The organism is Imperialibacter sp. (assembly GCF_040222385.1).
Taxonomy (GTDB): domain Bacteria; phylum Bacteroidota; class Bacteroidia; order Cytophagales; family Cyclobacteriaceae; genus Imperialibacter.
Map to the genome: position 1 here is coordinate 115,344 of NZ_JAVKDF010000022.1, position 230,686 is coordinate 346,029.

A 230,686-nucleotide genomic window follows, 5' to 3' on the forward strand; every position below is an offset into this window, starting at 1 on the left:
GTTCGCCAGATCAAGGAAACTGCTACTCGCAGGCTTCGCAGTGGCACCAGAAGCAAGATATTGAAATCGTTTTTAGAGTAGACCAGTGAGTAATTCAGTGCAAAAATATAAGAAGCACTTATCCGAAAGGGTAGGTGCTTTTTTGTTGATGTTAGGCTGCTAGGCTTCAGGTAGTTTCACCAGCTCTTCAAACAACCTGTCAAGCGTCTCCTCAGCATTTACGCACAAGCCGGGGTGTACTTTGGAGGTCTGCAGCACGGTACTTCTGGCGGCTGTCAGCCAACGGAAACGTTCTGTTATTCCGAGCTGCCCGATTGGGCCTGCTTCTTTTCCTCCCTTGCAAATCTTCTCAAAGGAATCTACATACCCTTTCAATTCACTAAAATCTGTCTTTTGGCAAAATCCCGACAGTCTTGACTCGTTCCAGTCAAATCGAGCCCGCAAAAACTTTTGCCCTGAGCACAGCAGAACCACACCCACGTTGAGAAACTCTTCACGCTCCACGTGTGGCACCACACGAACGACTGCATACTCAAATAGCTGTCTCTCTTGCATGTTGGGCTTCGTTAACAAAAAAAGAAGAGTTGGCTACTCGTGTAACCAGGAAATGCGTGTAGGCGACCCTGTGCTGTTCGGGGTTTTCAAACGGAGAGTCCTCCGCCAGCCATTCATCGGGTATTAGGGCCACAATAGCTTTGATGGCCTGCTCAGTCAACACAGGTGCGAACTGCTTGTCGACAGCAGCAAGTTCACTGGCAATGGGAAGCAGTACGTGCTTTGAAATTAGCTGAAAAGGCTTTTTTGGCTTGTCCCAGTTGTCCCAGCTATGATGGAAATACAGTGAAGCACCATGATCGATCAGCCAAAGCTCTTTGTGCCACCAGAGCATATTGGTGTTGCGGGCTGTGCGATCCACGTTCATCAGCAGGCTGTCGAGCCACACGATCTGAGACGCCAGCAAAGGCGATAGCTTAGTCGCAACCGGATCATAGGTGATAGAGCCTGATAAATAATGCAGCCCCAGGTTAATACCGACGCTGGCCTTTAACAGATCCTGTATTTCTTCGTCGCCCTCAATCCGGCCAAAAGCGACATCCAGGTCTGCAAAAACAATTTCAGGTACTCTGAAACCTAGTAGCCTGGCAATTTCGCCACCAATAAGTTCGGCTATCAGTGCTTTCTTGCCTTGTCCGGCTCCCTTGAATTTCAGTACATATAGAAATTCATCATCAGCCTCAACAATGGCAGGCAGTGAACCGCCTTCCCGGAGAGGAGTGACGTAGCGGGTAACGCTAACAGTACGAATTTCAGCTGCGTGTGCCATCAATTGTTGTAAACCGTTGCGGCAAATGTAACACAACGCCGCCTGTTAATAAAAAGCAATCTTTCGGCGGGAGGGAGTTGCGTTAGGTAGTGACTTACTCGCCGCAAGCTCAAAAAAATGGGGGAACATGTCTTGTCGACATATTCCCCCACAAATATCATCAGCGCTAATCGCCTGCTGTTTATGCTTCTTTTTCAGCAGTCTCTTCTGCCTCTACTTCTTCTTCCTCAACTATTTCTTCGCCCCGGTTGATATGCAGCACGAAGTGTTTGTCCATAACAAACTCATAAGTAGCCGTGCTTACCAGGTCGTTGGCAGTTTTTGACGACTGCAAAATCACCAGAAGGTCTTTTGCTACAATAGAAGTCCTGATATCATTTTGAGCCTTCCCTTTGAATACATTCAAGGAGAAAGAATAACCACCCTTCTCCTTAGGGTTGATGATGGTAAATTCATGTTTAGACATCTTGTAGGTCTGTGGACCTTCTGCCGAGTCTATCATGTGCTTGAGAATTGCCGGTCTGTACTTGTTCCACAAATAAGTGTAAGTGTGGGAAACTTCAGAAGAATAATTGGCCATTGAACTATATTGATTATTTACAAATTGTTTTTCTATGAATATTTTTTGCCGACGAGTTTATAACGGTAGTCGACTCATGTATCACCCTCAGTTCGGAGCTGATATGGATAGTCGTATTTTTTAGAGCAGATAATTACATGTTGTGGATTCTAAATAGGAACAAATCTAGTAACGCTGAAGTTCAGCGAATATGTGTTCCAGCTCTGCTCTGGTCTTTTTCAGCTTTTCTTCAAGCTTCACCAGCATGCTTTCCCGGTCAGTATCAGCCAGGAAAAAGTCGCTGTCATTGAGGTCAGGAAATCTCCATTTCAACATTACCTTTTGCTCTCTCCAGCTTCTAACGATCTCCATATGCTGCAAGGTAAGCATATTTGCGGAATATTTGTTGTTATTTGGATTTTACATTATAGAGTTGTAGGTTTTCCTCATTTTCTTCAGCAGGAGGGGTGCTCGATTTTTAAGACACATGTGACACTTCTTCCACCTGCTTTACCTGGCCAATGATCGTCTTCCAGGCGGTAAATCCCCCTGCTACATTGTAAACTTTTTTGCAGTTGTGGTGAAGTAATATAAGAGATGCCATATAGCCCCTTAATCCTTTTGCACAGTAAACATAGGTGGGCCTATCAAGGTCAATTTCATTAATTCTCCCCCGCAACTCGTCGAGAGGAATATTGAGGGCATGCTGAATATATCCTTCTTTATGAATCTCGGTAGGGTTTCTGACATCAAGCAGTGTGTAGCTTGCGGGGAAAACGGACTGATCGAGAGCCCTTGCTGCTTCAACGACTGATACTTCGTGGTACCGGGCCCTCATCGAATTGCCTGCTGCGAACCCAGCCACTACCACGGGGTCTTTGGCGGCCGAGAAGGGTGGTGCATAGGCCAGATCGAGGCGGGGGAGGTCATCAACGGTCAATCGGGCATACAGGGCAGTGGCCAGCACATCAACCCGCTTGTCAACCCCATGCTCACCGAACAGCTCTGCCCCGAGCAAAACGCCTGTATTGGGGTCGTAGTGGATTTCTATCAACAAGTCTTTTTGATCGGGGAAGAAACCGGGAGTGGAGCCTGCGATAATCAGAGTCGATTTAAATTGAATACCAGCCCTTTCGAGTGATTTAGGGCCCATACCTGTGCGTGCAATGGCGTAGTCAAATATTTTCATAATTGCAGTGCCGTAGCCTCCCTCAAAAGTTATATTACCCCCAGCTGCATTGGCACCAGCGGCCCGGCCTCCTTTGTTGGAATGGGTGCCCATGGGGTACCAGCTATGCTCACCCGTTATCATGTTGGTGATGGCTGCACAATCGCCAGCCGCATAAATGTCTGGGATGGAGGTCTCCATGTGCTTGTTTACCAGAAGTGCACCGTTTGGCAGATGCCTGGCACCTTTTCTAACCAGCATTTGCGTATTTGGCTTAATGCTAATGCCTATCAAAAGGTAGTCTGTATAAAGGCGCTTTCCGTTGCTCAGGATCAACTCATTGGTGGTGTGGTCAACTTCCACGACTGACACGCCAAGGCGGACATCAATGCCATGGTCTTCAAGCACGTTCTTTGCAAGATGGGCAAATTTCACATCCCAGTTTGCCAATACCTGGTTGCCAAGCTCAATCACGGTCACCTTTTTGCCAGCGTGAACAAGGTTTTCAGCAGTTTCCAGTCCTATGAGTCCGGCACCCAGGATGGTGAAATGCTCGGCACTGTCCATAACACCGCTTTTCATCACCCTGTCAAAATCTTCAAGTGTTTTGGCGTGAGCCCAATTTTCGAAGCTCTCAATGTTTTTAATAGGAGGCAAAACCGCCTGTCCTCCCGTGGCGAATACAAGTTTGTCATATTCATAAACGCCTTTGTCTGTGTATACTATGTGTGCTTCCGGGTCAATGTCTGTTACTGGCTCATTTAGATGGAGTTCTACACCAAATCTTTTCTCAAACAGCTCAGGTTGGACGACAATGAGTTTGTCTCTTGTTTTTATTTTGCCTGAAAGGGCGTACGGGATGCCACAGGTCGCATAGCTCACATGTGATGTCTTTTCAAACATGATGATTTCTGCGTTTTCGTCTGTCCGTCGTGCTTTAGCTGCCGCTGAGGGACCAGCAGATAACCCGCCTATGACAATTATTCTCGTCTTTTTCATTTTTTTTGATACCTTAATGTTGGCGCAAATTTGACCTCAGTCTGGGCTAATTTTTGTGACTTAAGTAACAAAGCGTTCCTGATATTTATCAGATTTCATTACAGGAGGTACCTTATGAAATTGATTTTTCAGAAAGTCATTAGGACATCGTAACTTGGTTAAATGATCCATTTTCTTTCTTTTGGTTAGCAATAATGAAAAAGCTACTATTGAGTTCATCGCCGTTTTATCAGCAAGAGGCACTCGCTATCATTCGCATGATCGTTGGTGGTCTGATGATTTATCACGGGCAGGAAGTTTTTCAACCTAACCTCATGAGGGAATACATGACCTGGGAGGTTTTTCAAGATACTAACGCACGGCTGCTGGTATACGCTGGGAAGTCAAGCGAGCTGATCGCCGGAGTTTCTCTTTTTCTGGGGCTTTTCACCAGAATAGGTTCGCTACTTTTATTGGGTGCCATGTCTTACGTCACCTTTGTGATGGGCAATGGCCAGTTCTGGTATGGCGACCAGCACCCTTTTATGTTCGTTCTTTTTGGGTTGCTTTTCTTTTTTTTTGGAGCTGGCATGTGGTCGGTTGATCAGCGTATTTTCGGGGAAAGAAGGTAGCTGATCTTTACGAAGTTGAGCTTTTAGCCAAGCCTATTACCAAATAGCTATGTTTGGACTGTTCCCTTTTTCGATAAGGTAGTTCAATACTGTGTCTCTGTTTGTAGAAACTAGATTGCTTTGATAGGCTTCATAGAAAGTGATTCTCGTATTCCCTGAGGAGTTTGTTTCTTGTAGAAAAAGAGGTAGGTATGATAGCGTGTACGAACTGGCCAGCTAAAGTCCGGACTTATTGCAGTCAGGTGCCTGAATTTATTGATCACACCCTCAGTCGGTTTACGGGACTGAAAGGGGCGGTGGTTCCCGCACACATCACAGGATTGGGAGTAGCGGTGGTAATGAGCGGCGAGGCAACGTTTCGGATTAATGGGGAGGTGATAGCAATAAATGAGGATAGCTTTTTGGTGGTTAACAAAGGAAGCAAGCTGTCTTTTGAGCTGGAACGGGACGATACCCTGGTCGCTTTGCTGTACTTTGACGCAGCGCTTTCGAAGCTATTATACAACGGACTGATTAAAAGCGGCGATGAAACTGCCGGTTGGTCAGCAGTTAGTGAAGAGGACTTTTCGCTCGTGGAGCACGTACATTTCATGAATGCTTCGCTCAGAGAACAGTTTCAACTTCTGATGGAGCTTGGAAACAGTTGTGCCTCTTTTCACTCATTAAAAGCTGACATGGTTGTGCGATCTATACTGGATAGCTTGATAAGCGAAAATCATCATGCCCTTCAAATTTCGGAGAAGCTCAGAGTTGTGAAAACAGTAACGAAGGTAGCACTGTATAAGCGATTGGCTGCCGTCCGGGAGTGGATAATCAACAATTGTCAGCAGCCAATTGATTTGCAGCAAGCGGCAGATGTTGCCATGCTTGATAAGCAGCATTTCCTCAGGCTTTTCAAGCGGGCCTATCGAATCACACCTCACAACTTTTTGACCAAAATGCGGTTAGAGAGGGCAGAGAAACTATTGGAAGAGACGGATTTGGCCGTGTCTGACATTTGCCGGGCTGTAGGCTTCGATAGTATACCTTCGTTCACTAGTCTGTTCAAAAGAACATATGGCGAAGCGCCTGGGCGTTACCGGCGGAAAATGAGGCTGCACTAAAATTCTCCATTTTCGATAAGCCGGGGGGAGTTGGTGATACTAGTTTTGAAGAAAAAAACACAATAAGATGGAAAGAGATCAATGGAGCCAGTTCAAGCTGAGGGTAAACATCAACGCCCCGGCAGATCAAGTTTATAACTCCTGGGCAACACCCGGCGGTTTGGAGAAGTGGTTTTTGAGAAAAGCCTTGTTCAGGGACAAAGCTGGGATGACAAAGTCAGAGGACGCACCTATTGAACAAGGCGATACGTATGAGTGGTATTGGCACGGCTATCCCGATAGTGTGGTGGAGAAGGGGACAGTGCTGAAAGCCAATGGTAAAGACCTTTTTAGCTTTACCTTTTCCATGAAATGCCCTGTTACAATCAATATGTACGAAGAAGCTGGTGAGTTGATTGTTCAACTGGTCGAAAGCGGGCTGCCTCTGGACGACGACACAGCGATGAAGCATTTTGTAGGCGACTCAAGGGGGTGGATTTTTTACCTGGCGAACCTAAAGTCGGTGCTGGAAGGAGGGCTGGACTTGCGAAACAAAAGGATGGAAATCACAAACGTCATTACAGCTTGATCCGAGACTTTGCAGGTATATTTCCGAGCGGTGTGAAGAGGATTGACAGCTAAAGATAATACCGATTCATAGCTACAACTGACCTATACTTAAAGTAGCTTTGCGCCACAAAATGGCTAACTAACTGCTTTTAAGTATGGGTCTTAACTCCATTCGCCGAATATACGATCACACCACGGAATACAACATCGTTGCGCTTGAACAGTGCCGGGCTATTTTGCTCTCCCAGTTTCCCTACATGAGCGAAAAGGAAGCTGATGAATTGCTACTTGATGCAGGCGAGCATTCAATCAAGCCCTACCGGCCCATCGTGATCATTGCTGAAGGCAGAGACAAGCAAGTACTGGGGGTAGCCATAGCATCTCACTTCATCAAAGACAATTTTATATTTCTCGATTTTATCGCTACCAATAAGCACCGCATCAGTGGTGGAATAGGCGGGGCGCTTTATGAACGACTGAGAGACGAAGCGCACAGTATCTCGGCCGTCGGAGTTTTCTTTGATTGTTTGACAGACAAACGGGAGTGGGCCGTTGACGCAGCGGAGCACAAACAGAATCTGGCCCGACTGAAATTTTACGAGAAGTATGGGGCACGACCACTTGAGGGGTTTAGCTATGACTTGCGCCGTGATGACGAGTCTTACTTTTATCTCGTTTTCGATGGATTAGGCAAGAAAGATAACCTTTCGGCCCAGCTTTCCAAGAGCATCGTTTCAAGTATTCTGGAAAACAAGGCTAAAGGGAAGGTGTCGGATGAATACGTTGGGCAGGTGCTTCGCTCGATAAAGGGATCGATAGCACTGCGACCTTTTAAGTATGTTAAGTCGGAGCCGATAGAATCTGCCAGAGTTTCAATTCCCGCCGACAAGCAAATAGCCCTGGTTATTAACCAAGGGCACTTGATCCATCATGTGCGGGAAAGAGGATACCTTGAATCACCTGTGCGGGTAACCACCATTCTAAAGGAATTAAACAAGACGGCTATTTTTAGAGATGTTTCGGCCAGACAGTATCCAGACAGCCATATTGAAGCAGTACATGACAAGCAATACCTGAAGTTTTTGAAGAAGATTTGTGCGTGGATTGGGGAAACCACCACTATGTATGGAGACGTTTTTCCTATTAGAAATGCAGCAAGGCTTCCGAAGGACATTGAGCTTCAAATAGGCTATTATTGTATCGATACATCTACACCACTCAATGCCAATGCCTACAAGGCGGCAAGAGCGGCCGTCAATTGTGCACTCACTGCCGCTGATGTCATTTTGGGTGGGCAACCTATGGCCTACGCCCTGGTAAGGCCCCCGGGGCATCACGCCGAGCGGAAATATTTTGGCGGCTTTTGCTACCTGAATTCCAATGCCGTGGCTGCGCATTACCTGAGCAAAAACGGCAAAAAAGTGGTGATCCTCGATATTGACTATCACCATGGTAATGGCCAGCAGGATATATTCTATCATAGGTCTGATGTTTTTACAGTCTCTATTCATGGCGATCCGGAATACGCCTATCCCAACTTCACCGGGTTTACTGACGAAATTGGTGAAGGGGAGGGCGAAGGGTTTAACCTCAATATCGCTTTGCCCAAGGGCGTAGAAGGGCCGGCTTATCATAAGGCATTGAAGAAAGCACTTGAGGCCATAAAAAAGTATAAGCCAGATTACCTTGTTATTGCTTTGGGTCTTGATATTGCAAAGGGTGATCCATCTGGCACCTGGTTACTGTCGCCGGACGACTTTGCTATCAATGGAAAAATGATTGCTTCACTCAAGCTGCCCACTTTGGTTATTCAGGAAGGTGGCTACAAGAACAAGGTACTTGGTCTTAATGCCAGAAGATTCTTCCAGGGGCTGTGGGAAGGGTATTACTTGAACCCAGGCTAAACCTATTTCAGGGAGGTCACTGTTCCTGTATGTGTAACAAGCCATCTTAGCGTATTTTTTGGTGTGGGGTAGTTAAAACCCGTTGTCATGTTTATGATGCATATTGTTATGCCAAACAATTTGAACGGCCTATATTGACCAATCAATCAGCTGGCTATTTTTTCATGAAAAGAGGACTTTTCAGTTTTTTTATCTTTTTGACGCTGCACGTTCCACTCGGCAGCTATGGGCAGGCAGTGAAGGGCGTCCTAAGATATGCCGGAGAGGAAAGGTTGGCTTTGGACGGTGAATGGGCTTTCTATTGGAAGCAACTTCTGCCGCCGGGAGATAAGGCATTTGTCGCCAGCGAAGCTCGCTACGTTACACAAGTATCCTATTGGAATACCCACAAAGAGTTGAAGGAGAAGCTGCCAGCGTTTGGCTATGCTACCTACCGGCTAGTTGTTGAGTCGACTCAGGACTACAGGATCGCCATAGAAATACCCGGCTTCAATTTGTCGTATGCACTTTTTCTCAACGGCGAACTGATCAGCGGTGACGGCGTGGTGTCCGACTCGAAAGGCTCCTACGTCCCCGACTGGACAGTCAGCATGAAAACCGTGATGCTGCATGAGGGCGAAAATGAAATAGTGGTTCAGGTGGCCAATTTTGACCACTCCAATGGCGGCTTTTTTAAACCCATTATAATCGGCGACCCCGATATTCTTCCACACGAAAGAGACCTCAACCTCATCATCGAAACGTTCAATATTGGCGGGGTGTTTCTTATCGGATGCTTTTTTGTTGGCTTGTTTTTCTATCTGGGTGAAGACAAATCATTCCTTTTCTACGGTCTGTTTGTCATTATGTACGCCTTGTATATCAGCAACTATGGTCAGTATGTGTTCGGTACAGTTTTTCCTGCCGTTCCTGCCCGGATCAAGCTAAAAATCACCTACCTGACCATGTATCTGGCGTGGCTGTTTTATACGCTTTTTTTATGCGAACTGTTCAGGGAGGATTTTCATAAAATTGTTTCAAGGATTGCTCTCATTATTGCTGTTCCCCTCTGCCTTTCCGCATTGGTATTACCCATGAGCATTTATACGCTAACCCTGGTTCCGTTCAGTGTTGTTGCTTTAGTGTATATCATTTATGGGTTTTATATCACTTTGGTGGCACGAGTGCGGAAAAGGGGAGGCTCTTTGTCTATTTTTGTAGGCTTGGCTCTCTGCACGTTGGCGATCATGATTTTGTCGGCTTACCATTATAACCTGATTCTTACCAGGCCCAACGCCATCAGTATGTTGTTTACGGCCACTTTTTTTGTCATGTCCTTTGCTTTTGCTGAGAAAATTGGCAAAGCCTTTAGTTCTGCCAAGGCGCTACAGCTTGAAACTGCTTCCCAAAAACGGGAGATCGAAATACAAGCCAAAGAATTGAAGCAACTGGATGAAGCCAAATCTCGGTTTTTCGCTAATATCTCTCATGAGTTCCGCACCCCGCTTACCATGATTTTTGGGCCTGTGCGGGAGCTCTTACTAACCGTTCACGATAGCCGACCCAGAAAGTATTTGCAAACTATCCAAAACAACGCCAGCCGTTTGTTAAAGCTGGTTAACCAAATTCTGGAGTTGGCAAAGCTTGATGCCGGGCACCAAATGCTGGTGAAAGAGTATGTCGACGTCAGCAAATTCATTAATGAAACAGTCGAGAGCTTTCAACTGGAGGCGAAGTCAAATAGTATCAAGCTCTTGCTAAGGGCCAGCGATCAGATTTCAGGCTGGACCGATCCTGATGCGCTTGAAAAGATCGTATTGAACCTGTTGTCGAACGCATTCAAGTTTACGCCGGGCGGAGGAACTATAGCCCTGACACTTTCTTTGGAAGGGACAAAAGCCAGGATCGATGTTGAAGATACTGGTAATGGCATACCCCAAGATCAATTGCCTTTCATTTTCGACAGGTTCTACCATACAGAGAGTGACAAGCAGGCAAGCTCAGGTATCGGGCTTAGTTTGGTAAAGGCGCTGGTAGATCAGCTAAATGGTGAGATCACGGTAGAGAGTGAGCCGGGGGTTCGAACCTGTTTTAGGCTTTTCTTACCCCTGGAGAAAGACGAAACCGAGGGCAGCTCCACAATTGGTGGTGCTGCTTTTGCTTCCGAAGAGGCGGCAGGCGTTACCGCCAATGGAGAAACTCCCACGATACTGGTGATTGAAGACAATGATGAGGTGCGCCAGCTTATTGCAGATGTCTTAAGCCACGATTTTGAAGTGTTATCCGCCTCCAATGGAACCTCAGGCATCGCAACAGCCATTGAGCAAATGCCTGATGGGATCATCTGCGATTTGATGATGCCTGGTGTTGATGGGTTTGAGGTGTGTGCGCAATTGAAACAAAACGAGAAAACCAGTCACATTCCCATTGTGATGCTGACTGCCAAAGCCGACAAGGAAAGTAAAATCAAGGGGCTGGAGACGGCGGCCGACGACTACCTGACCAAGCCGTTTGATCAAAAGGAGCTCATTGTGAGGCTCAGGAACCTGCTGGAGAGCAGGCGGCAGCTCATGCGTAAATACAGTCAGCAGACGATCCTGAAGCCCCAGGAGATTGCAGTCTCTTCCGTCGATAAGGTTTTCCTGGAAAAGGTGATTGCGGCGGTTAACACCCACCTGGCCGATGAAGGCTTTTCAGTAGACGAACTCAGCAGGGAGGTGGGCATGAGCAAAAGCCAACTCAACCGTAAACTACAGGCGTTGATAGGCCAAACACCCAATAAGTTAATAAGAAGTTTCAGGCTACAGCAAGCCTATGAGCTACTCGAAAAGAACGCTGGCTCAATAGCCGAAATTGCCTATATGACCGGCTTTTCCAGTCCCAACTACTTCAATGCCGTGTTCAAAGATGAATTTGGTATAGTGCCGGGACAGGTCCAACGCAATAAGCCGGATTAGAGAATCAACCCGACCACTCTCGACATGCTAGTCAGTAAGGCAATTTTGCTTCTACAAAACCCTGCTTATTCTGGAAATATCCCTCTTCGCTTCAAAACCTTAAGCATTTGCATCAAATCCTTAAGCCGAAGAAAATGCTAATACTGAGCTTTGAGACTGAATTAAGACGAATCCAAATTCAGCTCTATGAAAGTCAGAATGATCTTCGCCCTTTTGGTACTATCTGTTGTAAGGCCAACCTGGGCTCAGTTTAATGAAGACGCAGTCAATAGCATCGTCATCAACGAGACTTCAGCCGGTGGAGTAAGTGATTGGGGCGACTATGATAATGATGGCGATCTGGATTTGGTCATTGGTTCCTTTAGTTTTCTTTTCGTGGAGCTATATATCAATGAGGGGGGCACTTTTGCTCTCTCAAACCCAGGCATCTTTAGCACCAACGGCGGCAATATAAAATGGGGGGATTACGATGGAGATGATGACCTCGACTTACTGGTTACTCGTTCCAGATCATTTTCCGACGATTATTTACTGAAACTGTATGAAAATGAGGGGGGTATTTTTACAGATGTAACTAATGAAGTGGGCTTACCGAACACGCTTTCACATTTTGGGAGTTGGGGCGATTTTGACGGCGATGATGACCTCGACCTGGCAGTGATCGCCACAAAAGACAGCAAAATCAAAGCTATTATTTACGAAAACAATGGGGGTGTTTTTACGGACATTGATGCTGCACTGCCTGAAGCGGAAGAAGGCACGGTAACCTGGGCGAATTTTGATGAATCAGAAGGCCTCGAGCTGTTAGTCACAGGCTTCAACCGAACGGCATTCAAAACACAAAGCAACATTTTCAAAAGAGTTGACGATGTGTTTGAAGACATCAGCGCCGGGCTCTCCGGCGTTATGTATAGTTCAGCCAGTGCTGGGGATTTTGATGGAGACAGCGACTTTGATATTATTCTGACAGGTTCCGCCAATAGCCTCGCCAGCCACTCGGCAGGGGTGCCCAAGTCTTTTATCTATAGAAATGACGACGGTGCTTTCACGGCCATAAACGCTGGGATTGACAATGTGATGTATGGCTCCTCCGAATGGGGTGACTACGACAGTGATGGCGATGACGATCTTATCATAACTGGTCTTACAAACTATCAGGAAGGGGAAGCTATTACTAAAATATATCAAAGTAATGGTGACGGGACTTTTACTGACTTAGACGTACCACTCCCAGTAACCATTTTTGGCGATGGGCAATGGGGCGATTATGATGGTGATACCGACCTTGATTTTGTTCTCATTGGGCAACAATACATCTATGACGACCTGCGGGTCAGAAAAATTTACACCAATATATTGCTGCCGGAGACATCCATTGATTTGGCGATTACCGATGAGAACACGCCGATAGGCACCCTCATCGGTACGTTGTCTACCGTTCCGGCCGGTACCTATACCTATGGTTTAGCAGAGGGAATAGAAGACAACGAGTCGTTCAGTATAGTCGGAAATCAACTCATATCCGACATTGTATTTGACTATGAATCACAAAACAGCTATTCGCTCAGCATTGAGGTGTTCACCGAAGGAGAAGTGATACATTCTCAATGGCTTACAATTGAAGTAACGGATCAGAATGAGACGCCATCGTCCATCCAACTAGATAACCCGTCAGTCAATAGATCCGCAGGAAACGGAGCCCTCGTAGCAAAATTGTCTGCCAACGACCCAGATGCCGACAATGAGCATGAATATTCTCTGGCCAGCGGAGAAGGAGACGACTTCAATAGCCAATTTAATATTGAAGGCAATGCGCTGACTGTCAACAGTCCGGGAAGCCTTTCGGCGGGAGCCTACAGCATTCGCATAATGGCAGTAGACCAGGATGGGGCCGCCGTTGAGCAAGCTTTTGTCATTGAAGTGATTGATGACATTCCCTGGACATTCGTGCGCAATGACCTTGCCTCCGAAGTTCTGCAAGCGATGACTTTCACCGACGCTGATTGGGCGGACTATGATGGCGATGGCGATCAGGACTTGCTCATCGTTGGAACAGATGAATCCAGTCAGCCGGTGGCAAGAATCTACGAAAACGATCAGGGTACTTTTGTTGATACCGAAGCCAGCCTACCAGCTGTGTTGGGTGGTGCTGCGAGGTGGGGCAAAAGAACAGCTGATGGATATGCCGACCTGCTGCTGACAGGCTCAGTCGACGGAGTTGCTCAAACAGATGTTTATCATTACGAGAGTGGGGGGTGGAATAAGAATGCCAGCAACTTTGTAGGCGTGGGCGATCTTGGATCAAGTTATGCCGATTGGGCGGATTATGACCAGGATGGTGACCTGGACGTGGTGCTGACAGGGTCTACCGCCAACAGTATAAAGTACTCAAAAATCTATCGAAACGATGACGGAACCTATGTCGACATTGAGGCTACACTGGCCGTGGTGTCGGATGGAGTTGTAGAGTGGGGCGATTATGACGGTGATGGAGATCTGGACCTGGCTTTGGCTGGTGATGGCTGGTTTGAATTTGTTGGCAAGGTTTACAGAAATGATGGTGGACAATTCGTCGACATTGAGGCAGGCATCACGGCAGTGGGGGTTAACTCTATGACGTGGGGTGATTATGACAATGATGGTGACCTAGACTTATTGCTTCACGGCATTGATACTGATTGGGTCACTCATACCTACATCTACGAATATGACGGCGACAGCTTTGTAGAAACGGAGCTCTTTCTGGGTTTTGGAAGCAGTTACGTGGACTGGGCAGACTACGATCATGACGGTGATTTCGACATCATTGCCACAGGCTCATTGGTGGTGTCGGAAAACATTACTACCCGTGTTTTTGAAAACAACGACAAGACTTTTTCCGACCTGCTGATGGATTTGCCGGGGGCAATCCTTGGCCAGGTGCAATGGATCAATATTGATAGCGACCTCGACCTCGACTATCTGATCACAGGGTTTAATGGCAGCAACGTCATTTCTGAATTATATCTCAACCAGCTTCTTTCCAATCAGGCGCCTGCCGACATACTGCTTGACAATGCTCATCTCAAACAATCTGCCGGCTCACAGGCCCTGGTTGGTAGCCTTTCTGTGATTGACCCCGACGAAGCTGACACTCACAGCTTTTCTCTGTCCACTGGTGACGGCGATGGACACAACGACCTATTTGCTGTGGCTGACAATAACTTGCAGGTACTGGATGCCACTACATTACCAGCGGATACTTACACCGTAAGCATAGTGGCCGACGATGGGAAGGGAGGGCAAATAAAAAAGGTATTTGAAATAACCGTGGGGGATGATATCGCACCTATTGCTGTGGCCAAAGACATCGAGGTTGCACTAAGCGAAGACGGCACGGCAACAATAGACCCTTCCATGGTTGACAATGGAAGCACTGACCCGGCAGGAGGGGAGATTGACTTTTCTTTAAGCCAGACTTCCTTTTCCTGTGATAACATTGGACAAAACGTAATATCCTTTACAACAACAGATGGGGCAGGCAACAGTTCCTCGATAGACTTTACCGTCACCATTGCAGATGACACAGCTCCCGTTTTGAAGGTGCGGGATGCTGCTATTTACCTTGGGAATGAGGGAGCTGCCACCCTGTCTGTTGTTGATATTGACAATGGGAGCACCGACAACTGTGGCATTGCACTTAGTTTGAGCCAGGCAATTTTTACATGTGAGAACCTTGGGGAAAATGAAGTTACAGTGACGGGGAAAGACCCCGCTGGCAACACAGTTACCGCTGCCGTGAAGGTTCAGGTACTGGACACCATCGCACCATTGGTTGTTGGACACGACATTACTGTATACCTCGATGGAGATGGGGTAGCAGCAGTGGCTGATATAGCTATCGACTTTGGGACGACCGACAACTGCGAGCTTGACGCTCTGTATCTGGACTGGCCTTCCGATTTCATTGATTGCGAACAAGTAGGTGACCATTTGGTAGGTTTAGTTGGCGTTGATAAAAGTGGTAACACCACCGTGAAAGAGATCACCATGACTGTAGCGGACAACCAACCTCCAAACCTTTTTACCAGGTCTCTCACTGTTACATTGGACGAGATTGGGCAAGCCGAAATAACCGTCGATGAGGTAAATGACGGGAGTTATGACAACTGCTCAACGGCCGAATACACACTGAGCAGGACAGTTTTTACCTGTGAAGACCTTGGGACGACTACCATCGAATTCGCAGGGGTGGATGTCTATGGGAACACATCGTCGCAAACAGTAGAATTAACCGTAGAAGGCACCTGCAACGAAGTGCTGGGAGCTAAGGATGCGTTGGCAGCCGACGTTGTCGTTTATCCAAACCCGGCTACAGATTTTATAATGATGAGGTCTGCGAAAGACACCAGCTTTGATAATGGAGAGGTGTACGTGTATGACCTTACAGGCACGCCAGTCGTCAAACAAACAGTCAGGGCAGGCGAAGTTGAGGTCAAACTGTCTGTAGTAGGCTTACCAATAGGTGTATACCACCTTATATTCAAGAAACACAACAGCAGCGATAGTTCACTGAGAACCTCATTTATCAAGCACTAGGTGTGGAACACTTCTTTGATTAAGAATGGGTTAATTCAAAGAATAAAATAACACGTCTGGTCTGGAGAAAATGAGGTCTCTCTTTCATTTAAAGCAATAACTTACGATTATTTAACACATTCCTGTTTGCTAAAACGTGGCATTCGCTATACTTTTGACTACTAGCCTTTGTAAGTAGGGTTATTTTTTTGGCTTCAATCAGTTGTGTATTTTTCCAATATATTTGAATGAGTCTTCATTCATGAAATATCTGCTGTTTTTTCTCTGTTTGGGTCCTTTGTCCTGCCTTGCGCAAAGCGTCGATTTTTCAGTCGATTTTTCGGAAGGTTGTGTTCCGCTGACGGTCAATTTTACCGACAAATCCACTGCGAGCCCGGTCACTGACTATCAGTGGACTTTTGGCAATGGAAATAGCTCCGTACTTCAAAACCCCAGCGCAGTATATACCGGTTCTGGTACATTTCAAGTGACATTGGTCGCTAAATCTGGCGCCACTACACTGGGGACTAAAACGATGGACATTGTGGTGCATGACAAGCCTTCCGTTGATTTTTCGTTTTCTCCTGCGGAAGGATGCAGCCCTTTGCCGGTGTCTTTTGTTGCTGAGAGCCTAACAGCAGGAAAGACCCTACAGTCTTTCGAGTGGGTTTTTGGAGATGGCAGCTCCAGCAACGACGAAGCACCTACGAACACATACCAAAGCCAGGGCGACTATTCTGTTACACTTGTGGCAAAAGACCAGTTTGGCTGCGAAAACACGGTTTCAAAAAGTGCTATCATCAAGGCCTACGGCATCAAAGCAACTATCGATACCGATAAAACCGTTTTGTGTGAAACGCCAGCACAAGTGAGCTTTAGCTCAACCGTAACCGGCACTGGCCTGAACACTAGCTATAAATGGGACTTTGGCGATGGCAGCAGCAGCACAGCCCAAAACCCGCCGCATACCTACTCAACTGCGGGTGATTATAAGGTAACAATGACAGCAACTGACGAAAAAGGCTGCCAGGATAGCCAGCAGCTTTCAGTTGTAATAGGCAGCGGAGCTGGTATCTCTTTCACAGCGTCTGCTTCACAGACTTGTGTTGGAAACCAGGTTTACTTCATAGAAACATCTGACAAGACGATACTTTCCAGGCACTGGGATTTTGGAAACGGGAAGACATCCGATGCAGCTTCTCCGGTCACCACCTTCGGTGAGCCGGGCAAATATCAGGTAGTGCTCACGGCCCAGCTACAAGGGCAGGCTTGTGAAGCAAAAACAGTGAAAGAGATCATTGTGGGGGCAGATGCGGCACCGTCGTTTACCGCCCAGCAAAAGTGCTCACTTCAAATCCAGTTTTCGAACAGCTCGACCAACAGCAACCGATGGAGTTGGAACTTTGGTGATGGAATGACCTCGGAAGACGAATCACCCATTCATGCTTATGCCGCTCCGGGGTTGTATCAGGTAACTTTGACCAGCTATAGCATTATGGACTGTGAGGCACTTTACACCCATGAGGTTGAGGTGGTTCATATTGTCGATACAAAGATTCTTCCCGAAGACCAGCAAAGCTGTAGCGAAATTTCGCTGTCGGGCTGCGCACCGTTCACGCTTCCGTTTACTTCTGTAACAGAGGCAAGTGAAAGCTACTCCTTACTCTGGACCTTTGGCGACAATACGTCGACCACTGAAGTCAATCCTACACATGTTTTCGCTCAGCCAGGCACCTACGAGGTTGTGTTGCAGGCGACAAGCGCATCTGGTTGCACGAGCAGGAAAGAAGTGGACGTGGTGGTGTCATCCACAGTGCCAACAGCGGCCTTCACTGTCAGCAAACAGGTTGTTTGTGCCTGGGAACCAATCAACTTCAGGAGCGAATCCCTGAATGCTACTTTTTATTGCTGGGACTTTGGTGATAGTACAGGGACTATTGAAGAGAACCCGATACATAGTTATGAACGGCCTGGCTTATACACGGTGAAGCTTAAAGCAAAAAATGCCGGTTGTGAAGACGAGGTTATTAAAACAGAACTAATAGAGGTATTGAACCCTTATGTTGGTTTTGAGTCTTCGAAAAGCTGCGACGATCCTAACACGATTACTCTCAGCAACTTTTCAAGCGACTATGATGGCATTACATGGGAGTTTGGCGACGGCACTAAGAGCAACGAAATAGCCCCATCGCACACCTATCCCGGCCGGGGCACTTATACATTGAAAGCTACCGCATTCAACAATGAAACGTCCTGCGTGGTATCGGTAGAGCAGGGAGTAACCATTTACAACGTTCGGGCAGACTTTTCCACTGTCGACAGCACGACCTGTAAAGGTATCCCTGTTCAATTTAACGATGCATCAACCGATGCCGAGCACTGGGCATGGACGTTTCCTGATGGCAGCAGGTCGGATGTTACCAACCCGATGCAAATCTACTATGATGCCGGGTACTTTGGAGCAGAGTTGACTGTTACTGATCCCGACGAGTGTACATCTACCATAAAAAAGGAGGATGTCATCAGGGTATTGGACATCGATGGCGCATTCAGTTTTATTACAAATAATAAATGTGACTCTCTCGTAGTTGACTTTAAAGACTTCTCCCGTGGATCGCCAGGCATAGTCGCCTGGGAATGGGATTTTGGGGATGGTGGCTCGTCCACGTCGCAAAACCCTGTACATGCCTACTACGACGAGATGAACTATAATATCGGGCTGACACTAACAAATACCGAAGGCACGTGCTCAATATTCAGAGAAAACGTTATTTCGTTTGTTAAGCCTGTTCCCAGGTTCATGACGGAAGCCGATGCGTATTGTGTGAACGATACGTTGACGTTAGAAAACATATCGATGAACGCCGTCAGCTATAGCTGGGAACTAGGAGATGGCAGCACATCCACTGAGCTGGGGCCGGTTGTTTCTTACAACACGCCGGGCAGTTACACCATCAAGCTTCTTGCGCAAGACGTTGATGGATGCTTGAGCAAAGAGCCAGCGATCAAAGAGGTCATTGTTGCACAGCCGCAGGCTAAGTTCGAGGCTGTCAATACTTTTGCCGAATGCCCACCGCTGATTACCACCTTTCAGGATAAGTCTGGAGAGGGCATTGCCTCTTACCAGTGGGATTTCGGCGATGGGCAAACATCGGCACTGGCCCAGCCGGTGGTGACTTATCTCATCCCGGGCGACTACTCAGTGTCACTTTCTGTAGTTGATGAGTATGGCTGCACAAGCAGCGTTACAAAAGATACAATAGTCAGCGTAGGCGGTCCCTATGGTTCGCTTGACTTTGATAGTTTGAGCACGTGCGAAGGTTTTGATATACTGTTTGAAGCACATGGCACAAACACATCGACTTACAGATGGGATTTTGGTGATGGAGACGTGGTGGATACGCAAAGTAGTTCCATAAACAGAGCATACGATGAAGCTGGTAGCTATTTTTTAAACCTGGTCTTCATCAATTCACAAGGGTGTACTGTGCCCTATCAGGTATCACCTGCCATCACCGTGGCACCCGGGCCCGAGTCCGACTTCACAATAAGTGAAATGTACCCTTTTACCCATGAGGAAGTGGTGGTCTCAGTAACCGATGGCTCAGATAGTCTGGCCTACTTCTGGCTAATAGATGGCATAGAATGGGAGGGAAATGAAGTTGCCGTGGCCTTCGAAAACTATGGAGACAACGATGTGACGCTCTTTACAAAAGACACAGTGGGATGCGGGTCTGCTGTTGTCCATTCTTTTTTTGTGCAAGAGGAAGTCACAGATCTCCCCAATGCATTTTCTCCAAACAACGATAGTTTCAATAACTCTCTTTACCTGCCTGGCGTGGAAAACGGCTTGTGGACACTTGAAATATACTCCCGGTCGGGCAATCAGGTATTTCGCAGGGAGCGATATGCAAATGACTGGGACGGAGGAGACCTTGCTGCCGGTGTTTACTTCTATCAGCTCGCCAACGAGTTGCGACCTGAAAAAAAATTGAAAGGTTACCTTCACCTTGTCAGGTAATAGTGAAGGCGAGCGGTAAAGGCGCTGCCTCTTCATATTCGAAGGCCGTGAATCACTGTAAGCAGCCACTTGAATTTTTCTTTTGACCTTTCTGAACTAAAAGTTAAAGCTTGCGTTAACAAAAATGTTAAACAAAAAAGTAAAGGGCTTTCGTTCATGAAAATCGAAGAAGCACAGACTGAGCAGGTGATCAAACAGAAGGCCAAAGAACTGTTTTTTAAGAAAGGGCTGATCAAAACAACTACCCAGGAAATTGCTGACGCCGCTGGGGTGAACAGGGCTTTGATCCATTACTACTTCAGGTCGAGGGAGCATATGCTGAGTATTCTGCTGGACGAAGCGATGGAAGAAAAGCGAGAACGGGTAAAAAGCATTCTGTCATTCGACCTGCCATTTAGGGAAAAGATAGCCAGGTACATTGATGCGATCATTACTTACAACATGACGTATCCATATCTGGAGAACTTCATTATCAGCGAAACTGTGAGAAACAAGGATAGAACCGAAGCCTACTGCGCCAGGAACCAGTCCCGATCAAGTGACCTGATTCGTGATCAACTGGCCGAGGAAATCCAGCAGGGAAGGCTGGCACCCATTACACCCGAACATTTTTTGGTTAACCTTATTGCGTTATGCAACTATCCAATGCTGGCTAAGCCTATTTTGAGAACTATTCACGGCATGACGGAAGAGGCTTACCACGAATTTTTGCTTGAACGAAAACAGGTCATCTACATGACCATTTTTAAGGAAGAAATGCCATCAGTTAGCTAATGACTTCTTCTTCAACCGGTAACTTATTAATAAACTTTTAAGAACAAATTTGAGTATGCAGCTTTTTCTACGGAAAGCACATTTGTTTCAGAAAGCATCCATAAGGATGTCGATGCTGACACTTGTGTTAGTTTTATTGAATACCACTTTATCGCTGGGCCAGAGTGGCGACCCACTGGAGGTTGCCACACTTGACAAGGTGGTGGAATATGCCCTGGCTCACCAGCCCAATGTGCAGCAGGCCCTGATTGACGAAGAAATTACCGACAAGGCCATCAAAGGGAAGCTGGCCGACTGGTATCCTCAGGTCAATTTCACCTATAACTACCAACGGTTTATTGACTTGCAGGCGAGTGTGATAGGAGGGAATGTGATCCGGTTTGGCGTTAATAATACCTCTTCGGCACAGTTCAGTGCCAGCCAGGCTGTCTTCAACAGAGATGTACTCTTGGCCAGCAGTACCGCTTCTCAGGTAAGAAGTCAGGCAGGTCTCAATACCAGCCGCAGTAAAATTGATGTGGTAGTGAATGTGAGCAAAGCATTTTATGATGCCCTGGCCATGATGCAGCAAATAGAGGTGAGCGAGGAATCAATCGTTAGGCTGGAGCGGAGCCTGAAGGATGCACAAAGCCGGTATAATTCGGGTGTGTCGGATAAAACGGACTACAAAAGAGCCACTATTTTGCTAACCAACGCCAAAGCCTCTTTGAAAACCAACCAGGAACTATTGAAGTACAAGCAAGAGTACCTGAAAACGCTGATGGGCTATCCGCTTGATCAGAACTTGCCAGTGCAATATGATCCGCTGTTGATGGAAGAGGAAATAATGCTCGACACCACACAGCAAGTGAATTATGCTGATCATATTGACTTTCAGATCATGCAGTCACAGAAAAGTCTTCAGGAGGCCAATGTGAACTACAGTAGGTGGGCCTTTCTGCCGTCTGTCAGTTTGTTTGGGAACTATAATCTAAATTATCAAAACAATAACTTCAGCGACTTGTACAACACCACCTATCCCTTTTCTTTTGTGGGTGTTACATTAGGTCTTCCGCTTTTGCAAGGAGGAAAAAGGCTTGCTAAGATACAGGAAGCGAACCTGTCGAACGGGAGGTTAGACCTTGGACTGAAAAACCTGAAGAGCGCCATAAATACTGAGTACACCAGAGCGCTGGCTTCCTACAAAAGCAATTTGGGGCTCTACCAGGCTCAAAAGGACAATGTTGAACTTGCTGAGGAAGTGTATGACATCATTCAGCTTCAATACCAGAGTGGCGTAAAAACCTACCTCGAAGTCACTATCGCAGAAAGCGACTTGAGAACTACCCGTATCAATTATTACAATGCCCTGTACATGGTGCTTGCCAGCAAAATGGATGTGCTGAAAGCCCTGGGCCAAATCAATTATTAATTCTTTAATTACTCAACCATACATGTCAGTGAATAAAATTTACATCTTTTTTGCCTTTGGCTTACTGCTAATTGCCGCAGGATGCGGAAGTGACAATCAACAAGGAAGGCCAGCACGGGGCCCGGTAGCCGTTACCGTGCAAGAGGTCAATTACACAATCGCTCCTTATTATGAAGCATACCCAGCTACTGTGAAGGCTTTGCAGGAAGTGGAGCTTCGTCCGCAGGTCAGCGGTTATATCACGGGAATCTTCTTTAAAGAAGGTGATAAAGTAAAAAAAGGGCAGAAGCTCTACACCATCGATCAGCAGCAGTCGCAGGCGGCATATAGCCAGGCATTGGCGAACCTTGCTGTGCAGGAGGCTAATCTCGATAAAGCAAAAAAGGATCTTGAAAGATACAAAGAGCTTGAAAAAGACGATGCGATTGCCAAACAACAGGTAGACTATGCTGAGTCGGCCTATACCTCGGCAAAGCAGCTTGTAGAGGCAGCGAAAGCCACTGTGAACAGCGTGCAAACCAATGTGCGCTACTCGACGATTGTGGCGCCATTTGACGGAACCATTGGCATTTCGGCAGTGAAGCTTGGTGCGTCGGTAACGCCCGGCCAAACGCTGCTTAACACTATTTCTTCCGATGACCCCATGGCAGTGGATGTAGTTATAGACCAAAGTAAAATCAGTCGTTTTAGCCAGATATTGGCTAAAGGCAGTGACAACGACATCGATTCCACTTTCCAACTGGTGCTTGACAAGTCTTTGTATCCGCATTTTGGAAAGCTAAGCTTTATCGACAGGGCGGTAGATCCACAAACGGGCACCATCAAAATTCGGGTGGAACTGCCAAATCCCGAGCACATGTTGCGCCCGGGCATGAGTGGCAGCCTGCAAGTGTTGTCGAACGTCTCCGGCAAATCTATCACTATACCTTTTAAAGCTGTGACGGAGCAGTTGGGCGAATTCTTTGTCTACGTGTCCGACGGTAGCAAGGTGTCGCAAAGACGGGTCAAACTGGGGAAACAAATTGGCCACAACATCGTCGTCGTAGCTGGTTTGAAGCAAGAAGAGGTAATTGTGGTAGAGGGTGTTCAGAATCTTAGAGAAGGCGCAGCCATCACCGTTGCCTCACCTACCGTAGCGAAGTAAATAATTCAACCAGAATCTATTCAATTAAGAAAAAATGGTCGCAGATGTTTTTATAAAAAGACCCGTAACCGCCATCGTCATATCTATTGTGATTGTGCTGGTTGGTCTGATAGCGATGAGCACATTGCCCATCTCTCAATACCCTGATATTACACCTCCCACGGTAGCAGTGAGTGGCCTGTATATAGGAGCTGATGCTGAAACAGTGGAGCAAACCACCACCACGGCGATAGAAACGCAAATAAACGGTACGCCGGGCATGACCTACATGTCGAGCAATAGTACCAGCAGTGGTGCGAGTGGCGTCACTGTCACATTCGACATAGGCACTAATATCGACATTGCTACGCTCGACGTCCAAAACCGGGTAAGCGTGGCTGAGCCCACTCTTCCCGAGATTGTGAGGAGGTTGGGACTTACGGTGCGTAAAAGGAACCCGAGCATCTTTATGGCACTGGCCCTCTACTCTCCTGAAGGCACACATGATGCCACTTTCCTTGGCAACTTCGCCAATATCTACATGAAAGATGCCCTCCTTCGGGTAAAGGGAGTGGGTGATATCTTTTCGGTGGGCGACGACTTTGGTATGCGCATTTGGTTAGACCCTCAAAAACTGGCTAATCTCAAAATTACTCCCGCTGAAGTGAATGCCGCCCTACAGGAACAAAACCTTCAGATTTCGGCAGGAACAATTGGCAGCACACCTCAGGCATCGACGCAGACATTTGAGTTCAATATACTAACAAACGCCAGGATAAGCACCGTTGGAGATTTTGAAGATATTGTGGTAAAAACCAATCCAGTCACGGGAAATATGGTTTACCTCAAGGATATAGCCAGGGTAGAACTGGCCAAGTCCAGCTATGGTAACCATCCTTTTGTAATGGGTAAGCCGGCTTCGTTTGTTCTTCTCTACCTGGAGCCGGGTGCCAATGCTCTCGAAGCAAATCAGGGTGTGCGGGAAACTCTTGCAGAGCTTAAAGCCAGCTTCCCCAAAGACGTGGACTACCTGATTCCACTGGAAACAACTTCTGTTGTAGAGGTGTCGCTCAAAGAGGTGGCCTTTACGCTGATGGAGGCCATGATTTTGGTGATTCTTGTAGTGTTCCTTTTCCTTCAGACCTTCAGGGCGACTTTGATCCCCATTTTGGCAATCCCAGTGTCGCTGATTGGCACCTTTATCTTCTTTATTCCCTTTGGCTTTACTATTAACACGCTTACACTGTTTGCGTTTGTGCTTGCCATCGGTATAGTGGTCGATGATGCCATTGTGGTGGTGGAATCGATTCAGCACAATATGGATACTCATAAGCTTTCAGCAAAGGACGCTACCATTAAGTCGATGAAGGAGATCTCTGCGCCGGTCATTGCCATTGCACTTATTCTGGCTGCGGTGTTTGTCCCGGTCGGCTTTGTTCCAGGGATCATTGGCAAACTTTACCAGCAATTCGCCATTACCATTGCTATTTCGGTATTGATTTCTGCTTTTGTTGCTCTTTCGTTGACACCGGCGTTGTGTATGTTGCTGTTGAGGCCGTCTGATCAGTCTAAAAGCAAGAAAGGGCTGGAGTGGTTCTTCAGCCGGTTCAACCGTTGGTTCGACAAAGTGGCGGGTTCGTATACCAACGGGGTAAGAAAGTGGATCAAGGGAACTCCGTATGTTCTGGTGATGATGATCTGTCTTTTTGTAGGGCTCTTCTTTCTGTTCCAAAACAAATCGACCGGCTTTATTCCTACTGAGGACGAAAAACGTTTTTTTGTGACGTATGAAATGGCAGAAGGCACGTCTACAAATCGGAGTATTGAAATGCAGTTGGAGCTTCAAAAGCGAATCATGACACTACCATCGCTGGATGTAGTGGGAGGTTTGGCCGGATTGAACATCCTCACCTTTTCCAATAAATCGAACGTAGGAACACTGTTTGTGAACCTAAAGCACTGGGACGAACGTGACCCGGAAACGGAGAGTGTGGAAAAAATTATTGGGCAGGTCATGGCCATGACTTCTGATATCAAGGAAGCAAGAGTGCTGGCGATTGCACCACCGCCTATTCCAGGTCTTGGACGGTCTTCAGGGTTCACTTTCGAGCTTTTGCAGACCAGCAGCCCCGATGATATCTTCGGTTTTGAGGCGACCATGCAAAAGTTTATTGCAGCAGCCAATCAGCGGCCGGAGATAGCAGCCGCCTACTCGTTCTTTTCGGCCCGCACCCCCGCTTACCAGGTCGATCTTGACAAGGAAAAGGCAAAAAAGATGGGCGTCAACGTGGCGCAGGCCTATAGTACTTTGTCGACTTTGCTGGCAAGCAGCTACGTGAACGATTTTAATATCTACGGGAGAAACTTTAGGGTGGTAACCCAGGCCGATACTGTGTACAGAAAAGACATCGATGACATCGGTAAGTACTTTGTGAAAAACAGTATGGGTGAGATGGTACCATTGAGCGCTCTTATCACCACCAAGGTGATAGAAACGCCGGCGCTCATCTCACACTACAATATCTACCGGTCGGCTGAGATTCTCGGCACTTACGCTCCGGGCTATAGCAGCGGCGATGCCCTGAAAGCGTTGCAGGAAGTGGCAGCCGAAGTACTCCCAAATGGTTATAGCTATGAGTTTGGTGGCATGAGCTACGAGGAAGTAAAGGCTGGCAACACGCAGAGTATCATATTTCTCGTGTCCATTGTCTTTGTCTTCCTGTTTCTGGCGGCACTCTACGAAAGCTGGTCTATTCCATTTTCGGTGCTGTTTGCCGTGCCTATCGGTGCCTTTGGCTCAATTTTGACCCTCACATTTCTACCGGGGCTTACCAACAATATCTATGCTCAAATTGGCTTGATTACGTTGATAGGGCTGGCAGCCAAGAACGCCATTCTGATTGTGGAATTTGCAAAAGAGCGAGTTGACGCCGGGCAGGACATTATAGAATCAACGTTGGAAGCCGTAAGGCTGCGTTTGCGGCCCATTATCATGACGTCGCTGGCGTTCATTTTGGGTGTGCTGCCGTTGGCGATCTCCACGGGCGCCGGTGCCGAAGCCAGAAAAACCATTGGCTGGACGGTGGCAGGAGGGATGGTGGCAGCTAGCTCCCTCGCCATCTTTGTGGTGCCGGTACTCTACGTCGCTATCTCGAAAATTGCTTATAGGAGAAGAATGAGGAAGGCTGGAGCTAGCTAATGCCTTAACCAAACTGATATAGCAAAAATTGAACAGGCCCGGGGATAATCCGGGCCTTCTTATTCTATCTTTTGGTCGAATTGTCATTCGATTTGGTTTCAATGTATGCTCCGTGTTGTAAGAAGTCTAAACTTGATTCGTTCAATTTCTATACCGTTGTCAGAGACAGTACGCCATATATTAAATTGGATTATCCACTGATGGAACAGGTTGGACTAAACGCAGACTTGCATATTCGCAAAGACGATTTGGTTGTAGACCGAGTTTTTCTCGGTACGTTTTCTGATTTTGAGAAAGGCCGTCTTACCGACTATTATGAGCAGGTACTGAACCGGTTACCTTGTGGTTTGAATGCCATTTTGACCCACCCAGCCTTCGATAGCCATGAGATGCAAGGTATTGCCATCAACCATCCCAACTTTGGGTCAGAATGGAGGCAGACTGACTATGACTATTTTTCCAGTCAGCGATGCCGAACTGCGCTTTTTGAAAATGATATCAAATTGATTACCTGGAGTGATATAAAAAATGTGATCAGCAAATCCTAGCTCACATCCAATTGAGCCGGGTCATTTTTATTTTTTCTCTTTCGATAAAGTCAGCTAACCTAGTGGGGCTTTTGCCTGTTAGTTTTTCGAAGTTTTCAGAGATTTCAGGTTCTTCTTGAAACCTTGGTAAAAAGTGAAGCATCGTCATCACTAATGCGAAGCCTTTTTGAACGCCCTCATTTCTCTTTTTAAAGTAAAAACTTAACGGGTTGATACTGTTGAAACAAATTTCTGTGCCGATCACTTTGCTCATTAGATAAGTGACCTGGTAGAAGTCTTTGTTTTCGGTGCCAGTAATATCGTAGCCAGCATTCTGATACTCAGGAAATGAGTTAATTAGCATGGCTGTAGCCTCTCCAATGTTCCCTACGTCAATCCAATTGAATTTGGCGTGTCCTGAAGGGAGTGTGATTGTGTGGTTCTCCCGGATTTCAGCTAAAAGCGTCGTTGTCAGGTTCTGCATAAAGTAGCCGGGACGGACAAAAATATACTTGAAGCCGTAACTCCGTATAAGAGCTTCTATTTTGTTGTGAGGGATAATGCTACTCTTTTCCACGCCTTGAACCGACAAAAAAACTATCTCTTCAATGCCACTTTCCTTAGCTGCCAGCAAAAGAGGTTGAAAGTACTTTTCAACTTCCGAAATATGGGGCGGCCTAAGAAGAAACAGCCTGTCAATACTTTCAAACGCCGAAGCAAACGAGTTCCGATTTTCAAAATCAAACCATTCAAAGGACAAGCTCGGGTACCCTAAAAACTCTTTTTTTGCGCTCTCAACATCTCGAGCGGCGGCGATTATTTCGCATTCTTGGTTCAATTCGTTGAGAAAGTGTATCACCTCTCTTCCGATGTTTCCCGTTGCACCAGTTACTAGTACTCTTTTCATTTTCTTACTTATACAATTCCACGTTTACCGGAGCAATCGAAAGGGCGAATACCCACTGTTCAAATTATGCCTTTCACCAAAATGGCAAACAATTATACCAAAATCAAACTAGTAAGTCAGAGCATTTTCTCTTCAGACGACACGCCGGTACCACAGGCGATTGATTGCCTTCACATGGCAAGTTTGGATAGTTGGCTTTTTGAGCTAGCTCAAAAAAAACATCCTTTTTCGAAAACCTATTTGCGAACACTCTGTTCGGACTGCAATCAAACAAATTAATCATGAAAAAATTATTCGTTCTAATGCTCGCTTTGGCTACTTCATCAGTGGCTTTCAGTCAGGGAAAAGATGTTGTCGATATTGCGATCGGCTCTGCGGATCACACTACACTTGTTGCTGCAGTAAAAGCGGCTGACCTGGTTGCCACGCTGAAAGGTGAAGGGCCCTTCACTGTATTTGCGCCAACCAACGCTGCGTTTGCAAAACTTCCGGCAGGTACTATTGAAAGCTTATTGAAGCCGGAGAACAAAGCACAGTTGGCAAAAATATTAACCTACCATGTAGTACCCGGAAGATTCGATGCTGCTGCCGTTGTGGCCGCTATCAAAAGTGGGAAGGGAAAGTCTGAACTAACAACTGTGAGTGGTGGTAGGCTAGTTGCGTCGATGGAGGGAATGAAGGTGAAATTGACTGACGAATCAGGCAATGCTTCATATGTAACAGCAACTGATCTAAAGGGTACAAATGGCTTTGTTCATGTCATTGATACTGTGGTGTTACCCAAGTAATTTATCCTATTGAGTTGATCAAAAGCCCCCTTTCACGGAGGGCTTTTTTGTTAATTTATTCGAAGCCATCTTACTCAGTTCGCAACTGCTCCACAGGATTCAACTTACTGGTTTGCATCATTTTGTAGCCCACAGCACTTACAACAATCCCAAGAATGATCATGGTTGGCCAAACATAGTGGAGAAGGTCAATGTCGATATGGTAGGCATAGATACTATCAAAAACAGCGTTCATCACCACTGACCCGCCGGTAAGGCCAATGAGGGCGGCGATACCAAGGATCCAATAGATGTCCCTTCCCAGCAGGTGGGTGATCTGCTGCCACGAGGCGCCCATCACTTTCCGAACACCAAACTCCTTCTTTCGCTTTTGTGCGATAAGTGAAATGAGCGTGTAGAGCCCAAGAATCGATATAAGAATGGAAATAGTGGCCACTATCGTGCTGATATTGATCATGATAAAGTTGGTTTGCCTCACCTGCTGCATAACGTCTTCCTGAAGAAACCCACCGTAGAGCTCCTGTGGAAACAGCTCATACCATAGGGCTTCCAATTCCCTGTTTTTGTCTGTCGTCAATCCATCCACTTTCAGTGTGGCATAGCTGTAACTTGAAGGAGCTTCAAGGCGCATCATACAAGGCTTTACCTTGTTGTCGAACATGATTTGGCGCAGATTGAAGTTCTCCACTACGCCAATCACAGTGTATTTCTCCCCATTAAATGTGACCGGCTTGTTGAGCGCATCGCCTCCCAGCTGCTCTTCAAACATTTTGTTGATCACCATTTCTTTCCTGGCCTCGCCTGTGTTGGTCTCAGTCTGCGAAAACATTGAGCCATTGATGAGCCTTACTTCCAGTGTTTCAAGGTATCCGGCACCTACACCCAGTTCGGCGACTTCATATTCCTGACCATTGAAACCAATTGAGTGGTTGTTAAAGCTGAACCCAATCAGCGAGCTCGTACCAGCCATTTGCCTGACATCAGTTTGCTGTTTCAGGCGATCTTCTAATGCAGTGTACTGTTGGGGTTGACTCAAAGGAATATTGATCACTCCCCCAAGGTCATAGCCTCTATCGAGCCTTTCCTGATACGATGCGTTGTCGGCGGTGACCAGCAGGCCAAATATATTGTAGAAGCAGAGCGTAAACTGCATTGTAAGCAGTACCGTCATCAGCCTATTCTTACCAGAAAGCACTACTTTGTTTCTGAAGATGGCAAGCGAGGGAAACTTTGAAATGTAGAAAGCAGGATAGGCACTTGCCATCAGCCCGACACACAACACCAGTACCAAACCAAAGTATACAAAAGTGGTCCATGGAATCTGGTCAGGTTGAATGATCTCGTAGCTCATCATGGCATTGTAGCCTGGAATCATGTAGTAGGTAAGGGCCAGCGCAATCACCACAGCTATCCCTATCATCAAGAAGTTTTCCAGAATGAACTGGGCAATTGTGCTCGTTCTATTTCCTCCCAGCACTTTTCGCACAGCGATCTCTTTGAGGCGGTTGCCCGACAGTGCAATACTGGTGTTGATAAAATTGAAGCAGGCCAAAAGCAAAATGCCAATGGCAGAACCCAATGTACCAGCTACTGCTGCCGGATGCATTTGCGGCACAAAAGCAGAATTGTGCAACGATGCCTCTAGGGCTGGCCACTCCAGTATATTGTCGAGTCTGTACCCACTGATTTGTAAGTCCTTGTTCGCTTGGTTCTGAACATCCAGGTAAGTATTCATTTGCGACACCAACCTGGTCATATCGCCTTCAGGTGCATAAACAAATGTGCCATCGACCCAATTGGACCAGCTATTTTCATCTATTCCATAAAAGTCTGATAAGTGATCAAAGTCGGCAATGACAGACAGCCTGAAGCTCGTATTGTTAGGGAGCTTTGGGAAAACATCTTTCACCGTTAACAGCTGCTCCTGATGATTTGGCAATATAACCGTCAGCAGTTTGCCAACCGGATAAGGCTCGCCAAAGAACTTCATCGCAGTTTCATCCGATACATACACTTCACCATGGCTCAGGACTGGCAATGGTTCGTTGTTGATATTTATCAAATCAAAGTAGCGAATGAAGCCAGGTTCAGAAAAGGACAAGCCTTCCATGAACAGCTTATGTCCGCTTCCGGTGCCAGCCTGGTTCTCAAGCTTCACAGCTATGCGCTCGTCGTGATAGCGAAAGGCTGCTATGCCGACGAGGTTCAGGGCAGGGGCCAGGGCTGCCGGACTGGTACCTACGGTTGACTCACCAGTGCGCAGTCCGTTGACTTTATAAAGGGATGTCGCCTCAGGGAAATATTCGTTGAAAGTATCGTTGAACCGATAGTTGAAATACCCGATGGTGCCGATGGAAAGCGCAAGGGCCATACCCAGGATATTGGCTCCTATATAGAATGGGTTGTGCTTGAAGGCCCGAATGGAAGTAATAAGGTAATTTCCTGGCAACTGACTGATCCTCACGGCAGGTACGTTTTTGATTACAGATGGACGCATCAGCTTTAGTATCTCTAGCCGGTAAATTCTTCGTGCTCGCTTCAAACCAAAGCTTTCAATGTTTTCTCCAAAAGCCTCTTCCAGGTCTCCCTGAAGCTCTTCGAACAGTTCTTCCCTACAAAACCATTGTAGCAGCCGGGACCAAAACTTGGGTAAGTGCGGATGACTCATAACAGTTGTGTTGAAGGGACAAGGCTCCACATTTCGTCTCTGAGGGTTTTCATTTCCCTGAGGCTGGCTTTGCCACTCACAGTAAGCGCATAGTAGCGCTTGCGCCGACCGCCACGTTCTTGTGTAGCACCGCCATAGTAGGAGGTAACAAACCCTTTTTCGCTCAATCGTGTGAGAGCTGTGTGCAATGCGCCCCGGCTCAAACGCCTGTTGAGTCTTTCACTGATGTCCTGCTGAATTTTCAGTCCATAAGCATCTTCATCAAGTATCAGTATCGAAAGAAGTATAACCTCTTGTAATTCACCGAGCTGCGTTCCCTTCATAGTATTAGTGTTCTAATTGGAGACCAAATATAAAGACTTATTTGTTTCTTAAATGGAGACTTGATAAAATTTTACAATTGCAAGGCTCTCCCTGTCCTCTTTATCAAACCAATATTTTATTACTGATTCGAAAAGGGTATTTTGAAACCATGAAAAAGGGATTCGGATTTATATTGACGATATGTATTGGTCTACTGGGGCTGGCAGTCTTGTACCAGTCGACTTGTCAGTACCTGCTGGAAGGTGAGACTTTATACGACTATGGCCTGCCCATAAAAGCCGATGTGATAGGGGAGAGCGTGGTTGAAAAACGTGAAAGAAGCAGCAATGGTAAATTCAGAGACTATCTTGAGATTACACCCATCATAAGTTTTGAACATCCCCAAATGACGGTTATCGATACTGCCCGTCAATTTACCCGCATTATTTTCAAAGGCAGTACAGACGATCCGTCTGAAGTTCACACAGGAGATACCCTCAGCCTTCTTGTGAACCCCACAGTTCCCGAAGCGTATATCGTAGCCGGAGAAGCCGATTCCGACAATTGGGTTGGCTTCATTCTTTGGGGTGGGATAGGCGCAGCCCTCATGTTTTGGTTTTACAGGCGGTTCAAAAGCCATTTTCCAAAAGAGGCTGAAACGAGACAACTTTGACAGCACATTAATTATTAACTAAAACATTAGTTTATATATAACTATATTTTTAGTTTTGAGGAGTCACCACCGTGCTTCCTCATGTATGAATAGATTTCCGGCGCTTGTCCTTCTGCTGTTAGCCTTTAGTTCTTGCAATAGAACGCTGCTGACCAGAAATACGCCTCCATGTAAATTTCGCCTTACTCAACAAGCACTGTTGCTTGCCAACAAAAGGTGGCAGGAGGTAAGCATAGAGGCAAGGAGGTTATCCGATGGCGCAATGCCGACCACAAAAGATTTCAAAGACGTTACCGGCCAATTCAATCCATCTGATCTTGATGACGTAGCTATCTTTGATGCGAAAGGCACCTATGTCTTCGACGAGGGGCCAGTCAAAGCCCGACCCGAAAGCCCACAGGTGTATGAGAAGGGAACCTGGTGTATTTGCAAAGGAGGGAGCCAGCTCATTCTTACCAACGGCCCCGCCATCACTGTATATGACATCATTGAGCTAAAGGAGCAATCGCTTGTACTACAGCTGCAGCGAAGCAACGAGGACATCGCTGATACTTATCTGCTTACTTACCAACCTTTTTGAGTAGTGGGGCCTAAGCCGAAGTCATAATTTGACGACCTTCTTTTCAAATGCTGTATCCATCAATTTTGTTAAGCAAAACTGATTTATTTTGCTTTTCTTCGGGCGTTTAATAATCAGTTCATTTTAATTTTAACTAACCAGCATTATGAGAAAATTTATCATTCTATCGTTTTTTGTTGCCCTCTGTTTTCTGCAAGTAAAAGCCCAGGATGTAAGCCTGAAAGGGGGTCTTGGGTACGCCATGCAAAGTGAAAAATTAGGGGTGCTACTTGGAGCCAGGGTGGGCCTCACGCCGAAAATCGATCTAGCAGGAGGTTTTGGGTTGTTCTTTCCTGATACCTATAATAATGGAAACGGAACTAAAGTGAAGTCCAACATATGGATGTTCGACGTGGACGGACATTACAATTTCATACCGGGAGGGGCAGTCAAATTGTATCCTTTGGTGGGGATAAACTTCACAACCGGAAAAGTAAAAGTCAATGACACCAAAACGACCAACACAGAAGTAGGTCTGAACATGGGTGGCGGCTTGGCTTATTCCTTCACAAGCAAGATTGACGGATTCTTTGAGATCAAATATATCCTGGGCAATGCAGACCAGGGCATGTTGGGATTTGGCGTGTTCTATAAGTTACAATAGTTCGCAGGGAGGATGGCCGGTCTGCATTGGGAGACCGGCTGTTCTTATTTGTGCCATGCTAACCACAATTGCAACTTCGCAATTCAGCTCTGCGGCTCCTATTTTTTTAAAACAGAGACATCGTACTGTTTAACCTTTTCCGGTTTCGGGATCAAATCAGTGTGCAGCGAAGCCATTTCGTAGTCCGCAGGTTGACAGAGAGAAAGCTTCTGCCAGAAGGAAAATTCCCTCGCACAGGGAAGAGTGGCAGTCAGGCAACCCTTCTCAATTGGTCATTGTCTTGCACTCTTCAATTATTAAAGGGATATCTCTTATATTGTCCTTCCGGTTAACTCTCACGCACAATGAACCACTACTTCGAAACATTTTTTAGTTATGTGGAACAGATTCTTACCATGCCGGAAAGTGACAAGGAGCAATGCAGACAGTATTTTACCCCGCTTTGGGTGCCAAAAGATACCATACTTGAAGAAGCTGGAAGAGTGCCCAAATACCACAATTTCATCGTGTCGGGCTATATGAGGAATTTCCGGCTTGATGAAAAAGGGGAAGAAGTAACAGTCGACCTGAACGATGCCCCAAGGTTTTTCACTTCTTATTTTCACTTTGCTAACCAAACCGTTTCCAACGAGAGCCTTCATTGTATCACCGACTGCGAGCTGCTTAGAATCACCAAGGAAGGTTTTGACATCACGGTGGCCACTGGTTTGACCGCAAAAGACTACGCTTTATTACTTTTTCAAAAGCTTATGGAAGAGGACAAGCAAAGAACGACTGACCTTGCTACCCTCAGCGCCGAGCAGCGCTACCTCAAGCTGGTTGACGAAAAGCCAAACATTCCAAAAAACGTCCCGCTCAAATACATCTCCTCTTACCTGGGCATCAAGCCCGAGAGCCTGAGTCGCATCAGGCGGGAGTTGCTTTCCTAACAATTGTTAAGTGTGCTTGCTTTTTGGTCAGCTATTATTGTCTGGTCAAAAAAACTCAATATGAAAGTACAGAATCATTCCGCAGCAACGAAGGCTGTGGATTTTGCCGCAAAGTCATGGTTTGTAGTGGCGGTAATAGGCCAAATGATCTTTGCCTGTTACGTGCTCATGCTCTACTGGAAGTCGGCAGCACTCGGCGACTTTGAAAGGTGGAATGCGGCCTCTTCACACTTCTACGTCAAGGGCGACCTGCTGGGTAATGCCATCTTTGGCTTACATGTAGCCCTGGCGGCCATCATCACCATTCTCGGGCCTATACAGCTTGTTCCGCAGGTTCGCAGCTATGCGCCCAGGTTTCACAGAGTTAGTGGACGCATTTACATTGCCTCTGCCTTTATTATCAGCCTGGCAGGCCTTTACCTCAGCTGGATAAAAGGGTCCGTTGGAGGGCTGGAAGGTTCGGTGGTTATCACCATGAATGCTGTAATTATCATGATTTGTGCCTTTTTTGCCGTGAAAAATGCTATTCGCAGAAACATCGCTTCACACAATCAATGGGCAGTACATTTGTTCCTGGCAATGAGTGGCGTTTGGCTGTTCCGGGTGTTTTTAATGCTGTGGATCATGGCATGGCAGGCACCTGTAGGTTTTGATCCTGAAACATTCACCGGGCCCTTTTTGAATTTTCTTGGCTTTATGGTTTATGTCTTTCCGCAAGCCATTGTCGCTTTCTATTTTTTGGCTAAAAAATCACAGGTGTCCGCAACAAAATGGGCGTTTTCCGGCCTGGTTTTTTTGATCACTATAGGCACTGCCCTGGGTATCGTCGCAGCTACCATGGGTTTGTGGGTGCCGAGGATGTAGGTGTAGAAAGAGAGATGTCTGATTAGCCAAACTTGGCGATTAAGGAGGTTGCTTGCAGCTAGCCACTTCTTTTAGCTATGACAGCTAGTCGCTGAAAAGACGAAGCCCTTGGAGGGTTATCTGCGAAGTTCGATGTCAGGTTTAATTCTTTTCAACAATCATTTTCTTTGAATATTTTACTATTATTATCTACCAAAATCACTTTTGAGAAAGGCTCCGATCCACATTCCCGCTTTTAGTCAATACTTAAAAAAGCCCAAACATGAAAAGCCTGGTCGCATTGTTATTGATGATCCTGATAGCTGTATCAACGTATGGGCAAGACATAACAGGACAGTGGAATGGTATCCTGAAAGTGCAGGGAATACAATTAAGGGTTGTGTTTAATATCAACAAGGTTGGAGATGGCTACCGATCCACAATGGACAGTCCCGACCAGGGGGCCAGAGGAATACCCGTTACCAACACAAGTTTTGAAAATGCCACTTTGAAACTTACCGTCGCAAATGCTGGAATTGTGTATGAAGGCGAGTTAGGCAGCGACGGTGTGGTAGTTGGAAACTTCAAGCAAGCTGGTCAATCTTTTGCCATGAATCTATCAAAGGATATCGTTGAAAAGGAAAGGGTTGTTAGACCACAAGAGCCAATAAAGCCCTATCCCTACCACTCCGAGGACATCACGTTTGAGAATAAGAAAGCAGGCATTTTCCTGGCGGGGACACTGACGCTACCTAAAGAGGCTGGCCTGTTCCCCGTGGCTATCTTAATAAGCGGCAGTGGTCCGCAAAACAGGGATGAGGAGCTGGCAGGGCATAAACCGTTCCTTGTTCTATCCGATTACTTAACGAGAAACGGGGTTGCCGTGCTGCGTTTTGACGACAGAGGAACTGCTTCATCCGAAGGAGATTTCAAAACCGCTACCAGTGCGGACTTCGCAACGGATGTGGAAGCAGCTATCGACTATCTGCAAGCACGAAAGGAAATAGACAAGCGTAAAATAGGGCTGATTGGTCATAGCGAGGGAGGGCTCATAGCACCAATGGTGGCCGCCCGCTCCAAAGACGTGGCTTTCATCGTATTGTTAGCCGGAACTGGCATCCCCGGCGACCAGCTGCTTTTATTGCAACAGCAATTGATTGGAAAAGCGTCGGGGCTTAACGATGACGTTTTGCAGAAGAACCAGTCAATCAGCAAAAAGGCATTTGAAATGGTGGCCAGCGCTACCAACACCGAACAGCTAAAAACAAACCTGACGAACTACCTCAGCAGCGCTCTGAAAGAGAGCGGAAGCGGTGTATTGCCGCAGGGCATGAATGTGGATGACTTTGTGAACTCGCAGGTGAGTCAGCTTGTAAGTCCCTGGATGCAGTATTTTATCAAGTATGATCCGGCACCGGCCCTGAAAAAGGTAAAATGTCCTGTTTTGGCGCTCAATGGAGAAAACGACTTGCAGGTGCCACCAAAGGAGAACCTGGAAGCCATTAAAAAAGCATTAAACAAAGGGGGAAATAAGAAGGCAACCATCAAAGAGCTGCCTGGCCTGAATCATCTGTTTCAGGAAAGCAAAACCGGTTCCCTGGCCGAATACGCCGTCATAGAGCAAACCTTTTCTCCCGTGGCCCTGACGGAGGTATCCGATTGGATAGTAGGACAAACGAAATAAGTCGGAGGCAGAAGGTGCCGATTAAAGGTGTTACCCCAACCCACACACAAATACAACCAGCAGTTGTCAAAAAGCAACCAAAATTAGCGTAATTACAACTATAAGGATCGAGTTAATTGATGATCCGGGAATTGAGTTGAAATACCTTTATCGTGTCGAAAACAATAAAGATGACACATATGGAAACAAAGATGATTGGTAGCAAAATTGCCGATGCAAGGAAGAAACTCAATGTCTCTCAGGCGCAGCTGGCGCAGCAGCTCTTTATTAGCCCGCAGGCAGTGGGCAAATGGGAACGAGGAGAATCTATCCCGGATATTATTACTCTTGACAAGCTTGCCAAAATAGTAGGAGTTGACCTCAACTATTTTTCAGAAAGCTTCTCTACTAGCGGCACAAATGGAGACAGATCTGCATCAGAAAAACAGAACGTACTACTGACTGGAGAATCAGGCACCAACGCAAGAAAAAGTCTTAACTGGGATATGTCGCATGGGAACTGGCTGGACGTTGACTTTTCCGGTCTCAAAAATCTGCAAGAGAAGTTCAGCGCATCCAACATACAACGCTGTCTGTTTGTCGGTTCAAATTTGTCAGGACTTCTTCTCAATAGCAACAATGTGAGTGACTGTGACTTTTCAAATTCTGACATTACTAACAGCCACATTCAACGTTCTCACTTGACCAACAATATATTCAGAGACTGTTCGCTAAATGAAGTTGAATTTTTAAAAAGTTATATCGAAAGCGGCGACTTTACTGGTGCCGATTTTACTGGTGTGGAGTTTAAATCGGGTGGTTTCGGGAACAATAAAATTGCCAATGTTGTGTGGAGCCGCACCTCATTTATTGGCAGTCGGCTTGCTGACTTGGTTTTTGAAGGCAAAATAGACGGTTGCTTTTTTGAAAGCTGCACATTTACAAGAGTGACATTTCAGCGTGCAACCCTGGTGAATACTTTTTTTAAGAATAACAAGAAATTGAAGCATATCCAGTTTATTGACTGCCAGGCGGACAAATTGACCTATGCTTTTTTGAAGAGTGGAAGGGCAGACTTGAGTGGTGTTATGTTGATGGGGGAATAGTGGCAACAGCCTTATTTGATGAATAACATGTCGTGATAATAAAAAAGAGGCTGTTTTATGTAGCCTCTTTTTTTATTGACTAACAAAGCCTATTTATTCGCTTCTTAAATATTTCACCGGGTTAATATACACCGCCTTAATGGTTCGGTAGAGGATGGTTAGCAAGGTGATTATTATCACAGCCAAAATGGGAACGACAAAAAGGACTGGAGAAATCGTTACCTGATAAGCAAACGAGTCAAGCCAACCGCTCATGAAGTAGTAGCCAAGAGGCAAAGCCACCAGCGAAGCGACTGATATCAGCCAAATGAAATTTTGACTGACCAGCCAGATGATGTGAGGCGATTTTGCTCCCAACACCTTTCTGATACCAATCTCCTTCGTTTTGCGCTCGACAATGAACGTGACCATTCCCAGCATTCCCAGGCAGCTAATCAACACAGCCAGCACAGCAAATGCTTTGAACATGGTGCTGAGCCTTTCCTCGCCCTGATACTGGTTTTCGAATGACTCATCGACAAAATTGTAGTTGATAGTGTTCTTCTGGTCAAATTTAGCCCAGGTCTGCTCCACAAAGGCTATTGTTTCTGAAAGGTTTACCGGGTTTATTTTGAGAGAAATCCTGCGGTAATTATCATTCTTAACCATGATCATGGGGCCTATTTCGCTGTGAAGCGATTCAAAGTGGAAGTCCTTCATGACGCCGATAATTTTTCCGTCGGTGCCACCATAGTTCATCGAACGGTTGATGGCGTCTTCTGCGCTGGGGAAGCCCATTGCCTTTGCCGCAGCCTCGTTGACGATAAAATAACCAATTGAATCGGAGTCCATATACCTTTCGAAGTCGTTTCCTGCGGCCATTTCTATTCCGTAGGTCGTGATGAAATTTTCATCGGCAACGATATAGGGCAGTCTGAAATTTACCGGTGTAAGCGAATCGCCGAGAAAGATGCTTGCTCCCTGAGAGTCGAGCAGGTTACCTGTCGGAATCCGGGACACAAAAGTGGCGTGTATGATGTTCTGATTAGCAAGCAGTTCATTTCGGAAAGCGTCCTTTTTACCATATATATCGTTCGATAGCGAAACATCCAGCACGCTTTCTTTGTCGAAGCCAGGGTCAGAGTTGAATATAAATCCCATTTGTGCGTTGAGTACCGCCAGCGAGAAGATAATAGCGATAGTGACCACATACTGGAACGTTACCAGTACGGAACGGAAGTTCACTTTACCGGTTCTGAAAGTCGATTCTCCTTTGAGAGAGCGGATGGTGTCCAGCCCCGAAAGGTAAATGGCGGGATAAATACCAGCCAGCATGGCCACCAGGGCCAATAAACCGAATACACTCAAAAATAGCCCAAAATCCTGGAGGAAATTGATCGATAGCTGCTTATCCATAAAGGCATTCACCGATGGCAAGGCAATGGTGGCCAGGCCGACCGCAAGAGGAAACGAAATCAATGTGAGTATGACCGACTCAGTAAGAAACTGGCTGATTAGCGAGCCTCTTGAAGCGCCAATTGACTTACGAACGCCGATTTCCTTCATCCTGCGGGTGTAACGGGAGGTAGCCAGGTTCATGTAGTTAATGCAAGCCACCACGATGAGCAGCATACCGATAACAGAGAATATCACCACCTGCGACATGCTGCCATTGTTTTCTATTTCTCCAGAAATATTAGAGGTGAGGTGTATGTCGGTGAGTGGTTGCAGCACCAGTCCGTAGTAGTTGTGGGCTTTTACCCCTCTGATATCGGCAATGTGCTTGTCAAAAAAAGCATCTCCGCCCGCCTCTACTGCGGTGGCCGCCTCCGCATCGTTGAGCCTTACGTAAGTCAGGTAGTTGTAATTACCTGTTACATTGTTCATTGCATCAGGGTTATTGACGACGTTTTCATAAATAGCAAACGGGGCCAGGTAGTCGAAATGAAAATGCTGCTGACGGGGCATATTCTCCATTACCCCGGTGATTTGGAGCGATAACCCGGCACCCCTTGCTTCAATTTTCACATTCTTGCCAACAATGTCCTGCTCTCTCCAGTCGTTGCCAAAAATTCTGATGGCAGCATCTTCCGAGATAACCATAGAAGTCTCGTTGCTGAAGGCCGACTCTTTGTTTCCCTGCAAAAAAGGGAAGGTGAAAATATCAAAAACGTCAGGGTCGGCAAACACGACCTGCTCACCGGGCAGTCTTTTATCACCATAAATAACGTCCGGGAAAGCCCAGGGAAAGAAACGGGTGGCATGAGTCACCTCTGGAAAGTCTTCCTTAATGCGGGGGGCGTGACCAGCGGAAGCGAACGCCCAATGACGGGACAGTGTCTCACCGTCGCCCGAGAAGTTCTTAATCGTTATTCTGAAAATCTCATCCGCATGTTCATGGTTGCGGTCGTAGCTAAGTTCGTCTTTCACAAACAATGCGATGAGAATAAAAGCGGCCATGCCGGTGGAAAGCCCCAGCAGGTTAATAGCGGTACTCACCTTGTATTTGGTGAGGTTGCGCAGTCCGATTTTGATGTAATTCTTAATCATATCCAATTTATTGTTGAGTTTCAAAAAGGGGAGAAGAGGCCTCATGAGTGAGGGGCGCATCATGCCTGCCACCTGCCTCACAAACCAAAAGTCGGCCATTAGCTTGCTCACTGCTGGCTCATGGAATTGATATTCCTCTTCCAGGTCACCAAGTATATCCTCGGCAAAGTCGGCATGACAGAACCAAAGAAACCATTTGGTGGCCCAGCTGGGCGGGTAATATTTTGTTTTCCTATCTTCCACTGATCTTCAAATCAAGTACAGCACCAGGTATGGCATCCCAGAGGCTCATTCTTGTTTCTTTATAATGCTCCAGGGCTTTTACACCAAAAGGGGTAATCTTAAAGTAGCGCTTTCTCTTGCCGCCTCTTACTGCGGTCGCCTCGCCAAACTCGGAGGCCAGGTAGCCCTTGGCTTCCATTCTGCGAAGAGCCGTTTGCATAGCACCCGTACTTACTTTGCGTTTCATCCGCATTTCAATTTCCTGCTTGATGTTGACACCATAGGCATCTTCATTCAAGATGGCCACGGTTAACAATACAACCTCTTCAAACTCGCCCAATTGATAATTATTCATAGCATTTGCCTTTAATGTCCTAAATGTATATAAAATAGAAAGGCATAAAAACCCTAAATGTATATTTAATATATGGCTAGACGTTAAAAGATGAATTGGGTTTCAGCTTTTGGGTAAAAAGATAAGGGCTAAGAGTTGATTGCTGCCTTCAACTTTAAAACTTCGTCTGCCTCGTCGTGAAGATTTAAATTTTATGGGAAGGATTTTATTGAATCAGCTCGAAGGAAAGGTAATGTTGCATGAGCCCAAAGTGTTTGTCTTTGCTCAACAGTGTCAAATTGTGCTCAATAACTTGCTGCACAATAATTAAATCGGGTATCCCAACTTTGTTTACACCGTTGCTGATATTCAGTGCCTGATATTTTCTGATGAGAGACCAATCAATATCCAATTCAACTAACGGGATAGCATGCAGACTATTGATTACGTCCGTTTGCTTTAATTTCTCCAGGGGTGGAAGAAGCTCTGTTAAAATGAGTTCATTTGTGCATACAAGATCTTCCCGTATGTATGTTTCCAGCCTTTCGTAATTTCCCAGCCTGAAGAAGTCAATCCAGATAGAGCTATCGACTAATATTTTGGGACTTAGTCTCATTCTCGTTCTCGTAGCTGATCGAGGTCAATGTCAAGGTCAATTTTCCCTTTAAATGATATGAGCTTTAACCTTTGATTTCGATTAATCATCTCCTCCAGGGCTTCCGTTACCAGTTGACTTTTGGTTTTTGCGCCGGATATCTTCATGGCTTTATCGATTAGCCCATCGGGTAAATCCAGAGTAGTTCTCATAGTACATCAATTTATATGCAAGATAGCATATAAAACGGTGTATTTGCCTATGAGTTAACTAATTGAAAACAACAATGCCGGGCCATTCACTCAAACAACCCCAGCTGTCCACCCCGTAAACCCTTCGGCAGTTTCGCCTTGCCTTTCACGGTTCTACCACCATAGCGCCAGCTATTCTCTCTTTCCTGCCTGATCACGTCGTCAAGACTGCCTGTTGGCTCAAAGTCTTTTTCCAGTGCTTGTGCTGCCTTTGTCAGCGAATTCAATGCCTTGAGCTTGTCGCTTTGGCCCAGTTTGGCCTTTTCAATAGACGTTCGCAGCACATCAATACTTTCATCATAAACTTTCGTAGGTACGGGAAAGGGATGCCCGTCTTTTCCGCCATGAGCGAAACTGAACCTGGCCGGATCGGTGAAACGAGAAGGAGTGCCATGGATTACCTCACTCACCAGGGTTAGCGATTGGAGGGTACGTGGGCCGAGGCCGTCCAGAAGCAGCAGGCTTTCAAAATCATGCGTTGGCAAATCTTGCGCCAGCACCAGCACGGCACCCAGTCGTTTGAGGTCGACATCCTTCGCTTGCACATCATGATGGGAGGGAAGTTTGATCTTTTTGATCTCAGCGAGCATTTTGTCTGGATGCTCTTTCGAAATGGCGATGATTCCATTCTTTGATTTGTCAGCTTCCCTGGCCGTAAGGTTTAGTATCTGCCCCTGGTTTCGGCCATATACAAACGTATGAGGCTCTTCGGTAAAGCTCTTCAATTCAGAAGAATGCCAGTGGTATCTTCTTGCATAGCCAGTGGCATCATTCATTCCCTGCTGGACAACAGACCATTCTCCCGTATCAGTTAGCACAAAAGAATGAAGATAAATCTGGAACCCATCCTGAATAGCCGTATTGTCCACTTTAGCCGAAAGCCGACTACTTCGAACCAACTCAGCGCCGTTGAGGCCTGTTTTGTCAGCAATAGCCATGAGCTCATTTGGGGTGTTGCGGCTGTGCTTGCCCCGACCGCCACAGATGTAGATGCCAAGCTCTTTTGAAACCGGGTTAATCGACGACTTCAAGGCACCCATTACAGATGTGGTAATACCAGAAGAGTGCCAGTCCATGCCCATCACACAGCCCAGCGACTGAAACCAGGCTGGGTCGCTCAGGCGCCTGATCACTTCCGCTTTGCCATATTCGAGTACAATGGCTTCCACAATGGCCCCACCGAGCAGGGCCATTCTTTCTGCCAGCCAGCGGGGCACAGTGCCATAGTGTAGTGGAAGATCGGTGTGGCCGGAACGTTGCATAGATATAAAGTTATGGCTAATGTAGAACAAACCCTTTTCAGGGTATTAAAAATCGGGTAGATTGCTGCCTTTAAATGACTCCCCAGCCAGCCATCTGATGACAAACGAGGACAAAGCCATACGAACCACCTACTTCAGCATTGTTGGCAATACCTGCCTGGCGTTGCTGAAGGGGCTGGCTGGCTTTTTTGGCAACTCCTATGCGCTGATAGCTGATGCCATAGAGTCGACAACCGACATTTTTTCTTCTGTTTTGGTGCTGCTGGGGCTTAAGTACGCCCAACGCCCGGCCGATGACAATCATCCATATGGCCATGGGCGGATCGAGCCCCTCATCACCTTCATTGTGGTGGCCTTTCTCGTCACCTCTGCAACGGTAATCGCCTACGAAAGTATCCTGCACATTCTCACTCCGCATAAAACGCCAAAGGCCTGGACGCTGTATGTGCTGGGTGCCATTATCCTTTGGAAAGAAATCTCCTACCAGGTCGTGATGAAACGAGGTAGGGAAACCAACAGTTCCTCTTTGAAAGCTGACGCCTGGCACCACCGCAGCGATGCGATCACGTCGATCATGGCCTTCATCGGTATTTCTATCGCCATTTATTTTGGTGAAGGTTACGAGGCTGCTGACGACTGGGCCGCTTTGCTGGCGTCGGGCTTTATTTTGTACAACAGCTACCTTATTTTCCGACCGGCACTTGGTGAGATCATGGATGAGCACATGTACGATGACGTCGTCGCTGAGATAAGAGAAGTGGCGAAAACAATTGATGGAGTCATTGATACAGAAAAATGTTTTGTTAGAAAAGCCGGTATGCAGTACCATGTCGACCTTCATGCCATTGTAAATGGGAAGATTAGCGTCACCGAAGGCCACGACATTTCTCACAAACTGAAGTCGGCCCTAAGAAAACAAATACCAGGCATTGCCCAGGTACTGATACATATCGAGCCCGACGAATAAAAAGCTTTAAGGGTTGCTCAACAGTGTTATTTAATAAAAATGAAGTTTCGAGAACGGTCCCGGTCTATTATTTCTTTGCATTTCGATCTAAATTCGATAAAATGCCGGTCTATACCTACTCAAAATGTATTGAAGCTTCTGCCTGGCTAATTGAGCATTATCACCATTGGCCGGTAGGCGCTTACCATCAGTCATGAAAAGAATTTCAACCCTCTCCCTGTTCATAGCGCTTTTACTTGGTTGTCAACAAAACAATCAAACATCCTCAAACAAACATCCGGAGCCGGTTGGCGCCGACAATGTTGCCTTTAAATGGGGCAAAATGGCCTTAATGGCTACTGCGAATGACACGGAAAAGTTCAGGCCACGTCCTACTATTACCTCCCGTTACCTCGGGTTGATCTTCGTGTCGGTTTTTGACGCCTGGTCCAGGTACGACGAAAATGCAACACCTGTTTACCTTTCCGGAGTTGAACGAAGGCCTGCCGATGAACAAACCCTTAAAAATAAAGAGGTTGCTATCAGCTACGCCGCTTTCCGGGCCATGAATGAGTATTATTTTTCAGACGAGCCCATGTTCCGGGATTTCATGAAGGAATTGGGCCTTGATCCAGATAACCAGTCGCTGGATGCCAGCACGCCGGAGGGGATAGGCAATCTGGCTGCCAAAGCAGTGATAGATGCAAGAAAAGGCGACGGCGCTAACCAATATGCGGAAGAGGCCGGATCGGATGGCCAACCCTATTTCGACTACACAGGCTATGCGCCGGTAAACCCGGTTGATAAGAATGTGGACCCGAATCGCTGGCAACCCAAATATTTCTCCGATGGCAAAGGAGGGAAATATGCGCCTGGCTGCCTTACACCATTTTGGGATAAAGTGAAGCCAGTGGCGCTAAAGTCAGGAGATCAGTTTCGGCCAGGACCGCCACCCATGGTAGGGTCTGAACAACTGGAAAAAGAGGTGTGGGAGGTGATAGATATGCAAGCCAACCTCACCGATGAGCAGAAGGCCCTTGTGGAATTTATGCGGGACGGCCCGCAGTCGGTGCAACAAGCTGGCCACTGGCTCAAATTTGCTCAGGACGTATCTGTAAGAGACAACCACACGCTTGATCAGGATGTGAAGATGTATTTCTACAACCAGGTAGTGGCCATGGATGCTTTTATTGCTTCATGGGATTCAAAAATGTATTATGACTATGCCCGTCCATATGCCTTGGTGCATCAGTACTACGAAGATCAAAAAATCAAAGCCTGGGGTGGTGAGGGAAAGGGCATGATTGAAATGACAGGTAACCAGTGGCGACCTTATTCTCCTGAAACCTTTCTATGCCCGCCATTTCCCAGCTATGTTTCTGGCCATAGCACCATCAGCGGTGGCTGTGCTGAAGCGCTAAAGCTATGGACGGGCAGCGATGAGTTTGGCTCAGAGGCTGTGTTGGTGGCTGGTGCCATGACAGAGCCTGACAATCTGGGAGATACCGTCACGCTGCGGTTCCCAACATTTACACAAGCTGCTGAAATGGCCGGCATCTCCAGGGTGCTTGGGGGGTATCATATCCAATCCGACAATATTGAAGGACTTAAGCTGGGCCGTGAGGTGGCGAGAGAGGCCTGGAAGTTTTATAAAATGCATGTGGGAGAGGATTAAAAGACCTCTGAAGTGGTGTAAGCTTGATGATTGCGCAGTTGTTTGCGACTACTAAGTTCAGTCACCTGATGTCAATGTTGTTCCGCTTCTCCAGAGCATCTATATTACAGCAATGAAAAGAGCTTGGGTGGTTTCTATTTGCTTGTTGGTATGTTTTGGAGCAAACGCTGAAAACGCTGTCCCCATTGACAGCCTGCTTTTGGCGTACAAGAAAAACTCCGGTAACAGGCAAGCCCTGGAGGGAATAGTCAATTATTATCGGACGGAGAACCTTGACTCGTTGCGCCACTATTCTCATCAGCTGACGGCGTTGGTCGGAGAGAACAAAGAGTTGGTAAATGAAGTTTTGCTGACACGAGTCAACGCTTTTATCCTTTTCAACCACTATGACAGCGCTGCTAGTCTGCTTCAGCAGGTTAAATTGGATGAAAGTGCCAGCCCACTGATAGAAGTGGGGCATATCATGGCCACAGGCCGTATATTACTTTTCAATCAGCAGTACGACAAGGCTTTGGAGAATTTCTACAATGCCCGTCAGCAAATAAAAGACAATGACCTGACCGAGCTTTTGCCTGAAGCATACGCCGATATTGCGTCGGTGTTGCGACAGAACAATGACCTTGAAAACTGTGCCAGGTATTATGCTCTTGCTTTAGCAGGAGCAACAGCCATGAATAATGCTGAGCTGCAGGTAAGAGTTTGTTACGCCTTGTGCAGGATATATAATGGGGGTATTTCTGTCAACCTCGATTCGTCGATATACTATGGTGAGTTGGGTATGAAAATAGCCCGGAAGGCCGGGTACAACTACGGGTATGCCACCATGGTAGACGTTGTAACTGCGCCCATCATCCGGCAGGGCCAATACCGTAAAGGCATACAAATGGCCAAAGAAGCTCGCAGGTATATTGAGAAATATAACTTTCCGCAGCGTTCTCTCTATTATCAAATACTCAACGAAGGCTTTGCTTATGAAAAACTAGGTGTCTATGACTCTGCTATGCTTCGTATGACTGAGGGAGAAAAGCTTCGCCCAACAGGTATCGATCACTATCGACTTAAGTACCTGATTCACAAATCGAAGGGAGAGTTTAATCAGGCACTACAGGCGTATGAGCTGTACAAGGCCAAGTATGACTCTATAGTGAGCGGAAGGAATTCTGCAAGCCTGTCGTCGCTACAGGCAAGGTTGGAAGCAAATATCAAGGAGCAGGAAGTTGCCAGGCTGACACAAACTGCCGAAGTACAAGCCTTACAGCTATCCCAGCAAAGGTATTTTTTGAGTGGCCTGGCCATTTTAATCATATTGTTGCTGGGAGGTGCCGTGTTGATTTACAGGCAGCGGCAAATAAAGCAACAACAGGCGCTCACCAATTTGGAACTGGAAGAAACGAGAAAACGGCTAGCGCTGGAACAGCAATACAGGGCTTCCGAACTCAAAGCGCTGCGCTCCCAAATGAACCCGCACTTCATATTCAACGCACTCAATTCCATTCAGGAATACATCATGATGAACGAGAAAAAGTTAGCAGGTAAATACCTTGGGAAATTTGCCGATCTGATGCGCATTTATCTTCATCACAGCCAGATCAAACAAATAACTGTCGCTGAGGAAATTGAGGCGTTGAATCTTTACCTTGAGCTCGAAAAGCTGCGTTTCGAAGATACACTTTCCTATCAGATACAAGTTGATGAGCACCTCGATCCGGGACTTGTTACAATTCCTACATTTCTCGTTCAGCCCTACGTGGAAAACGCCATCAAGCACGGCCTGCTTCACAAAAACACTGATCGTGAGTTGTCTGTCTCTTTCCACTACCATCCCGATCATCAGGTATTAGAATGTGAAATAGTTGACAACGGCATTGGTAGAAAAAAATCGGGAGAAATCAATGTTCTGAGAAATCCCGATCACCAATCGTTTGGTATGAGCGCTACCAAAAACAGACTGGAATTGCTGAATTTCAACAATAAAGACCGGCCGATAGGGGAGACCGTCTATGACCTGCATAATGACGCCGGTGAGTCCATAGGCACTAAAGTGGTGCTAAGCATTCCCATATTGGAATTCGTCAGTTAGGAAGTTGAAAATCGGCATTGGGAAACTTGGGCGGGATGAAGCTGAAATACGCCATAGTTTTAGAGGAAAGAAGAGTATATGAGGGCAGTAATTATTGATGATGAGCAGAAAGCCAGAAATCTCTTGCGGATTTTGCTGGAGGAAAATTGTCCTCAGATCAACGAAATAGAAGATGCCGACAGTCTGCCAAAAGGAGTAAGCCTTATCAATCAGTTCAAACCTGATATTGTTTTTCTCGACATAGAAATGCCTGGGTACTCAGGCATTCAGTTGCTTGATTTTTTCACCCGGGAGCAAATCACTTTTGAAATTATTTTCACTACAGCCTATAGCGAGCATGCCATCAAGGCCTTCGAGCTTAACGCCATCAGCTACTTGCTGAAGCCGCTCCGGGACGAGCAGGTTGAAGGAGCGGTAAAAAAAGCCATTACCCAAATTGGTAAATCGAGAGTGAGTGAGAGACTGGAAGAGCTTAAAAACTCCTTCAAGGCTTCCAGTGTTCGTAAAGTGGGGCTTCCTGTGTCCAATGGTGTCATCTTTGTCGAATTCGATGACATAGTGATGCTCGAGGCAGACAGAATGTATACCAAAGTTTCTACCCAAAGTAGCGGAGACATCCTGGTTAGCAAGCCGATGAAGTTTTTCATTGACGTATTAAAAGAAGCCGCAGAGTTTTATCGTCCGCACCGCTCGTACCTCATTAATCTGAAACATATCAAGCAATATGTGAATCAGGATGGCGGCTATATCATCATGGACAATCAAAAGACCGTCGGCATCTCCAAGGACAAGAAAGACGAGTTTTTCGAGGTAATACAGGGCAGCTGATTGCCTTTCTTTTCGTTCTTACCTCACCTGCCTACCATTCCTTAATCTTTCCATTCTCCGGCTTCGGAAATTCAAACCAGCCCTTTGGAAGTTCGCTTGAAAATCCACTCAGGAACGAAAGCATCTTTGTTTAGTCACCGCCATCTAAACAAAGAATATGGAACGGAAAACAACAATTGTAAAAGCCTCAGTAGTTCTACTCTGCCTCATGGTCTTTTCCGCCGCCCGGGCGCAGGAAAGTCAAAACACGATTTTGAATGGTTTTGAATCCGGAAACTACACGGTTTACAAGCTGGGCGAGAAAGGGAAGTTTGAGAAAGTTGGGAAACCATGGCCGGTAGTTATCACCAAACAGGGCGGCAACGTAAGTGAGGTCCTGGTGAAACGGTCGGGCATTCTCGACGAGCCCTTTGCTCCGGATGTGCCTGGCTATCCTGCCTACTTTGCCTTCAAAGACCTCAGGCTTTCGTTTCTCAATGACTATGCCGTTTACTACGAGTGGAACGGCAAGCAGGAAGCTACCACCAAATATGTGCTGGTAAAAGAAGGAGGTAATTTTAACCTGGATCCGGGAGCCACCAACAAGCTGGTAGCTGCCTACGCCACAGCCACCTTTAAAAACCAAACCAGCGCCAGGGACAATGTGAAAGCCGAGAAAGCTGAGCTGGCGGAAGCAGAGCGCAAGGCAAATTCGCTGGAAGAAAAAGCTGTCGCCAAAATTGAGATACAACTAGTGTCGCAACCCGCAAAAGTAGCGCACTTCAGTGAAGCCATCAGATACGGTGTTGTTGCGACGCTGAAGGATGGCTCTACACTCAAGACGCCCAATCTGGGAGGAAAAATACCCTGGGAAGACTTCGAACTGGCGCACAAAGGATGCAGTAATACCATCGACGAGGTACGGGTGGATGTGGACGCCTCATCGCTGACCGACGATGTCGTTTTGCTCCAGATTACTTCCGTCTACCATCCGTCGTTAAAAGCATCCCTGGCCATCAATACGACCAATGATGTGAGCGTTCAGGTAAACCAAAATGGTTTCTGGGGCAACGAACGTCATCAGCATATGACTGTTTTTCAGGGCGTCGATGGGCAGCATGCTGGCAATGGAGACGACCTGGTCATCAAAGTGCAGACCGTACGGCACAAGAAAACAGGTGCCAGCCTCAACAAGATCGAGGTCTACAATACCAGCAAGGCCAAAACGGTTGCTCACTACAAACTAACCCCCGACACTCCGCTAATAGTGAACGCCAAAGGAGGCCAGGGAATGAATGGGAGCAAGGGCCGCCAAAGTGAAACCGCTGGAGGTAATGGCGGCAATGGTGGCAACGGAGGCAGTGTTACCATCATTAAAGATCCTTCAGTGACGGCGCTTAACGTCACCATCAACAATCAGGGGGGGAAGGGTGGCAACGGAGGGCCGCCTTACTACAACACCGGCATTAAAGGCAACGATGGAAACCCAGGTGCCGACGGTTACACAGATACCAAAATCGCATCAGTAAATCTGAATTTTTAATAACCAATAAATAAGAACCAACATGAAAAAGTTAATTCTATCAATGGCACTGCTGGGCGTTTTCGTCCTTTTCAGTGCACAAGAAGCGCACTCCCAACTAGCTGGTGCACTGGCCGGTAAGGTGGGCAAAGGAAAGGGTGGTAAAGGTGGCGGAGGTGGATCATTTACGGCATTCAATGATGAAACCGATGCCATGGGCGTCACAGGCGAGTACTTCGGTTTGAGTGACGGCAAAGCGTATGGCCTTCGTTTTGTGAAAGAAGAAGGCGGTAAAATGGTGAACAAGCTTCACTACTTCGAGAAGAAAGGCGATGAGCCACAATTGAAGCTTGATTTGAAAGAAAACTACTACACCAAGCACCAGGTGAAGCTGTTTTACTTCTGGATCTCAGCAAGCGCCTCCGGTTATGTTGAGCTGGTGGAAGTCGATCCGGGCGTGATAGCACAGATCAAGTCTGATCGCAGCTATAACGACGGCCCCGTCGGTCTTGACGCTACCCGCACCGTGGTGGATGTTTATGCCAAAGACAAGGCTAGCTTCGATACCTGGGATGTGGAAACCGCCCAGGCCAAATTGGACATGCTGATTGGCAGCCTGAAGGCTGAAGAGAGCGAGAAAACTAAGAAGAACCTGATGAAGTTTGAGTCCTACGGAGGCTACGTGGGCAAAATTGCTTTCGCCAAAGGAACTAACTACCTGCGCAACCAGAGAGAGAATGAGCCGGTAGAAAAGGTTGCTAACTTCATCACCAAGGCGGAGCTGGGTTCAACCGTCGCCTATAAGCCGTATTTTGAAATGCCCCTGGAGGTGTCGCATCCGGGAGCCTGGTTCAATATTACATATGAAATGCTGGGAGAAACTACTGATAGAGAGGTGTTAAGAAAGACGAGCTCAGTTTTCTCTGAAAACATACCGCAAATCGACAAAGACAAGGGCCTTTTCTACTTCTTGTTTCCAAGAGTCACAGTCGACAATTCTTCTAACGCTGCCGATTATGCCTTCTTGGAACTCTTGAGAAAAAACCAGGAGAAGCTGAAAGTAGGCGGTGTTTACGATCTCAAAGTCACTATTTGGGCTTACAAAGATGGTGCTAACATTGATCCGGTAGCATCTGGCACTATTCAGCTGGAATACACCAAAGAAGATACTGGCACTAAGAAACTATTGTTTGATCCGGTAGGGGGTTGGGTATCTAAACTGGAAAAGGTACTGGACTAATTGGCAGTTAACACGGGAAGTTAAAACCAACTGGCGCATGCTGGTTGGTTTTTTTGTTTTTCGTCATGTTGATGGAAAAGGCCCCTAAGTTGCTGTTAAGCCATTTTTGGCGAATAGGAGAGGTGCTGAAATGCTGGATAATACTTAACTTATCCTGCCACTGCAAAAGGAAATGAAAATAGTTAACACACAGCTTGCTGACCTCGATCTTGTTTACCACCTGTTCGAAGAATCAATCAGGTATCAGGAGGCAAAAGGCTACCCAGTCTGGCGCAACTACGACAAGGGAGCAATCATCAGAGACATTGAGCAAGGCAATCAGTACAAGGTGGTTGCCGGAGACGATGTACTGATTGTTTTCAGTGTTGCTTACACCGACAAGGTAATCTGGCGGGCGATGGATCAGGGCGACGCCGTTTATCTGCACCGTATTGTGGTGAACCCTGCTTTCAAAGGACAGAGGCTTTTTGGTCACGTTATGGATTGGGCGAAGAGCCACGCCAGGCAGAAAGGGCTTCCGTACGTCCGGATGGATACCTGGGCTGCTAACGCCAACATAGTCAGTTACTATCAGCGCTTTGGTTTTGCCTTTGTGGAAAACTATACCACACCCGATACGGATGAGCTACCAGTTCATAACAGAGAGCTTGCGCTGACGCTCCTGCAGTACAGGATATAGGCCATTAAGAATAATATTTCGCCTGAATGTTGTATATTTCCCTGACAACCAACTGGCTATAATTATTTTCACACAAAACTTATCCAACATGAAAAGTAGTTCAATTAAAGCGTCCGGACTTTCAGTCCTTTTTGTTTTTGCTGCACTTGTTTATGCCCAGGCGCAGCCTAAAAGCCCCAAAATGACCGCTAATGGAAAGGTTGGCGACGCAAACATTACCATTGAGTACAGCAGCCCTTCTGCGAATGGCAGGGAGATTTGGGGTGGACTTGTGCCCTACGGCAAGGTTTGGCGAGCGGGAGCCAATAATGCTACCACCTTTGAAACCGACAAAGACATCATGGTAGGCGTTAACAAGCTGGCCAAAGGCAAGTACAGCATCTATATCCTTCCCACGGAAAATGAATGGCAGGTGATCTTCAACAAGGAAGTAGGCCAGTGGGGCATTAATAGGGATGGCACTACTACCCGAAAGCCGGAGAGTGACGTATTTATCGTGAAAACAAAACCCATGGCAGCGGACATGCAGGAATCACTCATTTACACCGTAGGCAGCGACAGCTTTAGCATAGGGTGGGAGAAATTGAAAGCATCGGTGCCCTTAAAGTGAGCAATTGTTTCTGTAGTGCAAATGCCCGCAGGATACTCTTTTTAGGAAGACAATCTGTGGGCATTTTTTTGTTAGTAGTCAATTACTGCACATTAGCATTTTTTTGCAACAACAGCTACATATTTGATCTGCATGGCTAAACTAAAATACTATGATTGACTTTTTGGCATTCTGCAACAGACTCTCCCCACTCAATCAAGAAGCCTCCGAGGATTTGCTGGAAAAACTAAAGACCCGGACGATTGAAAAAAATGACTTCATTTTGAAACGGGGCGAGGTATGCCGTCACCTGTGCTTTGTCGACGAAGGGCTAACCAAAACATTCTTCACCAGTGAAGACAAAGAATTCGTCATGCGCTTCTTCGCTGAGCATTCCATGCTTACCGTGCTCGACAGCTTTGTGTCCGAAATGCCCTCGAATTATGGAATGCTGGCATTGGAAAAAACGAGGGTTACCTATATCAGCAAGCCTGACCTGGAGCAGCTTTGTGCCAAACACCACTGTGTGGAGACTTTTTTCAGGAAACTGGTGTCCATGGCGGCGGCCAATATGATGAAAAGGGTGAGTGAAATGCTGGAAGATAACGCTACTGCCCGCTACAACCACTTTGTGGCGAATGAGGGGCAGCTCCTGCAACGGATCAGCCTCGGCGACCTTTCTAACTATTTGGGTGTCACACAAGTAACCCTCAGCCGTATCAGGGCAAAGAAGTGATTTTTTAACATTTGTAAAAAGATGGTTCGGCTTTTCTTAGAAAGTTTGCATCAACCAACTTTTTACAACCATGCAAACATCAAAATCAGCCAGAATTTTTAGCCTGGCCATTGTCATAGCCTTCTGTATTGTCATGCCGACGATTGGCTATATCAACATCGGGCTTCCGCCAGTGATCATCGTAGGAGGATCTGCCATCGTCGGCTTCCTGTTTTGGTATTTCACCTACCTTAAGAATCCTACTGATCCAAAAATCATTTTGCCATTGTTTTTGCTCACTGTCGCAGGTCTGCAAATTCACATCATTGAAGAATATGAAACCGGATTTGCCCCAGCCATGAGTCGGCTTTTCGATATTCCCTGGACAGAAAGGAGCTTTTTGCTCGTCTTTGCCCTTGTGGGCCCGACGGTCTACACATTAACTTCACTCGGCCTTTATTACCGTGTGCCGCTGGCGGGCTTTATTGCCTGGTTCATCTTTATCGGGCCAGGTGTGGCAGAATTCACCCACTATGTTTTTCCGTTGCTAACGCCCAGCCTGGAGCCAGGCAATGTGAGCGACATTACGCAAGCCATCCACGGTGTTGAGGTAGCCAATATGCCCAACTACTATTACAAGACAACTGGAAACTACTATTTTTCTGGCATGTGGACCGCCTTTCTGCCCATGATGCCAGGTATCTATTCGATTTACAGGCTGATGAAGGAACATAGACTCCAGACGAAGTAACGGGCTTTCTGGCAAGCATATGTGCCGTACCTACGGCACTCGACAAAAAAGGAAATTACATGGTGAGCTAACCGGCGTGTCGTCCCTATGGGACTGGGACTAGCCGCTTTTCCGAGCTGTAATTTAACACCACCACCAGCCATAATAACTGCCTCAATGCTACCACAGTCGTCTGCGTAAGTTCCATAGGGAGGGGCGACAGGGAGTGTTGCCACCTTCCTATTTAGTAGGAACTAACCCAAAAGTGACCGTCATTGCGAGGCTGCGAGAAATGCCTACTGATTGTGTCCGGGATTTAGGTCGCAGCTGCGGCAATCTTTTCATTTCGGAGCCGATCTAATACCGTACAGAACTAGCCCTATTTTCTGTATTGATACTCACAGGGGTGTTCATTTCATTTTCTTCGCTATCCCCAACAAAACTCTTCGGGCATTGCGAAACAAGCGCTTTGCCCATGGCGGAATAGGAGTTTGTGCAGTATATTTCGCCTTTTATCTCAGCGCACAAAATATGAACACCAAAATTATCATGACACTCGCAGCAGTCATATTGGGGGCTGCTGGCATAGCCCTCACTTTTATGCCAGATGCCTTATTGGATTATGCCGGTATGGAGGCGAGTGAGACTGCATTATTACTGATGCAAATACTGGGTGCCTTGTACTTCGCTTTTGCCATGCTCAACTGGATGAGCAAAGGCAGCCTGATAGGAGGGATATACAACCGACCGGTAGCAGTGGCGAATATGACTCACTTTCTCATTGCCGGACTGGCCCTGGTAAAAGTGCTGATGTCAAATCCCAATGCTTCCTACCTTATGTGGGGAGTAGGGGTCGTTTACTCATTATTTGCGGTATGTTTTGGCATCATTTTGTTTCGCCACCCGGTAGCTGAAACGAAATAGGGAGAGAGTAACGACGCTGATGGTGGCGGCATTGGGGGATTACAATCAATAAGACAAGGAGCCGACAACAGTTGCAAGGAAGTCCAAGATGGATTTTCGTAGATTAATTTCGTTTATAGTGCTCAATAAAATATATTTATTCTGATCAATAGAAATCATCATGAATATAGTTCTGTCAGTTGTTCTAGCCGTTTTGGCAATGTTCCAAAATCCAATTTTTGATTCAGACACACCGGAGGAAACAATTTATTTTTTCTGCCATTCCAAATTGATGGACGTTGCGCCTGGGGAGAAACAACATGTCCTTATAACTGATGTCTATTCGAAAACAGCTAGCGACAAGCAAGTTTGGGAGATGGTTTCGGAATGGACAGATTTTGTAGAGAGCGAGTTTGAAAAAGACCGTCGCCGGACGTCCGATTTAAATCACTACAGGACACTGGAGGAAGCAGAAGCAAACTTGGAGCGACGGTTGGTAGAAGACCTTGATAGGAACAATACCTTTGTGGAAAAGGTCACTTTTGAATTTGACGTTAAATAGCCTACAGGATTGGATTTTCCCATTTGCCGGAAGTTTAGTCGTAGCCTATCTTGTAGTGCTGAATATCAAGCTCTAGGGTTATTTCAATTAGAACGCATACCACACAGATACACCTAAAAAGGCTGGCGAGTATAACTAAAAAGGTTAGTGCTTTCTAATAGTTACTTATCAACAAGGCGCTGGTATTACAAAACCACATATGAGCTTCCTCAACGCCGAATGGAGAAAACTGGCTATTGCGAATTACGCAATTGATCCAAGAGTATTGGCCAGGTATATTCCGCCCAAAACCGAATTGGATTTGTGGAACGGCACCTGTTATGTTAGTCTTGTGGGATTCATGTTTTTGAACACCAGGCTACTGGGGATGCCTATTCCCTTTCATCGTAACTTCGAAGAGGTGAACCTGAGATTCTATGTCAGATTTAATGATAAAGGCGAATGGAAAAGAGGAGTGGTTTTTATAAAGGAAATTGTTCCTAAACCAGCGCTGACTTTTGTAGCGAATACAGTTTACAAGGAGCATTATCAGACCATGAAAATGTCTCATGACTGGGTCGAGCACGAAAATAACAGAACTGTAAAATATTGTTGGTCTCTTAAGGGTGAAGAGAATGTGTTTTCGGTTAAAGCAGCTCTTGATCCAACAGTTATTGCACGGGGTTCTGAATCTGAATTTATCACTGAGCATTACTGGGGATATACAAAGGCCGGGAAGAATTCATCTCTTGAGTATGAAGTAACTCACCCAAGGTGGGATTGTTACGAAGTTTCTGAATAAAAGATAGACGTCAACTTCGGATTGGTTTATGGAACTGAATTTGGTGAGCTCTCCAACTTCGAACCTACATCCGTTATGCTCGCTGAAGGTTCTGAAATAACTGTTGAGAATAAAAGGACGATATAAGAGGATCGGTACCATAGTACCTTTGAATGAGTATGAATTCTGAAAGACAAATTGTTCGAAAGCTTGATCTATTTCCACACTATCCTTCGATATTGTTCTCCTTTTTCTACCTATTCTTTGTCCTGTATCTTTTGAAAGTATCGTTCGAGTATCAATCCGATATTATGTTCGATCTAACGCCAGTTCTCCTTACTCTCGGCGCATTAGTCATCCTTTCTTTTCAAATTCCAGGCTGGGTCAACTTCGTCAAATTCTTTAGAAAAGAGAAGAATTTGGTCATTATGATAGAGCCAGGCCACCGGGTAACGGTTAGAGGCCAATTGATTGAGAGAAAAGAGATCAAAACAATTATGCATTTTAAACACATTATCCGCAGAAGAGGCGCTGCTTTTGACTTGGAGTACGTTGCAATTATGCTTAATGCCAAAAAAGCATTGCCTATCGTTATTTCTGAACTGATAGTCAGCCCAAGTGAGTTGATCGAACTACTGGACATAAATGATAAGAGTGTTGTGTCAGAGAAAAGATTTTATCATTTCGTTTAGTCAATTACTCGTTACCCCACCGGCAACCTCACCACCATCTCCGTAAATTTTCCCTTTTCTGAATACACATGGATTCGGCCTTTGTGGCGGTAGATGATCTGCCGACTGAGGCTGAGGCCTATGCCAGAGCCTTCCTTTTTGGTGGAGAAGAAGGGAATAAAAATTTGCTCCAGCTTGTCGGGGTCGATGCCGCTGCCGTTGTCTTTTATCGCTATGTCCACCCAACGGTCGCTGGGTTCAAAGCGCCAGGTAATGAGCGGGGCATCACTTCCTTCCAGGGCATGGATGGCGTTCGTCAGCAGGTTGATAAACACCTGCTCCAGCAGCTTGCGGTCACCTTGAATGGTCAGCTCCGCACTTTGCTCGGGCATTTGCACCTGAATGCCGGCCTTTTGCAGCTCTGAGGCCATCAGCAGATTGATGGAGCTGATCATGCTTTTTACCTCAATCGACTCCGGTTGCAGCTCCGGCACCCGGGTAAAGCGGCGGTAGTCTTCCACAAATTGTAATAGCCCTTTGCTGCGCAGTTGTATCGTTTCCAGCGATTCCACCATGTCGCTGATGGATTCGTCCGTCAGGTCAGCCACCTTTTTGGCTTTTCCATTGGGCTGCTTCAGCACCATGATCATCGTTTCCGTGAGCGACAGGAGAGGAGTGACCGAGTTCATAATCTCGTGGGTGAGCACCCTGGTCAGCTTGATCCACGCTTCCAGCTCCTTCTGGTCAATCTCGTTGGCAATGTCCTTGATGGTAAACAGCCGTATACTTTTGTCAATCAGCTTGAAGGCATATAGCGAGACGCTCAGGTATTTTTTGTTGCCACTGATGGTGATCTCCAGCAGACGACTTTCGCCGTGACTGAGCTGCAGCAGTTGGGCCATAGCCTCGGAGTTTTCCGTTTTCAGGTTTTTCCAGTTAGCCACGTTGGGGATATCGAGCAGGCTTTGCGCTTCTGGATTGATCAGGTCAATATGCTCTCTATCATTCAGCGCAATAATGCCTGTAGGAATATGCTCCACAATGCCCTGCAGGTAGAGGTACTGTGCTTGACGGGAGAGCTCAGACGCCTGAATAGTATTTAGAATAAGGTCGAAGGCTTTGTGTAGCCTTTTTTCTGAAGGATCGATCCTGTCCTGTCGAAAACCGACCGTGAAGTCCCTGGTTTCGATGGCTTGCAGAAAGCGGGTTAGGTTGTCGTTCGTGCGGCGGATAAACCGCCACAGGTCGCTTATTTGGAAGACGGCTACGACTGCCAGCACCACAGGCGTGTAGATCAACTCAAACTGCGTGAAAGAATAAGCAATTGCCACCAGCGTGGCCAGTAGCAGGCATGTACGGATGGTGAGCCACAGAAGGAATCTATTTAATACCATACTTCTCCATTCTGCGGTAAAGTGCCAGCCGGTCGATGCCCAACTCACGGGCTGCCCGGGTCACATTGCCCTGGTGTTTTTTTAGTGCTTCGTTGATCAGCTTCAGCTCGTTTTCCTGCAAGTTCAGCGTTTCCGGTGGCGAGTCGGTAGCAGCTGTTTTGGATGAGCTCAGGTCAAAGTAGTTTATGGTCGAACCCTCGGCCATAATCACAGCCCGCTCCATGGTGTGCATCAGCTCCCGGATGTTGCCGGGCCAGTGATGGTCGGTCAACTGCTTGCTCGCCAGGTCTGTCAGCTGAGGGGGAGTCTTTCTGTATTTCTTAGCAAAATGGCCTATGAAATGGCTGGCGAGCAGAAGGATGTCATCCCACCTTTCTCTTAGCGTGGGCAGGGTAATTTCAATGGTATTGATGCGAAAGAGCAGGTCTTGCCGAAACTCCCCGTCGGCAACCATTTGTGCCAACGGCTGGTTGGTAGCGCTGATCAGCCGGAAGTCGATAGGGATGGGTTTGTTGGAGCCCAATCTCGTGATGGTTTTCTGCTGTAGGGCAGTCAGGATTTTGGCCTGGGAAGCAGGGGAGAGGTTGCCTATTTCATCCAGAAAAAGGGTGCCGCCTTCGGCCAGTTCAAACTTGCCGGGCTTGTCTTCTTTGGCGTCAGTGAAGGCTCCTTTCACATGACCGAACAGTTCGCTCTCAAACAGCTTTTCGTGCAAAGAACCTGTGTCTACCCTGAAAAACACCTGGTTGTTACGGGTGCTGAGGCTGTGCAGGTAGCGGGCCATTACATCTTTGCCTGTGCCGTTCTCTCCGAGTAATAGTACGTTGGCGTCTGTAGGTGCTACCTTTTTGATGGTCGCCAGCACTTGTTTGAATGCAGGCGAAGTACCAATCAGTTCTTCCTCTAGGAGCTTGCTGCTCTCGGTGATGTCGGTGCTAATCGCCTTGTACCTCTCTGCATTTTTTTCTGCTGATTTTAGCTTCAGGGCATTCTGGATCGTGGCCAGCAATTTCTCATTTGACCAGGGCTTCACCACGAAATCAGCGGCTCCGGCTTTCATGCCTTCCACGGCCAGGTTGATGTCGCCGTAGGCAGTGAGCAGAATGACCTTGAGGGAAGGATCTTTGGCCAGCAGATTCGTCAAAGCCCGCAGCCCTTCCTCACCAGTGTTTTCTCCCCGTTGGAAGTTCATATCGAGCAACACCACATCCGGATTGAACTGCTCCATCAGGTCGAGGGCCTCACTGGGATGCACGCTGGTTTTTACACCCTCATAATGATGTTTGAGTAGCATCCGGGCTGTGGTCAGCACGTCCCGGTCGTCGTCAACAATGAGTATTTTGGACGGGTGAAGGGGCATATTGGGGTGACTATTAATGAATGCGTAGTTGTTCGTTTACTAGGTCGTCGTCGAAGCAACGTCATGCCTGCGAAAGCAGGCATCTCCGTTCTTACACGCTAAGTTGTTAAAACTGTATCAAAAACAAACACTTTTTTGTAGCAAAACCAAACACTTCCCCATACATAATTTTCACACCTCATACGTAACTAATTGGTAATAAGTAGCTTAAACTTAATGGCACAACATTTTCTTAACTGGCTGGCATACTATTAACTTTAGCGCCATGTTCAGAAACTATCTCATCACCACCATTAGAAGCTTCCGCAGAAACATCAGCTACATGCTGCTCAACGTTTTTGGCCTTGCCCTGGGCATTGGCTGTTCCCTTGTGATCTACAGGGTGATCACCTACGAACTCAGCTATGATAAGCACCACGAGAACTTTGAACACATCTATAGAATTACACGTGCCGACCACCAGCCTGACAAGATCGAACATGGTTCTGGAGTACCGCATCCACTGGGCAAGGCGCTGCGTGAAGACTATTCCTTCATTGATGAAGTAGCCAGAGTTGATTATCAGTATGGAGCCATTGTGGCCTCCTGGGAAGGCGATCAGCAACTGAGAAGGCTCAGCGAGGATGTTGGTATAGCGTATGTAATACCTGATTTTTTTAAGGTTTTCACTTTTGAGTCAGTGTCGGGTGACCTTGCCAGGGGAGTGGAAGAGCTCAATTCGGCAGTCATATCAGATGAGTGGGCAAAGAAGTATTTCGACCTGACAGATGCGACGGTCGAAAGTGTTATTGGCAAAAGGTTGACGATTAATTCCAAGTTGTCGGTCACTATTAAAGGCATATTTAAGGCACCTCCCAAAAACAGCGACTTCCCGTTCAAACTCATGATTCACTACCACAACCTCAAGGACATGAATCCTTACTACGAGGATGGCACGAGGTGGAACAGTACCAGCAGCTCAACTAACTGTTATGTGCTGATTAAGAACGAAACCGATAAGGCACAACTGCTGGCGTCTTTTCCTGAGTTCGTTAAAAAGTACTACGATGAAGACGCTGTGGAAGAGCTGGAGTTTGGTTTGCAGCCGCTGTCCGACGTGCACTTCAATGGCGAGTACGAAAACTACGGCGACCGCACCATGGACATGCGACTGATCATGGCGCTTGGCGTGGTAGGTTTGTTTCTGATTATCACAGCCTGCATCAATTTCACTAACCTTGCGACGGCTCAGGCGGTAAAAAGGTCTAAAGAGATCGGCATCCGTAAGGTAATGGGTGGCCACCGTGGGCAGCTTTTGCTTCAGTTCTACAGCGAAACCTTTATCATCACTGCCATAGCTGCGCTAATCTCTCTGGCTATTGCTGAGTTGTTCCTTATCCAACTTGAAGAAATACTGGGTTACAGACTGTCGATTGACTTGTTGTCAAATACAGAAATGCTGGCGTTTCTTATCGCAGCGGTTTTTGCTGTCACCCTGCTTGCCGGATTCTATCCTTCACTGATACTATCAAGAATGAATCCGGTGCTGGCTATCAAAAATAAAATTACCTCTGACAGGCACACTGGGGGGCTTTCCTTGCGCCGGGCACTGGTGGTCATTCAGTTTGCCATCAGCCAGGCCCTTATCATAGGCACCATCGTGGTGCTGATGCAGATGCGTTTTATACAAAGCCAGCCTTTGGGGTTCGAGAAAGACGCCATCATTAATGTATATATCCCTGACCAGGAACATCCTCAAACACTTGAGACCATGCGAAACAGGCTGCTGGGTGTGAGTGGGATTGAGGACGTCACTTTCTCCCTGGGCGCACCGCTGGCCGGCAGCAACTCGAACTCTAATTTCAGCTATCCTGACGGGGGTGTTACCGATCAGTACAGCGCTAATTTCAAAATAGCCGATGAGAACTACATCGATTTTTACGGCCTGGAGCTACTGGCAGGTAGGAGCATCAGGCCATCCGACTCTCTTAAAGCAGTTGTTATCAACGAGCAGGTCATGCACATCATGGGCATCGATAATCCAGCCGAAGCAATTGGCAAAAAGTTAACAACCGGATTCAACGGAGACAAAGAGGTGGTAGGGGTGCTAAAAGACTTTCACATTTTCTCACTTCACTCCAAGCTTAGACCTGCGATGGTTATTTACTACCCTGGTGCATTCTATGAAATGGGGGTTAAGCTTTCCACTACAGGTGATGCGGTGGCAAAAATAGACAACCTGGTAGCTGAGGTTGACAAGGTGTGGAGCGAAACCTACCCAGACTTTATTTTCGACTATGACTTCCTCGACAAGCAAATTGCCGACAGGTACCAAACGGAAAAGAATGTTAGTCAGCTGTTTCTTATTTTTTCAGGCATCGCCATTTTTATCGGCGGCCTTGGACTCTATGGCCTGATTTCCTTCCTGGCTAACCAGAGGGTCAAAGAAATTGGCGTTCGTAAAGTGTTGGGTGCCAGCATGGGCGAAATCATCTTCATTTTCAGCAAAGAAGTGGTTGTGTTGCTCGGAGTAGCTTTTGTTGTCGCAGCACCGCTTACCTACTGGGTGATGCGGGGTTGGCTAGACGACTTTGCCTATAGTACGCCTTTTAGTCCGGTATTCTTTGTATTGGCCATCAGCGTATCTCTTGTTATTGCACTGGCAAGCACTGGCTACCGATCGTTTCTCGCCGCCAGGGTCAATCCAGTCGAATCGTTGAGGTCAGAGTAGTCATTTTTTCATCTCTTAAAAGCCAAGGATATGATCAGAAATTATATCATTACTACGCTGCGCACTTTCCGGAGAAACCCTGGTTACATGTTCCTGAACATTCTGGGCCTGGCGCTCGGCATAGGTTGCGCACTGGTTGTTTATTCCATTGTGGCTTATGAGCTAAGCTTTGACAAGCACCATGCACAATATGACCAGATTTACAGGGTAACCCGCACGTTCCAGGAGCCCAACAAACTCTCTTATGCGGCAGAAATGCCTCACCCTTTCGGACAGGCGCTGAGGGATGAGTACCCCTCCATCGACGAAGTAGTGAAGATTCATTATCAGTACGGCGGAGTGGTGGTTTCCTGGGCCGGTGATAAGCAAATGAAAAAGCTTAGTGAAGAAGAGCACATGGCATTTGTAACACCTTCTTTTTTCAAAACGTTTAGCTTTCCTTCATTAAGCGGGGATCTCGCCAAAGGGGTGGAGGAAATCAACTCTGGCGTTATTTCCGATGAGTGGGCCAAAAAGTATTTCGATGTGAGAAACGAGGATTGGGAAAGCGTGATTGGTAAAGTTATTTCTATCAATTCCCGGCTTAATCTAACCATCAAAGGCGTTTTTCAAGCACCACCAAAGACAAGCGATTTTCCTTTTCACTTGCTGATGCACTACGATAATATTGGTGATGTGAGCGACTATTACAACGAAGGAAAAACATGGAACAGCATGAGCAGTTCTACTAGCTGCTATGTGCTAATCAGGGACGAAACGGAAAAGGACAACCTGCTCACCCAATTGCCAAATCTTTGGGCGAAGCATCACTCTGAAGAAGAGGCATTAAAGACTTCATTTGCTCTGCAACCGCTTTCCGACGTGCATTTCAATGCTGACTACGGTAACTACTCTAATCGCACCGTTGACCACGACCGGCTTTGGGCCCTGGTAGCCATTGCTGTTTTTCTTATTGTTACTGCCTGTATCAATTTCACCAACCTTGCCACCGCTCAGGCGGTCAGACGCTCCAAGGAGATTGGTATTAGAAAGGTGATGGGTAGTCGTAAAGGGCAACTGGTTTTTCAGTTTTATGCCGAAACACTGCTTATTACACTTTTTTCTGGATTTTTAGCGCTGGCTGTTGCGGAGGTATTCCTTATTCAATTGCAGGACATACTCGGTTATCGCCTATCGGTCGATTTGGCAAATCACCCGGATGCCATTTTATTCCTTGGTGGAGTCATCTTTTTGGTTTCCCTGATGGCGGGACTGTATCCTTCGTTTGTACTGTCCCGAATGAACCCTATTCTGGCGATAAAAAACAAGATATCTGGCAAACATGCTGGCGGCTTGTCCCTCAGAAGAGGGCTGGTGGTGGTGCAGTTCGTCATCAGCCAGGCCTTAATCATTGGCACGCTGGTGGTGTTCTTGCAGGTGAGGTACATGGAAGATTTGCCCCTCGGTTTTGACACGGAAGCCATTGTAACCACCTATTTGCGCAACCCAGATCCGAAAGACATCGATAACCTTCGCCAGAAGATCAGCAGCATCAGCGGTGTGGACGCCATTACTTTTGGCATGGGCTCGCCAATCGACAGGAACAATTCGGGGAGTGATTTCAGTTACCCGGAGGGCGGCGTAACGGAGTCTTATAGTGCGAACTTTAAGGTAGTGGACGAGCATTATGTGAATTTTTTTGGACTTCAGCTTTTGGCTGGTAGAAATATCCGCCCCTCCGATTCTCTGAAGAGGGCGGTGGTGAATGAGCAGGTGCTGAAAATTGCCGGTATTAAAAGCCCTGAAGAGGCCGTTGGTAAAACCATTAAAACAGGCTGGGGCGGACCAAAGGAAATTGTTGGGGTGGTGAAGGATTTTCATGTTGAAAGCATGCATCAAGCCCTGGGGCCGGTATTTCTAATTTACTATCCCTACGGCTTCTATGCTGTTGACGTCAAATTGAGTGCTTCAGCTTCTACGTTGGCCAGTATGGCAACGACGATTGACGAGATTGGGAAAGCCTGGATGGAGGTATATCCAGAATCAATTTTCGACTACACCTTCCTGGAAGAGGATATCGCCGCCCGCTACAAGTCCGAGAGGAACCTGAGTAAGTTGTTTACCATTTTCTCCTGTATAGCCATATTTATAGGGTCTCTTGGGTTGTTTGGCCTGATATCATTTGTAGCCAACCAGCGGGTGAAAGAGATTGGTGTGAGAAAAGTGTTGGGTGCCAGCGTCACTCAGATAATGTTTATTTTCAGCAAGGAGACTGTGCTGTTGCTGGTAATCGCCTTTCTTGTTTCCAGTCCTGTTGCCTTTTGGTTGATGAACGACTGGCTGCAGAACTTTGTGTACCGCATGGATTTCAACATACTGATTCTTGCTGTAGGCTTTGGCCTGACATTGATCATCGCATTGATCAGCACTGGTTACAGGGCGCTGAAGGCGGCCAGCTCTAATCCGGTGGATTCGTTGAGGTCCGAATAACTAGTTACTAAAACCTAACCGCTATGTTCAGAAATTACTTCGTTACCGTGTTTCGCAGCTTCAAAAGACACCCCAGCTTTTTATTGCTGAACATGCTGGGGCTTGCCCTGGGGATTGGGTGTTCGGTAGTCATCTACCTGATCGTTGGCTATGAGCTGAGTTATGATAAGCATCATGCCCATTTCGAAAAGATTTATAGGGTGACAGGCAACGGAAACGCTGCTGTGCCTCACCCGATGGGTGATGCCCTGGCGGCAGACTATTCTCTTATCGACGCTGTGGCCAAAATTGATTATGAGTACGGCGGCATCATCGCCTCGTGGGATGGGGATAAGCAGCTCAAGAAGTTGGAAGAGGGCGACGGCCTGGTATTCGCTTCTCCGGGCGTTTTTGACGTCTTTACATTTCCGGCTTTGGCAGGCAACCTAAAGAATGCCGTAGCTGAGCCGAACTCGGCTGTTATTTCCGACGAGTGGGCCATCAAGTATTTCGATATCAAAGACGGAAATTTAGACAAAGTGATAGGGAAAAGGTTAACCATCAATTCTACGCTTAGCGTTGTCATTAAAGGCGTATTCAAAGCACCCCCTACCACCTCCGACCTTCCCTTTCAACTCGTGGTTCACTATGATAATCTCGGCGATTTTGACTCCGATTACGGAGATGGACAAGATTGGGATGCCACCAGCAGTAGTACGAACTGCTACGTGTTATTGAGCCAAGAATTGCATAAAGACCAGCTGACCGCCGCACTACCAGCGCTAGCAAAGAAGTACTATGGAGAGGACGATAAGGGTGATCGTTTCGGGCTCCAGTCATTGTCTGATGTACACTTTAACCCTGTCTTCGGAAATTTCGGTGGCCGGGTGATGGACTACCGACTGCTTGTTGCCCTGATTACCATTGCCTTCTTTCTGGTGATTGCTGCCTGTATCAATTTCATCAACCTGTCTACAGCCCAGGCTTCGAAAAGAGCCAGGGAGATTGGCATTCGCAAGGCCATGGGTGGTCATAAGGGACAGCTGCGAACACAATTTCTAATGGAGACTTTCTTTATCACCGTGTTGGCCTGCTTTCTTTCTCTGGCGCTGGCCGAAGTGATGTTGCTGGAATTGCAAGACCTGCTGGGTTATAGGTTGTCGGTAAGCGTAGTCAATGAACCGGGACTACTTGGGTATTTGGTGATCATTGTTACGCTAGTGACATTGGCAGCCGGACTCTATCCCTCGCTGGTGCTTTCAAACATGAGGCCTGTTGCGGCACTGAAGGGAAAAAGTATGCATGGAAAGGGACTCCGTGGCTTCTCGGTGCGAAAGGCGCTGGTCGTCTTTCAGTTCATGATCAGCCAGGCGCTGGTATTTGGCACGTTGGTGGTACTCCAGCAAACCAGTTTTCTCCAGGACCAGCCCCTCGGCTTCGATAAGGAGGCCATTATTACCACCTGGGTTCCGGATCAGTCGGCGATCACCGCCCTTGGGGAGCGCATAAAATCGGTCAACGGAGTGGCCAATGTCTCGTTTTGCATCGGGGCGCCTTTGTCGTCAGCAAACTCCGGTGCCAACTTTTATGAGCCCACTGTTCCCAAGGAGCAACGGGGTGACCTTGCCGCCAACTTTAAGGCCGTGGACGAAAATTACCTGGCCCTCTTTGATATCGAGCTGCTGGCTGGTCGAAACCTCCGACGCTCCGATTCGTCAAGTGCAGTCATCGCCAGCGAGCAGACCATTCACAGCCTAGGTTTTCAAACCCCGCACGAGGCAGTAGGATCCAAAATCAGGACCGGCTATGACGATAACACCAGGGAAATTGTAGGTGTGGTGAAAGACTTTCATGCATATACTTTGCACGAAAGCATGGAAAAGGTGGTGCTGCTTTACTATCAGCCCGAATTCTTTACCATGGCCATAAAGTTTTCTGCGGGCAGTTCATCTGCGGTAGCCAGCGAAACCATTGCCGAGGTAGAAGGAATCTGGAATGAGACCTTTCCTGATTTTATTTTCGACTACCGGTTCCTGGATGCGGCTATTGCAGCCAAGTACGAGACTGAGCGGAACCTGGCCACTTTGTTTATGATTTTTGCCAGCATCGCCATATTGATTGGAGCACTCGGGTTGTATGGTCTCATATCGTTTATGGCCAACGAGCGGACCAAAGAAATAGGGGTGAGGAAGGTATTAGGTGCTGGTAGGCTCCAAATGCTTTTGATGTTTTGGAAAGAGATTGCAGGGCTGTTACTAATTGCGTTTGTAATTGCCTCCCCACTTGTTTATGGGCTTATGAGCGACTGGCTCAATGACTTTGCCTATCAGATAGATATTGGATTCGTCGTATTTGTATCAGCCTTTTTTGTTTCCCTGCTCGTGGCACTGGTCAGCACGGGCTACCGGTCGATGCAGGCTGCCAGCTCCAATCCGGTGAACTCGCTGCGTTCGGAGTAACAACGGGTATCAAAATATGAAAACCCGGTCACGTAGTACAGCGATACTATTTGACCGGGTTTCGTATTTTTCAAAAGCATATATTGCTTCCCAAGAAGCTTGGCTATTGGGCTATAAGCTTTTCAATCTCCTTGTTAGCATTGTTGATAGCTACTCTTTCCTTGTGCTTAAACCATTTGTCGCCTCTCATTTTAAGAAGCAATTCGTCGAGGTGGGTAGCAACTGTCACGTTCCAGCCACCCTGCACCCGATCTTTCACCCGTGGGCTCAGGCACCTAAGGCTCATACTAAAACCGCTACCTACATATTCTATGTGGTGCCACCAGCCGGATGGAATAAAAATGGTATCGCCAAACTCAAGCACAGCCTCTCTTCCTTCAACATATTTCAACCCCGGGTACTTGTCGTAGTCGGGTTTTTCAATGTTAACAGCAGTGTGCACGTTATATGGAAATCTGTATAGTAAAGTTGAGTACTTAGGATCAAACAGCACTACTCTTTTCTTTCCGGTAAACTGGGTAAGGAAAACGCATGACATATCCATGTCCTGATGAATGCGAGTCACCGACCCATCGCCACCAAAAAACATGAAAGGAAAAGACCTTAAGAACCCGGAGCATATCTTAGGGAATTCGAAGTCTTCGAACAGGCGTTTGTTCTGCTTAAAGGGGTTGAAAAGGAACAAACGCTTCTTTGTTGGCCCTTTTTCTATTTCGTCCAGGTACTCCCTGAACTTCAAGTAATAGTCTGGCTTTTTGAAAGAACGATCAGCTCGCTCCAGTGCCCCATCGAACACGCCCACCTCCATATCGCCCATTTCGTCCTTAAAGAACTGGAAATTCCATTTCTTACTGGCCGGGTAGCCATCCACAAGCCCTTTGAGGACTACCGGTTTTTGAGGGTAATAGTAATTTTGCTCGAATTCCTTTCTGGTGATATTATGCACCACGTCAATGTTCTGCTGGATTTTGACACTCATAGCGTGAATAAAAATTCTTAATCTGTAAATGAATATTTATCAACGATTAACAACCGCCTTTACAGACGCAAAACTAACAGTAAGGTTGGTTTAAATTATTAACTCAATTAAAAAAATTCAAACAAAACCTTGACTAGTCAATTAAGTCACCCCGCACTTGTTCAGATTTCATGCCAGAAAGAATGAGGAGAAAGCAGGCTGTCATTTTGGTTGACAACAATAAAAAATAAATATTTATTTGCTTTGAATCGCACTTTTTGCCACCTTGCACAGCATTTAAATCAGTAATAGTAAAATATGCCTGGCCACAGGTCGTTAATTCTCAACTTTGCATCCCACAAATTTCTTAATTAATTACCCTAAAGTCAGATTTCTACAATTACCAAAATGCCTCTAGCATAGCATTTATTACAATCAATTAATAATAACAATGGAAGGAACAGTAAAATTTTTCAACAATTCAAAAGGTTTTGGTTTCATTAAGCCATCAAATGGCGGTGAAGACATCTTCGTTCACGTTTCAGGTCTAGTTGACGAAGTTCGTGAGAACGACGAAGTGACTTTTGAAGTTGAGCAAGGCAAAAAAGGCATGAACGCCGTTAATGTCGAAGTAGTGCGATAGTAAAAGGAATCGATAGATATACTTTTTTTATTAAAAGACACTATAAGAAACCACCTTCGGGTGGTTTTTTTTATGCCTTATTTTTACCCTAGTGATGAGGCCAAATGATAGCCTTGATAGTTATAATCACTACCACACAAAGAAATGCTAGCAGCCACCTGCTGGTAATAAAAGGACGTAGGAACGATTTGGTCGTCAGGTGTTTCGCCTGAAGATTGCCGTCAAACAGATAGCCAACTTTAGGCACTGTTTTTATTAGTTGTTCACCTTTGAATTGCGTTCGCAAAGTAGAAATACTTTGAGTAAGTAGCTCTTCACCAGAACCGTAGTTACCCCAGAGCCTGTTAACCAAAACGCTCCTTGGAACTACGCTGTGAGGAGTTTCAAGTAGAATAGCAAGCAGTTTAGCCAGCCTGGGCTCAAGTCGATTGACCTCCCCGGTTGTCCGGTTGTACATTTCGTTTTTCTGAAAATCGATGACGTACTTATGGTTGATTAGGGCTCTTTTCATAATCTAAAGGTTTTCTCAAGATGGATTTCCTTTGGTGTTTGACTCCAAGCAACGATTCTTGGTTACCGAAAACCAATAAAAATGGCAGAGATGAAAAACATCAAAGATACATTTCCAATGATGCTGAGCGTGCTGACAGTTTATTTCACGACAGCCGGGCACCACATCTATGGGGCGATTTTATACGGCACTCCATGGCGAACCCATATCGCTACATCTGGTCTGTTTTGGCTGGGGCTCTCGATAGCGCTTATCGTTGCCTACAAAGCTTGGAATAGACGGCTGATTCTTTGGCTCTTCACCGCCACCACAGGATTCTTCTTCGTAGGCGCAATTGGTTTATACGAAGGCTTTTACAATCATATGGTTAAGAATATCGTGTATTTTGCTGGAGTGCCTGAAGCCACCCTTTTGCTCTACTATCCTCCGCCGAAGTATGAACTGCCTAACGACTGGTTGTTTGAAGTTACTGGGGTTCTTACCTTTCTTGTTTGCACATGGTGCGCCAGGCAGTTGATCAATTTTGTGAAACGTGAGACTGTTTCGCAATAGGATTTTTTAGAGACAGGTGAGCTGTAAGATATCTATTCATCGCTTTTTGATAGTTTTATATTAATGGCTAACATGGAGCTTCAAATGTTTCGACATGGAGCGATATGAGAAAAGAAAAAGCGCAATTTGATATTACCAGGCCCGACAAAATCCTCATGGCGGGTTTACGGACGCTTGGGACCATAGGCGACAACCTTACCTTCAACCTGTATTCGACGCTGAAAAGTGAATCAAAGGGAAAAGCCCAAACAGTTTTTATCGGTAAGAAAAAGCTGGAGAAGGTGGCCATTCAGCTATTTGAATACACCCCTGACGACTGCATGGAGCTGGATCAACCAGAAGACTTTTCAGCACTCCAGTCACCTGATCCGAAAAAATCTTATTGGTTGAATTTCCATGGTCTGCACGAGGTGTCGCTTTACGAAGACCTGTCGAAGGCAATGTCTTTTGACCGCCTGATGGTGCGACAAATGCTCGATACCACCCAGCGGCCCAAAGTAGAGGAATATGATAAGTACCTGTTTTTCAGTGTGAAATCGATCCTGCAAACCGAGCAACAAGAGCTAAACATTGAACAGATCAGCTTTATCCTGGGGAAGAACTACATCATTTCGCTGCAGGAAGAGGAAGGGGATCATTTTGACCACATCAGGTACAAGATCAGAGAGAAGTTGGGCATGGTTCGTCACCGGAAAAGCGACTTTTTACTGGTGCAGTTGCTGGACGCTGTGCTGGACAACTATTTTGAGACCATCGACGCATTCAATTTGATAGTGGCTGAACTGGAAAAAGAAGTGCTAAAGGATCCGACGCAGAGCACACTACTCAAGCTGGAGAAGTACAAGAAGGACACGCAGCTGATCAAAAAATCGCTGATGCCTTTCAAGGAAGCGCTGACTAATATTCTCAACGGTCGCACCAACTTTATTGAGAATGAGAATGAGAAGTATTTTCATGACCTGCTCAATAGCTGCAAAAATGCTATGGACGAGATAGAGTCTACCAGTAAAAGCCTGGAAAGCCTTGCTAATATCTACTTTTCATCCCTCAGCCAGAAAATGAATGAGACGATGAAGGTGCTGACCACGGTGGCCACCATTTTCATTCCGCTCACTTTTATTGCGGGCATTTATGGAATGAACTTCGAATATATGCCCGAGCTCAAGTACCGCTATGGCTACTTTGTGGTTTGGGGAGTGATGGGGGCAGTGCTTATTCTAATGCTGCTTTATTTCAAGCGCAAAAAGTGGCTTTGAAAAATACCCTGCTAAACAGGTGATTTCATTGCCTGTCGGGTTTCGTCTTTTACCGCTATATTCGTGTTACTAACCTAATATATTATGGAACTAAGAAGTAAGCTATTTGGAGTGCTCATCGCTTTGGTCGCCTTTATGGCCGGATGCACTCAGCAAAAGCCTCAGGAAACTGAAGGACAAGATGATAAAATGGAGGCACAAACCATCGACCTTCTCGTTGGGATGTATACAGGTGGTGGAAGCAACGGTATTTACCAGCTACAATTCAACACAGCAACCGGTGAATTGAGCGACAGTCTTCTGTTGGTGAAGACTACAAACCCGTCATACCTGGCGATTAGTAAAGACAGACAGAGTGTTTTCAGTGTGAATGAAACCCAGGAAGGCGGCATTAGTTCTTTTAGCTGGGACCATGAAAATAACCAACTTGTTGAGGTGAGTAAGCTTTCAACCGAAGGGGCACACCCTTGCTATGTTGACATCAGCCCGTCGGGCAGGCAGATAGCAGTGGCCAACTATAGCTCTGGTAACCTGGCTGTGTACCAACTCGGTGAGGGACTTGCTTTGCAAGCTTCTCCACAGATTCGTCAGCATGAAGGTAGTGGGCCCGTGGTGCCCAACCAGAAGGGCCCCCATGCACATTGCAGCATTTTCAAGGGCGGATACCTGTATGCAGTGGATCTTGGCATCGACAAAATTCTTGCCTACCCATTCGCTGCCGATGGTACCCTCGGTGAAGCCCGTGTTGCTTTTGAATTGCAGCCGGGAGACGGCCCGAGACACCTGATATTTCATCCAACAAAAGCGATGGCTTTCGTAGTTAATGAGTTGTCCAGTTCTGTGGTTTCCCTGAAAGCTGATTTGGACAAAGGCACATTTGAGGCAATTGATAGGAAAAGCACAATACCGGATGACTTCACCGAAAGAAACTCCGATGCCGACATACACATTACTTCAGACGGAAAATTTCTCTATGCATCCAACAGAGGACACCATAGTATAGCTATGTACGCAGTAGCGGAAGACGGGCTGTTGACCAGCCTGGGTAATGAACCGGTAGGAGGCAAGACACCCCGTAATTTCACGTTATCACCTGACGAAAAGTTTCTGCTTGTAGCCAATCAGGATACCAACAACATAGTTGTGTTCACGAGAAACACGGAAACAGGCCTGTTGGCTGCTACTGGCAAGGAGTTTTCTGTATCCAAGCCAGTTTGCCTCAAGTTTTAAGTAGCGTAAGAAAGTAAAATATGGCAATAAAAAAGGTCTCCGATAATGGAGACCTTTGCTTTTTAGTGGGCTGTGAGCCCAACTCATTCGGTAAGTATATCTGTTTTTTGACTATTTCAAATGGAAAGCACAATGCCCAAAAAAGCTACCAAGCCCAAAATCAACCAATTGATCACTCGCTCTTTTCTCTTAGGCTTACCTAGCACCAAATAGTCCAGACTATACTTGAACCTGCGCTCATACAATCCTTTCATGATGGCTCCTTTCTTTTAATGTTACCAAATTGTTAACAACAAATTTAATTAATTAATACTGGCTTAACAATGATTAATGGAATAATTCAAAGAAATAGAAGGATTGTATTAAATCAGGTAGTGGGTTGACGTTGCGTTAATTGATGATCACGATGAAAGCCCTCGGTTGAAATTTTAATAATTGTTTACCCAGGCGAACGTGTCCATTGCTTTCACAAAATCAGGCGACAGCGGGGCTTGAAGCCTTACCTCTTTGTTTGAAAACGGGTGAATGAAAGTGAGTTTGTGGGCATGAAGAAGGAGCGAAGTGATGCCCCATTCTCTTTCGAACATCCTGTTGTGTCTGAGGTCTCCATACTTGGTGTCGCCAACTATCGGATGCCCCATGTGATTGAAGTGACGTCGGAGTTGGTGGGTGCGGCCTGTTCTTGGCAGCATTCTCACGAGGGAATACCTTGAGGTTGGGTATTTGTTTACCGAAATGGCGACTTCAACAGTGTTTAGCCTTTCATAGTCAGTCAAAGCGGTCTGCTCAACCCCCGTTTCATGTTTAACCAATGACTCGTTTGTCGATCCTGTTTCTGCTACAAAGCCCCGAACCACTGCCAGGTATTCCTTCATTACTTCGCCTTTCATAAAGAGCGATTGGGTCATGGCTACTCCCTGAGGAGAATAGGCGAAAAGCAATACTCCCGACGTGGCCCTGTCGATTCGATGCACCGGATATACCTCGCAGCCTATTTGGTCGGCCAGCAGTCTATTCGCAAAAAAATGCTTTTCCTCTGCAATTCTGGTTTTGTGAACGAGCAGCCGATTGGGCTTGTTGATGGCCACCAAATGCTCATCCTGATAAATGATGCTAAGTTTTTCGAACCGTTCGGGCTCGCTGTGGATAAGTTTTTCTTCACTCATGGTTGACTGTAAAAGTAAAACGGCGGATTTTAGAATCCGATTATTTATGCAGACTAAAACCCCACTTTATGCAATCGCCTGATTCTCTTAATGATGTAGCAAAATTCCACCGAACTTTTGGCCACCCGATACTGCCGGAGGCTACTGTGCCTTCTGCCGACCGATGTGCCCTCAGAGTGAACCTTCTGGCTGAGGAACTAAAAGAACTGGAAGAGGCTATTCAGGCAAAGGACATCGTGGAAATAGCTGACGCTTTGTGCGACCTACAGTATGTGCTCAGTGGTGCTGTGCTTGAATTTGGCTTGGGTGGGCAATTCAAAGAGCTTTTTGACGAGGTGCAGCGCTCCAATATGAGCAAAACCTGCAAGACAATTGAAGAAGCTGAAGCCACAGTCAACCACTACAAGGCACAAGGTGTTGAATGCCACTATGAGGAAGCGGACGGACTGTACCTCGTGTTCAGAACCGGGGACAGAAAGACCCTGAAGTCTGTGAAATACTCTCCGGCCGACCTTAAATTTATTCTCAGCTAATTTTATGTTGGCGGGTCAAAGGATTAGGTGCGTTTTTGATAAATTGTTGTCGTAACACACCCGAACCTACCTTATGACATTTAAGCAAACCTTCGTTTTCTCTCTTGTGGTCGTCTTGTCTTCTTGCGCTTCGCAGCGGGACAAAGAAGAAGCTGAGCAGTTAGCAAAAGAGGCCCTGGCTTCTTTCGAACTATACGAGGGCCTCCAAATCGAACTTATTGCGTCGGAGCCGCTTGTGGCCGATCCGGTGGCAATGGAAGTGGATGAGATGGGAAGAACCTATGTGCTGGAAATGCATGGGTACCCCCTGGACTTGTCCGGCAGCGGCGTGATAAAACAACTGCTGGACACCGATGCCGACGGGCAGTTTGACGAAGCCGTCGTGTTTGCCGACGGGCTTAAATTACCCACCGGCCTCATGAGATGGAAGAATGGGCTGATCGTTGTAGACGTGCCGGATGTACTCTACCTCGAAGATACAAACGGTGATGGAAAGGCTGATAAGAGAGAAGTAGTCTTGACCGGATTTGCCGTGACTAATCCGCAGCACATTGCCAATACACCTGTGTATGGCCTCGAGAATTGGATTTATGTGGCACACCAGGGAATGGTGACTCCCAAAGTAAGCGTTAAAGAATTTAGCGACGAGGGGAGTGAAGTGCATTTTCCAGCCAATGGTAGCGCACCAAAGTTGCCAATTGACGCCAATGGCCGGAACGTAAGGTTCATGCCTGATTCCTTCCAATTAGAGATGCTTTCAGGCGAGTCGCAATACGGGCAAACTTTCGACGCCTGGGGCCGCCATTTTGGCACCAGCAATGCTGACCATCTTTTCACTGAGGTAATTCCTGCCAGGTACCTGGCCCGCAATCCCAACCTGGTTGTTGCCGATGCCATGGAGAACATACCAGACCATGGTAGTGCAGCAGAGATATTTCCCATCACACAAAATCCTGCCCATCAGCTGTTGACGGATGTCGGCGTTATTACTTCCTCGTGTGGCGTTATGTGGTACCAGGGCGGTTTGATCAAGGGCTTTGAGAATGTGACTATTGTGGCGGAGCCAGTGCATAATCTTGTACATGCGGATAGGGTTACTGCCAAAGGTGCGTCGTTCAATGCAAGCAGGTTGGTTGAGAACAAGGAGTTTCTGGCTTCTACAGATGGCTGGTTCAGACCTGTTCAGTTTTATATTGGCCCCGACGGTGCTTTGTACATGATCGACTATTATCGACAGATCGTTGAGCATCCTGAGTGGATGTCGGAAGAGGTAAACAATTCGGGAGCACTGTACAATGGCTCGAATCAAGGCAGAATTTATAGAATATCGCCCAAAGGAACGCCTCCCATGAACTGGGCAGGAAGCATAGATATTCCAGCGATGAACCCAGATGAAATTGTGGCGTTGCTGGGCAGCGACAATATATGGTGGCGGAGAAATGCACAGCGCCTGATAGTGGGCAACCCAGTGCTGGTTTCAGATGACGCACTGACTAATTATGTGGCCAGCAATGAGAGTGCAGTTGGCTTTTTGCATGGGCTTTGGGCACTGGAAGGCAGAGGTCAATTGACTGATGAGCTCATAGAGAGGGGATTGAAACACCAGGAGGCTGGTGTGAGGGAAAATGCCATCAGGTTGGCCGAAATACACCTGACAGCATGGCCAACATTGGCTGCGACCCTGATCGGTATGTCTGGCGATGCTGACGCCAGGGTGCGGTTTCAGCTTTTATGTACGCTGGGCTTTGTTGAGACCGAAGAGGCCACTGAGGCTCGTCATGAACTGCTTCGGAAGGACATTGGTGATCGATGGGTACAGGTAGCCGCACTGAGTGCGAGCTACGGGAAAGAAAGTGAGTTGCTATCGGAGGCTATGAGAACGTTGACGGATACTCCTTCGGAGGGAACGGCCATGTTTTTCTCCAATTGTGCCGCTGTTGTGGCGCTCTCCGGGGATAAAGCCGCCACGTCAAAGATCCTTGGGAAGGTACTCTCTGGCAACCAAATGCAGCGGGATGCCTGGTGGAAGTCTGCCGTACTTGATGGAATTGAAAAAGTTGTAAGAAGAAGTGGACTTGAGGCTGGAAGTGCTAAAGCCGAGATAAAACTTCTAAAGGCTCAATTAAGTGCCGGCACGCCAGCCGAAATCAGGACAGCCAGTATGAAACTGCTTACCCACTTGCCTGGCATTGAGGCATCGGATTTGGCGGATGTTCAGGAGAAGGCGTTGCAACTGGCACTGAACAATGGAGCCAGTCCGGGCTTAAGAACTGATGCGTTACTTTTGTTAACCAAGTCTGACAATGGGGCCTATGTAGAAAGATTATCTACGCTGGTGTCTGCGCAGGAGCCAGATGCCGTGCAAGAGGGTGCTATCAACGCCATAGTGGCTATCAACAGCCCGGCCGCCTCTCAGCTCATTGTGAAACGCTGGGGCAGCCTTACCCCTGGCGTAAGAGATAATGCTATGGGACATCTTCTCAACAGCGAATCCGGCTCTCATTCATTGCTCGATGCAGTGGAAGCGGGGAGTATTGACCAGGCTACGATTGCCTGGCCACGCAAGGTAAGGCTGATGAACAGCTATACCGACGGCGTGCGGAAAAAGGCGAGACGACTGCTTGCGGCGAGTAATGAGGCTCCCGGAGAATTAGTAAAAAAATATCAACAGGCACTTGATGTGAAGGGTGATCAGGTGGCTGGAGCGGCTGTATTTAAGGCCAATTGCGCTGTGTGCCATCAAAAAGGAGGAGAAGGTGGGAGTAGTTTTGGTCCTGATCTCGGCACTATTAGAAACAGGGATGCGTCGTTTATTCTGGCCGATATCATCAACCCCAATCGATCAATCGCCGACGGGTTTGAAACCTGGGAGTTGGAAAATAAAAGCGGTGAGCAAATAACAGGAGTGATTGCGTCAGAAACAGCCTCATCGCTAAGTATCAAAGATGCAGCTGGTAATGTAACGACCGTAAACAGAAATGAAATATCGTCGTTGAAAGCTTCGGACATATCGGCGATGCCTGCGGGATTTGAAAATTCCATCTCCGTTGACCAAATGTCCGATTTAATAGCTTATCTTAAAAGATAGATTGATCAACTAAACACCCTTTTTGAGAAAGACGATCATTTTTGTCATTCTGCTCATCCTGGTAGGTTTTTCTGCTGTACTTGTCAATTTTTCAATTGATAGGACGCATTATATCAAAACCAGGGAAGTATTGGCCAACCACCCGGATAGCATTGAGCTACTGGTCGATTCGTTGGTGGCACCTATTCTGTATCATGAAATTGAAGGAATTGACCAACTGCCTCCGGATCAGGCCAAGCTAAAGTTCATTTCCGCACTGTTGCCCTCCATTCTTTTGGCAAAGCACAGGATAGAGGACGAACGAAATCAAATCAGGGAAATACTGAACAAGCCCATTTGGCTACAGGAGGACAGTGCCTTTTATTTCGAACAAAGTGAGTTTTATAAAACTGCTTCCGGAGAGTTGTTGCTTCGTCGCATGAAAACCCATCCTAACAGTATTATTCTGGCGCAGGCGGCAGTAGAATCTGGCTGGGGTACTTCACGCATATTTCAACAGGCCAATAACCTCTTTGGTATATGGTCGTACCGGTCGGGCGAACCGAGAATCAAGTCCATCTACTCAAGGAACGGCCAGGCGATCTATCTCAGAAAGTACGACGATGTGTCGGCCTCTATTTATGGTTACTTTGGATTGGTGGCCCGAAGCAGGGCTTACCGGAGATTCAGAGAAGCGAGAGATACCACTGACAACGTGAACGTTTTGCTTCCTTACCTCAAATACTATTCTGAGAGGCGTGAGGAGTATGTGGAACAATTGGCAACTATCATCCGGCAGAATAGGATGACGCAGTATGATGATTATCGCCTCGATCCGGCGTATTTTGTTGAAGAAAGAACCGTTAAACTTTTCGGCTATGTTATCGATACGGTTGTTGTGGTTGGTGGCGTTATTGTTGACGACCGCCAGTAGTACGCTGCTCGGGCAGATGAACCGGGAAGTGGTCGGTTTTGTCTACCACAGGGTGGGGGATAGCCGGTATCCCTCTACCAACATCTCCATCGAAAACTTTGACGCCCATCTCAACTATCTCAAACAAAATGATTTTAAGGTATTGACCATTTCTGAGGCGGTTGATTACCTGAAAAAGCCAGGCGAGCGGGAACGGGTGGCTGTTATTACCATAGACGACGGTTACGAAAGCTTTTACAAAAATGGTCTTCCCTTGTTGAAGAAATATGGGTTCCCTGCCACCGTGTTCATCAATACTGAAACGGTGGGGGGCAGCTCCTACATGGACTGGAAACAGCTTGAAGATTGCCTGTCGAACAAAATAGAAATAGGAAATCACAGTCATTCTCATGCCTACTTTTTGAATGAGTCAGCACCGGCGAGGTATGAGGCATTTCGCAGCGATGTGGAAACAGCACAAGCGCTGATAAAGGAGCGACTAGGTATTACGCCCAAAGTATTTGCCTATCCTTATGGTGAATTCGATCCAAAAATGGCCGAAGTGGTGCAAGAAATGGGGTTTGTGGCAGGGCTGGCTCAAAACTCCGGTGTGATGCATGCCGAAAGCAATTTATTTAGCCTACCGAGGTTCCCGATGGCATCGGCTTTTTCGTCACTGGAAAAATTTGTGTCCAAAGCCAATATGCGTGCATTGAAGGTCACTGCTGAGAAGCCGGAGAGCTTCCTGATGACCGCCAATGATCCATCACCCACTTTACAAGTCACTTTCGATCAGTCAAACCTGATGGAATCGCAACTTCAGTGTTTTGTGCAGGGAGGATCATGTGTACTTGAGAAGAAAAAGAGTGGTGACAAAATAGAGGTCACCGCAAAACCAGGCAGCGCTCTGAGAAGCAGGAGAACCCTGTACACCCTTACCATAAAAGACAGCGACGGTCATTGGCATTGGTTCAGCCACCTTTGGGTCAATCCTGGTGTGAAGGAGTAAATAGTAGCTGATTTTTCAGGGTCTTAAAGGCTTTTCCATTAGCGGCTTCCTGTGAAATGGTTCGCTCCCTATATTACCCTATCGTTCAATTTATCAATTATTATATGAAGTTAAACAGATACTATTTACTTGTTACGGGCATTTTGCTCTCGTTTACAATCAAAGCGAGGCAACTGCCGGAAGGCTATCCCACGAAGCCTATTACTACCCTTGATACTTTGTTAACCAAAGCCTTTGAATGGAGAAATGTGGGGCCTAACAGGGGAGGAAGGTCGCTGGGTGCGTCAGGAAGTCCCTCCCGGCCGAACGAATACTACTTTGGGGCAGTAGGTGGTGGCCTCTGGAAAACTGTTGATGGCGGCACTACCTGGAAACCAGTAACCGACGGCCAGCTGACCAGCTCATCGGTGGGTGCCGTGGCCGTGTCGGAAACCAATCCCGACATTGTGTATATAGGAACCGGCGAAACCCAGTTCAGAGGTAATATCATGCAGGGAGATGGTGTTTACAAGTCGGTAGATGCTGGCAAAACCTGGCAAAACATTGGTTTGAAAGAGACCCAGGCGATTGCCAGGATGCGAGTTGACCCAACGAATCCTGATATCGTGTTTGTGGCTGCACTGGGGCATCCTTATGGAAATAATGAAGAAAGAGGCATTTTCAGAACAACCGACGGCGGTAAGAACTGGAAAAAAGTGCTTTACAAAAGTGATAAAGCAGGCGGTGTTGATATCATCATTGACAGAACAAACCCAAAGGTAGTTTATGCCACTATCTGGCAAGTATACCGCACGCCCTACAAAATGTGGGGTGGTGGCCCTGACTGCGGCCTTTATAAGTCAATTGACGGTGGCGATACATGGACTGAACTCACCAGGAACCCTGGGTTGCCGAAAGGGCCTGTCGGTAAAATTGGTGTGACAGTTTCGCCAGCTAATCCAAACAGGCTGTGGGCTGTTGTTGAAGCCAACGATGGCGGTGTGTTTCGCTCTGACGACGCTGGCAAAACCTGGAAGCAGGTGAACGACGAACGCAAGCTCAGGCAAAGAGCGTTTTACTACAGCCGTATTTACGCCGATCCAAAAGACGAGAATACGGTATATGGGTTAAACGTGGGCTTTTATAAGTCTACCGATGGCGGTGAAAAGTTTGACGTCACAATCAGGCCGCCACATGGTGACAACCACGATCTCTGGATTGATCCCAACGACCCCATGCGCATGATCGCTTCCAATGATGGTGGTGGCACTGTGTCGGTAAACGGTGGCAAAACCTGGACCGATCTGGACTTCCCAACGGCTCAGTTTTATCACATTATGGTGACTAACGACTTTCCATATCACATTTGTGGAGCTCAGCAAGACAATTCCACGATGTGTATTCCAAGCGACGGTTGGGATTTTATGACCGCCAGAGGGCCGAAAACCGAGTACTACTATTCACCAGGTGGTGGAGAAAGCGGCTACATCGCTCAGGATCCTAAGAACCCAGATATTTTCTACGCAGGAAGCCAGGGAGCACTATTGACACGCTATAACAGGGCAACAGGTCATGAAAGAGACGTGCAGGTTTATCCACGCTTCTTTTCAGGTGAACCTTCGTCATCATTGCCTGAACGCTGGCAATGGACATTTCCTATCGTGTTTTCACCTGTAGACAATAACCTTCTTTTTACTTGCTCACAGCATGTGTGGGTGTCTGCCGATGAAGGCCAGTCATGGCAAAAGATAAGCCCTGATTTGACCTACGCCGACCCGGCCACGCTAGGCATGTCAGGTGGAGCACTCACCATGGATATGAACGGGCCTGAGATTTATGCGACCGTGTTTGCGTTGGCACCCAGCTACCACGATGTCAACACGATTTGGGCTGGCTCAGATGATGGCCTGGTACATATTACGAGAGACTTTGGGAAGACATGGAGCAATATCACGCCGCCCGATATGCCAAAGGACACAAGGGTGAGTGTCATCGATGCTTCACGTCATCACCCAGGCACTGCATATGTAGCTGGAAAGCGCTATCAAATGGATGACAGGGCTCCATATCTGTGGAAAACTCACGACTATGGCAAAACATGGACAAAAATAATCAGCGGCATCAGATCAGATGATTACCTGCATACTATCAGAGAGGATATCAAAGTTCCAGGCTTGCTGTATGCAGGTGGAGAGCACACCGTTTGGGTGTCGTTTGATGATGGTGCCAATTGGAATGCCCTGCAGCTAAACATGCCAGACACGCAAATCGCCGATTTGATGGTGACCGACAGAGATTTAGTGGCGGGCACACATGGCAGGTCGGTCTATATTTTGGATGATATTGGGCCACTGAGAGAGTATGCCAGGCTTTCTGGCAATCCCAACTATACGCTTTTTGAGCCTGACAGGGCTGTTAGAAGAGTGGAAAGTGCTACAATCAGCTACTTCCTGCCAAAACAGGCCGATGAGGTAGTTGTTACCATTAAGGACGCCAGTGGTACCGTGATTTTGGAGGAAAAGGGGACGTTACCAGAGCCAAAGAAGGACGAAGATGAGTCGGCCAGGTGGTATGGAAGCCTGCCTACGGCACCAACTACCGCTCAGGGACTCAATAAGTATGAGTGGAACTTAAGGTATCCCGGTGCTGTCGACTTTGAGGGCATGATTATATGGTCTGCCAGGCCACAGCTCGGGCCTTATGCACCTCCGGGAAAGTATACAGTGAGCGTAGCTGTCAATGGTGAAGTGCAAACCAAGAATATTGAAGTGGCGCTTGACCCAAGGATTACAGGCGTGACGGAAGCAGATGTGAAAGAGCAGTTTGAGCTGGCAATGAAGATAAAAAATGCTACCTCCATGGCTAATCAGACCGTAAAAGACATCCGTTTGTTGAAAGCGCAAATCGACACGCTGGTGTTGCAGAACAAGGCTTTGAAAAAGGACGCCGAGGTGCTTTTGTCTAAGCTTTCTACCGTTGAGGAAGCGCTTTATCAGGTGAAAAATCAGAGTTCGCAAGATCCGTTGAATTTCCCGATAAGGTTGAACAACAGGCTGGCCTACCTGCGAAAGAGTGTAGAAAGTGGCGACGGAAAACCAACCAAGGGCTCTTACGAGGTATTTGACCTCTTGAAAGGAGAGCTCGATGGGCACATGACATCTTATCGGACCATCCTCGAAAAGGACATTGTCTCCTTCAATAAAAAGGTGAGCAAGTCCGATCTTCAGGAGGTGAAGCTTGATAGAAAAATTTAGTATATGAGTAGGGACGCCTCAACGTTTGGTGCGGCAACCGGAGGAAGTTTGAGGATAGGTTTTTGAGGAAATAGGGGTGATTTACGGGATAGGCTGTTGATAGATCACCCAACTATTTTCGTTAAATATATGTAGTGAGACATAATCCTTAATACGGTAATATTAAGATTTATTCAAATTTTATTCGATATTTAGGCATTACTGTGCTAATACTCATATACTAAGCATGCCCCGATAATTATCGGGGCTTTGCTTTTCTACCCATTTTTTCTACTCACGGCTTCGGAAGTTGCCCAAAGCATGGGATGACCGAATCTGAAAAATAGCTTAACTTCAGCCCTTCGAAAAAAGAACGCCCTGAAAGTCGCTTTTTGATGGCCCGAAAGATCAACTTCCTTTTATGTTTAGTGTTTGGATTTCAGGGGTGGCCGTGGGGGTTTAATGCCATCGCTGAGAGCGATCCGGATAGCACCTTTTTGAGGCAGGTTCAACTCACAGTTGACAACGACGCATACTTCTTCACTAGTTATGACAGATACTACTCAAGCGGCGTATTTGCGTCATACAGCAGTTTGAAAAGCCGACTACCTTTCAGTCGCCCGAAAGAAGGAAGCATATACTCTTCCGAGGTTGTTTTCTCTCATTACATCTATACACCTAAAAACATCCTTTGGGATAAGTTAGAGCAGCTTGATCGACCTTATGCTGGGATGGCCACCCTGGGAGTTCAGCTGAATTATCTTAGACCATCAAGTGCTTTTACCATGAAAGCTGATGTGGGTTGGCTCGGCCCGGCAATCCAAACGGCGGAGTTGATGCGTTGGTGGCACGGCAGTCTGGGCATACGGCTTCCGAGGGGTTGGGACTACCAGATCAACAACACGCCGGTGCTGATGTTGACACCATCATATTTAAAGCAATGGGCGATTAGTGAAAAACTGGACGTGGTGAGCTCCACATCCATGTCTGTAGGCACGGTGCTCGATCAAGTATCGCAAGAAGTGACATTGAGATATGGGTTGCCGGGAAGCCTGAATAAAAGTCATTTGACCAACAGTCTTTTGAATGCAGCAAAGGGGAGTGGTAAGCTCATTGAGTGGTACCTGGTGGCAAGCTGGCAGGGAAGTTACGTGCTTTATAATGCCACCATCGATGGTAACTTTATTGGGCCGGAGAGCATGTACCATGAACGTTCGGAAAAAGCGGTTTTGCGTCAAACCTACGGTGCTGTGCTGGCTTACAAAAAGGCTGACTTCGAGTTATCATTTAAAACTACTTCCAGAGAAGTGAAGGGCGCTGAAAACCACCGGTATATGCGAGCAAAAATCAGCTATAGATTCTAATATGAAAGCACTTGTTCGTCAGTTGATAGATTTTCAAAAGGCCAATTTTCATCCAGGCCTCTACCTGAGCCTATTACTGTTCATTGGTATCAGTGTTGGTTTCAACTTTTCCCTCGACTTTTACGATGAGTACGTCATTAAAGGTCATAGTCCGGCGTTACGCTGGGTGTTAGTTGCTGCATTCAATATGTTTCCTTTCATCGTTGCAGCCTTGCTTGTTTATCATTTCAAGGGAGAAAAGGACTGGGTAAAAGACACTGGCTTTTGGTTACGGGCCGTTCTGGTGTTTGCGGTGTCGGGCTTGTCGCAATACTGGAAACCATTCGACGGTTTTGTCGCCGGTCTGAATGGCAACGAATACTATTTTGCCAGCTACACATTTAGAAAGGCAGACAGCCTCGTTAATGTTTTGCTGCCCGTGGTGATCTTATATCTGCTGTTCGAGAGGGACAAGTACAAATCATTTTACGGATTGCGTTCTACTCACTGGGACTGGAAGCCTTACGCACTGTTGTTTCTGGGTATGGTGGTAGTGATAGGCCTTGCTTCTTTTTTTCAGGACTTGCAGGCCTACTATCCTCGCTACATGCGTACCAAAGGACCGGAACTAGCTACCGAGTTAGGCATAAGTCAATGGTGGCCTTTGCTGATCTACGAAATAGCGTACGGGAGTGATTTCGTGTCGGTTGAGCTATTCTACAGAGGTGTGCTCATGCTGGCTTTCTATAGGTATTTTGGGGCCTATGCCGTGCTTGTTATGGTGCCGTCTTACGTTTTTCTGCACTTCGGCAAGCCCATGACTGAAGCTATCAGCTCAGCTATTGGAGGCTATGTTTTGGGTATCATTTCCCTTAACAGTCGGAACATATGGGGAGGTGTCGTGCTTCACGTCGGGGTGGCCTGGCTAATGGAGTTTTACGGCTGGCTTCAGTTGGTATTCAAGTAAGCCCGAAATCCCAACACTGCCTTTCAAAAAGTATTCACAACTTCTTAATCGTTTGCAGTTACTTGGCATTCCGAAATTCCGTAATTTAGGGGTTCGACCTTGATCCCATATGAGACGTTTACTTGTTGGCCTGCTTCTATTTCTGTCAATTACACCTACGGCGGTAGCCCAATCGGGCTACTACTACCAAACTCATTTTACTCCCATTGAAAACAAAAGGGATCAAATCAATTATAGCATCCAGCAAGATGATTTTGGGAGGCTGTACTTTGCCAACAGACAGGGGCTTTTGCAGTTTGATGGCACTAGCTGGGATCTGATAGAAACCCCCGGGCCAACCTTCTCTATTTCTCTTAACGACTCCATAATTTACCTGGCAGGTACGTATGGCTTTGGCATGCTCACAACTGACGGTTTTGGAAACCTGGCTTTCCAAAGCCTGAACGATTCTTCAAGTCAGACTCTCTCCATGACACAGCTCATTAGTTATGGTGAAGAGCTTGTGATGACTGACGGGAAAAGTGCTTTTGCCTATAGTCCGTTGTCAGAAAAACTGGAAAAAATAGCCACGGCACTACCTGTCACACAAATTGGTGTTTTTGACTCAAAGCTTGTTGCCTTCAATGCAGACACTACCTTTCTGATCAAGGGACAGGGAGTGCTACCTTCGAGATTTGTAGAGAATGGCCCCTGGCTGGGGTGGAGTGAGTCGGCCAGTAACCAATGGATTGGGGCCAATAGAAAAAATGAACTCTACCAGATCGTCGGCGGTCAACTAGTGCCGCTAAAACTCGACGATGAGGGGTATCTGGAGGAAGCAAGGATTCTTTCCGTGACATGGATGAGTGATGAACTTGTGGCAGTGGGTACGTTACGAGGTGGGGTTGTGTTCGTAGATGTCAAGGGAAGAAAGCTGGATCAGATCGTCAATTTCCACACCGGCCTGCCCGATAACGAAACCCAGACATTATTCAGAGACAAAGACACCGGCCTATGGGTTGCGCATCCTTATGGATACACCAGAGTGTCACCAAATATCCCGTTCAAGTCTTACAACTACTACCCGGGCCTTGATGGCACGCTTTACACTTCCCGGCATTTCGACGAAAGAGTATTTGCCGGTACCAACCTGGGGCTCTTTTATCTGGATCAGGTCAAGAACTTTGACGAGATCGTCTACTATATAAAAAAGAATCCCGACACGCAGCTAACCGTTGCCGACGACAGAAAGGAAGACAAAAAGGATAGCGACGGCCTTTTTTCGTTTTTGCGTTTCAATAAGAAAGATGAGAAAGTAGATGAGACGACAAAGGAGCCTGTGGCCGAAGAAGAACCGGAAGATGATAAAAAGAAGAAGGGTGGCTTGTTTTCCTTTTTGAAAAAGAATAAGGGGGAAGAAGACAAGGAAGAGGAGAAAAAAGAACCGGAGGCACCTAAGAAAGCCGTTGTCGCTTCCGCCATCGCCAAGGCAAGAAGTCAAATTGGAGGGAAAAAGAAGGTTACTACGGCAGAGCCGGTCATGGTGAGAAGGGTGAAGAAGGAGTTGCAAAGCATCACTTATGTTTATAAGAAAATAAAGGGGGTAGAAGGCCGAATCAACCAGCTGGTGCCCATTAATGATGATGAAATGATGGCTGCTGGTCTGGCAGGCGTTTTTATTGTTAAGGAAGATGCAGCAGTTCAAATATATTCAGAGGCGGTGAGGAGAGTGTTTTATGACGATGCGCAGAACCTTATTCTGATATCAACCTACCGGGGCGGGCTGCTAACAGTTGTGAACGAAGATGGAAAATGGAAAGAAACCATCTTGCTTGAGAATGTAGATGACTTTATCCAATTCATTTTCAAAGACAGAACCGGCAAAATCTGGCTGTGTACCTCGCAGAAGCTTTATTGGGCTAAGATTGAGAATAATACCCTTGTCGAGGCTGGGGAAGTCCCCATCAAGAACGACTACCTTGACCCCGTAATGGGCATTGACGATGCCAACCTTGGCGTGGTATTTATGCACGCAAAAGGCTTTTTCAAGCTGACGGGTGATACACTTGAGAAGTTTGACTGGCTGGGCATGTCAGAACCCAGCCGCTACATAAGTTCCGCCGGGCATTTGCTCGTATCTGATGGACGGTTTTGGCATAAAATGGGCTCCAAAACCGAGGCCAATGGCGCCTTTACTTTTCTTAATCTTTTTGACCATATTGTTTCACTTGACTTTGAAAAAGACGGGGATTTGTGGGTGGTGACCGCTGATAACAATTTCTATCGCATCGACCACAACAAGGCATTTGAGGCCAATTACAATCCGTTCCTGAAGCACATCAGATCGGTCAATAATCAATTACTTCCGATAGGTACAAAATTGCGAGTGGAACAGGAGAACAGCTCGCTGAGCTTTTTCTACCATCAAACGGAATATTCGGGTATCCTTAAGATAGAGTACAGGTACCGATTGCTTGGTTTGAATGAGCAATGGTCGGAGTGGTCGCCTAATAACAATACGATTCAATTCTCGTATTTGCCGTCCGATAAGTATGAGCTACAAGTAGAAACCCGCAATAGCTTTGGAGTCGTGAAGCCGCTTGAATCCATTTTCTTCACAGTTGTGCCACCATATTGGCAGCGGCCCTGGTTTTATGCGGCTGAATTTCTGTTTTTCGCTATGCTGCTGTTTTTGAGCTCAAGACTTACGAAAAGCGACCGAATGGTTGTGCTGGTGCTTAATCGCTTGCTTACCTTCCTCACAATCATCATGATCATTGAGTTTATCCAGACAATCGTCGAGGCAAATTTTGAGACAGATTCTTCGCCGGTTTTGTCCTTCTTTCTACAGGTAGCGGTGGCTTTTTGTCTCATGCCGCTTGAGAGCTTTATGAGAAGTAAGCTGTCAGGAAAAGGAGAAAAGGTCGACCGAATGGTACAGGGTCACGTGTCAAAGCTTACCAGAGGCATGGGTAAGCAATCGTCGAGAAAGAAGACGGCAGAGGAGCAGAGTTAGTGGTCTCAATCTGGTCATAGTTTTCGCAGTAAGCTAGTTTTATACAAACGGCTTAACCCTGTGAACCAACTTTTCTAACTTCGGGACATTAGAACAAGCGACCTTACTCATGAAAAAAAGTGCCCTCCTAAATGCCGCCGGTGCCGTTTTTTTGGCTCTTTTGGCTAATTTTCCTTTGCAGGCTCAGCCGTCAGAAAAACAAATATACCAGGCCTTTCAGTTTCGGAATGTTGGACCAACCCGGGGTGGCCGTGTAACTACGGTGACGGGTGTTCCAAGCGAGCCAGGCACATTTTATATGGGAGCAACTGGTGGCGGAGTTTGGAAAACTACCGACTATGGCATCAATTGGAAAAACGTATCGGACGGGTATTTTGCCACTGGCTCAATCGGTGCCATCAGAGTAGCGGCCACCGATCCAAATATTATCTACGTTGGTACAGGCACTGACGGCATCCGCTCCAATGTGATCACAGGAAAAGGTGTATACAAATCAACTGATGCAGGGAAAACCTGGAGCCACCTGGGCCTTGAGAAAGTTGGGCAGATTGGCGCTGTGGAGATTGATCCGACCGACCCAAAAACAGTTTTTGTGGCAGCCATGGGGCAGGCATTTCAAAACAATGAAGAGCGGGGCGTTTATAAATCGACTGATGGCGGCGCTACCTGGGACAAGGTGCTTTATGATTCCGACTCGGTAGGTGCAGTAGATCTTGAATTCGCACCCAATAACCCAAATATTGTGTACGCCTCCATGTATAGATTCAAAAGAACACCCTGGACAATCATCAGTGGGGGATACCAGGAGGGCGGAATATACAAGTCGAAAGACGGAGGCAAAACCTGGGAAAAAAAGACAAAAGGTCTGCCTGAAGGTCTTATAGGCAAAATAGACCTCGGAGTGAGTGCGGCTGACCCGCTCAGGCTCTATGCCATTGTTGAAGCTCCAGTAAAGGAGCAGGGGCTTTATCGCTCCGACGACCAGGGGGAATCTTTCGTCCATGTAAGCGACAACGAAGATCTGGTCAACAGACCGTTTTATTATACCAATGTGGATGTAAATCCGCTTAATGCATCTGACGTTTTCTCTCAGGCTAACCCAGGCATCAGGTCCAGAGATGGCGGTAAAACCTGGACAAGGCTTAATCCTCCCCACGGAGATAACCACGACCTTTGGATCAACCCCAATGATTCGATGATTTGGATACAATCCAATGACGGCGGCGCCAATGTGACCCTCAATGGAGGTATCTCATGGTCAACACAAAACAATCAGCCAACGGCAGAGCTCTACCAGGTGGAAGTAGATGACCAATATCCTTATTGGCTGTATGCTGGTCAGCAGGACAATTCAACGATAGCAGTGCCTAGCGCCCCACCTTATGATCACCCATCAGGAGCTGTCGGCTACTGGATGGCAGTGGGAGGTTGCGAAACAGGCCCGGCAGTGCCAAAACCTGGTGATCCAAACATTATCTATTCGAATTGTAAAGGTCGCTTCGGAGTGTATGACAAGCGGACGGGCCAGGAAAAGCAGTACTACGTTGGTGCTTCAAATATTTACGGACACAACCCCAAAGATCTTAAATTCCGGTTTCAACGGGTAGCACCGATTCACGCTTCATTCCACACACCGGGAGTGGTTTATCATGGCTCGCAGTATTTGCACAAGACAGTGGATGATGGTAAAACATGGGAAATTATTTCACCCGACCTCACAGCTTTCGAAACCGACAAGCAGGTGATTTCGGGAAGCCCTATTACCCGTGATGTGACTGGAGAAGAGTACTACAGCACTATTTATGATATCAATGAATCACGGCTGAAAGAAGGTTTGATTTGGGTGGGTGCCAACGATGGCCCTGTGCACGTAACCAAAGACGGAGGCAAAACCTGGGCCAATGTGACGCCCAATATGCCGAAGGGCGGCAGGGTTGACTGCGTAGAGCCGTCTCCGCACCAGGAAGGAAAGGCGTATGTGGCTGTGCTTCGCTATCAGCTAGGTGACTGGAAGCCTTACCTTTTTAAAACTACTGACTACGGTAGTAACTGGACGGCTATCACCAACGGTATTCCCGACGATCACCCAACAAGAACGATTCGGGAAGACCCGGAAAAGGAGGGGGTACTTTATGCAGGCACAGAATTTGGGCTGTACATTTCTTTCGATGACGGAGCTAACTGGGAGTCATTTCAGCAAAACCTTCCTGTGACACCCATCACCGATATCAAGGTGTTTCGCAATGACCTGATACTTTCCACTATGGGAAGAGGATTCTACATAATGGACAATATTAGTGCGCTGCATTCGATCAAGACAGTTTCATCAAAAGGAGCTCATTTGTTCAAACCCGAAGTAGCTCATAGGTTCCGCTACAGATATAATGGAGAAGGGAAATACCCAGAGTATCCCGACGCTGCCGTCACCATCGATTATTACCTTAAAGACAAAGCCGAGTCGGACATTATTCTGGAAATTACCGATAAAGACGGAAACACCGTCAGTTCGTTCACCAGCGCCAGCAGACCCAAGACTGACAAGGGAACGACCGATATGGCCACCGGCTTCTTTACAAAAGGAGGCAAGCCAGGACTGCCAAACAAAGTGGGTACCAACCGCTTTCAATGGGATATGACACATGTGGGTGCCTGGAGTGCTGACACACGCAGAGCGTTTAGCAACGGCCCTATGATATCTCCCGGAACTTACACAGCCAAGTTTACCATTGCTGGTAATACCTATAGCGAAAGCTTCGATGTGCTGATCGACCCGAAAGCTGCTGACGCTGGCGTTACTCAGGAAGAGCTGCTGGCTCAGGAAAAGCTGGCACTGCAGGTAAGAGATTTATTGTCAGAGGCTAGCCATTTGGAGGATGATATTAAGCAAGCGGTAAAGGCCCTGAACGGAAACAAGTCAGGAAATGCCAGGAAGAAATTGGCTGCGCTTCAGTCGCTTCAGGACCAGGTGACCACCCCGGAAGGGATATACATGCAGCCGATGTTAGTTGATCAAATCCGGTACCTTTCTTTCATGTTGAACAGGGCTGACCAGATGCCAGGAAAAGACGCATATGACCGTTACGATGAGCTATCGAACTTGTTAAGTAAAATCAAGGCTGATTACAGTGGAATGGTCGACATCAACAGTAAAAGGTAGAAAGCACTGACAAAGAAGAAAAAGCTACCTCAAAAGCCAAGACACCGACTTGAGCTTTTGGGGCGGCTTCATTTTTTGAGTGCCCGTTGCACATTCTTCCATCAGTGGCTACCACTCAACATCTCAAGGAGATTTCTATCAAGATTCTGAGCAAACGAACTTTACATATGTCTATTTTTCGGGGACTTAAATCAACTATCATTTACCAATCATGATGAAAAAGATACTTTTAAGAAGTTTGCTGCTAATCTTCTGTGCTGCTTCCGTGGCCAAAGCCCAGGAGAAAGCGACAGCAATGCCGGAACGAACCTTGCCAGCAGAATCGGCGGTCACTACCACTCACGAGGTAACGATTAAAGGCAAGAAAATCCCATACAAAGCCACAGCTGGAACTCAGCCAGTATGGAGCGAGGATGGCAAAGTAATAGCCTCCATGTTTTATACTTATTATGAAAGAACTGACATCACGAACAAGGTCAACAGACCGCTCGTGATTTCGTTCAACGGCGGGCCTGGCTCAGCATCGGTGTGGATGCACATCGCTTACACTGGTCCGGTGGTATTGAATATCGACAGCGAAGGTTATCCTCTACAGCCATATGGGGTGAAGGAGAACCCTAATTCGATTCTCGATGTGGCCGACATTGTTTATATCGATCCTGTAAACACTGGGTTTTCCCGCATACTGGATCCAAAAGCAGAGAAGTCAGTGTTTTTTGGTGTGAACGCAGACATCAAATACCTGGCCGACTGGCTGGATGTGTTTGTGTCGAGAGTAAGCAGATGGTCATCGCCCAAATACATCATTGGGGAGAGCTACGGCACCACCAGGGTTTCAGGTTTGGCATTGGAGCTGCAAAACGCACATTGGATGTACTTTAATGGGGTGATCCTTGTATCGCCTACAGGCCTTGGAATTGACCGTGACGGCCCCGTGCATGATGCGTTGTATCTGCCTTACTATGCCGCTACTGCCTGGTACCATAAAATGCTTCCCGCCGATTTACAGGCCAAAGACCTTGATGATATTTTACCCGAAGTTGAAGCATACACCATCGACGAGGTGATTCCAGCTATGACCAGAGGTGGGTTTATCACTGAAGCAAAAAGGAAAGAGGTGGCCGCTAAAATGTCCAGATACTCTGGCATAAAGGAGTCGGTGCTACTTCAGCACAATTTGGCGATACCTACCAACTTTTACTGGAAGGAGCTGCTAAGAGACCAGGGAATGACTATTGGCAGGCTCGACAGCCGCTACAAAGGAATTGACAGGCAAGATGCGGGCGACCGCCGTGACTACGACCCTGCGCTGACCATGTGGAACCACGAGTTTGCTCCGGCGATCAACTACTACCTGAGAGACGTGCTCAACTTCAAAACAGATTTACAATACAACCTTTTCGGGCCAGTGCACCCATGGGACAGAAGCGGCGATCAAACCGGTGAGAACCTGCGCCAGGCCATGGCCCAAAACCCCTACATGCACGTAATGATCCAGTCGGGCTATTACGATGGTGGCACCGACTACTTCAACGCCAAGTATTCGATGTGGCAAATGGATCCCAGTGGTAAGCTGAAGGACAGACTGCGCTGGGAGGGCTACAGAAGCGGCCACATGATGTACCTGAGGGCAGAAGACCTGGTGACCTCCAATGACCACATCAGAGACTTTATTCAAAAGTCGCTGCCAGGCCCCAACAAGCCTGCTAAATATTAATTACCCAGTGAGTTTATAGAGTGGAGCTGCCTCGAAAGGGGCAGCTTTTTTTCGTTTTCAGGTCACTGGCACATCAGATAAAGCCTGGTCGAACATGTAACCTTTCTGTCTTCATTTAAAGGTTTGTGCCTGATGAGGGAACTCAACAAGTGCTGTTGGAAGCGCCAAAATAGTGCTAATTCCTTCCCCTTTCGGTGATCGTCCCCAATTCCTTCGTTTAGAGCGATTTAACTACGGATGTAAGAAACACCCGTGTAAACCAAAAAATGCCCCCCGGGCGGCTTGTAAATTTACGGTCATATAATTTAGGTATAATCGTATGAATTGGTCAGCTATGGTTTTCACTCCTTGCGCCAAACATAAATAACTTGCCTCTCTTAAATTAATGATATGAACACATCAACATCGATCGAACAGCCAAAGTCACTGAATATCGACTTTGAACTTTATGCAGACAATGATCAGGAATTTAAAAAAGAACTGTGCTTTCTCCTGATTGACAATGTAAAGGAGCTTCATAAAGCATTACAAGAGTCAGCTCAGACTGGAGATCTGGCAACCTTCACAACAATATGTCATAAGGTTACTGTAAGTATCGATATGATTAATGATGACGAATTAAATAGATTAATCGAGAAGGTTAAAGACGCATTTTACGCTCAGCATCCAGTGCTGATCGCTCGTTACACTTCCACACTCAGCGCAGCCTTGCTTCAATTGGCAATAGATATCGAACTGGAGGCAGACATAACTTAGCACCGACTCCTTGCAACACATTGTACCTCCTGCACTCACCCTACACTCTCTTATGAAATATTCACTTGCACTCTCACTGCGACCTTTGGCACTTGTTTTTGCCATGCTTCTGCTTTCATCCGACCTTCTGGTGGCCCAAAACAAAAACTTTAAATTTGGCCAGCTTAGCATTGACGACGGTCTTTCCAATACCAATGTTATCTGCATTCTGCAGGACAGCCGTGGTTTCCTTTGGTTTGGTACCCGTGACGGGCTCAACAAGTATGATGGCTATAATTTTACCGTTTACAGCCATGACACTAAAGACAGTACCACCCTGGGCGCCAATCTGATAACTGGTATTGTAGAAGATGAAAATCATAATCTGTGGATAACCACGGAAGGTGGAGGGCTAAATAGGTACGACAGGTTTGCCGATAGTTTTCAAAGGTTTCAACACAACAGTAACGATCCTGAAAGCATTGCCAGTAACATTGCCGTCAGTTTGGCCCAGGATCGCCAGGGTAACCTTTGGATAGGCACAGAGAGCTCTGGGCTCGAGTTTTTTGACAAAAGGACGCAAAAGTTCACCCACTACAGTCACGACCCCGCCGACAGCCTGACGTTAAGTGACAAGAATGTGGAGGCGGTATATGTCGACAAAGGCGATAATGTTTGGGTCGGGACAAACAAAGGCGGACTTAACCTTTTGGATAGAAAAAATTCAACATTTACACACTTTGCCAACGATCCGGCGGACTCAACCTCGCCATTGGCCAGCAATTATGTCAGGGCAATTTATCAGGATAAAAAGGGAAGACTATGGATTGGTACGGGCGGCGGCGGCTTGCATTTATTTGACTACGAAAGCGGGAAAGTAAGCAAGGTTCAAACCCAAAAGAGAATGGGTAACGAAATGATTCATGCCCTTGGAGAAGACGATGAAGGGAATATTTGGATCGGCCACGAGAACGGATCGCTTGTGATTTACGACCCCGCAGCAGGCACCTTTGTTGACTACGCCAAGAGCGAAGGTGAGTTTGGTCTGAAAAGCAATTCAATATGGTCTTTTCTCGCAGACGCCAAAGGAACCATGTGGATTGGGACGTTCAATGGTGGCGTAAATTTTGTCGACAAGGATGTTAATAAATTTGGCCACTATCAGCACAATCAGTCAACCAACAGCCTTAGCAATAATATGGTACTCTGTTTTCTTGAGGAAGACGAAGGAAATGTTTGGATTGGCACCGATGGCGGTGGGCTGAATTTGTTCAATGAAGCGGATAAGTCCTTTGTTCATTACGAGCACGTCGAAGGAGATCCCAATACTATCTGCGGAAACTATGTGCTCACGGTGATCAAGGACAATGAGGACAACCTTTGGATTGGAACCTGGGGCGATGGACTTACAGTATTCAATAGAAAGAAAAACACTTTTACGCATTACAAGAACGACCCTGCTGACCCGAACAGCCTCAGTAGCAATAATGTATGGAGCTTGTACCAGGACCACGAAGGAACTGTTTGGGTTGGTACCTACCATGGAGGGCTGAACCGATTCGACAAGGAATCTAACGGTTTTGAGCGATTTGTCGTCGAAGAAGGTAATTCAAAAAGCCTTTCGAATATCAATGTAACGTCGTTTCTGGAAGATGAGAGGGGCAATCTATTGATTGGCACCCACGGTGGAGGAGTGAACATTCTTAACAGACAGACAAAGGAGTTCTCGTTGTTTGACAATGGCAAGATATCAAGCAATATGATATCGAATCTTACCAAAGACTCCAGGGGCAACATACTTGTGAGTACCGACAATGGACTAAACATAGTAGACAAGACCGGGCAGTCTGTCGAAGTTATTCAGACGGCAAATGGGTTGCTTAACAACACAGTAGGTGGTGTGATTGAAGACGAGCAAGGCAACCTTTGGATAGGCACCAATGGCGGTATTTCGAAATATAACCCGGGCAAAAAGGAAATAAAAAACTACACGGCCTCCGATGGACTCCAGAAAGCGGAATTTAAGGACCACGCTTACCTCAGATCCAGCAACGGAATGTTCTATTTCGGGGGAAATGATGGTTTCAATGTTTTTGACCCGGACAGCATAGAAAGCGTTTCGTTCGATCCTCCAATAGTTTTGACAAGTTTCAAGGTGTTCAATGAAGAACTGCCCATATCTGCTGCCGACAAAAGCAAGTACAAACTGAAACGTCATATTACCGAGGCCGACAAGGTGACTCTTTCATTTGAGCAAGCCGTGTTAACCATTGAATTTGCGTCACTTAACTACACCACCTCCGAAAGGAAGCAGTACCAGTATATGCTGGAAGGATTTGATGAGGAGTGGAATAAAGTTGGTAATAAAAATTCCGCCACGTACACGAACCTGGATCCAGGCAACTACATCTTTTTGGTCAAAGGATTGGACAACGAAGGTAATTGGTCAGAAAATGTAGCTAAGCTTGAAATTGAAATTCTTCCACCTTTTTGGCTAACATGGTGGTTCAAAGTATTTTCCAGCTTCGCTGTGGCAGGCCTTCTGGTAGGTTACTACCGAATTAAGATGGGAAGAGTAAAAAGTCAAAAATTCAGACTCGAAAAGCAGGTAGAGGAAAGAACCAAACAGCTGGAGAAATCCACGAATCAGGAGCGGCAGGCAAGGTTGGACGCAGAAAAAGCCAACAAAGCCAAAAGCGTTTTCCTGGCTACGATGAGTCACGAAATACGAACACCGTTGAATGGTGTGTTGGGGATGGCCTCTCTTTTAGCAGAAACCCCACTTGACGACGAACAAAAGGAATACTCCGCAACGATCAAAATTTGCGGTGAAGGGCTCCTTAGCGTTATCAATGACATACTCGACTTCTCAAAAATTGAATCAGGCAATATCGAGCTCGAAGAAAAAGATTTTGACCTGAGAAACTGCATCGAAGAAGTGCTGGACATGTTCGCTAACAGAGCGACTGTGGCAGGGCTTGACCTCATCTACCAAATTGGCTACAATGTGCCTACGCAAGTAGTGGGGGATAGTCACCGATTGAAACAGGTATTGGTAAACCTTGTTAGCAATGCTATCAAATTCACCAAGGATGGAGAAATTTTCGTCAATGTAAAACTGGGCGATAGCTCAAATGGAACATTGGGACTGCAAATTGATGTTAGCGATACAGGAATAGGAATTCAGGAAGACAAGATTGAACGCCTCTTTAAGCCATTTTCACAGGTCGATAGCTCAACCACCCGTGAGTATGGCGGAACTGGTCTTGGCCTGGTCATCTGCGAGCGACTTGTAGGCCTGATGGGTGGGGAAATTGAGGTGCAAAGCACGCCTGGCATTGGCACAGTATTTTCCTTCAATATAGTTGTTGGCACCAGCCAGCAGGCGCTGCGCACATACGTGCATTTCAATGTTGCAGGATTGGAGGGAAAGAAGGTGCTCGTGATTGATGATAATTCTACCAATTTGAAGATTTTGAGCAACCAGCTAGAGCTGTGGAAGCTGGCGGCCTCAGTCGCCACATCGGGCAGCGAAGCCATCGAACTGGTGAAACGACAAGGTGCTTTCGACCTCATCATCACAGACATGCACATGCCGGAAATGGACGGAGTGACACTGGCAAAAAGTTTGAAAAAGCTACATAAGGATACGCCCATTATCCTCTTGAGTTCCCTGGGAAACGATCATCACAAGACGTACACAGACCTGTTTGCTGCCGTACTCACAAAGCCAGTTCGCCAAAGTGAGCTTTATAAGGCTATTATCGACCAACTAAAGGGGAAAACACATAAACCAAAAGAGGAGCCAGCAACATCTAACCAGTTGAACGCAGAGTTTTCGAAAAAGCACGCACTCAAAGTGCTGATTGCCGAGGACAACCTGGTCAATCAAAAACTAGCCGAGAGGGTGCTGAGCAAGCTCGGGTACAGCCCGGTAATCGTTCAAAATGGACAGGAGGCAGTGGATGCTGTGCGTGAGGGTGCATTTGATCTCGTGTTCATGGATGTACAAATGCCCATACTCGATGGCCTTGAGGCCACAAAACAAATACGACAGATGACCGGAGAGCAGCCAATTATTGTGGCCATGACAGCGAACGCCATGCAGGGCGATAGCGATATTTGCATTGCCGCAGGTATGGACGACTATATCAGCAAGCCGATAAAGGTAGAAGAACTCGTTGTATTGCTCAGGAAGGTGTCGAGTATGAGTGTAACAACCTGATAACGCCTATTAGACTGTATTCGCCTTCACCTGCGTAGCCTGATACCTTTTTGTGAGCTTTAAGAGCTCGGCATTAACATCTTTGTCAAGCAAGCCGCCGTGGTAGCAAACTAGCTTGTCTATCACTAAGCTCTCAAGCTTGCCAACCGATGCAAGGGCTGCTGACATGTCCAGAGTGAATTGTGGGTTGGCGATTTCCAGCTCCCCATTTTCCACCACTACAGCATCTGCGGCAATCAGGGTATGGCTATCCTTCAAATAGAGGGAAATATGGCCTGGCATGTGGCCAGGCGTATGAATTACTTCGACCCCTTGCAACAATTCGAGGTCGTTCCTCATGCCAAAAACTTTATCTACAGCAACAGCTTTCATCTGCTTTAACTGATCAATAAAATGGCGTGCCCCTGCTTTGTAAGACTCCGGGAGCTGATCATAGGTGTCTTCAGCCTGGATCAGTCTAAGCGATTTTTTGCTGCCGTCGATATACCCCGCTTCCTGGTCGGATGACCAAACCTTCAGGTGTGGGTGCTTCGCCTTTATTTCGAAAAGGCCTCCCATGTGATCAATATCATGGTGGGTAATGAGAATGCCGGTTAGTTCATTGAAGGAAAGGTTGACCTCAGACAAGGCCTCTTCCAGCTTCGGCAGGAGGCCTTCATACCCGCAGTCGATGAGCAAGGTTTCACTGCCCGACTGAATAACTGTTGGGTAAATGGCCTCTTCGGTGCCATTGAAGTTGAATTTGATCTCAAGTATATGAAAGCTCATTTGAACAGCCGGATAGCGTTACAAATGATCCCATACGAGAAATGAGGGAAGAATGTTGACCTGTCTGCCAGGCCTTAAAGCGTCACAAAACCCACAATGACGTACAGAACCACTGTGATGCCACCAGCCACAAGTGCATAGGGCATTTGCGTTCGCACATGGTCGATGTGGTCAGAAGCAGATGCCATAGACGAAATCATAGTAGTGTCGGAAATAGGCGAACAGTGGTCGCCGAATACACCGCCACCCAGTGCGGCAGCGATGGCCACATGAGGGTCGGTGCCGAACGACTGAGCCATGGGTACGGCAATGGAAATCATAATCGCAAAAGTGCCCCAGGAGGTACCTGTTGAAAAAGCAATGAAACAACTCACTGCAAAAACAATGGCAGGCACCAAGGCAGGCGACAACCAGCTTTTTGTTACCTCGGCCACGTAAAAACCTGTGCCTAACGTCTTACAAAGGCTTCCAATGGCAAAGGCCAGCACCATAAGCAACGCCATGGAGATCATGCCACTCATGCCTTTTAGCGTCAGGTTAATCATTTCTTTCCCAGTCATGATGCCCTGCAGGCCATACATGGTAGCTGCCACAGCCAGCGAAGTGATTACGGCATAGGTAACCGAGGCAGAGCCTGAGCCACCACCTATGGCCTCGAAGACGGCGTCAAACATGCCCGGCTGCTGCGACCAATTGATGCTACCCCAGCCTGTGTAAACCAGAAAAATGGGCATCATTACAACCATGGTTACGATAGGCACGAGCATATTGATGGCCCGCTGGGGTTTGCCTTCGATGGGTGCTATGATGGTAATCTCCTCTGATATCATCGGCGTGGCACCATCTGCAATCACCTTGCCCTCCACACGAGCCCTGGTTTCAGCCTTTTTCATCGGCCCAAAATCTTTATTGGTGATGATAATCCAAAAGAGAAAAGCAACGGCCAGCAACGGATAGAAATTAAATGGGAGCGAAGCAAACAATGTGGAAAAAGGTCGTTCAAAGCCCTGCATAAGCAGCAAACCCATGATATAGGCTCCCCAGGCATTGAAAGGGATGAGGATACAGGAAGGGGCAGAACTAGAGTCACATATATAAGCCAGTTTTTCTCTGGAAATCTTCAGCTGATCAAAAAGGGGTCTGTATAAGGTACCTGTAGTAAGTACCGAAATATTGGACTCCACGAAAATGAGCATCCCGGTTATACCCGCCAGTAGTCTCACATACAGCCCTTTTTTCTCGGCGTTGTCCTTATGGGTGCTCTCCATTTTCTTGTTCACATAAACGATGAAGCCTTCAACGCCGCCGGATCGCTGAATGAAGGCAATCAGAGCGCCGATAAACAAGGTGAAAATCACCGTTCTGGTGTTTCCGTCATCTTTGAACACATCCACCATCGCCTGCACGGTATTCAACGACCCTATGAAAGGATTCCACCCCGCCAGAATGACGTAGCCCAGCCAGATGCCTATGACAAGCGCAACAAACACCTGCTTGGTGCGGATGGCGAGAAAAATGGCGATAACAGGAGGGAGGAGCGAAAGAAAGCCGTAGTGATCCATGTAATGAGTTAATCGTAGTCAGCTAAAACTACTAAATGATTTTATAAAAATTGTGGCTGATATGATTAATGCGTAAAATCGTTTTTGAATTCAATTAGAAGACCTATTCTGTTTAAACAGTGGTCATCAGAAACTATGACAAAGTATATCAAGCCATTCTTTACCATAATTGTGCTGTCTGCGTGTGTGGCAGGTTGCAAGCCGGCCAGCGAAGAACAGAAAGAATCCTTTGCAGACGAAAAAATTGCCGAAATGAGGCTGCAATTTGCTCCTGACAAACGGGTGGCTTTGTTTCAGGTGGCATCACGAAATGAAGGATTAAAGACTGTATTAACCGGTGAAACAAATATACCCGAGGCAAAAGCAGCGCTGCTTGACTCGCTAAAAGACCAAGGGCTGTCGGTCACTGACAGCATTCAGGTATTGCCGTCGGCTGCATTGGAAGGAAAAATTTATGGGCTAGTCAACAACTCTGTTGCCAACATCCGCTCCGAGCCTCGTCACTCCGGTGAACTGGCCACCCAGGCGCTTTTGGGCACTCCGCTAAACGTGCTGAAGCAAAGTGGCGAGTGGTACCTGGTGCAAACACCCGACAAGTACATTTCATGGGTTGACCATGGCGGTCTGGTGTTGCTTGACAAGGCTGGCTTCGAAACCTGGAAAAGCGCCGAAAAAATCATTTACACACGGGTGGCTGGATTCTCGTACATAGCAGACAGCGAAACTGCTCAGCCGGTTTCAGACCTTGTGATGGGCTGCGTGCTGGAGGTTGTGGGCGAGGGGAAAGACTTCTATCAGGTGAAATACCCTGATGGAAGAGAAGCATTTGTAAATAAAAAGGAAGCGAAGCTCGTCGACAGCTGGCTGGCACAGGCGAACCCCACTGGCGATAATTTAACAAACATTGCTTTTCAACTAATGGGCGCTCCCTATCTATGGGGTGGCACATCCTCCAAAGGAATGGATTGCAGTGGCTTTACCAAGACAGTATACTTCATGAATGGACTGGTGATTCCACGTGATGCCTCGCAGCAGGTGCATGCTGGCCAGCCTGTTGACTCGGAGCAACCATTTGATCAATTGGAAGTAGGTGACCTGTTGTTTTTTGGCACACCAGCTACTTCAGATAAGAAAGAACGGGTGGTGCATGTGGGCGTGTGGATCGGTGACAAAAAGTTCATCCATGCGTCAGGCCAGGTACGGGTCAGTAGCGTTGATCCAGATGACGAGCACTATGACGAATACAATGTCAATCGTTTTTTGAGGGCCCGCCGGTATGCCCCCGGCTTAGAAGGAAGTATTCTTCAACTAAAAAATGAGGTGCTTTTCTAGCCAAATTGGCTCGACTATTTGATTGAACCTCGCATTTCCTTTCGGGTGCAAACCCATTGACCTTACGACATCGTCAACGCATACTTTTTTTGGGTCTGCTTTTTCTCCGGCTGGCGATTTGCAAAGTATCGAACTGCCTTTTCCTCAAATCTAATGAGACCTTTTCTCTGATGAAAAAATCTTGCGGCGTCACTAATGGGTGATTTTGGTGCAGTTATCTCGCTCATTTTTTATCTGGTTTATCGTGTCTACATGGTAAAATTACCATGAGGCACTCAACCAGAAAATGAGTTCGATCAACAGACGAAAAAGACTTTTGTCAGTTTTTTCCAGAGGTGTTACGTCAACTCCTTTTTTGCAGCGAGTGCTGCTCCAATAATGCCCGCATTATTTCTGAGCTTGGCGGGAACAACCTTAGTCTCCAGATCCAGGTACCTGAAAAATTCCTTGTGTTTTTTGGAGATGCCGCCACCCACGACAATTAGATCGGGCCACAGCAGAAATTCCAGCCTCTTGAGGTATTCATTAAATCTTTTGCCCCAAACTTCCCAGTCAAGCTCTTGCTTTTCCTTCACACTGGCAGATGCATAGTGCTCACCGAAGGTGTTGTTCACCATGATATACCCCAGCTCGGTATTGGGAAAAAGCCTTTTCTTGTAGAAGATGGAGGTGCCTATGCCCGTTCCTGCAGCCACCATGATTACGGATCCTTTTTCCTTTTTGCCAGCGCCAAACTTCACTTCGGCTAATCCAGCGGCATCCACATCGTTGATAAGGTGGGTAGGGCAGCCAGTGGCCATTTCGAAGGCTTTACCAGCATTAAGGCCAATCCACTTTTCGTCGATATTGGAGGCGGTCATCACAATTTCTTTCTTGATGGCAGCCGGGAAACCAATGCCAATGATGCCTTTCCAGTCAAAATGTTCAACAATGGCTTTAACAGTGGCAATCATTGCATCTGGTGTGGCTGGGGAGGGTGTAGGGATTCTGAACCGATCTTCCATGAAGGAGCCTGTTCTTGTATCCACGGGAGCTGCTTTCATGCCTGTGCCACCAATATCAATGCCTAAAACCACCATTGTACTCTGTTTAAAGGATGTTTCCGCTAAGCTATAATATCTCTTTCTATATAAAAATTATTCTTTTGCTCTCTTTTGTAGAACAAATATCCCCTTACCTTCGTATTAGTTCTACAAAATAGAGTGACTATGAAAGGCGACGTATTGGGTGAGTTTGAAGAAATCATCTTGTTGATAGTAGGGGTGCTTGGCCAGGATGCCTATGGACTGGGTATCCGAGACGAGCTTGAAAAGCAGACAGGGCGCAGTGCTGCCATTGGTGCTGTGCACGCCACGCTCAACCGCCTGCAAGAAAAGGGATATGTGGAGTCCGGGATGAAGGAAGGCACGCAGGAGCGGGGAGGAAGACGAAAAAGGGTATTTCAAATGACTGGTTTGGGGAAAAAGGCCCTGACTGATTCAAAGGATGTGCGGGTTAATTTGTGGAGTCAGCTTCCCGATTTGAATGTTGGAAAAGTATGAACAATTCGTCTCCAGACATCGGAGGGCCACCCATTTGGGCCGATAGGTTGCTGGAATTCTTCTGTAAGGGCGAGTTGCTGGAAGAGGTGCAGGGTGATCTTGCCGAGTACTATTTCAGAACCTGTAAACAGAAAGGAAGGGGGAAGGCGGGTATCATCTACTGGTATCACGTGATCAACTTTCTGCGCCCTTTTGCATTGAAAAAGCTAAAGTCAAACTCAAATACAACAACAATGATTCGTTTCAACCTAATGATTGCTCTCAGGAACCTGAACCGCTACCGGTTCTATTCTTTCCTGAACATCTCCGGCCTCGCCATAGGGTTGGCAAGCTGCCTTTTCATCATGCTTTTTGTGATGGATGAGCTCAGTTATGACAAGTTCCATCCCGACTATAAAAGGATATACAGGGTGGCGTCAGACCTGAGATTTGGCAACAATCAATTCGATTTTCCTGTCACGCCTGCTCCCATGGCAGAGTCGTTCCTGAAGGACTTCCCTGAGATTGAAATGGCCGGAAAAATGCGAACCTACGGTACTGGCCTCGTTAAAAAAGGAGATGCTTTCTATAAACAAAAGAACATCTTTTATGCTTCGCAGGGGCTGCTGGATATTTTTCGGTTTCCCACAGTATATGGCTCCCTGGCGAATGCTATTACCGAACCCAATACTATTGTATTGTCTCATTCTTCTGCTAAAAAGATATTCGGCGATATGAACCCCGTTGGGGAGAGCATTAAGATAGATGAACGGTTAACCGTAAAGGTTTCGGGCGTGTATGAGGACCTGCCTGAAAACAGCCATTTTCATCCGGAGCTTTTAATTTCGATAGAAAACGACCGGGGCAATGACAATGTTTGGCTGGGCAATAACTACTACACCTATTTTTTGCTGAATGCCCAGAACGACGAAACAGGCCTTGAAGCGAAATTTGCCTCGGTGTATGAAAAGTATTTTGCTCCGCAGCTCAAGGAAATGGTGGGTGTGGACTTTAATGAGATGATGGCAAGTGGCGATCATATCAACTACTACCTTCAGCCTGTGGCCGACATTCACCTCAATTCTCATTTGGCCGTTGAAGTGGAAGCCAACGGAAGCATGGAATATGTTTACATTTTCAGTGCCATCGCTTTATTTATTCTAGTTATTGCTTGCATTAATTTCATGAACCTGTCCACAGCAAGAGCCGCCATGAGGGCCAAGGAGGTAGGGGTCAAGAAGGTGCTCGGATCGGTCCGACGACAGCTCATTAGCCAATTTCTTACTGAATCCATTCTGTTCGCCTTTCTGGCTTCCCTGGTCGCTGTTCTTCTCGTTGTATTGCTGCTGCCGCTTTTCAACAGTTTCAGCGGAAAAGAAGTCGGGCACATCCTACTCGATCGGCCAATTGTTTGGGTTTATCTCGTTGCCGCTGTGTTTGGCATTGGTGTATTGGCCGGGCTTTATCCAGCCTTTTACCTGTCGAAGTATCAGCCGACTGCGGTTTTGAAAGGCACTTACCAGGCGGGTAGCAGGGCTAGCTGGTTTCGAAACGTGCTGGTGGTTTTTCAATTCGCCACTTCGTTGTTCCTTATTATCGGGTCTCTTACGGTGTACAGTCAATTGAATTACACTCAAAACCGGGACCTGGGCTTCGACAGGGAGCAGGTAATAATACTTGAAAATGTTGGTAACCTTGGAGACAAGAACAAAGTGCTCAGGAACGAACTAGCCAAGAATGCTTCTGTCGTAAATACCTCTATATCCTCTTTTTATCCGCTGAGTGACTTCCGTTCCGACCAGCCGTTTCTTCCCGAGGGCACAACCAGCATTGAAGAATCAGTTTCGTGCCAGGTCTGGTCTGTTGATTTTGATTACCTAAAGACCTTTGAAATGGAGGTTCTCAGCGGGCGGGACTTTGATATCCAAATGCCAAGTGATTCTTCGGGGGTTGTGATCAATGAAACTGCTGCGAAAAGGTTTGGCATTGAGCAGGCTACGGGCCAAAAGATTAAGGTGCTGGGTGATTTCGGTGTGCAAGGTAAAAAGGAATTCACGGTTCTTGGTGTGGTAAAGGATTTTCACTTCGAATCGTTGAGAAACAATGTAGTGCCTGTTTTACTATTCATCACAAAATACTCAGCAGACCACATGGCTGTAAGACTAAAGACAGACAACCTTTCCAGGTCATTGGCCGACCTTGAAGAAACCTGGAGTCAGGTCGCCGGGGGCATTCCTTTCGAATATCAGTTTCTGAACCAGTCTTTCGAAGCAAAGTACCGGTCGGAGAGCCAGCTAGGCACTATCTTCGCCGTTTTTTCAGGGCTAGCCATCTTTATAGGCTGTCTGGGGCTTTTTGGACTCTCGGCCTACACTGCCGAAAGAAGAAAGAAGGAGCTTGGTATTCGCAAAGTGCTGGGTGCTGAGGTGTTCTCGCTGGTGAGGCTGCTCTTCACCGAATTTTCTATCCTCCTGGTTATAGCCATCATTGTCGCCATTCCATTAGCCTGGTATGCCATGAATCTTTGGTTGAACGATTTTGCCTACAGAGTAGGCCTGAGCCTGGGCACTTTCGTTGTATCCAGCCTGATAGTCATCCTGGTTGGGCTGGTCACCGTCAGCTTTCAATCCTTCAAGGCTGCGAGATCAAATCCGGTTGATAATCTGAAATACGAATAGTAAGCCTGGCAGGCAGGCGGTCACACCAACTTGTTCCTTTTCAAGCTCTCCCGTAGTTTTTCTATGGGAGGGTTTTTCATTTTATCGTCACCCACCACAACCATCGGGAATTTGACCAGCCCTCCGTTCATCGCCTTCACTTCCTCCATTGCTTTGTCGTCTTTCTCGATATCCAGAAATTCGAAGTCTACCCACTCACTTTGAAGATAATTACGAAACCCTGATGTTTTGGGGCACCAATCGGCACCATAAAGTTTTGGTTTTTCGCTCATGCAGAAGCTGGTTTAGCAAAAATGTTAGAAAGTCTGTCGGCATTTTGAATGACCAGTGGAGTAATGGCCATCGTTATGATAGCAACCGGAATGAAAACTTTAAAGTTCGTTTCCGAAATCAACCCCTGATTGAATCCAGCTTTGACCAGGATGAAGGAAAACTCCCCAACCTGCATGATCATAAGAGAGGAAATGATTGCAGTCTTCGTGGGCACCTGTAGCGACTTTCCAGCAAAAAAGCCACCGAAAAACTTAAGGATCAGAACGAGAAATACTCCCATCATCACAAGCAGTGGACTTTCAAAAAATATGCGATAGTCGAGGAGCATGCCAAGCGAAATAAAGAAGAAGCTGATAAAGACATACCTGAATGGCAAAAAGCAGCTAATGGCCAGTTTATTATAGTCGGTTTCAGCCACAATCAAACCCGCAATAAATGCTCCCAGTGCCAGCGAAAGGCCAAGGTAGGACGTGATGGTGGTTATCATGCAAACAATAAAGATGGTGGCAATCAGAAACACCTCCTGGCTTTTAGTTTTCATCACAATCACTAAAAAAGGTGGAATAAGGTATCGGGCCGCCAGCACAGCACCTGCCAAAAGTGCCGCAAGCTTGAGTACCAGGATGGCAATGTCCATGACCCAATCGCTGCTCTGCCCCGAAAGGATAGGTACCAAAAGCATCATAGGAACGATGGCAATGTCTTGAAACAACAGAATGGCAAGGATCAGCTTGCCGTGGCTTGTAGGAATTTCTATTCTGTCCTGGAGCTGCTTGATCACTATTGCAGTGCTGCTGCAAGTGACAATAAACCCAAGGAATACTGCCTGATTCCATGAAACACCAAAGAGCCTGGAGAGAAGCGTTGAAAGCAGAATTGTGAATATCACTTGAAGCGTTCCTCCCACTAGCACATATTTCTTAATCTTCAGCAGGTTCTTGATCGAAAACTCAAGCCCAACCGAAAAAAGAAGTAGAATGACACCAATTTCCGCAAACACTTCCACTTCGGTAGCACCATGTAAGATACCGAAGGTGGTGGGGCTTACAATGATTCCTGTGAGAAGAAAACCAACGAGGTAGGGGATTCTAAAATAATTACATACAAGTACAACCAGGATAGTTATACCGAAAATGATGCCTATAGTAAGTAAAATAGGAAGATGCATAAGGGAACTGGGTTGGTCGTATGCTTTTAGCTAAAATTTCATGAAATTTCCTACAATAGCAAAAATTCAATCGCAGAAGTAGTAATTTGAAAGGCTCACACCTGAAAAATGGACATAAAAGGATACGCCCAGCGGAGAAGGCCCTGCCGGAGCAGAATTGAAGGGTTGCTCTTGGAACTGGCAATGATAGATACTCCGGAGATTGTGTTTTCATCAGTTGATTGAACAAAAACAAAAAAAATGCTTTCAAATAGCTTTGTGTGCGCACACATTTTTTATACCTTGCAGCAGATTTGGAAACAAACGACACCAAGATGACAACAAAAACCGCCAAAGGATACGACTTCGTCGCTGTGCCTGACATCAGAACAGTAGATAAAAAGGAACTGACTCGTTTTGAGAGAATTCCCACAGAGATTTTGCCCACCAGTCAGCTTGCTTCGCTCAATGTGGCCAAAGAAATTGCTGAACTGATAAAAGCTAAGGCTGCCAAAGGAGAAAAGTGTGTGCTGGGGCTTGCCACCGGTTCCACCCCAACCCAGGTGTACAACCAGCTCGTAAGAATGCACAAGGAAGAAGGGCTCAGCTTCAAAAATGTGATCACATTCAACCTGGACGAGTATTTTCCTATGCAGCCGAATGAACTACAAAGCTACGTGCGGTTCATGAAAGAGTACCTTTTTGACCATGTGGACATAGACATGGCCAACGTAAATATACCTGACGGCACCGTAGCTAAAGAAAACGTTTATGAATATTGCCGCAACTATGAAGCGAAAATTGACAGCGTAGGAGGTATTGACCTTCAGCTTTTGGGCATTGGCCGCACAGGTCACATCGGCTTCAACGAGCCGGGTTCTTCCATAACCTCACCAACAAGAATGATTACCCTTGACCACATCACAAGGGTAGATGCTGCAAGCGACTTTTTTGCGCAGGAAAACGTTCCACGCCACGCCATCACCATGGGTGTAGGCACTATCATGAAAGCCAAAAAGATTATTCTGATGGCCTGGGGTGAAGGAAAAGCCAAAGTTATAGCAAGAACAATAGAAGGCGACGTGTCTGAGCAAGTGCCAGCTACGTATCTGCAGCGTCATTCAAACACACAGTTCTATCTGGATATTTCTGCCTCGGCCGAACTGACGAGGGTGAAAATGCCATGGCTTGTAGGTGAAGTAACCTGGGACGACTACCTGACGAAGAAAGCCATTATCTGGCTTTGCCAGAAGATGGATAAGCCAATTTTGAAATTGACCGACAGAGACTATGCCGAGCATGGCATGAGTGATCTGGTGACAGAACATGGCCCTGCCTACCAGATCAATATTAGGTTGTTCAACGAGCTGCAGCACACTATTACAGGTTGGCCGGGCGGCAAGCCTAATGCCGACGATACACACAGACCAGAAAGGGCAATGCCTGCCACCAAACGTGCGATCATCTTCAGTCCACACCCCGACGACGATGTAATCAGCATGGGCGGTACGTTTATCAGGCTGGTGGACCAGGGACATGAGGTTCATGTAGCTTACCAGACATCTGGCAATATTGCGGTGTTTGATGACGATGTGATCCGTTTTGCTGACTTTTTCCGTGACTTGAGAAAAGAATTCAACTATTCCAATCCTCAGGAAACAGATCTCTATAAAGGAGTGAAGGAAGCTTTGAAAAAGAAAAAGCCAGGAGAGGTAGACACACCAGAAGTAATGAAGATCAAAGCCTTGATCAGGCGTTCAGAAGCCAAAGCTGGTGCCAGGTATGTCGGCATTCCTGATGAGCAAATGCACTTTCTGGACATGCCGTTCTACGAAACAGGTAAAGTAAGAAAGAAACCGATTGGTGAAGATGACATCAAGCTCATCATGGATTTGCTTGACAAGGTGAAGCCTCACCAAATCTACGCAGCGGGCGACTTGTCGGATCCACATGGCACGCACAGGGTATGTCTTGATGCCATTCTCCAGGCCGTCGACAGAATGAAGGGTGAGAAATGGATGGATGACTGTAGGGTTTGGCTCTACAGAGGTGCATGGCAGGAATGGGAGATTGAGAACATCGACATGGCCGTGCCTATTAGCCCCGACGAGCTGATGAGAAAACGAAAGGCCATCTTCAAGCACCAGTCGCAGAAAGACGCTGCTGTGTTCCCCGGCAACGACGCCAGAGAGTTCTGGCAACGAGCTGAAGACAGAAACCACGACACCGCCAGGATTTACGATTTACTTGGCCTGGCTGAGTATGAAGCCATTGAAGCATTCAGAAGGTATTATTTCTAACAAAAAAGGGGCTTCGAGCCCCTTTATTTTTCTATGGAAAAGAAGCCGATAAAAATTGCAGTTGCCCAATTTCAACCTAAGGATGGCGACAAAGTTTACAACCTCTCAGTGATTGATAAGCTCACCAAAGCTGCCAGCGATAAGGGTGCCGACGTGGTCAGCTTTCATGAAATGTCCATTACTGCCTACACCTTCTTCAAGAACCTTTCAAAGGATGAGATATTTGCTCATGCCGAGGCAGTTCCAGATGGCCCAAGCTGCCATCAGTTGATAAGCATCTCGAGAAAACACAACATAGCGGTGCTGGCCGGTCTTGTGGAGCTGGACGGAGATAAAGTATACAACACCTATGTGTGTGTAACAAAAGATGGTGTGATAGCCAAGTTTCGTAAGCTTCATCCATTCATTAGTGAGTACCTCAGTCCAGGTAACGAATATGTTGTTTTTGACCTGCTGGGTTGTACATGTGGCATCCTGATTTGCTACGATAACAACGTAGTAGAAAATGTGAGGGCCACCGCACTGTTAGGTGCTGAGGTCATTTTTGCGCCCCACGTAACCATGTGCACACCTTCGGCCATGCCTGGCAGGGGGTATGTTGACGATGCACTCTGGCAAAAAAGAGTCACCGATCCTGTACCACTTCGCATGGAGTTTGACGGGCCCAAAGGCAGAGCCTGGCTGCTTCGCTGGCTACCCGCAAGAGCCTATGACAACGGCGTGTACTATGTCTTTTCCAACCCCATTGGCTACGACGGAGAGCACCTGAAAAATGGCAATTCCCTTGTCCTTGATCCTTACGGCGAAATATTGACCGAAATTCGGAGTTTTGAAGATGAAGTGAGTGTAGCCACTATCACGCCGGAGAAGCTAACACTGGCAGGAGGCTACCGATACAGAAAGGCCAGAAGACCGTCGCTCTATAAGGATATTATTGGGAAAGAACACGAGTCGATCACTAAGCCGACGTGGCTGAAATCATAGTACCGCTTGCCGTGAATTGCATGTCTGCTTCTAATTGCTTGCCAGAATAATTTCCCGGTACGGGCCCCACTTTAACGGCTCTTCCTTTTGCTGTTTTCTCTTGAGTACGACCAACCTGTCGCAGGTAAAGGATTTTTGAAAACGCAGGGTCTTAATATCATCCCAGGCTTTCTCAAACAAATCAATCGGGATCGTTCGTCCAAGGGTAATGTGCGGGTCGTAGCTATGTTTCCGTAGTCTGAAAAAATTGGCCAGCCACTTTTGAAGGTAAACGATACTGTCCTTTCTCTCTATATTCACGTAGAGCGTCCGGCTTTTTTGCCCATGAGAGTAATAGTCAAATCCGTTAACATCTACCTGAAATGAAGGCATCCAGCTGATATTCATCAGCTCCAGCATGTGATCCATTTGGTCAGTGCTGGAGATATTAAAAAGAGAGATATGTGGCGTGGAATGGTGACCCGCATATCTGCTGCCAATGGCATTAAAAACTCGATCTTTCAATGCTACAACATCTTTTTCTATCTCTTTCAAATGGATCAAAAACAAATATTCGAACACCTGCTGACTTCTCTGGGCTGGAAACAAGGAAGAACTTTCGCTCATCTGGATCAAATTTTAGTCTTGGTTTTCATATTAGTAAAAAGAAACGATTTAATTCGCCATAAGTTTACAGATCATAGTTTTTCGAAGATAATTGGATGCAGTACCTCGTCGGTTTAGATATTGGCACTACCAGCACAAAAGCAGTTGCATTTGGCATTGATGGCAGGCAACTCAAAGTAGTCAATAATAATTACCCTCTTATTTCTCCACAGGAGGGTTGGTTTGAACAGGATCCAGGGCAAATTGTTCGTGCATCGGAGACTGCATTGAAAACGCTGATTGAGCAGCTAGGAGAAGAGCCGCTGGCTGTAAGCATTTCATCGGCGATGCATGGACTAATGCTGATAGGTAAGAATGGCGAGCCTATCACCAACCTGATTATCTGGGCAGATAACCGAAGCGACAAGGAAGCCAGACAGCTAAAGGCCAGCGACGAGGGTTCAGCCATCTATTTTGCGTCTGGCACGCCTATTCACCCGATGTCACCGTTGTGCAAACTGCTCTGGCTGCAAAAAAACCGCCCGGATTTGATGCAGCGGGCAGAGAAATTCGTTTCGATCAAAGAGTACATTATTCATAGATGGACAGGGGAGTACCTGCTAGATCAGTCGCTGGCCTCAGCTACCGGCTTATACAATAACGGGCAGACAAAGTGGAATGACCTGGCATTGCAAGTGGCCGGGATAAAGGAAGCGCAGTTGCCGGTTGTAGTTCCAACAACGACAATTCTTCCGAAGCTCAAAGCTGATGTCGCTCAGCAGCTTGGTGTTAACGTCGACCTGCCAGTGGTTATCGGTGCCAGCGACGGCTGCCTCGCCAACCTGGGATCGGGCGTGCTCGACGCAACGACTGCCTCGCTGACCATCGGAACCAGCAGCGCCTACCGTAAAACCATCGATAGATTTGTCATTGATGACAGGCAAAGCGTGTTTAACTATATCCTTACAAGCGACTTATATGTTGTTGGCGGGCCGTCTAACAACGGCGGTGTGGTGGCCCAGTGGTTTGAAAAGGAATTTGGCGATGGGGAGTTTGACGAACAGGCGCTGCGATCGGTAAGGCCCGGGAGTGACGGCCTGATTTTTCTCCCTTACCTGCTCGGCGAAAGAGCCCCGATATGGGATCCGGAATCAAAGGGTGTGTTTTTTGGCGTGCAGATGAACCACACCAAAAATCATTTCTATAAAGCGGTGTGGGAAGGTGTTTTCCAGGCCGCACATCATATTGCGGAAACTGTTGATCACGTAACAGGAGAGGTGAAAAACGTGGTAGTAAGTGGCGGCTTTGCCAAGTCAACCTACCTCATTCAAATGCTTTCTAATGTGCTGCAGAAGCCCTGCCGGCTTTGCAACTCCGCCGAAAGCTCATCTTTTGGTGCAGCTATTCTTGGCCTGCATGCCATTGGCGAACTAAAAGACCTGAAGGACGCATCGGGGCTGGTACATTTTGAAAAAGAGTTTTTGCCAGATCGGGCAGAGGCTCAAGTGTACCGGGAAGGCCTGGAAAAATCGAAGAGAATCTACAGTAAGCTGAAAGACGAGTTCAGCTAGCGTGTCAATAGGCCGCTCACAAACGGTATTTTACTAGCCGTTGGTACACTTCCTGAATGGGTAAGCCCACCACATTGAAATAGGAACCTTCTATGCCAGTGATGCCAATCATGCCAATCCACTCCTGTATGCCATAGGCACCTGCCTTGTCGAATGGTTTGTAATTACTGATATAGTAATCAATTTCTTCATTGGTCAGCTCTTTGAAGGTTACCCGGGTCGATACCGAAAAAGCGTCAAGGCCGTCTGGTGCTGAAATGCAAACGCCCGTAATTACGTCGTGCGAACGGCCTGATAACCTGCTGAGCATTTCAAAAGCCTCTTTGTGGTCGGCAGGTTTTTCCAGCAGCTCATTGTCCAGCACAACTGTCGTATCGGCTGTTACAATGATGGCATCTGAAAGTTTTTTGAGATAAAAAGCACTTTTTTTCCTGGCCAGGTATTCGCCGACCTCCATTTTTTCGAGGGAGGCTGGATAACTTTCATCCACCTGCTCGGTGTATACTTCAAAACTAAATCCCGCCTCTCTTAGCAATTGCTGTCTTCTGGGAGAGTTAGAGGCTAGAATCAAAGGGTGACGTAAATTCATCTTCTTGAATGGATCCAAATAGAAAACCGCAAATGACTTTGGGGTAAAAATAAGTAGACTTTTGAGGGAGGGTATACCCACTCAAACACACTTCTTTGATTGTTTCGATAGATATGTCTTTGGTAATCACCGCAAAATGCGCCTCTCCGCTCAATACACTTGAATGGCACTCGGTGAAGTTTCGCTCGAACGATATTTTTTCAGACCTCGTTTGATCTTTGCCAGCGATACCCAATATCTTTTCAAAAATGATGAAATGCATGACTGTCAAATCGAGTTCTTTAATTTTATCAGGAAAGTTCCATTCAATAAGGCCGATGCACTCCGGTTTCAGCCTGATTTTGTAAGCCTCGTCACCCATGAGTAAACCAAAAGCCCATTGCTTACCCAGGATAATCTCATTGACATCAGAAGCATTTTCCACCGGCTTTATGATAAAGTACGCTGCCAATTGAGTAAGCAGGTGTGCCGGATCAAATTTTGGCAGGTTTTTCACCAGGCGATGGGTAGGCAAAATTCTTAAATCGTGCGCCTCCGTGTTGGTGAAGTACATCATGTGGTAATTGAAGGCTTCTTTGCCGGTAGCCGTCGGCTCTTTGGCCAACTGCATTTTTTTGTATCGCAATGATCCTTCGTACCTGTGGTGGCCGTCGGCCAGTATTATCTGCTTATCTTTCATGATGGAAACGATTTTTCGTATCGATTCCGCATCGTTCACAACACCCAGTACATCCCGTACTCCCTGATAGTCCTCTGCTTCATAAATTGGCCGTTGTATGCTGGCATCCAGAATAGCCTCTATTTGGAAGTCCGGGTCGGTATACAAACCGTGTGTGGGGCTCACGTTGAGTTTCGTTTCTTCAAGAATGGCCACCCTGTCGTCAACCGAATGCGGCATCGTACTTTCGTGTCGCATCAGCACTTTGTCCGACCAGTCGTAAGCCCGGATAAAGGCGACAAAGCCCTTTCGGCAGTATTCTTTACTCTCACCGGGTAGCGTAAAATACTGGAAGTAGCTATAAATGCCCGGCACCATGTCCTGAACAATTACTTTTTCGTCCTTCCAGTTTTGAAGGGTTTGCCCTGCTTTCCAGGCGGCATTTTCTCCCTGGGGCACCGACAAATGGATACTGTTGTGTGGGTGCTGATACAACCTGGCCCTCTGCTTCTCAGAAACAACGTCAAAAAGGGGAGAAGTTAGTTCGTCAATTTGTTTTCGCAGCTTGTAGTTATATCTCCAGGCTTTAAAGGGTCTTATCTCAGCCATTCCTTTTTGCTACAGTTTTGCTCTTTGTTTCCACTGGCTCAGCTTTACATCCGACGGGGAACTGGATGTACTTTGTCCGGAACTATTTTGAGTGACGGCCATTTGCTTTACTCCCAGGAGGGCTGCTATCTGCGCTTCCTGTTCCGTTAGGTCAACATCCAGCGACGCTGGGGTGAAGTACTTTTCAACAAACCGGGTATCGAAATTCCCTGAAACAAAGGCCTCGTGTTGCAAAACAAAGCTGCAGAATGGAAGCGTCGTTTTTATGCCTGATATTTTGTACTCGTGTATGGCCCTGAGCATTCTTCCGATGGCAAGTTCTCTTGTTTCAGCATGCACGGTCAGTTTGGCAATCATTGGGTCATAATATATAGGTATATCCATGCCTTCCTCAAAGCCATCATCCACCCGCACGCCAAGCCCCTGCGGGCGCACATACGTAACCAGCTTTCCAATGTCAGGTAGAAAATTATTGGCAGGGTCTTCTGCGTATACCCTAACTTCCAATGAGTGTCCATGTATTTTCAAGTCTTCTTGTTTGATATCCAGTGGTTTGCCTTCTGCAATCAGTATCTGCTGTCTGACAAGGTCAATTCCCGTAATCTGTTCCGTCACTGGATGCTCTACCTGTAAACGGGTGTTCATTTCAAGGAAGAAAAAATCGAGATTCTCATCTACTATAAACTCCACAGTGCCAGCTCCGTAGTAGTCGCATGCTTTGGCCACTCTAACTGCTGCCTCGCCGATGGCCATTCTTTTCTCCTGACCATAGACAGACGAGGGCGCCTCCTCAATGACTTTCTGATGCCGCCGCTGAATACTGCATTCTCTCTCAAACAAATGAATGATATTGCCATGCTGATCACCCAGCACCTGCACCTCAATGTGTCGTGGCGAGGTGATATACTTTTCAATAAAAACAGCACCATCGCCGAAAGCCGATTCGGCTTCACTAATGGCCCGCTGCATTTGTTCTTCAAATTCGCTCTCCTCGTTCACAATCCTCATTCCTTTGCCGCCGCCGCCGGCGCTTGCTTTGATGAGTATTGGATAGCCCACCTCAGCGGCCTGTTTTTTGGCTTTAGGTATATCCGTGATGGCAGTTTGAATACCAGGCACCATGGGTATGTCGTAGTGAGAAACAGCCTCCTTGGCCGCCAGCTTACTGCCCATTACCTCAATAGAAGCTGGGGATGGGCCGATAAAGATCAGTCCGGCTTTCGCTACCTTATCTGCGAAAATGGCATTTTCAGAGAGAAAGCCGTAGCCGGGGTGAATGGCATCGGCCCCGGCTTTTTTCGCTACGTCAATGATGGCCTCCATCTTAAGGTATGACTCCTTTGAGGGTGGGGGGCCAACGCAGAATGCTTCGTCCGCATATCTAACGTGTAATGCTTTTCTATCTGCTTCGCTGTAAATCGCCACAGTCTTTATCCCCATTTCCCGGGCTGTTCGCATCACCCGCAGGGCGATCTCACCTCTGTTGGCAATTAATATCTTCTTAATGTTGGGCATTGATGTTGTTTTGACAGTCAGTGAGCACAATGCTACCTATTTCAATTATAAATTCTAAACTCCCCATGTATTATTTAAAGTAGGTTTGATATGCCGAATTATTCCTATTAGATTTGTGTGTTTTTTGAAAAACTCGCACAGATAACACTAAATTAATAAATGGATCTTTTTGAGAAACTTCTTCAGGACAAGGGACCACTAGGTCGTCATAAGTTCATCGATGATAATTACTACATGTTCCCCAAGCTTGAAGGGGAAATCGCTCCAAGAATGATGTTCAAAGGCCAGGAAGTACTTACCTGGAGTCTCAACAACTACCTTGGTTTGGCTAACCACCCGGAGGTAAGAAAGGTTGATGCCGAGGCTGCTGCTGCCTGGGGACTTGGTTATCCAATGGGTGCGAGAATGATGACTGGCAATTCAAACTACCATGAGCAACTTGAAAGAGAGTTGGCCAAGTTTGAAGAAAAAGATGATGTGATGCTGCTGAACTACGGTTATCAGGGGATCATGTCGGTTATAGATGCTCTTGTTGATAGAAAAGATGTTATCGTATACGATGCAGAATCTCATGCATGTATCATAGATGGTCTTCGTTTGCACATTGGCAAGCGCTTTGTATATCCACACAATGACATGACCAGCCTTGAGAAGCAACTTCAAAGGGCAACGAAGCTTACCGAAGAATCTGGTGGGGGTATCCTTGTTATTACCGAAGGTGTTTTCGGAATGAGTGGCAACCAGGGTAACCTGAAAGGTATTGCAGCGCTCAAGAGCAAATACAACTTCAAGCTTCTTGTGGACGACGCACATGGTTTTGGCACTATGGGCAAAACAGGCGCTGGCACAGGAGAGGAGCAGGGAGTTCAGGATCAAATCGACCTTTACTTTTCTACCTTCGCCAAATCTATGGCGAGCATCGGTGCTTTTGTGGCCGGTGAAGCAGAAATTATCGACTTCCTCCGTTACAATACCAGGTCTCAAATTTATGCCAAGTCTATCCCAATGCCTTTGATCATTGGCGGGCTTAAGAGATTGGAAATACTAAGAACTCAACCTCAGCATAAGGACAATCTCTGGAAGATTGTGCATGCTGTGCAAGACGGCTTCAGAGCCAAAGGCTTTAACATAGGAACTACCACCTCACCGGTGACGCCGGTATTGTTAAAAGGCGATCTTTATGAGGCAGCAAACCTCGTACGAGACCTTAGAACTAATCATGGTATTTTCTGTTCGATGATTGTTTATCCGGTGGTTCCCAAAGGAGTGATTATGCTCCGCATTATCCCAACCGCTGTGCACACTCTTGAAGACGTGGAACTGACCATTGCCGCCTTTGAAAAAGTTAAAGGCAAATTAGACGAAGGAATCTATGCAAAAGCAGGGTCAAAAGGTGCTACAGTTGGATAGTTTTCCACAAATTAGCACTCGGGATATGCATTTTTAAACAATTTATTTATATTGCTCAACCTTTTTAATTCATCAATAACCTAAAATTCTTACATATGAAAAGATTTGACCAAATCAGAGATTTAGTTATGTCACTTGAAGGAGACTTCGTGAAATTTTATGACAAAGAAAACCAAGCTGCCGGTACGAGAGTACGTAAGGGTATGCAAGAGCTGAAGAACTTAGCTCAAGAAATTAGAATTGAGGTTCAGAACAAGAAAAACGGTTAATTAGTTATATAACCTGCTTACTTATAAAGGAATCTGTGGCCTTCGGAAAAATTCCGAAGGCCTTTTTTATTGCCAATACTATTGATTGATTTCTAAATGCTGCGAACAGCAGACTTTATCTTTTCCCTCAGTGCGCTACTCGCTGAAACCAATGGCATTCTCACCCGGTCGTTTCCAATACCAAGCTCACTCACAATGGCCTTAATACCTGTGGGGTTCCCTTCTTCGGTAGTTAGCTGAATTACTTCATACAATTTGTGTAAAGCAGCGCTCGCCTTTGCTGCGTCTCCGGCCAGTGAATAGCGAACCATTCCGCTGAACTCAGCTGGGAATGCATTGGCTATGACCGATATCACACCGCTACCTCCAATGGAAAGTATCGGCACAGTTAACACATCATCTCCAGATATCAGCTGAAAGCCTTCTGGCATTGACCGGGCAACTTCTATGCACTGTACCAAATCGCCCGAAGCTTCTTTGATGGCAATGATATTGGGGTGCTTTGCCAGTTCCAGCGTAGTCGAGGCCTTGATATTACAGCCGGTTCTGCCCGGCACATTATAGAGTATAATGGGAAGCTTACTGTGGTCAGCCAGGTAGGTGAAATGCTGTAGCAAACCTGCCTGGTTAGGTTTGTTGTAGTAAGGTGTAACAGAAAGGAGTGCCTTCAAAGGATATTGCTCCAACTGCGGCATGAACTCCACAAGCTCTTTGGTGTCATATCCTCCCAGGCCAAACACCACAGGCAGGTTCTTGCTGTTGTTCTTGAAAACGAATGAAAGTATTTTGTGCTTTTCCTCTATGGAAAGAGTAACAGACTCACCTGTTGTGCCCAGCACCACCAGGTAGTCAACCCCACCTTCGCTTACGTGATCAAGCACTTTTTTTAAAGCGTCGAAATCTATCTCCAGCTGTTCATTAAAAGGAGTAATCAGGGCTACCCCAGTCCCACTTAACCAATCATGCATTTGCCCTTAGTTTTTTGATATAGAAGTAAATCTTGTCGAGGAATACCTCGAAGTCAGTAGAAGGGTCAATGTGTATCATCAGTTGGTAGAAGTCTTTCCTTTCTACCATAAAGTGTCCAATCTTACACTTTGCATTCGCTCTGGATAAGATGTTGTCAACGAACTCATGAGATTCAGTATCTAAATTGATAAGGAAGTCAAAGTTGCGAGTCAAAAATAGGTCTATTTCTTCAGAAGTTAGCTTACCCCACACAGATAAGTTGTCAGTAGAGTAGCGTGGAATTCTATACTGGGAGATGGCTTCCTTTTTTGGGAAGAAAGCTAATGTGGTCACTTCTTTTTTATCTATTTGAATTTGACGAATGAAGCTCAGTACCTTTTCATAGTGTTCGTCGTTCAAATACTTGAAAATGATTCCTATTTGATCTGCGTCGGAGTAACCAGGCGACACTTGCTGTGTACTTTTTCTTATTGCTTTCTTCGTATGAACCGGTAGTAATAGTTTTCCCAGCATTAGTTGATCATTTTTAGGAAGTCGTCTTCTGAAATAATTTTCACACCAAGCTCATTGGCCTTTTCAAGCTTTGCAGGCCCCATATTATCACCGGCCACCAGAAAGTTGAGCTTGGCTGAGACTGAGGATACGACCTTGCCACCATTTTGTTTAATGATGTTCTTCAAATCGTCACGTTCAAAAGCTTTGAACACACCACTAATGACAAAAATTTGTCCGGCCAGTTTGTCGCTGGCAGCAACGAACGCTCCACCTTCTGTTTTGAGTTTCAACCCGGCTGCCGAAAGTTTGCCAATGAATTCGACATTTTTACTTGAGCCAAAAAAGTCCATCACCGACTGGGCGATTCTTTCACCGATTTCCGGTGCCTCCAGCAGCTGCTCGTAACTGGCTCTGCTGATTTCCTCAATGCCACCAAAATGCGTCGCAAGTTTCTCAGCCACTGTTCTCCCCACATACCTGATGCCCATGCCGAAGAGAACATTTTCGAAAGGCTGCTCTTTCGATTTTTCAATAGCATCGATGATATTGCGGGCAGACTTTTCTCTCAGGCTCCTAGTGACGGTATCACCTTTTTTTTCCGAATAGCTGGAAAACTCCAGGCCATTGAGCTGTTCAAAGGTCAGGTAATAGATATCCGCCGGGTCTTTGATCAGGCTGTGACTGAGCAGGCCAGCAATAGTTTCCGGCCCCATGCTTTCGATGTTCATAGCATTGCGCTGAATGAAATGCTCAATGCGGCCTTGTATCTGAGGAGGGCAGGCGTCAAAGTTGGGACAGTAGTGAGCTGCTTCGCCTTCCGTTCTTACCAGAGGGGTTCCACATTCCGGGCACTTGTGAAGATAAACTACAGCCTGGCTGCCAGGCTTCCTTTGTGCCATGTCAACACCCGTTACTTTGGGGATGATCTCGCCTCCTTTTTCAACAAACACCATGTCGCCAACCCTCAGGTCAAGCCTGGCGATTTCATTGGCATTGTGTAGCGAGGCCCGCTTCACGGTGGTGCCCGCCAGCAGCACCGGCTTTAATTCTGCTACCGGGGTTACTGCGCCGGTTCTCCCAACCTGATAAGTGATATTGAGTAGCTCGGTGATAGCACTTTGTGTTTTGTATTTGTAGGCAATGGCCCAGCGGGGGCTTTTGGCTGTGAAGCCAAGCATTCGCTGCTGGGTGATGGCATTCACTTTGATCACAACACCGTCGGTATCAAGTGGAAGATCAAGTCTCTTTGTTTCCCACTCAGCAATATACTTCAGCACATCATCTATGGTAGCGCATTTACCGTAGGTCGGGGACACGTTAAACCCCCATTTCTCCAGCAAATGAACGGCATCTTCATGGGTTCGGATAAGACTTTCCACACCAAGGAGTGAGTAAACATAACAGTCGAGGCGGCGCTTCGCCACTGCAGCTGAATCCTGCTGTTTCAATGTGCCTGATGCAGTATTTCTTGGATTAGCCAAAAGAGGCTCCCCTATGTCTTCCTTTTCAGCATTGATCTTGTCGAACATTTTCCGGGGCAGGAAAACTTCACCCCGCACTTCAAATTCCGATGGATAATTACCGTCTTTGGTGAGTCGCAGCGGGATACTGTGAATAGTTCTGGCGTTGTTGGTCACGTCATCGCCCCGGGTACCGTCACCTCTGGTTACCGCCCGGGAAAGACGACCGTTTTCGTAGGTAAGGCTGAGTGCCACGCCATCAAACTTCATTTCGCAGAAATACTCGTAAGGCGCACCTTCCAATGCCTTGGCTACTCGCTGATCAAAATCACGGAGTTCCTGCTCAGAGTAGGTGTTTCCCAGCGAAAGCATGGGATACTTATGCTCAACAGTTTCGAAGTCTTTGGTGATAGTACCACCAACCCGAAGTGTGGGAGAATTTTCATCCACAAACTCAGGAAACGCAACTTCGAGTTCCTGAAGTTTTTTTAGTAGGGTATCAAAATCAAAGTCGGAGATTTCAGTCCTGTGCTCCTGATAGTAGAGGCGATTATGGTAATTTAGCTCCTGGCTAAGCCTGGCTATTTCTTCTCTGGCTTCTTCCTTGGTCATGATGGCAAATTAAGGCCCTTAAATTTCTACAAATAAGCCATCAAATGCATCATTCTTCTAACTTTTTCATAGCCTCGGTCAGCTGGGCTTCTGTTTGTGTAAGTCTTTCTTTGCAGTAGAGGATCAAATCAGTCGCCCGCTGGACCATTTTTGTTATTTCATCCACATCCAGTTCTGCACTTTCTATCTTCTCCACAATACCCTTTAGCTCTTCCAGTGCCTCAGAATACGATAATTGTTTATTACTCATGGTCATTAAGGCTTTTTATTTGAGATGTTAAGACCCCATGGCTGTACTGAGTCACAATGGAATCCCCATTCTTTAATTTACTGTTCTTCAAAAGTTTCCCTTCCAGGGTGGTAATGCTGTATCCCCTTGCTAATACTTTTTTCGGGTCGCTGGCTTCAATCGACTTTTCCGCCATGGCCAACTGGTTTTTTGCGGCTTTCAACTGCTCATTCACTGCATGGACAGTAGCGGCTGAAACTTCTCTAAGGCGGTTTCGTTCTCGTTCTATCTTCCATTTTGCTGACTGCGCTATATCTCTTTTAACACTGTTGATATAGGAGAGGCCTTGCGCCATTTGCTGCCTGGCCAGGTAGTTGAGGTCTTTCGAAAGTTGACCTAGTAAGTGCTTTTGCCCCGTCATTTCTTCATCGACCTGCCGCAAGAGCCTGCTCGCCATCCACTGAATAGATTCAGTGAACGACTCGAAACCCTCCAGGATAAAATCGGCCACAGCGGTGGGAGTCTTGAGTCGGGTGTGAGCCACCATATCGGCAATGGTTTCGTCCCGTTCGTGGCCTATGCCGGTGAGCACAGGGAGGGGGGCATTGGCTATGGCGGCGCAAACATAGTATTCGTTGAAAACGTCCAAATCGAGCTGCGCACCACCACCACGGATAACAACAATGGCATCGAAGTCATCTTTTTCTCTAGAGATATTTTCGATAGCCCCCAGGATGGCTCTTTCGGCCTCATCGCCCTGCAAAGTTACCGGAAAGAGCTTGGTTGATACAGCATAGTGCTTCTTGTTATTTTCCAGGTGATGTAAAAAATCTCCATACCCAGCAGCGGTGGAAGAGCTGATGACCGCAATGCGCTGCGGCACGACTGGAAGCACCAAACCTTTGTTGCGATCAATTAGGAGTTCTTCCGTTAGCCTGGAAATGACTTCCTGCTTTTTCCTTTCCCTTTCTCCAATGGTGAAATTGGGGTCTATGTCTTTGATGGTCAGGTTGAGGCCGTAGACCTCGTGAAAGCTCACCTGCGCATTGGCCAGGATTTTAATTCCCTGCCTTAAGGAGTTGCCGGTTATTTTTTCAAACCATTGATTGATGTTCCTGAAGTCGTAGGCCCAGATGGCTGCCCGAAGTTTGGCTTTCACCTGCTGATGGTCTTTTTCAAGCAGCTCAAGGTAGCAATGCCCCTTGGCATTCACCTTCATGTCGCCAATTTCGGCTGTTACCCAATAGGAGGGAGCGAGGTTGCCGGAAATGGCATCCTTGATAGTAAAGGCCAACTCTGAAAGGGTTACTGTCTGCATTTGAACACGAAAACCCAAATATAAAGAATCTTACTTCTTTTGGCGGAGTGGAATCATATAACCCAGGCTCGTGCTGAAATAGCTATTGGGTTTGGTGTCAGCCAGTGACTCCCCTGGCAGTTCAACTGGTATGTTGTAGGTGTAGGAGAGAAGCAAGCTAAACTGTTTGTACCTGAGGGATATGGGGGTAGAAAAGCTGACGTTCATCAAGCCAAATACATCCTGTGAGTCGGGCGTCAACAGTCTTCTCTTCAATCTGGGGAAGCGCCTGATTAAACGTTGGACTCGTGGATCGGTCAGGTCTACATTGAAGCGGTAGGAGACAAGCTCCTCGTTGCCAAATAGAAAGTTGGCGGATGGAAACAGCGTAATTTTATCGAGAAACCAGACTTTCCGAAACACAATGTTTCCTGACAAAGCACCGGAAAGACGGTGTGCATTGCCATTGCCAAAAAGGTATGTATAGTCAATAGTGGCATACAGCCAGTCGGCGTCAAAAAATAAAGTACCATTGAGCCCATTAGGTGGTGCCGCAATGACAGAATCGGAGGCAGCCTGGGCGTAAAAGGACCTTTCGAAGGCAATATTGTAGGAGAGCCACTTGGTGGGAAGACCAAGATAGCCAGCGCTCAGGACTGTCAGGCTGTAGTTGGGTTCAAACTGACTGTTCCAGTAGCCAGAAACATCTGCAAATGCTCCACTGTGATGATAAAAAGAAACGCCTGGCGTGAACCCGTACTGTTTCACGCTGAAGTCCCTGCCAGCAGAGGTGACACGGCTTGTGTAGGAAAGTCTGACATTCAGTGTTGAAGATTTTTGAGTAGCAGAAAGCACGCTGTCGATCAACCTGAATATTGACAGAGAATCCATGTCGTCAAAAATGGACAATGAGTCTTCATAAGACAGATCAGAGTCTGTAACCGCATCGTCTTGGGCCATTGAGTTGAAACTCAAAAAGGCAAAGCCTGCTATCAACGCAAGCTTTGCCCATGCCAAACGGACAAAGTGTATTCTCCCCCTTATGATACGCAGTGCTATCTAAATTCAGTTACCTCTTCTACCATTAATCCTGTTATGGTTTCTCTCCCGAAGATTCTCCCTCATGTTTTGTTGCCTGGCTCTTCTTTCGAGCTGTTCCAGCACCATTCGTCGGAAATCGTCTTCAGCCTGCCGCAGTGAAACCAGCTGTCGGGTACTAATCACCCGGAGCAGTTTTTCGGAATATTCTTTTTCCAGATTAAGCTCTCTTTCTTTCACCTGAAAGTTCAGATCCATCATAGCCCTGTTTTCTTCCTCAGTGGCTGTTTGAGGATTGAAATCTCTTCGGGCATTTCTCATCTCTCCCAAAATGCTTCTTCTCTTTTCGCTAAACTCCCGGTAAATAGGCCAGAATTGCTCTGCCTGTTCGGGTGTTAAGCCCAGCCGCTCGGTTATCATCCCGATTTTGGCGGCCTCTACTTTTTTCATTGCCTCTGGGTCTTGCGCCTGCAAATAAGCTGCTGACAACAAAATCATTAGGGCTATATATGTAAAACGTTTCATAATCATTCAATTAAAGGATTTCATCCTGTGTACTTAACTGATCATAAAGCAGTAGCAGTTCTTCATCAGTCATTTCTTCTTCTGGCAATAAATTTAGCTCACCGTCATTCCAAATTGAATCTTCTGCTTCAGCATGATTCATCAATTGCACGAGCTCATCGGCACTGACAGATTCGATTTCCAGATAGTAAATAAGGTCGGCTGTAGCCACTGCATCGAGAGGGTTTAAATCTACCTCTGTTGCTTTATTGTTGTTCCAAACAAACAATCCAACACCCAGCATAAGCACCGTTGCAAGCGCCGATAAAGACCATTTGGGAGAAAGCAAGGGCTGCCACACTGGAGAGCCAGCAGCTTTTACTTCTATCCTTTTCTGCATCCTCAACGGGAACTCATCGAAGTACTTTTCAGGGGCCTCAAACGGCTCTTTCTTTTCTATGTCGTCGAGCTTGAACTTGTTCATCAGAAGTCAATTAATACTTTGATTGTTTTTTGAGCTAAAGGTTTAATCAGCAGTAACATATTCCTCTATTTTTTTTGCTGCCAGGTGATAACTCGCCTTCAGCGCACCCACGCTTGTGCCGGTTATGTTGGCTATCTCCTCAAATTTCAACTCGTCGTAATACCTCATGTTAAAAACGAGGCGCTGCTTGTCCGGTAGTTTCAAAATAGCCTTTTGCAGCTTCAACTCAATCTCGTTACCAGACAATCCTGGCGACTGCTCTGCTTTTGCGAACAATTCCCCGCTTATGTCATGAATAGGGAGGAAGAACCTTCTCTTCTTTTTTGCAAGAAACTGCAAACACTCATTACTGGCTATCCGATAAACCCAGGTGAAAAGCCTGGCATCTTCCCTAAAGTTATCAATTCCTTTCCAAACCTTTAAAAAGACCTCCTGAAGCACGTCGTCTGCGTCATCATGGTCTATCACCATTCGTCTAATAACCGCATACATTGGCTTCTGATAATGGCGTACAAGCAGAGAGAAGCCAAATTGCTTCGACGATGGATTCCTTATTTTTTCAAGAATGTCTTTCTCCTGCAAAACCAGATTTTAGCTATTTGATAAAGATACGAAGGGAAGGTTTAAAGAGGAGATAGATTTATTTCTGCAAATAATACATGTACCTACAACTATCTTGTAATTTATTTCGTTGTTTTCTTACAAATAGATGTCAGCAAAGGAGTTATGTAGTAATTTAGAGCACCTGGAATATAATTTAGTAAAATGGGAATAGCTGAAGACATAAAACAACCGAAATTCAAGAATGAGTTTCAGAAGGCCACAATCAACCTTTTTTATACTGCTAGTTGGCTTGGGGAAAAACACCATACCTTTTTTAAGGGTTATGGCATTACGCCTGCTCAATTTAATGTGCTCCGTATCTTAAGAGGGCAGTACCCGCAGCCATCTACCGTAAACCTGATCATTGATAGAATGCTTGACAGGATGTCGAATGCCTCCCGGATAGTGGATAAACTCGAAAGCAAGGAGCTGGTGATAAGAAAGCAGTGTCCTAACGACCGCCGTGCTGTCGACGTATTAATTTCAGACAAAGGACTACAGCTTTTAAGTGAAATTGATAGTGAAATGGAGGTTTACGAAAAGAAGATCTGCAACCTGACGGAAGAAGAAGCTGTTCAGTTAAATGATTTGCTTGATAAATTCAGAGCCGTTTAGCTAAGATCGGATTGTCTCAAACAAAGGATGTTACCCTTTTCAGCGCTTCATCAATGGCTTGTGTTTCTAAAGCTATTCTGGCCTGATCCCATCCGAACTTTTCTGCAAAAAACTTGAGGGTGATACCGGAGAATTCATGAATACTCTCAATGTCAAAGTAAAGCCTTCCCGAACGCTGTACCAGATAATCGACCGGTCTGCAAATCATTTCATTCTCAAACGAAAAGTCCAGTTCAGCCATTAGCAGCTTCTCCCTGATGTCATTCACCTGCTGGTAATCAGGCAGCATGCTTAGAATGTTGTCAGTCTGCTTTCCATAGGTGGAGACCAGATACCATGATTCGTAGGGAGCTGCTCCAAGCTTTTTTAGGGCTTTTCCAATTTCGGAGGTGTATTTTTCAACGGCCTTATAGTTCTTAAAATCACCGCCGGGCAATGTAAGGCTGTCTGTACTGCATTTTACGAACTTGTGTTCATTCTTCTCGTACATTCGCTCCATCACCACATCCACAATGCGCTCAGCCATTTTTCTATAGCCAGTGAGCTTGCCACCTGCTATTGAAAGCAGTCCGCTTTCAGATTCAAATATCTCATCCTTTCTCGAAAGCTCGGAAGCCGACTTACCATCTTCATGGATCAACGGACGAAGACCTGCCCAGGAAGAGCACACATCTTTGATAGTAAGATGTACGGAAGGGAAGGTGTTCATCACCGCCGAGAGCAGGTAGTCTGCATCTTCTTTTTTGGTAAGCACGAGGTCTTTGTTATCCTTATAATCGGTATCGGTTGTACCTATATAAGTGATTTTTCCTCTTGGAATGGCAAAGATCATTCGGCCGTCAGGCACGTCGAAATACACCGCTTGCTTAAGTGGAAACTTGCTGTGTGGCACCACTATATGCACTCCCTTGGTGAGATGAAGCCGCTTGCCTTCCAGAGAATGATCCTGATCTCTTAGCGTATCTACCCACGGACCGGCAGCATTGATGATGTAGTTAGATTTTACTTCAATCTCCTCACCAGTAATTTCATTAAACACCTTTACGCCAACAGCCTTTGACTTTTTGTAGATAAATTCCTTTACATGACAGTAGTTGTACGGCATGGCACCCAGCTGGGCGGCTTTCTTCATGTTCTCGATGGTGAGCCTGGCGTCATCGGTTCTGTATTCTGCGTAGTAGCCGCTACCGATAAGCTTCTCCGGGTTGAGCAGTGGTTCCTTTGCCAATGTTTCCTCATGGTTGAGCATTTCCCGACGGTCATCGCCGTCAACGCCGGCCAATACATCGTACACCCACAAGCCAAGTGATGTAGCCCACTTTCCAAACGTGCCGTCTTCTACCAGGGGAAGGAGCATTTTTTCAGGAATGACCATGTGTGGGGCCATTTTGTGGACAATGGAGCGTTCCATGCCTACTTCTCGCACGAGGCCAATCTCCAGTTGCTTGAGATAACGCAAACCACCGTGAATGAGCTTGGTCGACCGGCTGCTGGTACCCGAAGCAAAGTCTCCCTTTTCAAATAAAACTACTTTGAGGCCTCTTTTTGCAGCGTCTACCGCAATGCCTGCCCCTGTGATGCCGCCGCCAATAACGATGACATCAAAAGGTTTGTTTGAGAGCGATTTGAATTGGTTGAAATGAGACGACGCCGAAAATTGGAATTCCATGCCAGCAAGTTATGATAAGAGGGCTTATTATAAAATCACATGGCGGCAAGAATGTTTTAAAATAGTTACAGTTCTTTCAGGTACTCAAGCAAACCCTCCGTTCTTCCCGTAGGTCTTATTACCAGGATGGGGATTTTTGAGTCAATTTGAACCAGTTTCTCTGCATTTGTACCTATGAACAAGGCGGCTGTTGCCGAACGCCCTTTGGCACCAATGATGATGATATCGGCGAGACTCTTTTTAGCAACGGCAAAAATAGTCCCCATTACGTCGTCGTGCTTGTCGAGTGAATAAATCGGGTCAATGTCAATGCCTTCAGTATCTATTTGTTTAATAAACTTCTCATAATTTTTTTCTGCGTTGGCTTTCATTATGGCTGCAAATTCCTTGTAGGATTTGCCCGTGTAATGATAGCCCTGAGGCACGTTGTAGACGTTTTGCGCTATGATTTTTACCGGTTTAGTATTGGATCGGGCAATTGCTACCGCCTGTTGCATAGCGTCAAGAGAGTAGTCAGAAAAGTCGATAGGTACAAACAGCTTCTCAAGTGCATGGTCATACTCTTTTGGTACGATGAGTAGGGAACATCCGGCACGTCTGGCAAGGCGGTTGATGATAATGCCGCCGCTTTTAGGCTTGGGTTTTCGCCCAACCATGATCAAGTCTATCTTTTTCTCATCAGCAAACTTCATGATCTTTTTGGTAGGCTGTCCCTGCTTCACAAGGAAATTGACTTTTATTCCGTCCGGAAAACTGTAGTACTGATTGACTTTGTTTTCCATCTCATGCTTTCTGTCGACAATAAGTTGTTCCACAACAGTTGGGAATTCCTTGATAAGCTCTTCAGGCACACTGAAGTCCCTGATCACATTATAGAAGTAAATCTCTTTGGACTTAAACGCAGTGGTGATGAATGACGCTGCTTTGATCAACTGCTCATCAATATCAGTCAAGTCGAGCCCTACCAGAATTTTATGAAAATTATGCATCTACTTCATTATGATTTTGTCGCCGCAAAGTTACGTTACTAAAACTAATTTATTCCTGAAATAACTCCACTCAAGAAGTATTTGTACGGTAAGTTTTAAGCTATTAACAGCTAAAAAGGAAAAACTACAAGTTGAACGTGTCAATCGAGTCAACTAACAGCTCAATGCTTTCTTTTGAGTGTGTTGGAAAATTGGCGACCCGGATATGCGAATCTTTAAACGGACCATAGCCGCTGCCCACCACCATGCCTTTGGATTTCAAAAAGTCGATCAACGGTGCCGTATGCTGTCCCGTTTCTGCTACCACCACAGTTTTGGATCGGGCGTTTGTATTTTTCACGAAAGGGGAAAACGTTGAATGGTTCTCGAAGTAGGTGTACAGCACCGTTGCCTTGTATTCAGCTTCGATTCGGATTCTTTCCAGTCCTTTAGAGAGCATATCGCCAGCCACCTTGCCTAATAAATACATGTATAACACATTGGGAGTTTCTGGCGTTTGCTGCTTGAGGCCCGCTTCGTGCAACTTAAGTAAGCTATGATAAGAACCGATGACCTGACCTTTTACCTGCAAAGCCTTCGCTTTTTCGAGGCAGCGATCATTGTAAAACCAAACACCCAACCCCGCCGGCAAGCCAAAACATTTCTGTACTGAAAGGTAGGCAGTGTCGATTTTGCTAAAATCGATATTGGAAACTGGTGCTGAGCTTACAAAGTCTACAGCAATCAGCACATTAGGATAGGCAGCTTTAAGCTGTTCTATCTCATTTTGTGGAAAGGCAACGCCGGTACTGGTTTCATTTTGCGTCACCGAAATAAGCTCTGCAGAACCTGGAATGGCGACATCGCTGATGGGGGTGTAGCTGCCGTAATCGGCCTTTGCCATTTTGGCTGTCCGGCCCAGCTCTCCGGCTATTTCATAAAACCTTTGAGAAAACGACCCATTGACAAAGTGGAAGGATTCTTTTTCTACGCAGTTTTGAATCAGTCGCTCCCACACCTCGGTGGCCGAAGCGGTAAAAGCCAGGTGAAAATCGTTGGGCAGGCCAAAAAGACTGCGGAGATTGCTTTCAGCCTCTGCATAAATTTCCTGAAACCGCTTACTTCTATGAGAAATAGCAGGTATTTGCTCTTTGAGGGCGTTTTTCAGGTGCTCCTCCACAGTGAAATAGATGTCGGAAGGGCCAGGGGTAAAGTAAATTTTCTTTGCCATAAAGGGTGGATAAAAAAATCGATAGAACCGTTGCGCAAAAATGAGGAAGTAATGTGGCTCTAACAAAGAAATGGACTGGGAAAAGTGATTTTATCCGGGCGTCGGCCTCGGGCCTGAAAAGCTTTCATCCTTCAAATTTTCCATTCATAAACTCTGGAGTCAGAAAGCAACAGGAATAGCCTTACATTTAACTGCTTAAGCGATATCCTATGAAACTACTTCTTTTCTCCAGGCGGCTGCTTTTTGGCTGTGTTTTTTTACTCTCACTGCTAACGCTTGAATCGTGCGACAGTGGCTCAAACGGCCCAAGAGTGTTGGTTTTCTCTGAAACCAAGGGCTACAAGCACGGCTCCATTCCTTATGGTATAGCTGCTATTCAAGAAATGGGGAGCGAGCACGAGTTTGTCGTGGACACTACCCGCAACTCTGACGTATTTACTGACGATAACTTAAAGAAATATAAGGCCGTAGTATTCAACTGCACTACTGGCAATGTGCTGAATGCCAAACAACAGGCTGCCTTCGAACGCTATATTCAGGCAGGAGGTGGCTACGTTGGTATTCACTCAGCCGCCGACACCGAATACGACTGGCCTTGGTATGACAAGCTGATGGGAGCCCACTTTTCCAGCCATCCCAGCAATTCCAATATCCAGAAGGGGACTGTTTTGGTCACCGACACCACCCATATTTCAACAAAAGGTCTTCCTGCGAAATGGGAGAGAACTGACGAATGGTACAGCTACAAAGGCTTTTACTCTGAGTTGAATGTGCTCGCCTACCTGGACGAAAACACCTACAATGGCGGTACCAATGGTGCCAATCATCCCATTGCCTGGTACCATGAGTTTGATGGTGGCCGTGCGTTCTACACCGGTGGCGGTCATGTGGAAGAGAGCTTCAGCGACCCTTTATTTCTCCAGCACCTTTACGGTGGCATTCAATATGCCATGGGCGACAATGTGACCCTTGACTATTCTAAGTCATATGCAGTGGAAGCGCCTGAAGAAAACCGCTTCGTGAAGACAATTCTGGTGAATGACCTTGACGTGCCGATGGAAATGGCCATTGCCGACGACGGAAGGCTTTTTTACACCGAAATGTTCAATGGGAAGCTGTGGATGTTCGATACAAAGAGCGGGGAGAACAAACTGGTGCATCAGCTTGATGTGATGAACAAAGGCGGCACCGGGTTAATAGGAGTGACGCTTGACCCTGAATTTACCGCCAACGGTTATATTTATCTGTATCACTCACCGCCGATGGAGGGAGAGCCATTTTTCTTCCATTTGTCCCGGTTTGTGGTAACAGCTGACAACACGCTAGACCTGACTTCGGAAAAAGTGCTGTTGAAAGTGCCTGTGCAGATCAACAGCGGGGCACACCATGGTGGTTCACTGGCCTTCGACAAGGATGGTAACCTTGTGCTGTCAACTGGCGATGGTACCACACCGTTTCCTTCGAATGGCTATGCACCCATTGATGAAAGACCCGAGCCGGAGTATTTCCCCATGGATGCCCAACGCTCGGCTGCCAATACCAACGATTTCAAAGGTAAGATTTTGCGGATTCGTCCGCAGGAAGATGGGACGTACACTATTCCAGAAGGTAATTTGTTTGCGCCTGGTACAGAAAAGACTTTGCCTGAAATTTATGCGATGGGTTGCCGCAATCCGTACCGGATAGCCATCAACCCTAAAACAGGAACCATCTATTGGGGTGAGATAGGGCCGGATGCAGGTGAAGACAGTATACAAGGCCCAAGAGGATATGATGAATTTAACCAGGCCAAAAAGGCTGGTAATTTCGGGTGGCCTTACTTTGTCGGGAATAACTATGCTTATGCGGAGTGGGATTTTGCCACGAATACCGCAGGTCCCAGTTACGACGCCTTCGAGCCAGTTAACAATTCTCCCAATAATACTGGATTGACGAACTTGCCAAGCCCAAGTCCGGCCATGATCTGGTACCCTTATGCTGCCTCTGAAGACTTCCCCGAGCTGGGCAAAGGAGGACGGAGTGCTATGGCAGGCTCTTTTTACACATACAACGCTGCACAGAAGTCACCAAGCGGCTTTCCTGAGTATTTTGATGGTGGTTTGTTTGTGTTCGACTGGATGAGAAACTGGATCATGGTGCTGCGGTTTGATGAAAACGAGAACTACGTGCGCAACGAGCCTTTTATGACCAACAATGGCGACTTCCGCAGACCTATCGATATGGTATTCAGCAAGGAAGGCGTTATGTATATGCTGGAGTACGGGTCGGTGTATGGTGCAGATAATGACGACGCCAGGCTGATCAGAGTAGAGTACAATACGGGCAACCGGGCACCAATAGCCAGCGCCAGCATTGTCGATTCCGTAGCTATGGCAGAAAAGAGGGCCAAAGCTTTTGTGACGTCTGAATCACGCTACAGGGGCCCGTCGGAGATCGCTGGAGTGGCACCACTGGCGGTGAAGTTCAGCAGCGCTGGAACAACCGACTATGATGATGACGATGAAATAAGCTTCCAATGGTTGTTTGACGGGAAAACGGTGGGAGCTACTGAACGCAACGCAAGCTATACCTACGAAACACCCGGACTGTACAATGCGGTATTGCGGGTAATTGATAAAGCTGGTGCCGTTGGTTCGGACACTGTGCTGGTGAGAGTGGGCAACGAGCGGCCAAAGGTGGCAGTTGAAACGGCTGGCAACAAGTCATTTTTCTGGGACAATAATCCGTCTTTCTCTTACAAAGTGGTGGTAAACGATAAGGAAGAAGGCAATGTGCCTTCCTCAGTAGTAACCGTGCTGTTTGACTACAACCCAACACCAGGCACGGCGGCGGCGCAAGCTGTTGGTCATCAAGCTGTGCTCGGTGACAACTCTCTGGGTAAATCGCTTATTGAGGCCAGCGATTGCAAGGCCTGCCATACGGTAAAAGACATTTCCGTTGGGCCCGCCTACCTGAAAGTGGCAGAAAGGTACAAGGGAGATCCTTCGGCAGTCAATACATTGGCCAGAAAGATTATCCAGGGCGGCGGCGGCAACTGGGGTGACGTGCACGTGATGGCAGCCCACCCGCAGATCCCCATGGACGACGCCAAAGAAATTGTCAATTACATTCTATCGCTGGCCAACCCGTCCACAGCTACTACGTTGCCTGCGGAGGGCAAGGTGGCTTTGAACAAACACAAAAAAGATGACAGGCGTGGCGTGTACAACCTGTTGGCTACTTATACCGATAAAGGAGCCAACGGTGTGGGGCCTTTGACCGGCTCAGAGCTAATCACACTTCGAAACGCCAGGGTGAGCACGGTGTTTGCAGATGCACACGAAGGCTTCCCACGGTGGGGAAACAGCTTGAGTCAGGGAAGCCATAAATCCTATATTCTCCTGAAGAACATTGACATGACTGGCATCAAAGGATTCAGCTATGAGTATGCAGCAGACAAGAAAAATGGCTATATAGAAGTGAGGCTAGACTCATATGCCGGGCCCATTGTTAGCAAAACAGATTTTGTCGCCACCGGCTCGTGGGGTGAGAATGGTACAGTTAATGGAACGCTGGAAAAGCCGTTAGAAGGACGTCATGATATGTATTTCTTTGTCATGAAACCAGAAAAGCCGAATGACAACCTGGCCGTATTGAAAGCGATTCAATTTGAAAAATAACCTTTGCTATGGTAAGTTTCGCCTTTGGAGTCGACAGCAGGTAATACAATTTAATAGCTAATACAGATATACTTAAACAATAAGCAACAATGAAAAGAATGAAATTAACGGGGGTATCCTTGGCGATTGGCCTGGCGCTTTTGATGACTAACGGGGCGTTTGCTCAAAAGTCCATTTTCAATGGCAAGAACCTGAAAGGATGGAAGATTTACGGCACTGAAAAGTGGTTTGTAGAAGACGGCTTACTGGTTTGCGAAAGTGGGCCGGACAAAGGATACGGCTATTTTGCAACAGAGAAAACTTACAAGGACTTTGACCTTACGCTCGAGTTTCAGCAGGAAGCCAATGGGAACAGCGGTGTGTTTTTCAGATCGAGCATTGAGGGCACAAAGATCACTGGCTGGCAGGCGGAGGTGGCGCCTCCTGGACATGATACCGGCGGAATTTACGAATCCTACGGCAGAGGCTGGTTGATCAAGCCAGACCCTGAAAAGGACAAGGCACTGAAGATGGGGGAGTGGAACACGATGCGCATCAAGGTGGTGGGCGATGAAGTGACTACGTGGGTGAACGGCACGGAAATGATTTCATTCAAAGACGAGAAGATTGGGCAGGCAACGGGGTCAATTGCCCTTCAAATTCACGACGGAGGTGGTATTCGTGTGAAGTGGAGAAACATCAAGATCAAAGAGCTTTAAGGCGCATATAAACGATGCTTTTTGCCATTTATTTCGGTTCGAAAAATTAATAGAAATATTGGTTCCTTCTCTTTGTCAAAAAGTATTGAATGCTCTAACTTCGTATTAAATCCTGAGCAGGCAGATGGTCCTAAACCTAACATGAATACAATGCCGGGTTAACCTTCTTGCCAAAACCAGGCCTCATCCGCCAACTGGCGGACCTCGTCTTCGGGCAGGTTAACAGTGGAAGGTTGCGATAAGGAGGAGCCTAAATCTTGTCTAAAAGAGGTTTAGTTACCTCATTCCTGAGCAGGTAAAAAGCTTTCGGGTTCGCTCGAAAGCTTTTTTGTTTTCAGTCTCACAGGGTAGAAGGCAGCTATTACGGATCAGACGGAAAATCTGGGGAGCAAGCCTCAAAAGGAACGTTATTCGATTCAGCAAATAGGCTGCAATAAAAAAGCAAAACTGGTTCAATGCGTCTCGCCCGGCCGGGCTTCTCCAGTCGGATAGGCTTGGACCTTTTGCTTTTTTATTTAGCAGCACACCGATCCATTCAATCCCCAAGAATACAGATTGGTACATATTCGATCAGGCAGAAATACCCGCTACTTTTTCAGTTTGTGCCCTTGCTGGCTGGCTTCAGAACTTTGTTGATGGAGTTTGTGCCCACAGCCCGGCCTTGCTTCACACCCTCATCGCAGGCGTCTCGGTAATGGATGCCGCCGTATAGCCTTGAAATGGCTGCCTCTGCGGCAGCTTCGTAAAAGGAATTGAAGTCCCTTTCCGGTAGTCCGAAATACACCTCAGAGTCGTCTCTAAAAGCGAAGTTGTCGCCGAGAAGTGTTGTGAGCACAACAGAAGAAGCAGCAGACACTACGCTGTGCCCACTGGTGTATTCAGGAAACGGAGGTGTTTGGAGAATTGGTCGCCATTCGGAGTCGATGTACTTGTTGATCATGGTTTCAGGCCTGATCCTGTCACTCCGGTATTTTTCATCCCAACAGCTTATAAAAGCATCGTGGAGGGTAGTGCCCACCATGGCATGCACAAAAATGGTGGAGTCGAAGGGAATATCTGCCTTTTCACAAGCGATACCGGTAATACCCATCCAGTGGCCGCCAGGAGAGATCTTCTTCAATCCGATGGCCATGTGGCCCGAATAGGCTACGGCAAAAGGGTTGCAGTCCCAAAAGCTGGCGGTAAGCTTCTGCTCAGGCGTTAGGTTCTTCACAACGTCATACACCTCCATGGTTTGCTTATAGAACGAGCTGGCGGTGTCGAGGCTGAAAGGGGCAGGGGCTGTTGGCACAAACTGGTCGTACGACTCGAGAAAGAACGGTCTGATGGTTTTCCATTGCGGCTCGATGGCCGACATATATTCAGGAGGTGTGGGGTACCACCGACCTTCCTCTTTGCTTGGGGTGTACCTGGTGTAGGTGCTCAGCTTATTGTACCCGTCGCTTTTGGCATAACGAATGATTTGGTCTGCTATTTCAATAGCGTACTTCTTGTTGGCTTCAACAGAACGAGATGAAAGCTTGTATTGCTCTTTGAACTGTGTTTCCAGCTGCTCCTGATTGGTTTTTAGCAGGTAGCCCGACGGCATGATCTTTTTTCCCACCTCCAGCATGGCATAGGTGGCTGCAAAAGTCAGGTCAAAGCCTTTTGCGGAGTAGGGGGCATGAACGCCCGGGTTTACTTTGAAGTTTGGGCCAATTTGAGGAATGTTGCTACCACTGGTGGTCGCCGTGTAATAGGCGCCCAGCATAGCGTAAGCATAAAACCGGCTGGCGGCAGGTGGGTTAGCCACATCGTGAAGCATCACCTCCGACAGGTGGAAGGCGTTCTCGGCGAACACTTTGGCCGCTTCTGTATTGCTCAGGTTGGTCTGCGCAGAGGCGGTAAATTGCATAGTGCCCAACAAAACACCCAGTATAACAGTCTTTCTCATCACTTATTCAATTTATACGCTTCGATACCCACATTATTCACACCCACGAGCAGGAACTGCTCACCTGCCACATCTATCACGTCAAGTGACTTGGTATCTCCTGTGAACCTGAAGCCAGATTTTGACTGTGATACATATTTGAAATGTCCCTTGCCGTCACCTTCGTACAGTTGGCCGAAGTTAGCGTCGATCACCCCCATGCGAATGCGAATCGAGCTTTGATTACCCGCAACAACCAAATCCATGTTGCCGTCTTCGTTGTAGTCAACCATCGTCATTGCATAAACGGGAGCGAACTGTGCTTCATCCGGTAAGGCGTGGGGAATGAGTTTGCCATCTCTGTTTTCCAGGTACATACTCCGCAGCTCGGTAGCCTTCAGTTCTTTTGCATCCTTTAAGTCAGCTTTTGAGAAGATGGTGCTCAACCTAGCATCGGCATAGGAAGAGTAGTCGGTATACTTGCTTCGCATGGCATAGATTTGATCAAGTAATTCATCTCTGCTGGCAAATGGAACCGACTCCCCTTCAATGTAGTAGTTGAGGATGGGGTCTACCGACCCATTGTTGTCGAAGTCTTTGTAAACAAGGGTAATGGGCTCTTTTTCGCTTGCATGGAGCTGGGTGTTTAGCCCGAAGTTCCCCACAACAATATCAGGGTCGCCGTCTTTATCAAAATCATGCACTATCATTTTATTCCAGAGACCTGAGATTGGCTTGTCGAAATATTGGTTGGTCGATCGCTCCAGCGATTTTCCCTGCTTATTAATGAACACTTCAATGGCCATAAACTCTCCAACGACAACCAGGTCGTCCCATTTGTCGCCGTTCAGATTTACCCAGGATGCATCAGTAACCATGCCTATCGAACCCAGCTCTTTGGCCTTGGCGACAGTCACATCCACAAACTTGCCGTTCCCTTTGTTTTCAAGCAAGAAGCTTTGCGGCACTTCGGGGTACCTGCCGGGAATCACCCTTCCGCCAAGCACAAGATCCATATCGCCGTCTTTGTCAAAGTCGGCGTAGGCGATACATGATTTACTGACGAGCATGTCCGGCAAGGCATCGATGGCTTTAGTGAAATTTCCTTTCCCATCATTCAGGTAAAGCCTGTCCTGCGTGGCTTTATCTTTCTCACTATAATCATTATAGCCGCCACTAACGAGATAGAGATCGAGGTCTCCGTCCTTGTCGGCGTCAAAAAAGCTGGCACCAGCGTCTGTATACTGAAGATCGGTTTGTGTTACAGGGAAATTGGCAGGCTCGAACGAACCGGTGGCCGATTGAATGAAGAGCATACCCGGGTTTTCTTGTGCACCACCTACGAAAATATCTTCTCTACCATCACCATTTACATCCCCAGTCGTCATAATCGGGCCGCAGTTGGTGAGCATCGTCATTAGGAGTGGCTGCCGCTTGAAGTCGTTGAAACCATACTCCAGGTGCTCATAGTAAACGGGGCATTCGACTCTTGAAAAGTTAGTCGGTTCAATCAATGTCTTACCAGAAACAAATAAGTAGGGCTTTTCAACACTTCTTTCCTCTATCGTAATTGTTTGATTCGCAGCAATGCCTGCAAGCTTTTGCTCGCCACCACTGAGCCATTTCACTCTGATTGAGTCTATTTTGCTCTGTTGCCCAAGCCCGACATGAAGTCTGCCGGTAACCGACGATTGAAAGCCTCTGGTAGGCATTTGCTCAAAATACTGCACCTGTCCACCTGCATACACATGCACTTTGGCACCGTAGCCCCTTGAGTTTTTAGAAAGTCCCTTGAGCGTAATGTCGAGGTAGTTGCGATCAGGATGCCTTTGTTGGGTTTGATTTCTATAGATTGAAACAGCGTTGTTTTGATTGTTGACGATCAGGTCAATATCCCCATCGTTGTCAAGGTCGGCATAAGCAGCGCCGCTGGAAAAGCCCGGATTGGCGAAGCCCCAGTCGTCACTCATGTCCATGAACGTCAGATCGCCATTATTCTTGTAGATGTAGTTATGAACGGGGGTGGATGTCATGGTGGAAACCAGATGAAAGGTGTCCGCAGGCTGTTTTTCTCTCGCCATATCAAAGAAGTAGTCGCCCTCGTATTTCAGGAAGTCACGGTTGGTGTAGTCACGGAAATAGCCATTGCTAATAAAGAGGTCTTTCCATCCGTCGTTGTCGTAGTCGGCAAAGAGTGGGGACCAACTCCAGTCGGTATTGGAAATACCCGAGAACTGGCCTATTTCGCTGTAGGTGCCATCGGTGTTGTTCAGATGGAGCATGTTGCGCATGTTTTGGAAATAGAAGCCGTTAATGACCAGCAGGGCAAAATGCTCGTAGTTCTCCGGTCCATACAACAGCTTTTGGCGTTTGTTGTCCTCCGGCAGCATGTCGAGCGTGTAAATGTCGGGCCAGCCGTCGTTGTTGATGTCGCTGATGTCGCAGCCCATGGAGAAATAGGAGATGTGCTGCATGTAGTTTGTCATTTCGTCGGTAAAGGTGCCGTCGCCGTTGTTGATGTAGAGGTAGTCGGGCTCTACGTAGTCGTTGGATACGTAAATGTCCTGAAAACCATCCTGGTTCACATCGGCAATGTTGACGCCCAAACCGAACCCAAGTGGGTTGCCTTTGATACCAGCTGCGGCGCTGATGTCGACAAAGTGCCCGTTGTCATTACGGTACAGTTTGTCGCCAGCGTAGGGATCTCGTGTTTCTTTTGCCTTGGCAAACTCAAACTCACGGATCACGGTAATGTTGTGATTGAGCAGGTACATGTCCAGGTCACCATCATTGTCGATGTCAAAAAAGGCTGAGTGCGTGCTGTGCGATGGATCATCCAAACCATATTCCACTGCCTTTTCTGTGAAGGTCAGGTCTTTGTTATTGATGAAGAGTTTATTCCTTCTGGTATCGGGAGCAGTTTTTCCTGAAAGGCACACATAAATATCGAGCCAGCCATCACCGTTAATATCTACCATGTTTGCACCAGTTTTCCATCCCTGGCTTACAGCAGTGCCCGATGATTTTGTGATGTCTTTGAAAGAGAAGTTTCCCTGATTGAGGTAGAGCTGGTTTTCTACCATATTGCCAATGAGGTACACATCGTCCAACCCATCATTGTTGATGTCGCCAATGGCCACACCGCCGCCGTTGTAGAAGTATTCGTAGGTGAGCACGTTGGCAGTAGGACTCTCCGTCAACATGTTCTTGAATGTAATGCCTGTTTTAGCTGTGGGCATCAGCTCAAAAAGCGGTCCTTTTTGTTGGGCAAGGGACAATGTGCTTATGAAAGACAGTGCTATGATTAAATTAACAATCAAATAATTATTGATCGAAATAGCGCTGAATTGATTCAATATATATCTACGGGTGTCCATCAGGGAAGAAGTAAAAATCCAACATCACAATTCGTAAGGGTTCAATTCTCAAATATGGTTGCATTTTATCAAATGCGGGTCAGAGATTTGGATATTTCTTCGATCCAAACCAAACACAAGTTAATGTTTATAAAAAGCATATGGTAGTGCTTAAAAGGTTTTTTAAACAGTGTTGTTGCACCTGCTGCGCCGGGGCCTATTTTACCGGCGTTGAAAGGTGTTGCTAGCCTCCATTTGTTTAGCTTTATGTTCGTTTTTCAATACTTTAGCGGCCGAAACGGCCATCACTATGAAATTTTCCCATCAACTGTTGCTCTTGCTTGTTGCGTGTTTCTGCGTGGCAGTTACCTCCTGCAAAAAAAAGAAAACAGAAGTAGCCTGGGTGCAGGACTTCTCAATCATTGGTTCTCAGTCGTCGCCAAGGGCTGCTGACCTTAATCTGGATGGTGTGTTGGATATTGTGATGGGGGCGGGGAAGAACGAATACCAAAAGTCAGAATTTGGTGTGATGGCGCTGGACGGAAAAACCGGTGAGTTGCTTTGGAAACAGGAAACCACTGACCAGGTGTTTGGTTCGGCTACGTTGTACGATGTCAGCGGTGACCAGGTGCCGGAGGTGTTTATTGGCGGCAGGTCGCCTCACCTGAGAGCGCTGGATGGAAAAACCGGCAAGGTGATTTGGGCCTATGACCATGAGTTGTACCAGGAAGACTCCATCCTTCAGTATGCCCGCTTTAATTTTTACAACAGTGTGCTGGTACCTGACCAAAATGGGGACGGACTCAAGGACTTGCTGATTGTGAATGGGGGCAATTCTAAAGTTGAGTCATTTTCCACCAGCAATAGATTTCCTGGCGTATTGATGCTGATGGACACCAAAACCGGTGAGATTCTGGCAGCAGACACGATGCCCGATGGTAAAGAGTCGTACATGTCGCCTATTGCGTTTCGGCAGCCAGGCAGCGACGACGTTACTATCCTGTTTGGAACAGGAGGGGAGACGATCTCAGGGAGCCTGTATGTAACTACCCTGACAGCTTTAAAAGCTCGTCAGCTCTCTAAAGCCAGAATCCTGGCGACGGAAGTTGGCCATGGCTTCATTGCACCGCCTTCTACAGCAGATATTAATGGAGACGGCTTTTATGACCTTGTATCTATTTCACATGCCAGCAGCATATTTGCTATTGATGGCAAAACCGAAAAGCTCATTTGGACGAAAAAGATTGACAATTCAGAGTCGAGCAACAGCTTTGCCGTTGGTTATTTTACTGACGATGACGTACCCGACTTCTTTACGTTTGTGAGCAGGGGTGCCTGGCCGGAGAATACCGGATCAGTGCAGGTAATGCTTGATGGCAAAACAGGAGAGATCGTCTACATGGCCGAAATGGGCTGCACAGGGTTCTCTTCGCCAGTGGTTTATGACCTCAATGGGGATGGAATCGATGAGGCGATTATCAGTATCAACGAATTTGATTGTGCCGAGGGGTTTGTGAACAAGAAATCAAGCGAGATACTTACAAAGCTTGTTGCGATTAATTTTACAGATAAATCAGTCATCCCCATTGATCAGCTCAATGGATTCAAGAATATCTTCTCAACACCTTATATTGGGGACATGGACAATGATGGCTACCTCGATATTGTTCATTGTCAGTACTTCAATCCCACCTCCGACCTGATGGTTTTTCTTGGCATGAAGATCAAGCGCATATCAACGGGTATCGAAATAGAAGAACCTGTGCGATGGGGGGGCTATATGGGTTCGAATGGAAATGGGGTGTTTTGAGTTAGGCAGGCTGTAATTTGAATTCTAATGAATTCTAAATCCACCCAAGTTTTATCTGAATTTCTTCACTATTCTGATCAGAGGAGTTGAAATAATAAAATGATTTTTCTAGGTTTGAGTGTTAAAATTGCTGCCTTTCTGATATAAGAACTTGTAGTTTGTTGGCCAGATCAGCCATGGAATTTTTTATTGTGAGATCTGGTCAGGCTGACCCAGAGTTGATTTCCGGTAATGGGATTTCTTGAATATTATTTTTGTGCAGATTTTCTTGTAATATATGAGTGAACGGCTTCGCAACTACAGATGTCCATTTTGTTCTTCCCCACTTTCCCATCATCGTTTGTCGAGTGATAGCGACTCTCAAGAAGGCGGCTTAATAAAATGCAGTACCTGCTACGTCCAAATTCCGGTCGTTAATGGTATCGTATACTTCACCGAATCAGACAATGATGTTTATCTGAATGATGAATCTTGTTTTGATCGTGTTAAAGACCTCATTATTGAAAAAAGGCCTGACTACAGAAACTTCATGCGAGTCAAGCAGTGGAGAAAAACACTTGACCCTTACTCTGCCTTTCAACCATTTAATGAGTCTTCAAGATCAATATATCCTTTCTTACATCTGATAAGTGCCAACTTGAAGGCTGGCGATGTAATCATTGATACTTGGTGCCGTACAGGTTGGAGTTCGCTCTTTTTAGCTGGGCTGTTTCCCAATCAAAAAGTGATATCCATATGGGAAGGAAACAAGGACACTCTTGGCTATCAGGGGTTTGATTTTTGGCTCGGCAAAACGGTGAGACCTACTAATTTGGAAATAGTTTTTCACGACTTAAACAAGCCCCTCCCGTTTCAGAGCGATACAGCCAGTTTCATTTACGGACTAGACACACTTCACAGGTACGACCAGAAGGTTTTAGTACCTGAACTACTCAGGGTTCTTAAAGATGACGGTATACTCATTTTTCCTCATATTCATCTGACCAACTCGGAGCCAGAGCCTTTCTTCGAAAGGGGTGAAAGGCAGCTTCATGGAATGGCTTACGAGTCGTATTTTAGTAAAGTTCTTGCAGGCAGAGGTCATAAGGCTTTCGTTCTGTCCGAGCCTGAAATGTTTTCCCTGGCTCAACCCACAAGCATTGTCAGTGACCCTGGCACCAAAGACTACAATGCAATGGTCGCAATATTGCCCGACAAACTTGCGGGTGAGAAACTGAGGCCATTTGACTACAAAAAATACAGTGCTGACGAGCTTCGAATTCTGGTCAATCCTTTCTTTGTGTATGATCTTTCGAACCAGGCCGTTACTCTTGATCGAGAGCATCTAAATGGAATGGTTGGACACATGATGGATCGGCACCCCGTTTATATTGAAAAGGTGCAATCGACGCATGGTTTCAAACTAACTGAAGAGCAAGCTGAAATTATATACCTGTCGCAGCATGGTTACTCGGTGAATCAACTGATTGAAAAATTTGGATTTGACAGATCAGGGATATTCGTGGCTATCGACGAGCTTATAGAAAAGGACATATTACAAGTACTTCCAATTTCTGAGCAGGCAGTGTTGTTGCAGCAATATCATTCGAAGCAGACGGTCAACACGCTCCATTCTGATCATACGATAGCTCATTTGTTGGCTCGAGCCAGCCTAATGTACAGTGATCAACCAGTGATAATAAATAGCCAGGATGATAGTGAAATAAGCTTTGAAGAAGCGAATGCGCTTACTGAAGCTATTCAGACTAGACTGAGGGCGGCTGGCCTTAAAAAAGGCAGCTTGATATGTATTTCTTCAAAACCCCACTTTGAGGCAATCTTGGTGTATTGGGCCGCCACAGGAATGGGGCTAAAGGTGAGTATAATTAACTCCAGCCTGCCACTACATATTAAGGAAGATATACTAAGGGAGGCCCCTCCAAGTCTTGTTTTTGCTGACACAGAGTTAAGGCTGCATTTAGAAACCCAGGTGGTGGTTTTTGATAACGAGGAAATAGATATCCCTTCTTTATTCTCAAACTGGCTGCAAGATGATTTCGAAGTGGCTACCTCAGCTAATGACGATCTGATACCAGATGATGTGGCGACGATTCTTTATACTTCTGGAAGTACGGCTAAACCCAAAGGGATACAGCTTGTCAACAGCGCCTTATACGAGAGTGGTAAACTTTTGGCGGAAACTTATCATTGGAAGTCTTCAGATCGCATTCTAATGTCGGCTGAATTGGATTCTATGAGTGGCCTCCGAAACGTCTGCATTGTGCCATTGTTTGCAGGAGTAACCATTGTGATTCCTAAGACTAGCAGCAACAACACTGTTCTAAGCTTAATTGATGAAATCCAAAAGCATGAAGTCACTATATTAACAGCAACTCCGGCGTTGATTAGCCAAATCCTGAAAATAGGAATGCGTGCTAAAGCCCAAATTTCTAGTGTATCCAGAATTATATGCACCGGCGCTAGTCTGCCCCCTACTTTGATTCAAGAATTCCATGACATGTTTGCAATCCCAATTTACAACTACTATGGACTGACGGAAACCACAGGGTTTTGCCTTGGGGAACCTGTTGATAAAGAGGTGGGCAAGGAAGGTTCGATAGGAGTTGAAATAGACGCTATTGCACAAATCGTGGACGATCACAATGATCTGGTAGGACCGGGAGAGACAGGAAATCTCCGAATCTTTTCAGACAGGCACATGAAAGGCTATCTGGCTAGCAGTGAATCAAATTTAATTCTTAAAGATGGATGGCTCTATACTGGCGACCTTGCCATGAGAGATAGTGATGGTTACTATTACCTCAAAGGGAGAAAACGAGACATGATAAAGAATGAAAGTGGCGAGATCGTGTATTTCAAAGAAGTAGAGGAGTGTTTGTCAAAATACGAAGGAATACAGGAAGCACTTGTTGGCAGCATGTCAGATAGGGGGCAAGAATATTTGGTGGCTTTTTACATGGTCACTAACCAAATAACTCAAAAACCAACGGATCAGGAATTAAAACTACATCTTTCAAATCAGTTGGGGAAAGGTAAAGTTCCAAGGACAATTATTGAAGTTGAACAGTTTATTTTGAACCAACGGGGAAAAATTGATAAAAAGGAAATGATGGCAACTCTTAATGCTGGACACCATGCAAGTTGAAAGTTTCAAAGGCTTTGTTGAAGCGCTTGCTGAAGAAAGTATCTCAAAAAAAGTTTTTTTGAAATCTAACGCTTCTGAATATACATATGGAAATCTTCTAAACAGGATAAGGCGAGTGTCTGGTGCAGTCAGGAATTGTGGTGTATCACCAGGAGACAATGTGGTGGTCTCTTTGTCGGACGACTTCGAAATGATTACTTGCTTCCTTGCGCTTGTAGCTAACGGAATAACAGCAGTTCTTATAGATCCCGATGCAAAAAAAGAAAGGGTGAAAAAGATTCTAAGTACCGTTTCGATTCACGGATGGATTTGTAGCAAAGAAAATGCAGATGCATGGGACCTTCCGGAAACAAGCCTGGCTTTTTCCGTGGAAACCCAGACCGGATCCTCAAGTAAACTGCTTAATAAGCTCTTAAAAAAAGAAGCCAGCGTACAAAAAAACACTTTTGAATTCTATTTGAAAGACATCAAGGAGTCAGATGACTTTCAAATTGTAAGTGGAAATGACATCGCCTATATCATTTTCACATCTGGTTCAACAGGTAATCCAAAAGGGGTTCCAATCTCTCATGGGAATATTCTTTCCCACCTCAAAACTCTCTCGAATCAGTATGAGCTAAGCCAAAGCTCAGTGGTAATGAATATTCTGCCTCTCTATCATGTCGATGGCTTGGTTCAGGGGCCCTTACTGGCCGCCTACAATCAGGTTTCGTTAATAAGGCCCTTTAAGTTTGAAATTGCAAAAATACCTCATTTACTAGACGCCGTTTACAAATTCAAGGTTTCCCATTTCATCACAGTACCAACAATGCTTGTGCTTATCAATAAGTATTCGGAAGGGTATGAGAAAAGCTTTGAAACTATTGAATTTAAGTATCTGATATCATGTGCAGCCGCTCTGGAAAGTGAGTTGTGGAATGACACCATTGATCGATTTAAAGTGAAACTCCTCAATGTCTATGGGCTGACAGAGACGGTTACGGGAGGCTTGTTCGCAGGGCCATCTTCGGATAGCCTGATTATTGGTTCTGTCGGCAAACCAGTAGATTGTCAAGCAGCTATCTTTGATGACGACGGCAGGGAGGTAGGAGAAAACGTGACCGGAGAACTAGGCTTAAAAGGCGACAATGTTTTAAAGTCCTATTTAAACCCGGATGAAAATAATTTTAACCAGGGGTTCTTCATGACTGGTGATTTGGCATTTCGAGACCCTCTTGGTATTTATTATATCAAGGGTCGCTTGAAGAATGTAATTATAAAAGGAGGTATTAATGTGTACCCTGAGGAAATTATTGAAATTCTCAATCAACATCCTGATATCCTTGAGGCACATGTGTTCGGTCAGAATGATCCTATTTGGGGAGAAAAGATTTGTGCAGCGGTGGTGCTTGAGACAAACAGAAAGTTGAGCCCCATTGACATCATTGGTTATTGTCAGATGCATATAGAATCGGAAAAACTGCCGTCGGTTATCTATTTTGTAAATAGTCTTCCAAAGGGCCTTTCGGGAAAAGTTCAGATTGATGAGTTAAGAAAGACAATAGCCATGAGTTCGGTGGCCGATAATGGCAAATCAGAATCTATTCGTGCGGACATTAAAAAATTGGCAGTTAAGGCTTTTAACACTCAAATTGAAGACAGTGATTTTGGCAAGCATTCTAGCAACATAGTGGGGTGGGACTCGCTAGCGCATTTGTCGTTGGCAACAAGTGTAGAGGACTATTTTAAGATACAGTTGTCTACTAAAGACATTTTGGGGATATCAACACTTAATGCCCTCGAAGCAATAGTGCAAACCAAAGTCAGCAATCAATGACCTCTCCACCTATCAAGGTCTGGATATTGACGTTTGCTATCGCCCTTCTGAGCCTGATTTTTTCGAAAGAGTATTTCACTCATTTGGAGAATGAATATTTTGATTTGCAGTTACGTAACACTTTCAAAAAAAAGAAAAGTGTCTCGACCGACCCTATTAGAATCGTCCTTATCGGCAGCTCTCTGATTCACCAGGGACTAAATGACGCTGAGGAAATAGAAGAGAACTTGAAGGAGAGATACAATGCGGAGTTTTCCGTTGTAAAAATTTATCGTAGAGGTGGGAGTGTAAGTGACTTCTATCGCAATGAAAATTTGGCAAACGAAATCATAGCATTTAAGCCGCAATACTTATTTATCCAGGAATCTTTGATCGCCTTTTATGAAGAGGAAAAATTCACGCTCGGCAAGAGAATAAGCACCCGAGCATTGAGAGAACTATTTCAAAAAGACAGAGAAAAGTCAAATATAATTTTTCCTCCTAACGATAATGAACTGCAAATAAACACGGGCGATAGCCTAAGGTTAGAGGATAAGATCAGGGAAACGGAAGGTTCAAAGGTTGTTGACGGGGTCATGAAAGGTGGTTTGGAAAAATTCCTGCGTCGGATGACAAAAAATGATATCAAACTGGTGGCGATTAACATACCTTACCCAAATAAACTAGAAAATGTAATGGATTCTCTTAGAGGTTCAAACGCTTATAAAGAGCTGGTTGAATGGTACAAGGGTGATTTTGGCTTTGATTTTCTGGACATTGATATAGATATGCCGTTCAGCTATTACTTTGACCTTGCTCATATGAATCCGAAAGGAGAGGAGATATATACCGACTGGTTCATTGATCAGGTAGGGGAGCAAGTGATGCCTTTTATTAGTCCAAAAGAGCATAAGTAGCGGTGGAAGAACTATCGATCATCTTTATTGCCACCCTGCCCGCCCTACTTGGTTGCTGGCTTTTGCCCGAGAAGTATCAGATAAAGGCCGTGGGCTTAGTTGGCTTTTGCCTGCTAGCATATCTTGATACTGTTTCGTTGGCTGTTCTGGTGGCCACAAGCATTTTAACATATTATACCCTAGACAAGCTCACAAAAGAAAAAGTCGCTATCCTTGTCATTGGCACAATACTAGCTGTCATATTTTTATTTTTTAAAGTTGATTTCTCTTCTCAATCTGATTTTATTCGAAACAGGGCCCTTCCCTTAGGAATGTCCTACTACATTTTCAGACAATTACATTTTTGTTTAGAAGTGTACAAGGGAAATATTAGGGACGTGAAGTTTGTCAACTTTATGTCTTATTTATTCTTCTTTCCTGTGTTTTTGGTCGGGCCAATTAACAGATATCCCGAATGGGAACGTGAAATCCGTCGAAGGAGATGGGATGCGGATGTTTTCTCTTCCGGCCTGGAACGAATCTTATACGGATTTGTAAAAATAGTATTGATTGGTAACTACCTTATTTCCAATGGGTTGTACAAGTTTATTTTTAACCTGGGAGAGGAATACAAATGGATGGCCAGTTACCTGGACTGCATTCGGTATGCTGCCAACTCGTATTTTCAATTTGCCGGCTATTCTGATATTGCTATTGGTATTTCACTATTAATGGGAATAAGAATCGTTGAGAATTTTAACTTCCCGTTCCTTGCAATAAACATAAATGACTTTTGGAAAAGGTGGCATATATCTTTGTCACAATGGTGTAAGGACTACATCTTTTTGCCGATCGCTTCATATACCAGAATGCCAATTGTTGCGATCGTTTCGTCGATGCTGGTTCTGGGTCTATGGCACGAAGTTTCAATGAGGTACGTAATTTGGGGGATTTTTCATGGTCTTGGAATAGCTGTCTGGCAGGTATTCGACAAACGTTTTCAATTTGATTTTAGGAACCGCCTAGCTCAAATAATGTGGAGAATAGTATCTGTGATCCTGACTTTCAATTTTGTGGTTGTTAGTTTTGCCTGGATAAAAGAGGACTCCTTTATTGAAGCATTGGGGGTATTCAGGACGTTGTTATTTTTAGATTAAGTAGAATGTACACTTTTTTGGTGAAGTATGTGGGAAAGAAAGCTGCCAATTGGCTTATCATTTTTTGGTATGTCCTTTTGATACTGCTGGTTTATAATTTTCTTAATGTGCGTGAAGGAGAAATGAGGTACCTGGACTTCTGATGGTCTTTCCGCAAGTAAGGCAAAAGACTCTATGTGCATGTGGAAAGTTGTAAGATAAAGCGCTTGGGACGAAAATTAGCGACTAAGCACCTTCGCATTTCGTGGTTCAATTTTCCTGGCTCTTCGCTTTCAATCATTTAAATCTCTAGCTTTGCAGCCGAATTAACAGAAGGCAGCAATGAAGCGCATCAATGAATACAGGAAACTGTTTAATGCTGAGGCAGATACAGATCTAAAGCAACTGAAAACCACCTATAGAAATCTGGTGAAAGAATGGCATCCTGATAAATTTCAACAGGATGATGAAAAGGCTGCCGAGGCTAAGCAGAAAAGTTTACAAATAATCGACGCCTACCATTTTCTGGTAAGCATTGCTCCTGAAACCAAGGCAGCCAATTTGGCTGAATACACAACCACTACGACCGAATCGGGCATCGTTGATTTCAAGCTCAAAGGATTGGTGCTTGAAGTAACCTTTTTAGATGGCACCACCTATGAGTATTTTGGTGTAACGAAGCATGTTTATCAAGGTCTGATCAACTCCGACAAGCCCTACAGGTTTGGCAAGCGAAATATCTTCAACTCGTTTCTTTACAGAAAGTCGAAAAGAGACTTGGAGCCGGCATAAACTTTTGGGACAGCCTCGCCGTTAGGTCAAAGCTTCTGCTTTCAATTTTTTATGGTAGAAGATGTATGACAATGCCTCAATCCCAAAAATCACCACCATCATCAGCAAGCCAGGATCAAAGCCACCGACGGCAATGCCTGAATAGGTAGCGCCGATGAGGTCAAAAGTCAGTCCAGCATATGCCCATTCTTTGACCCTTGGGAATCCAGGTATAAAAAGGGCAATTACACCAAGTGCTTTGGCCACTCCAAGAAACGGGATGATATATTCTGGGTACCCTAGCTGGCCCGACACCATTTCAACGGCTTCCGGCACAGAAATAATGTCGGGGATAGCGGAAAACATCATGAAGCCGCCAAAGAGGCCGGTGAATACCCAGTAGAGTATGTTGATTCTTTTCATAATAGTTGGTTTAAGTGATAAGACAAAGATAGCACCTGCTCGTACAACTGTCGCTGCGTGATAACGTCATTTTAGTGGGGCGTTTGCGGCATGGAGTACCAGGAATTGAACTCGTGGCACTCACTATCTGCTCCTGCTCTCACCGCAGCATTCTCTTTTGCTCTAAATTTTCCTATTTTGTTGAACGGAATTCATTCCAACCTACTTCAACCAAACTATGAAAAACATTCTTGTCTACCTACTTATAGCTGCGGCCCTCGGGCTGGCGGTTCTTAGCTTTTTTCAAAATAAAAGGATCAGGAACCTCAGGGAGATTCAAAAAAACTACGAGGCTTTGACAGAGAACTTCGCTGAGTTAAGTAAGAACTACAAAAGCACCCTTTTGAAATACCAGGAAATAAAAATGTCACTTGACCAGACCACAATGAGCCTTGACTCCATTAGCCAGCGGCTTGACAGTGTAAACAGGCAGAGTACACTACTGATTGCCTCTGCACACGCCAATATCGTGGAGATCATTCAGGAGGTGGACACTCTTGAATTGGACGATGTGGAAACGATAAGAAGCCTTAGAACGCTTCTGAATGAAAAATAATTGGATATGAGATATTTAGCCATTCTGTTTTTCATGATTAGTTACAGCGTGGAAATCCAGGCTCAGGTAAAGGCGTTTACGTCACAGGACACAAAAATGACCTTGTTTCGGGGTGATACAGTGGCCATAGAGGCGGACACAGCGTCGTTGCTGAGCTCCAGTGTGATATATCAGATCAATGAGCTTACCTATAAGTACGAAGCATTGCTTCAACGATACAATACGAACATTGGTGTAAACAAACGCTTGCTGGCGCAACTCACCACAACCAAGGAGTCGCTGGAGAAGCTGCTGGACAATAACACCGGGGGCAACGTTCAAATTGGAGCGTTAAATGATGTGGTGGCCAGGCTTACGAGCTTGTCAGTCAGCCTTAACGATACCAACAAAAACCTCGAAGCAAATACAACCGATCTGGATGCGATGATTCAGGAGTTAAAAGAACAAAACAAGGAGTTGAAGCGGCAGATCAACCTGATGGGTTTAGATAAATTTAAAGACAGGTTGTTGTTCGGCGCCATTGGGGCCGCCGTAATAAGTGTTTTTTGGTTGGTGGCAGGCTAGATCGGGCAAACACACCTTTAATGCCAAATTCAAGGTAACACCCCACGAAGTGGCAGGCACAATTGACGGAAATCTGGTACTTTAGCACCAACAAGTAACATTGTTTTCGCAAACACCCTCCTGAATGAAAAAGATCACTTTTGTCTTGCTGTGCTGTTTAATGGGTGCCACCTCCGGCAAAGCTCAAAGCACGAACCAACATTTCCTTTTCATAGGTACGTATGCCACTGAGGCCGGCCCCAGCGGCATCCATACTTATCAGTTCGATAGTGAAAGCGGCACTTTGAGAAGAGTGCAGGCTGTTGCCGAGCTGGATAACGCTTCCTTTCTAGCCGTGAGCGACGACCAAACCAATCTTTACGCAGTAAGCGGCTCCAGGGTAAATGCCTACACTTTGAACCCCGGCACGGGTCAGCTATCGTTCCTCAATAGTGTTCCTTCAGCGGGATCTTGCTACGTGTCAGCAGCTCCCAATGGCAGCACTGTTTTTGTAGGCAACTACGGCGGCGGCAATACGGAAGCTGTTCGCACCAATGCCGATGGATCGTTCGACGAGGCAAGTGTGCAGCTTCTTCAGCACCAGGGGAGCAGCATAAACAAAGAAAGGCAGGAAGCACCTCATGTGCATGCGACGGTACTGTCCCCCGACGGCCGCTACCTGATGGTACCCGACCTGGGAACGGACAGGGTGTACCAGTACCAACTGAACGCCACATCAGGCCAAATACTGGCGCCAGCTTCGAAGCCTTGGCTGTCGGTGCCCAAAGGTGCGGGGCCAAGGCACCTTGATTTCCATCCCAATGGCCAATATGCTTACCTTGTATTGGAACTACAGGGAGCCGTGATGGCGCTCGACTATAGGGAAGGCATGCTGATGGAAAAGCAGATAATCAGTATGGTAGACAAAGACTTCAAAGGCCGCCTCTCTGGGGCTGACATTCATGTGTCGCCTGATGGAAAGTTCTTGTATGCTTCGAACCGGGGAGACGCCAACGAAATAGCCATCTATTCTATTGATAAGAACGGTAAATTGAACCGTGTAAGCAGACAGCCTTTAATGGGGAAAACCCCCAGGAATTTCGCTATCGACCCGACGGGCAGGTTTCTGCTGGTAGCTAACCAGGATACAAATGAAGTGATAGTTTTCCGGCGAGATGAAACCACAGGTCTCTTGACTTCTACAGGCCAAAGTATTGCTGTCGATAAACCGGTTTGTCTCAAGTTCGCTCCGGTGCAACAAGGGCCTGAAGAAAAACTGGTGGCTGAGGCTGTTGAGCGCTTCCGCCAGGCCATGACCGACCCTGACAGCGAGGTGCTGGCTTCCCTTGCCAGCGACGACCTGGAGTATGTGCACTCCAGCGGCACTGTCAGAGACAAGCAAGGCTTTATTGACGAATTCATGAAGCGCTGGACCAACTTTAGCAAAGTGGATATACTGAATCAAACGATCAAAATATCCGGCGACAACGCTATTGTGAGGCACAGGCTAGTGGCCGATGCCAACAACCCTGGCTACCCTTCAAAGGTCGACATTACCATTTTGATGGTATGGAGAAAGGAGGGCGTTCAATGGAAAATGCTGGCGAGGCAGGCCGCCAAGATACCTGAATAGCCGGGCATCAGTAAGCCTTGACGATTTTCCAGATCTTTCTGTCTGCTTTGGTAATGATATACATCTCTTTTTGAATATGGTCGTAGCCAATGCGCAAATGCTGACGCTTGATGCCTGTCAGCTCCTGCATGGTGGTTTCCTTTCCGTTTTTGGCAACAGAGAGTTGGTAAATAGTCGAATCGCTGAGCTTTGGGTTGATATTGACAAAGAACAGCTTGCCGTTTACAACGTCGCCGAACACATACTTGTCTTTGAGGGCCTTCAAGTTTCCTCTATACACATAGCCACCGCTGATGGCATTGCCTATTTCATGGTCGTATTGGGCAAACGGGCCTTTGTACAGCAACTGGTCTGTGGAGCTGAGTTCGTAGACTGCTTTGAGGTTCTTGATGGTATTGATGCCGTAATTGCCTTCCCGCACCGGCCAGCCATAATCGCCGCCAGCCACTACTATATTGAGCTCTTCGATATTCGCTTCACCTATGTCGGTGACGAACATTCTGTGGTCATTGGCTTCATCCCAGGCCATGCGGTGCGGGTTGCGGAAGCCGTATGCATATATTTCCCTAACCACACCATCGCCGGAATCCTGTGAGAAAGGGTTACCCGCTGGTATCCCGTATTTGCCGTTGTTACTATTGCTGCCAGCGGGGTCAATCCTCATGATGCACCCTAGAAACGATTGAGGGTGATGGCCAAGCTCGGGGTGGTGGATGTTGTTGGAGCCACCGTCGCCATAGCCAAAATACAACAGGCCATAGTCGGGGTGGTTTTTTTCCAGCCCAGGGATGAAGCCGACGTCTTGCATGCCATGGGCAAAGGTAGGGGCATGCACCCGCAATAGTTCTCTGTAGGTTCCTGAGAAAACCGTGTCCATCGGATTGTTAACCTTCCACTCACCAACGATCCACTGCGCCACCGACCGGAGTGTGTCGGAAATGACGTAGTCCGCTGGCTGGCCCTTATAGGCTTCGGCATGGCTGATATAGAGCAGACCATTGTTTTGAAAGTCTGGGTGAAAATCGAAGCTGCCAAGGCCGGTGGCGATACCCGGGCCACTTTGGAAGTCGGGAAGCTCGTTTCTGAGATCCATAAACACCGCCGCCTTTCTATCTTTGATGCGATAGATGACGCCATGCTGGTCGCTGGCAAATATGGCACCATCGCCAACAGGAGAAGAGCGCAGAGTGACCACGCCGAGGTCGGAAGATTCACCCAAAGCTGGTAGCTGAACGACCTCTTCCAGCTCTATACTGATACCTGATGGTTGAGGCTCACTTACCAGTTGCCCTGACAGTCCTGCTTCTTTGCCTTGTTGCGCCACATCCAAAGGGGGAATATCGAACAGCTCAGTTTGCTGCCTGAGGTAAGCCACAATAGCGCTGATATCGTCTTCCGGCAACCATTCAAAAGACGGCATTACCAGCTTATACTTTTGCTTCAGTAATGAAAATCTAATATCCGCTGAGTCAATGTATTTTGATGGGTCTTGAATGAACGTAATGAACTGCTTCTCTGCCACCACTGAAGTCACACCTCCAAGCGGTGGGCCTATGCCGTCATCCTGTAGCCCGTGGCACGACATGCAGTGTTTGGTAAACAAGTCCTTGCCTTTGGTCAGGGTAGCCTCATCAGGTTGTGGGTTACAGCTAATAAAGGCGAGGGCGAAACCAACGGGGAGTGCGAGGGTAAGCAGCAGACGTTTAGACATGGAGTGAAGATAGCAATCGTCTTCCAAATATATTGTCACGTGCTCAACTCGCCTTGTGAAATGTTACATAAGACCCTGGGAAGCTGGCTGTCATCGAAAACGCTTTTTTCGAGTCCATTTCATTGAATAGTTCCTGGGGAAATTGATAATGACATGATTATTAGGCCGTTATCATCAAAATACCGATAAATAGGGATTGCAAGGGCGTGAAAATTTGCTGAAATTCATTGTCTTATCAACCACCTACTGCAATGACCGGACTTGTTGTGCTCGATGTCTTCATCAGCCTGATATTCATTTTTTTGTTGTACAGTCTTTTTGCTACCACCATTGTGGAGTCCGTCACCTCTTCGTTTGGCTCCAGGGGCAAAAACCTTCTCGCAGGTATTGACAGGATGCTTTCGGATGATGGAAGCACCAATAGATTCAACTACACTTTTCTCAATCTCTTTATTGCCTTTCGTGGCAACGGCTTCACGGAAGCCTTCTACAAGCATCCGTCTATTAAATTTCTGGCACAGAAGGGATTGGTTAGCCTGGCAACCAGCAGGCCTTCTTACATCGCACCCGATAGGTTCAGTGCTGCCATGATAGACCTTTTGAGAAATGGAAACTATGATGACGAAGGTCAGAACATCAGCGCTTCCCTCGGCATCATTCCTCGATTTGACCTGAAAGAATTGCAAGACCGGATCGATCAGCTCGAAAGCGATATCAGCCAGCTTGACGCCAAAAAGGATTTGTTTGAATTGGAGGCTTTTTCCGAGGAGTTGGCTTACCTCAAAGGTGACCTCCAAAAGAAAGCCAATCGCAGTAGTGCAGACATCCTTCAACCCTTTACCATCGACAAGGAAACCAACTACCAGCTGAAATCGCTTTGGTTTGATGCCGCCAATGACATTGAGAAGTTCAAAGTCCTCATTGAAAAATGGTACAACGAGCAAATGGATCGCATCATAGGCTGGTACAAACGCAAAGTGACGTTTCTTACGTTCGTCTTGGGGCTGGCCCTGGCCGTTTGCTTTAAGGTAGACACCATAAAGATAGCCAATCAGCTTTCTGAGAACGAGGCGATGAGGGCCATTTTTGTAGACGGAGCCACAAACTTCATGGCAAAACATGGCGAAACCCTTGATGAGGAAGCATTCAAACAGCAAAAAGAGTATGCTGAAGCTGTTAAGGCGGAAATTGAGCAGTACAATGCTGTACTCAGCAATAGTGCAGAGAGGTGGCGTTGGTGGGCCATCCCTGGTTACCTTATCACAGCCTTTGCTATCTCGCTGGGCGGCCCCTTTTGGTTCGACTTGTTGAACAAGCTGGTAAAAGTCAGAAGCTCTCTGCAAATGCCGGTGGCGGCGAAAGAGGACGAGAAGAAGATGGAGACGGTCAGCACAAAAGCAGTTGGGTAATGGAAAAGATCAAAGGAACCGTCACTCAGCTGGTGAATGTGAGACTGGACAAGCCTACCGTCAGGGCGAAAAGAGCACCGGCACTGCCCATTGGAACCGTAGTTGAAATTTCCCACGCCATTAGGGGCGAGATGTACAAGGAAGTTGACATCTGGTATGTGATGACGAACCAGACCTTCGTGTGGAGCGGGGCCATCAATGCCAGTTCCGATGTGCCATTTATAGAGAAGAAACTAATTGTCACTGCCGATGACATTGGCGTTGTGGACGACATTGATATGGGTGCTAAAGTGGCGCTGAGGTATGGTAGAATCAATTCCATTGCCGTTTTTGTTAACCGGCCCAACGACACCAACGGTGACTATCTCAAAGGCTGGTACGACTTCCTGCGTTCTTATGAGCGGGTAGGTGACAGCCGTAAGCTCTACGAAACCACCCATGTGGGGCTGCACTTTACCATCACCTCAGGAGAGCCTGTCTCTAACCCGCAGGGAGTTGGCAATCTGCTCAATGGCAAATACTTTCGCAAATACACCGACTTCGATACGGACTACGAGCGGGAGGCTTTTGTTGATCAGATCAAGGCCGAGCTCGATGCCCAGTACGAGAAATTCAAGGCGGTGTTTAAGCGCAAACCCGATCATTTGACGTCACATCACGATATACTGACGTTTAACAAGCCGCTTTTCCGGCATATGCAGGAATGGTCACAGAAAAACGAAGTTCCTCTTAGAACTCACAAATTCCTGCCCTCGGCGAAGAGGTTTTGGTACGACACGCTGGTCATCACCGACATTGATCTGCCTTCGATTGATAAAATGAACCAATGGGAGGAAGAGTTTGGGTCGAAAGTAGAAGGGGCTCAGCATACTATTGTTGACCACTATGGGCCGCTGCCACCTTTTGCTGTAATTAACTACCTGAGCCAGGTGAAGAAAAAGCAGGGTAAGCTAGAAGAGTGGCTATTTGATTTTTTGGTGAGCAAAGACCACACGAGGGAGATTGTTATCCATCTGCTCAAAACCACTTTGCGACGGCAAAGAGACCTGGTGCGGAGCTACAAAGACGTAGAGGCTTCTTACCCGGGAGTCAATATCAAACATTTCGACGGGAGGGTGGCTGAATACCTGTCGCTGCAAAAAGGCAGCCCCTGGAAATCGGATCCTAGTCTGTCATTGAGTCCAGTGGTGGTGAGCGAGGCGTGATGATGCCTGAGTGCCAATTTCGCAAGAGGTTTTCGTATTTAGTATATTACATAGACAAACCAGCTAATAAGCTCTTATGAACGTCAAAGGAAAATACATACTGTTGATTGTTTTCGGTTTCATTCTTGTGCTAGTGATTTGCATCCAACAAAGTGCAACAGCACAAGACAGAAAAATCGACCGGGACAAGCTTGGTAAGATCTTCAAAGCTAATTCCACACAGCTAAGAGAGGCCACGTTTCAGCAGCAAGAGACTGTGCCTGAGATCAACATTGTTGAAGACGGTGAAATCACCCTGCGGCAAAACCAATTAAAGGCGGTTCGCTTTGGTGACAAAGTGGAAGTGGCCGGTGCCGAAGCCAGGGAGGTACTTCAGCAGCAGGAAACAAGGCCAGTTTTCACAACCGGCGACACAACTGTATCCCCGGAACAACTGATCCCCGAAGTGTTTGTGCTGCCGGGCCAAACTGAAAGCCAGGACATCAGATACTACATCTTTTTCACCTCGGCGCTGCCGCTACAGTACGACTTTTCTCAGAACGCCTTTTTGGGCAGCATCAATTTCATTTTATTGCCTGAGTCGGGCGGTGGCCATTTGCCTACAATCGACCCCGTCTTCATTGAACCTGCCTCTCTGGAAATAGGAGGCATCAACCCCGGCTGGATAGAGATTGATCATCTCAACCTGCCCTCGTCAAGTATCAAGCTCACAGCTACCGACAACTTAAAGGATTCGGCAGAGCTGAGGCTCCGTACCCGGCTGAACCCTGAAGGATATATCACCAAAGTGGGGGTGAAGTCGCCCCTTACTATCAAAGCCCGCAAGAAGTTCGCACAGGGCTATGGCATACAGGAGGTGCCCGTTGAGGTGATATTGAAGGGAATAGGAAGCGGCAGCGCTGAGATCAGGTTCTCGTTTGAAGAGGGAGCAGGCACATTGTCGGAGGAGAGCTTTGTATTGAGCAACAACGAAACAAAAACCGTATACATCCGCTCCCAGGGCGACGGGCCGGTGAAGCTGGCCGCCTTCTCCACCGGCTTTAGCTCCAACCTGGAGGGCTTTCAGTACGACTTTCCTTACACCTTTCTCCTTTTCACACTCATAGGTGGGCTCATTGGAGCCAGCGTTAAATACCTCAAGAGCGACAGCAAATTTTCCTGGAAATCGTTCAGTGGCGGCGTGCTGGTAGGTTTGCTGGCCGTTGGGCTTTGGTATGTGCTGGGCATCAATATCCTCAGCATCTCCCTCGACGACGTGTACAACGAAGGCTCCGTACTTCTTATCAGTGCCGTTGGTGCCTGGGGCGTGGGATTGAAGTGGGGGTGACTTCGTTTACCGACGCTAACCCCTTGTTCACCGACTTCTCTCTGGCGGTGGCCTTTTTGCTGTGGCCAGGATCGTTTTTCTGCCGTTACTTTCAGAAAAACTTAATCAAATGGATACACGAAACACTTCTCCGGAAAACGCCCAAAGGGCTTCTCCAAAATCTAATCGCCCGCTGGCGGGAGTAATTCTGATAGTAATTGGCTCGGTACTATTGGCCAGACAAATGCACCTCGATGTGCCCCGTTGGATCTTCTCCTGGGAAATGATCTTGATAGGTATCGGTCTGTTTGTAGGTGCCCGCAGATCGTTTCAGCCAGGTGGATGGTTGGTGCCGATAGCTATTGGAACTATTTTCCTGCTTCAGGATGAGTTTTTGGGTTATGAATATCGCCACTTTTTCTGGCCTGTCATCATTATCGGTATTGGTCTCTATATGATCCTAAGGCCAAAACAAAACCGGTGGGAGAGAGGCTATACCACCGAAAACTCTTCTGATGACTTTGTCGACTCATCTGTGGTTTTCGGCGGTGTGAAAAAAAAGATAATCACTAAGAATTTCCAGGGCGGAAGAATTGACAACATATTCGGCGGCACCGATCTGGACCTGATGCAGGCCGACTTCACAGGCACTATCGTGATGGATTTCAATGTGGCTTTCGGTGGTGTTAAACTGGTAGTGCCCCCACATTGGAATATCAAGAACGAGGCCACGGCCATTTTGGGAGGCATCGATGACAAGCGACCAATAGTGCAGGCCGATGACAACAGCAAAGTCCTGATACTTAAGGGCACTGTGATGTTCGGCGGACTGGATATTAAGAGCTACTAGTGATGGAATGGTACTTGTCAAAAATCGTCTTTGAGATTTGCGCAGGAGATCGGCCGCAGTTTGATGAAACGCTGCGGCTGATACAAGCCAATAGTGATGAAGAGGCTTTTCATAAAGCACGAATGCTTGGCCGTAGTGAAGAAGATACTTTTGCCAATGTGCATAATCAAACAGTGAAGTGGAAGTTCATCGACGTTTGCGATGTGATTCCGGTCGACGAATTGAAAGACGGAGTTGAATTATTTTCGCAAATTCACGAGCCGGAAGAAAGCAAAGCCTATGTTCACTATGTGCATCAAAAGGCGGCGTTGCTCCAGCTGATGCATAACCCTGTCTTGTAACATGACCAAACCACTCGTTTCCCACACCACCATCGCCCTGAGCTACCTGGCCTGGTGGATGTTTTGGATGGCCGTTCAAACCTACGCCATGGTGCAAGTGGGCTTTGACTGGGAAACGGCACTGACCGATGCATCCATCACTCAATTGATCTATGCTGTGGCAGGCTACACCATGAACACCTCCATGCAGGCTTATCAACCGGGCAGACGCACGGCAATATTTGTGCTTATGCGAGCTATTGTGCTAAGCGTTATTTGCCTTTTCGCCCAACAATTCATCCTCGAACAGGTCAATGCCAAAACGCCTGGCTATGAAGCATTTCTTGGAAATACGCTGGCGGTTCGGGGTACGGTTGGCTTACTCATGATGATGCTGGTGGCCATACTCACCTGGTTTTGGGTGTATGTCTCCGAAAGGACGGAAACAGAACAGCGAAAAGAAGATGCCATGAAGCTCTCACGAGAGGCTGAACTCAGCCAGCTCAGGCAGCAATTGCAGCCCCATTTTCTGTTCAACAGCCTCAATTCCATCAGCGCATTGGTAGTCACACGCCCCGAGGAAGCCCGCAGCATGATTCAGCAGCTTTCAGACTTTCTGCGTGGAACAGTAAAAAAAGAAAACGGTAAACTAGTGACGCTGGAAGAAGAGCTGAAGCATTTGCAGCTTTACCTGGATATCGAAAAGGTGAGATTTGGTCATAGGCTACGAGTAGAAATTTTAAAAAATGACGATTGCATGACCCACAAACTCCCTTCGCTGCTGTTGCAGCCCATAGTGGAGAACGCCATCAAATTCGGACTGTATGACACGGTAGGAGAGATCACCGTTTCCGTGAAGGCCGCCCTGCAGAGCACGATGCTGCACATTGAAATAAAGAACCCTTTCGACCCTGAAACGTCAGTCACTGCCAGAGGAACTGGCTTTGGATTGTCGTCGGTAAAACGCAGATTGTACCTGCTTTATCATAGAAACGATTTACTCCTCACCTCGCAGCAGGGGGGAGAATTTACCACCACCATTAAAATTCCGCCATCGATATGATCAAAGTGATATTAATAGATGACGAGCCCCTAGCCCGCAGCATGGTAAAGGAATACCTGGGCGCTTATGCCGACATAGCTATTGTTGACGAATGCAATGACGGCTTTGAAGGTGTAAAAGCCATTGCGCAGCACAAGCCCGACCTTATTTTCCTCGACATTCAAATGCCCAAAATTAATGGCTTTGAAATGCTCGAGCTGGTCGAAAATCCTCCAGCCGTCATTTTCACCACCGCCTTCGACGAGTACGCTATTCAGGCTTTCGAACAGCATGCGCTGGATTACCTGCTCAAGCCCTTCAGCAAAGAGCGGTTCGACAAGGCCATTCAGAAATGGCGAAGCCAGCAAGGTGTTGCGCCGCAGGACACCACAGAACTGCTCGAAAACACCTCATTGCCCGAAGAGCGGCTACGGATTGTTGTGAAAAAAGGAAATAACATTGTGATCCTTCCCATTCAAACCGTACACTATTTGGAAGCCTACGACGACTATGTGAAAATCCACACAAAGGAGGGTTTTTACCTGAAAAAGAAGACCATGGGTCATTTCGAAAAAGTGCTTGACCCCAAGCAGTTTGTGCGCATCCACCGCTCGTACCTGATGAACCTCCAGGAGCTTACCCGCATTGAGCCGGCAGAGAAAGACAGCCATCTCGCCCTTTTAAGAAGCGGTACCCGCATTCCGCTGAGTCAGAGCGGGTATGCCAAGTTGAAGGAGGTGTTGGGGATTTGAGGGGTGGAGGGCGATAGGGCAATTCAAAAACCAGATCTACCTGCGACTGCAAAAGAAATAAATGTGATTGTGTATATTCAGTTGGTTAATTTGATTGGAGTCGTTAGTCAAAACGATCAAAACCTGATAAAGGCTCAATCAGTACACAAACCAAAAGCATTTACCATGCCCAAACACAGCGTAAAACTCAATTTGCCTTCTACTGAGATTGGCAGTTCGGATGTAATCATCGACGTGACCCAGGATGGTGGCAAGCTAGGCACCTTGAAAATATCAAAAGGAGGACTTGACTGGACGCCCAGGTATGCGAAAATCATCTCCCTCAACTGGACGCAATTTGACAAACTCCTTCAGGACAATACAAAAAAATAGGGCAGTGCAGACGGCAATGGCTGGCTGATTCCAATGCGTGCGCCAGTGTTGTTGCAATTCCTTGTCTCGTATCTTAACTTTATTTAAGACTGCGCTTGTGCATCCCAACACTCAACACCACCTACCATGTTTTTAAAACGATTTTTCCCACTGGCCATCGGCTGCTGCTTGCTAGCTGGTGACCTCGCCGCACAGTCAAACAATGACAGCGGCAATGGCAACTTTGTCGTCGGCCCCGACTACACCATCGACCCGGCGCTAACCGACCAGGGCAACCCCAAAGGAAAGTATTTCGAGTTTTCGATGCGACTGGCCGATAGCAAGATTTTTCCAGGTACTGACGCCACCCTCGACCCGAAAAAGCCAGTAAGAGAAACTCGGCAGATTTTTGTGTACGTGCCCGCTGCCTATAAAGATGGTGCGAAAGCACCGATACTAGTTACCCTGGATGGCCCAAGTCGACTAGACCTAGTGCGCAACGCCCTGGACAACCTCACAATTTCAACAGATGCGGCCCGCAAATTGCCCGCCTTCATTACCATCGCTGTGCAAAATGGGGGAGATGACGCCAAAGGCAGCGAGAGAGGCCTTGAGTACGATACTATGTCGGATCGCTTTGCCCGCTTTATCAACGATGAAGTGCTGCCTGCCGTGCTAAGCAACCCATCCATCAAAGCGGCGTATCCCAACATCGCCTTTACTGCTGACCCCTGGGGAAAAGCCGTAATGGGCTGTAGCTCAGGCGGTGCTGCTGCGCTGACCATGGGCTGGTTCAGGCCAGACCTTTTCAGGCGGCTGATTACCTATTCCGGCACCTTCGTTGACCAGCAGGACGATGATGCGCCAGAAGAGGCTGTCTATCCACTGGGGGCCTGGGAATACCACTCTGGCATGAAGCTCATTGAAACCACTGACAAGAAACCGCTCCGCATTTTTACCCATGTCTCGGAGTTTGACCTGCGTTATGACGCCGCTGAGGAGACCTACCACAACTGGGTAATGGCCAATAACCGAACTGCCGACGCCCTCAAAGCCAAAGGCTACGACTACCGCTATGTGTTCAGCAAAGCCACCAAGCACTGTGACACCAGGGTATATGAGCTGACCCTGGCGAACACACTGGTTTGGATGTGGAAGGAGTATGAAGGGGGTAGTAAGTAAATGGTAAATAGTGAGTTGTAGGTAGTAAGGGGTCGGTATAGCAAGCCTGGCATGAGGCGACACTAAAAAGAAAACTCTTTTGGAGGTGATGCTTAACTTTGCAAAAAAAAACGAGAACATGAGAGTGACCAAAACGGTACTTATCATCTTTTTTATGATGGGTGCCAGCATTGTATCTTGTTTGAATCGAAATGGTAGTTGTGATCCGGTGCCGCCTCATTTTAGGATCAACGATATTGGATCTACTAACATGATGCTCATAAATTCACAGCCAAATCCCTGGCGAAGGATCGCCGAAAACGAAAAGGCTCCGTGGGCTGGTTTTTTTATTAGGTTCAATTTTGAAGTAGAATATATCGCTGCTACGTCATCAAATTACGGACAATCTGCAATGGCCCTTTCTTGCATTGAACAGGGTTATGCCGGTGACAAAGTCGGAGTAGACAATGTTATCGTTCAAACGATTTATGATTACAACGATAACTACGTTGCTGGCGATACTATCAACGAAATAGTTCTTACAAATGACTGGACTTACTTTTACGATGATTTCGAAAAGTTTCTACCACTTTCGAATTACATAGCCGACAATCGTAAGGGTGTTCTTTTTGAGGTTTTTGAACTCAAATTGTCCGAAGCCCCGGCTGAAAGCGATTCCTTCTCTCTTCAACTATCCTTTGTCCTCAACAACGGCGAAGCATTTCAACACACGACAAACCCGCTCGTTTTGACGAAATAAATGTTAACGTTTCTGTGAAAAAGTTTATCGCCAGTAAATTCATGACTGAAAGTAGGTAGGCCAGCTATTCAGGCTCACAAGCAAAAGAGCAGGTTTGCCAGAGCAAACCGCAAAGGTTGTAGATGTGCCGTACCTACAGCACTCGCAGTAAGCCCGATTTTAATGAGCCGGTGTTACCGGCATATTGTTCCTACGGAACTGGGCCGCACAAAGCTTTTCTCGTTCCGCCAGTCAGCTAGTTGACTCTTCTCTGTGTTCCTCTTTCTTCTCTGTAGCAGGGCAAGGGATGGTTGGTTATTCACGTAAAGGCGCACGTTCGCTAAAGCAGATCGCAAAGTTTCCACATGTAGTACTTCGTGCCTAAGAATCTTTGTGGCCAAAAGGAAAAGAAAGATTTACACGACACGAATTCGAAGCCCTCTCAATACTCAGCCAAGTTGGTTCTTAGTTGCCAAACGCACCTTATACAGGGCCGCCATCAATACCTGCATAGTTTTTGCTATTGCATTGAGCATCATTTAAACTTTAAATCAGACTCTTATGAACAATGCCAAAGTTGACAACTACACAAAATTTATGTTGACAGTAATAGCCATTTGCTTGACGGTTTTAACACTCGAGCAGGTTGACCTTTTTCCAAAGGCATTTGCGGGAGAATCGACCAGTCCAGCAATGACATCAGGTGCAAAATATGGTCTCGTCCCTCTCAATGAAGACGGAAGCATCACTGTGAAAATAAGCGCAAGTGATGAATTGGATGTAAATATTGTAGGAATAGATACCAGCGACGAACTGGATGTGAATATTGACGAGCTAGGGGGTAGCTATGTGTCGAGCGGCGGGCCAATACCGGTAAAAATTAAATGACGGCTTCTTTCTGCAAGCTTAGCTCCTGGTTATAACGTGCCAATCATATCGACCTCTTCCTGCTCCACCTCTTTGAGCGTAGCGGCAGCCTTGTGCTTAATGATGCTTCTCCCCAGATGAAAAATGCTCAGTGACGACAAAGCGCAGCAGGCCATCACGCCTGCCATGGGAAGGGGAGTGGGGTCGTGGAAGACACTCACCAGTACTGAGGCTCCTGCCCCAATGGCCATTTGAACTGCACCCATCAGCGCCGATGCGTTGCCTGCATTGGTGTGGAAAGGAGCCATGGAAAGCGCTGACGAATTAGGGAAGATAAAGCCCTGACAGCATAGAAAGACAAAAACAAGAGCGGTAACGCTGTAGAAGTCAGCCAGGCCAAGCAAACTAAAGGCTACCAATCCCACACCAGCTGTCGCCTGAAAAGACAGTCCCACTCCGATGATCTGTTCGCTGGAGTATTTCTTTAGCATGAGGTTGTTTAGCTGGGTAGAGCCAATCAGCCCCATGGCAATAACAGCGAAGACCCAGCTGAATTGACCTTCCGTTAGCTGAAATACCTCCATGTACACATGGGGGGAGCCGCTAACGTAGGCATACAAACCAGCTGCGGCTACTGCACCCGTAAAGGCGAATGTAGTGAACTGGGCGTATCGGAACACGCTGGCAAAGTTTCGCAGGATAGGCCTGGGCATGAGCGAAAAGGAGGGATCCGGCTTTTTACTTTCTGGTAATAACCAATAAATGCCCACCAGAACGCCAATGGCCACCACAACAAGGGCGACAAAGACATAACGCCAGCCAAACACTGAAGTAATCAGCCCGCCGGCTGTGGGCGCAATAATGGGCGAGACCGCCACCACCAGCATCAGCGACGAAAATATCTTGGCGTTTTCCTTTACTTCGAACAAGTCACGCACCATAGCACGGGCCGCCACCATGCCCACACAGCCGCCCAGTGCCTGAAAAAACCTGCCAGCAATCAGTACCTCTACCGAGTTGGCCATCGCACAACCAACGGAAGCCACTAAGTACAGGCTCAGTCCGAAGTAGAGAGGGTTTTTGCGTCCAAATCTCTCCAGCAGAGGGCCGTAGAGCAATTGCCCGGCCGAAATACCCACAAAGAAGCTGGACAGCGATAGCATGACCTGATCCACGCTGGTGTTCAGGCCTTTGGCAATACCCGAAAAAGCAGGCAGGTACATATCCACGGAAAAGGGGCCAATGGCGGTAAGCAGCCCCAGAATAAAGATCAGAGAGAATTTACTTTTGGGACGGTGGTTGGTCATTGAACAGTTGAGGCGAACCTTGTGGCTTAACAAAGCTCTTTGCTACCAAAGGTAAGCATGGAAATCCTTTCCTGGCAACGTTTATCCAACAACGGTTTATGTGTCTGAACAATTTACTGTGAACAATGGTTTTGGGTCAAATTTATTACGGCACCGACTGGATACCCCCTGGTTATTCTTTTGCCTGCGCAAACATCCAGTCCATCAAACCAGGAGTTTCCCTTACCTGCTTCCAGATGTCGTGGCCACGGTCAGGGTATTCGGTGTAGCGAGGGGAACCACCAGCATTCTTTACCGCCTGAATGATGTGCTGAGAGCCTGATACAGGCACATTGACATCAGTTCGACCATGGAAGGCCCACACCGGTACATCCACAATTTGTTGAGCAAACTGTGGATCGCCCTCACCGGAAACGGGTACAGCCGCTGCGAACAAATCAGGACGGGTGCTGATAAAGTGCCAGGTGCCATAGCCGCCAAGCGAACTTCCCATAACGTAGCGCCTCTTTTCATCGATGTCAAATTCCTTTTCCAGCGCTGCCATGGCTTCAAATACCAGCGTGTCGATAGACTTATAGGCAGGTATGCCTCCCCAGCTATGCATGGGAGGGCATTGGGGGACAAAAAGAAATGCCTGGTACTTTTCCCTGCTGGTATAGTCAGAAAGCATTTGCGCTGCCAATGATCCATCGAACTGCCTGGTGTTGTCCGTTCCCCATCCGGCGCCACCATGCAAGCAAACGACCATCGGAAATTTCTTCCCCGGCTCGTAATCGAGAGGTTTCAGAAAGCGATACTGCAACATTTCACCTTTGCTGCTGGTGTAGGAGCGAAATTCGTAAGGATCCGCCATTTTTCGGGCGGCAGGGGTGGGGTGAGTATTATAATAGCCTTGCTTGACTATCATGAACCCAAAAAGGAGGATAAAAAACACCCCCATAAAACTGAAGAAAGCATATATGTCTGCGATCGATTTCCTACTCTCTGTGCTTACCTGTTCATCTTTCAGCAGGCTGCGCTCGCTCATAAATTGCCTGATGAACAATGCCCAAATCAGCCCTCCGGCAATGGTTGTCCATTCCGCCAGCTTTTGGACAAAGATACCAGTGGAAGAGTTGTTGCCCGAAAGTAATATCCAGGTGAGGGAAATGAGTAAGATCACGTTCACAATGCCCATCCCGATACCGGCGCTCCTGAGGAGAGGCTTTTTTCGTGCATCAGAAGTCAAAAGACCTGCAGCGTGAAGAAGTCCGGCTAAAAGCAACAGATAAAGAACTGGGTAATAAAAATCCTGTAATTGCCTGGCTCGTAATATGGCTGTTAAGACAATCACTTGTAGTAACACCATGATGCTGGATGCCATAGTGCCGAAGAAAGCCAGCCGGTACTGATTTTGGTGATAGTATTTCAAGAGGAACAGGGAGGGAAGCAGGTAAATAGCACACGTAACAAGCAGCCAGCTACCAAACGACGGCAGCCAGGAAATTTGGTAGCCCACCCACATTTGAACAACTGTTTGGAGTGTGTTAGCGACAATGTATAGGCCAATAAGAAAGCTTCCAAAAAAATAGAAATCTCGGTTGATAGGAAAAGCTTTCATAGTGTTAAGTGTTTAGTCGTCAACGAATTCAATTAAATATACGAAAGATAACGGTAATGTTTCGTTCAAATTATGTTCACTCAACAGGAGCATCCTGCCTCCAATGGGCATTCAAACATCTCCACATCAGGGTTAGGTGGTGGCAAAATTTTATGTTTCATTGTTACCTTCTCCATTAATCGCAGTTATACCATCAATGTCGTTTAGTTAAGAGCATTTTGGCCTTAGTCCCTAAAGGGGACTACTAATGGTCATTGTATCGCCCTTTAGGGCCAGGGGTAAAAATGGAATTGGGCGACGGAACCTCTTAACTAAACGACATTGGTTATATCACCATGAAATCACTTAATTCATGCGCATCACTATTAAGATTGCTTTTAGGATTTAAATATTTTAATTACATTTAGTATTAAAATAAAAATCATGGGCAAGTATTCAATAGGGGAGTTCGAAGAAATTGTGTTGTTGACCGTGGCGGTGCTTTACGGCAATGCCTACGGTATCACAATCAAAGAAGAGATAGAAACCAGGCTGAAGCGCTCAGTAAGTGTGGGTGCCATGCGCATAGCCCTGAAACGGCTTGAGAAGAAAGGCTTTCTGACCTCCGAGTTTGGTGAGTCCACAGCCGTGAGGGGAGGGAAGAGAAAGCGCTTTTTCAAAGTAACTCCCTTTGGGAAGAAGGCGCTTGAAGAGGCCATGGCGGCTCGTCAGCAACTTTGGGAGGCCATCCCTTCAGTCGCCTTCGACTTTAAGTTTATATGAACAACAAACCTACAGAAAAGCCCACGCCCTCGCCGCCCAAGTGGCTACTGGCGTTCCTTCGCTGGTTCTGCGATCCAGACCTTCTGGAAGACGTGGAAGGCGATCTGACCGAATTGTTCGAGCAGCGGGCGGAAAGCAGCCCAACCAGGGCACGGTGGCTTTTTGCGTTGGATGTAGTAAAGCTCCTCCGGCCAGGTATCGTCAAAAACTTTGCATTTGTCACAACTCAAAATAACAACGCTATGCTATTCAATCATGTCAAAATGGCGATTCGCCATGCGCTGAGGTACAAGGGGTACACTGCGCTCAATCTTTTCGGGCTCATTGTGGGGCTAACGTCAAGTATTCTTATTCTTCTATGGGTCAACGACGAGGTAGAAAAGGACCAGTTTCATGTAAACGCCGCCCGCATCTATCAGGTATGGCGCAATATGTACCAGGCCAACGGAGAGGTAATCACCACCGGAAGCATTCCCGGCCCTTTAGGAGGGGCGCTGGCCAACAATTATCCTGAAGTGGATGAAGTAACCTACTACAGCTGGGAACTGGAGCTGTTGTTTCGTCTCGAGGAAAACGTGTCTTATGAAAAGGGGAGGTATGTGTCGCCTGAATTCTTCAGCATTTTTAGTTTTCCTTTTGCTGCCGGTGATCCGGCGAGCGCTTTGAATGACCCGCATTCGGTTGTGATCTCCGAAAAACTCGCTAAAAAGTATTTTGGAGAAAGCTGGAAAACAGACGCATTAAGTAAGGTGATTAAAATAGATGAAAGTCAGGAGTTTACAGTGTCTGGTGTTTTTGAAGACACCGGAAGTCAGTCTTCAATGACTTTTGATTTTTTACTCCCTGCCCACGAGTATATCGCCCGTAACGAGTGGATCAAGAGCTGGTTCAATGGCGGTTTTAGTATCTACTTTACAGTGAAGCCCGGTGCCGATCTTGCCGCCGTGCAGCAAAGGATAGAGCAGGAAATCAACAACAATACAGACAACGCTGCTGATGAGCGGCTCATGGTGCTGAAGGCCACCGACACCTACCTGCATTCCAATTTTAAAAACGGTGTACCCTCCGGCGGACGAATTCAATATGTGAGAATACTTACGGTCATCGCTATTTTTCTGCTGGTGATTTCCTGCATCAACTTCATGAACCTGTCTACCGCCAGGGCAAGCCGCAGAACCAAAGAAATTGGCGTCAGAAAGGTGCTTGGTGCCCAAAGGCGTACGCTGGGTCAGCAGTTTATGGTGGAATCATTCATGATCACCATTGTAGCGGCATTATTTTCCATTGGGCTTGTGCTGCTTATTATCCCTTACTTCAATGGCCTTACCGACAAGCAACTTTTCCTGGATTTTACAGACTCACGGTTTTGGATAGGCATAAGTACTTTGATTGCTGTTACCGGCTTGCTTTCCGGAAGTTATCCAGCCCTGTTATTGCCGTCCTTCAAAGTGACTAACTCGCTGAAAGGAGCAGTCCGGCAGTCTTCCTCAAGCATCTATTTCAGAAACGGCCTTGTCGTTTTTCAGTTTGCTTTGTCCATTATTCTGATCATTGGAAGCCTGGTGGTCGCCCGGCAGATGAACTTTGTGCTCAACAAAAACCTGGGCCTCGACAAAGAAAACATGGCATACCTGTACATGCCGCAGGATCTGGCCAACCGAAGGGACGTATACAGAACCGAGTTGCTCAATATACCCGAGGTAAAGGAAGTCTCTTTTGCCAGCGGCAATCCACTGCAGTACGGCCGCTCGACTGGTAGCTCGCAGTGGGACGGCAAAGATCCCAATGCAGAAATAGAAGTCAATGTATTGATGGTGGATTTGGGTTTTTTCTCTTCCATGGGAATGGAGATAGTTGACGGTCGTGGTTTCTCGAAGGACTTCGCCTCAGACACTGCCAATTATATCATCAACGAAGTAATGGCCGACATCATGGGTTTTGACGAGCCACTGGGTCAAAACCTGTCTGTTTGGGGCAGTAAGGGTAAGGTGATCGGGATCGTAAAGAACTTCCATATGCAGAGCCTGTATGAGCCAATTGCGCCTCTTGTAGTTGCCTACAATCCCCCATACACCTCGGTAGCACTCATCAGGCTTCAAAACGACATACCCAAAGCCATCACAGGTATTGAAAAAGTAACGACGGCGCTTAGCCCTGCCTTTCCCTTCCAGTATGAGTTCATGGACACCAGCTATGCCGCTTCGTACCGCACTGAAATGTCGCTCAGTGCGCTGGTGAATATTTTTGCCATTGTCTCCATCTTTATTTCCTGTTTGGGGCTTTTTGGGCTGTCTTCCTTTTCTGCCGACCAGCGATCCAAGGAAATTGGCATCAGAAAAGTGCACGGTGCCAGCGTACCAGGGCTCGTCATGCTGCTTTCCAGAGACTACGCACGACTGATGATCGTCGCTTTTGCGCTGGCAGCACCGGTAGCCTGGTATTATATGCAGGAATGGCTCAACGGTTTTGCCTTTAGAACTGACCTGACGGTGACAGCATTTCTGCTGGCTGGCCTCACAGCATTTGTGGTGGGGGCGCTTACAGTGAGTATGAAGTCATATCAGGCAGCCATTGCGAATCCAACGAGGACGCTGAAGGATGAGTAGGTGTCACGAGCCCTTATGTCAATCCTGTTGATATAAGGGCATTCTTCCTTGGCTAGAAGAAATACCACGCCCAACAAGCACCTTCGTATAACAAGTAATCACGGAGAAACCCTTGAAATCAAACAATCCGCCCATCTTCCATTTCTATGATCCTGTGCGTCTTTTCAGCAAACTCCGGATCGTGGGTGACTATGAGTAGCGTTTGATTCAACTCTTCAGACATTTCCTTGAAAATATCGAACACAATTTGACTGTTCTTTTTGTCGAGGTTGCCGGTTGGCTCGTCACCCATAATGATGAGAGGGTCGTTGATCATGGCCCTGGCAAGTGCTACCCGCTGTTTTTCTCCGCCTGATATCCTGTTGGCTTGTTTCAACGCCAGGTCTTGCATCCCAAGCAGCTTCAGCCTTTCCATGGCATTGTGCTCAATTTCCTTTTCGGAATACTTGTTGAGTTTCAAGCCGGGCAGCATCACGTTTCTCAGAACAGTAAACTCGTTCCACAAGTAGTGAAACTGGAAGACAAAACCGATTTTTTCGTTGCGGATGCGGGCAAGGTGAGGTTCATTCTTACCCTTTGTTGACTCCTGATCAATCAGCAGGTCTCCCTCGAAATCGGTGTCCATGGTCGAGAGAATGTATAGCAGGGTTGACTTACCACAACCGGATTTGCCCATCATTGAGACGAACTCACCCTTGTTCACCTTGAAATTGATGTCTTTCAACACTTTCACAGTGACGGGGTCACGAAAACTTTTGTTGATATGCCTGGCTTCTAAAACTACCTGTCCCATGCTATTTCCCTCTTATAATGATGACCGGATCGATATGACTGGCTTTGCTGGCAGGGAAGAGCCCCGCCAGGTAAGTGGTGACCAGGGAAAAGCCCAGACCAATGCCATAGTAAATCAGGTCGTAGTTTACCGGATAGGTGGTGATAGTGGGCAGGGCAGCTGTGTTAAATGGAATATGATCGATCCCGACTGACGCCAGCAGCCCGAAGAGCAAGCCGGCAAGCCCTCCCGAGACACCTATGCTCAGGGCGATGAGAATGAAAATCCGGTTCACATCCTTGCCGGAAAACCCAGTAGCTTTTAAAATGGCAATGGAATCCATCTTCTCATAAATCATCATGTTCAGGATATTGTAAATCCCAAAACCTGAAACAATTAATAGCGTAATGCCGACGGCATAGGAAATAAGAGATCGCACAAAGCTGCCCGTTTCAAACTGTGAATTGGCCGTTTGGATGTCCTCCGCATCTACCTGAAATAATCGCTGATACTCCTTAGCCACTGCCGGTGCCCATTCCAGGTCATTCAGTTTCACCTGTATGTCGGTTATGTATGACTTACCCCGGCCAAAGAGTTTTTGGGTGGTGCTTAGTGAAGCATAGCTTTGGGTCTTGTCAAACTCCTGAATGCCGGATTGGAAGTAGCCCACCACCTTCAACGGAAACCTTTCGCCTCCGGGGGTGGTGACATAGATAAGGTCGCCGATATCGGCCATGAGCTTGTCGGCCAGAGCCTTGCCCAAAATGATACTGTTGGGAATGCTGGCAATGTCCTCAGGTCTACCTTCGGTTACATAGTCAGCGAAGTGAAAAAGCCGACTTTCAGCTTCCGCATCTATGCCGTTGACCACCCCGGTGATGTCGATGGTGCCAGTGTTAAAAAAGAGGGGAGCACTTACCTTGGGCGCCACGCCAAGCACCCGCTCATCCTGCCTGATGGCATGTAAAACAGCCTGGCTGTTGTATATCTCCTGACGAGAATTGGTCGGCTTAATCGACCGGACAAAATTATGGCCCGACGTAAACCCATTCGCCCTATCAATTGGCTGATTGGGGTTGACCTTCACTTCGGAATATAAGCGTACGTGGGCCGTTCTGTTGAGAATGAGGCCGTCAAGCAAGTCGTTGAGGCCATTCATAAACCCGAGCAAGGCAATGAACATGGTGATGCTGAACATGACGCCAACGGCAGCCACCAATGTTTGCTTCCAGCGTGCCAGCAGGAGGGAGAGGGCAATTGAAGATATGAGCTTGTAGTTCAATTTTCTGGCATTAAAATGTACTCATCTGCCGATAAACCACTAATGATTTCCACTTTCTCATAGTCCTTTAATCCGGTAACCACAGCCCTTTTTTCGCCGTTTTCCAACAAGACAGATGACTCATCCACCAGGTATTGCCGGGGTATCGTTAGGGCATCCTTTTTTGTTTGGATCACGATGTTTGCTTCAGCGGTCAGAAATGGGTAAAGCACCTGAGGTTTGGAAACGAAATCAGCCATGACCGTGAAGGACTTACTCCGTTCGTTCATCGCCGGGATTACCCTGGTGACCACTGCCTCAAATACTTCGCCTTTGTAGCTGTCCATGCTCACAAAGACCTGCTGGCCAGTTTCAATACGAACGATATCATACTCATCTACCTGAAGTTCGAGGTAAAACTGGCTGTCGTCGCCCAGCAGTGCCACCGGACTTTGCACGCTGACCAGCTCTCCAACCTCTTTCGAAATGGTGAAGACCGTTCCATCAATTTCACTTTTTATGATGTACTCGTCGGCCAGTGTGCTGCTTATTTGCAGGTTATTGCTTGACTGCCTGGCATTGAGTGCCAGCTGACGCTGGAGGTCATCGTAGCGTGTCTTGGCTGACTGGTACGCCACAACAGCGTTTTCGTAAGCTAAAGTGGCTTGCTCCAGCTCCACCCTGGTGCCGATATCCTGTTCCCACAAGTGCTGCTTTCGTGCCAGCAGCGAAGAGTCATTGGTTAGCTTTGCCTTTGCAAAGTCCAGGGACATTTTAGCCTCATCGAGTTTTTGCTGGTTTTCGCTCAATTTGGCATTCTCAGCAGTAAGCTGTGCGTTTTTCACATTGAGGAGTGAGGCTTTATTGGATATTTTCAGCAGTGGCGCTCCCTTGGTCACTTTGTCACCCTCTGCTACAAATATGTCTTCTACAATTCCGTTCACCGAAGAAAAGGCCTGATATTGGTCACTGGTTTTCACTGTTCCCGAAGCGTAGACAGATTCAGAAATGGGTTCGACGGTAGGCTGCACTTTTTCGGCGTCGTTGTTACAACCCGCTGTTAACATCAGGACTGCGATCATCATAAGATCAGTTCTTCGCATACTTCTTTTCATCATTTGGACGATACAAGATGGTTAATCCAGTGGGCAGACCTCATGAGGATTGTCACCCTGTGAAATGACATACAGCAATTGGGTGGGGCCAGTTAATCTTTCTTTTTGCAGGTAATATATTGCTAGTGTTTCATTTCTTCCTATATTACCTTCAATTAGATACAAATAGCCAATGACTAAACGTAACAACCTAGGGGAGTTTGAGGAGATCGTAATGCTGACGATAGGGGTATTGGGCGAAGAAGCCTACGGGCTTGCCATCAAAATGGAAATAGAGAAGCGGCTGGAAAGATCAGTGAGTATGGGTGCTTTGCATACAGGACTCTATCGCCTTGAAGAAAAAGGCTACCTGGAGTCGAGGCTCGGAGAGGCAACGAAAGTGAGGGGAGGGAAGCCCAAGCGATTCTTCCGGGTGACTGCCAGCGGGCAACGGGTGCTTAAGGAAGCCATGGAAGACAGGCAGAAGCTATGGAAGGACATACCGGCAGGGGTGTTTCAATTGTTTCCCAAAACGAATGGCTAATTGAAAACTCCACCAAAAATATTGCTTTGGTTGCTAGATAGGTTCTGTCCACCCAGTCGGCAAGATTTGAAGGGCGACTTTTTGGAGCTGTACGAATACAGAGCCAGTGAATGGGGAAGGAGTAGGGCCAATTTGAGATTCCTGTGGGATACCGTTACCGTTCTGCCCTTGCGATTCTTGATAAAAAAACCTCTACCTTCTCAATCATCTATTGTCATATTCAGTCACTATGTCAAAATAGCCTTTCGAACCCTAAGTAGAAGCAAGGTCTATTCTTCCATCAATATCCTCGGCCTGGCAGTAGGTATGGGTGTTTGCTTGCTGATTTACCAGTATATCAGTTTTGAGATGAGCTACGATCGAGGCTACGCTGGTTACCAAAACATTTACCGGCTAACTCAAACGACATTCGAGGGGGGAGAGCAAGTTTGGCGAGATGTGTTTGTAGAGCAAGCACTTGGGCCTACTGCCTTGCAAACTATTCCTGAAGTTCAGCAAATGGTAAGGGTTCACCCTCAGGACGTTGGTTTAATTATGATCAATGACTCTACCAACGAGCGACACCAGGAGGACAATATTTTGTATGTAGATCATGGTTTCCTGCAAATGTTTGATTTTCCGCTACTATACGGGAACCAGGACAAAGCTTTGTCGGAGCCTTATAACATGGTTATTACCAAGCGCATCGCCAATAAATATTTCGGTGGCACTGACCCAATTGGTAAAATGCTTATAGTAGGCGGTGGTGCTGCGCTAAGCGGAAACTATACCGTTACCGGCGTCCTCGAAGATTTGCCGGTCAATTCACATTTGCAGTTTGACTTTTTGCTGCCCATTGAGGTGAAGATGGACAACTACACGCAATACAAAGAAGATAATGGATGGGAGTGGGCGATGTTTGCTACCTACATAAAAGTGCACGAACAAACAGATTTGGAAAGCCTAAGTGACAAGTTCGACAAAATGATTGCCACTTACGCAGCGGAAGAGTTGGAAAAACTGGGGCAGGTTTGGAAAACTGGTTTTCAGCCAGTTGCCGATATTCATTTGAGGTCAGACTATGCGAGGGATAATGCGACTAACAATGGCGCATTACTTAACGTCCAATTCTTCGCCATTGTGGCTGCCTTTATTCTCTTGATGGCGTGGGTTAACTACATCAATATGTCGACAGCCAAAGCGATGCGAAGAGCCAAAGAGGTTGGAATTAGAAAGTCGATTGGTGCCTATAGAAAACAATTGATAGGTCAGTTCCTCACCGAATCTTTAGTGCTCAATACCTTCGCTGGCATTTTGTCTCTAGTGATAGCGGGAGCCCTGATGCCTGTATTGAGCCAACTGGTTGGCAAACAACTGTTGTTCGATGTTCTTCAAACACCCAAATTCTGGATTTGGAGTCTTGGTGTACTTGTAACTGGGTCTTGTATGTCAGGATTGTATCCTGCCTTTCTACTTTCTTCATTTCGTCCTTCTCACGTGCTTAAATCCAGTCAAATCGTTCAGGTAGGAGGCTTCGGATTAAGAAAGGGATTGATCACATTTCAGTTCTTTGTATCCATGCTTCTTATCGCAGCCACCTGGTTGATATATAGGCAAATTGTGTTCATGAAGAATGTTGACAAGGGAGTAGACATGGAAAAAATAGTAGTTGTTAACGGGCCCAGGGTTATTTTGAAAACGATTAAAGAAGAGGGGACTACACTTCAATCGAAATATCAACTATTCAAATCGCTGGTAAATGGCCAGCACTCGGTTGAGGGCGCTACAGCTATCGGCAGTATTCCTGGCCGTGGCTATCAGTATTCTGTAGGTATACAGCTGATAGGTGATGAGGAAAGCAACGAACATTTGGGCAACATGGTCTTTACCGATAGTGATTTTGCGGATATCTATAACGTTGAATTCTTAGCCGGTGGTGGGTTTAGCGCAGACATGAAGCCCTATAAGGCTGCTATTGTTAATGAAGAAGCGGTAAAAGTATTCGGGCTCGGCTCGGCTCAGGAGGCGCTCGGTAAAAGGTTTGATTTAGGAGACACCACCAGAATAGTTGGTGTAATCAAGGATATTAACTGGAGTTCGCTGCGGGATCCACATGTGCCCATCTTATTTGTGCTTGATAATGAGTTTGGCGTATTTCTCTCCATAAAAATAAACCTCTCAAACATTCCTGAGACGCTACAGCATATCGAAGCGTCGTATCACGCCGCTTTTCCCAACGACCCCTTCGAATACTTCTTCCTCGACGATGCTTTCAACCGCCAGTACCAGGCCGATCTGCAGTTTGGTACGCTCTTTACCGCATTCTCCGTGCTGGCCATTTTCATTAGCTGTCTGGGCCTTTTTGCCCTGGTTTCTTTCTCCGCCAGTCTCAAGACCAAAGAAATCGGTATCCGAAAGGTGTTAGGTGCCTCGGTTGGTCAGCTAATGACTTTGCTTTCTAAAGAATACTTAGTTCTGTTGCTCATTGCCAGCGTGCTGGCTGTTCCGCTGGTCATCTGGGGTGGACAACAGTGGCTGGAGAACTATGCGTTCCGCATCGAAATGGGAGTGGAGTTCGTTGTGATTCCCGCCTTTTTGTTGCTGGTTGTGTCAGTACTCACAGTGAGTCACAGCACCTGGAAGGCAGCCAGGTCCAACCCTGTGGAGTCGTTGAAAACCGAATAGCAGTGCCGACAAATCGGTTCACTGCTTAATTGTTGTTAAATACTGCATCATTAGTGGCAATTCACTGTAGTATGCAAATATTGCGTTTAGAGACAAACTATCTTAACTTAAATCAGATGGCAAGGAATTTACCTAAATGGATACTTCTCTGCTCCGCCTTATTCGCTGGCTGCCAGAAGGCCTATGAAATACAAGACATTGAAGGTCTTTGGCAGCTTGAAACCTACGAGCAGGATGCTTTGGCAAAGTCATTCAACCCTATCTTTCTTGAAATCAACGCCAACAGAAGCTTTGCCGTTTCCCGGGTAAAAGGAGACCTGACGGGCGTGTACAAGCTACAGTCAGACAAGCTGGTCATGTACAGCACAGACCTGGAATGGTTCAACTCCACCTGGTCGGTATTTCGGTACAAAGACCTCCTTAAACTAAAAGGGAAAGACAACAGAGACCGAAATGTGACGTTGTCATTTACCCGAATTGGCGAGGTACCTGACTTCGAAGAATTCGAGCGCACCATTGTAGGGGAGTGGGAGCTTTACAAAATAAGGAACCGGAACAAGGTAGAACGACTACACCAGACAGTCTTCAGCATAGACGAGCAGGGAAACTATGCAATTGTTGCTGCTGGTGATACCCGGGAAAGTGGTTTGGCGGTGATCAACACAAGGCACCGGAAAATCATTTTTGAACATGACAAAACAGAGTGGAAAGCGTGGTTGTATGGCAGAGAGCTACGGCTTACCAATGAGAAGACAGGAGTGGAGTATAGTTTGAAAAGGAGTGAGCTGAGTCTGAATTAGTTATTCAATGCTCCGTCGTCTACCCAGCAGGCAATCATGTCTATTTCGGCCGCAGTAAGTGTTCCGTTTCTAGGCATGTCCCCAGACTGCGTGCGTGACTTGATGTCCGATGGGTTGAGCTTAATATTGTCAAAATTATTATAGTCGATGTTCCCGGAGCCATCATGGCAACCGCTAATGGCGCAGTTGGTCTCAATGATTGGTTTGATCGAGGCTGAAAAGCTTATCCCGGAAAAAATTTGAACGTCCAGCGTGCTGGAGCATCCCTCTGAATCCTCTACGCCGACGATGTATTTTCCTGGTGCTACGCTACTGAAGACTCCGCTATTTTGAAAGGCTCCATCGTCGATTTGGTAACGATAGCCTCCAAAACCGCCAGACGCCTCTACCTCAAACCCACCGGCCGAGGCCCCGCAGGAAGTGTCGGTCGAACCAAGTAATGTCAATGTCAGTCCGGATCCGCTACAATCTTTATCAACTCCATCAGCTTCCTGATCACAGGAGGTTACCATGAGTAGAAAAAGTAATAGTAATAAGTTGTTGAGGTGATTGACATCCATTCCCGTAAAACAGGAATACCGTGAAATTGTTTCGGTCGGCAGGTGATAAGGTGGAAAAATATCGGGTTTGCAGGACTAATTGAAAAGCGCCCCGTCATCTACCCAGCAGGCTATTTGCTCAATTTCGTCATTCGTTAAGCTGCCAACCTTTGGCATTACCCGTGCCTGAGTGAGCCCCTTGATGTCTGCTGCTGATTTTTTAATGTTTGCAAACACCTTAAAGCTAATGCTACCGGACCCGTCATGACAAGTGCTGATGATGCAGCTATTCTCGATGATGGGCTGTATCGATTCTTTGAATGAAATTCCGGATGAGATATGCACGCTCACAGCTCTGCTACAGTACAATGAGTCCATCACGGAGACAGAATAGATGCCTGGTCTCAAGCTATGAAACACACCTGTTTTTTGAGCCGGGCCATCGTTTAAGAAATAGCTTTTATCGCCAAGGCCACCTGAAGAAAATACCTCAATCCTCCCGTTTGGTATGCCGCAATCTGTGGAGGTGACGTTAATAATGGAAATAGCCAGTCCCGACCTTTCACAATCTGAAGCGGCAGGATCTAAAGGATCCAGGCAAGCGACTGTGGAAACAACCAAAAGAATGATAAAGAGCTGACCGAATTGCTTTCTCATTATTCAATCAAGTTAAATGAATTTCTACTGACCCACAAATGAAAAAAGTCCCCGACAATAATCAGGGACTTTTCCACTATGTTTTTGATTTATGGTTATCGAAAATCAATTCACATCCCACCATACCCTAGTGGTTGGCTGATCAGGCAAAGTAGCACCTGCATTAATATTATCCACATTCACAGCTACTTCATGCGTTGGAAGCCTCAGTTTTACTGGAATGGTGCCACCAGTCACATTGCCTTGATAGTCGACAGGAACTAACACTGGAAATCCAGTTCTTCTCCAATCCGACCAGGCCTCCCACCAGTTGAAAAACTTGCTGACCCACATTTGGTTGCCAATCATTTCAAGACCGGCTGCACCACCAGTGTACGGGTGGGCGGCAAGATAGGCGTCCACCTGGGCATCAGTAACAGTAAGGGCCTCTTCAACGTCGGAGTCGCCCTGTGCAAAAGGAGTATACATTTGCATGGCAGCACGCACACCAGCATTGTAGTGACCAGCAGCACCAGTTACTCCACCAATTCCACGCTCAGCTGCTTCGGCAAGCAAGAACTCAACCTCAGCATAGTTCATCAGCATGTATGGATCGTTGTCGTCTAGCAGAGCTACATTAATGGAAGAGAAAACGGAACTCGGACTTAAAGTAGGGTCACCAAACTTCTCACCAATATAAGCACTTATGGTACCTCCATCTTGTCCGTTTGGCATACCTTCCTGAACCAGTGGATCCTGATCCCCACCAACACCATCAGTAAAGATGAGAAGTCTTGGATCATCATCTGCTGTGCTTGCAGCATTTGCTCCCTTGAGCATGTCAATAAAAGTTTTGCTCAGAATGGATGGCTGACCACCGTCACCGGAAGCAAATGCTCTCGAAATACCGTTCTGGTTAGTCCACTCACTTGGGCCTAAATCCATGGGCACCCATGTGTTGTCGTCGTTGCTGGTGAAAACACCACCGGAAACAGCCTTACCTACATAGGTTGCAGCAGTTGTGGCGTCCACATTAGAGATACGCATGGCCAACCGAAGCATCAGAGAATAGCCCCACTTCTTCCACTTGGTAACGTCGCCGTTATAGTACAAATCGGCCGCCGCAAAACCTTCGTCAGGATTGGAAGCACTCAAGGCAGCAGTAGCCTCATCCAACTCCTTCAGCAGATCTAAATAGATGGATTGCTGATCGTCGTAGGTTGGAAGGAAAGTTCCCTGTATTCCTCCCAATGCATCGGAATAGGGGATGTTTCCATAGTAATCCGTCAGTCTGTGGAAATTAAATGCACGAAGGATTCTGGCTGCCTCACGCATATTCTTTCTCTGACCTGCCTCAAACCCGTCAGGGCCGGTTTGTCTTAGCACCTCAGCCAGGTTCTTTAGCTGATCGCCATAGATAAACTCCCATGGTGCGTTGTAGGATTCAACGTTGTCAGTGTATTTGTCACCGGGAGCTATGCCGCCACTAACGTTGGCCAGCTGCTGAATAGCATGCGCACAAAGGCCAATGTTTGTTCTCCAGTCAATATACCTGTTGTCGCCAGCTGAACCACCCGCTGCAGAACCAAGCTGAGCCGCAGTAAACAAATAATTCATGTTTACTTGATTCAGGGCCTGGGGGTTGATATTCAACTCATGCAATTCATCCGTATCGCAGCTTGCCGTGAACACAAATATTGCGGCAGAGGCGATGATGATCTTATTTATTTTATTTCTAACGTATTTCATTTCTTAGCTATTTAATGGTTAGAATCCTACTCTTAAGTTGACACCGTAGCTACGAGTAGTAGGCATCGCAAAATACTCAAGGCCCTGTGCGCCAGCATTAGCTGAATAGGCAGATTCAGGATCTACGTTGTCGATATTCTTGAAAAGAATAGCAAGGTTTCTTCCCACAAAAGAAAGTGACACATTCTGGAAGGGAGTATTCTCAAGCATTGTTCTTGGCAAGCTGTAGCCCAAAGTTAATTGTCTCAACTTCATGAAAGAAGCGTCGTACAGGAACATGCTGGAGATGGCAGTACTTTCGCCACCAACTGAGCCCCAATAACTGTTGGCTTCATGCGGAGTAAGATCTCTATCCACTGGGGTGTAAACTGGAGCATCAGATGTTCCGGTATTTACAACTCCCTTAATGTGTAGAGGCTTTTCACCGTCACGACCAATAAGCGACTGCTGGTGTAATCCCCACTGAGTCAAACGGTTGTTAGTTCCAGAGAAGATGTCACCACCTAGTTTGATGTCGATCAACATGCTCAGGTTAACACCTTTCCATGAAACAGAGTTGTTGATACCACCTGTCCAGTCAGCCAAACCATTGCCAATAGGAACGTAAGTGGTTGACGCCAATGGTCTGCCGTCTGCAAGGAAAATAGGCTCACCAGTAGGGCTCATTTGCTGCACACGGCCAGTGATGGTGCCAAAGGGCTCACCTACGATATGCTTAATGAATACGTTTCTGGTACGGGGTTCTTCCAGGGTAAATTCTGTCACTCCGTCTACAAGGTTTATCACTTTGTTGACGTTTTTAGCAAGGTTCACCGAAATATCCCATGTCACTTCTCCTCTTACTGGTGTTCCAGTCAAAAGAAGTTCAACACCCTTGTTCTGAAGCTCACCAACGTTCACGTTGGTAGAACCAAAACCTGAAGCACGGGAGATGGTGACGCCCAAAATATCATCAGTTGTTGTTTGATGGTAATAAGCTAAATCAACGCCAAATCTGTTGTCAAAGAACTTCGTATCGAAGCCTATTTCAAATTCAGTAGAAAGCGCTGGCTGTAGCTGAGGGTTAGGAATATTTCCGTTGTTTCCACCTGCTGAAGAGAATGTTCCCATGGTACGCCCTAAGTGAGAGTTACCATTCAGAGAATATGTCAGGTTCGCAGCGTAAGGATTGATATTTACGATACCCACTTGTGCCCACGAAGCTCTTGCTTTACCAAAGCTCAACCAGCTAGGCATTCCTGTGAATGCATCAGTGAATACGAAGCTAGCACCTACAGAAGGATACAAAATGCTGTTGTACTCAGGATTCAATACTGAGAACCAGTCGTTTCTGGCAGTCGCAGTCAAGAACAAGTAACCATTGTAACCGATCTCAGCTGAACCAAACATAGAATTGATGCCAGATTCAGAGAATCCATAACCATAGTTTCTCGTAGCTGCGTTGTTAATAGCCGGGAAGAAGTCCACGTTGAAGCCATTACCGTTGGCAGCGATTCTCTCGCTTGATCTGCGCATCACGTTACCGCCAACAAATGCATTAACACTAAACTGGCTGAAAGTTTTGCTTCCGCCCAATATCCACTGAGTGTTGGTTTCACGCACACGATCCTCGCCTTCAGACATGGATCCGCCCAGCTGGTAGCCTGTTCCCTGAGGAGTCAATGACTTGTCTCTTCTGGTATACCAGTCCATTTGGATACTTCCAGAAGCGTACAACCAGTCGGTAATGTCATAGCGCACCTCGCCAGATCCGATCAAACGGTCTCTCGTATCGTCGTTGATGAACTGCTCAGTAGCCCAGTAAGGGTTCTGTCCCCAGTTGTTAGCAGCAGGTAGCAATTCCTGGCCTGCTCTTCTGGCATTTGCATCGCTTCCTTGTCCATAAATGATCAACTGCTCCTGAGTTGTGCCTTCGGGGATAGCCCCTAGCTTGTTAGGATCACCTTTGTAGGTTTCTACATTGACGTTGCCTGGCGTTCTCCAAATAGACTGAACAGCATTTCCTGGTGAATCGGAAAGTACCGGACGGTTATGCGCCGTTTCATGAGTGTACATCATTTTTGATGTAACAGTTAACTTGTCGGCAAACTTCGAGCTTGTAGACAAAGTAAGGTTAGTTCTGTCGTACCCCGAATTAGGGATGATACTATTGCTTCTCAGGTCAGCTGCTGACAATCTGAAAGTCTGCTTGTCACTTCCACCACTGATCGAAATGCTATTAGTAAGAGCATTGCCTGTTTGATAGAAGCGCTTCCAGTTGTCTCCCTGATAAGAGTAGGGGCGAGCCACACCATCGAACTGCAAAACCTGGCTACCGTCAAATTTAGGTCCCCAGGCCACATTACCCCACCCAAACGCCTCACGGGGATCTCTGGGCTTTGTGGCAACTCCATTACGAATACCATCATTGGACTGATCAACATAGTTGCCAGTGCCATACTCTTTCTGAAGGTCACTCAGGTTGATGGCAGTTTCCGCCACATAGTTTGAGTTGAACTCAATACCAAGACCTTTTCTTTTGGTACCTTTTTTGGTTACTACGTTGATAACACCATTTCCAGCACGTGAGCCGTAAAGGGCAGCGGCGCTGGCACCTTTTAGCACTGTGATAGATTCGATGTCATCAGGGTTGATACTGGTAAGACCATCTCCTTCGTCACGACCACCCCAAAGACCAGCCTGACCGAAGCCAGAGTTGTCCATTGGCACACCGTCGATTACATACAAAGGCTGGTTTTGTCCACCCAGTGTTTTGTTACCACGGATAACGATACGTGAAGAACCGGCAGGACCACCAGAAATTTTGCTAACGTTTACACCAGCAATTCTTCCTGAAAGGGCATTACCAAGGTTATTTTCACGTGCCTGAGTGAAATTGTCACCTGACACAGTTGTCACCGATGACTGAAGCGCTTTCACACTTCTTTCTACACCAAGGGCAGTTACAACAACTTCGCTAAGTTGGGTAACGTCTTCAGCCAGTGTGATGTCCAGAACAGAACGGCTTCCAACAGTTACTTCCTGAGCTGAATATCCAATGAAGGAATAAACCAGCACTGTGTTGTTGTCAGGAACGGCGATTTTGTACTCGCCATCCGCATTGGTAGTGGTACCGGTAGCAGTCCCTTTAATAATTACGTTGACACCGGGAAATCCTGTGCCATTAGGGTCAACTACTTTACCACTTACAGTTCTTTGCTGAGCGAATGCTGTTGAGCATGCCAGAAAGAATAGCAGCGATAAGCTAATAAGTAGGTAATTGTTTTTCATAACATGAATGAATTGGTTTAAAATGATTTAACCAGTGTTTGTTGTATACACCGGGTGTGCAGGGAGTCATGAACTGAATCCTCCACATTTGAGTTTTAAGAATTTTGCTTTGGGGGTTAATTTCATAGGCATTATTTTATTTAAGCTTTACGAGGTTATAATACAAGATAATATAAATATTAGATTTTTCGAAGTGTGTTTGTGCCAGGTGCTAGGTTTCATACGCTAAACGGTAACACATGCATAACATAGCACATTTTTGCATTATCACAATTGACACAAGTTGAGAAGAATAAAACAATTGAGGAGGTATAAATCCTTCAAATATAGATGACAAATGTTTCCAAAACCCATACGGGGGCTTCTCGGGGGTGGACTGCGGATACGTCAACCTTCGTTGTTATATTTGCGGATAATTGTACAATTGTGATATCGAAAACAGTTTGTTTTTTTTGCGGGAGACTTAGATGAAGGCTGCTGTAGCCTTTTAATGCTTACATGCTATTTGATCGGAGATTAGACTTTTTTAAGATATTCAACTAAATTAGAAGGGTTGAGTGATTAAGCCGGAATATTGTTTTGATCTGGTTGCGCCTATTTGACTTTTACATATTTTATGAAGCCATTTTACCTGCTTTCACTTTTTTTTGGAATTTGTTCTTTGTTGCCGTTGGCTGTACTGGGGCAGGGCAAGAATGAGTCTTTTTCGAGTCTATCGGTAGAGCAAGGGCTTTCGTCGGTCACTATTTCCGCCATCCATAAAGATAGCAAAGGCTATTTGTGGGTAGGCACCGAAGACGGCCTCAACCGCTACAATGGCTATGAATTCAAAATATACAGGAACGATCCGTCGGACGAGTACACTTTGCTTACGAATCGTGTGCTTTCAATTTTTGAAGACAGTAGAGGCACTTTGTGGGTAAGCACAGCAAAAGGTACTTTGCACCGGTACAATAGAGAATTAGACACCTTCATTCGGATTCCTGAATTTAATAACCTGGTTATCAACGACATCAGGGAAGACAGCGAGCAGCGGGTGTGGTTTGTGGGCACTACAATAAAATCGCTTTACTTGCCAGACAATAGCTGGACTGACCACACAAACAACTTTAAGGGGCGCTTGTCGATCATAGGCATTGAGCAGATTCATAAGAGCGATTTTTGGATAGCGGCAGATACTGCTCTTTACAGGTGGAATCGAAAGACAGGCAACCTCAAGGTATATGCCCATGATCCCAAAGACCCCAACTCGCTTGGTTACAATTATTTGTACTCTATCGCCAAAGATGATAGTGGGAATCTATGGATTGCTACCAGGGGAGGCGGACTGGACAAGTTCGACGTCCAATCCAGCAGATTCACCCACTATAGAACTTCCGAAACCAGAGAAAATGGTCCTTTGGTAAATGTGGTGAGAACTGTTTGCCCTGACGGAAACTACATTTGGGCAGGAACCGAAAATGGTGGTCTAAGCCGACTCGACATTCGTACAACCAAGTTTGAGCACCATGTAGCCGACAAAGATTATCCTAAATCGATCAGCGACAACTCCATCAAGGCACTGTATAAAGATAATGAAGGAAGATTGTGGATAGGCACGTTTTCATTTGGGTTGAGCGTGATAGACCCCTATCAAAACAAATTTACGTCGTTTAAGGCGGCCTATCAGAACACTGTAGTCAACGCATTGTATAAGGATTCGAAAGGACGCTTCTGGATAGGCACCGAAGGCGGTATTATGAAGTTGCACAAAGGCAATACTTCTTACTACCTGAATGATCCCATTGAATCGGGGCAGAACGGAATCCCGGTGCTGGCGATTTATGAGGATCGTGACCACAACATTTGGGTGGGAACGTGGGCCGAAGGTGTTTTTGTTTTTAATGAGACCACACAAAACTTTGATCGGTATGCTACAGCGGGAAATTCAAGCCAAGATTTAAGTAATCAAAATGTATATGCGGTACGTCAGGACAGGCAGAGTGCCAATATTCTGATGGGGACATATTATGGACTTAACCTACTTTCCTCCAAAGATCAAAATTCATTCACGCATATTGTGGATTCAACCTGGGCGGAGGACGCTTCCATCAACAACTTAAGAATAATTTTCGAGGACAAACATTTCAATACCTGGATTGGAACAAACAGCGGCTTAAAGCTATATAACTCCGAAAAAGTGAAAATGGAGCCGGTGTTTTCAGAGAGTGAAAATTATAGTGAAAACATACTCTCCGTTATTTTTTGTCTGTTCGAGGACAGTAAGGGGCGTCTTTGGGCCGGCACAGAATCTGGACTCTACCACCTGAAAAGCAAAGATACCTTTGAGCGATATACCATTGACAATGGGCTCACCAATCACAACATCAAAGGCATATTGGAGGATAGCCAGGGCCACTTGTGGATAAGCACCAGCAATGGAATGAGTGTATTTGATCCCGAGAATGAAACATTTAAAAACTACGACGACTCCGATGGGTTATTGGTCAATGGCTTTAAGGGAAATTCATCCTTCAAAGACGCCGACGGGCTGCTGTACTTCGGAGGAAGCAATGGAATCATCACTTTCAATCCATCAGAAATTCTGGACAATCCGCATCCTCCTTTGGTAGTGCTGGAGGACTTTAAAGTGTTCAATAAGTCGGTCAGCGTTAACAGCGAAGACTCCATTCTAACGAGGCACATCAGTGAAACAAAGGAGCTGAGTCTGGAAAGTGATTTCAATATTTTCAGTATTGAATACGCCGCTCTCAACATGTCGGCCAGCGATAAAAACCAGTATGCTTACCGGCTGATCGGCTTCGATGACAAGTGGAATTTTGTGGGCGAAACCAGGTCCACAACCTATACCAACCTCGATCCGGGAAGGTATGTATTTGAAGTAAAAGCAAGCAACAACGACGGCGTTTGGAACAACGACCCGACCCGCCTGACCATTACTGTGCTTCCCGCCTGGTGGGAAACATCCTGGGCTTATCTGGGGTATATAACGATTGTGATATCCCTTCTTTACCTGTTTCGCAGGATAACGCTGATCAGGGCTCACTTTATCAATGACTTGCGACTGGAGAGACTAAAGCTCGAAAGTGTGGAGCGACTGAACAAAACCAAGCTTCAGTTTTTTACAAACATTTCCCATGAATTCAGAACACCTCTGACACTGATTATAGGCCCGATACAGAACCTTATCGACTCCGAGGGAATTGAGAAAGGGGTAAAGGGAAAGCTTCAATCGGTTAATCACAACGTGCTGCGGCTCCATAAGCTGGTTAATCAATTGCTCGACTTCCGCAAAGTAGAGTCAGGGAATATGAAAGTGACGGCCATGGAAAGCAACCTGGTCAGCTTTATCAAGGAGATCAAGTATTCTTTCGATACACTGGCCGAGGAAATGAACGCCGACTTTACATTGCAAAGCAGTCATGAGGAAATCATGGTTTGGTTTGACCCGGATCAAATGGAAAAAGTGATTTTCAACCTCCTTTCAAACGCATTTAAAAAGATACCCAAAAAGGGTGTGGTTAGTATCAAACTGGAGCAAACTACTGACAATGTTTATGTTTCCGTTTTCGACAATGGCACTGGGATAAAAAGGGAACACTTAACGACTATCTTTGAGCCCTTTTTTAGTTATGATGAAGGAAAACATTCTACCGGAACAGGTATCGGCCTCTCCCTGAGCAAGAGCCTGATCGAATTGCACCACGGATCAATAGGCGTAGAAAGTATTGAGGGACAGTTTGCAAGATTTACACTGACGCTTCCTCTAGGCAATATTCATTTCAAACCTACCGAGGTTGTGGAAGGAAAGATAGAAGTGCCTGTAGCCTCACCCCGTGGCTCAAATGTGCTCGGCCCGCCAGTGGTTACCCTACCCGAACCTGTGCAGCACTCTGACGACACGCCGACAGTTTTGATTGTGGAAGACAACAGGGAGGTATCAGCCTATATTCAATCTATTCTGGAAAAAGACTTCAAAATACAGATAGCATTCAATGGCAAAGAGGGGCTTGAGAAAGCGTTGAAGACGAACCCTAACCTCGTCATTTCTGATTTGATGATGCCTGTGATGGATGGCATTGCTCTTTGCAATGCGCTTCGGCAAACAGAAGCGACCTCTCATATCCCAATTATCTTGTTAACAGCAAGAACTTCAGAGGTATATAAGATTGAGGGACTGGAAACAGGTGCGGATGATTACATCACAAAACCATTCAATAGCAAAGTGCTGGCACTCAAGGTGCGGAATTTGCTGGACGGAAGAAAGAAGCTGATGGAAATGTTTGCAGACAATAAGACTTTGACGCTGGAACCTACAAGTATCACTGTAACTTCAAGAGATGAAATATTTATCAATCAAGCGCTTAAGAGTGTTGAGTCGAACATATCTAATACCAACTACTCTGTTGATGACCTGTGCAAAGACGTGGGGATGAGCAAAGCCACTTTGTTTAGAAAATTGAAAGCCTTGACAGGCCAGTCGGCCAATGAAGTAATACGAACGATCAGGCTTAAGAGGGCTGCGCAAATATTGGCGGAGGGCGACTTTTCAATCTCGGAAGTGGCTTACATGGTTGGCTTCAATGATCCCAAGTACTTCAGAAATTGCTTTAAGAAAGTTTTTAGCCAGAGCCCGTCTGAATATGCCGACCAGATGAAGACCGGCGAGTCAAAAGATATAGCGAGCTGAAAGCCTGCCCGGCTTATTTTTTTCCGTAGGTACTCAGTGCTTCGTTGTCTCCAATTGACGATAATATAGCCTGCAGGCCTGAAAGGTTGCGCTGCAAAACAATCGCCACATCCTCATCTTCGATATGCCCCAGGACACCAATCTGGCCTTTGAAGCCGACTTTTGTCAGGTAAGCCATCATCTCGGTTTCCCTGTCCCCGGAACCGATGGGCAATATTTTGGGGCCTTCTCTTTTCATGCCATTCAGGTTTACCGCCCATAAATAGGGGAGTGCTGCATCGATAATGTCAGTATACCTGTCGAGTTGCTCATGGGCATGATGGAAGTTGTAGATGATGCCTACATCTTTAAAGCCGCTGGCCTCAATTACCTTCACCTGATTGGCGGGCTCTCCAAGCCAGTCGCCATGGTTATAAAGTGCTATGGTACACCCAACCTCTGTAGCTTTTGCGTGAAGATAGTCCAGCATCTCTTTGGATTTGCGAACTTTCGCCTCTTCATCAAGCCCTTCCAGAAAATTGGCATGAAAGCCAACCCATAGCTGCGTTTTCAATTTGGTTTCCTTTAGATAGCTAAGTAGCTCGAGGTTGGCGCTGCTAAGCTGCTGAGGGCTATCTGTATTGGCATCTATCCAGATCCAAACAGCATTGACTTTGATGTTGTTCTTTTTTGCCAGCTTCCACTCTTCCACCGAAGTGGCCAAATGTTCCGCCCTCCAATCGTAGGCATATGACTTGAAACCCAATTCTTTAAGCATCGCTATTCTGTCGGCCGGGCTGCGGTGTTTGATATCGTAGGGCACAATGCACCAGGCAAAGAGGTTGCTCTTACTGTAGATACTTTGGGCTGTTGCGTTGCTGAGAAGCATCAGAGCAAGACTAACGGTGGCAGCAATGGTCTTGAAAGATTTCATATTTAAGCAGTTTGGCATATCACCAAAGATAGGCGCTACTGCGACATAAACCTTTTAATAAACCAAAAGCCCCGTCCAAAATCGTTTGAACGGGGCCATAAGGTTTTTTGGAAGTTGTTGTTACTACTTCAGCGTGCTGGTAAAGCCTTCCAGTTTTTGACTCACCTGAGTGTCGACCATAAAAGAAAGTCTTACTTTATCCCAAGCCATCGTTACTTTGGCTACTTTGTTGTCTTCAGCAGATACAGAGTAGGCAAGCCTTTCCATCGAGTCAGCTGCCATAACAGGAGTTGCTTTCACGGAAACAACATCATCTTTAGCTACTGCCTCTTCATCAATTTTTCCATCCTTCATGTAGGCAAATACTGAATTGCCTTTGCTGTTCAAGTGGATCGTCCACTCACCAGATGCCTGCGGAGTGATGAAAACAGGGTATTTACCTGCTCCTACATTTTTTCCACCGATACTCACACTAGTGCTGAATTCAATTGTCGTTGGGCCGTTGGCACCTGCTCTCCAGGTTACACCGTACTTTTCCAGGTCACCAAAAACTTTTCTGCCTTTTACTGCTGGCGATGAATAGTCAACGCTAATTTTTGTAAAGCCAACATTCTGCGAAACATAACCTGCTGGGCTGGGCGCAGGAGCTTGAAGCTGAGCCATTACACTCTGGCTCGCCGTAGCGAATAGGATAACAGCCAATACACCAAAAAATAATTTAACGTTTTTCATTACTTATAAGGGTTTTAGTTAATAACAGGTTAATTGATCAAATATACTAGAGTTCTTTGAGTGCTATCATTGCCGTGTTGACGGCATTGTCGGAAGTCCATGCAATAATAAGGCTTTTTCCGTCAGAAGTCAGCTGTGGAAACCCTGTCTTCCTTTCGGTTGAAATCTCTGTGATATCCCATTCTTCAAGCCGCTGACCATCTATAGTGAACACAGCTACTTTCAAAACGCCGGTTTCTTCCACTATCTCGATCCAGCTTACGGCCACATAGTCTTTGTCGATAAGTTTGACGTCTGCTCTTCCAACAGTCGACTTATGGCTGACTTTGATAGGTACGGAGGGATGCTCTCCCGCATCACCCGACAGCGACAGCTGCACCTTGGGGGTCTCATCGGCTGCTGTAAACCAAACAACTGCCACCTGCTCATCTATAGCATCCGACTGAGGGCCATTTACCGGACAGGCCATGATGTCCCAGCCATCCTCCCCAAGCAGGCTGGGCTCTGTCCATCCTTCTTCTGTCCATCGCACCTCGGCTATATCTCTCACTTCGTCAGCGGAGCGATCCCGGTAGAAGGTTACCAGGCCATGGTCACTTAAAACAGAACTTGTCTGGCAACAATCGCAAACCCGTTCGTCGAGCAGCTCTTCTCCTTCAACATGCCCGTCAACGGCCACATAGCCGCCCATAAGGGTCATTTCGTTACTGAGGTCGTGTCCGCCATGTTCGCTGGCAGGTGGATACTTGCGCCCGTCGAGCCAGGAAGCAAACATACGGCCACTGGGGAAGGGGACAAGCGAAACGAAGCCATGTTCCCTTGGAAGGGTGTCGCTGTGCAAAGTCACCGGTGTGTTCCAAGAAGCACCGAAGTCCTGAGACCGACTGACTTTTACGTGGTAGTTTGTGCCTCCCGTCCAGTTTTTCTCCAGCCAGTGTGCAGCCATTTTGCCATCTCCCCAGGAAATGACCGACGGGAAATCGGCCCAGTTGACAAACCAGTTGGTGTCTTCCGCCACTTTCACCGGTGCACTCCACTGTTGGTCAGCAAGTGTGGTGAAATGCAATGCTGCCGAAGAATCATTATCCACTACATAAGAGAGGATAACCTTGCCGGAAAAGTCGGTTGACAAAAAGGGTAGGGAAGCTCCGCTTAGGTGAGCGGCCTCAAGCCGTTGTACCGGCATCCGCTCTTCACTCGGCGCTGGCGCACATCCTTTTAAAATCAATCCACCAACGATGATGGCTCCAAGTAACTCTTTCTTCATAGCTTATTTGTCTCGTTAATTAGCTTAATGCTTTCAGGGCTGTCCCATTCCCGTGCGCCGGTTTCTTTGAATACCAGCTTTCCCTGCTCATCGAAAATGAAAGTAGTAGGCAAGGCAAATATTTCCAAAATACCCAAGTCGGCTTCTGTGGCAACAATATTAAAAGAATAGCTACTCTTCTCTCTAAATTTCGATATCCTGTCAAGCTTTTCATCCGAGGCTGCCAGCATCACGACGTTTTTCGCCGCAAGTAATTCGGTTGCTCTTTCAATGGAAGGCATTTCGGCCAAACAAGGCTTGCACCAGGTAGCCCAGAAATTGACAAAGACCCTCTTGCCTGCCAAAGTGGTGACATCCAACTCGCTACCGTCGAGGTTTCGAAGCTTCAGTGTAGCAAGAGAAATGTCTTTCGCAGCCAGCTTTTGTCCGGAGGACGTCGCTGTGCCAGACTTGTTTCCGTCGCTACAGGCAGCCAACATAAAAACCGCACAGACCAATACTATATGAATAACTCTCATCATTTACTTTTCTGCAGGAGTTTCTTCAACCGCAACGAGGTCCATTTTGCAAACAGGACACTTGCCAGGTTTATCGCTGGCGCTGCCTTCGCATTTCATAGGACAAATATATGAAGCGGCTACCACAGTAGTGTCGGAGGCAGCTGTTTCGTGCTGATGGGCGTCATCATGTGTCGCTGCTTCTTCAGTAGTTTTTGGGTTGCTGTTGCATGCACTCAATGCCAATGCTGCAGCAAAAAGGGAAGTCAATACAATGTTTCTCATAATAGCGATTAAAATTAGTTAATAATTATTTTACAGGGGTAATTGTTCTTTCTACAGACCCGCAGGAGAGCATAGCATCTCCATAATAGGGGTTTCTTATTTCTTTCTCCAGGCTGAGCCAGTCAGCACCTTTGTTGCTGTCGGCCATAGGGCAATGTTGCTGATAGAAGATCGTGTTCGCTACGCCAAATTGCTCCACTGCCTGAATGAGTGCAGAAGAAAGGGGCACGAAGGCTACTCTCTGAGTGGCCAGTTCGCCGGAGTTGGCGATCAACTTTAGGTTTTCTTCCAACAACTCCAGTGTGCTCATCCAGGCCATATGAGCCTGGTGGTCGCTCAAGAGCTTCATGTCAATTTTCGATAACTTTTCCTTTGCTGCTCCCGCCAGTTTTTGAGCCTTTTCGGGGTCGTCGTTGACCAACTCATTCTTCAAACTGATGTAAGCCATGGCGAAATCCGTCAGCTGGTTTCTGAATGCCGCAGGCACACCCGAACCGGATTGACTCCCGGCTGTTTTCTGAGCGGTCAGCATTACCATGTGATCATGATTAAAGGCCGCCTTACCATCAGGCTGACGATTCATCATGCTGGGCTTGCCTGCCAGCTGTGCGGCTGCGTCGATGCTGAATGTGCCATTGACTGCAATCTCTTCGCCGTTTTCGAGCCCTTCCTTCACTATGTAACTATCGCCAAGGGCGGGCCCAAGCACCACCTCTCTGATGACAAAGCTAACTGACTGGCTGCTGGCTACTTTTACATACACCACCGACCGCTGGCCTGTCCACATCACTGCAGTTTTGGGAACGATGATATTTTCAGCCTTGCCGGGAAGGTTGGCTTCCAACGTACCCGACACAAACATTTCAGGCTTCAGCTTCGATGCACTGTTCTTCACTTCCACTCTTGCTTTTGCCACCCTCGTTTGGGCATCAATAATGGGATCGATGAAAGAGATGTTGCCGCTGAAGGTTTCGCCTGGCAAAGACGCAACGGTAAAAGGTATCTTGTCGCCTTTTTTGACCCACGTCATATCCGATTCATAAACATCAAAAAGCACCCATACGCTGGATAAATCGACTATTTCGTAGATCACCTGGCCCTGTGCGACGTGGTCATGCCGGTTCACTAGTTTGTTGGTTACATAGCCAGAGTTATCAGCAAGCAAAGGAAACGATTCTTTGACGACGCCGCTTTCAAGTATTTCATCGATCTGGCTATTGGTCAGCTTCCAGTTCCTAAGCTTTTCTTTAGCTGCCTCCAGCAACTGCGGCTGGGTGGCCTTCATTTTCAATGCCTCCAAAAGCTCTTTTTGCGCATTCACAAGATCAGGAGAGTACAAAAAGGCGATGGTTTGCCCTTTCCGTACATATTCTCCCGTAAAATTGATGAGCAGCTTTTCAATGCGCCCGGGAATGTGAGATGTTTGCGAATAAATCAGGCGCTCGTCAGCCTGCACTTTGCCAATGAGCTTCACCGATTTGACTGACGCCATTGAGCCAACCACGGCGGTGCTCACGTTGGCAAGCTGCATAGCTACAGGCGACATGCTGATGGCCATTGGATCAATGCCTTCGTCCATGCCACTTTCAAGTGGGATGAGATCCATTCCGCAAATAGGGCATTGCCCAGGCTCATTTTGTCTGATCTGCGGATGCATCGAGCATGTCCATATCGTTTCTTCTGCTGAACCATGCTGATGGTCTTCATTTGCTGATATTTTTGGTGACCCTCCAAAAATAAGCCACCCAATCAATAGCCCCATTACCAGGGTAACCAGGCCGGTTATTACTGTTTTTTTATCTATTGTCATTTCAATAAACTTTAGCTGTCACATAATACAATTTGGCGAGTGCCGTCTGGTAAGCTGCGGCTGCCTCGACTTTCATTTTCCGATATTGCAGTAATTGTTGCTCCGTGGCCAGCACTTCTTCGAAAGCAGCTTCCGAATTGCTGTAGGCTGTGAAAAGAAGTTCCAGCATACGGTCAGTTTGAGCGGATTGTTCTTCGTAAAGACCTATCAACTCCCTTTGTTGAGCAAGATCAAACCTTGTGACTTCGTAGTCGGTAGCAAGGGCATTGGCAGTCGCCTGCTTCTGAAAGGCATAGCCTTCCTGCATCAGTTGTGCCTCTTTCACAGCCGCCCGGTATTTCTTTCTGAAAATGGGGAGACTGACAGAAACCATTGGCATGATGGCATCCTTGCCGTTGTCGGCTGGCGGTGCAGCGCCTGCCGCTAAATCCGTCCTTTCACCAACGATGATGTAATCGACGCCGACGCCCAGTTTCGGAAGCCCCTGCTTGCGGGCTGCATATTCCGCCGCCTGACTCCCCTCAATTTTTAGCTCCAGTTCGGCTATCCGTGGGTGAGTGGCGGGCAATGAATCGTCGGCAGGCAGAGCCTCGTCCACTGCCAGTGAGTCGATAATAAATATGTGCTCAGCCACCTCCCGATTCAAAAGGTTGTTGAAGGTAGTTTTCAGCGACGCCTCTTCCTTGTCAAGAATAGTCAACCTGGTGTTGGCACTTTGGAGCATGATGTCTACCCTGAGCACGTCCACCATGCTGCCACCACCACTACTGAATTTTGCTGTCGCTATGGCCTTGTATGATTCCAGAAGCCGGATGTTCTCTGCTTCGATGGTCTTAAAGGCGTTGAGCTCGTAAAGTGGATAATAAGCCGCCGCCACCTGATAATACAGCCTGTTTCGGTCTTCCAAAAATGCCTGGTACTTCGACTCAGCCATCAAGGCAGCCACATGGCCCTGGGCCCTCAGCGTGCCAAACCAGGGGAACATTTGAGAAAGACTGAACCTGGCTCTTTGGGGCCCCACACGGGTTTCGATCATCTGGCCAAAAGCACTGACAGTGAGATTCGGATCCTGCAGGCCGCTTGCCTGCGACACCTGCTCGAGGGCTGCTTCAAATGCCTTGTGAGTTGCCTTCAGAGCAGGATTGTTCTCTGCGGCCATTTGCTGGTACTCCTCAAGCGTTTGTGCTTGTATTGCCCCGGCGGTCAAAATCAAGATGATATAGATGATGCTTTTCATTTTGCCTCCCTGATTTGTTTTTTGATCACTGTTTCCCTCCAAAATGCCTGTAGCACCGGCACTACGAACATGGTCATGATTTGAATCGTCATGCCGCCGAACGTTGGGATGGCCATGGGCACCATGATGTCTGACCCCTTACCCGTGGATGACAGGACAGGCAGCAGCGCAATAATGGCAACAGCCGCCGTCATCATGGCTGGTCGGACTCGCTTTTTGCCCGCCTCCAGCACTGCTTCACGAACTCCCTGAATGGTCGTTGGTTGCTTTTCCTCAAATACCTGATGGATATAGGTTCCCATGATCACGCCATCGTCGGTGGCAATGCCAAACAGGGCGATGAAGCCCACCCAAACGGCCACACTCAGGTTGATCGTGTGCATTTGGAACAGGTCTCTCAGATTGACATCAGCCACGGAGAAGTTCAGGAACCAGTCCTGTCCATAAAGCCACAGCATGATGAAGCCACCTGCGAAAGCCACAAACACCCCGGAAAAATGGATCGAGGAAGCAATGACCGTTTTGAATTGGAAGTAGAGCAGCAGGAAGATCACCAGCAAGCTAATGGGAATCACGATAGACAGCCGCTTCACAGCTCTTACCTGGTTTTCATAGCTCCCGGAAAATTTATAGCTGACACCGGCAGGCACCTTGAGCTGTCCGGCATCGATCTTTTCCTGAATAGCGGCCTGCGCCCGGTTCACAACTTCCACCTCAGCAAAGCCATCCCTTTTGTCAAACAGTACATAGCCAACCAGAAAGGTTTCTTCGCTCTTGATCATTTGTGGACCTCTTACATACTCCATCTCCACAAGTTGGCTCAATGGAATCTGAGCGCCGGAAGGAGTGGGGACCAGGATCCGCCCCAATGTTTCGGGGTCGTTCCGCAGCTCTCTCGGATAGCGAACCCGCACCGGGAATCTTTCCCTTCCTTCCAGCGTCGTTGTAATTTTCATACCGCCGATGGCCGTTTCGATGCTTTGCTGAACGTCTTCCACTGTCAGGCCATACCGGCCAATCGCCTCCCTGTTGATATTGAGATGGAGGTAGGGCTTGCCAACAATCCTGTCAGCAAAAACAGCCTCTGCTTTTACTGAGGGCACTTCTTTTAAAATACTTTCCAGCTGCATGCCGAACGCCTCAATGGTAGGGAGGTCGGGGCCATAAACTTTGATGCCCATGGGCGCTCTCATGCCTGTTTGAAGCATGATCAGGCGAGTTTCAATCGGCTGAAGCTTCGGAGCGGACGTAACGCCGGGTATTTTGGTCACCTGCACAATTTCGTCCCATATATCGTCGGGTGACTGGATGTGGGGGCGCCAGTTCCTGAAGTATTGACCGTTATTGTCGGGAATGAGCTGGCTGTATCTTGTTCCCAGCCGTAGTGCCTCTTCGTTGGATACCGCCGCTCCTGAGGTCAATACAAAATTACCGTCGTTGTCAGTTTTGAACCTTGACCTATGGCCGTCTTCATCCACCACGTACTCTGGCTTATAGTTGATGATGTTTTCGTACATAGATATTGGTGCCGGGTCAAGCGCCGACTCCGTTCTTCCCATTTTCCCTACCACCATATCGACTTCAGGAATCTGGCTCACCATCATATCAAGCTGGCCAAGCACTCTTCGGTTTTGCTCTACACCGGCATGAGGCATGGAGGTGGGCATGAGCAAATAACTTCCCTCGTTGAGGGATGGCATAAACTCCGATCCCACGCCAGGGAATTTTTCAGCCATCACCTTCCACGGTCTGGAGGCTCTGACATTTTCGCCAGCTACGCTGAAAACGGTGTCGAACCCGAGCCAGATCACAACGCCAAGCAAAATGGTAAACGCCGGGAGCAGCATGAACTTGCCCTTATTTACCAGGCACCATTTCAAGATCGGTTCGTAAAAATGAACTACAGAAAGGAGGGCAGCCAAAATCGATCCTATCAACACCATGACAAAGAGGTAATTCAGCACGAGGGAGTTTCCCACACCCAGCGGCATCCATTCTTCAGCCAGAAAATAGGTGGCAATGAGGACTGCCAGTGCCAGGTTGAGGTAGCTGGTATATCGCCTGATATGAGGAGGCCATTTGCTTTCCAATATGTTGTTGATACCTGCAACGGTGAGTGTCAAAGGCAACCACATCTGAAAGTAGGCCGACAGCATGATTCCCGCCGCAATGAACGTCCAATTCCAAACCCGTCTTACTTTCTTTTTGTCGTAGTTAATGCCGAAAATGAAATAGGCGAGGGTAGGGAGCACCACAAGGCCTAGTACAAACGAGGCCAGCAGCGCATAGGTCTTTGTGAAAGCAAGCGGCTTAAACAGTTTTCCTTCGGCTGATTCCATGGCAAACACGGGAACGAAACTAACCACTGTGGTGGCCAGGGCAGTGGTGATAGCCGATGCCACTTCTACCGTGGCTTCATAAATCACCTTCAGCAGTGCTGTGCCGCTGGTGCCCTGATTTTCTGGCATTTCCAGGTGGCGAATGATGTTTTCCACAAAAACAATCCCAACGTCGACCATCACTCCAATAGCAATGGCAATGCCCGACAAGGCCACCACATTGGCATCAACGCCTGAGTACCGCATCACAATGAATGTGGCCAACACGCCCACGGGGAGCAAACTGGCAATAATAATCGAGGCCCGGAGGTTGAGCAGGAGAATGAGCACCACGATGACACTGATGAGTACCTCGTGCGACAGGGCTGTTTCAAGTGTGCCAATGGTTTCATGAATGAGCTGGGTGCGGTCGTAAAATGGCACAATGGTCAGCTGACTTTCGACGCCATTGGCCAGCGTCTTTTTCGGAAGGCCCGACGCTATCTCTGCTATTTTGGCCTTCAAATTGTTGATCACTTCCAGCGGATTCGAGCCATAACGAGCCACTACTACGCCGCCGACCACTTCTGCGCCTCCTTTGTCCAGCACCCCACGCCGGGCAGCCGGGCCAAGGCTTACCCGGCCAATGTCGCTGATGCGGATGGGTACGTTGTCCTGCACGGCCACCACAGCCTTCTCAATATCTTCTACCGACTTGATATAGCCGAGCCCTCTTACCAGGTACTCCGCCTGGTTCATTTCAATGGTTTTGGCACCCACATCCCTGTTCGACTGCCGCACAGCCTGCATCACTGCCATCAAGGGAATATTGTAGGCCTTCAGTGCATCGGGATTGACGTCGATTTGATATTCTTGCACAAAGCCGCCTATGGAAGCCACTTCTGATACACCTTCGGCAGCGTTGAGCCCATACTTCACATAGAAATCCTGCACGGTGCGGATCTCATGCAGGTCCCAGCCTCCTGTTGGATTGCCCTCTTTGTCTCTGCCTTCGAGCGTATACCAAAACACCTGGCCAAGGGCTGTGGCATCCGGTCCCAGCATGGGTTGCACGCCGTCGGGCAACAAACCGGACGGCAGTGAGCTAAGCTTCTCAAGTATCCTGGACCTGGACCAGTAAAACTCGATGTCTTCACTAAAAATGATGTTGACCATCGAAAATCCGAAAACTGAGGAGCTTCGGATCGATTTTACGCCGGGTATACCCAGCAGGTAGGTAGTCAACGGATAGGAGATCTGGTCATCGATGTCCTGCGGCGACCTGCCCGCCCAGTCGGTGAAAACAATTTGTTGGTTTTCGCCAATGTCGGGGATGGCATCTACCGGCACAGGATCTCTGGGGAGAGCGTCTACTTTCCAATTGAATGGTGATGTAACAATGCCCCAACCCACCAGCACTATCAATATAAGGATAGTCACCAGCCTGTTATGTAGAAAAAAACGAATGATTTGATTTAGCATAAAGTAAATTCATTGGTCTGATGCAAATGGATATTAAAGCATGGGAACATGCTTTGTGCAAAAGACCAATGGCTAAATCAAAAGGGCACCGAAGGAAATATAGGCGGGATACAAAGGCAAAGGTGGCCCCGTATCTGTAGCAAATGATAGTGAATGAGTTGAATATGCTTCGTTGGAGGAAAGAAACTCGGGAAGCTCAATAGCATAAAGCACAAAAAGGGAGGGCGTTCCAAGCGCCAGTTTTTCAACCTTAACGAAATTTCCATCCAGGCTCTGGTACTCTGTTGTGTTTTCACAGCAGTCGTTGGGTTCGTCGGCAGCATCCATGCAGCAGTGCTTGGTGGAGTGCCCCAGCTCAACGTTCTTCAGAAAAGGGCCACAATAATGCCTTGACACGACTACCCCTGCAATGGAGAGGAGCCAAGTGAAAACAAGCGCTATTTGTAGGATTCTTTTCAAACTGGGTCAAAAATCGACAAAACAAATAACGAAAGCAAACCCGTCTGGGTTTTATCAGTTGTGTAACTGAGTGCTACTTTTTCGAAAAGGCACTAAAAAATTCGCTTAACCTTATACTTTATGATTGATTGTTTATTTGATTTGTAATCAATTAGTTACAGTAGAATAATGCTATGCTTCGGTCTGCAGCCTTTGTGTAAACCTTCACTTGATATTTTTTCCGGGCCACACATATAACATAGCTGTCGATAGCACATAGCTTCCTTTGATGTACAAACATTGATTAATCTGCACAATTGCCCTTAAAAGCACTATATTAGCCTCTCAACGAAGGATAACACCTATCAAAAGCAAGCTGAAAGATGATGAAGAAAACATGCCTGTTGCTTTTTGCTGTATTGGTAGCCTCCGGCTATTTACAAGCCCAGACAGATAGCCTGCAGCAGCTTTTTCAAGCAGCCAAAGAGCCGGGTGTGAAAGTTTCCCTGTTGATTGACATGGGACAGCAAAGTGCTGAGACCGATTCTTCGTCTGCGTTAAATTACCTGAACAGAGCGCTTGAACTTGCGAAAGCGCACAACCTGACAAAGGAACGTGGAGACGCCAATTTGGCTCTCGGAAAGTTTCACTATGAGCATTTCAGCTACGATTCGGCTAAAAAGTATGTTGATTCTTCCCTCGCAGCCTATCGTGAATCGCAAGACAAGGAAGGGGTTGCCAGGGCTAATTTGCAACTCTCTGAACTGTACGAAGAACAAGACCGAAGTGCAGAAGCCATTAAGGTACTTTTTGAAAACCTTGCCTACTACGAAAGTATCAACGACTCCCTGGAGGCTGGCAAATTGCTCAACAGAATTGCCAACTCACAAAATTATCTCGGCTATCACGACGATGCTATCCTTCATTACACCCGTGCCATGGATATTTTCGAAACCATCGGGTATCAACGAGGAGTGGCCGTGGTGCTATCAAACATGGCTATCATTTATGGGGAAGAAGGAGATGCAAGAAAGTCCATTAAAAACTACCTGAGAACCATTGCCATCTATGAGGGGCTTGACAACGAACCGAACCTGCCAAGCGCTTATAACAACATAGGAAACGACTACACTGACCTGAAAATGCCGGACAGTGCTTTGTACTATTTTAACAAGTCGTTGGCCCTGTCGAAAACGAGGGGGGATCTTCGATCAATGGCCTTTAGCTATTTCCATCTGAATAGTTTGTACAACAGCATTGACATGCCGGAAAAGGGAGTCTATTACGGCAACAAGTCCCTTGAAATAGCCGAAAAAATAAACAATCACCAGCTAAGGATTAACCTGAGCCACAGCCTGTCAGAAAGCTATGAAAAGCTTGGTAACTATCAGCAGGCACTGCGTTACCATAAGCAATATCAGCAACTGGAGGACTCCGTCTACAATATTGAAAACAGCCAGGTCATTCACGATATGCAGGCTAAGTACGAAACTGAGAAAAAGGAAAAGGAGTTGGTACTCAAGCAGGCTGATATCGACAGGCAGCAGGTATTGCTCACGCAGGAAGCCAGGCTTCGGTCGGTGCTCATAGGAGGGATTGTCATTGTGCTTTTACTAGCAGGCATGATCTATCGGGGGGAGCGTGCCAAAACAAAAGCCTACAATCAGCTGAGCATTCAGAATCAGGAAATAGAAACCAAAAATAAGCTCATTGAATCGGCCTTAGCAGAAAAAGAGTCGTTGCTCAAAGAAATACATCACAGGGTAAAGAACAACCTTCAGGTGATCAGCAGCATTCTGAATATGCAAAGCCGGTCTACCGCCAGTCCCGAAATGCTGACGGCCATCCAGGAAGGGCAAAGCAGGGTGAAGGCAATGGCCCTCATCCACCAGAAGCTCTACCAAACTGAAAAGCTATCAGAAATTGACTTCAAAGAATATGCGGAAGAACTCACGGATCACCTCTCTTCTATTTTTGAGTCGTCCACTGGAGAAAGCATAGTAAAAACGGTCACCTCACCCGACATCAAGCTGGACATTGATATGGCCATTCCTCTTGGGCTGATCCTTAACGAGCTGATTTCCAACGCATATAAGTACGCCTTTGAAGGAAAAACCGGAGGTGCCATCAGCGTAGAGCTGAAACGGGTAGGAGAGGATCAATTACAACTCGAAGTGGCTGATAATGGCAAAGGTCTTCCGGCTGATTTCAACCTGGAGAAGGCGAAATCTCTGGGACTGAAATTGGTGAACATACTTACACGGCAACTTAACGGTCAACTCACCGTGCACTCAGTTGGTGGCGCCCGTTTCTCAATTGTCATTCAAAATATGAAAGTGAGCGTATGATAGGCTCCTCAACTAATTGGATGCACCGCTGCAGGGTGCTCTTTGTTGCCTTCCTGATCCTTGTCTCTGTGACAGCTATCGCCCAAAACGACAGGTTTGACAGCCTGAGGCAACAGTTCAAAATAGCACCGACGGATTCTCTCCGGCTGGTGTTTTTGGATGAACTCGCATTCAGCTTTGTGAGACAAAATTTTGATTCCACTGTCTATTATGCCCACTTACAAAACGAACTGGCGCAGGCAGCCCACGATAGCGCAATGCTTGCCTACGCTTATAAAAATTACGGACGGGCTTTCGAAGAACAGGGAGACCTGGATTCCGCCATACATTATATTGAGAAAGCGCTAACTATAGAAAAAGCCAGCCACAACGAAAGCGGAATGGCAGGCTCCTACCATAATATAGGTCTGGTATACGACCGGCTGGGCAATATGAACCTTGCCATGGAGTACTATCTAAAGGCACTGGAGATAAAGGAGAAGTTGGGGAATCCAGTTGCACTTTCCTCCACTGTCAGTGCTATTGGGTTTGTTTACAAAGCTCAGGATCAGCATCAAAAGTCGTTAGAGCAGTTCCAAAAGGCACTCGATCTCCTGATTGAGGGCGGAGGCCCTGATAACAGAATCAGGGGTGGTTACAACAATATTGGGCTGGCCTACATGAATCTAAAGCAATATGATTCGGCACGGAGCTATTACCGCCGGTCAGTGGCTGGGCTTAGTGAAGACGACAACCTCCGGGGCTTCGGTGCCTTCTACAATAACATGGGAGTTACCTACGACGAGAATCTTCAGTTCGACTCAGCTCTCTATTATTACACACAATCTCTGCGTGTAAAGAGTCGGTCGGGCGATAAATATGGCGTGTCGAGCACCAACCACAACCTGGCTGTCAACTACCGGCGGGGTGGGTTTCCGGAAAAGGCCATTCCGCATGAGAGGGCTTCGATAGCATTAGCTAAGCAGTACAAATTTCTGGAATTACGCATGAAATCCACGGATGGGCTTCGTGAGTCATTTGCTGCCACTAATCAAATAGACTCAGCCTATTTTTACACGCTGGTTTGGAAGGAGCTTTCGGATTCTCTTCAGCGCATTGAAAGAGGAGAAACAGTGATGGAGCTTGAAGCCAAATATGAAAGTGAAAAGAAAGACAAGGAGCTGGCCCTGAATCAGGCGACGCTCGCTCAGCAGCAGTCGAGCCTCAGGTCGGAGGCCCGGCTTAGGTACTTATTGCTTGGCGGCCTTGTGTTACTGACCGTCTTCCTGGGTTACGCTTACCGCTCCGAAAGAGTCAAGTCAAAATCCAACACTTTGCTTCAACAGAAAAACCAGGAGATTGAGGAAAAAAGCCTGGAGCTGGCCCGGTCGCTGGGAGAGAAGGAGGCGTTACTTAAGGAGATACACCACAGAGTGAAAAATAACCTTCAGGTAATCAGCAGTATCCTCAACATGCAGAGCAGGACAACGGCCAGCCCTGAGATGATTTCCGCCATTCAGGAAGGACAGAGTCGGGTAAAAGCCATGGCCCTTATTCATCAAAAGCTTTACCAAACGGAGAAACTTTCCGAAATAGATTTCCGGGAATACGCTGAGGAGTTAGTGCAATATCTCTCCACTGTTTTTAGCCAAAGTGGGCAAGCCGGAATTGTAAATAAGGTTACTGGCTCAAACATTAAACTAGACATTGATCTGGCTATACCATTGGGCCTTATACTCAACGAGTTAATTTCAAATGCCTACAAGTACGCTTTTGAAGGAATGCCTGGCGGAGAAATAAGCATAGAGCTGACAAGAACGGCGGATGGTCAGCTGCAACTTGCGGTGGGCGACAACGGAAACGGCTTGCCTCATGACTTCAGCATAGACAAGGTGAAATCACTGGGATTGAAACTGGTAAATATTCTTACCCGTCAGCTGAACGGACAGTTGTCTTTTCACTCGGTGAAAGGGGCTCATTTCTCCATTGTACTTCATGAGGATGGGCTTACCACTTAACAAATTTCACAAAGGAATAGGTGCTGCTTTTAGCGCCGACTGGCTACAGCGCTACGTTTATACTAAAACGTTTTGCTATTAAACCACCAATCGTTACCATTACAACCCAAAGCGAGAGCTGCTATTTAGTAATGAGTATAAAGCAATTTTGCAGCATTGAAAAAACAACATTAAGCGGGGCCAAACATAGTATTTTGACCTGAGGCATTCCCAAACGATTTTCATTTTTAAAAAAGCATTTACCGTTTAGTCTTTTTGGTCTATATTAGATTCTAGCCGTGTAGAGGGATTCGCCAAGCCGATGAGTAAAGTAAAAATTCTGATTGTAGAAGATGAGTTGATCATAGCTGAAGACATGCGTGAGCTGCTTGAGGGCATGGGCTATGAGGTGCCTTTTGTGGCAATGAACCTCAAAGAGGGGCTGGAAGCTTTGGACAAGTATCAGCCAGACCTGGTCATGCTGGATATAATGATGGGAGGGAGGCCTTCCGGTATTGAGCTGGCTCGTCACATAAGAAGCAACTGCGACCTTCCCTTTGTCTATTGCACATCTCATGCCGACAAGGCCACTGTGGAAGAGGCCAAGTCCACCAAGCCCAATGGCTACCTTGTGAAACCGTTTAATGCAGACGAACTATATTCATCCATAGAAATTGCCCTCGTCAATTTTGCCATACCTGTTAATTCAAACGCTGCACCGGAAGCCTCCCGGCAAACTGAAATGCTGGTAAAGGACGGCATGTTCGTTAAGAATGGGCAAATGTTTGTAAAGGTGAAATTTGACCAGATGCTTTGGCTGGAACCGGATGGTAACTACACCAATATTGTTACAGGGGCATCAAAGTATGTCGTTCGATCCAGTCTGAAGGATATTCTGGATCACCTGCCCAAAGATGCATTTTTCAGGGCGCACCGCTCTTATGTGATTAACCTCGAGCATGTGCAGGCCATCGACCTGCATCAGGTAAAAATCGCCGAACACCTGATCCCACTGGGGAAAGTATATCGTGACGAGTTAATACGCAGACTCAATCTGATGCAGTAAAGGCGTCAATTGGATCGTTCAACTGCCTGGCTCAGCACTTTAGTCACCCCGGTAAAGCCATATCTTTTTCTTAAAATCGTCCAAAAAAGAGAAATCCTAAATTTTCGTCCCCTGTTATCGGGTGTTCATCGATTATTTTCTGTCTTTTATCCCAAATAGTTGCCAAAATAAATATATGTTGATACTTTAGTTATGGTTCTACACAAACCATAATGCTCAAAGGTTAGGCTGGTAGGGAGGGAAAATACAGTCATAGAAGCTATCGACATGGATTTCCTTCCCTTTTTTTAAGCAAACGCCAGCAACTGAACCACCTCTCGCCTACGTCAGCAGACCCAACAATCTCCCTTCAAATAAATACCAAATCAGGCACTTATTTTTATGAACAAGTCATTGATAGGCGGAAACATTTAACCAATTCCAATTTTGCTTTGCTTTCTGACGGGTTTATCTGCTTTGTATTAATAACAAATCCTTAAAGACTTTTTGAAGGTTTTATTGGTAATTTAAAAGTCAGAAAGGAAGCCGCAGCCCGGGGCCAAGGCATAAAAGCCTCTTAATCAGTTGTGTGTCTCTTCGCTTAGCAGTCCACGCATAAAAGTTGTCTATGAACAGAAGGAAGCTATTCAAAATTTTGGGAGCAGGGGTAGGCTCGTTGCCACTGATGGCCTATGGCAGAAACTACAATGACCAGTCGCATCTCAAGCACCCAAATGATTTGTTTGAACAGTGGAGGGGAAAGTTCAGTGAAGCTATCGTGAACGACGAAGCTTTCTGGCAAGGCTTCGCTGTAGATTTTTATGACATATCGCCCGACTTCATCAACCTGGAAAATGGGTACTTTGGCGTTCAGCCTATTCCTGTCAATGCTGCCTACCATCAGTTTGTCGACAAAATCAACCGTGAGTCGTCCCGCTACATGCGAATGGAGTACTGGAACGACTGGCAAATGGTGATGGACAGCCTCGCCGGTTTCACTGGTGCTTCAAAAGACGAGTTGCTGGTCACCCGCAACGCCACGGAAGCTTTGAACATTCTCATCAACGGGTTTCCTCTCAAGGCAGGGGATGAAGTAATACTTCAACACCATGACTACCACAGCATGATTGAGGCTTTTCAAATGCTGGAAAAGCGGAAGGGCATAAAGCTCAAATTTATCGACGTACCACTATTGCCAAAAAGCGACGATGAAGTAGTAAAATTGTACGAATCGGCGATTTCACCCGTAACAACCCTCATTTTGGTGACACATTTGACCCACCTGACAGGACAGGTGCTGCCAGTGAAAAAGATCTGCGAAATGGCCCGCAACAAAGGCGTAGAGGTGATGGTAGATGCAGCACACAGCTTTGCTCACCTGGACTACAAGCTGGCCGACCTGGGGGCCGATATGGTTGGTGTCAACCTTCACAAGTGGTATGCCAATCCGCTTGGAGCTGGCTTGCTGTATGTGAAAAAGGAAAAAATCAACAAGCTATCGCCCATGTTTGGCGACTTCACTCAAGCGGCTGACAGCATCAGTAAACTGGGACACTTTGGTACACTGGCCAGTCCTGCACTACTCACGATTCCCGTGGCAGGGAAATTCAATAACCTGGTGACGATCAAAGTTAAACAAGCGAGGCTCCACTACCTGAAAGCTTACTGGGCATCGAAAGCTGCTGACATGAAAAGGGTAGAGGTGCACACTCCGATGGATCCCGGACAGAGCGGTGCCATAGCTGCGTTCAGCATCGCTGGTGTAAGCGCAGACGACACAGTCAAAAGACTTTTGGATGAATATGGCGTATTTACGGTAAAGCGCAAACTAAAAGACCGGGAGGTCGTGAGAGTGACCCCCAATCTTTATAACAGCGTGGCGGACCTGGACAGACTGCTGGAAGGCATCGAGGGACTTAGTCGGGGATAGTGTGTAGCATACATTCAAGCAAGAACGTACGCCATAACTAATAACTTAGTTTTTAGGAATTGAGAACCTTATCGTTGTACCGCTACTTTGTTTGGAGATAATTTCGAATGTGCCGTGATGAAGCTTGATAAACTCTTTGACCAGCATGAGTCCCATCCCCGAGCCTTTTTCTTCGTTGGTGCCGGGGGTACTGGCCACGTAGCCTTTATTGAGAATAATGTCGACCGTTTCGTTGTTCATGCCTACGCCAGAATCGGAGACTTCTACCACAGCGCTGTTTTCTTTACTTTCAGCATGGATATTGATGACGCCTCCTTCGGGTGTAAACTTGATGGCGTTGTTGATCAGGTTGCGTATCACCATTTCAATCATTGCCTTTCCTGCTTTCACCGGCAGGTGCTCATCGGAACTGGTGGTGATGGTGATCTTCTTCGCCTGGCTCGAGTCACTGAAAGTCTTTGTGAGGTCAAGCACACTTTCAGAGAGATCAAATTCCTGTTTATCAAGAGAAATGCCTTTCATTTGACTCTTCGACCAAAGCAGCAGGTTGTTGAGCAGTTCGTTGGTTTGCTCAAAGTTTGACTCGAGCTTCTTCAGCAAATCGTCCGATTCTTCAGGGGAGAAGATGTTGTGCCGGAAACCAATGATGGCGTTTTGCAGGTTGTTAAGGGGGCCACGCAGGTCGTGAGACAATACAGAGAAAATCTTATCTTTGGCCTGGTTGATTGTGGTGAGTTCTTCGTGCTGCGACTGGATGATGCCCATTTGCATGCGAAGGGCGTTGGTGCGTTCCGCAACCTGTTTTTCCAGGTCTTCGTTTTGTTTCCTGACCAGCTCAGACCGAGCCGCTTCAGTTTCGGCCAGCTCGTGTGATACCTTCAGCGACTTGCGAAAGTAATACACATAAAGCATCATGGTAGGGGCCAGCACCAGAAAAAGCGCCACTTGAACCAAATAGAGATTATTGATGGCCGCCTCAGACCGCTGAGCAGCTTGAAGTTTAATAGCATTCTCAAAATCATCAACGGCAATACTAAAGTTTTCATACATTATCCAAAGTCCGTAACCCTGGTCAGCGCTAAGCTCTTTGATGAATGTGTTCATCTGGCCGTCAGTCACATTGTCCTTCATGCGCATTGACAGCGCTATATAGGCGTCGAGCGAATCACGAAACTGATAGAAGCTCGCCATGGGAAAGTTCTGACTGAGCAAATCTTCCTCAACCATCTGAAACAAAGAATCTTTATCGGCAAGGGCCAGCTCCAGCGGCTCCAGGAAACGTTTTTCCGGAATGAGTGCGTAGCCACGTAGACCGATGTCGACGCCGTGGATGGTGCCCCAGAGAAGCTCCGACACGTTGCTTCGGATTTCCTCGGCGTGCTGGTGAATCTTCTGGTTGCTATTGATTACTTGCTGGTTGTAGTATGTGTAGAAGATACTTAACGAAAGCAGGGCCGTAACAAGCGCAACAGGCAACCAGATGAGGTATGGTTTCTTATCTGCAGTCATAAGTATAGTAGGTAGGTATAAATTTCAATAGCTGTCTCATACAAAGATAACGATCAAGTGTTTGATAAAAAATACGTCTCAGCGCTATATAGTAACCAGCAGGACAGGGTGTTATAGATGAACGAGATGCCTGATTCGATGAACAACCGATTTGAAGTGAGGAAAGAGCAGTGTAGTATTTGATAATACTACTTAACATAATATAAATTATATAACAAACATAGTGATTTGCGCCCAGCTCTGCTGGTTATCATAAAATCAGTTATCGCTACGCAGTACGATAACGGCAGATTTTATCACTGGCCGTGCACGAAAAAGCAAATCACGGTTCCCAATACGAATCATTCAAACAAGTCTGATCATCAGTCTTCGAATTGACACAGCTGCAGCTGGCTCCGACAATGATGCGTTCTTGTGTTATATAATTTGCCGTTATATTAATCGGACAAACGGTTTGTAGCCCCGCATCCAACGCTTGGGCTTACGCTGGCCGACCCTTTGCCCAGGCTATTAATAGTTTTTCTTCCCCACGCTCTTTTGCCCGCCGAAATGGCCGGGCCACGCAGGCTGGGCAATTGCCCGACGCTAAGCAACAGATCCGTCGTGGAACAGTTGCCGGCAAATGATCTTAATCAGAATTGAATACTCGTGGGATGCCCCACACATGTTTTCAAATATTGAAACCTCAATGGCTATGATTTGCAGTCAAACCACTTGCTTGCCAACGCTTTGTTCTTGCTGCATACGTTGTGCTTGGCTTCGGCTCGAATAGAAACGTTCGCCATTTCTTTTGTGCTCTCTAAAGCTGCTCACCATGGTCAATAATTTCAGCGGTGTTCAGCCAACCCTGCACGCTGCGCTTTCTGTCTCTTCGCTAAAACCATTCACTGGATGGTTTCTTAACGCTCAGTCCCACTCAAGCCGCTGGGCTCTTACTTTTTTCATTGATAAAAAAGTAACGGTACGCCGGGCGGCAAAAAATCTAGGCAAAATAATGCTTCCACGCTCAGCCCTACGCCAAGCCCGCTATTTTACCGAGCCGACCCGCCTGGATGGGCGGGTTTTCAAATGGAATCTATTTAACATAATATTAGGAAACCCTTTCTGCAACCGTCAGAAATTCGGTTCCACATATCTCTAGTGGATTTTTCCCTGGGCAGTAATCGACATCTGAAATCACATAAACCTCTTCTAAATTGGTAAGTGGCTTTATCCACTTTAAATACTGGCTTAGGTGGTTTGAGATTTGATATTCAGTGGTATTGGTCTTAATCAGAATAACAAAGACTAATATTCCTGAATTTTTACCTGATAAAAATTTACCAGCTTTTACTAGACCTCCTAAAAAGTGCTTACGACTCGGACCGTGTTCACTCTCAAGGATCACGTATTTCGAACTTTTTTTTAACACAATATCAGGTTTATAACCCTCCGCAAGTTGTTGACCTCTGGTGAACGTTTTAAAGTCTAGATACTTATGATCCAATTTCTTAAACAGAGCATCCTTCATTTTATAAAGTATTTATCATCTTTTCATTAGCATAGTTCTCTACAAACTACTACAATTGCACGCTCATTTAAACTAGTCCCATACTCAGGATTCTTTACTGATGAGTCAGTGAATTGCCGGCGATATAGAATATCGTACTCTTGCTCCCCTACTCGATTTGACTACCATAAAAAGAGTTCCTTTTATTTTAAAACTCTGGATAATATGATGATTTTCAGAGAGTAAGGACATTGTTTTTATAATGGTCTCTGCTAGCTGATCAAGTTTGGAAAGTGGGCGCAGTTGCGATCTGTTAGTCATATTTACTAATTGTTAAATATTTTCAATTGTCTGTTTTTCTCACCGGGTATAGCTCCATATTTTCCAGATAAATAATCTTTTTCGAATGAAGCATCATTACGCACTTTTAGCGAATAGATTGACTCAACTTTTGTAGCAAAAGCCAAAGTCTTTGAAATTAGTATCATTTGGTCTCTTCTTAAAAGATCAATATTTAAAATACTGGTGTTATGCGTTGTGAAAATTAATTGAGACCCATGCATATTATCATCTGAATTAAATAGTTGTATTATCATTCTTGATAATAATGGATGTAACCTTGCATCAATTTCATCAATAATAAGAGGTTGACCCTCAATCAGACTGTTAATTATTGGTCCAGCCAAAGCAAAGAATTTTTGCGTTCCTTGTGACTCTTCCTTTTTAAAGTCCATTAATACTTCTTCAGCGTCACCCCCATGTTGATCAAATGATCTATGTCTTGTTTTAATGTCAATATGATTAGGAATTTTCGCAACAATTAGATTTCTAATTTCCTCTGTTAAAAAGCCATATTGATTAGGATCTATTTCTGCTTCACTTATTACTAGGTCATGATATCCAAAATCACCTGCATTAAGTAATTTCTTTAAATATCCTTTAAACTCGACCCTATTTAATAATGATGCAGTGTAATTTATAAAACCACCGTAATTTGTGTCGGTAATTATTGTTAGTTCTTCAAACCATTTAAAAATTGGTCTAGAAATAGTGCCATTATATTGTGCTAGTGCCGAAAGGAATAATGCATTCTGCCTAATACTTGTGTGTTTTAAATTCCAACCTTCACTAAAATTACTCTCAACAATAAATTCATCTTCGCGCCTTTCAAAATACCTATTCTCCTTCTTCTTTTTCGTATAAAATAGCCATTCAGATCTCACGTGGTATTTATCCACCTCAAACCCATATCTATATTTAGTTTCATTTACAATAAATTCAAGCTCAAAATAACTTGGCTTAGACTGACCGCCAGTATTTAGCTTAAAGGCATCTACGTTGATCTTCTCAGTTGCATGGATTTGAATAAATGAATTCATGACAAATGATCTCATAAAACTCAGTGCTTTAATCATATTACTTTTTCCACTTGAATTTGCACCAAATAGACCAACACTTTTAAGAAGATTTTGATCTAAACCGTCAACTCCAAATGTATTTGACTTAGACAATTCTTTAATGGAAGCACTTTCCAATGATAGTTCTACTTTTTCATTGAAGGATAAGAAATTTCCTACAGTGACTTTTATAATCATGTGTATGTATTTTGAGAAAAACACTCAATAATACTGCATTCCTCCTTATTCAATACTAGATATTTGCACTATTTTGAGAAGTATTCGAAAGTATACGTTAATGAAATTTGACAATTAGTGAGAAATAATCGTATTATTACACGAATAAAAAGACTATATATAAAAAAATGTAGCAGCTAATTGAGGGATATTCTCAAATTATAACAATTAGGCCGATTAAAATTAACACATGAATCAAAAACCATTCAAAATATTATCAATAGATGGAGGTGGGATAAAAGGCCTTTATAGTGCTTCCGTTCTGGCGCGACTGGAAGAAAAAGCTGGGGTAAAATCTGGTGATTGCTTCGATATGATCTGTGGCACATCAACAGGAGGTTTGATTGCATTGGGTTTAGCGAATGGAATGACTGCGGATGATTTAGTTAAACTGTATTTTGATAATGGTAAGGGGATTTTTCCTACTGCTGAAAATAGGCAATTCAGATGGCTTCAACGAAAGATTGTTCAGGTGGCTACTCAAACATTCTTCTGGGGGAAGTTCAGTAATAAAAATTTGAAAAAAATTCTTGAAAGGATCTTTGGGGATACAACCCTCGGACAACTACAAAACCTCGTGCTGATACCGAGTTTTAATCTCACTTCAGGCATGCCTCGAATATTTAAGTTCCCTCACAAAGAGGGAGACTTTTTTATGGATAAAAACATCAAGCTTGTGGATGCAGCTTTGGCAACATCTGCAGCCCCTACCTATTTTCCAATCCATAGTATTGATGACACACTATTCATAGATGGAGGCGTTTGGGCCAATAATCCTTCTTTATGTGGTCTCCTAGAGGCCATTAAGTATTTCGTTGGTGAAGGCAAGGAATATTCCCATGTGGAAATGCTTTCTGTAGCCAGTATTTCTCAGTCAAGTGGCTGGACTTCAGGAGTTCGAAAAGAAAGGTCATTTATTGGCTGGCGAGAGAAACTGATTCAAACTTCAATGGATGGTCAGGCATTTTTTACTCACTTCTTTCTGGATACTGCAATTCATCGGCTTGACCCCAATTCTCAGTATGTAAGAATAGAATCGCCAAAACTATCCCCCGATCAAATGAAGGTATTGGCTATGGATCGAGCAGATAGAAATGTATTGAGCACATTGAAATCACTTGGAAATCAAGATGGCTACACAGCTACCAACAATACCAAAGTCATGCAATTCTTCAATTCGTCAAAAACCTATAAAACTCAGTAAGCTATGTCAAACTGCCATAATCTTTTTCAAACCTTTAACGGGAATCTAAGCATAACCCAAACCAAAAAGTCTAAACTGATGACGTCTAGGGATACTTTACGTGACAAGATTCGAGAATATTTCAAAGAGAAACACCCAGATTATAAACCCAAATTTCGTGGACAAGGCTCCTATTCCATGGGAACAATGATCAGAACCAAAGAAGATACATGTGACCTTGATAATGGTGTTTATTTCTTTCCCAAACCCAAAGAAACCGCAACTACAATGCAGAATTGGATTTGGGATGCTGTAGAAGATGCAACCTCGGAAAAACCTCAACACAGATCAAAATGTATTAGAGTCATTTATAAAGGTGACTATCATATTGATCTGCCAGTTTATTACAAAGAAAGTGAGACCAATGATGCAGAAAACCCACATCTGGCGATAAAAAATACAGGATGGTCTAAGAGTGACCCAAAAGAATTTAAGGATTGGTTCAATAAGAAAAAGGATTCAAAAGGTCAACTTGTACGAACCGTTCGATACTTAAAATCATGGTGCGATAATAGGGCTAAAAAAATGCCAAATGGTCTAACAATGACGGTTCTTGCAAGCAATAAAATCAAATACAATGACCGAGATGACATTGCTCTGAGAAACACGCTCAAAGAAATTAGAAGCACTTTAAAATCGTCTTGGTCATGCGTTATGCCTACTACACCAAAGGACGATCTTCTTGAAAACTTTACAGGTGACAAGGATTATTTTTTTGATAAAATAGATGCCTTTATTGAGGATGCAGATAAGGCGATTGAAGAAAAAAATCAATTGAAGGCAAGTAAGCTCTGGCAAAAACATTTGGGATCATACTTTCCTGATGGAGAGGATAAAGATGTTGACAAACAAGCCAATTCATTAGCAGCCATTGCATCAAGCATTTTGGACAAACGAGCAAAAACTGACAGAGACGGAAAAATTCAAGAAGATCAAGGGGTTGGTCATAAACCACACAGAAATTACGGAGGTTAAATGGCTTTTCACAAAAAATATCGTCCAAATCCAATTGCAATTGTTAATGTCGAGAAAAAGCTCATTGAAAAGCACTACGATTTTCTAGACTGTAAGATTAACAATGGCAACCTTTACTGTTATGGTAATTATCAACCTACTGCCGAGTCAATTTCTTATTCCTACAGAATAAAATATGCTCCTTTGGGTAAGCCAATAGTTACGGTAACTAATCCTGTCATTGCATACAATGACGATATACATATGTATCCTCATAACAACAGTTTATGTCTCTACCATAAGACAGACCTTGTATGGGATTCTTCTCATCATTTGTACGATACCATTATACCCTGGACTCACGAGTGGTTCGTTTTTTACGAACTGTATCAGTTTACAGGTAAATGGTTACACCCTGAAGTTCAACATAAAAAAGGCGATAAGAAATGAATCCTTGGTTAATACGGCTTATAGTTCTTGGAATTGCCTACGTGGTTGGTAAGGAGGTCTTTAAATCTGACGAAAAATTCGAGATAACAGATGACTCCAATTGTGAAGACTTGTTCAAAAAGTTCAATCAAACTATTACCATCCATCCAGACAAAGTAGCCAACCTAAGACGTGCTCATAATACTATCCGTTCAAAGGTAACTATCTACTTCGAAAAATATACAAGTCTTCCAATCCCGAATTTCTACATACAGGGCTCTTATAAAATGGGTACTGTCATCGAAAACAGAAGCACAATTTGTGATGTCGATCTCGGTGTTTTCTTCCCTCAACACCCCAATATGTATGTCGAAACCATTCAAAATCATATTAAAAAAGCTCTCATAGGACATACTAGCAAAGGAGTGACAATTAAAACGAATTGTGTACGATTAAACTATGTTAGAGACTTTCACATTGATCTTCCTATCTACTACATAGATGGTTATTCGGGTAAAACATACTTTGGATCAAGAGGATATGAATGGGAACATTCAGAGCCGAAGGCTTTTATTGAATGGTTTAAAAAAGAGACCAGTAATAAGCCACAGCTAATTCGAATCATTCGCTACTTAAAAGCATGGTCTGATCACACGAAAGCAAAAACGGGGAAAAAGTTTCCAAGTGGGCTTGCATTGACTCTATGGACTATACAATGTTATGAAAAAGGCAGTCGTGATGATGTAGCATTCTTCAATACATCATCAGCGATAATGGAGTATTTACACAATAAGAAGACATGGAATGCAATTATGCCTGTTGCTCCAGGTGATGATGTAATGCATCGACTTACTTCATCTCAAAAAGAAGCATTTTATGACGAGATAGGTGAAATGGTTTCATTAGCGGCAGATGCTGTTAGTGCTCCTAACAAATTAAAAGCCACAACAAAGTGGCGGAAAATATTTGGTAATAGATTTTAGTCAAGGCATTTATTTAAACCGCACACATTTGCCATTCCCTCCCTTTCCCTCCTGCCCAAAAATGGCAAAAGAGTGCTACCAGCCGTGTCAAAATTGAGATAAGTGCACCTAAAAAAGAAGGCAGGCCTGCCCTGAAGAAAAAACTATTAACCCCCTACCTCAGGCCATATTAACATAACGCACAGGACATTATATGACAAAGGTTAACAAAGCCACAGATACTTACCAAGCTGTAGTGCGGAAAGAAAAACAATGCATAAATGCCGAATATCTCGTATCTTAAGTGGTAAGTAACAAAATTATCTTTCAGTAACCGAACAACAATGTTATGTCTAGACAAAGATGTAGTTGCGGAAATTTCTTAAGCTATTGTGCAACTTGCGGTAGGTATTATTGTCACAGTTGTCCTCCAGGTAAATGCGGGTGTTCGCCAACTTTCCCGCCAGGATGGCCCGGAACCAGATAGAAAAACGTTGGATACAGGGAAACCAGAGGCGACAAGTAACTATAGAACAGTAGATTTTTTTTCCTTGAGCACTTTTCAACGTCTTTCTAGTAGCAACGGAAATGAGAATGATACTTTGGGATCGAGTACGCCGACCTTATACAGCCTGACCGACTTGTCGGTAAAACAGTTGCCTAGGCTCTGCTCCCACGGTAGGTGCTGTGCTCAGGTGAGAAACTAGTGCTCAATTAAACCGCAGTCTTTCAAACATATTTGTCACTCTGATGATCGTCACTAGATGAAAGAATTATTAGAAGGAAATCTTGAGGAGATAATACACACAGGCTTCTTAAGACAAGGAAATCAATCAATACAGTTTATCAACGATGATGGCCAAATCGTAATTGAAAACTGCTCCATCAACTATTACTGCCGTTTGGATCAATTTGAAATTAATAATTCAATACGCTTTGAAAACTGTAAGCTTAACTCCATAACGCTGTCCGGAATATCAATGAATTCAAATCAACTTCATGTGAAGAAGTGTACCATTCAGGATATCAGCATTGATTCAACAACAGGTGTTGATAGCATTAGCATATCTGAAACCACCATTAAAACATTGCATTTTTTTGAATCGGAAATTAAGGCCATAGGGCTTTTTCATAATAGCATTAAAAAGCTAAGTATACATGGTTGTTATGTGAGGGAAGTTTTTTCAACATTGAGAAATACAATTGAGGAGATATTCTTTGCTGATTCTGTCATAGAATGTGATTTTACCTGCAACCAAGATATCGTTTTGAATTCATTAATTGTTGCATCAGGTAAGTTCAATGGCAATGTAGCGATTAGGTCAAAATTGGAATGTGAAATGACAATTCTAGGTGGGGCATTTACTAAAGAATTGCAGATACAATACGGTGTAGATTATTCTCAGGGAATTAAAATATTAACCGGCTTCTTTGAAAGTATAGTTGTGGACTCTAGTAAATATAGAATAATCAATATGTCTTGTAATTCTGATGATTCAGGAATCTTCGTAAACAAAATCGAATTAAGAAACATCGGGGATCAAAATGTAATTCTTGATAACTGCCAAGTTTTTAATCTTGGGATCGGAGGCCCTATCTATTCGAACGGAAAAATATCTTTTAAAGATGTGAACATTAAAAAGCTGTGGCTTGTCAATCTCATTAATAAAGGTAGCCTTACCTTCGGCAATATCCATTCAAGTCTGAAACTTGAGGACGAATATGGCACTGAAAAGCCTGTTCCTACTATCCATTTTATAAATTCTGATCTTGGTTCTTGCGGATTTTTCAATTTCAATTTTCGTGAATACGATAAAATATTTTGTGTTGATTCGAGGTTTTCTCAAGTTGTCCTTACCACCGTAAACTTCCCAATATCTAGTCAATCACATATTTTTACCTCTGCATCTGAAGAAATTGATCCCTATGCCTTAGAAAACATTTATAGTCAACTGTATCAAGCTGCACAGGACCAGGCTAATAGAAGTCAAGAAGTTATCTATTACAAGGAATATCTGGAATGGCATAGAAAGAATAAAGTTTCTCTACTAAAAGACTTAGGGTTTTTTAAAGTGATGAAGAGTGACTGGCAAACGCCAGCGTCTCTATGGTTACACAAGTTCTCTTCAAGTTATGGTACAAACTGGGCTCGTGCAGCCTTGCTTACATTTTTGTCTGCAATGATTATATATGGGTTGTTTTTAATATCTCATCACAACATCTATTTTGATCCAAACCCCGAAAACTGGTATTTAAACCATTCGGTTTTTGGTTCATTCTGGGAATTTATATTGCCAACTCATAGCTTCATTGAGTTTGATACACTCAAGCCTAGCTGGCTCTCCTATTTTTGGGATTTTGTGGGAAGGATCGTGACAGGTTTTCTTATTTATCAAATGATAACAGCATTTAGAAGGTTTGCGAAAAAGTGAAGTCTTATTAACCCCACTATCTTATGATGCTTGATCAACGAACTCTTATTTGGATAAGAAAAGAGTTCTGCAAGAACAGTCTATCCGTCATTATATTATCTTGCGAAAGTTGTCAAAGCAAGGTCATTTCTTATGAGGCGAAAAATCCCGGAATCAACGCTACCCAAACTCAATCGCTCACAAATGATTACTTCCGAGGGCTTGCAAAAACTAAGGGAAGAACATGATCACTTGTGGCGGGTTGAACGTCCGGACGTTACAGCAAAGGTTGCATGGGCCGCAAGTTTGGGAGATCGTTCAGAAAATGCCGATTACCATTACAACAAAAAACGTCTTCGGGAAATTGATAATCGCCTTCGTTATTTGCGTAAGTGTATTGATGATTTTAAAATTATTGACTACCACCCCAACCAGGAAGGAAAAGTGAATTTTGGCGCCTGGATAGAAATTAAAAACGAACAGAAAGGTCTTCAAAACCGTCTTCGCATTGTGGGTTACGAAGAGTTAATAGGTAACAAAGATTATATCTCTATGGACTCCCCAATGGCTAAAGCACTTCTTGGTAAAACTGTGGGAGACGAAGCCATCGTTAAAACCCAAATGGGTGATTTTGTATGGAAAATTCTTAAAATAGAGTATCGGAAGTAGTATAACCTAAATAGATCTCAGGCTATCTTTTACCCTATTATTTTTTAGTGACGCTGTGGCTGCTGGTATGGCGGCCGACCAGGTTTCCAGCCAATCACGAAAATGATTGTATCTTGTTCACCTCCATCCACCGCTCGATGCTCTCCCGTTCTGTTACTTCAAATGGAAGTTTATCTTCTATTTTTTGCTGTGCTCTTTGGATGGATTTATTGACCATCGGGTGGCTGATAGCCTCATCACTTTCCATTCCCAGTTTGGGTAACAGAGAGGCTAACCTTTCGCCACCAAAAAGTTTGAAGAAGGGGCTGTCGAGGGCGGCGTAAAATTCCAGGGAATGGGAAAGCTGTGCCGCCTTTGTCATCAAGCCCAGCCCACGGTTGCTCAGCGGGTAGATCTCCAGCACTATCACAGAGTAGTCCACAGGCCAGACGGTTTTGAGCAGCATTTCTGACTCGGCCAGCAGTACCTGGCTTCCGGAGGCAAGGTCATGTGAGTACGCTAGTTGGGCTGCGGTAAGGAGCTGCTCCGCTTCCTGGCGGGTATTGTTAAAGTGGTAGACCAGCAGGTACTTTCCTCCGTTATTCTTTAGCACATTGATAATATGCCTGTACTTATCAATTTCCGTGGCGTACACATGGTAATTGGGAAGCGGTTTTGTCTTGAAAAGTCCGAACATAAAAAGCAGGAATGGTGTGTGCTTCAAATTATTAACAAAAGCCCGGATTTGCCAATTTAGCGACGGCCTTCCCTAGGGAATCTTTCTGTGAATCCCTACTCATTCCTCAGCGCATCTGCCGGGTTTTGAACAACGGCACTGCGCATTTGCCAGCCAACCGTCAGTAGCCCGGCGAACAATACCAGTGCAAAGCCAGACAGTATTTCTACCAGGCCGATTTCTGCCCGATAGAGAAATTCGCTAAGGATAAAATGATCAACCAAATACACCGTTACCGGTACGGCCACAATGGCCGCCAGGATCAGCATGACGAGGAAGTTTTTTGATAGCAGCAGCATGAGATGACCGCTGGCTGCGCCGAGTACTTTGCGGATACAAATTTCCTTCATACGGGTTTCCACTGTGTACACCGCCATGCCCAGCAGTCCCAGGGTTGAAATGGAAATGGCCAGAAAAGCCAGGAAGGAAATGATCTTATAAGTAGATTGGTAGTCGCGGTAATTGATCGCGATCTGATCGTCGTAAAACTCTGCTTCGAAAGGGTGATTGGGGTCGATGGCCGTGAATGCCTCTTCCAGCTTTTGCAGCGTGCCGAAGATATCGTTTCCACCTATCTTCACTCCCAGCACGCCGTCTTCGGCTAACCGGTGCTGAATGAAGGCAAATTTCTTGTCGATTTCCCACACCAGCGACGTGGTGATGAAGTCCTCCACTACGCCAGTGATCATGAGTTGCCGGTTGTTGTACCACACATACCGGCCTATGGCCTCGTCGGGAGTTCCCAGCGCCAGTACCTTCAGAAATTCCTCATTGATAATGATCTGATTCGGCTCTTCGCCTCCTTCCGAAAGTGGTTGAAAGTTGGATCCGGCCAGCAGATTGAATCCGTGCATGTCGAGGTACTTGTGGTCTATTTCATTGACCAAAAACCTGATCTTTTGACTGCGGTCTTCTGGCTCAGCAGTGGCAAATACCGTAGAATAGCCGAGCGTTCTCTTCGACCGGGAAGTTTCTTCGACTCCCGGAATGGCCACATAGCTGTTTTCCAACTCATCCGCATAGGACCCTTTGACGCCAACATTTACAATGTTCCCGGTATCGTAGCCCAATTCGTAGTTCATGGCGTACTCATACTGGTTGCGTATCAAGACAGCGCACATGATCAGCCCTATAGACAGCATGAACTGGACGACGGTAAGCCCCCTTCTGAGGTAAATACCTGAAAAAACTTTGGTTTTGTCGCCCTGGCGAAAGGCCTGCAAGGCTTTCATTTTTGAAAGGAACAGGGCAGGCAAAAAGCCAGCGATACCGCCCGTAAGCAGAGCGAATAACAGGAACAGGATGATGTGTTTGTAGCCAATAGTTAAAAGGAACATGGTGCGATCCTGCGAGGTCGGATTGGGGAGGTTTAAAAAGCCGGGTCTCAGGATGAAAAACAGCAACAATCCCAAAACAAATGCAGCAAAAGAAATAAGGATAGCCTCTACTATAAACTGGGCAAAAATCTGACTTCGGGTGGCGCCGGTCACCTTCCTCACTCCTACCTCTTTGGTTCTCCTGAGTGACCTGGCGAGGGATAAATTGGCATAATTGAAACAGGCGGAAAAGAGCACAATACAGGTGAGCCCGATCATGAAATAGACCTTGCGCCGGGAAAATGAAGGCCCAGGTAGATTATGGTAGTTGTCGCTGGTGGCACACTCGCTCAATGCCTGCAAGCGGTGTGTAATGGGATCCTGCAAACCGGCGTTGAAGTCTTTCATGATGTTCCCCATGAGGGCTTCGGCTTCTTGCTGTGAGGTTTGTTCATTGAGCGTCAGGTAGACGAAGCTGCTGTGAAAATCGCCTGGGTTGGTTCTGAAGTCGGCTCCCCCACCCGGTGGCATGCCTGGTCTGGCCGCTGGTTGATAGGTGCTGAGCGATACCAGTACTTCAAACTGGATATGCGAATGGATCGGAGGATCTTCCAGCACGCCTGTAACAGTGCCCCGGACGGTGCCACTTCCCCTTCCTGCGTTGCCTGGTAGCTCCAGCGTTTGGCCTACCGGGTTTTCCTCTCCGAATAGTTTTGTTGCTACTGAAGCAGTCAACACGATCTGGTTGGGCTCGGAAAGGACAGATCGGGGATTTCCCTCCAGCAGATTGAAAGAGAAAACGTCAAAGAAGGACGGCGACGCATAGAAACCCGTTATCCGGACAAAATCGTTTTTGGTTTTCACTTCGGCCGACAAGCCCCTCCGCATAATGGCCACCTCTTCCACCCCCGGCACCTGTTTTTTGATCTCATCTGCCATGAAAACCGACGAGGTGGCCACCTGGTGCAGGTCGCCCATGAACACCTGGGCAGAGGTGATCCGGTAAATGCTGTCTTTCTTCTCGTGGAATTGGTCGAATGAATAAATCTCCGACAGAAACAGGATCATCAGTATGCCCACCGACATGCTAATGGCCAGGCCAGTGACGTTGATGGCTGAAAAAAGAGCATTGCGCTTGATGGTGCGCAGCGAAGTAATGAAATAATTTCTAAGCATACCGTAGTGGTTAAGTCGGGTGTCCCCTTCCCATTTTTTCATAAGAATGGGGCGCAAAAGCTTACATATGTCGACAACGTAGAGTCGTTTGGCCTTACTGATGCCGTAAGTGTCAATATTGTCGTAAAAGCGCTCCGCCATATCCCCCTCAATCTCTTCCAGGTAGTCATCCTTGACAAACCACCGCAGGAGACGTGCGGGCCACGACGGAGGCGATATATGCTTTGGATAGTTCATTGGGCGTGGTTCGGTTTCATTCCGGGCATTGCGTCCCATAGCCTGGCCCGGATTTCTTTCATTTCCTGCAATACCTGATGGGCATACGGAGTGGCCGAATAAATGCGTTTTCTTTTACCTCCCCTCTTTTGCGTGGCTTCCCCCCACTCTGCTGTGAGAAGTCCTTTTTCCTCCATTCGCTTCAACGCCGTTTGAATAGCCCCCATGCTTAATCGTTCGTTGAGGCGCTCTTCCAGCTCTCGTTGGATTTCATTACCATAGGCTTCCTGCTCCAGCACGATTACTGCCATTAATATCAGCTCCTGAAACTCTCCTAGTCTGCTCTTTTTCATGATTTACTTCTAATTGAAGTAAATATAATAATTATTTTATTCTAAATGAAGTAATAATACTTCATTGTATTATTAAGGCATCAAATTCTGTCATATTGGACCTCTACTAGTGTGGACGTTTCGTGTAGTGGAAATTGTGGCGTGCAATCTCAAGGTACCCCCTCCTTCCCCCCTCTCCACTCTTTACAAATAGCATTCAACCTTTTTGAGCTGACTATCTTCCTATCGAGTTTCAAATTAATCAGCCTTCAAAAAAAAAATTGCCCCATCTCTATGCTAATGGTTTTGGAGAACAGTAGTCTCAGGGAATCGTGTCTAACCTAATGTGATAGGTATCATGGCATTACCTTATTTCTATAAACAGCTTTCATTAACACCCCTCCTGTCCGGGTACGGCATAAACAACATCGCCGGAACCTGATAAACTGAAGACCTTTTCTCCTATAGAAGGACGCACCAGTTCCCATGTTTGCCCTTTGTCGGATGAGCGAAAAATGCCCCCTGGATGTCCACAAAAAAGATAGCAGCCGACCTGAACAATGGACGTAATGGAAAGGCTTGCCGGAAGGCCGGCATCAATGGCCTGCCATGTGAGGCCACCATCGTAGGATGTTCGCACCCTTCTGGTCTCCGAGGCTGTATTATAAGTAATAGCAGCAAAGCCCCCATTGATAGCCTCAACGGCGATGCCGACACCGCCCTCGCTGATCACCAAGTCCCAGGTTTCACCCTCATCGGTCGACCGTATGATCCCCTCCTGACTCGTGGCCATCAGTATGCCGTTTCGCTCTACCAACTTCATAGCCCAGCCTCCGGCTCGAACTTGTTTCCAGGTTTCGCCACCATTAGCAGACTTAAATAGACCTTTGTCGCAGCCAATGAAAACGGTGCCTCCATCGCTTTCAAATACGGTGCGTACTTGTTTCTCCGGAAAGTTGGTGTACATAGGCCACCATATACTTGTTGCGTTTTTTCTTTTTAGAAATTCGCCATTCCAATAGTTGTAGGTGTAAATCCCGGTCTTGCCAGGCGCTATGCTACTATTTTCATCGGCGAGCATCTCCTTTCTCCAAAATGGAACTGTTGAATTTGGTTCACTGCGATAGAGCCCGTTTTCTGTAGTCAAATAGAGCTCACCATTATTGGCAATGAAGCCACTACCTGCCTGCAAGTTTTCGGGCAACCCTTCGCTGATGTCCTGCCATGTTTGTCCGCCGTCGGTAGACTTAAAGACGATATTGGCAACTGCCGACTTATGGCTACGTGGTTTGTGCGTATCCTCTGTAACTGGAAGTGACGGCTGATATTCCAAAACCTCATTACAAGCAAAGCTGAGTGGAAAAAGGAGCAAAAGAGAAAGGTTGCGGATTTTCATGACGATAAATTGCTTTGGTGAAACAATGTCGTGAAGGTATTGGGCGCCAATGACCTGGCAGCTTTTCAATTGTAAAACGTTTGTAAAATGATTGTAAAAGCTCCCGGTAATACTCAGATGTGATGTGGGCGATGGCAACTGACAGCAGTGAATGGAGCCACGGTAAGGTTTGCGCTAGTCGTAAAGTGCAGGCCAAGGTTCCCATTTTAGAATACCTCATCGAACCACCTCAATTTCTTTACGTGTTCATTTTATGTGTAAAGAAAATGGCACTTTTCTTTACATGTTTTGATTACATGTAAAGAAAACATCATTTTTCTTTACATTTTGGCTACGCTCAGAAGCAGGTCAAACAAGGAAACATTGATGTAAAAGCTCTCTTTTCCAAACTTCTCTCGCTTCAGAATCTTTGTACGGCACATTTCCTCCAGGTACCTCGTAGCAGTAGGTCGGGAAACACCTAAATCTGCTATCACAAAATCGATCTTTGTATATGGATGCCTGAAAATGTTGTTCAACAAATCCTGGCTATAGATTTTAGGCAACTCAATGCGCATTTGCCTTTTACGCTCAAGCATTAGTTCTTTAATATTCTTTATCAAGGCTATGGTCTGACTAGCTGTTTGCTCTATCCCTTCAAGCATAAACAACACCCATTCTTCCCAAGAATCTTCACGCCTTGTTTTTTGAAGCAGCCTATAATAATCTCTTTTGTTTTGATTGATATACCTGCTTAAATAGAGGATTGGCATATTCAACAAGCCCTCTTTTACCAGATAGAGTATGTTAATGATCCTTCCAGTCCTACCATTGCCATCATAGAACGGGTGAATGCTTTCAAACTGATGATGGATCACTGCCATTTTCACCAAAGGATCCCAATCTGACCAGTCTGGTGAGTTCATAAATCCTTCCAAATTACCCATGAGCTCTTCAATCTCTCTTGGGTCTTGTGGCGGAGTGTAAACTACTTCTCCCGTTTGCTCATTTTTTAGCGCCGTGCCCGGAAGCTTCCTGTAGCCGGCATCGTTCTCCTCAATGGTGGCCTGAATTTTCCGTATGTTATTTTGTGTCAATATGCCGGCTACTTTGACGGTCTCATATCCGGCTGTCAATGCCTTCGCATAGAGATGCACCTCCTTTGAAGCCAGTGTCTTGAACTTATTGCTAGCAACATCAGACTGATAGAGTTCATCCTGTGTAGTGATAATATTCTCTATAGCTGAGCTGTCTTTTGCTTCCTGCAGCGCCAGCGTACTAATTAATATGCTCTCATTCGGGATGTTTCCTGCCACACCCTTCATTTCCGCCAATGCGGCACGGGCTTCCGCTACTTTTTTAAGTACAGCTTTGGTTTCCACCTCTGTATCTAATGGAAGTAGCTTCATTGTATTTATATTTATTGATACGCTTCTTCTCCAGACTAAGGGGTTTCTATCTTTTTTAAACAACTAGGCAGCAAATCACCTCAATACTTCAACACCCAAACGCCTTCTCCAAACGCACTGGCCGATGAGGTAGCGGCTACCGCTTCGTCCCAGGTGGGGTAATCACCCACGGACACACGGTGAAATAGCTTGTTGGTGCCGGAAGGGTTAATTATTTTCAAGCTGTTTCCTTCCTTGGCCAATTTATTGGCATAGTCCATGGCCAGGTCACCATCCACACTGCTGGACACGACAACGTAGAAACGTCCTGTAGGTGAAGCAACAGTTTCAATTGTTCCGGGTGTTTGTTTGGCGGCTAATTCATCAAGTTTTGCTCTTACCAGCGCCAATTGATCCTTAGCATATTGCTGATCCGGCAAAAGAGCGGCAGCTTCAGCGTAAAGAGAATTCGCCGTTTCCCAATTCTCTTCTGCAAATGCCACATCGGCATTTTTTATCAACTCTTCGTATTTAACTTTCTTCTGAGCCTCCTGCTCCTGTCTTTTTTTCTCCGCCTCTTCTTTGGCTATTTGTTCCAAACGAGCCTTTTCTTTTGCCTCTTGCTGAGGCTTATACATAAACAGGTAATATCCGCCCGCCAATACCACCAGTACCAGCACCAGGATAATAATGACGCTTGCGGTCTTGCTGCTTCCGTTAGAATTTTCAGCCATTGGTCAATTAACTTTAGTTGAAGGTTATACAATGATAAAGAAATTGGCATTAAATCCATTAACTGTTATAAGGGAGTTTCTGCATCCATTGGTCTTTTGTACTCTCTTCTACCAGGTTTGTCAAAAACTGAGGCTATGCCGAATCCCCAAATCAAATATCGATGATGATCAGCGCATTGACATCAAAACCACCACCACCTAAGAACAATCGCTACACACCCCGATAAGCACGCAGTTTAAACTTCCCACTTTGTAGCCTGTGGGCACTGAAAAGTGGACAAGGGCCGGAAGGCACTCGATGGTTTCGCAGTTGGTGCAGCGAAAATGAAAGTGGTTGTCGGGCAATTTGTTCTTGTCGTCACACTTCACGCATACGGCAAAGTACTGCTTGCCGTCATCGGCCACGATTTTGTGCGCAATGCCATCTTCGCAAAAGCGATTGAGTATTCTGTAAATGGTGGCCCTGTTGGCATCCACGTCTATTTCCTTTTCAATGGCATCCTGGCTCATTGCTTTTCTTGCATTGGTCAATACCGACAGCACTGCCTCTTTGGATATTGTGTTTCTTCTTTTCATACTAATGCGACAAATTTGCAATTAAATATTGCGACTATGTTGCAATAACGACAGTGTTACCTAGCTTTGCAAACAGCTTACAAAAAAGTGACTAGGAGAAACGTATTGAAACATGGCGGGCTTGCCCTGACAGCATGGGCATTACCTCGTTCAACAACAGCATTTACACACTTAATGAAATGACAGACCAGCAGCATTTTGAAGTAATCATTATTGGGGGCAGCTATACGGGGCTCTCTGCCGCCATGGCACTGGGGCGTTCATTGCGCCAGGTATTAATTATAGACAGCGGGCTGCCTTGTAACCGACAAATGCCCCATTCTCATAACTTCATTACCCAGGACGGCGAAAAACCAGGCGTATTAGCCGGGAAAGCCAAAGAACAGGTTTTGAAGTACAGCTCGGTACAATTCCTGAACGACCTTGCAGTTAGTGGGGAAAAGACTACCACCGGCTTTGCTATCACCACGCATGCAGGCCAGGCATTCACGGCGAAGAAACTGGTGTTTGCTACGGGTATAAAAGATAGCATGCCTGCCATCAAGGGCTTTGCTGAATGTTGGGGAATTTCGGTGGTGCATTGCCCCTACTGCCACGGATACGAATTACGAAACCGGAGAACCGGCATTATGGCCAATGGAGAAAGGGCCTTTCACCTGGCCTCGCTAGTCAATAACCTTACTAACGACATCACTGTGCTTACGTCGGGAAAGGCAGCATTTGAGCCCGAGCAAATCACAAAACTCAAGAGGCACAATATAGAGATCGTTGAGGCCGAAGTTTCCGAAATAGAGCATCGTAACGGGCAGGTCAAAAACATCGTCTTTAGCACCGGCGCCAAGATGGCCTTTGACGGCCTTTACGCAGCCCTTCCCTTCACCCAACATTCGGACATTCCCGCTTTGGTCGGCTGTGAGCTGACGGAACATGGCTATATCAAAGTAGATAGTTTTCAAAGAACGACCGTTGAAGGTGTTTTCGCCTGTGGCGACAACAGCTCTATGATGCGGTCGGTTGCCACTGCGGTTTATACCGGAAACGTGGCAGGAGCCATGATCAATAAGGAGCTGACCGACGAACAATTTTGATTTGACTCTAAAAGATGGTAGAAGTTTTTGTCACAAGTATTCGGAATGAAATGCAGGCAGAGCGCATTTTAGCTGCTCTTCAAACTGGCTTTCCTGGCTTGAGAGTCAATATTGACCTGTCTGATTCCGTAGCTGGTTTCCCCTGCGGTCACAGCATTTTGCGGGCTGAAGGGGCTACCTTTCAGCCAGAAAACATAAGAGTCGCAGTAAATGAAGCAGGGTTTATGTGCGATGTGTTAGACGATAAAATTTGCAAATAACATGGGGGAGTTTTGGGAAACGAGCTTTGTTGAGAAGCAGGCCATGTGGGGCTTTGAGCCATCGAGGTCAGCGGTGTTGACAAAGGAATTTTTCGTACAGAAATCGGTGAAGAACATGCTTATTCCCGGGATTGGCTACGGAAGGAATGCTCAGATTTTCACAGACAACGGAATAGCGGTAACCGGAATTGAAATATCAAAGACGGCTATTGCGCTGGCCAGAAAGCATTACGGGTCAGGCATGACCATCCATCACGGTTCCGTGGTGGATATGCCGTTTGATGCTCATCAGTACGATGGCATATTTTGCTATGCGCTGATTCACTTACTGGACGCCGACGAAAGGAAGAAGCTGATCCGTGACTGCTACAATCAACTGTCACAAGGTGGCTACATGGTTTTTACTGCCATTTCGAAAGAAGCGCACACCTATGGAAAAGGCAAGCTTGTGAGCAAGGACAGGTATGAAATATTCGAAGGAGTGAAAATGTATTTTTACGACAGAGCATCCATTCACGCAGCCTTTGACGAGGCCGGACTGTTTGAAATAACCCAAGTCAATGAGAACTTCCCCTTCTTTCTGGTGAAGTGTAGAAAGGGAGAGCAGAAGGGGTGAAATAGCTGCGACAAGCTATCGTATTGTCATGCTGAAACTGTCTACACACCAGCAACTATCAAAGGCTCCATCAAGCGTTTGTTTGGCTCCTCGTAAAACAAGGTCGGTGCCTTTAGTTTTTTTATCGCTGCCTCGAGCTGCGTGAAGTTGGATTGCGGGATGTGGACAGGTATTTTGTACAACCTGGGATCGTTTTTCTCAAATGGACATTTCACTTTCGATTGGTACAAATAAGGCATCAAGGTTGTGTTGCAGTTGAGTGCCAGTCGGTCAATGCTATAGGTCTCCAAAAGTTCAGTCAAAGTCAAATTGATCTTTTCAAAAAACTCGATGGTCTCAGCCAACCTCACTCTCGAACCGGCCCGGGATTTGCCTTTCTTTTTCAGGTATTTGATCTGACTGAAGCCCTGCTTCTTGCGGGTCATGTAGGCACCAAAAGTAGTATGGTAAACGTTCTCCACCCCTTCCATCATACTGACGGCGGCATAGCCTGACTCCATACTTATGTAAAGCACACGTGCCTGGCCGGTAACAATGGACAGGTCTTCGTTCAGTATAAAATGAAGTGGTAAACGGATGGTTCCCGTGAGGTTGTGATCGGCATCCTTCAACAGGATGGCGTGTTTTTTGAAATGATATTCGTGTGCTGGAAAATGCTGTTTGACCAGCGTGCAAAGCTGCTGAATGGGTAGGTGATACAAGTTGGCACTTAGCTGATTCATCAACGGACGTAGTGCATAATAAATGACGTCATATCAATTACTGAATACCTCGACATGATCAATCATTCGCTCTTTAATGATGGTCACTATTCTTCTGTTGATAGCAGTACTCATTGGGGAATAACGATCAAACTCATCGGTGGTAAATTGCCCAATAATGATCCCCCGTAGCTCACTCCTAAGTACCTGATCTTGTTCAAAGCACGAGCGCACATAATTGAGTTTCTTTTCGAGGTTAAGCAAAGCGAAATGTTGATTCTTGTCAGCAATATAGTGCTTCGTATAGGCAATCAGCAAATCATGCTTCATCTTGATGATAGGCCTTAGTACTGTATTTTGGAAAGCTTCCTCCTGACTGGTATCAGTGGTCACTTTTGCCTTTGGTATCACTGGTCTTTGTGTCATGCAGGAGGAAACAACAAATGGCTCATGCTTGTTCAATGACTGGCAATCAGAAAATGTTCTTTTGAAAGCCAGTGGTCTTAAAATCACCTCACCGTCACATGAATGCACTTCGTTTGGCTCTCCAGCAGCACATAACATTTGCCTTCCTCCTGCAGCTTAATTAATTCACGCAATAACAAATTCCTAAGCCGGTAGGAATAAACAGGGGTGCTATTTCCTCTTTCAAAAAAACGTGTTTGGGCAATGTCGAACGTTCGTCCGTAATAATGCGACGAATTATTGGCCGTAGCATTAAGGTTGTTTTTGCGGAGCGACTTTTGGTCTTCGATGGTTCGCAATATCGATGTTACCGAAAACCGATAATTGGTCATTCCCAACTCTTCCAATTGATCGCAAAACCTTTCCCCAATAAGAGTTAGGAATTCTTCAGCAGGCGGCTGCAGGTAAGGCAGTGAATTGGTTAGGTGGGGAATTTCATAGTACTTGTTATCGGTTATTTCGACAAGTTTGTAGCGGCTACTAAAGGCTTTGGCGTCTGCTTTATGCTCCGCTTTTGATGCCAAAGGCTTTGCAAGCCCTTTTGCCCTGGCTACCTCAAGATGGTAGTCGTTTATGTATCGGTGTACAGCTCTATTTTCTTCTTTTGAGAGCACCGCAACGGGTACCATATCTTCAGTTTTGCCTTTTGCTGTTGGACTTAATGCCTTGAATAGTAGAAAAATGATTCCGGACACCACTCCTGTGGCTATGAGGACTTTACGAGGGCTGTATCTGTTTCCCTTTTGATTGGTGTCAAGGTTCCCAGGGGGAAGCCGTGGAAAATTCCCATGTCTATTCATGTGCAAAGCATGATTTCTACTGCGAAGTGAACACTTTATGCCGACTTTTCAGCGAAAGGGAGAATATTTAAATCGCACTCTGGTACTATTGAGGTTGCTGTAAAACGATCATTCGAAACTTTTCGGGTCGAAGTCTTTACACATTCCTTGTAAAGTTGTCTAAAGTCGCAAACTAGCAAAGACCTTATGAATAATTTTATCATTTTCCAGATGCAAGCCACTGCCGGTTTGATCACCTTCTTTTTTGCGTTTAAATGGTTTGCGAGGTTAAGTGCTGAGGATGCCCTGGTAGACATTTTCGACACTAGGTTTGGTAAACATCACCGACTATTTCTACATATTCTACCGCTTGATTAAACCGAATCCATAAGAATCAGCCGTTCAATAATCAGTTACCATCAGACCCCCAATCATCATGCTCATCTTCATTCGCATCTTCCTCATTCTCTACGGCTTAATAGCCGCAGGAACCGGTTTTCATGCCATGACAGGCCCGTATGACCCTGCTATCGCACCTATGGCCGATAATTCGCACCGTTTCATTGCCGCTATTTGGGCATCGTTGGCCTTAGGATTTTTCTATTGCGCCTGGTTTCCTTCCGAAGTCGCCCTTTTCCGGTTTTTGATGATTGCGCTGTTCATCGGTGGCATCGTGAGAGCGGTAGCACTCGTGCACTATTCGCCCACTCCCATTATTTGGGCCGTGATTCTTCTTGAGTTAATCCCTACTCCCATCCTTTGGTACATGCACTCAAAACTTATCGCCTCGAATTTATAAGCGAGTTTGTCATGTTCGGCTACTGACTAGGCCTCGGATTTATTAGCCTTTTAACCAAGATTTATTGGGGAAGTATTTGCACGCTCGCACTTGAAGTTGTCTAAGAGACTTATGATACTCCATATCACCTATCGATATCAAAAAAGACTATACCCATAGATCATCAACAAAAACCAACTAATATGTTAGCAGGACACTTCTCTACCGCCCTTATTGCACATCAAAAAATCCCACAGCAGGGTGCGTTGCTCTTCTTCCTGATCGCTTCACAACTGCAAGATCTGCTTTGGTTGAGCTTTCACTATTTGGGTTTGGAACCCACTGTCCCGGCGGACTTACTCAATGTTACATTGATGAATATAACCGTGGATATGGTCTATAGCCACGATCTATTACCCCAACTAGTGTGGATGGCCCTCACTTTTTTAATAGGTCGGCTATTATTTAAGAAAAACAGTATCGCGATAGCTGGTGCATTATTAGTACTTGGACATTACCTGCTTGACATGATATCAGGCTATCCCCATCATGTGTTTGGTGGAGATACGCATGTGGTAGGCCTCGGGCTGTATTACACCAATGTGTATGTAGCCATATTGATAGAGGCGGTATTTACAGTTGTTGCACTAGCGTATTATTTTAGGGTCGATTCCAAAAGGAGCAAACCCCGCAGGCTGAAAAACAGGATGCAAATAGCAGGGCTCCTTGTGTTCGGTGTAGTCTTTCTGTTGACCATAGGAAGCGTCTCT

Annotated in this window: 182 protein-coding genes (2 of these 182 only partly in view); 107 read left to right on the plus strand and 75 right to left on the minus strand. The window is 46.3% G+C overall.

Annotated elements, in window-relative coordinates; genetic code table 11:
- On the plus strand, positions 1-81 hold the 3' end of the coding sequence (locus RIG68_RS08205) for a sigma-70 family RNA polymerase sigma factor (RefSeq protein ID WP_152000029.1). The gene continues 783 nt to the left of window position 1, outside the view; the window shows 81 of its 864 coding nt (coding positions 784-864); its start codon lies off the left edge, out of view; its stop codon occupies positions 79-81.
- A 78-nt stretch (positions 82-159) separates the two neighbouring features.
- On the opposite strand, the gene RIG68_RS08210 is transcribed toward RIG68_RS08205, so the two are convergent.
- The 5 genes from RIG68_RS08210 to RIG68_RS08230 form a co-directional block, all read right to left on the minus strand.
- Complete coding sequence (locus RIG68_RS08210; RefSeq protein WP_152000030.1) at positions 160-555, minus strand: DUF3037 domain-containing protein; 396 nt, start codon at positions 553-555, stop codon at positions 160-162.
- Positions 533-1,324 carry a HipA family kinase gene (locus RIG68_RS08215; protein ID WP_152000031.1) on the minus strand — a complete coding sequence of 264 codons (792 nt, stop codon included), beginning with the start codon at positions 1,322-1,324 and terminating at the stop codon, positions 533-535. Before RIG68_RS08215 ends, RIG68_RS08210 begins: the two co-directional genes overlap by 23 nt.
- Before the next feature lie 181 nt (positions 1,325-1,505).
- The gene (locus RIG68_RS08220; protein WP_350120942.1) at positions 1,506-1,790 is read right to left on the minus strand and encodes a hypothetical protein; all 285 of its coding nucleotides are present in this window, start codon (positions 1,788-1,790) and stop codon (positions 1,506-1,508) included.
- A gap of 279 nt (positions 1,791-2,069) precedes the next feature.
- A complete protein-coding gene (locus tag RIG68_RS08225) occupies positions 2,070-2,255 on the minus strand; it encodes a general stress protein CsbD (protein WP_152000033.1) in 186 nt (61 codons plus the stop codon).
- A 106-nt stretch (positions 2,256-2,361) separates the two neighbouring features.
- A complete protein-coding gene (locus RIG68_RS08230; protein ID WP_350120945.1) occupies positions 2,362-4,050 on the minus strand; it encodes an FAD-dependent oxidoreductase in 1,689 nt (562 codons plus the stop codon).
- 194 nt (positions 4,051-4,244) lie between these two features.
- Between RIG68_RS08230 and RIG68_RS08235 the strand changes: the two genes are divergently transcribed.
- The 12 genes from RIG68_RS08235 (at position 4,245) to RIG68_RS08290 (ending at position 26,786) form a co-directional block, all read left to right on the plus strand.
- A complete protein-coding gene (locus RIG68_RS08235) occupies positions 4,245-4,661 on the plus strand; it encodes a DoxX family protein (protein ID WP_350120948.1) in 417 nt (138 codons plus the stop codon).
- Between the two features lie 191 nt (positions 4,662-4,852).
- Entirely contained in the window at positions 4,853-5,764 is a 912-nt protein-coding gene (locus RIG68_RS08240) for a helix-turn-helix domain-containing protein (RefSeq protein WP_350120952.1), read from the plus strand.
- 67 nt (positions 5,765-5,831) lie between these two features.
- Positions 5,832-6,332: an SRPBCC domain-containing protein gene (locus tag RIG68_RS08245; protein ID WP_350120954.1), complete on the plus strand. Its 501-nt coding sequence runs from the start codon at positions 5,832-5,834 to the stop codon at positions 6,330-6,332.
- A 136-nt stretch (positions 6,333-6,468) separates the two neighbouring features.
- Entirely contained in the window at positions 6,469-8,217 is a 1,749-nt protein-coding gene (locus tag RIG68_RS08250; RefSeq protein ID WP_350120957.1) for a histone deacetylase family protein, read from the plus strand.
- Between the two features lie 164 nt (positions 8,218-8,381).
- Entirely contained in the window at positions 8,382-11,153 is a 2,772-nt protein-coding gene (locus RIG68_RS08255) for an ATP-binding protein (protein ID WP_350120960.1), read from the plus strand.
- A gap of 186 nt (positions 11,154-11,339) precedes the next feature.
- Complete coding sequence (locus RIG68_RS08260) at positions 11,340-15,731, plus strand: FG-GAP-like repeat-containing protein (RefSeq protein WP_350120963.1); 4,392 nt, start codon at positions 11,340-11,342, stop codon at positions 15,729-15,731.
- A gap of 241 nt (positions 15,732-15,972) precedes the next feature.
- Positions 15,973-19,731, plus strand: a complete 3,759-nt coding sequence (locus RIG68_RS08265) for a PKD domain-containing protein (RefSeq protein WP_350120966.1) — start codon at positions 15,973-15,975, stop codon at positions 19,729-19,731.
- A gap of 156 nt (positions 19,732-19,887) precedes the next feature.
- Positions 19,888-20,505 carry a TetR/AcrR family transcriptional regulator gene (locus RIG68_RS08270; RefSeq protein ID WP_350071533.1) on the plus strand — a complete coding sequence of 206 codons (618 nt, stop codon included), beginning with the start codon at positions 19,888-19,890 and terminating at the stop codon, positions 20,503-20,505.
- Positions 20,506-20,560: 55 nt separating this feature from the next.
- Positions 20,561-21,916 carry a TolC family protein gene (locus RIG68_RS08275; RefSeq protein ID WP_350120969.1) on the plus strand — a complete coding sequence of 452 codons (1,356 nt, stop codon included), beginning with the start codon at positions 20,561-20,563 and terminating at the stop codon, positions 21,914-21,916.
- A 22-nt stretch (positions 21,917-21,938) separates the two neighbouring features.
- Positions 21,939-23,060: an efflux RND transporter periplasmic adaptor subunit gene (locus RIG68_RS08280; protein WP_350120972.1), complete on the plus strand. Its 1,122-nt coding sequence runs from the start codon at positions 21,939-21,941 to the stop codon at positions 23,058-23,060.
- A 34-nt stretch (positions 23,061-23,094) separates the two neighbouring features.
- On the plus strand, positions 23,095-26,238 hold the full coding sequence (locus tag RIG68_RS08285) for an efflux RND transporter permease subunit (RefSeq protein ID WP_350120975.1): 3,144 nt from the start codon (positions 23,095-23,097) through the stop codon (positions 26,236-26,238).
- 200 nt (positions 26,239-26,438) lie between these two features.
- A complete protein-coding gene (locus RIG68_RS08290) occupies positions 26,439-26,786 on the plus strand; it encodes a hypothetical protein (RefSeq protein WP_350120978.1) in 348 nt (115 codons plus the stop codon).
- Between the two features lies 1 nt (position 26,787).
- On the opposite strand, the gene RIG68_RS08295 is transcribed toward RIG68_RS08290, so the two are convergent.
- Positions 26,788-27,672: an NmrA family NAD(P)-binding protein gene (locus RIG68_RS08295; RefSeq protein WP_350120981.1), complete on the minus strand. Its 885-nt coding sequence runs from the start codon at positions 27,670-27,672 to the stop codon at positions 26,788-26,790.
- A 281-nt stretch (positions 27,673-27,953) separates the two neighbouring features.
- On the opposite strand from RIG68_RS08295, the gene RIG68_RS08300 reads away from it, so the two are divergent.
- Positions 27,954-28,460, plus strand: a complete 507-nt coding sequence (locus RIG68_RS08300; RefSeq protein ID WP_350120984.1) for a fasciclin domain-containing protein — start codon at positions 27,954-27,956, stop codon at positions 28,458-28,460.
- Positions 28,461-28,530: 70 nt separating this feature from the next.
- On the opposite strand, the gene RIG68_RS08305 is transcribed toward RIG68_RS08300, so the two are convergent.
- Both RIG68_RS08305 and RIG68_RS08310 read right to left on the minus strand, forming a co-directional pair.
- Positions 28,531-31,128 carry an FtsX-like permease family protein gene (locus RIG68_RS08305; protein ID WP_350120987.1) on the minus strand — a complete coding sequence of 866 codons (2,598 nt, stop codon included), beginning with the start codon at positions 31,126-31,128 and terminating at the stop codon, positions 28,531-28,533.
- Positions 31,125-31,451 carry a PadR family transcriptional regulator gene (locus RIG68_RS08310; protein ID WP_350120990.1) on the minus strand — a complete coding sequence of 109 codons (327 nt, stop codon included), beginning with the start codon at positions 31,449-31,451 and terminating at the stop codon, positions 31,125-31,127. Before RIG68_RS08310 ends, RIG68_RS08305 begins: the two co-directional genes overlap by 4 nt.
- A gap of 149 nt (positions 31,452-31,600) precedes the next feature.
- Between RIG68_RS08310 and RIG68_RS08315 the strand changes: the two genes are divergently transcribed.
- The 7 genes from RIG68_RS08315 to RIG68_RS08345 all read left to right on the plus strand — a co-directional run bounded on the left by RIG68_RS08315 (position 31,601) and on the right by RIG68_RS08345 (position 37,868).
- Entirely contained in the window at positions 31,601-32,104 is a 504-nt protein-coding gene (locus tag RIG68_RS08315) for a hypothetical protein (protein WP_350120992.1), read from the plus strand.
- A gap of 85 nt (positions 32,105-32,189) precedes the next feature.
- Positions 32,190-32,684, plus strand: coding sequence for a hypothetical protein (locus RIG68_RS08320; RefSeq protein WP_350120995.1), 495 nt, complete (start codon positions 32,190-32,192; stop codon positions 32,682-32,684).
- A gap of 145 nt (positions 32,685-32,829) precedes the next feature.
- Positions 32,830-33,327: an outer membrane beta-barrel protein gene (locus RIG68_RS08325; protein ID WP_350120998.1), complete on the plus strand. Its 498-nt coding sequence runs from the start codon at positions 32,830-32,832 to the stop codon at positions 33,325-33,327.
- A 344-nt stretch (positions 33,328-33,671) separates the two neighbouring features.
- Entirely contained in the window at positions 33,672-34,256 is a 585-nt protein-coding gene (locus tag RIG68_RS08330; RefSeq protein ID WP_350121001.1) for a Crp/Fnr family transcriptional regulator, read from the plus strand.
- 60 nt (positions 34,257-34,316) lie between these two features.
- A complete protein-coding gene (locus RIG68_RS08335) occupies positions 34,317-35,120 on the plus strand; it encodes a DUF2306 domain-containing protein (RefSeq protein ID WP_350121004.1) in 804 nt (267 codons plus the stop codon).
- Between the two features lie 262 nt (positions 35,121-35,382).
- Positions 35,383-36,783 carry an alpha/beta hydrolase family protein gene (locus RIG68_RS08340; protein WP_350121007.1) on the plus strand — a complete coding sequence of 467 codons (1,401 nt, stop codon included), beginning with the start codon at positions 35,383-35,385 and terminating at the stop codon, positions 36,781-36,783.
- A 179-nt stretch (positions 36,784-36,962) separates the two neighbouring features.
- On the plus strand, positions 36,963-37,868 hold the full coding sequence (locus RIG68_RS08345) for a helix-turn-helix domain-containing protein (protein ID WP_350121010.1): 906 nt from the start codon (positions 36,963-36,965) through the stop codon (positions 37,866-37,868).
- A gap of 93 nt (positions 37,869-37,961) precedes the next feature.
- Here the strand turns inward: RIG68_RS08345 and RIG68_RS08350 are convergent, their stop codons facing one another.
- From RIG68_RS08350 to RIG68_RS08370, 5 genes are all read right to left on the minus strand, one after another.
- On the minus strand, positions 37,962-40,640 hold the full coding sequence (locus RIG68_RS08350) for an ABC transporter permease (protein ID WP_350121013.1): 2,679 nt from the start codon (positions 40,638-40,640) through the stop codon (positions 37,962-37,964).
- A complete protein-coding gene (locus RIG68_RS08355) occupies positions 40,630-40,974 on the minus strand; it encodes a PadR family transcriptional regulator (protein ID WP_350121015.1) in 345 nt (114 codons plus the stop codon). Before RIG68_RS08355 ends, RIG68_RS08350 begins: the two co-directional genes overlap by 11 nt.
- Before the next feature lie 205 nt (positions 40,975-41,179).
- Positions 41,180-41,569, minus strand: coding sequence for a PIN domain-containing protein (locus RIG68_RS08360; protein ID WP_350121018.1), 390 nt, complete (start codon positions 41,567-41,569; stop codon positions 41,180-41,182).
- Positions 41,566-41,760, minus strand: coding sequence for a type II toxin-antitoxin system VapB family antitoxin (locus tag RIG68_RS08365; RefSeq protein ID WP_350088217.1), 195 nt, complete (start codon positions 41,758-41,760; stop codon positions 41,566-41,568). Before RIG68_RS08365 ends, RIG68_RS08360 begins: the two co-directional genes overlap by 4 nt.
- An 86-nt stretch (positions 41,761-41,846) precedes the next feature.
- Entirely contained in the window at positions 41,847-43,061 is a 1,215-nt protein-coding gene (locus RIG68_RS08370; protein ID WP_350121021.1) for a DUF763 domain-containing protein, read from the minus strand.
- Positions 43,062-43,158: 97 nt separating this feature from the next.
- Between RIG68_RS08370 and RIG68_RS08375 the strand changes: the two genes are divergently transcribed.
- The 14 genes from RIG68_RS08375 to RIG68_RS08440 all read left to right on the plus strand — a co-directional run bounded on the left by RIG68_RS08375 (position 43,159) and on the right by RIG68_RS08440 (position 56,961).
- Positions 43,159-44,028, plus strand: a complete 870-nt coding sequence (locus RIG68_RS08375) for a cation diffusion facilitator family transporter (RefSeq protein ID WP_350121024.1) — start codon at positions 43,159-43,161, stop codon at positions 44,026-44,028.
- 193 nt (positions 44,029-44,221) lie between these two features.
- On the plus strand, positions 44,222-45,682 hold the full coding sequence (locus RIG68_RS08380; protein ID WP_350121027.1) for a vanadium-dependent haloperoxidase: 1,461 nt from the start codon (positions 44,222-44,224) through the stop codon (positions 45,680-45,682).
- Positions 45,683-45,794: 112 nt separating this feature from the next.
- Entirely contained in the window at positions 45,795-47,762 is a 1,968-nt protein-coding gene (locus RIG68_RS08385) for a sensor histidine kinase (protein ID WP_350121030.1), read from the plus strand.
- A gap of 78 nt (positions 47,763-47,840) precedes the next feature.
- Complete coding sequence (locus RIG68_RS08390) at positions 47,841-48,590, plus strand: LytR/AlgR family response regulator transcription factor (RefSeq protein WP_151996733.1); 750 nt, start codon at positions 47,841-47,843, stop codon at positions 48,588-48,590.
- Positions 48,591-48,747: 157 nt separating this feature from the next.
- Positions 48,748-50,112, plus strand: coding sequence for a hypothetical protein (locus tag RIG68_RS08395; protein ID WP_350121033.1), 1,365 nt, complete (start codon positions 48,748-48,750; stop codon positions 50,110-50,112).
- A 22-nt stretch (positions 50,113-50,134) separates the two neighbouring features.
- The gene (locus RIG68_RS08400; RefSeq protein ID WP_350121036.1) at positions 50,135-51,331 is read left to right on the plus strand and encodes a hypothetical protein; all 1,197 of its coding nucleotides are present in this window, start codon (positions 50,135-50,137) and stop codon (positions 51,329-51,331) included.
- Between the two features lie 172 nt (positions 51,332-51,503).
- Entirely contained in the window at positions 51,504-52,010 is a 507-nt protein-coding gene (locus RIG68_RS08405) for a GNAT family N-acetyltransferase (protein WP_350121039.1), read from the plus strand.
- Positions 52,011-52,098: 88 nt separating this feature from the next.
- Positions 52,099-52,620, plus strand: coding sequence for a DUF2911 domain-containing protein (locus RIG68_RS08410; RefSeq protein WP_350121042.1), 522 nt, complete (start codon positions 52,099-52,101; stop codon positions 52,618-52,620).
- Between the two features lie 151 nt (positions 52,621-52,771).
- Positions 52,772-53,335 (plus strand): Crp/Fnr family transcriptional regulator, encoded by a 564-nt coding sequence (locus RIG68_RS08415; protein WP_350121045.1) that lies wholly within the window; start codon positions 52,772-52,774, stop codon positions 53,333-53,335.
- A gap of 70 nt (positions 53,336-53,405) precedes the next feature.
- The gene (locus RIG68_RS08420) at positions 53,406-54,065 is read left to right on the plus strand and encodes a hypothetical protein (RefSeq protein ID WP_350121047.1); all 660 of its coding nucleotides are present in this window, start codon (positions 53,406-53,408) and stop codon (positions 54,063-54,065) included.
- A 510-nt stretch (positions 54,066-54,575) separates the two neighbouring features.
- Positions 54,576-54,968, plus strand: a complete 393-nt coding sequence (locus RIG68_RS08425; protein WP_350121050.1) for a hypothetical protein — start codon at positions 54,576-54,578, stop codon at positions 54,966-54,968.
- A 160-nt stretch (positions 54,969-55,128) separates the two neighbouring features.
- Positions 55,129-55,509 carry a hypothetical protein gene (locus RIG68_RS08430; RefSeq protein WP_350121053.1) on the plus strand — a complete coding sequence of 127 codons (381 nt, stop codon included), beginning with the start codon at positions 55,129-55,131 and terminating at the stop codon, positions 55,507-55,509.
- A 199-nt stretch (positions 55,510-55,708) separates the two neighbouring features.
- Positions 55,709-56,290, plus strand: coding sequence for a YqjF family protein (locus tag RIG68_RS08435; protein ID WP_350121056.1), 582 nt, complete (start codon positions 55,709-55,711; stop codon positions 56,288-56,290).
- 158 nt (positions 56,291-56,448) lie between these two features.
- Positions 56,449-56,961: a hypothetical protein gene (locus tag RIG68_RS08440; RefSeq protein ID WP_350121059.1), complete on the plus strand. Its 513-nt coding sequence runs from the start codon at positions 56,449-56,451 to the stop codon at positions 56,959-56,961.
- 11 nt (positions 56,962-56,972) lie between these two features.
- Here RIG68_RS08440 and RIG68_RS08445 read toward each other — a convergent pair whose 3' ends face one another.
- Positions 56,973-58,334: a sensor histidine kinase gene (locus RIG68_RS08445; protein WP_350121062.1), complete on the minus strand. Its 1,362-nt coding sequence runs from the start codon at positions 58,332-58,334 to the stop codon at positions 56,973-56,975.
- The gene (locus tag RIG68_RS08450; RefSeq protein ID WP_350121065.1) at positions 58,321-59,694 is read right to left on the minus strand and encodes a sigma-54-dependent transcriptional regulator; all 1,374 of its coding nucleotides are present in this window, start codon (positions 59,692-59,694) and stop codon (positions 58,321-58,323) included. The genes RIG68_RS08445 and RIG68_RS08450 overlap by 14 nt, the downstream gene beginning before the upstream one ends.
- Before the next feature lie 265 nt (positions 59,695-59,959).
- Between RIG68_RS08450 and RIG68_RS08455 the strand changes: the two genes are divergently transcribed.
- From RIG68_RS08455 to RIG68_RS08465, 3 genes are read left to right on the plus strand one after another with little or no spacing between them, the layout of a single operon-like run.
- On the plus strand, positions 59,960-62,404 hold the full coding sequence (locus RIG68_RS08455; protein WP_350121068.1) for an FtsX-like permease family protein: 2,445 nt from the start codon (positions 59,960-59,962) through the stop codon (positions 62,402-62,404).
- Positions 62,405-62,434: 30 nt separating this feature from the next.
- A complete protein-coding gene (locus RIG68_RS08460) occupies positions 62,435-64,873 on the plus strand; it encodes an ABC transporter permease (protein ID WP_350121071.1) in 2,439 nt (812 codons plus the stop codon).
- Between the two features lie 23 nt (positions 64,874-64,896).
- On the plus strand, positions 64,897-67,311 hold the full coding sequence (locus RIG68_RS08465; protein WP_350121073.1) for an FtsX-like permease family protein: 2,415 nt from the start codon (positions 64,897-64,899) through the stop codon (positions 67,309-67,311).
- 103 nt (positions 67,312-67,414) lie between these two features.
- On the opposite strand, the gene RIG68_RS08470 is transcribed toward RIG68_RS08465, so the two are convergent.
- Positions 67,415-68,290: a cupin-like domain-containing protein gene (locus tag RIG68_RS08470; RefSeq protein WP_350071629.1), complete on the minus strand. Its 876-nt coding sequence runs from the start codon at positions 68,288-68,290 to the stop codon at positions 67,415-67,417.
- 430 nt (positions 68,291-68,720) lie between these two features.
- On the opposite strand from RIG68_RS08470, the gene RIG68_RS08475 reads away from it, so the two are divergent.
- A complete protein-coding gene (locus RIG68_RS08475) occupies positions 68,721-68,912 on the plus strand; it encodes a cold-shock protein (protein ID WP_151996716.1) in 192 nt (63 codons plus the stop codon).
- Between the two features lie 88 nt (positions 68,913-69,000).
- Here the strand turns inward: RIG68_RS08475 and RIG68_RS08480 are convergent, their stop codons facing one another.
- A complete protein-coding gene (locus RIG68_RS08480) occupies positions 69,001-69,423 on the minus strand; it encodes a winged helix-turn-helix domain-containing protein (RefSeq protein ID WP_350121077.1) in 423 nt (140 codons plus the stop codon).
- A gap of 90 nt (positions 69,424-69,513) precedes the next feature.
- Here RIG68_RS08480 and RIG68_RS08485 point away from each other — a divergent pair, with 90 nt between their 5' ends.
- From RIG68_RS08485 to RIG68_RS08495, 3 genes are all read left to right on the plus strand, one after another.
- Positions 69,514-69,975 carry a hypothetical protein gene (locus RIG68_RS08485; protein WP_350121080.1) on the plus strand — a complete coding sequence of 154 codons (462 nt, stop codon included), beginning with the start codon at positions 69,514-69,516 and terminating at the stop codon, positions 69,973-69,975.
- Positions 69,976-70,079: 104 nt separating this feature from the next.
- Positions 70,080-71,231 carry a magnesium/cobalt transporter CorA gene (gene corA, locus RIG68_RS08490; RefSeq protein WP_350121083.1) on the plus strand — a complete coding sequence of 384 codons (1,152 nt, stop codon included), beginning with the start codon at positions 70,080-70,082 and terminating at the stop codon, positions 71,229-71,231.
- Between the two features lie 84 nt (positions 71,232-71,315).
- Positions 71,316-72,461: a lactonase family protein gene (locus RIG68_RS08495; protein WP_350121086.1), complete on the plus strand. Its 1,146-nt coding sequence runs from the start codon at positions 71,316-71,318 to the stop codon at positions 72,459-72,461.
- Between the two features lie 116 nt (positions 72,462-72,577).
- Here RIG68_RS08495 and RIG68_RS08500 read toward each other — a convergent pair whose 3' ends face one another.
- Together RIG68_RS08500 and RIG68_RS08505 are read right to left on the minus strand one after the other, a co-directional pair.
- Positions 72,578-72,715 (minus strand): hypothetical protein, encoded by a 138-nt coding sequence (locus tag RIG68_RS08500; protein WP_350071638.1) that lies wholly within the window; start codon positions 72,713-72,715, stop codon positions 72,578-72,580.
- Positions 72,716-72,889: 174 nt separating this feature from the next.
- On the minus strand, positions 72,890-73,627 hold the full coding sequence (locus RIG68_RS08505) for a pseudouridine synthase (protein WP_350121089.1): 738 nt from the start codon (positions 73,625-73,627) through the stop codon (positions 72,890-72,892).
- A 68-nt stretch (positions 73,628-73,695) separates the two neighbouring features.
- On the opposite strand from RIG68_RS08505, the gene RIG68_RS08510 reads away from it, so the two are divergent.
- From RIG68_RS08510 to RIG68_RS08565, 12 genes are all read left to right on the plus strand, one after another.
- Positions 73,696-74,160 carry a pyrophosphohydrolase domain-containing protein gene (locus RIG68_RS08510; RefSeq protein ID WP_151996710.1) on the plus strand — a complete coding sequence of 155 codons (465 nt, stop codon included), beginning with the start codon at positions 73,696-73,698 and terminating at the stop codon, positions 74,158-74,160.
- Positions 74,161-74,233: 73 nt separating this feature from the next.
- Complete coding sequence (locus RIG68_RS08515) at positions 74,234-77,248, plus strand: PVC-type heme-binding CxxCH protein (RefSeq protein WP_350121092.1); 3,015 nt, start codon at positions 74,234-74,236, stop codon at positions 77,246-77,248.
- A 22-nt stretch (positions 77,249-77,270) separates the two neighbouring features.
- Positions 77,271-78,161 (plus strand): glucosaminidase domain-containing protein, encoded by an 891-nt coding sequence (locus tag RIG68_RS08520; protein WP_350121095.1) that lies wholly within the window; start codon positions 77,271-77,273, stop codon positions 78,159-78,161.
- Positions 78,106-79,149 (plus strand): polysaccharide deacetylase family protein, encoded by a 1,044-nt coding sequence (locus RIG68_RS08525; protein WP_350121099.1) that lies wholly within the window; start codon positions 78,106-78,108, stop codon positions 79,147-79,149. Before RIG68_RS08520 ends, RIG68_RS08525 begins: the two co-directional genes overlap by 56 nt.
- A gap of 104 nt (positions 79,150-79,253) precedes the next feature.
- A complete protein-coding gene (locus RIG68_RS08530) occupies positions 79,254-82,382 on the plus strand; it encodes a VPS10 domain-containing protein (RefSeq protein ID WP_350121102.1) in 3,129 nt (1,042 codons plus the stop codon).
- A 374-nt stretch (positions 82,383-82,756) separates the two neighbouring features.
- On the plus strand, positions 82,757-83,725 hold the full coding sequence (locus RIG68_RS08535; RefSeq protein ID WP_350121105.1) for a lipid A-modifier LpxR family protein: 969 nt from the start codon (positions 82,757-82,759) through the stop codon (positions 83,723-83,725).
- Position 83,726: 1 nt separating this feature from the next.
- Positions 83,727-84,671 carry a CPBP family glutamic-type intramembrane protease gene (locus tag RIG68_RS08540; RefSeq protein WP_350121108.1) on the plus strand — a complete coding sequence of 315 codons (945 nt, stop codon included), beginning with the start codon at positions 83,727-83,729 and terminating at the stop codon, positions 84,669-84,671.
- Positions 84,672-84,780: 109 nt separating this feature from the next.
- Complete coding sequence (locus RIG68_RS08545) at positions 84,781-87,666, plus strand: triple tyrosine motif-containing protein (RefSeq protein ID WP_350121111.1); 2,886 nt, start codon at positions 84,781-84,783, stop codon at positions 87,664-87,666.
- A 109-nt stretch (positions 87,667-87,775) separates the two neighbouring features.
- The gene (locus RIG68_RS08550) at positions 87,776-90,823 is read left to right on the plus strand and encodes a WD40/YVTN/BNR-like repeat-containing protein (protein ID WP_350121114.1); all 3,048 of its coding nucleotides are present in this window, start codon (positions 87,776-87,778) and stop codon (positions 90,821-90,823) included.
- Between the two features lie 214 nt (positions 90,824-91,037).
- Positions 91,038-92,540, plus strand: a complete 1,503-nt coding sequence (locus RIG68_RS08555; protein ID WP_350121824.1) for a S10 family peptidase — start codon at positions 91,038-91,040, stop codon at positions 92,538-92,540.
- 390 nt (positions 92,541-92,930) lie between these two features.
- The gene (locus RIG68_RS08560) at positions 92,931-93,296 is read left to right on the plus strand and encodes a hypothetical protein (protein ID WP_350092866.1); all 366 of its coding nucleotides are present in this window, start codon (positions 92,931-92,933) and stop codon (positions 93,294-93,296) included.
- Positions 93,297-93,348: 52 nt separating this feature from the next.
- Complete coding sequence (locus tag RIG68_RS08565; RefSeq protein ID WP_350121116.1) at positions 93,349-97,500, plus strand: hybrid sensor histidine kinase/response regulator; 4,152 nt, start codon at positions 93,349-93,351, stop codon at positions 97,498-97,500.
- Between the two features lie 9 nt (positions 97,501-97,509).
- On the opposite strand, the gene RIG68_RS08570 is transcribed toward RIG68_RS08565, so the two are convergent.
- On the minus strand, positions 97,510-98,268 hold the full coding sequence (locus RIG68_RS08570) for an MBL fold metallo-hydrolase (RefSeq protein WP_350121119.1): 759 nt from the start codon (positions 98,266-98,268) through the stop codon (positions 97,510-97,512).
- Positions 98,269-98,342: 74 nt separating this feature from the next.
- On the minus strand, positions 98,343-99,830 hold the full coding sequence (locus tag RIG68_RS08575) for a Na+/H+ antiporter NhaC family protein (RefSeq protein WP_350121122.1): 1,488 nt from the start codon (positions 99,828-99,830) through the stop codon (positions 98,343-98,345).
- Positions 99,831-99,965: 135 nt separating this feature from the next.
- Here RIG68_RS08575 and RIG68_RS08580 point away from each other — a divergent pair, with 135 nt between their 5' ends.
- Positions 99,966-101,162, plus strand: a complete 1,197-nt coding sequence (locus tag RIG68_RS08580) for a C40 family peptidase (RefSeq protein ID WP_350121125.1) — start codon at positions 99,966-99,968, stop codon at positions 101,160-101,162.
- 338 nt (positions 101,163-101,500) lie between these two features.
- Here RIG68_RS08580 and ppgK read toward each other — a convergent pair whose 3' ends face one another.
- The gene (gene ppgK, locus RIG68_RS08585) at positions 101,501-102,241 is read right to left on the minus strand and encodes a polyphosphate--glucose phosphotransferase (protein ID WP_350071689.1); all 741 of its coding nucleotides are present in this window, start codon (positions 102,239-102,241) and stop codon (positions 101,501-101,503) included.
- A 129-nt stretch (positions 102,242-102,370) separates the two neighbouring features.
- Here ppgK and RIG68_RS08590 point away from each other — a divergent pair, with 129 nt between their 5' ends.
- Entirely contained in the window at positions 102,371-102,703 is a 333-nt protein-coding gene (locus RIG68_RS08590; protein WP_350121128.1) for a PadR family transcriptional regulator, read from the plus strand.
- Positions 102,700-105,360 (plus strand): ABC transporter permease, encoded by a 2,661-nt coding sequence (locus RIG68_RS08595; protein WP_350121131.1) that lies wholly within the window; start codon positions 102,700-102,702, stop codon positions 105,358-105,360. Before RIG68_RS08590 ends, RIG68_RS08595 begins: the two co-directional genes overlap by 4 nt.
- Positions 105,361-105,380: 20 nt before the next feature.
- Here the strand turns inward: RIG68_RS08595 and RIG68_RS08600 are convergent, their stop codons facing one another.
- Together RIG68_RS08600 and RIG68_RS08605 are read right to left on the minus strand one after the other, a co-directional pair.
- Complete coding sequence (locus RIG68_RS08600) at positions 105,381-105,632, minus strand: glutaredoxin family protein (protein ID WP_151996694.1); 252 nt, start codon at positions 105,630-105,632, stop codon at positions 105,381-105,383.
- Complete coding sequence (locus RIG68_RS08605) at positions 105,629-106,801, minus strand: cation:proton antiporter (RefSeq protein WP_350092881.1); 1,173 nt, start codon at positions 106,799-106,801, stop codon at positions 105,629-105,631. The genes RIG68_RS08600 and RIG68_RS08605 overlap by 4 nt, the downstream gene beginning before the upstream one ends.
- Positions 106,802-107,115: 314 nt before the next feature.
- Between RIG68_RS08605 and nagB the strand changes: the two genes are divergently transcribed.
- Both nagB and RIG68_RS08615 read left to right on the plus strand, forming a co-directional pair.
- Positions 107,116-109,080, plus strand: coding sequence for a glucosamine-6-phosphate deaminase (nagB, locus tag RIG68_RS08610; protein ID WP_350118753.1), 1,965 nt, complete (start codon positions 107,116-107,118; stop codon positions 109,078-109,080).
- Positions 109,081-109,113: 33 nt separating this feature from the next.
- Positions 109,114-110,064 carry a nitrilase family protein gene (locus tag RIG68_RS08615; RefSeq protein WP_350121134.1) on the plus strand — a complete coding sequence of 317 codons (951 nt, stop codon included), beginning with the start codon at positions 109,114-109,116 and terminating at the stop codon, positions 110,062-110,064.
- Positions 110,065-110,094: 30 nt separating this feature from the next.
- Here RIG68_RS08615 and RIG68_RS08620 read toward each other — a convergent pair whose 3' ends face one another.
- Positions 110,095-110,670, minus strand: a complete 576-nt coding sequence (locus RIG68_RS08620; RefSeq protein ID WP_350121137.1) for a 2'-5' RNA ligase family protein — start codon at positions 110,668-110,670, stop codon at positions 110,095-110,097.
- Positions 110,671-110,765: 95 nt separating this feature from the next.
- Here RIG68_RS08620 and RIG68_RS08625 point away from each other — a divergent pair, with 95 nt between their 5' ends.
- Positions 110,766-112,220 carry a gluconokinase gene (locus RIG68_RS08625; protein ID WP_350121140.1) on the plus strand — a complete coding sequence of 485 codons (1,455 nt, stop codon included), beginning with the start codon at positions 110,766-110,768 and terminating at the stop codon, positions 112,218-112,220.
- Positions 112,221-112,236: 16 nt separating this feature from the next.
- On the opposite strand, the gene RIG68_RS08630 is transcribed toward RIG68_RS08625, so the two are convergent.
- From RIG68_RS08630 to RIG68_RS08640, 3 genes are read right to left on the minus strand one after another with little or no spacing between them, the layout of a single operon-like run.
- Positions 112,237-112,809, minus strand: a complete 573-nt coding sequence (locus tag RIG68_RS08630) for a Maf family nucleotide pyrophosphatase (protein ID WP_350121142.1) — start codon at positions 112,807-112,809, stop codon at positions 112,237-112,239.
- Entirely contained in the window at positions 112,775-114,076 is a 1,302-nt protein-coding gene (locus RIG68_RS08635; RefSeq protein WP_350121145.1) for a DUF1015 domain-containing protein, read from the minus strand. The genes RIG68_RS08630 and RIG68_RS08635 overlap by 35 nt, the downstream gene beginning before the upstream one ends.
- Positions 114,077-114,085: 9 nt before the next feature.
- Positions 114,086-115,591, minus strand: a complete 1,506-nt coding sequence (locus RIG68_RS08640) for an acetyl-CoA carboxylase biotin carboxylase subunit (protein ID WP_350121148.1) — start codon at positions 115,589-115,591, stop codon at positions 114,086-114,088.
- Positions 115,592-115,750: 159 nt separating this feature from the next.
- On the opposite strand from RIG68_RS08640, the gene RIG68_RS08645 reads away from it, so the two are divergent.
- Complete coding sequence (locus RIG68_RS08645; protein ID WP_350121151.1) at positions 115,751-117,001, plus strand: aminotransferase class I/II-fold pyridoxal phosphate-dependent enzyme; 1,251 nt, start codon at positions 115,751-115,753, stop codon at positions 116,999-117,001.
- Between the two features lie 95 nt (positions 117,002-117,096).
- On the plus strand, positions 117,097-117,270 hold the full coding sequence (locus tag RIG68_RS08650; RefSeq protein WP_151996684.1) for a BF3379 family histone-like protein: 174 nt from the start codon (positions 117,097-117,099) through the stop codon (positions 117,268-117,270).
- A 92-nt stretch (positions 117,271-117,362) separates the two neighbouring features.
- Here the strand turns inward: RIG68_RS08650 and dapA are convergent, their stop codons facing one another.
- From dapA to RIG68_RS08695, 9 genes are all read right to left on the minus strand, one after another.
- Positions 117,363-118,238, minus strand: coding sequence for a 4-hydroxy-tetrahydrodipicolinate synthase (gene dapA, locus RIG68_RS08655; RefSeq protein WP_350121154.1), 876 nt, complete (start codon positions 118,236-118,238; stop codon positions 117,363-117,365).
- Positions 118,231-118,752: a DUF6913 domain-containing protein gene (locus tag RIG68_RS08660; protein WP_350121157.1), complete on the minus strand. Its 522-nt coding sequence runs from the start codon at positions 118,750-118,752 to the stop codon at positions 118,231-118,233. Before RIG68_RS08660 ends, dapA begins: the two co-directional genes overlap by 8 nt.
- The gene (ligA, locus tag RIG68_RS08665; RefSeq protein WP_350121159.1) at positions 118,752-120,806 is read right to left on the minus strand and encodes an NAD-dependent DNA ligase LigA; all 2,055 of its coding nucleotides are present in this window, start codon (positions 120,804-120,806) and stop codon (positions 118,752-118,754) included. Before ligA ends, RIG68_RS08660 begins: the two co-directional genes overlap by 1 nt.
- Positions 120,807-120,855: 49 nt before the next feature.
- Positions 120,856-121,056, minus strand: a complete 201-nt coding sequence (xseB, locus tag RIG68_RS08670) for an exodeoxyribonuclease VII small subunit (protein ID WP_350071727.1) — start codon at positions 121,054-121,056, stop codon at positions 120,856-120,858.
- Entirely contained in the window at positions 121,049-122,353 is a 1,305-nt protein-coding gene (xseA, locus tag RIG68_RS08675; protein WP_350121162.1) for an exodeoxyribonuclease VII large subunit, read from the minus strand. The genes xseB and xseA overlap by 8 nt, the downstream gene beginning before the upstream one ends.
- Positions 122,354-122,383: 30 nt before the next feature.
- Positions 122,384-123,292 (minus strand): hypothetical protein, encoded by a 909-nt coding sequence (locus RIG68_RS08680; protein WP_350121165.1) that lies wholly within the window; start codon positions 123,290-123,292, stop codon positions 122,384-122,386.
- A 105-nt stretch (positions 123,293-123,397) separates the two neighbouring features.
- A complete protein-coding gene (locus RIG68_RS08685) occupies positions 123,398-123,895 on the minus strand; it encodes a hypothetical protein (protein ID WP_350121168.1) in 498 nt (165 codons plus the stop codon).
- Positions 123,896-123,905: 10 nt separating this feature from the next.
- A complete protein-coding gene (locus RIG68_RS08690) occupies positions 123,906-124,358 on the minus strand; it encodes a hypothetical protein (RefSeq protein ID WP_350121171.1) in 453 nt (150 codons plus the stop codon).
- 42 nt (positions 124,359-124,400) lie between these two features.
- The gene (locus tag RIG68_RS08695) at positions 124,401-124,940 is read right to left on the minus strand and encodes an RNA polymerase sigma factor (RefSeq protein WP_350121174.1); all 540 of its coding nucleotides are present in this window, start codon (positions 124,938-124,940) and stop codon (positions 124,401-124,403) included.
- Positions 124,941-125,123: 183 nt separating this feature from the next.
- Between RIG68_RS08695 and RIG68_RS08700 the strand changes: the two genes are divergently transcribed.
- Positions 125,124-125,576: a MarR family winged helix-turn-helix transcriptional regulator gene (locus tag RIG68_RS08700; protein WP_350121176.1), complete on the plus strand. Its 453-nt coding sequence runs from the start codon at positions 125,124-125,126 to the stop codon at positions 125,574-125,576.
- Between the two features lie 16 nt (positions 125,577-125,592).
- Here the strand turns inward: RIG68_RS08700 and RIG68_RS08705 are convergent, their stop codons facing one another.
- The 3 genes from RIG68_RS08705 to RIG68_RS08715 form a co-directional block, all read right to left on the minus strand.
- Positions 125,593-127,245: a glycerol-3-phosphate dehydrogenase/oxidase gene (locus tag RIG68_RS08705; protein WP_350121179.1), complete on the minus strand. Its 1,653-nt coding sequence runs from the start codon at positions 127,243-127,245 to the stop codon at positions 125,593-125,595.
- A gap of 65 nt (positions 127,246-127,310) precedes the next feature.
- Positions 127,311-128,234: a universal stress protein gene (locus RIG68_RS08710; protein ID WP_350121182.1), complete on the minus strand. Its 924-nt coding sequence runs from the start codon at positions 128,232-128,234 to the stop codon at positions 127,311-127,313.
- Between the two features lie 124 nt (positions 128,235-128,358).
- Positions 128,359-129,444, minus strand: coding sequence for an aminotransferase class V-fold PLP-dependent enzyme (locus tag RIG68_RS08715; protein ID WP_350121185.1), 1,086 nt, complete (start codon positions 129,442-129,444; stop codon positions 128,359-128,361).
- Positions 129,445-129,653: 209 nt separating this feature from the next.
- Here RIG68_RS08715 and RIG68_RS08720 point away from each other — a divergent pair, with 209 nt between their 5' ends.
- Together RIG68_RS08720 and RIG68_RS08725 are read left to right on the plus strand one after the other, a co-directional pair.
- A complete protein-coding gene (locus tag RIG68_RS08720) occupies positions 129,654-133,103 on the plus strand; it encodes a ThuA domain-containing protein (protein ID WP_350121188.1) in 3,450 nt (1,149 codons plus the stop codon).
- An 89-nt stretch (positions 133,104-133,192) separates the two neighbouring features.
- Positions 133,193-133,801: a 3-keto-disaccharide hydrolase gene (locus RIG68_RS08725; RefSeq protein ID WP_502880045.1), complete on the plus strand. Its 609-nt coding sequence runs from the start codon at positions 133,193-133,195 to the stop codon at positions 133,799-133,801.
- A 595-nt stretch (positions 133,802-134,396) separates the two neighbouring features.
- Here the strand turns inward: RIG68_RS08725 and RIG68_RS08730 are convergent.
- On the minus strand, positions 134,397-135,734 hold the full coding sequence (locus tag RIG68_RS08730) for a vanadium-dependent haloperoxidase (RefSeq protein WP_350121191.1): 1,338 nt from the start codon (positions 135,732-135,734) through the stop codon (positions 134,397-134,399).
- Positions 135,734-139,090: a VCBS repeat-containing protein gene (locus tag RIG68_RS08735; protein WP_350121193.1), complete on the minus strand. Its 3,357-nt coding sequence runs from the start codon at positions 139,088-139,090 to the stop codon at positions 135,734-135,736. The genes RIG68_RS08730 and RIG68_RS08735 overlap by 1 nt, the downstream gene beginning before the upstream one ends.
- 289 nt (positions 139,091-139,379) lie before the next feature.
- Here RIG68_RS08735 and RIG68_RS08740 point away from each other — a divergent pair, with 289 nt between their 5' ends.
- The 7 genes from RIG68_RS08740 to RIG68_RS08770 all read left to right on the plus strand — a co-directional run bounded on the left by RIG68_RS08740 (position 139,380) and on the right by RIG68_RS08770 (position 148,643).
- Positions 139,380-140,879, plus strand: coding sequence for an outer membrane protein assembly factor BamB family protein (locus RIG68_RS08740; RefSeq protein WP_350121196.1), 1,500 nt, complete (start codon positions 139,380-139,382; stop codon positions 140,877-140,879).
- A gap of 277 nt (positions 140,880-141,156) precedes the next feature.
- A complete protein-coding gene (locus RIG68_RS08745) occupies positions 141,157-144,024 on the plus strand; it encodes a class I adenylate-forming enzyme family protein (RefSeq protein ID WP_350121199.1) in 2,868 nt (955 codons plus the stop codon).
- Positions 144,014-145,840, plus strand: coding sequence for an AMP-binding protein (locus tag RIG68_RS08750; RefSeq protein ID WP_350121202.1), 1,827 nt, complete (start codon positions 144,014-144,016; stop codon positions 145,838-145,840). The genes RIG68_RS08745 and RIG68_RS08750 overlap by 11 nt, the downstream gene beginning before the upstream one ends.
- Before the next feature lie 83 nt (positions 145,841-145,923).
- On the plus strand, positions 145,924-146,736 hold the full coding sequence (locus RIG68_RS08755) for an SGNH/GDSL hydrolase family protein (RefSeq protein WP_350121205.1): 813 nt from the start codon (positions 145,924-145,926) through the stop codon (positions 146,734-146,736).
- Between the two features lie 2 nt (positions 146,737-146,738).
- Positions 146,739-147,872: an MBOAT family O-acyltransferase gene (locus RIG68_RS08760; protein ID WP_350121207.1), complete on the plus strand. Its 1,134-nt coding sequence runs from the start codon at positions 146,739-146,741 to the stop codon at positions 147,870-147,872.
- A gap of 5 nt (positions 147,873-147,877) precedes the next feature.
- A complete protein-coding gene (locus tag RIG68_RS08765; protein WP_350121210.1) occupies positions 147,878-148,015 on the plus strand; it encodes a hypothetical protein in 138 nt (45 codons plus the stop codon).
- A gap of 178 nt (positions 148,016-148,193) precedes the next feature.
- Positions 148,194-148,643, plus strand: a complete 450-nt coding sequence (locus RIG68_RS08770) for a KTSC domain-containing protein (RefSeq protein ID WP_350121213.1) — start codon at positions 148,194-148,196, stop codon at positions 148,641-148,643.
- Positions 148,644-148,664: 21 nt separating this feature from the next.
- Here the strand turns inward: RIG68_RS08770 and RIG68_RS08775 are convergent, their stop codons facing one another.
- The gene (locus RIG68_RS08775; RefSeq protein WP_350121216.1) at positions 148,665-149,045 is read right to left on the minus strand and encodes a DoxX family protein; all 381 of its coding nucleotides are present in this window, start codon (positions 149,043-149,045) and stop codon (positions 148,665-148,667) included.
- A gap of 217 nt (positions 149,046-149,262) precedes the next feature.
- On the opposite strand from RIG68_RS08775, the gene RIG68_RS08780 reads away from it, so the two are divergent.
- The 3 genes from RIG68_RS08780 to RIG68_RS08790 all read left to right on the plus strand — a co-directional run bounded on the left by RIG68_RS08780 (position 149,263) and on the right by RIG68_RS08790 (position 151,816).
- Positions 149,263-149,640, plus strand: coding sequence for a hypothetical protein (locus tag RIG68_RS08780; protein WP_350121218.1), 378 nt, complete (start codon positions 149,263-149,265; stop codon positions 149,638-149,640).
- A gap of 6 nt (positions 149,641-149,646) precedes the next feature.
- Complete coding sequence (locus RIG68_RS08785) at positions 149,647-150,204, plus strand: hypothetical protein (RefSeq protein ID WP_350121221.1); 558 nt, start codon at positions 149,647-149,649, stop codon at positions 150,202-150,204.
- A gap of 124 nt (positions 150,205-150,328) precedes the next feature.
- Positions 150,329-151,816 carry a beta-propeller fold lactonase family protein gene (locus tag RIG68_RS08790; RefSeq protein ID WP_350121224.1) on the plus strand — a complete coding sequence of 496 codons (1,488 nt, stop codon included), beginning with the start codon at positions 150,329-150,331 and terminating at the stop codon, positions 151,814-151,816.
- A gap of 7 nt (positions 151,817-151,823) precedes the next feature.
- Here the strand turns inward: RIG68_RS08790 and RIG68_RS08795 are convergent, their stop codons facing one another.
- Complete coding sequence (locus RIG68_RS08795) at positions 151,824-153,527, minus strand: PQQ-dependent sugar dehydrogenase (RefSeq protein WP_350121226.1); 1,704 nt, start codon at positions 153,525-153,527, stop codon at positions 151,824-151,826.
- Positions 153,528-153,778: 251 nt separating this feature from the next.
- On the opposite strand from RIG68_RS08795, the gene RIG68_RS08800 reads away from it, so the two are divergent.
- From RIG68_RS08800 to RIG68_RS08850, 11 genes are all read left to right on the plus strand, one after another.
- Positions 153,779-154,936, plus strand: a complete 1,158-nt coding sequence (locus RIG68_RS08800; RefSeq protein WP_350121229.1) for a hypothetical protein — start codon at positions 153,779-153,781, stop codon at positions 154,934-154,936.
- Entirely contained in the window at positions 154,936-156,141 is a 1,206-nt protein-coding gene (locus RIG68_RS08805; RefSeq protein WP_350121232.1) for a ChbG/HpnK family deacetylase, read from the plus strand. The genes RIG68_RS08800 and RIG68_RS08805 overlap by 1 nt, the downstream gene beginning before the upstream one ends.
- A 76-nt stretch (positions 156,142-156,217) precedes the next feature.
- Positions 156,218-157,468, plus strand: coding sequence for a hypothetical protein (locus RIG68_RS08810; RefSeq protein ID WP_350121235.1), 1,251 nt, complete (start codon positions 156,218-156,220; stop codon positions 157,466-157,468).
- 109 nt (positions 157,469-157,577) lie between these two features.
- The gene (locus RIG68_RS08815; RefSeq protein WP_350121238.1) at positions 157,578-158,297 is read left to right on the plus strand and encodes a LiaF transmembrane domain-containing protein; all 720 of its coding nucleotides are present in this window, start codon (positions 157,578-157,580) and stop codon (positions 158,295-158,297) included.
- A gap of 2 nt (positions 158,298-158,299) precedes the next feature.
- On the plus strand, positions 158,300-158,638 hold the full coding sequence (locus RIG68_RS08820) for a DUF4288 domain-containing protein (protein WP_350121241.1): 339 nt from the start codon (positions 158,300-158,302) through the stop codon (positions 158,636-158,638).
- A gap of 1 nt (position 158,639) precedes the next feature.
- Positions 158,640-159,680, plus strand: a complete 1,041-nt coding sequence (locus RIG68_RS08825; RefSeq protein ID WP_350121244.1) for a sensor histidine kinase — start codon at positions 158,640-158,642, stop codon at positions 159,678-159,680.
- Entirely contained in the window at positions 159,677-160,411 is a 735-nt protein-coding gene (locus RIG68_RS08830; RefSeq protein ID WP_350121247.1) for a LytR/AlgR family response regulator transcription factor, read from the plus strand. The genes RIG68_RS08825 and RIG68_RS08830 overlap by 4 nt, the downstream gene beginning before the upstream one ends.
- Before the next feature lie 165 nt (positions 160,412-160,576).
- Positions 160,577-160,783, plus strand: a complete 207-nt coding sequence (locus tag RIG68_RS08835; RefSeq protein WP_151996645.1) for a hypothetical protein — start codon at positions 160,577-160,579, stop codon at positions 160,781-160,783.
- 126 nt (positions 160,784-160,909) lie between these two features.
- Positions 160,910-161,944 carry an alpha/beta hydrolase gene (locus RIG68_RS08840; RefSeq protein WP_350121250.1) on the plus strand — a complete coding sequence of 345 codons (1,035 nt, stop codon included), beginning with the start codon at positions 160,910-160,912 and terminating at the stop codon, positions 161,942-161,944.
- Positions 161,945-162,062: 118 nt separating this feature from the next.
- Positions 162,063-162,683 carry a hypothetical protein gene (locus tag RIG68_RS08845; RefSeq protein ID WP_350121253.1) on the plus strand — a complete coding sequence of 207 codons (621 nt, stop codon included), beginning with the start codon at positions 162,063-162,065 and terminating at the stop codon, positions 162,681-162,683.
- A 540-nt stretch (positions 162,684-163,223) separates the two neighbouring features.
- Positions 163,224-163,550, plus strand: a complete 327-nt coding sequence (locus RIG68_RS08850) for a hypothetical protein (protein WP_350093466.1) — start codon at positions 163,224-163,226, stop codon at positions 163,548-163,550.
- A gap of 29 nt (positions 163,551-163,579) precedes the next feature.
- Here the strand turns inward: RIG68_RS08850 and RIG68_RS08855 are convergent, their stop codons facing one another.
- Both RIG68_RS08855 and RIG68_RS08860 read right to left on the minus strand, forming a co-directional pair.
- Positions 163,580-164,836, minus strand: coding sequence for a multidrug effflux MFS transporter (locus RIG68_RS08855; protein ID WP_350121255.1), 1,257 nt, complete (start codon positions 164,834-164,836; stop codon positions 163,580-163,582).
- A gap of 172 nt (positions 164,837-165,008) precedes the next feature.
- Positions 165,009-166,436 carry a carboxylesterase family protein gene (locus tag RIG68_RS08860; protein ID WP_350121258.1) on the minus strand — a complete coding sequence of 476 codons (1,428 nt, stop codon included), beginning with the start codon at positions 166,434-166,436 and terminating at the stop codon, positions 165,009-165,011.
- 423 nt (positions 166,437-166,859) lie between these two features.
- Here RIG68_RS08860 and RIG68_RS08865 point away from each other — a divergent pair, with 423 nt between their 5' ends.
- Positions 166,860-167,198, plus strand: coding sequence for a PadR family transcriptional regulator (locus RIG68_RS08865; RefSeq protein WP_350121260.1), 339 nt, complete (start codon positions 166,860-166,862; stop codon positions 167,196-167,198).
- Positions 167,195-169,804, plus strand: coding sequence for an ABC transporter permease (locus RIG68_RS08870; RefSeq protein ID WP_350121262.1), 2,610 nt, complete (start codon positions 167,195-167,197; stop codon positions 169,802-169,804). The genes RIG68_RS08865 and RIG68_RS08870 overlap by 4 nt, the downstream gene beginning before the upstream one ends.
- 118 nt (positions 169,805-169,922) lie before the next feature.
- Here the strand turns inward: RIG68_RS08870 and RIG68_RS08875 are convergent, their stop codons facing one another.
- Genes RIG68_RS08875 through RIG68_RS08885 form a run of 3 tightly spaced genes read right to left on the minus strand, consistent with a single transcriptional unit; the run spans position 169,923 to position 172,940 of the window.
- Positions 169,923-170,597, minus strand: a complete 675-nt coding sequence (locus tag RIG68_RS08875) for an ABC transporter ATP-binding protein (protein WP_350121265.1) — start codon at positions 170,595-170,597, stop codon at positions 169,923-169,925.
- A 1-nt stretch (position 170,598) separates the two neighbouring features.
- Positions 170,599-171,858 (minus strand): ABC transporter permease, encoded by a 1,260-nt coding sequence (locus RIG68_RS08880; protein ID WP_350121267.1) that lies wholly within the window; start codon positions 171,856-171,858, stop codon positions 170,599-170,601.
- On the minus strand, positions 171,855-172,940 hold the full coding sequence (locus RIG68_RS08885) for an efflux RND transporter periplasmic adaptor subunit (RefSeq protein ID WP_350121270.1): 1,086 nt from the start codon (positions 172,938-172,940) through the stop codon (positions 171,855-171,857). The genes RIG68_RS08880 and RIG68_RS08885 overlap by 4 nt, the downstream gene beginning before the upstream one ends.
- A gap of 184 nt (positions 172,941-173,124) precedes the next feature.
- Between RIG68_RS08885 and RIG68_RS08890 the strand changes: the two genes are divergently transcribed.
- The 3 genes from RIG68_RS08890 (at position 173,125) to RIG68_RS08900 (ending at position 176,939) form a co-directional block, all read left to right on the plus strand.
- Positions 173,125-173,475, plus strand: a complete 351-nt coding sequence (locus RIG68_RS08890; RefSeq protein WP_350121272.1) for a PadR family transcriptional regulator — start codon at positions 173,125-173,127, stop codon at positions 173,473-173,475.
- Entirely contained in the window at positions 173,476-176,139 is a 2,664-nt protein-coding gene (locus tag RIG68_RS08895) for an ABC transporter permease (RefSeq protein ID WP_350121275.1), read from the plus strand.
- Positions 176,140-176,255: 116 nt separating this feature from the next.
- Entirely contained in the window at positions 176,256-176,939 is a 684-nt protein-coding gene (locus RIG68_RS08900) for a hypothetical protein (protein WP_350121278.1), read from the plus strand.
- On the opposite strand, the gene RIG68_RS08905 is transcribed toward RIG68_RS08900, so the two are convergent.
- From RIG68_RS08905 to RIG68_RS08920, 4 genes are all read right to left on the minus strand, one after another.
- Positions 176,936-177,451, minus strand: coding sequence for a hypothetical protein (locus RIG68_RS08905; protein ID WP_350121281.1), 516 nt, complete (start codon positions 177,449-177,451; stop codon positions 176,936-176,938). The genes RIG68_RS08900 and RIG68_RS08905 overlap by 4 nt on opposite strands.
- A 123-nt stretch (positions 177,452-177,574) precedes the next feature.
- Positions 177,575-178,135 carry a hypothetical protein gene (locus RIG68_RS08910; RefSeq protein ID WP_350121283.1) on the minus strand — a complete coding sequence of 187 codons (561 nt, stop codon included), beginning with the start codon at positions 178,133-178,135 and terminating at the stop codon, positions 177,575-177,577.
- Positions 178,136-178,240: 105 nt separating this feature from the next.
- The gene (locus tag RIG68_RS08915) at positions 178,241-179,863 is read right to left on the minus strand and encodes a SusD/RagB family nutrient-binding outer membrane lipoprotein (RefSeq protein WP_350121286.1); all 1,623 of its coding nucleotides are present in this window, start codon (positions 179,861-179,863) and stop codon (positions 178,241-178,243) included.
- 18 nt (positions 179,864-179,881) lie between these two features.
- Positions 179,882-183,133: a SusC/RagA family TonB-linked outer membrane protein gene (locus tag RIG68_RS08920; RefSeq protein WP_350121289.1), complete on the minus strand. Its 3,252-nt coding sequence runs from the start codon at positions 183,131-183,133 to the stop codon at positions 179,882-179,884.
- A 616-nt stretch (positions 183,134-183,749) separates the two neighbouring features.
- Between RIG68_RS08920 and RIG68_RS08925 the strand changes: the two genes are divergently transcribed.
- Complete coding sequence (locus tag RIG68_RS08925; protein WP_350121292.1) at positions 183,750-187,823, plus strand: hybrid sensor histidine kinase/response regulator transcription factor; 4,074 nt, start codon at positions 183,750-183,752, stop codon at positions 187,821-187,823.
- Positions 187,824-187,836: 13 nt separating this feature from the next.
- On the opposite strand, the gene RIG68_RS08930 is transcribed toward RIG68_RS08925, so the two are convergent.
- From RIG68_RS08930 to RIG68_RS08970, 9 genes are all read right to left on the minus strand, one after another.
- Positions 187,837-188,736 carry a sugar phosphate isomerase/epimerase family protein gene (locus RIG68_RS08930; RefSeq protein WP_350121295.1) on the minus strand — a complete coding sequence of 300 codons (900 nt, stop codon included), beginning with the start codon at positions 188,734-188,736 and terminating at the stop codon, positions 187,837-187,839.
- A 123-nt stretch (positions 188,737-188,859) separates the two neighbouring features.
- A complete protein-coding gene (locus RIG68_RS08935; RefSeq protein WP_350121298.1) occupies positions 188,860-189,468 on the minus strand; it encodes a DUF2911 domain-containing protein in 609 nt (202 codons plus the stop codon).
- A 46-nt stretch (positions 189,469-189,514) separates the two neighbouring features.
- On the minus strand, positions 189,515-190,735 hold the full coding sequence (locus RIG68_RS08940) for a hypothetical protein (RefSeq protein ID WP_350121301.1): 1,221 nt from the start codon (positions 190,733-190,735) through the stop codon (positions 189,515-189,517).
- Positions 190,732-191,256, minus strand: a complete 525-nt coding sequence (locus RIG68_RS08945; RefSeq protein ID WP_350121305.1) for a TlpA family protein disulfide reductase — start codon at positions 191,254-191,256, stop codon at positions 190,732-190,734. Before RIG68_RS08945 ends, RIG68_RS08940 begins: the two co-directional genes overlap by 4 nt.
- Positions 191,257-191,517: a heavy metal-binding domain-containing protein gene (locus RIG68_RS08950; protein ID WP_350121309.1), complete on the minus strand. Its 261-nt coding sequence runs from the start codon at positions 191,515-191,517 to the stop codon at positions 191,257-191,259.
- 25 nt (positions 191,518-191,542) lie between these two features.
- Positions 191,543-193,327: an efflux RND transporter periplasmic adaptor subunit gene (locus tag RIG68_RS08955; protein ID WP_350121312.1), complete on the minus strand. Its 1,785-nt coding sequence runs from the start codon at positions 193,325-193,327 to the stop codon at positions 191,543-191,545.
- 1 nt (position 193,328) lies between these two features.
- Complete coding sequence (locus RIG68_RS08960) at positions 193,329-194,564, minus strand: TolC family protein (protein WP_350121315.1); 1,236 nt, start codon at positions 194,562-194,564, stop codon at positions 193,329-193,331.
- Positions 194,561-198,364 (minus strand): efflux RND transporter permease subunit, encoded by a 3,804-nt coding sequence (locus tag RIG68_RS08965; RefSeq protein ID WP_350121318.1) that lies wholly within the window; start codon positions 198,362-198,364, stop codon positions 194,561-194,563. Before RIG68_RS08965 ends, RIG68_RS08960 begins: the two co-directional genes overlap by 4 nt.
- A gap of 72 nt (positions 198,365-198,436) precedes the next feature.
- Positions 198,437-198,823: an HYC_CC_PP family protein gene (locus RIG68_RS08970; RefSeq protein WP_350121321.1), complete on the minus strand. Its 387-nt coding sequence runs from the start codon at positions 198,821-198,823 to the stop codon at positions 198,437-198,439.
- Positions 198,824-199,185: 362 nt separating this feature from the next.
- Between RIG68_RS08970 and RIG68_RS08975 the strand changes: the two genes are divergently transcribed.
- From RIG68_RS08975 to RIG68_RS08990, 4 genes are all read left to right on the plus strand, one after another.
- A complete protein-coding gene (locus RIG68_RS08975; protein ID WP_350121324.1) occupies positions 199,186-201,150 on the plus strand; it encodes a tetratricopeptide repeat protein in 1,965 nt (654 codons plus the stop codon).
- On the plus strand, positions 201,147-203,147 hold the full coding sequence (locus tag RIG68_RS08980) for a tetratricopeptide repeat-containing sensor histidine kinase (RefSeq protein ID WP_350121327.1): 2,001 nt from the start codon (positions 201,147-201,149) through the stop codon (positions 203,145-203,147). Before RIG68_RS08975 ends, RIG68_RS08980 begins: the two co-directional genes overlap by 4 nt.
- A 301-nt stretch (positions 203,148-203,448) precedes the next feature.
- Positions 203,449-204,192, plus strand: coding sequence for a response regulator (locus RIG68_RS08985; RefSeq protein ID WP_350086040.1), 744 nt, complete (start codon positions 203,449-203,451; stop codon positions 204,190-204,192).
- Between the two features lie 607 nt (positions 204,193-204,799).
- A complete protein-coding gene (locus tag RIG68_RS08990) occupies positions 204,800-206,101 on the plus strand; it encodes an aminotransferase class V-fold PLP-dependent enzyme (protein WP_350121330.1) in 1,302 nt (433 codons plus the stop codon).
- A gap of 45 nt (positions 206,102-206,146) precedes the next feature.
- Here the strand turns inward: RIG68_RS08990 and RIG68_RS08995 are convergent, their stop codons facing one another.
- The 3 genes from RIG68_RS08995 to RIG68_RS09005 form a co-directional block, all read right to left on the minus strand.
- The gene (locus RIG68_RS08995; RefSeq protein WP_350121333.1) at positions 206,147-207,610 is read right to left on the minus strand and encodes a sensor histidine kinase; all 1,464 of its coding nucleotides are present in this window, start codon (positions 207,608-207,610) and stop codon (positions 206,147-206,149) included.
- A gap of 1,090 nt (positions 207,611-208,700) precedes the next feature.
- The gene (locus RIG68_RS09000; protein WP_350121336.1) at positions 208,701-209,120 is read right to left on the minus strand and encodes a hypothetical protein; all 420 of its coding nucleotides are present in this window, start codon (positions 209,118-209,120) and stop codon (positions 208,701-208,703) included.
- A 305-nt stretch (positions 209,121-209,425) separates the two neighbouring features.
- The gene (locus tag RIG68_RS09005) at positions 209,426-210,694 is read right to left on the minus strand and encodes an AAA family ATPase (RefSeq protein ID WP_350121339.1); all 1,269 of its coding nucleotides are present in this window, start codon (positions 210,692-210,694) and stop codon (positions 209,426-209,428) included.
- A gap of 229 nt (positions 210,695-210,923) precedes the next feature.
- Between RIG68_RS09005 and RIG68_RS09010 the strand changes: the two genes are divergently transcribed.
- From RIG68_RS09010 to greB, 6 genes are all read left to right on the plus strand, one after another.
- Positions 210,924-211,937 (plus strand): CBASS cGAMP-activated phospholipase, encoded by a 1,014-nt coding sequence (locus RIG68_RS09010; protein ID WP_350121342.1) that lies wholly within the window; start codon positions 210,924-210,926, stop codon positions 211,935-211,937.
- Positions 211,938-211,940: 3 nt separating this feature from the next.
- Positions 211,941-212,951, plus strand: coding sequence for a CBASS cGAMP synthase (locus RIG68_RS09015; RefSeq protein ID WP_350121345.1), 1,011 nt, complete (start codon positions 211,941-211,943; stop codon positions 212,949-212,951).
- Positions 212,952-213,380, plus strand: a complete 429-nt coding sequence (locus tag RIG68_RS28900; RefSeq protein WP_502880621.1) for a type II CBASS E2 protein — start codon at positions 212,952-212,954, stop codon at positions 213,378-213,380.
- Entirely contained in the window at positions 213,377-214,342 is a 966-nt protein-coding gene (locus RIG68_RS09020) for a cyclic GMP-AMP synthase DncV-like nucleotidyltransferase (RefSeq protein WP_350121348.1), read from the plus strand. The genes RIG68_RS28900 and RIG68_RS09020 overlap by 4 nt, the downstream gene beginning before the upstream one ends.
- A 743-nt stretch (positions 214,343-215,085) precedes the next feature.
- Positions 215,086-216,753, plus strand: a complete 1,668-nt coding sequence (locus RIG68_RS09025; protein WP_350121351.1) for a hypothetical protein — start codon at positions 215,086-215,088, stop codon at positions 216,751-216,753.
- Between the two features lie 132 nt (positions 216,754-216,885).
- Entirely contained in the window at positions 216,886-217,401 is a 516-nt protein-coding gene (gene greB / locus RIG68_RS09030; protein WP_350121353.1) for a transcription elongation factor GreB, read from the plus strand.
- A gap of 94 nt (positions 217,402-217,495) precedes the next feature.
- On the opposite strand, the gene RIG68_RS09035 is transcribed toward greB, so the two are convergent.
- The 7 genes from RIG68_RS09035 to RIG68_RS09065 all read right to left on the minus strand — a co-directional run bounded on the left by RIG68_RS09035 (position 217,496) and on the right by RIG68_RS09065 (position 225,229).
- Complete coding sequence (locus tag RIG68_RS09035; RefSeq protein ID WP_350121356.1) at positions 217,496-218,077, minus strand: hypothetical protein; 582 nt, start codon at positions 218,075-218,077, stop codon at positions 217,496-217,498.
- A 95-nt stretch (positions 218,078-218,172) separates the two neighbouring features.
- Complete coding sequence (locus RIG68_RS09040; protein ID WP_350121359.1) at positions 218,173-220,845, minus strand: ABC transporter permease; 2,673 nt, start codon at positions 220,843-220,845, stop codon at positions 218,173-218,175.
- A complete protein-coding gene (locus RIG68_RS09045) occupies positions 220,842-221,177 on the minus strand; it encodes a PadR family transcriptional regulator (protein WP_350121361.1) in 336 nt (111 codons plus the stop codon). The genes RIG68_RS09040 and RIG68_RS09045 overlap by 4 nt, the downstream gene beginning before the upstream one ends.
- Positions 221,178-221,547: 370 nt before the next feature.
- Positions 221,548-222,621 carry a WD40/YVTN/BNR-like repeat-containing protein gene (locus RIG68_RS09050; protein ID WP_350121364.1) on the minus strand — a complete coding sequence of 358 codons (1,074 nt, stop codon included), beginning with the start codon at positions 222,619-222,621 and terminating at the stop codon, positions 221,548-221,550.
- A 251-nt stretch (positions 222,622-222,872) separates the two neighbouring features.
- Positions 222,873-223,940, minus strand: a complete 1,068-nt coding sequence (locus tag RIG68_RS09055) for a Fic family protein (protein ID WP_350121366.1) — start codon at positions 223,938-223,940, stop codon at positions 222,873-222,875.
- Positions 223,941-224,020: 80 nt separating this feature from the next.
- Complete coding sequence (locus tag RIG68_RS09060) at positions 224,021-224,653, minus strand: SPOR domain-containing protein (RefSeq protein WP_350121369.1); 633 nt, start codon at positions 224,651-224,653, stop codon at positions 224,021-224,023.
- A gap of 198 nt (positions 224,654-224,851) precedes the next feature.
- On the minus strand, positions 224,852-225,229 hold the full coding sequence (locus RIG68_RS09065; protein ID WP_350121372.1) for a Fur family transcriptional regulator: 378 nt from the start codon (positions 225,227-225,229) through the stop codon (positions 224,852-224,854).
- A 134-nt stretch (positions 225,230-225,363) separates the two neighbouring features.
- Here RIG68_RS09065 and RIG68_RS09070 point away from each other — a divergent pair, with 134 nt between their 5' ends.
- From RIG68_RS09070 to RIG68_RS09080, 3 genes are read left to right on the plus strand one after another with little or no spacing between them, the layout of a single operon-like run.
- Complete coding sequence (locus tag RIG68_RS09070) at positions 225,364-226,317, plus strand: NAD(P)/FAD-dependent oxidoreductase (RefSeq protein ID WP_350121375.1); 954 nt, start codon at positions 225,364-225,366, stop codon at positions 226,315-226,317.
- 14 nt (positions 226,318-226,331) lie between these two features.
- Positions 226,332-226,577 (plus strand): hypothetical protein, encoded by a 246-nt coding sequence (locus tag RIG68_RS09075; RefSeq protein ID WP_350121378.1) that lies wholly within the window; start codon positions 226,332-226,334, stop codon positions 226,575-226,577.
- Position 226,578: 1 nt separating this feature from the next.
- Positions 226,579-227,193, plus strand: a complete 615-nt coding sequence (locus RIG68_RS09080; RefSeq protein WP_350121381.1) for a class I SAM-dependent methyltransferase — start codon at positions 226,579-226,581, stop codon at positions 227,191-227,193.
- A gap of 41 nt (positions 227,194-227,234) precedes the next feature.
- Here the strand turns inward: RIG68_RS09080 and RIG68_RS09085 are convergent, their stop codons facing one another.
- From RIG68_RS09085 to RIG68_RS09095, 3 genes are all read right to left on the minus strand, one after another.
- Positions 227,235-227,915, minus strand: coding sequence for a VLRF1 family release factor (locus RIG68_RS09085; protein ID WP_350121384.1), 681 nt, complete (start codon positions 227,913-227,915; stop codon positions 227,235-227,237).
- 33 nt (positions 227,916-227,948) lie between these two features.
- Positions 227,949-228,320 carry a hypothetical protein gene (locus tag RIG68_RS09090; RefSeq protein WP_350121387.1) on the minus strand — a complete coding sequence of 124 codons (372 nt, stop codon included), beginning with the start codon at positions 228,318-228,320 and terminating at the stop codon, positions 227,949-227,951.
- An 83-nt stretch (positions 228,321-228,403) separates the two neighbouring features.
- Complete coding sequence (locus RIG68_RS09095; protein WP_350121390.1) at positions 228,404-229,159, minus strand: DUF5715 family protein; 756 nt, start codon at positions 229,157-229,159, stop codon at positions 228,404-228,406.
- A 415-nt stretch (positions 229,160-229,574) separates the two neighbouring features.
- Here RIG68_RS09095 and RIG68_RS09100 point away from each other — a divergent pair, with 415 nt between their 5' ends.
- Positions 229,575-229,937 carry a DUF4345 family protein gene (locus RIG68_RS09100; protein ID WP_350121393.1) on the plus strand — a complete coding sequence of 121 codons (363 nt, stop codon included), beginning with the start codon at positions 229,575-229,577 and terminating at the stop codon, positions 229,935-229,937.
- Between the two features lie 182 nt (positions 229,938-230,119).
- Positions 230,120-230,686, plus strand: partial view of a hypothetical protein gene (locus tag RIG68_RS09105; RefSeq protein ID WP_350121396.1) — the 5' portion only. Its footprint extends 135 nt past the window's final position; the window shows 567 of its 702 coding nt (coding positions 1-567); it begins with the start codon at positions 230,120-230,122; its stop codon lies beyond the right edge, outside the window.

Coding starts and splice junctions, on each gene's coding strand:
- RIG68_RS08900 (WP_350121278.1), top strand. CDS start 176,256: ATGGCAAGGAATTTACCTAAATGGATACTTCTCTGCTCCGCCTTATTC.
- RIG68_RS08825 (WP_350121244.1), top strand. CDS start 158,640: ATGACCAAACCACTCGTTTCCCACACCACCATCGCCCTGAGCTACCTG.
- RIG68_RS08215 (WP_152000031.1), bottom strand. CDS start 1,324: ATGGCACACGCAGCTGAAATTCGTACTGTTAGCGTTACCCGCTACGTC.
- RIG68_RS09040 (WP_350121359.1), bottom strand. CDS start 220,845: ATGAACTATCCAAAGCATATATCGCCTCCGTCGTGGCCCGCACGTCTC.
- RIG68_RS08525 (WP_350121099.1), top strand. CDS start 78,106: ATGTTATCGATACGGTTGTTGTGGTTGGTGGCGTTATTGTTGACGACC.
- RIG68_RS09060 (WP_350121369.1), bottom strand. CDS start 224,653: ATGGCTGAAAATTCTAACGGAAGCAGCAAGACCGCAAGCGTCATTATT.
- RIG68_RS08335 (WP_350121004.1), top strand. CDS start 34,317: ATGAAAGTACAGAATCATTCCGCAGCAACGAAGGCTGTGGATTTTGCC.
- RIG68_RS08405 (WP_350121039.1), top strand. CDS start 51,504: ATGAAAATAGTTAACACACAGCTTGCTGACCTCGATCTTGTTTACCAC.
- RIG68_RS08255 (WP_350120960.1), top strand. CDS start 8,382: ATGAAAAGAGGACTTTTCAGTTTTTTTATCTTTTTGACGCTGCACGTT.
- RIG68_RS08365 (WP_350088217.1), bottom strand. CDS start 41,760: ATGAGAACTACTCTGGATTTACCCGATGGGCTAATCGATAAAGCCATG.
- RIG68_RS08780 (WP_350121218.1), top strand. CDS start 149,263: ATGAAAAACATTCTTGTCTACCTACTTATAGCTGCGGCCCTCGGGCTG.
- RIG68_RS08890 (WP_350121272.1), top strand. CDS start 173,125: ATGACTAAACGTAACAACCTAGGGGAGTTTGAGGAGATCGTAATGCTG.
- RIG68_RS08560 (WP_350092866.1), top strand. CDS start 92,931: ATGAACACATCAACATCGATCGAACAGCCAAAGTCACTGAATATCGAC.
- RIG68_RS08660 (WP_350121157.1), bottom strand. CDS start 118,752: ATGCTGGGAAAACTATTACTACCGGTTCATACGAAGAAAGCAATAAGA.
- RIG68_RS08845 (WP_350121253.1), top strand. CDS start 162,063: ATGAGAGTGACCAAAACGGTACTTATCATCTTTTTTATGATGGGTGCC.
- RIG68_RS08355 (WP_350121015.1), bottom strand. CDS start 40,974: ATGAATAATTATCAATTGGGCGAGTTTGAAGAGGTTGTATTGTTAACC.
- RIG68_RS08820 (WP_350121241.1), top strand. CDS start 158,300: ATGGAATGGTACTTGTCAAAAATCGTCTTTGAGATTTGCGCAGGAGAT.
- RIG68_RS08855 (WP_350121255.1), bottom strand. CDS start 164,836: ATGACCAACCACCGTCCCAAAAGTAAATTCTCTCTGATCTTTATTCTG.
- RIG68_RS08830 (WP_350121247.1), top strand. CDS start 159,677: ATGATCAAAGTGATATTAATAGATGACGAGCCCCTAGCCCGCAGCATG.
- RIG68_RS09085 (WP_350121384.1), bottom strand. CDS start 227,915: ATGAATCAGCTAAGTGCCAACTTGTATCACCTACCCATTCAGCAGCTT.
- RIG68_RS08230 (WP_350120945.1), bottom strand. CDS start 4,050: ATGAAAAAGACGAGAATAATTGTCATAGGCGGGTTATCTGCTGGTCCC.
- RIG68_RS08885 (WP_350121270.1), bottom strand. CDS start 172,940: ATGCGAAGAACTGATCTTATGATGATCGCAGTCCTGATGTTAACAGCG.
- RIG68_RS08685 (WP_350121168.1), bottom strand. CDS start 123,895: ATGAAACGTTTTACATATATAGCCCTAATGATTTTGTTGTCAGCAGCT.
- RIG68_RS09080 (WP_350121381.1), top strand. CDS start 226,579: ATGGGGGAGTTTTGGGAAACGAGCTTTGTTGAGAAGCAGGCCATGTGG.
- RIG68_RS08340 (WP_350121007.1), top strand. CDS start 35,383: ATGAAAAGCCTGGTCGCATTGTTATTGATGATCCTGATAGCTGTATCA.
- RIG68_RS08555 (WP_350121824.1), top strand. CDS start 91,038: ATGAAAAAGATACTTTTAAGAAGTTTGCTGCTAATCTTCTGTGCTGCT.
- RIG68_RS08380 (WP_350121027.1), top strand. CDS start 44,222: ATGAAAAGAATTTCAACCCTCTCCCTGTTCATAGCGCTTTTACTTGGT.
- RIG68_RS08800 (WP_350121229.1), top strand. CDS start 153,779: ATGACCGGACTTGTTGTGCTCGATGTCTTCATCAGCCTGATATTCATT.
- RIG68_RS09035 (WP_350121356.1), bottom strand. CDS start 218,077: ATGTTCGGACTTTTCAAGACAAAACCGCTTCCCAATTACCATGTGTAC.
- RIG68_RS08960 (WP_350121315.1), bottom strand. CDS start 194,564: ATGAAAAGCATCATCTATATCATCTTGATTTTGACCGCCGGGGCAATA.
- RIG68_RS08265 (WP_350120966.1), top strand. CDS start 15,973: ATGAAATATCTGCTGTTTTTTCTCTGTTTGGGTCCTTTGTCCTGCCTT.
- RIG68_RS08360 (WP_350121018.1), bottom strand. CDS start 41,569: ATGAGACTAAGTCCCAAAATATTAGTCGATAGCTCTATCTGGATTGAC.
- RIG68_RS08730 (WP_350121191.1), bottom strand. CDS start 135,734: ATGAGAAAGACTGTTATACTGGGTGTTTTGTTGGGCACTATGCAATTT.
- RIG68_RS08430 (WP_350121053.1), top strand. CDS start 55,129: ATGAATATAGTTCTGTCAGTTGTTCTAGCCGTTTTGGCAATGTTCCAA.
- RIG68_RS08870 (WP_350121262.1), top strand. CDS start 167,195: ATGAACAACAAACCTACAGAAAAGCCCACGCCCTCGCCGCCCAAGTGG.
- RIG68_RS08590 (WP_350121128.1), top strand. CDS start 102,371: ATGAAAGGCGACGTATTGGGTGAGTTTGAAGAAATCATCTTGTTGATA.
- RIG68_RS08975 (WP_350121324.1), top strand. CDS start 199,186: ATGATGAAGAAAACATGCCTGTTGCTTTTTGCTGTATTGGTAGCCTCC.
- RIG68_RS09090 (WP_350121387.1), bottom strand. CDS start 228,320: ATGACACAAAGACCAGTGATACCAAAGGCAAAAGTGACCACTGATACC.
- RIG68_RS08985 (WP_350086040.1), top strand. CDS start 203,449: ATGAGTAAAGTAAAAATTCTGATTGTAGAAGATGAGTTGATCATAGCT.
- RIG68_RS09000 (WP_350121336.1), bottom strand. CDS start 209,120: ATGAAGGATGCTCTGTTTAAGAAATTGGATCATAAGTATCTAGACTTT.
- RIG68_RS08905 (WP_350121281.1), bottom strand. CDS start 177,451: ATGGTAACCTCCTGTGATCAGGAAGCTGATGGAGTTGATAAAGATTGT.
- RIG68_RS08645 (WP_350121151.1), top strand. CDS start 115,751: ATGGATCTTTTTGAGAAACTTCTTCAGGACAAGGGACCACTAGGTCGT.
- RIG68_RS08980 (WP_350121327.1), top strand. CDS start 201,147: ATGATAGGCTCCTCAACTAATTGGATGCACCGCTGCAGGGTGCTCTTT.
- RIG68_RS08410 (WP_350121042.1), top strand. CDS start 52,099: ATGAAAAGTAGTTCAATTAAAGCGTCCGGACTTTCAGTCCTTTTTGTT.
- RIG68_RS08495 (WP_350121086.1), top strand. CDS start 71,316: ATGGAACTAAGAAGTAAGCTATTTGGAGTGCTCATCGCTTTGGTCGCC.
- RIG68_RS08235 (WP_350120948.1), top strand. CDS start 4,245: ATGAAAAAGCTACTATTGAGTTCATCGCCGTTTTATCAGCAAGAGGCA.
- RIG68_RS08565 (WP_350121116.1), top strand. CDS start 93,349: ATGAAATATTCACTTGCACTCTCACTGCGACCTTTGGCACTTGTTTTT.
- RIG68_RS08745 (WP_350121199.1), top strand. CDS start 141,157: ATGAGTGAACGGCTTCGCAACTACAGATGTCCATTTTGTTCTTCCCCA.
- RIG68_RS08505 (WP_350121089.1), bottom strand. CDS start 73,627: ATGAGTGAAGAAAAACTTATCCACAGCGAGCCCGAACGGTTCGAAAAA.
- RIG68_RS08530 (WP_350121102.1), top strand. CDS start 79,254: ATGAAGTTAAACAGATACTATTTACTTGTTACGGGCATTTTGCTCTCG.
- RIG68_RS09010 (WP_350121342.1), top strand. CDS start 210,924: ATGAATCAAAAACCATTCAAAATATTATCAATAGATGGAGGTGGGATA.
- RIG68_RS08720 (WP_350121188.1), top strand. CDS start 129,654: ATGAAACTACTTCTTTTCTCCAGGCGGCTGCTTTTTGGCTGTGTTTTT.
- RIG68_RS09100 (WP_350121393.1), top strand. CDS start 229,575: ATGCTCATCTTCATTCGCATCTTCCTCATTCTCTACGGCTTAATAGCC.
- RIG68_RS08740 (WP_350121196.1), top strand. CDS start 139,380: ATGAAATTTTCCCATCAACTGTTGCTCTTGCTTGTTGCGTGTTTCTGC.
- RIG68_RS08915 (WP_350121286.1), bottom strand. CDS start 179,863: ATGAAATACGTTAGAAATAAAATAAATAAGATCATCATCGCCTCTGCC.
- RIG68_RS09055 (WP_350121366.1), bottom strand. CDS start 223,940: ATGAAGCTACTTCCATTAGATACAGAGGTGGAAACCAAAGCTGTACTT.
- RIG68_RS08440 (WP_350121059.1), top strand. CDS start 56,449: ATGAATTCTGAAAGACAAATTGTTCGAAAGCTTGATCTATTTCCACAC.
- RIG68_RS08765 (WP_350121210.1), top strand. CDS start 147,878: ATGTACACTTTTTTGGTGAAGTATGTGGGAAAGAAAGCTGCCAATTGG.
- RIG68_RS08345 (WP_350121010.1), top strand. CDS start 36,963: ATGGAAACAAAGATGATTGGTAGCAAAATTGCCGATGCAAGGAAGAAA.
- RIG68_RS08480 (WP_350121077.1), bottom strand. CDS start 69,423: ATGAAAAGAGCCCTAATCAACCATAAGTACGTCATCGATTTTCAGAAA.
- RIG68_RS08835 (WP_151996645.1), top strand. CDS start 160,577: ATGCCCAAACACAGCGTAAAACTCAATTTGCCTTCTACTGAGATTGGC.
- RIG68_RS08625 (WP_350121140.1), top strand. CDS start 110,766: ATGCAGTACCTCGTCGGTTTAGATATTGGCACTACCAGCACAAAAGCA.
- RIG68_RS08945 (WP_350121305.1), bottom strand. CDS start 191,256: ATGATGAGAGTTATTCATATAGTATTGGTCTGTGCGGTTTTTATGTTG.
- RIG68_RS08620 (WP_350121137.1), bottom strand. CDS start 110,670: ATGAGCGAAAGTTCTTCCTTGTTTCCAGCCCAGAGAAGTCAGCAGGTG.
- RIG68_RS09065 (WP_350121372.1), bottom strand. CDS start 225,229: ATGAAAAGAAGAAACACAATATCCAAAGAGGCAGTGCTGTCGGTATTG.
- corA (WP_350121083.1), top strand. CDS start 70,080: ATGAGAAAAGAAAAAGCGCAATTTGATATTACCAGGCCCGACAAAATC.
- RIG68_RS08725 (WP_502880045.1), top strand. CDS start 133,193: ATGAAAAGAATGAAATTAACGGGGGTATCCTTGGCGATTGGCCTGGCG.
- RIG68_RS08540 (WP_350121108.1), top strand. CDS start 83,727: ATGAAAGCACTTGTTCGTCAGTTGATAGATTTTCAAAAGGCCAATTTT.
- RIG68_RS08295 (WP_350120981.1), bottom strand. CDS start 27,672: ATGAAAAGAGTACTAGTAACTGGTGCAACGGGAAACATCGGAAGAGAG.
- RIG68_RS08400 (WP_350121036.1), top strand. CDS start 50,135: ATGAAAAAGTTAATTCTATCAATGGCACTGCTGGGCGTTTTCGTCCTT.
- RIG68_RS08330 (WP_350121001.1), top strand. CDS start 33,672: ATGAACCACTACTTCGAAACATTTTTTAGTTATGTGGAACAGATTCTT.
- RIG68_RS08280 (WP_350120972.1), top strand. CDS start 21,939: ATGTCAGTGAATAAAATTTACATCTTTTTTGCCTTTGGCTTACTGCTA.
- RIG68_RS08615 (WP_350121134.1), top strand. CDS start 109,114: ATGGAAAAGAAGCCGATAAAAATTGCAGTTGCCCAATTTCAACCTAAG.
- RIG68_RS08370 (WP_350121021.1), bottom strand. CDS start 43,061: ATGCAACGTTCCGGCCACACCGATCTTCCACTACACTATGGCACTGTG.
- RIG68_RS08305 (WP_350120987.1), bottom strand. CDS start 31,128: ATGAGTCATCCGCACTTACCCAAGTTTTGGTCCCGGCTGCTACAATGG.
- RIG68_RS09075 (WP_350121378.1), top strand. CDS start 226,332: ATGGTAGAAGTTTTTGTCACAAGTATTCGGAATGAAATGCAGGCAGAG.
- RIG68_RS08450 (WP_350121065.1), bottom strand. CDS start 59,694: ATGCCCCTTCACCCGTCCAAAATACTCATTGTTGACGACGACCGGGAC.
- RIG68_RS08850 (WP_350093466.1), top strand. CDS start 163,224: ATGAACAATGCCAAAGTTGACAACTACACAAAATTTATGTTGACAGTA.
- RIG68_RS08550 (WP_350121114.1), top strand. CDS start 87,776: ATGAAAAAAAGTGCCCTCCTAAATGCCGCCGGTGCCGTTTTTTTGGCT.
- RIG68_RS08275 (WP_350120969.1), top strand. CDS start 20,561: ATGCAGCTTTTTCTACGGAAAGCACATTTGTTTCAGAAAGCATCCATA.
- RIG68_RS08455 (WP_350121068.1), top strand. CDS start 59,960: ATGTTCAGAAACTATCTCATCACCACCATTAGAAGCTTCCGCAGAAAC.
- RIG68_RS08395 (WP_350121033.1), top strand. CDS start 48,748: ATGGAACGGAAAACAACAATTGTAAAAGCCTCAGTAGTTCTACTCTGC.
- xseA (WP_350121162.1), bottom strand. CDS start 122,353: ATGCAGACAGTAACCCTTTCAGAGTTGGCCTTTACTATCAAGGATGCC.
- RIG68_RS08570 (WP_350121119.1), bottom strand. CDS start 98,268: ATGAGCTTTCATATACTTGAGATCAAATTCAACTTCAATGGCACCGAA.
- RIG68_RS08220 (WP_350120942.1), bottom strand. CDS start 1,790: ATGTCTAAACATGAATTTACCATCATCAACCCTAAGGAGAAGGGTGGT.
- RIG68_RS08955 (WP_350121312.1), bottom strand. CDS start 193,327: ATGACAATAGATAAAAAAACAGTAATAACCGGCCTGGTTACCCTGGTA.
- RIG68_RS08790 (WP_350121224.1), top strand. CDS start 150,329: ATGAAAAAGATCACTTTTGTCTTGCTGTGCTGTTTAATGGGTGCCACC.
- RIG68_RS08840 (WP_350121250.1), top strand. CDS start 160,910: ATGTTTTTAAAACGATTTTTCCCACTGGCCATCGGCTGCTGCTTGCTA.
- RIG68_RS08965 (WP_350121318.1), bottom strand. CDS start 198,364: ATGCTAAATCAAATCATTCGTTTTTTTCTACATAACAGGCTGGTGACT.
- RIG68_RS08415 (WP_350121045.1), top strand. CDS start 52,772: ATGATTGACTTTTTGGCATTCTGCAACAGACTCTCCCCACTCAATCAA.
- RIG68_RS08460 (WP_350121071.1), top strand. CDS start 62,435: ATGATCAGAAATTATATCATTACTACGCTGCGCACTTTCCGGAGAAAC.
- RIG68_RS28900 (WP_502880621.1), top strand. CDS start 212,952: ATGGCTTTTCACAAAAAATATCGTCCAAATCCAATTGCAATTGTTAAT.
- RIG68_RS08315 (WP_350120992.1), top strand. CDS start 31,601: ATGAAAAAGGGATTCGGATTTATATTGACGATATGTATTGGTCTACTG.
- RIG68_RS08920 (WP_350121289.1), bottom strand. CDS start 183,133: ATGAAAAACAATTACCTACTTATTAGCTTATCGCTGCTATTCTTTCTG.
- RIG68_RS08485 (WP_350121080.1), top strand. CDS start 69,514: ATGAAAAACATCAAAGATACATTTCCAATGATGCTGAGCGTGCTGACA.
- RIG68_RS08435 (WP_350121056.1), top strand. CDS start 55,709: ATGAGCTTCCTCAACGCCGAATGGAGAAAACTGGCTATTGCGAATTAC.
- RIG68_RS08325 (WP_350120998.1), top strand. CDS start 32,830: ATGAGAAAATTTATCATTCTATCGTTTTTTGTTGCCCTCTGTTTTCTG.
- RIG68_RS08875 (WP_350121265.1), bottom strand. CDS start 170,597: ATGGGACAGGTAGTTTTAGAAGCCAGGCATATCAACAAAAGTTTTCGT.
- RIG68_RS08445 (WP_350121062.1), bottom strand. CDS start 58,334: ATGGTATTAAATAGATTCCTTCTGTGGCTCACCATCCGTACATGCCTG.
- RIG68_RS08535 (WP_350121105.1), top strand. CDS start 82,757: ATGGCCCGAAAGATCAACTTCCTTTTATGTTTAGTGTTTGGATTTCAG.
- RIG68_RS08995 (WP_350121333.1), bottom strand. CDS start 207,610: ATGACTGCAGATAAGAAACCATACCTCATCTGGTTGCCTGTTGCGCTT.
- RIG68_RS08470 (WP_350071629.1), bottom strand. CDS start 68,290: ATGAGTGTCAAAATCCAGCAGAACATTGACGTGGTGCATAATATCACC.
- RIG68_RS08935 (WP_350121298.1), bottom strand. CDS start 189,468: ATGAAAAACGTTAAATTATTTTTTGGTGTATTGGCTGTTATCCTATTC.
- RIG68_RS08910 (WP_350121283.1), bottom strand. CDS start 178,135: ATGAGAAAGCAATTCGGTCAGCTCTTTATCATTCTTTTGGTTGTTTCC.
- RIG68_RS08705 (WP_350121179.1), bottom strand. CDS start 127,245: ATGGAATTCCAATTTTCGGCGTCGTCTCATTTCAACCAATTCAAATCG.
- RIG68_RS08795 (WP_350121226.1), bottom strand. CDS start 153,527: ATGTCTAAACGTCTGCTGCTTACCCTCGCACTCCCCGTTGGTTTCGCC.
- RIG68_RS08310 (WP_350120990.1), bottom strand. CDS start 31,451: ATGAAGGGAACGCAGCTCGGTGAATTACAAGAGGTTATACTTCTTTCG.
- RIG68_RS08700 (WP_350121176.1), top strand. CDS start 125,124: ATGGGAATAGCTGAAGACATAAAACAACCGAAATTCAAGAATGAGTTT.
- RIG68_RS08785 (WP_350121221.1), top strand. CDS start 149,647: ATGAGATATTTAGCCATTCTGTTTTTCATGATTAGTTACAGCGTGGAA.
- RIG68_RS08285 (WP_350120975.1), top strand. CDS start 23,095: ATGGTCGCAGATGTTTTTATAAAAAGACCCGTAACCGCCATCGTCATA.
- RIG68_RS08775 (WP_350121216.1), bottom strand. CDS start 149,045: ATGAAAAGAATCAACATACTCTACTGGGTATTCACCGGCCTCTTTGGC.
- RIG68_RS08210 (WP_152000030.1), bottom strand. CDS start 555: ATGCAAGAGAGACAGCTATTTGAGTATGCAGTCGTTCGTGTGGTGCCA.
- RIG68_RS08225 (WP_152000033.1), bottom strand. CDS start 2,255: ATGGAGATCGTTAGAAGCTGGAGAGAGCAAAAGGTAATGTTGAAATGG.
- RIG68_RS08815 (WP_350121238.1), top strand. CDS start 157,578: ATGGATACACGAAACACTTCTCCGGAAAACGCCCAAAGGGCTTCTCCA.
- RIG68_RS08300 (WP_350120984.1), top strand. CDS start 27,954: ATGAAAAAATTATTCGTTCTAATGCTCGCTTTGGCTACTTCATCAGTG.
- RIG68_RS08950 (WP_350121309.1), bottom strand. CDS start 191,517: ATGAGAAACATTGTATTGACTTCCCTTTTTGCTGCAGCATTGGCATTG.
- RIG68_RS08925 (WP_350121292.1), top strand. CDS start 183,750: ATGAAGCCATTTTACCTGCTTTCACTTTTTTTTGGAATTTGTTCTTTG.
- xseB (WP_350071727.1), bottom strand. CDS start 121,056: ATGAGTAATAAACAATTATCGTATTCTGAGGCACTGGAAGAGCTAAAG.
- RIG68_RS08245 (WP_350120954.1), top strand. CDS start 5,832: ATGGAAAGAGATCAATGGAGCCAGTTCAAGCTGAGGGTAAACATCAAC.
- RIG68_RS08260 (WP_350120963.1), top strand. CDS start 11,340: ATGAAAGTCAGAATGATCTTCGCCCTTTTGGTACTATCTGTTGTAAGG.
- RIG68_RS08710 (WP_350121182.1), bottom strand. CDS start 128,234: ATGCATAATTTTCATAAAATTCTGGTAGGGCTCGACTTGACTGATATT.
- RIG68_RS08290 (WP_350120978.1), top strand. CDS start 26,439: ATGGAACAGGTTGGACTAAACGCAGACTTGCATATTCGCAAAGACGAT.
- RIG68_RS08545 (WP_350121111.1), top strand. CDS start 84,781: ATGAGACGTTTACTTGTTGGCCTGCTTCTATTTCTGTCAATTACACCT.
- RIG68_RS09070 (WP_350121375.1), top strand. CDS start 225,364: ATGGGCATTACCTCGTTCAACAACAGCATTTACACACTTAATGAAATG.
- RIG68_RS08475 (WP_151996716.1), top strand. CDS start 68,721: ATGGAAGGAACAGTAAAATTTTTCAACAATTCAAAAGGTTTTGGTTTC.
- RIG68_RS08510 (WP_151996710.1), top strand. CDS start 73,696: ATGCAATCGCCTGATTCTCTTAATGATGTAGCAAAATTCCACCGAACT.
- RIG68_RS08250 (WP_350120957.1), top strand. CDS start 6,469: ATGGGTCTTAACTCCATTCGCCGAATATACGATCACACCACGGAATAC.
- RIG68_RS08515 (WP_350121092.1), top strand. CDS start 74,234: ATGACATTTAAGCAAACCTTCGTTTTCTCTCTTGTGGTCGTCTTGTCT.
- RIG68_RS09025 (WP_350121351.1), top strand. CDS start 215,086: ATGAAAGAATTATTAGAAGGAAATCTTGAGGAGATAATACACACAGGC.
- RIG68_RS09005 (WP_350121339.1), bottom strand. CDS start 210,694: ATGATTATAAAAGTCACTGTAGGAAATTTCTTATCCTTCAATGAAAAA.
- ligA (WP_350121159.1), bottom strand. CDS start 120,806: ATGACCAAGGAAGAAGCCAGAGAAGAAATAGCCAGGCTTAGCCAGGAG.
- dapA (WP_350121154.1), bottom strand. CDS start 118,238: ATGCATGATTGGTTAAGTGGGACTGGGGTAGCCCTGATTACTCCTTTT.
- RIG68_RS08860 (WP_350121258.1), bottom strand. CDS start 166,436: ATGAAAGCTTTTCCTATCAACCGAGATTTCTATTTTTTTGGAAGCTTT.
- RIG68_RS08690 (WP_350121171.1), bottom strand. CDS start 124,358: ATGAACAAGTTCAAGCTCGACGACATAGAAAAGAAAGAGCCGTTTGAG.
- greB (WP_350121353.1), top strand. CDS start 216,886: ATGAGGCGAAAAATCCCGGAATCAACGCTACCCAAACTCAATCGCTCA.
- RIG68_RS08930 (WP_350121295.1), bottom strand. CDS start 188,736: ATGAAATCTTTCAAGACCATTGCTGCCACCGTTAGTCTTGCTCTGATG.
- RIG68_RS08425 (WP_350121050.1), top strand. CDS start 54,576: ATGAACACCAAAATTATCATGACACTCGCAGCAGTCATATTGGGGGCT.
- RIG68_RS08715 (WP_350121185.1), bottom strand. CDS start 129,444: ATGGCAAAGAAAATTTACTTTACCCCTGGCCCTTCCGACATCTATTTC.
- RIG68_RS08630 (WP_350121142.1), bottom strand. CDS start 112,809: ATGAATTTACGTCACCCTTTGATTCTAGCCTCTAACTCTCCCAGAAGA.
- RIG68_RS08635 (WP_350121145.1), bottom strand. CDS start 114,076: ATGGCTGAGATAAGACCCTTTAAAGCCTGGAGATATAACTACAAGCTG.
- RIG68_RS08810 (WP_350121235.1), top strand. CDS start 156,218: ATGAACGTCAAAGGAAAATACATACTGTTGATTGTTTTCGGTTTCATT.
- RIG68_RS08580 (WP_350121125.1), top strand. CDS start 99,966: ATGACAAAGTATATCAAGCCATTCTTTACCATAATTGTGCTGTCTGCG.
- RIG68_RS08240 (WP_350120952.1), top strand. CDS start 4,853: ATGATAGCGTGTACGAACTGGCCAGCTAAAGTCCGGACTTATTGCAGT.
- RIG68_RS08375 (WP_350121024.1), top strand. CDS start 43,159: ATGACAAACGAGGACAAAGCCATACGAACCACCTACTTCAGCATTGTT.
- RIG68_RS08270 (WP_350071533.1), top strand. CDS start 19,888: ATGAAAATCGAAGAAGCACAGACTGAGCAGGTGATCAAACAGAAGGCC.
- RIG68_RS08600 (WP_151996694.1), bottom strand. CDS start 105,632: ATGAGCGAAAAACCAAAACTTTATGGTGCCGATTGGTGCCCCAAAACA.
- nagB (WP_350118753.1), top strand. CDS start 107,116: ATGACAACAAAAACCGCCAAAGGATACGACTTCGTCGCTGTGCCTGAC.
- RIG68_RS08805 (WP_350121232.1), top strand. CDS start 154,936: ATGGAAAAGATCAAAGGAACCGTCACTCAGCTGGTGAATGTGAGACTG.
- ppgK (WP_350071689.1), bottom strand. CDS start 102,241: ATGGTGGTTTTAGGCATTGATATTGGTGGCACAGGCATGAAAGCAGCT.
- RIG68_RS08385 (WP_350121030.1), top strand. CDS start 45,795: ATGAAAAGAGCTTGGGTGGTTTCTATTTGCTTGTTGGTATGTTTTGGA.
- RIG68_RS08735 (WP_350121193.1), bottom strand. CDS start 139,090: ATGGACACCCGTAGATATATATTGAATCAATTCAGCGCTATTTCGATC.
- RIG68_RS09015 (WP_350121345.1), top strand. CDS start 211,941: ATGTCAAACTGCCATAATCTTTTTCAAACCTTTAACGGGAATCTAAGC.
- RIG68_RS08750 (WP_350121202.1), top strand. CDS start 144,014: ATGCAAGTTGAAAGTTTCAAAGGCTTTGTTGAAGCGCTTGCTGAAGAA.
- RIG68_RS09095 (WP_350121390.1), bottom strand. CDS start 229,159: ATGAATAGACATGGGAATTTTCCACGGCTTCCCCCTGGGAACCTTGAC.
- RIG68_RS08605 (WP_350092881.1), bottom strand. CDS start 106,801: ATGCATCTTCCTATTTTACTTACTATAGGCATCATTTTCGGTATAACT.
- RIG68_RS08575 (WP_350121122.1), bottom strand. CDS start 99,830: ATGGATCACTACGGCTTTCTTTCGCTCCTCCCTCCTGTTATCGCCATT.
- RIG68_RS08865 (WP_350121260.1), top strand. CDS start 166,860: ATGGGCAAGTATTCAATAGGGGAGTTCGAAGAAATTGTGTTGTTGACC.
- RIG68_RS08595 (WP_350121131.1), top strand. CDS start 102,700: ATGAACAATTCGTCTCCAGACATCGGAGGGCCACCCATTTGGGCCGAT.
- RIG68_RS08320 (WP_350120995.1), top strand. CDS start 32,190: ATGAATAGATTTCCGGCGCTTGTCCTTCTGCTGTTAGCCTTTAGTTCT.
- RIG68_RS08770 (WP_350121213.1), top strand. CDS start 148,194: ATGAAGCGCATCAATGAATACAGGAAACTGTTTAATGCTGAGGCAGAT.
- RIG68_RS08465 (WP_350121073.1), top strand. CDS start 64,897: ATGTTCAGAAATTACTTCGTTACCGTGTTTCGCAGCTTCAAAAGACAC.
- RIG68_RS08420 (WP_350121047.1), top strand. CDS start 53,406: ATGCAAACATCAAAATCAGCCAGAATTTTTAGCCTGGCCATTGTCATA.
- RIG68_RS08990 (WP_350121330.1), top strand. CDS start 204,800: ATGAACAGAAGGAAGCTATTCAAAATTTTGGGAGCAGGGGTAGGCTCG.
- RIG68_RS08640 (WP_350121148.1), bottom strand. CDS start 115,591: ATGCCCAACATTAAGAAGATATTAATTGCCAACAGAGGTGAGATCGCC.
- RIG68_RS08500 (WP_350071638.1), bottom strand. CDS start 72,715: ATGAAAGGATTGTATGAGCGCAGGTTCAAGTATAGTCTGGACTATTTG.
- RIG68_RS08940 (WP_350121301.1), bottom strand. CDS start 190,735: ATGAAGAAAGAGTTACTTGGAGCCATCATCGTTGGTGGATTGATTTTA.
- RIG68_RS08650 (WP_151996684.1), top strand. CDS start 117,097: ATGAAAAGATTTGACCAAATCAGAGATTTAGTTATGTCACTTGAAGGA.
- RIG68_RS08680 (WP_350121165.1), bottom strand. CDS start 123,292: ATGGCCCAAGACGATGCGGTTACAGACTCTGATCTGTCTTATGAAGAC.
- RIG68_RS09020 (WP_350121348.1), top strand. CDS start 213,377: ATGAATCCTTGGTTAATACGGCTTATAGTTCTTGGAATTGCCTACGTG.
- RIG68_RS08390 (WP_151996733.1), top strand. CDS start 47,841: ATGAGGGCAGTAATTATTGATGATGAGCAGAAAGCCAGAAATCTCTTG.
- RIG68_RS09045 (WP_350121361.1), bottom strand. CDS start 221,177: ATGAAAAAGAGCAGACTAGGAGAGTTTCAGGAGCTGATATTAATGGCA.